This window comes from Rhodospirillum centenum SW, from assembly GCF_000016185.1.
Lineage (GTDB): Bacteria > Pseudomonadota > Alphaproteobacteria > Azospirillales > Azospirillaceae > Rhodocista > Rhodocista centena.
The window spans coordinates 2,360,152-2,583,499 of sequence record NC_011420.2; the positions used below are offsets into that span (position 1 = coordinate 2,360,152).

The following is a 223,348-nucleotide window of genomic DNA, read 5'->3' on the forward strand; positions in this document are numbered from 1 at the left end:
TGGGCGGCCCGGGCCACGGCGGCCACCAGCACGGCAAGCTGGAGCCAGAACCAGGGCCGCCGCCGGGCGCAGCGCAGCCCGCCCCGGATCAGCCTCCGGACCAGGGCGAAGACCGCCAGCAGCGCCGCCGGCCCCAGCGCCAGGGTGAGGGCCTTCCCCAGCAGGGCCGTGACCGGGTTCAGGGTGGCGTTCAGCCAGCCGCCGGTCAGGTAGGGCACGCTCAGGGCGAAGCGCAGCGGCTCCGCCCCGGCGCAGGCGGCGGACGGGTCCTGCCCGTCGAAGAACAGGCGCAGCGCCTCCCGCCCGCAGGGCCGGGCGAGGCTGCTGCCATGGCTGGCCGCCGGCACCTCCAGCACGCGGGCGTCGGCCAGCCGGGCGGCCACGGCCCGGCCGTGTTCGACCGGCGTGATCGGGTCGAAGGTGCCGTGGATCAGCAGGGTGCGGACGGGGCTGCCCTCGGGAAAGGGCAGCGTCTCCCGCACCGGCCATTCGGCGCAGGCCCGCGCCATGCTGTCGGACTCCATGGCCGGGGCGATCTGCGGAAAGGCGGCACGGGCCGCGGCGGCCTCGGCCTCCTCGCGCGCGGGGTCGAAGCGGCTGCAACTGATGGCGAGGAAGCCATCCATCGCCGTCGGCCGGCCGATCGACATGCGCCGGCCCATCAGGCGGAACCAGCCCGTCTCCCCCGCCGCGAAACGGTCGATCAGCAGCGGTCCGACGCGCAGCATGTTCGGGTCGTAGAAGGTCCGCTGCAACACGCCAAGCCAGGTGGCCAGCCGCGCCTGTCCGACCGCGTGGCGGCGCTCCGCCTCGGCCAGGAAGCGGGCCTCCAGGTCGGGGAAGGCGGCGGCGCAGGGCGCTTCGGCGGCGCAGGCGCGGGCCAGCCGGACCAGCACGTCTGCCCCCTGCCGCACCCCGTCGGTGACGGCGGACCAGGGCGGCACCGTGCTGTCGAGCGCCACGGCATGCAGCCCGTCCGGGTCCTGCGCCATCAGCACCAGCGCCACCAGCGTCCCGTGGGATTCGGCGAAGACGTCCCAGGCGGCAAGCCCCAGGGCCCGGCGCAGGTCGGCGGCGTCGGCCGCCACCGCCGCCACCGTGTAGCCTTCGGGGGCACCGCCCCTGGCACGCAGTTCCGCAAGGCAGTCGCGCATCTGCGCCGCAGGCCCGTCGTCGCGCAGGGCGAAGGCCGGAGCCTCCATCCGGTCCGGGCAGATCCGGGGCGACGTGCGGTCGCCGCCGCGCTGGTCGAACAGGATCAGCGGATGCCGCCCGGTCAGCGGATGTTCCGCGAACTGGCGCAGATGCGGCACCGCCGAACCGCCGGGGCCGCCGTGCAGCACCAGCACCGGCAGCGCGTCCGAGGGCTCGCGCGGGGCCATCCGCACCACCGGCAGCGACAGCATCCGCGTCGGCCGGCCGTCCCGCAGCTCCGGCACCTGAACCGTGCCGCAGCTCAGCCGCGCGCGCAGGGCGTCATCGACGTCCAGGTCGTCGGGACAGGCGGTCTCCGCATAGCTGGCGGCAGGAACCCCGGCCGGTCCGGGCGGCGCTGCCGTCCGCCCCGTCCCCGGAAACCCCACGACACAGAGCATCGCCGCCACGGCCATCGCCGCGGCGCGCCACACGGAACCCGACACGCGCATCCCTGATCCCCGTCCGGAACAGCCGGGGCAAGGGTTAGCGCACCGCACAGCGGGCGCAACGGAAATCGCGCCGCAGGCGCCGGCGGATGCGCCGCAGGCGGCGGGGACCTGTCCGGAACGGCGGTCATGACGGGCCGGATGCCTGATTGCCCCGGCCGGCGGTCCGGTGTATCCACGGCCCGTTTGACCGCCATCAGCCCGGGACACCGTCGCCCATGAGCACCCCCTCCCCCGCCGCCGCGCCCAGCCGCGAGGAATGGCTCGCCAAGGCCCGCACCCTGTCCGAGGCGCTGCCCTTCATGCGCCGCTACGCGGGCCGGACGGTCGTCGTGAAGTACGGCGGCCACGCCATGGGCGACGAGAGCCTGGGGCGCCGCTTCGCCAATGACATCGTGCTGATGAAGCAGATGGGCATCAGCCCCGTCGTCGTGCATGGCGGCGGCCCCCAGATCGGCCAGATGCTGGAGCGGCTGAAGATCAAGTCGGAGTTCGTGGACGGGCTGCGCGTCACCGACAAGGAGACGGTGGAGATCGCGGAGATGGTCCTCTCCGGCTCCATCAACAAGCAGATCGTGGCCCTGATCAACGATGCCGGCGGCGACGCCGTCGGCCTGTCGGGCAAGGACGACGACCTGATCGAAGCCCGCAAGGTCACCCGCAGCAAGCGCGACCCCGACAGCAACATCGAGAAGGTCATCGACCTGGGCTTCGTCGGCGATCCGTTCCGCGTCAATCCGGGCCTGCTGCACAAGCTGCAACAGGCGGACATCATCCCCGTCATCGCCCCCATCGGCATCGGGGAGGACGGCCAGACCTACAACATCAACGCGGATACGGCGGCCGGCGCCATCGCCGCGGCGGTGAACGCGACGCGCCTGCTGCTGCTGACCGACGTGGCCGGCGTGCTGGACAAGCAGAAGCGCCTGATCCCCGAGATGTCGGTGGAGGCGGCGCAGCGCGCCATCGACGACGGCACCGCCACCGGCGGCATGATCCCGAAGATCGAGACCTGCCTGCGCGCCGTGAACGGCGGGGTGGAGGCGGCGGTGATCCTGGACGGCCGCGTGCCCCACGCGATCGTGCTGGAGCTGTTCACCGAAGGCGGCGCCGGCACGCTGATCGGGCGCAAGTGACGCGGCCCGGGTGATCCGGTCCCGGCCGTCGGCGGGGCGTTCCGCCGACGGCGGGCCGTCACACCGCGCCCCTCACGCCTTCACCCCGAAGAACTCAAGCTGCCATTTCATCTCGGCCTCGGTCATCGGGTAGTCCGTGCCGTCCTTGGCGTTCATCACGGCCGAGGGCGGGATCATGGCGAGGCGGAGCTGCACCTGCCGGGCGAAGCGCATGCCCAGCTTCGCCCGCCAGCACAGGGCCGTGACTCCGCGCGGGCTCTGCCCGCCGACGATCTTGTCCACCGTGTCCGGCGGAATGCCGGCGCGCAGCGACAGAGCCGTCAGCACGAAGCCGCGGTCGCCCGTGGACAGGGCGTCGGAGATCACCTCCTCGTCCAGCGCACCGGCGGCGTGCAGGCGGCGGGCACGGTCGCCCGGCCGCTCCTTCGGCTCCGCCTCCTCCTCGGCGTCGGGCGCCTCCGGCGTCCCGGCCCGCGCCGGCGCGGCCGGAGCGGACAGGCCCGGCAGACGGCGGCGCACCGCCTCGCTGACCGCAGCGCGCGTCTCCGCCGGCAGATCCGGGCGGGCCTGGAGGACCTTCAGGAGCTGATCGTTGACGAAGCCGGCGATGCGCGCCGCCGCCCGCGGCGGCAGGGTCGGGCGCCGCACCAGGGGGCCGTGCCAGGGCTCGTGCCGCGGCGCCATCTCGATGATCCGGTCCAGCGTCTCCTCCCGGATCTGGGCGGAGTGGTTCGCCAGCAGCGCCGCCACGGCCCCTTCGCTGTCGGTCCGGGCCACGGCGTCGGCCACATCGCCGGACAGGCCGGCGCGCTCCGCGATGGCGACAAGCTGGCCGTCCAGCGGCTGGGACCGGATGATCTGGAGCAGATCCTCGTCGGTCAGGATGGGGGAGTGCCGCAGCACCGGCCCGCTGACGGACAGTTCCAGGTCGCGGGCAAGCTGCTGCACCACCTGCGCCGGGGCGCCGGGCTGGTCCTTCAGCGTCTCCGCCAGCACCCGGCGCACGGTCACCGCCTGGTCGCGGGCCAGCGTCTCCAGCACCTCCAGGGTCAGCTTCTCAAGCTGCCCGACCTTTTCGGCCGGCAGGTGCGGGACCAGGGACGCGATCTTGGCGGCGAGGCCGGAGCGCACCTCCTCGTCCGGGTCGGCGGCCAGCAGCAGGTCGGCCTGCCGCGGCGTGCTGGTGTTGCGGGCGATCTCCCGCCGCACCTCCGCACTCTGGTCGGCGGCCAGGAAGTACAGAATCTCCGGCCGCGTCTCCGCCCGGCCGGCGACGAAGCGCCGTTCCACCGCGTCCGGACTGGTCGCCAGCCGCTTCGCCGTGTCGTAATCGACACCGCCGAGGGGACGGTCCTGGGGTCCGTTCGTGCTCACAGTCTCACTCTCCAACCGTACCGCCGGCCGGGGCGTCGCCGCCGGCCCTTCCGCTTGCGATCGCCGCCGCGGGCGCCAGGGCGCGGTTGCCCTTGCCCTGGCGCTTGGCGGCATACATGGCATGGTCGCCGCGGTCCAGCAGCCCCTGGGCCGGCTCACCGCCGCCGCCGGCATAGAGCGCCACGCCGATGGAAACGCCCAGCGGCCGGTCCGGCGCGGCCGAGAGGGGGCGCAGGAACTCCGCCGCCTCGCGCAGCAGCCGGTCGGCCACCCGCAGGGCCTGGGCCTCGTCCACCCGCTCGATCCAGAGCACGAACTCGTCGCCGCCCAGCCGCGCCGTCAGGTCGCCCGGCCGGGCCAGCCGCACCAGCAGCGTGCCCACCGCCTGCAGCACCCCGTCGCCCGCCGTGTGGCCGAGCAGGTCGTTGACCGCCTTGAAGTTGTCCAGGTCGAAATAGAGCAGGGCGGAGGAACCGCCGCGGTGCCGCTCCAGCCGTTGCTCCAGCAGCTCCATGAAGGTGCGCCGGTTGTAGAGCCCGGTCAGCCCGTCGCGCTCGGACAGGGTCTTCAGCCGCTCCTGGTAGCGGGCCTGGGCGACGGCGACGCCGACATGGTCGGCGATGGCCGACACCATGGAGATGTCGTCCGCGCTCCACGCCTCGGCGGCCGGGCGCCAGGCCAGGACCGCGCCGTTCACCTCGTTGCGGAACAGGGTGCGCGCGGCCAGCAGGCGCACCGGCCCGGCCACCGCCTCGCAGCCCCCGGCACTCTCCGCTGCGGCGGCCAGCAGGGCCGGCAGCGCGTCCGCCGCCTCCGGCGGCAGCGTGCCCTGCCGCGCCGCGGGTCCGTAGCCCTCCCCCGCCCGGGCGAAGACCAGGACGCCGGCCGCGCCGGTGGCGTTCACCGCGACGCCGGCCGCGATCTCCAGCGTGCGGGTGGGGTCCACGTCGTCGCGGGTGGAGGAGACGATGAAGCCCAGATACTTCTCGCGCAGCCGGACCCGGGACAGCTCCATGCCGCGCAGGCGGGCGTCGGTGATGTCGCGGCAGGCGCCGCGCGCGCCCAGCCATTCCCCGCCCGGCCCGGTCAGCGGCACGGCGGAGGAGATCAGGCAGGCCGGCTCGCCCGAGCGGTCGCGCAGCCAGACCTCCGTCCGCTCGATCGGCACCCGCGTGTCGAAGGGCAGCGGCTGGTCGGCGAACTCGGGCAGCACGAGGTCCGCGGGGTGCCGGCCCAGCAGCTCCTCCGCCCGGTAGCCGATGGCCCCGGCGGGGGAGACGAAGGCGAAGCGCCCGTCCGGCCCCGTCTCCCAGGCGAAGTCGGAGGAGATGTCCACCAGGTCCTTGTAGCGCTGGCGGGATTCGGTCAGGGCGTGGCGCAGCCGGCGCTCCAGCGTCACGTCGCGCCCCAGCAGCAGCACCTCGCCGTCCGGCAGGGGGACGGCCGCGAACTCCACGACGCCGGGACCGGAGCCGGTCGCCACCGGCACGGAGCGGGCGCTGTCCAGCAGCGGCCCGTCGCTGGCGACCCACCAGGACAGGTCCTCGCGCCAGGCGCCCCCGTCCGCGTCCAGCGGGGCGCAGCGGGCGTTGGCGGCGCGCACGGCACCGTCGGCCGCCAGCCGCAGGGCGGGGCCGGGCCAGCCGGCCAGGATGGCCGCCGCCTCAGTCCCCTCCAGGGGGGGCGGCGGGGCGGTCGGTACGGATTCTGTTTCCACGCCGGCGGCTCCGCTCCGGATCGCACTCCCACTCGGGCATCAGGACTAGCCCAGCCGGCCCCTCGCGTCCACCTGACCGGGAGGCAGGGCCGACCCGCAGGGCGGCGGGGCCGGACGGGTCGCGCGCGGGCTTGCCCCGCGGGGCGGCCGCGCCCATTCTCCCCGCCATGACGATACAAGCCCCTCCCGTCCGGCCCGCCGGACAAGCCTCCCCCGTCCGGCCCGCCGGACACGCCTCGCCCGCCCGGCCCGCCGGGGCCCGGAGCCTGTCCGGCGTCGATACCTGGGTGTTCGACCTGGACAACACCCTCTATCCGTCGAGCTGCAACCTGTTTGCCCAGGTGGACCGCCGCATCGGTGAGTTCATCGCGGAGTATTTCGGCCTGCCCTACGAAGAGGCGCGGGCGAAGCAGAAGAAGTATTTCCGCGAGCACGGCACCAGCCTGCGCGGCCTGATGGTCGAGCACGACATCGACCCGGTGCCGTTCCTGGAATATGTCCATGACATCGACGTGACGCCGGTGGAACCGTCGGAACGGCTGGCCCGCGCGCTGGACGCCCTGCCCGGCCGCAAGCTGGTCTACACCAACGGCTCCGTCCGCCATGCCGAGAACATCCTGGCCCGGCTGGGCGTCGAGGGCCGCTTCGAGGCTGTGTTCGACATCGTGGCCGCGGGCTACGTGCCGAAGCCCGACCCGCGGCCCTACCGCACCCTGGTCGAGCGCCACGGGGTGGAGCCGACCCGCGCCGTGATGGTGGAGGACATCGCCCGCAACCTGGCCCCGGCCGCGGCGCTGGGCATGACGACGGTGTGGCTGCGCACGGATGCCGACTGGTCCCGCCCCGACGGCGGCGGCGTCGGGCATGGCGACCACATCCACCATGTCGTGGACGACCTGATCGACTGGCTGGAAGCCGGCGCACCGCCGGTCCTGTGATCCTGCCGGCGGGACGCGGGACTGTCGTGACGGCGGAGTGCCTCCGGGAGTGCCTTCGATTGACAGGGCGGGCCGGCTGTCCCATCGTCCCGGCGCGCCCGCCGTCCCCTTCGACGCGACCATCCGGACCCCCGCCATGAGCACCGCCCCCGACCGCCTCGCCCGCACCATCGACCAGGCCTGGGAGGTGCGCGACGGCCTCACCCCCGCGACCACCGGCCCCGTCCGCGCGGCGGTGGAGGAGGCGCTGGGGCTGCTGGATGCCGGCATCCTGCGCGTGGCCGAGCCGGTGGACGGCGGCAGCCAGGGCGGCGGCTGGCGGGTGAACCAGTGGCTGAAGAAGGCGGTGCTGCTGTCCTTCCGGCTGAACGACAACGCCGTCATCCCCGGCGGTCCCGGCCTGCCCGGCGGCGACAGCGCCACCTGGTTCGACAAGGTGCCGTCCAAGTTCGCCGGCTGGGACGAGGTGCGCTGGAAGGCCGCCGGCTTCCGCGCCGTGCCCGGCGCCATCGTCCGCCACAGCGCCCATGTGGCGCCGGGCGTCGTGCTGATGCCCAGCTTCGTCAATCTGGGCGCCCATGTGGACCGCGGCACCATGGTGGACACCTGGGTGACGGTCGGTTCCTGCGCCCAGATCGGCCGCAACGTGCATCTCTCCGGCGGCGTCGGCATCGGCGGCGTGCTGGAGCCGTTGCAGGCCAACCCCGTCATCATCGAGGATGACTGCTTCATCGGCGCCCGCTCGGAGGTGGTGGAGGGGGTCATCGTGGAGCGCGGCAGCGTGCTCTCCATGGGCGTCTTCATCAGCGCCTCGACCCGGATCATCGACCGCGCCACGGGCGAGGTCTTCATCGGCCGCGTGCCGGCCTGGTCCGTCGTCGTGCCCGGCACCCTGCCCGGCCGGCCGCTGCTCGACGGCAGCCCCGGCCCCGGCCTCTCCTGCGCCGTCATCGTCAAGCGGGTGGACGAGAAGACCCGCGCCAAGACCAGCATCAACGACCTGCTGCGGGACTGACCGACGTGGCCCCTGATCCCATCGCCCTCGCCCGCGACCTGATCCGCTGCCCCAGCGTCACCCCGGCCGATGCCGGGGCGCTGGACCGGGTGCAGTCGGTGCTGGAGGGGCTCGGCTTCACCTGCCACCGGCTGCCGTTCCAGGAACCGGGCACGGAGCGGGTGGACAATCTCTATGCCCGGCTGGGCGACAAAGGCCCGAACTTCTGCTTCGCCGGCCACACGGATGTCGTGCCGGCCGGGGATGCCGCGGCCTGGACCGTCGATCCTTTCGGAGGCGAAATAATCGACGGACGGCTCTATGGCCGCGGGGCTGCGGACATGAAAGGCGGCGTCGCCGCCTTCATCGCCGCCGTCGGATCGTTCCTGGAGCGTAACGGTCCGCCGGCGGGCAGCATCAGCCTGCTGATCACGGGGGACGAGGAAGGCCCGGCCGTGAACGGCACCCGCAAGGTGCTGGACTGGATGGCGGCGGCCGGGGAGCGCATCGACGCCTGTCTGGTGGGGGAGCCGACCAATCCCCGCGCCCTGGGCGACATGATCAAGGTCGGCCGCCGCGGCAGCCTGACGGCGACGCTGACGGCGCTGGGGGCGCAGGGCCACACGGCCTATCCGCATCTGGCGGACAACCCGCTGCCGCGGCTGGCGGAGGCGCTGCACCTGCTGGCGTCCAGCCCGCTGGACATGGGCACGCCGCACTTCCAGCCCTCGACCCTGGCCCTGACCAGCATCGACGTAGGCAATCCGGCAAGCAACGTGATCCCGGCCCGCGGCACGGCCCGCTTCAACATCCGCTTCAACGACCTGCACACGCCGGAGAGCCTGGAGGCGCACATCCGCGACGTGCTGGAGGAGGTCGGCGGTGCCTGGGAGCTGGCGCTGCAGACCAGCGGCGTCGCCTTCCTGACGCCGCCGGGCGCCCTGTCCGACATCGTGGCCGCGGCGGTGGAGGCGCACACCGGCCGCACGCCGGAGCTGAGCACCTCGGGCGGCACGTCGGATGCCCGCTTCATCAAGGACCATTGCCCGGTGGTGGAGTTCGGGCTGGTCGGCGCCAGCATGCACAAGGTGGACGAGAACGTGGCCGTGGCGGACCTGCTGGAGCTGACGGCGATCTACCGCACGGTGCTGGAACGCTGGTTCGCCGGCGCGGAACCCCGGACATGAGCTTCGCGCGCGACGCGCTCTACGGTCTTTACGGCGCCTGGCGCCTGGCCCGTTTCGACGCCGCGGCCGCGGCCTGGTACGACGCCACGCCGGAAGCGGCGCTGGCCAGCTTCCGCGCCCTCTGGCTGGTGCTGCCGGGCTTCATGCTGCTGCTGCTGTTCCAGCTCGGCGGCGGTTTCCCGCCGGTGATGCTGGCGGGCCGGCTGGTGCTGGAATCCATGGGGCTGGTGGTCGGCATCCTGGCCTACCTGCTGGTCGCCTTCCATGTGCTGGAACTGGCGGGGAAGCAGCAGGAGTTCGGCCGCTATGCCGCGGCCTACAACTGGTCCTACGTGGTCCAGGTCGCGCTGCTGCTGGGCGTCCATGCGCTGGACAGCAGCGGGCTGCTGGGCGAGGAGGCGGCGGAACTGATGCTGTTCGTCGCCACCGTCTGGGTGCTGACCTACCAGTGGTTCATCGCCCGCGCCACCGCCGGGGTCGGCGGCCTGGGCGCGCTGGGGCTGGTGGCGGTGGACATCTTCATCAGCATCATGGTCAAGAACGTGACCGACGCCATGGTCGGCCTCCCGGCCGCCTGACCCGGCGGGGCTCAGTACCATGCCTCGGTGAAGTAGAGCCCGGCCGCCGGGGCGGTCGGACCGGCTGCGGAACGGTTGCGCGCCGCCAGCGCCCGGCTCACATCGTCGGCGGTCCAGCGCCCCTCCCCCACCAGCTTCAGGGTGCCGACCATGTTGCGCACCTGATGGTGCAGGAAGGAGCGGGCGCGGGCGACGATCCGCACCTCCTCCCCCACCCGCGCGACCGACAGGTCCGAGAGCGTCTTGACCGGCGACTTCGCCTGACAGAGCGAGGCGCGGAAGCTGCTGAAATCGTGCTGCCCGACCAGACGCTGCGCCGCCTCGTGCATCGCTTCCGCGTCCAGCCCGCCCTGAACGTGCCAGACCCGCCCCGCCTCCAGCGCCGCCGGGGCGCGGCGGTTCAGGATGCGGTAGAGATAGGCCCGGCCCAGGCAGGAGAAGCGGGCATGGAAGTCGGGCGCCACCGGCTCGACCCGCAGCACGGCGACCGGATGCGGCTTCAGGTGGAAGTTCAGCGCGGCCTGAACCTTGTCCGCCGTCGCCTCGCGGGCCAGATCGACGCTGGCCACCATGGCCAGGGCATGCACCCCGGCATCCGTGCGCCCCGCGCAGAAGACCGTGACCGTTTCCTGGGTGAAACGATAGATCGCCTCCTCCAGCGCCTGCTGGACGGAGGGACCGTTGTCCTGCCGCTGCCAGCCGACGAAGGGCCGGCCGTCATATTCCAGGGTCAGCTTCCAGCGCTGCATCCGCCCACCTCCGGGCCGGCTCAGGCCACGATCCGGGCGCCCGGCGCGTGCGGGAAGCCGCGCAGGAAGGCGGCACCGTCCACCGGCGCCTTGCCGGGCCGCTGCACCGTCAGCAGGCGCAGCGCGCCCTCGCCGCAGGCCACCGTCAGCCCGCCGGGCAGCAGCGTGCCGGGCTCGCCCCGGCCCGACACCGGCTCGGCCGCCAGCACCTTGAGGCGCTCCCCCGTCACCGCCTCGAACCAGCAGCCGGGCCAGGGCGTGAAGGCCCGCACCTGCCGGTCGAGCGTGGCGGCGTCGAGCGCGAAGTCCAGCCGCCCCTCCTCCTTCGCCAGCTTGGCGGCGTAGGTGACGCCTTCCTCCGGCTGCGGTTCGGCCGTCAGCCGACCGGCGGCCAGGCCGTCCAGCGCCGCCACGATCAGCCGCGCCCCCTGCTCGGAGAGGGCGTCGTGCAGGGCCTGCGCACCCGTGCGCGGGCCGATCGGCACCTCGCCCTTCAGCAGCATGGGGCCGGTATCCAGCCCCGCCTCCATGCGCATGATGGTGACGCCGCTCACCGCGTCGCCGGCCTGGATGGCGCGCTGGATCGGGGCGGCACCGCGCCAGCGCGGCAGCAGCGAGGCATGGACGTTGATGCAGCCCAGCCGCGGCGCGTCCAGCACCGGCTGCGGCAGGATCAGGCCGTAGGCGGCGACGACGGCGCAGTCCAGCCCCAGGGCCGCGAACTCCGCCTGCGCCTCGGCCCCGCGCAGCGACTTCGGATGGCGCACGGGGATGCCCAGTGCCTCGGCCCGGCGATGCACGGGCGAGGGCTGGAGCTGGTGGCCGCGGCCGGCCGGGCGCGGCGGCTGGGTATAGACGCAGACGACCCGGTGCCCGGCCCCGGCCAGGGCGTCGAGGATGGGAACGGAGAAGTCGGGCGTGCCCATGAAGGCGAGCGTCAGGCCGGCCATGGCGGTATCCTGGAAGCGAAGGGTCGGGGCGGGTTCAGCCCTGGACTTCGACCACCACCACCGACCGGCGGCCCGCGTTCAGCGTGCGCGCGATCCGGGTGGCCTCGGCCAGGGTGTCGAAGCGCTTGGCCAGACCCGCCTTGCGGCTCCAGGTGTAGCCGACCCAGATCGGCGACGCCAGCCAGCCCTCGAATTCGGGGTGCGTCTCGTCGCGGGCGTCACGGATCAGATAGGGCAAGGAGGGGGGTCCTGTGACGGCCGGGGGGTCAGCCCGCGGCCTTGTTGCGCTGCATCTTCTGCAAGCGGCGCAGCAGCATGCTGCGCTTGAGCGCGGAGAGGTAGTCCACGAACAGCACGCCGTTCAGATGGTCGATCTCGTGCTGCACGCAGGTCGCCGTCAGCCCGTCCGCGTCCAGCTCCCGCACTTCGCCGTCCCGGTCCACATAGCGGACACGGACCTGCCGCGGGCGGGTCACGTCGGCATAGATGTCCGGGATGGACAGGCAGCCTTCCTGCGCCGTCGCCAGCTCGTCGGAGCGGGCGATGATCTCCGGATTCGCCATCAGGATGGGGGTCGGCGCCTCGGTCTTGCGCTCGGCGATGTCCATGACGATCACCCGTTCCAGCACGCCGACCTGCGGCGCCGCAAGCCCGATGCCGGGCGCCTTGTACATGGTCTCCAGCATGTCGTCCATCAGGCGGGCGACACGGCCGTCCACGTTGGCGACGGGTTCGGCCGTCTGGCGCAGCCGCGCATCGGGGACGATCAGGATGTTCAGCAGCGACATGGACGGCGGATCCGGCGAAAGGTGATCTGGATTTGTGCAATACCCACTATGGCCAGCCAGATAGGTCCCTGTGAAGGGCGCGTCAAGCGAGCGGCCGTCCGGCGCCGCCGGGATCAGCCCTGCGCCCCGGGCAGGCCCCCGGGCACGTCCCCGGGTACGTCCCTGGGCAGGTCCCAGAGGACAGGCGCCTGCGGCGGACCAGGGTCGGGCGCCTGCGGCGGGCGCGGGCTCTGGTCCAGCGGCAGCAGCTCCACCATCTCCGCATTGTCCGGCGTGGCCTTCAGTTCCTTGAAGCGGCGGGCGGTGACCAGCACCCGGCTCTCCAGCGAGCTGACGGCCTTGTTGTAGCACTCGACCGCCCCGCCCAGCCCCTTGCCCAGGCGCTGCATGTGCTCGGCCATGACGCCCAGCCGGTCGTACATCTCGCGCCCCAGAACGCTGATCTCCCGCGCGTTGTGGGCCAGCTTCTCCTGCCGCCAGCCGTAGGAGACGGCGCGCAGCAGGGCGATCAGGGTGGTCGGCGTGGCCGGGATGACGGACTGGTCGATGCCGGCCTCGATCAGGGCCGGGTCCTGTTCCAGCGCGGCGGAGAAGAAGTTCTCCCCCGGCAGGAAGAGCACGACGAACTCCGGCGCCGGCTCGAACTGGCTCCAGTACCGCTTCTCGCCCAGCGCCTTCATGTGGTCGCGGATGTGGCGGGCGTGCCGCGCCATGTGCGCCGCACGCATCGCGTCGTCCGTCGTGCCGACGGCATCCAGGAACGCTTCCAGCGGGGCCTTGGCGTCCACCACGATGGTCTTGCCGCCGGGCAGCCGGACCAGCAGGTCCGGGCGCAGGCGCCCCTGCTCGGCATCGTGGCTGACCTGTTCGTGGAAGTCGCAATGGTCCAGCATGCCCGCCATCTCGACCACGCGGCGGAGCTGGATCTCCCCCCAGCGGCCGCGGGTCGCCGGGCTGCGCAGGGCACGGACCAGGTTGGCCGTCTCGCTGCGGAGCTGGCCCTGCGTCTCGATCAGGCTGGCGACCTGGGTCTTCAGTTCGGCATAGGCGCCGGCCCGGGCCTGTTCGAGCTGGTGGATGGCGCTGTCGAACTTGTCCAGCTTCTCCCGCACGGGGCCGACCAGTTCCCCGATCGCCTGCTGGCGCCGGTCCAGATCGCCCCGGGCGCTCTCCTGCACCTTCTCAAGCTGCGCCTGGGCCAGCTCCAGGAAGCGCTGGTTGTTGGCCGACAGGGCCTCGTGCGACAGCGCCTGGAAGGTCTCGCGGAAGCGCGCCTCGGCCCCGGACAGCAGGGTCCGGTTCTCCTCCAGCCGCTGGCGCAGCGCCTCCTCCGCCATGGACAGGCGCTCGACCCGCTGCCGCTCCAGGCCCAGTTCGGCGGCCAGATCCTCCAGGCGCCGCTCCAGATCGGGCACGCGGGCGGCGGCCGTCTCCGCGCTGGCGCGGGCGGCGGCCAGTTCGGCCTGCTGGTCGTGCAGATCGATGATCAGGCGGTCGCGCTCGATCGCCTCGTCCTTCATCGCCTCAAGCTGGCGCAGCGCGAAGTCGCGCTCGGCCAGCAGGCCGGCGGCACGGGATTCGGCGGCCAGGACCGACCGCGCCACCGACAGGCGCACCAGCACATAGACCAGGATCGCGGCGACGGCGGCGCCGATGCCCAGCGACTGCGGCTCGATCGTGAACGGCATGGGTCCCCCGGGGAAACAGACCGGGGGAGACTAGACGAGCGCGGCCGGCATGGGAACGGGAAGTGAACGTCAGCCGCCGGCGCGCCCCTGCCCACCCTCCGGCGCGCCCAGCAGGGCCGCCCGCACCACCGCCTCGGCCGCGATCAGCTCCCCCAGCCAGCCGCGCAGCTCGTCCAGGGTGGGGATGCCCTCGGGCTCGTCGAGGAAGGCCGTCGGATACCGGAAGGCCGAGGCGAAGGCCGTGAACCGGATGAAGGGACGCAGCAGGGCGGCGAGACCGTCGCCCTCCGGCAGCAGCGCGAGCAGAGCGGCGATGCTGTGGGTGCGGGGCGGGTCGATGCCCTGGTGGACCAGCACGGTCTTCACCAGCTTCTCCGCCGCCTGCTGACAGTGATAGGCCGCGGATTCAGGCGAGGGCTCCGGCCCGTCGATGTTGTTGCGCACGGATTTCAGGTCGGACCGGACCGTCCGGAGCCAGAGGCGGACGACGTCGCCGGCCACGGCATCACCGCTCATACACCACCCGGCCCCGGGTCGCCGCGGTGTGGCTGAGCGTGCCGACCGCGCCCCGCGCCCGCTCGAACGATCCCTGACGGCAGGGGAAGACATCGGCCGGCACGGGCAGGGTCAGCACCGTTTCCGACAGCCAGACGGGGCTCAGCCGCTCCGCCGGGGTGTCGTCGGGAACGACGACCAGCAGGTCGTAGTCGCTGCCCGCATCGGCGGTGCCGGCGGCGCGGCTGCCGAACAGATAGACCCGCTCCGGTTCGTAGGCGGCCACGATCCGGTCGAGCAGGCGCCGCAGGTCGGGGTCGCGGGCGCCGGGGTCATTCGGTGCGAGGGCATCCGGCATGGCCGCATCCTAGCACGGCGGGGCCGCGGGCCGGGAGGGGGCGGTTATTCCGCCGCCGCGCGGGACGGGTCGCCGCCCCGGCCCGGGGTCCGGTCCTTCACCCAGCGGCTGGTGCAGACGATCTTCGACGTGTCGCAGCGATGGGCGTAGCGCCGCGCCACGGCGATCACCTCGTGCATCAGCCCGTCGCTGAGCCGGGTCGGCGTCAGGCCCAGGCCGACCAGACCCGCATTCGCCACGTCCAGGTCGTTATCCGGTGCCTCCTTGCGCGGGTTCTCCTGCTGCGCGACGGGCACCCCGGTCATGCCGGACACCATCTCCGCCAGATCGCGGACCCGGTGGCACTCGGTCATCTGGTTCAGGATGCGCACCCGCTCGCCCCGCGTCGGCGGGCTGAGCGCCGCCAGCTCGATGCAGCGCACGGTGTCGCGGATATGGATGAAGGCGCGGGTCTGGCCGCCGGTGCCGTGGACGGTCAGCGGGTGGCCGACGGCCGCCTGCATCAGGAAGCGGTTCAGCACCGTGCCGTAGTCGCCGTCATAGTCGAAGCGGTTGATCAGCCGTTCGTCCAGGTCCGTCTCCGGGGTGGAGGTGCCCCAGACGATGCCCTGGTGCAGATCGGTGATGCGCAGCCCGTCGTTCTTCGCGTAATAGTAGAAAAGAAGCTGATCCAGCGTCTTGGTCATGTGGTAGATGCTGCCCGGATCGGCGGGATACAGGATCTCCACGTCCGCCGCGGCCCCGCCGGACTTCAGCGTCGCCTCGATGTAGCCCTCCGGGATGCGCAGGCCGCGGGCCTTGCCGTAGCCATAGACGCCCATGGTGCCCAGATGCAGCAGATGCGCGTCCGGACAGGCCTCCACCATGGCGCAGAGCACGTTGTTGGTGGCGTTGATGTTGTTGTCCACGGTGTAGCGCTTGTGCCGGGGCGACTTCATGGAATAGGGCGCGGCGCGCTGTTCGGCGAAATGGACGATGGCGTCGGGCCGCTCCTGGGCGAAGGCGGCCTCCAGCGCGTCGTAGTCGCGCGCCACGTCCAGCGCGCGGAACCCGATGCGGTGGCCGCTGCGTTCCGTCCAGGCCGCCAGCCGCTCGTCCAGCGGCCGGATCGGGGTCAGGCTCTCGGCCCCCAGCTCCCCGTCCGTGGCGCGGCGTGCGAAACTGTCGATGATGGTGACCTGGTGGCCGCGGGCGGAAAGGTGAAGCGACGTGGGCCAGCCGCAGAAACCATCACCGCCGAGGATCAGGACCTTCATGCCGCGTTTCCTTCCCTTTGTCCTTGTCTGGAGATTGTCCTTGACTGAAGACGACATGATCCGGGGAAAACGGTCCGGACCGCCGGAGTGCTGCCGGTGATCTTGCGCCGTTCCGCCGAACTCTGCTTGCCCGGACAGGCGGACTAGACAGGAATTGCCCATCCCCGGCAATACCACCATCCGCCTGTCACGGAACCTTCACCGCCCCGTTCCGGCTTAACCGAAAGGCTGCCGACCGCATGCGCATCCTGCTCGCCACCGACGCCTGGGTCCCGCAGATCAACGGGGTCGTCCGCGCGCTCTCCACCACGGTCCGGGAGCTTGAGGCCCTGGGTCACCGGGTCGAGGTGATCGGCCCCGACCGCTTCCGCACCGTTCCCGCCCCCAGCTATCCGGAGGTCCGGCTGGCCCTGGCACCGGGCCGCGCCCTCGCCCGCATGGTGGACGCATTCGCCCCCGATGCCGTTCACATCCCGGTGGAGGGGCCGATCGGGCTGGCCGCGCGGCGGCTCTGCCTGAAGCGCGGCTGGCCCTTCACGACCAGCTTCCACACCCGCTTCGGCGACTATTTCGCCCGCAAGTTCCGCATCTCCGCCGACATCCCCTTCGCCCTGCAACGCTGGTTCCATAACGCCGGCAGCGGCTTCATGGTCCAGACCGACACGTTGGAGCGCGAACTGCGCGGCCGGGGATTCCGCAACATCCGGCGCTGGGGCCGGGCGGTGGACACAGGCCTGTTCCGCCCCTTCGACGGGGATCCCGGCTTCGACCGCGACTTCCTGGGGCTGCCGCGGCCGGTCTTCCTGAATGTCGGCCGCGTCTCCGCCGAGAAGAACCTGGAGGATTTCCTCCGCCTGGACCTGCCCGGCAGCAAGGTGGTGGTGGGCGACGGGCCGCAACTGGCGGACTACCGGGCGCGCTACCCGGGGGTGCATTTCCTGGGTTACCGCACGGGCGACGATCTGGCGCGGCACTTCGCCGCGGCGGACGTCTTCGTCTTCCCGTCCCGCTTCGAGACCTTCGGGCTGGTGGCGCTGGAGAGTCTGGCCTGCGGCACGCCCGTCGCGGCCTATCCGGTGCCGGGACCGCTGGACGTGATCGGCGACCGCCCGGTGGGCGCGCTGGACGAGGACCTGCGCACGGCCGCCCTGCGCTGCCTGGAGATCGACCGCGCGGCCTGCCGCGCCTTTGCGGAGGGCTTCTCCTGGCGCCGCTGCACGGAGGAGTTCGTCGCCAACCTCGCCCCCATCCCGTCCGTCCGGGCGCTGGCGGCATAGGGGGGCCGGGTTGGCGGTCCGCCCGCCCTACAGGCTCCGCCGCGCCCGCAGGGCCGCGGTCAGGGTGCCGTCGTCGAGGTAGTCCAGTTCGCCGCCCACCGGCACCCCGTGCGCGAGGCGGGAAATGCGGACCTCGCAGCCCTCCAGCCGGTCGGCGAGATAGTGCGCCGTCGTCTGGCCGCCGACGGTGGCGTTCAGGGCCAGGATCACCTCCGTGACCTCCGGCCGGCTGGCCCGTTCCAGCAGCTTCGGCACGTTCAGGTCGTCCGGCCCGACGCCCTCCAGCGCCGAGAGCGTGCCGCCCAGCACATGGTAGAGGCCGCGGTAGGCGCCCGTGCGCTCCAGCGCCCAGAGATCGCCCACCTCCTCCACCACGCAGAGGGTGGTGCGGTCGCGGCCGCCGGGGCGCTCGCCGTCGCGGCAGACATGGCAGGGATCGCCGGTATCGAGGTTGCCGCAGACCGAGCAGGTGCGGATGCCCGCCGCCGCCGCCGCCATCGCCTCGGCCAGCGGCTCCATCAGCGAGTCGCGCTTCTTGATGAGGTGCAGCGCCGCCCGCCGCGCGGAACGGGGGCCGAGCCCCGGCAGCTTGGCCAGGAGCTGGATGAGGCGGTCGATCTCGGGTCCGATCATGGGGCCCAGAATACGGCGGTGTTCGCGCCTTGTTCCAGCGGAATGTCGGCGGCCCGAGCGACCGCCCGGATCACGGGCCGTCGGGCCGCGCCCGGCAGGGGCGCGGCCGGCAGCGGGCGTCGCCGGCGGGACGCGGCCGGCGCGTCCCGGCTCAGAACGGCAGCTTGAAGCCCGGCGGCAGCTTCAGCCCGCCCATCAGCTTCGCCGTCTCCTCGGCCATGTGGGCCTCGACCTTGTTCTTGGCGTCGTTGAAGGCGGCGACGATCAGGTCCTCCAGCACCTCGACGTCCTCGGGATCGACGACGGACTTGTCGAGCTTGATCTGCTTCAGCTCGCCCTTGCCGTTCAGCAGGATGCTGACCATGCCGCCGGCGGACACGCCGTTGACCTCGACCTCCGCCAGCTTGCTCTGCATCTCCTGCATGCGGGCCTGCATCTGCTGGGCCTGCTTCATCATGTTGCCGAGGTTCTTCATGACTCAGAAATCTCCTTCCCAATCGCCATCGTCCATGGACGGCGGAGCGTCGAAATAAGGGTTGTCGGGCGGCATGTCACCATCGTCGCCGCCGGCATCGTCCTCCGGCGGGGCGGGCGGGGCCGCGAGCGCGGCCTGGGCCGCCTGCTGCGCCGCCTCCTGCGCCAGATCGCGGATCGTCTCGATCCGCGCCCCGGGGAAGGCGAGCAGCACCGCCTGGACCAGGGGATGCGCCTCCACCTGCCGGCGGACCTCGGCCTCGGCGGCACGGGCCTTCTCCCGCAGGGTCGGCTGGCCCGGCGCGCCGGAGACGGACACCACCCAGCGCCGCCCGGTCCATTCCGTCAGAAGCTGGCCGACGCGGCCGGGCAGATTGTGCGGCGCCTGCGGCTCCGGGCGGAACTCGATCAGGCCGGGCTCGAACCTGACCAGATGCACCAGCGTCTCCAGGTCCGCGGCGATGCGGGCCTCGCGCCGCTCGTTGAAGAGGGCGACGACGTCGGCGAAGTCGCGCGGGTCGGCCAGCGCGGCAGGGGCGGCGTCGGGCGCCCGGGCCTCCGCCGGCTGCGGCACGGCCCCGGCCGGCGCACCGACGGCAAGGCCCAGCGGCGCCGGGGCGGACAGCGCCGCCAGGGGAGCCGCCGCGGCCAGAGCCCGCGGCCCGCCGCCACCGCCGGCAGGTCCCGCCGACAGCGCCCGCGCCGCCGCCTCGGCCCCGCCGGCCTCCTGGATCTTCTTCAGCAGGTCGCCCGGCGTCGGCAGCTCGGAGGCGTAGGCAAGGCGGATCACCACCATCTCCAGCGCCTGCATGGGCACCGGGGCCTGCTGCACCTCCCCCAGCCCCTTGAGCAGGATCTGCCAGGCGCGGGTCAGGGCGGGCATGCCCAGCGCCCCGGCCAGGGCGACGCCGCGGGTGCGTTCCGTCTCGGGGATGGCGGGGTCCTCGGCCGTGCCGGGGACCACCCGGGTGCGGGTCAGGAAATGGGTGAAGTCCAGCAGGTCCTGGACGATCACCACCGGATCGGCGCCGCGCCGGTGCAGCCCGTCCAGCACGCCCAGCGCGTCCGCCGGCCGCGCCGCCATGGCGGCTTCGAACAGGTCCACGATCAGGCCGCGGTCGGCAAGGCCGAGCATGTCGCGCACCTGCTCCGCCGTCACCCGGCCGGAGCCCAGCGCGATCGCCTGGTCCAGCAGCGACAGCCCGTCGCGCACCGACCCGTCGGCGGCACGGGCGATCAGGGAGATGGCCTCGGCGTCGGCCTCCACCCCCTCCTTGCCGGCGATGCGGGTGAAGTGGCCGACCAGCGTGCCCTGATCCACCCGGCGCAGGTCGAACCGCTGGCAGCGCGACAGCACCGTGATCGGCACCTTGCGGATCTCGGTCGTGGCGAAGACGAACTTCACATGCGGCGGCGGTTCCTCCAGCGTCTTCAGGAGCGCGTTGAACGCGCCCTTGGACAGCATGTGGACCTCGTCGATGATGTAGAGCTTGTAGCGCGCCGCCGCCGGAGCGTAGCGCACGCCGTCGATGATCTCGCGGATGTTGTCCACGCCGGTGTTGCTGGCGGCGTCCATCTCCAGCACATCGACATTGCGGTCGGCGGCGATGGAGCGGCACTGCTCGCAGACGCCGCAGGGCGTGATGGTGGGACCGCCCTTGCCGTCCGGGCCGACGCAGTTCAGGGCGCGGGCGATGATGCGGGCGGTGGTGGTCTTGCCCACCCCGCGCACCCCGGTCAGCATGTAGGCCTGATGGATGCGGCCCGACTGGATGGCGTTGCGCAGCGTGCGGACCAGCGCATCCTGGCCCACCAGCTCGTCGAAGGACTGCGGTCGGTACTTGCGTGCCAGCACGCGGTAGGCGGCTCCGGCGGCAGGGGCCGGGGCGGCGGCTTCGGTGTCGGGCACGAGCGTCGTGTCGGTCACGGGGCGCGTCAACTCGGGTCGCGGGCGGTGTCGCTGCGGACGGGACGCGCCAGTCTAGTCAGCGGCCCCCGACTTGTCGCCGTCGAAGTGCGGGACATCGTGGACGGTCGCACGCGACCGCCTCCCGCGGGGCCGGCCGGACCTGCCTGTCTGCGGGGAGCCATGCCCGGCAAACCGGGGCTGGCGGGAACCGTCCTTCAGGGGAGAGGTGGGAGGCTGGACAAACGACCCGGGCCGAAACTCGTTACGGCTGCTTCCTTCCGGACCTGACCGGATTGGCGAGAGACCCGTCCGCCGCCAACCTCCCGGCCCCTATATGGATCGGCAGCCCCCCGGAGGCAAGGGGTAAAGAGGCCCGGGGACAGAGCCACGGGGGACACGGCCGTCCCGGGCCGGACGCGCCCGGAACGCCGGGGCCGCTCAGAACGCCGGGTCCGCACCGGCCGCAGGGTCGAGATGCCGCACCGCGAAGCCGTGCCCCGCGGCCAGCAGCTCCGCCACCCGCAGCCGGTGGCAGTCGTGCGGCCGGGCCTCGAAACAGAGCAGGCAGGCCGGCGCCTCGGCCGCGACAGCCGCCGCGCGGGCAAGGTCGTGCGCGGCCTCGGGCGTGGCGAGGCTGTCGTCCACGATCCGCCAGAACGCCTCCATCCGCCCGGCCCGGTTGGCGAGGCGGCCCTCCTTCGGCGTGCCCAGCCCCTTCAGGTGCAGGTAGCCGATGCCCGCCTCCGCCAGCGTGGCGGCCAGCGGCCGCTTGGAGAAGCCGGCGCGGCGGGACAGCGGCAGCTCGCGCACGTCCAGCACCGTGTGCACCCCTGCCGCCGTCAGGACCCCGATCAGACCGGGCAGGGCCGCCCCCTCGTAGCCTATGGTGTAGAGCTGCATGGGAACGGCCCGCCTCCTGTCGGGTCAGCCGGGGCGCGGGGTCAGCGTCCTTCCTTCAGGGACGTCTCGCGCACGGCGCGGAACTCCGACCCCTTGTACCAGGACGGCCAGTCGGTGCCGTTGGCGAGGTCGCGGCTCAGATCGTAGACCATCCGCAGATCGTCCACCGCCCCGGTCAGGTCCATGCCCGGCAGCCATTCGTCGTGCGGGGTGTGGTAGCGCAGGCGGGTGAACTCGTTGTACTGCGCCCGGCCCCATTCCTCGCCGTGCTCGATGCTGTCCACGCCGGACCCGGCGAACATCATCGGGACGCCGATCTTGGCCAGCGGGAAATGGTCGGACCGGTAGTAGAGGCCGCGCTCGGGGAAGGGCTCCGGCTTCACGACCTTGCCGTTGTCCGCGGCCCAGCGGGCCAGACGGTCCTCAAGCTCCGACTTGCCGGCGCCGGTCACGACGATGTCGCGCATCGGACCGAACGGATTCAGCATGTCCATGTTGAAGCCGCCGACCGTGCGGGCAGGCGGGAAGACCGGGTTCTTCGCGTAGTATTCGGAACCCAGCAGCCCCTGCTCCTCCGCCGTGTAGGAGAGGAAGGCGATGGTCCGCTCCGGCCGCTCGCCCTTGGCGAACGCCTCGGCCAGTTCGATCAGGCCGGCGACGCCCGTCGCATTGTCCATGGCGCCGTTGTAGATGTCATCCCCGTCCATCGCCGGGCCGCGGCCCAGATGGTCCCAGTGGGCGGAGATCAGCACCACTTCGTCGGGCCGCTTGCTGCCGGTCAGCTTGCCGATGACGTTGTAGCTGTCGAAGGTGCGGACCTTGTTGCTGACCGCGGCCGAGGCGGTGAGCTTGAGCGGCACCGGCTTGAAACCGCGCTGCGCCGCGGATTTCGCCAGGGCGTCGAAATCCTGCCCGGCGAGCGAGAACATCTCCCGCGCCACGTCCTGCTGCACCCAGCCCTGGATCACCGGGCGCGACCTGCCGCCGTCGGGCGGCACCAGGTCCAGCTTCGGCACGCGCCAGGAATTGGTCACCACGGCCCAGGGGTAGCCCGCCGCCCGGGTCTCATGCACGATCAGCACGCCCGCCGCGCCCTGGCGCTCGGCCTCCTCGTACTTGTACGGCCAGCGGCCGTACCAGGTCATGGCATTGCCGTTGAAAAGGCTCGGGTCCTGCGTGGCGAAACCGGGGTCGTTGACCAGCACGACCACCGTCTTGCCGCGCACGTCCAGCCCGGCATAGTCGTTCCAGCCATATTCCGGCGCGACGATGCCATAGCCGACGAAGACCACCTCGCTGTCGGTCAGCGCCTGCTCCGGCTCCGGCCGGCGGCTGACGGTGATCATCTGGGTGAAGAAATCGTAGCTCTTCTCGCCGCCCGGCCCCTTGACCGTCAGCGGCGACTGGCTGAGGCCCGTGACCTCCACCAGCGGCACCCGTTGCAGGTAGCTGTCGCCGACCGCCGGCTCCAGCCCCAGGGCGCGGAACTGGCCGGTGATGTAGTCCAGCGACTTCTGCTCGCCCGCGGTTCCGGGCTTGCGCCCCTCGAACGCGTCGGACGCCAGGACCTTGACGTGCTCCGTCATCTCCTCGGCGGTGATCGCCGCGTGCTCGGCCAGCGCCGCTGCGGCGGGAACCATGGCGATCGCGGTTCCCAGAAGCAGGCCTCTCACTCTTGTCAGACGCATCGTTCCGTCCTTGTTCGTTGGGATCCTTGTCGAGACGCGGCCCCGCCGCACGGCGGCGGGGCCGGCTCATCCGGGATACCGGATCAGCGCCCTTCCTTCAGGGACGTCTCGCGGATGGCACGGAACTCCGCGCCCTTGTACCAGGCCGGCCAGCCGGTCCCGTCGGTCAGACTGCGGCTCATGTCGTAGACCATCCGCACGTCGTCCACCGCGCCGGTCAGGTCCATGTCAGGCGACCATTCGTCTTTCGGGGTGTGGTAGCGCAGGCGGGTGAACTCCTCGGCCTGGGCCCGGCCCCACGCCTCGCCGTGCGCCACGCTGTCCATGCCAGCCCCGGCCGACAGGGTCGGAATGCCGATCTTGGCCAGCGGGAAGTGGTCGGAGCGGTAGTAGCCGCCCCGCTCGGGGAAGGGTTCCGGCTTCACGACCTTGCCGTTGTCCGCGGCCCAGCGGGCCAGCAGATCCTCCAGCTCCGACTTGCCGGCGCCGGTCACGACCACGTCGCGCATCGGACCGAACGGGTTCAGCCCGTCCAGATTGAACCCGGCCACGGTGCGCGACGGCGGGAAGACGGGGTTCATGGCATAGTATTCGGAGCCCAGCAGCCCCTGCTCCTCCGCCGTGTAGGCGATGAAGGCGATGGTCCGCTCCGGCCGCTTGCCCTTGACATAGGCTTCGGCCATCTCGATCAGGCCGGCGATGCCGGAGGCGTTGTCCATGGCGCCGTTGTAGATGTCGTCCCCGTCCATCGCCGGGCCGCGGCCCAGATGGTCCCAGTGGCCGCCGACCAGCACCACCTCGTCGGGCCGCTTGCTGCCGGTCAGCTTGGCGACGACGTTGTAGCTGTCGAAGGTGCGCACCTTGTTGGTGACCGCGGCCGAGGCGGTGAGCTTGAGCGGCACCGGCTTGAAACCGCGCTGCGCCGCGGATTTCGCCAGGGCGTCGAAATCCTGCCCGGCGAGCGAGAACATCTCCCGCGCCACGTCCTGCTGCACCCAGCCCTGGATCACCGGGCGCGACTTGCCGCCGTCGGGCGGCACCAGGTCCAGCTTCGGCACGCTCCAGGAATTGACGACGACCGTCCAGGGATAGCCCGCGGCCTTCGTCTCATGCACGATCAGCACGCCCGCCGCGCCCTGGCGCTCGGCCTCCTCGTACTTGTACGGCCAGCGGCCGTACCAGGTCATGGCGTTGCCGTTGAACAGCGCCGGGTCCTGCGTGGCGAAGCCGGGATCGTTGACCAGCACGACCACCGTCTTGCCGCGCACGTCCAGACCGGCATAGTCGTTCCAGCCATATTCCGGCGCGACGATGCCATAGCCGACGAAGACCACCTCGCTGTCGGTCAGCGCCTGCTCCGGCTCCGGCCGGCGGCTGACGGTGACCATCCGGGTGACGAAATCGTAGCTCTTCGCGCCATCCGGTCCCTTCACCGTCAGCGGCGACCGGCTGACGCCGGCAAACTCCACCATCGGCACCCGTTGCAGGTAGCTGTCGCCGACCGCCGGCTCCAGCCCCAGGGCGCGGAACTGCGCGGTGATGTAGTCCAGGGTCTTCTGCTCGCCCGCGGTTCCGGGCTTGCGCCCCTCGAACGCATCGGCCGACAGAACCTTCACATGCTCCGTCAGGTCCTCGGCGGTAATGGCCGCATGCTGGGCCAGCGCCCAGCCCGCCGGAACCAGCGTGAGCGCGGTTCCCAGAAGCAAGCCTCTCACTCTCGTCAGACGCATCATTCCGTCCTTGTTTGTCTTGGGTCCATTCCGGAACCTTCTCCACACCGTCATATGCGGTGCGAAAACAGCATAGGCCCCGCGGCCGGCTTCGTCACCCCGGTGGAGCCATCGCCGCTGCGACGAACGGACCGGCAGGTGTCCGCGGCAACGGGGCAGCGGCGCGGGGGCAGGCCGGCGGGCATGCGCATGTCCTGGCTTGCCTTCCGCCGCGCCAGACCGTATAAGGCGCGCTTCATTCGGGCGGCGAGGCCGGGCGAAACGCCCGGGGCATGCCCAACCGCCCCGTTTCAGTAGAAGGACATGAAATGCCCAAGCTGAAGAACCATTCGGGCTCGAAGAAGCGGTTCAAGTTCACCGCCTCGGGTCTCGTCAAGGCGCAGGCCGCCGGCAAGCGCCACGGCATGAGCAAGCGGCCCCAGAAGATGAAGCGGAACGCCCGCGGCACCTTCGTGATGTTCAAGGCCGATGGCGAGAAGATCGCCGAGAATTTCCTGCGGGTTAAGTGAGGAGGGTCGATAAATGGCTCGCGTCAAGCGGGGCGTGACCACTCACGCCCGTCACAAGAAGGTCCTGAAGCTCGCCAAGGGCTACCGGGGCCGCAGCTCGAAGTGCTACCGGATCGCGCTGGAGCGGGTCGAGAAGGCGTTGCGGTACGCCTACCGCGACCGCCGCAACAGGAAGCGCGACTTCCGCGGTCTCTGGATCCAGCGCATCAACGCCGGTGCGCGCCTGCACGGCCTGACCTACAGCAAGTTCATGCATGGCCTGAAGCGGGCCGGCATCGAGGTGGACCGCAAGGTCCTCTCCGACATCGCCGCGCGCGAGCCGGAGAGCTTCAAGGCCCTGGTCGAGCAGGCCCAGAAGGCCCTGGCCGCCTGATCGGCACGGTCTGAGTGAATCGGGAAGGGCGCGTCCTGCGGGGCGCGCCCTTTTCGTTTGCCTCCGCTGCCGTGCCCGCTGCGATGATGGCGGGGCGCTTCCTCGCGCCGGCCCGTAGATCACGCCGGCCCGTAGATCTCATCCAGGGTGATCCCGCCGGGGACCGTGGCGAGCGGCACCTGCCCGTCACCGATGACATCGCGGGTCAGCCAGCCCTCCGGCACGCGGGAGACAAGCTGGACATGACGGCGCTCGGCGTCGATCAGCAGGATTTCGCGCAGGCCGGGGATCGTCATGTAGTCCGGCACCTTCTGTCCGCGGTCATGCGCCTTGGTCGAGGGGGAGAGAATCTCCACCACCAGCACCGGGTCCACCACCCAGGGCGATCCCGCGGGCTGCGGCGCGCAGGAGACGGCGATGTCCGCCTCGTAGAAGGTGTCGTCCCGTCCGGGCAGCAGGATGCCGGCCTGTCCGGTCGGCTGGCAGGGCGGCGGCAGCCGCTCCAGCAGGCGGCGGCCGAGGCGGAGCATGATGCGGCCATGCTCGCCCGAAGGCGGCGCCATGGCCCGGAGCTTGCCGCCGACCAGTTCGTAGCGCAGGTCGGGCTCGCCCTCGTGGGCGAGGAACTCCGTCAGCGTAAGGCCCCGGTCGGCGGCGTGTCCCGGCATCGGTCCCTCCCCGCTCCCTGTTCCTGCCGGGCAAGGATGCGGCGTGGCGTCCTGGGTTGCAAGGGACGGGCTGGCCTCCGGCCGCCCGCATGCGCTAAACACGCCTGTCAACGCGCTCAACCGACAAGACGCCGACCATGACCGCCCTCGCCGAACTCACCGCCGACCTGCTCGCCGCCGTGGAGGCGGCCCCCGACCTGCCCGCCCTGGAAGAGGCGCGGGTGGCGGCGCTGGGCAAGAAGGGCCGCATCACCGCCATGATGGGCGACATGCGCAGCCTCACCCCGGAGGAGCGCAAGGAGCGCGGCCAGCAGCTCAACGCGCTGAAGGACCGGGTGGCCGAGGCGATCGAGGCCCGCCGCACCGTGCTGAAGAAAGAGGCGCTGGCGCAGCGGCTGGAGGCGGAGCGGATCGATGTCACCCTGCCCGTCCGGCCGGAGGCCGAGGGCCGCATCCACCCGATCAGCCAGACCATCGACGAGATCATCGCCATCTTCGCCTCGATGGGATTCACGGTGGCGGAAGGCCCGGACATCGAGAGTGATTTCCACAACTTCACGGCCCTGAACATCCCGCCGGAGCATCCCGCCCGGCAGATGCACGACACCTTCTACCTGCCGCCGGCCGGCGACGGCGCGGCGCGGGTGCTGCGCACCCACACGAGCCCGGTGCAGATCCGCACCATGCTCCAGGAGAAGCCGCCGATCCGCATCATCGCGCCGGGCCGCACCTACCGCTCCGACTACGACCAGACCCACACCCCGATGTTCCATCAGGTGGAGGCGCTGGTGATCGGGGAGGACATCAACATGGGCCACCTCAAGGGCTGCATCCTGGAGTTCGCCCGCGCCTTCTTCCAGGTGGACGATCTGCCGGTGCGTTTCCGCCCCAGCTTCTTCCCCTTCACGGAGCCGAGCGCCGAGGTGGACATCGGCTGCTCGCGCAAGGGCGGGGAGCTGAAGATCGGCAACCACGGCGACTGGCTGGAGATCATGGGCTCCGGCATGGTCCACCCGAAGGTGCTGGAGAACTGCGGCCTGGACCCGGCGCGCTGGCAGGGCTTCGCCTTCGGCATGGGGATCGAGCGCATCGCCATGCTGAAATACGGCATCCCCGACCTGCGCACCTTCTTCGAGGCCGACCTGCGCTGGCTGAAGCACTACGGCTTCGTGCCGCTGGACATGCCCAACCTGGCCCAGGGCCTGACGCGCTGAGGCCGCGGGCGCGCTACTTGAACGTAGTGCGCCCGCGGACTACCCTGGTCCGGCACGGTCGGCAAGCGAAGCGGTCGGGAGGCTGCGATGGCCCATCCGGTATCCGTCCGCCTGGACGACGCGGTCCAGGCCATCCTGGAGGATGCGGCGCGGGACCGCGGCGTCGGCCTCTCCACCTATCTGCGCGAACTGGCGGAGACGGAGGCGAAGCGGGTCCGGCGCGAGCGCATCCGCGCCCAGAGCCGGGCGGTGGCCGAGCACATCGCCCGCTCCGACGACGCCGCGGACTTCGTCCGCGACTGGACCAGCCCGACTCCGCCGGAGCGCCGGTCGTGACCCTGTCGCCCGGACAGATCGTCCTGGTGGACTGGCGCGATGCCCTGCCGAAGGAACCGAACAGGCGCCGCCCCGCCATCGTGGTGGAGGACGCCGACCTGTTCGATCCCGCCTATCCGAACGTCATCCTGGTACCGCTGACGGACGATCCCGGGCTTGCCATCCCCGATCTCTGTGTGGACATTCAGCCCAGTGCGGAGAACGGGTGCAGCAAGCCCTGCTTCGCCCTGGCGCACCATGTCACCACCACGTCGAAGCACCGCATCACGGTCACCGGCTCCCACGTCAGCGCATCCCAGCTTTCGCAGATCCGCCATCGCATCGCCCTGGCGATCGGTCTTGACTGACCGACCGCCACCCCGGCCCCCTTCACCGACCCAGATCACACGGACCACCTTCCGATGAAATTCACCCTCTCCTGGCTGAAGGCGCACCTGGACACGGACGCGCCCTTGGACACCATCCTCGAGAAGCTCACCGCCCTCGGCCTGGAGGTGGAGGGGGTGGAGGACCCCGGCCGGGCGCTGGCGGCCTTCCGCATCGCGCATGTCGTCTCGGCGGAGAAGCATCCCGACGCCGACAAGCTGAAGCTCTGCCGGGTGGATGCCGGCACCGGCGCGCTGATCCAGGTGGTCTGCGGCGCGCCCAACGCGCGCACCGGGATGAAGAGCGTCTTCGCCCTGCCCGGCACGGTGATCCCGGTCACCGGCAAGGCGCTGGAGGTCGGCACCATCCGCGGGGTGGAGAGCCGGGGCATGCTCTGCTCCGAGCGCGAGCTGCTGCTGTCCGACGCGCATGAGGGCATCATCGACCTGCCGGCGGACGCGCCCGTGGGCATGGGCTATGCCGACTGGCGCGGGCTGAACGATCCGGTGATCGAGATCGCCCTGACGCCGGACCGGGTGGACTGCGCCGGGGTCCGCGGCATCGCCCGCGATCTGGCCGCCGCCGGGCTGGGTCGGCTGAAGCCGCTGGCCGCCGCCGCGGTGCCGGGCCGCTTCCCCGCCCCCGTCGCCGTCCGGCTGGAGACGCCGGGCTGCCGCCAGTTCGCCGCGCGCCTGATCCGCGGCGTCCGCAACGGCCCCTCGCCGCGCTGGTTGCAGGACCGGCTGCTGGCCGTGGGGCTGCGCCCGATCTCCGCCCTGGTGGACATCACCAACTTCTTCTCCCTGGACCAGGTGCGCCCGCTGCACGTCTTCGACGCCGCGAAGCTGTCGGGCGGGCTGGTGGTGCGCCCGACGGCGGAGGGCGACCGCTTCCTGGCCCTGAACGGCAAGGAGTACGTCACGCCCGCCGGGCTGATCGGCATCTATGACGACGGGCTCCAGGGCGACGGCGCCCTGGTCTCGCTCGCCGGCGTCATGGGCGGCGAGACGACGGGCGTCACCGAGGCGACGACCGACGTGCTGCTGGAGGTCGCCCTGTTCGAGCCGACCCTGGTGGCCGAGGCCGGCCGCCGCCTGGGCATCGACAGCGACGCCCGCTACCGCTTCGAGCGCGGCGTGGACCCGGCCTCGGTGCTGCCGGCGGTGGAGCAGGCCACGGCCATGATCCTGGAACTGTGCGGCGGCGAGCCGGGCGAGACCTTCCTGGCCGGCGCCGAGCCGGACTGGCGCCGCACCCTGACGCTCCGCCCGTCGCGCGTGGGCCATCTGGGCGGCGTGGACGTGCCGGAGGAGGAGCAGGTCCGCATCCTGGAGGCGCTGGGCTTCCAGGTCACCCGCGAGAAGGATTTCGGCCCCGCCGGCCGGCTGGTCTGCCAGCCGCCGTCCTGGCGCCTGGATGTCCATGGCGAGGCCGATCTGGTGGAGGAGGTGCTGCGCGTCCACGGCTTCGAGCACATCCCGGCGACGCCCCTGCCGCGCGAGGCGGGCACGCCGAAGCCGGCGCTCGCCGCCGGCCAGCGCCGCACCGCCAATGCCCGCCGGGCGCTGGCCGGGCGCGGCCTGCTGGAGGCGGTGACCTGGAGCTTCGTCTCCCCCGCCCATGCCGGCCTGTTCGGGCAGGTGCCGGACGGCCTGAAGCTGCTGAACCCGATCAGCGCCGACCTCGCCGTGATGCGGCCCTCGGCCCTGATCGGGCTGTTGCAGGCGGCCGGCCGCAACGCCGCCAAGGGTTTCCCCGACGTCGGCCTGTTCGAGCTGGGTGCCGCCTTCCGCGACGGCAGCGAGAAGGGGCAGGATCTGGTGGCCGCCGGCGTGCGCGCCGGGGCCGCGGTGCCGCGCAACTGGGCCAAGGGCGAGCGCCCGGTGGACGCCTTCGACGCCAAGGCCGACGCGCTGGCGGCGCTGGAGGCGGCGGGGGCGCCGGTCGCCAACCTCCAGGTCACGCGGGACGCGCCGGACTGGTACCACCCCGGCCGGTCGGGCTGCCTGCGCCTGGGGGCCGCGGTGCTGGCCCGCTTCGGCGAGATCCATCCCGCCGTGCTGGAGGCGATGGAGGTGACGGGCCCGGTGGTCGGCTTCGAGGTGTTCCTGGAGGCCGTGCCCCAGCCCAAGAAGAAGCCCGGCACGGCGAAGCCGCTGCTGGAGCTGCCGCCCTTCCAGCCGCTGGAGCGCGACTTCGCCTTCGTCGTCGATCAGGCGGTGGAGGCGGACCGGCTGGTGCGCGCCGCCAAGGGCGCGGACAAGGCACTGATCACGCGGGTGCAGGTGTTCGACGTCTACCAGGGCCAGGGCGTGGAGCCCGGCCGCAAGTCCGTCGCCCTGTCGGTCACGCTCCAGCCGGTGGAGAAGACCCTGACCGACGCGGAGATCGAGGCGGTGGCGGGCAAGGTCGTCGCCGCCGTGACCAAGGCGACCGGGGCCGCCCTGAGGGGCTGAGGCCCGCAACGGCCTCCGGTCCAGGGGAGCCCGCGTCCGGCGGTCGCCGTCGGGGCGCGGGCTACCCCCTCTGCGCTGTCCGCCCGGCGGTGGTAACCGGCCCGTCGGCTTGAGGCGATTCATCTATTCGAAATACTTGATGGACAAGAGGTCCGTCCGGGGAAACCCGGATCGGACCGACCATCAGACAGGGAATGGATGAACGCCATGCGGTTCCGCGATCTGCCTACCGTCCAGAAGCTGCTCGTTCCCCTGGTGCTGATGGGGTTGCTCACCCTTGCCGTCTCGGCCTACGCCCTGGCGCAGATGCGGACCGTGGGCACCGAGTACCAGGAATTGGTGGACCGCGAGGCGGCGGCGATCCAGACGATCCTGCGCGCCAACCAGATGGCCGAGCAGATCGGCCGGGTCTCCTTCACCCTGGTGGCGGAGTCGGACAGCTTCATCCTGGAGGGGCTGAAGGACGAGCTGGATCTGAAGGCCGCCACCCTGAGCGGACTGCTGGCCCAGGCCACCACGCTGGCGCCGGATTTCGCCAACGACCTGGCCCTGGTGGACCGCGACTTCGTGGCCATGGAGGAGACCATCGAGAAGGCGCGGCAGACGGCCCTGACCGGCAAGGTCGAGGAGGCCGGGCGCCTGTTGGTGGACTTCGTCGATCCGCGCCTGACCGACGGGCTGGACCGGCTGGAGGGCGTCACCAGGGAGCTGGACGCGCGGCTGGAGGCGGGAACGGCCATGGCGGCCCGGCGCTACGACCGGGCGCTCTGGGTGACCCTGGCGGTCGGGCTGGCCGGCACCGTCCTGTTCATGGCGCTGGCCGTCTGGATGGCGGTGGCGAACGTCTCCCGCCCGTTGCAGCGGATCGTCGCCATCATGACCCGGCTGGCCGGCGGCGACCTGTCCGTGCGGGTCGAAGGCGACGACCGCCGCGACGAGATCGGCGCCACCGCCAAGGCCGTGCGGGTGTTCCAGCAGTCCATGCTGGACGCGGCCCGCCTGCGCGAGGAACAGACCGCGCTGGAGGCCCGGACGGAGGCCGAGAAGCGCACCGCCCGCGGCCGGCTGGCCGACGAGTTCGAGAGCGCCATGCAGGCGGTGGTGGAGGGCATCGCCGGGTCCGCCCGGCACCTGCGCGAGACGGCGGAGGGGCTGTCCGCCGTGGCGGCGGAGACCAACGACCAGACCGCGGCCGTCGCGGGCGCCGCCGAGCAGGCGGCCGGCAACGTCAACACCGTGGCCGCCGCCGCGGAGGAACTGTCCAGCTCGATCCGGGAGATCGCCCGCCGCGTGGCGGAGAGCGCCGCCATCGCGGATTCGGCCGTGTCGGAGGCCGAACGCTCCAACGCCACCGTCGCCGGGCTGGTGGACGCCTCCCGCCGGATCGGGGAGGTGGTGAAGCTGATCAACGACATCGCCAGCCAGACCAACCTGCTGGCGCTGAACGCGACGATCGAGGCCGCCCGTGCCGGGGAGGCGGGCAAGGGCTTCGCCGTCGTCGCCGGGGAGGTGAAGAATCTCGCCACCCAGACGGCCAAGGCGACGGAGGAGATCGGCAGCCAGATCGCCGACATGCAGGCCGCCGCCGGCAGCGCCGCGGACGCCATCCGCGGTGTCGGCGGCACCATCGGCCGGATCAGCGAGATCGTCACCACCATCGCCTCCGCCGTCGAACAGCAGGGGGCGGCAACGCAGGAGATCGCCAGCAGCGTCGCCCAGGCCGCCGCCGGCACCAGCGACGTCAGCAGCACCATCGGCGACGTCACCCGCGCCGCGGCCCGCACCGGCACCCTGGCCGGCGACGTGCTGGGGGCCGCGCAGACGCTGGTGGCCGACGCCGACCGGCTGCGCCGCGACGTGTCCGGCTTCGCCTCCCGGGTACGGGTCGGCTGAACCGGGGCAGCGCGGGCGGAGGATACGCCGGAGGGGGTGGCGCGACGGGTGGGGGCACCGACCCCGCCCGTCCCGTGTTGTTCCCGGCATGTGGATGTCCGAGACAGCGGCGGCCCCTGCCCAGGCCGCCCCCCAGGCCGCCCCCCAGGCCGCCGGCCCCCGCCCCGCGCCTGCCGCGGCCCGGCCCGCGCGCCCTGGTCCCGCCGTCGCGTCCGGTGCCGGAGCCCCGGCCCGGGGGCCGTCCTTCCTGCCCTATATCCACACGCTGCGCGGCATCGCCATCCTGTTCATCGTCGCCAGCCACTGCTTCGCCGTGTTCGACTGGAGCGGGGCGCCGTGGAGTTTCCGTATCCTGGACGTGGTGACGACGAACGGAACGGTGATGTTCGTCTTCATCTCCGGCTTCCTGTTCCAGCACCTGTCGGACCGCTTCAGCGTCCGCCGCTATCTGGGCGCCAAGCTGCGCTACGTGATCCTGCCCTATCTGGTGGTCTCGCTGCCCGCGCTCGCCTTCCGGATCGGGACCCGGAGCGGCATCAACGGGCTGCCGGACGGGATCTACGACTGGAACCCGGTGCTCCAGGTGCTCTGGTTCCTGGGCACCGGAGCGCATCTCGGGCCGCTCTGGTTCATTCCGGTGATCGCACTGTTCTATCTGGCCGCCCCGGCGCTGCTCTGGATCGACCGGCGGCCGGCGCTCTACGGGCTGCTGCCCCTGCTGCTGCTGGCCGGCAGCTTCGTCCACCGGCCGGAATTCAACATGCAGCCGCTGCACGCCGCCCTGCACCTGCTGCCGGCCTACATGGCGGGCATGGCATTCAGCCGCTTCCGCGATCCGATCCAGGAGATGCTGGCACCGCGGCTGGTGTGGCTGTCTGCCCTGTGGCTTGCCCTGGTGGCGGCGCATGTCGGGTTCGTGGAGAACACCGGCCTCGTCTATGTGAAGGAGTTCCTGGGGCCGGACAGTCTGGCGGTGGAATGGACCTATTTCCAGAAGCTGCTGCTGATGGCAGTGCTGATCGTCGGCTTCCGCCGCTACGGCAGCCGGGTGCCGCATCACTGGTTCGACGCCCTGGCGGTCAACAGCTTCGCCGTGTTCTTCATCCACGGCTACCTGACATTGACGGCCGACCGGCTGGTGCTCTGGAACGGCATCGTGATCCCCGGCAGCGTGCCGGGCTTCCTGGCCTTCCTCTTCCTGGTCACGGCCGTCAGCATCCTGATCGCCCGGGCGGTCCGGCTGGTGGCGGGACGGCACAGCCGGCTTCTTGTGGGAAGCTGAGCCGCGCCGGAAGCGGGCCGCTGCACTGTCGCGGGGCCTGACCCGGCATGGTAAGAGAAGGCCCCTTCGTCAGCCCGGACGTCTTCTTCATGTTTGCGGAATTGACTGCCCTCGCGCAGGTCCTGTTCATCGACATCGTGCTGGCCGGCGACAATGCCATCGTCGTCGGCATGGCGGCCGCGGGCGTCGCCAAGTCGGAACGGCGCACCGTCATCTTCTGGGGCATCGCCGCGGCGGCGGTGCTGCGCATCCTGTTCGCGCTGCTGACCACCCATCTGCTGGCCATCATCGGGCTGACGCTCGCGGGCGGCATCCTGCTGCTCTGGGTCTGCTGGAAGCTGTGGCGCGAGATCGTCAGCCAGCGGGAGGAGCGGACCGGGGCGGCCGTCGTGGCCGAGGCGGAGGACGAGAGCACGAGCACCCCCCTGGCGGAGGCGCTGCCCGAGCACGCCACCAAGTCCCGCGGCGTCGCCATCCGGCAGATCGTCCTGGCCGACGTCTCCATGTCGCTGGACAACGTGCTGGCGGTGGCCGGTGCGGCGCACGACCATGAATGGGTGCTGGTGGTCGGGCTGGCCATGTCGGTGGTGCTGATGGGCGTGGCGGCGACCCTGATCGCCCGCCTGCTGGAGCGCCATCACTGGATCGCCTATATCGGCCTGGCCGTGATCCTCTACGTGGCGGTGTCCATGATCTGGCTCGGCAGCTTCGAGGTGCTGGACGCCGTGGGCATGACCCACCCCGGGGTGGAGGGCGTGGCCCAGCCGGCCCCCTGAGGACGCTTCCCTGATCCCAGGGGGCGCCTCTCTGGCGACGCGACGGGAGACGGGTCCGGCCCGTCTCCCGGTTCCGGGGCTCAGCCCTTCACGAGGAAGGCCCGGATGGCGGCCAGAAGCGCGTCCAGGTCGGGTTCGTGCAGGTACATCATGTGCCCGGCCTCGAAGTAGGCCATCTCCACCCGGTCGGCCAGGATGTCATGCCGGCCGAAGGTGTATTCGGCGTCGAAGAACGGCGTCACCAGATCGTAGTAGCCGTTCGCCACCAGCACCCGCAGCCGGCCGTTGCGGCGCAGCGCGTCGGACAGGGCGCGGGCGGTGTTGACGTAGGACGGCTCCCAGCCCTCCCCCTCCGGCGCGGTGCGCCAGTTCCAGCCCTGCGAGACCGCATCGCTGCCGGTCAGGTAGGGGCGGTCCATCTCCACCTTCAGGACCTCGCCGAGATAGCTGTTCAGCGCGGCCGTGTAGGCGCTCTCCGTCGCCTCCGAGGCGGCGTCGCCCAGCACCGGCCGGTCGGCCACGGGATCGGGTTCGGCCAGCGTGTAGCGGCCGTCGAACTGGCCGAGGGCGAGACCCTTGTCGCGCAGCAGCTCCTTGCGGAAGCGCGGCACCATCACCCGCAGGTCGGAGCGCAGCACGTACTCCTTCGACAGGCCGGTGAAGCGGGCCAGCTCCGCCGCCACCGCCTCGCGCTCGGCGGCGGGCAGGCGGTTACCCTTGAACAGGGCCGGCAGATAGCGGTCCACGGCGAAGGCCCGCGCCTGGGCCACCCAGGTCTTCAGGTCCGTCCCCTGCCCCGCCTTGCCGTGATAGCGGGCGGCGGCGGCCATGGACGGCAGATAGGTGACGAAGCTGGTGATGTTGTCCGGCGTGCTGGTGGAGCCGGCATAGTCCAGCGCCTGGCTGACCAGCACCAGCCCGTTCAGCGCCATGTTCTGGCCGCCCTCGTTCAGGGCGTCGGCCACGGCGGCGGCACGGGTGGTGCCGAAACTCTCGCCCACGATGAACTTGGGCGCGTTCCAGCGGCGGTTCGCCGTGACCCACTGGCGCATGAAGCGGACGATGCTGTCGCGGTCCTGGTTCAGACCCCAGAAGTCCCTGGTCTGCCCCTTGCCGACAACCCGGCTGTAGCCGGTGCCGACCGGGTCGATGAAGACCAGATCGGTCAGGTCCAGCGGCGCCTGGGGGTTGTCCACCAGGGCGAAGGGGGCGGCGCCGTCGTCGGCGTCGGCATTCGACGGGACGGCGACCCGCTTGGGTCCCAGCAGCCCCATGTGCAGCCAGATGGAGGCGGAGCCCGGCCCCCCGTTGAAGACGAAGGTGACGGGCCGTTTCGCCGAGTCCACCCCGTCGCGGACATAGGCGGTGGACCAGATCGCGGCGACCGGCTCGCCCGCGTCGTCGTTGAGGATCGTCTCCCCGGCGGTGACGGTATAGGGGACACCCTGCCCGCCGAAGCGGCCCTGCAGCCGGGCGGTGAAGACCTTGGGCGGGGGCACCGGCTTCTCCGCCGCCGCGGGCGTGCCGCCCGGCGGCGTCTCCTGGGCCAGCGCGGCGGGAGCCGCCGTCGCCATCACCGCCACCATTCCCCCTGCCAGCACCATCGCCAACGCCAGCCGCCGCATGCCCTGTCCTTTCCCTGTTCTGTCCCGCTGCCGGGTCCGCCCCGTTGCGGGGTCGGAACCGACCTTACCCCCACCGGACGGGGCTGTCTGCGCCGGCGGGGGGCCGAAAAGCAGAGGGCGGCCCCGGTGGGACCGCCCTCGCCTCGGACTGGGGATCAGGAACAGGCCGTCAGAGGCCCAGCTCCTTCACCAGATGGTCCGCCTTGTAGACCTTGCGCAGGGCCTCGGCCATGCCGCGGATGTCCACGAAGACGGTGCGGTTGCGCCGCATGTCGTAGCCGTAGTCGCCGGCCAGGGAGTGGATGTTGCCGTCGAACACCAGACCGATCGCTTCGGCGCGGGAGTTCAGGATCGGGGACCCGGAATTGCCGCCGATGATGTCGTTCGTGCTGACGCCGTTGAACGGCACCGACATGCCGATGACGCCCTTCGCCTTCTCCCAGCTCTCCGGCAGGTCGAACGGCACCGCCCCGGTGTCACGGTTGTAGAGGCCGGCGAAGGTGGTGAACGGCTCCACCTGGGTGCCGTCCTCCTCCGTCCAGCCCTTCACATGGCCGTAGGACAGGCGCAGCGTGAAGGTGGCGTCGGGGTAGACGCTGTCGCCGAGGAGCGCGAAACGGGCCTTGGCGATGCGGGCCTGGGCCGCCTCGACCGGGGCCTCGATCTCCTCCTCCACGGCCTTGCGGGCGGCGCGGGCGTCCGCATCCACCAGCTTCGCCAGGGCGATCATCGGATCATCCGATGCCGCCACGGCTTCCTTGCCGCCCTCGAACAGGGTCAGGCGGACCTTCGGGTCGCCCAGCTTGCTGGTCTTCACCAGATCCTCGGCCACCTGCTCGGGCGACTTCTTGCCCAGCACCTTCTGCACCAGGGCGTTGTCGGGACCGAACTCCTCGCGCAGCTTGCTGAGCGAGAAGGCGAGCGTGGTGATCTCCAGCGACTCGTGGACCGGCGCCGGGTTGGACAGGCGCTGCTTCAGCGCCGGCAGCCGGGCCTCGCTGAACTCGCGCAGGCGCTGATCGTTCGGCTTGCCGGCCTCCTCGGCGGAGCGGACCAGCAGACGGGCGAAGGAGAACAGGCTGCTGTCGAAGGCGCGGCCGCGCTCCAGCATCAGGTAGCGCGGGGCCAGCGCACGCTGGCGCTGCATCGCCTTGGCGATCTGCTCATAGGCGTCGCCGACCTGGGCCGCCAGCTTCGGATCGGCCTTGATGCGGGCCCGCAGCTCCGTCTCGGCGGCAACCTTGTCGCCGAAGAACTGCGCGTCCACCAGGGCCTGCTGCCGGCCGCGCCAGACCTTCAGGCTGTTCTCGATGCCGGTCAGTTCCTCCAGCGCGAGACGGTGCTCCTCCTCGCCGCGGCGGCCGAACTCGATCAGACGGCCGCGCAGCTCGGAGAGGTACATCAGCGTCGCCGGGGCGAACACGTCGCGCAGATAGGCGAGCTGGTCGGTCGTGTTCAGGCGGCTGGTCGAGCCCGGATGGCCGGTGACGAAGGTCGCCTCGTCCGGCTTGGCGCCGGCCTTGGACCAGGGGAAATAGTTGGGGCTGGAGATCGGCTTGCCGTCCGCGCCGTAGACGCGCAGCAAGGACATGTCCAGGCAGTAGCGCGGGAAGTTGAAGTTGTCCGGGTCGCCGCCGAAGGCCGCGATGCCGAATTCCGGCGCGAAGGCCAGACGGACATCCTGGTAGCGGTTGTACTTGTAGAGATTGTAGCGGCCGCCCTGGTAGAGCGTGACCACGTCGCAGCGGACATTGGCGTCGCCGCCGGAGCAGCCCCGCTCGATCTCCGCGAAGACGGCGCGGCGGGCATCGGCGAACTCCTTGCCGGTCTTGCCCTCGGTCGCCTTCGCCACCTTGTCGGTCACGTCGGTGATCTCGGTCAGCTGGTTGACCTCGATGCCGGCGCAACGCCGCTCCTCGGCCCGGGTGCCGGCCAGGAAGCCCTTCGCCATCAGGTCGTTCTCCGGCGTGGACAGCTCGGCCACGCAGTCGGAGACGCAGTGATGGTTGGTCATCACCAGGCCTTCGGGGGAGACGAAGCTGCCCGAGCAGCCGCCGGCCAGCCGGACGGACGAGAGGCGCACCTTCTCCAGCCACTTGGCATCCGGCTTCAAGCCGGTGGACTTCTGGATGGCCTCGGCCGGCACGTTGTCCAGGGTCCACATGCCCTCGTCGGCCATGGCGGAGCTGCTGAAGGCTCCAACGGCCAGGGCGATGATCGCCCCCGCAGTCAATCGCTTCGTCATCTGTGGTTCGTCCGTCCGGGTTGAGCGTGTTTCTTCACGGTCGGGCCGGCACCGCGGCGCCGGCCGGTCTTGGGGGCGCCGCGGGGTCGCGGACGCCCCGGGGGTCAACTGGCGTTGGCGGCGCGGCGGCGCAGGAAATCGTCCAGCGAGGCGGCCATGTCGGCCAGCAGGGAGGCCACCATCGGCTCGGCCCGCAGGGTCGTCCACACCGTGCGCAGGGTGGGGTGGTCGGCCAGGGCGTCGAATTTGCCGAAGGCCGGCATGAAGCGGTCCAGGTAGAACAGGGCCGGGACCAGCGCGCAGTCGGCCAGGGTCAGCTCCGGCCCCAGGGCGTAGGGACCCTTCAGGAGCTTCTCCAGCCCGTCCAGGCCGCGGCGCAGCTCCGCCAGCTTCTCCTCGACCACGGCGCTGTCGCGGGTCGTGGGGTTGAGCTGGCCCAGCAGGCCCAGCAGGCCCGGCAGCACGTAGAGGTCCACCGCCCGGCTGACGGTGCGGCTGCGGGCGCGGCCGGCCGGATCGGCCGGCAGCAGCGGCGGCTGGGGGTATTTCTCCTCCAGATACTCGCAGATCACCTCGGACTCGAAGACCGGCCCGTCCTCGCCCACCAGGGTCGGGATCTTGCCGTAGGGGTTCAGCGCCAGATACTCCGGCGACTTCATGTTGCCGCCGGGCGGTTCAGCCTGCCGCACGTCCAGCCCCTTGCGGCGGACGGCGCAGAGCACGCGGGCGACATAGGGGGAGAGGGCGGCTCCGTACAGGATCATTGGGCTGGCCTCGTGGCACCGGTTGCTGCGGCGGCCCTTCTTAGCCGCTCCCGACCGGGCAGGATAGACTGTTCCCGGGTCGCAGGGGGCGGACGCCGCCGGCAATGACGGATCATGCCTGCCATACGGACGGCGCGGTCTCCCGCCCCTTGCGACGGGGAATGGTTTAGACCAGATGCAGCGGGCTTTCCAGATGGACGGATTGTGCGCGGATGCTTCCTGAACACGACGGCGGCGGCAACGGTGGCGGCAGCCTGGAGACGGCCTGGAACCTGCCGGTTCTGGGGTCGGACACCCTTCCCGGCGGCCTGCTGTCGGCGGCGCTGGCGTTCTGGCGCCGGCTGAAGCCGGAGACGGGCGGCCTGCCCGGCTTCGACGGCTTCGATCCGCGGCAGCTTCCGCCCTCGGTCCTGCCCCACGCCGCCCTGCTGGGCGGCTTCGATGCCGAGGGCCGGGTCCGCGGCCTGTTCCTGGGCACGGTCGCGGCCATGCAGGCCGGCGCCGAACTCGCCGGCCACCGGCTGGACGAGCTGTACCCGCCCGCCACCTACGCCCAGGTCGAACGGACGCTGCGCACGGTGGAGATCCTGCGGCGGCCGGTGCTGGCCTCGGTCTCCTTCGGCACCGACGGCGTCCGCCTGCTGGACAGCGACCGGCTCTGCCTGCCCCTCCAGGGGGCCGACGGCAGCGTCGCCGGCTTCGTCGTGGTGATGGACCAGCGCCCGACCGAGGCGGGCCGGTCGCGTCCGCTGAAGCTGCTGAGCGATGCGCCGGCGCTGCTGCGCTGCGACCTCTACCGCGTCATGCTCCGGCGGGCGAGCCAGGAGTAGGCGGCGCGAAGGTGCTGCGGTGGGTGTCGCGCAGCAGCGCCTTCTGCACCTTGCCCATGGTGTTGCGCGGCAGCTCCGGCACGAACCAGACCCGCTTGGGCACCTTGAAGCCGGCCAGTTCCGCCTTCACGGCGGCGATCACCGCGGCTTCGGTCAGCCCGTCCTGACCGGGGTGCTTCTGCACCACGGCGGCCACCGCCTCCCCCAGATCGGGGTGCGGCAGGCCGAAGACGGCGCTTTCCACGACGCCGGGCAGGGCGTCCAGCACCGTCTCCACCTCCTTGGGGTAGACGTTGAAGCCGCCGGAGATGATCAGGTCCTTGGCACGGCCGACGATGTGGACATAGCCGCGGGCATCCACCTTGCCGACGTCGCCGGTGATGAAGAAGCCGTCGGGGCGCATCTCCTCCGCCGTCTTGTCCGGCCTGTTCCAGTAGCCCTTGAACAGGTTGGGGCCACGGATCTCGATCACGCCGGTCTCCTCCGGCCCCAGCACGGCCCCGTCCTCGCCGACGACGCGCAGCTCGACACCGGGCAGCGGGAAGCCGACGGTGCCGGGGATGCGGTCCCCCTCCAGCGGGTTGGAGGTGATCATGCACGCCTCGGTCATGCCGTAGCGTTCCAGGATCGCGTGGCCGGTGCGCTCCTGGAACGCCCGGTGCGTGTCGGCCAGCAGCGGGGCGGACCCGGAGATGAACAGACGCATGGTCGCCGCCTGGGCGCGGCCGAACGCCGGATGCGCCAGCAGCCGCGTGTAGAAGGTCGGGACGCCCATCATCAGCGTGGCGGCGGGCAGCAGCCGCAGCACGGCGTCCGCGTCGAAGCGGGACAGGAACAGCAGGCTGCCGCCGGCCAGCAGCACCGTTCCCAGCCCGACGAACAGGCCGTGCGTGTGGAAGACCGGCAGCGCGTGCAGCAGCACGTCGTCCGGCCGGAAGCCCCAGCAGTCGTGCAGGGTCAGCAGATTGGAACCGAGGTTCCAGTGCGTCATCATCGCACCCTTGGACCGCCCCGTCGTGCCGGAGGTGTAGAGGATGGCGGCGAGGTCGTCCTTCTCCCGCGGCACGGTGGCGAAGGTCGTCGGCTGCTCCAGCCCGGCCTCGGCCAGACTGCCGTCCGCCGCCACACCCAGGGTCGCCACCTGCGGCACGCCGGCGGCGGCGGCCAGCTCCCGCATCTCCGCCTCGTCCTCCGGGCGGCAGACGACCAGGGCGGGGCCGGCATCCTCCAGGAAATAGGCGATCTCGCCGCGCCGGTAGGCCGTGTTCAGCGGCAGGTAGACCGCGCCCGCCCGCAGCACGGCCAGGAACAGCATGACGTTCTCGGCACTCTTCTCCACCTGCACGGCGACGCGGTCGCCGGGCTTCACGCCCATCGCCACCAGCACGTTGGCGAAGCGGGCCGAAACCGCGTCGATGTCGGCATAGGTGTAGTAGACGCCCTGGCGCGGCCCGTCCTCCAGGGTCAGGAACCGCCGTGTCCGGTCGGCCGGAAACCGGCTCTCGAACAGGTGGTAGAGATTGCCGCTGGCGGGGGCCGTCACCGTCTCGCCCATCGTCGTCCGTCTCCCTGGCAGGCGCCGCCGCTGCGGCCGCACGGGCAGGACGATAGCGGCGGCGCCTGCCGCTGCCAACCGGGTGCTGGCAACCGGGTGCTGGCAACCGGCACTGCCGGCAGCCTCGGGCATTGACCGCGGCATAACCGCCGGCGGATAGGGTGGGATCACCCGTCCGCATCCCGCTCTGCCCGGAAAAGCCATGCCCCGCCGCCCCGCCCTTGCCGTTCTGACCGCTCTCTCCGTCCTTGCCGTGGCGCTGCCGGCCCAGGCTGCCGCCAGCCTGTCGGGCGGCGCCTTCGGGACGGGGCTGACGGCGCCGGTGGTGCTGACGGTGCATCTCCTGGGCCTGCTGGCGCTGGGCCTCTGGGCCGCCGACCAGGGCGGGCAGGCGTCCGGCCAGGGACCGGCGGTGGCGCTGGTGGCGGCGCTGGTCTTCGGCCTGCTGCACCAGTCCGGGGTGCGGCTGCCCTATGGCGGGCTGGTGCTGGAGGCGTCGCTGCTGGTCTTCGGCCTGCTCACGGCCTTCGCCGTGGCGCTGCCGCTGGCGCTCACGCTGCTGCTGGCGGCGGTGGCCGGGGCGGCGCACGGCATGGGCCTGTCGGCCTGGGTCGGGGCGCCCAGTTCGCCCCTGCCCTTCTGGCTGGGGACGGGCTGCGGTTTCGTCCTGGTGGGCAGCGCCGGCGTCGGGCTGCACGGCCTGCTGGCGCAGAACCTCTCCGCCACCGCGGTGCGCGCCGCCGGCGGGATGATCGCGCTGGCGGGGCTGCTGATGCTGCTGGACGTCATGTGACCCCGCGCACAGCCGGCCGGGTCCGGACGCGCGACATTTCCGCCACAGAGCTGTTCAAACAGGTGCACGTGTCCCGCTTCCCCCCGGTGCGCTGGAGACATTCCCGAGAGCGGCCATTGCGCCCCCGCTTTCCCCGGCTCACATAAGGAAGCAGGCACCAGGAGCGATCGAGCGTGCCCGCCGTGACCCAGTCCCCTGTCCTGATCGGGCGTCGTGCCCTGTTGCGCTCCGGCATCGGCCTGTCCGGCGTCGGTCTGGCGGTCGCCTGCCTGCCGTTTCCGCTGCGCGCGCAGACGGCGAACGCGCCAGGGCTGCGCTTCTTCCAGATCGGCACCGGCACGACCGGCGGCACCTATTTCCTGATCGGCGGCATCCTGGCCAACGCCATCAGCAACCCGCCCGGTTCGCTGCCGTGCGAGCGCGGCGGCAGTTGCGGGGTGCCCGGCCTGATCGTGGTGGCGCAGTCCACCTCCGGCGCCGTGGAGAATGTGGAGGGCATCCGCGAAGGCCGGCTGGAATCGGGCCTCGTGCAGGCGGACATCGCCTATGCCGCCTTCCGCGGGGAAGGTGCGTTCGAGGGGCGCAAGCCCCTGACGGAACTGCGCTCCATCGCCAACCTCTACACCGAGACGATCCATCTGGTCGTGCGCGCCGACAGCGGCATCCGCACCGTCGCGGACCTGAAGGGCAAGCGGCTGGTGCTGGGGGAGAAGGGGTCGGGCACGCTGGTGACGGCGCGCATCCTGCTGGCCGCCTACGGGCTGTCGGAAAAGTCGGTGACGCCGCTCTATCTCAGCCCCGGCGCGGCCAGCGACCGCATCGCCTCGGGCGAGGCGGACGGCTTCTTCATCGTCGGCGGCTTCCCGCTGCCGGCGGTGGCCGATCTCGCCGGCCGGGTGGCGATCGGGCTGCTGTCCTTCGACGAGACGCACCTGTCGCGGATCGCCCGCCGGCTGCCCTTCTACACGGGCGCGGTGATCGAGGACGGCGCCTATGCCGGCGTGCCGCCGACCCCCACCCTGGGGGTGGGGGCGCAGTGGCTGGTGCACAACCGCATCTCCGAGGAGCTCGTCTACGGCATCACCCGCGCCCTCTGGAACGAGCGGACACGGGACCTGCTGCTCACCGGGCATCCGCGCGGCAGCAGCATCCGGCTGGAGACCGCGCTGAAGGGGCTGGCGGTGCCGCTGCATCCGGGCGCCGAGCGGTTCTACCGCGAGGTCGGCATGGCCGGGGATTCCGCGGCGATCGTGCCCGGTACGGCGGGCCGGGATGCCGGGTCGGCGGGCGCGAGCCCGGTTCCGCGCACGAAACCGGCCGCCCCGCCCGCTCCGGCCGGCCGGAGCGGGACACCCCGCTGAGGGAACGTCCCGCTGAGGGCATGTCCCGCCGGGGACGGGTCCCTTACTTCGCGTCGAAATCGACCACCCAGGCCTCGGCCTCGGCCGCGGCCACCCAGTCGCGCATGGCCGGCAGCGCGTAGATCGCCTCCACATAGGCGCGCGCGCCGGCATCCATCGCCACGTTCCAGGTCACGAACCGGGTGCAGACCGGGGCGTACATGCAGTCGGCGATGCTGAACCGGCCGAACAGGAAGGGTCCCCCGGCCCCGAAGCGGGCGCGGCAGTCGCTCCAGAGCGCCGTCACGCGGGCGATGTCGTCCGCCGCCGCACTGCGCCGGACCGGGTCGTGGCGGCGCTGCTTGAGGTCCATGAACAGGTTGCGGCGCAGGTCAAGGAAACCGGAATGCATCTCCGCCGAGACGGACCGCGCCACCGCCCGCGCCGCCGGGTCCTCGGGCCAGAGGCCGGCCGCGGGAAACAGCTCCGCCAGATACTCGCAGATCGCCAGACTGTCCCAGACCGTCAGGGCGCCGTGCTTCAGCACGGGCACCTTGCCGGCCGGATTGTGCGCCAGGATGGCCGCCTTGGTGCCCTCGGTCCGGAGGGGGATCACCTCCTCCTCGAAGGACGCGCCGACATGGCGCAGCGCCAGCCAGGGCCGCAGCGACCACGAGGAATAGGCCTTGTTGCCGATCACCAGGGTGAACTTGTCCATAGGGATGCCTCCGCCGCTTCCGGACCCCCCATCTAGGCCCGTCCGTCCCCGCACGTCAAACCCGCCGGTCGCCGCCGCTGCCCTGTCCTGCCCGGCCGGCGGCGACGGCTTTACAGCCGCACGACGGACAGCGCATCCTGCCGGCCAGCCGGGCGGCCGCCGCCCGGTCCTTCCGCCTGTCCGCAAGAGGTCCCCCCGTGCTGCACCATCTGCGCGCCAAACCCACCGACGACACCGTTCCCCTGGAGCTGATCCGCAAGGCGGAGCTGTCCGCCTGGCTGGACGGCGCCGAGCCGGCCGCCGCCGCCTGGGTCCGTGGCACCGGCTTCACCGCCGAACCGGGCGCGGTCGCCCTGATCCCGGGCGAGGGCGGGCGGCTGGCCCGGGTGCTGGTCGGCGTGCCCGACCGGCTGGACCTGTGGAGCCTTGCCGGTCTGCCGGGCAGCCTGCCCAAGGGCAGCTACACCCTGCCCGACCGGCTGGACGGGCGCGAGGCGACGGCCGCGGCCATCGGCTGGGCCCTGGGTTGCTACCAGTTCACCCGCTACCGCAAGTCCACGAAGGACTTCGCCCATCTGGTCATGCCCGCCGGCGCCGACCGCCATGCGGTGGAACGGGTGGTCAGCGCCACCGCCCTGGTGCGCGATCTGGTCAACACCCCGGCCGAGGACATGGGGCCGCCCGAACTGGCGCAGGCGGCGGAGAAGCTGGCCGACGAGTTCGGCGCCAAGCTGAAGGTGATCGCCGGCGACGACCTGCTGGAGAAGAACTATCCGATGGTCCATGCCGTCGGCCGCGCCGCGGCCAAGGCGCCGCGGCTGATCGACCTGCGCTGGGGCAACAAGGAGCACCCGCTGGTCTGCCTTGTCGGCAAGGGCGTCTGCTTCGACAGCGGCGGGCTGGACATCAAGGGTTCCGCCAACATGCTGCTGATGAAGAAGGACATGGGCGGCGCCGCCCACGCCCTGGGCGTGGCCCGCATGATCATGATGGCGGGGCTGCCGGTGCGGCTGCGGGTGCTGGTGCCGGCGGTGGAGAACGCCGTCTCCGGCAACTCCTTCCGGCCGATGGACATCCTGCCCACGCGCAAGGGCCTGACGGTGGAGATCGGCAACACCGACGCCGAGGGCCGCCTGATCCTGTGCGACGCGCTGGCCGAGGCGGACAGCGACAGGCCGGCCCTGCTGATCGACTTCGCCACCCTGACCGGGGCCGCGCGCGTGGCGCTGGGCCCGGAGCTGCCGGCCCTGTTCAGCAACGACGACGCGCTGGCGGAGGACCTGCTGGCGACCGGACGCGAGACCGACGACCCGCTGTGGCGGCTGCCGCTCTGGCCCGGCTACCGCAGGATGCTGGACAGCAGGATCGCCGACCTGAACAACGCGCCGTCCGGCGGTTTCGCCGGCGCCATCACGGCGGCACTGTTCCTGGAGCGGTTTGTCGCGCCCGAGACGCCGTGGGCGCACATCGACCTCTACGCCTGGAACCCCACGACCCGCCCGGGCCGGCCGGAGGGGGGCGAGGCGATGACCCTGCGCGCCGTCTACGCCCTGATCGAACGGCGCTTCGGCACGGCCTGAGCAGTCCGCGCCTCCAGGACGGGCGGGCCGTCGGCGCTTGCCGCTGGCGGCGACTTTGGGCACACTCCGATGCGTTCCGGCCCGGCGGGGCGGTGGCGGATCGGGGGTGCTCCATGTCGCGGAACCTGGAGGCGCTGCAGCTCTGGCGCGGCGCGCTGGTGGCGAGTGTGCGCAAGGCGGGACCCGATCTGTCGGCCCGCCAGCTCGCGCTGTTGCTGACGGTCTATCTGACCCCGCCGCCGCACACGGTGCGCGGGCTGGCCGCCACCCTGAACATCTCCAAGCCGTCGGTGACGCGGGCGCTGGACCGGCTGGGGCGGCTGGGCTATGTGAAGCGCAAGCGCGACCAGGACGACCGGCGGAACGTGCTGGTGCAGCGCACCGTCAAGGGCAGCGTCTTCCTGACGGAGTTCGGCCAGCTCGTGGCCGCGGCCGGACAGGCCGCGTCTGAAACCCCGGCGGCCGGACAGGCCGCGTCTGAAACCCCGGCGGCCGGACAGGCCGCGTCTGAAACCCCGGCGGCCGGACAGGCCGCGTCCGAAACCACGGCGGCCGGACAGGCCGCGCCCGCAACCACGGCGGCCGGACAGGCCGCCGCGGTGGAGATCACCGATCCCGCCCCTTCAGCCGCCGCGCCGTCGGCGGCTCCCCCTCCGGAACCCGCGATCCTGACCGCATGACCGATACCCCCCCGGCCGTTTCCCCGGACCCCCGCATCCATCCCTGGCGCCCCGATCTGGCCGCCGCCCACCTGAAGGGGCGGGTCACGGCCGAGCGCTTCGTGGAGGGCGTGCCCTGCCAGATCCGCACCGGCTTCGCCGCCCTGACGGAGACTCCGGACTTCGACGCGCGGCAGTCCAGCCAGCTCCTGTTCGGGGAGGTCTTCACCGTCTATGAGGAGCGCGACGGCTGGGTCTGGGGCCAGAACGGCACGGACGGCTATGTCGGCTATCTGCGGCTGGAGGCCCTGGACGCGGAGGTGCGGACGCCGACCCACACGGTCACGGCCCTGCGCAGCTATGTCTACCCCGAGCCGGACCTGAAGACCCCGCCGCTGGACCTGCTGAGCCTGGGCTCGCAGTTGAGCGTGACGGGCCAGTCCGGCGGGGGGCAGCAGGGCGGCTGGCTGGAGCTGGCGACCGGCGGCTGGATCTTCGCCGGCCATGCCTCCCCTCTGTCGGCCCCGCCGGCGGACCCGGTGGACACCGCGCTGCGCTTCCTCGGCACGCCCTATCTCTGGGGCGGGCGCACCAGCCTGGGGCTGGACTGCTCCGCCCTGGTGCAGCTCGCCCTCGCCACGGCCGGCCTGCCCTGCCCGCGCGACAGCGACCTGCAGGCGGCGTCCGTCGGCGCCCTGGTCTCCGCGGACGGGCACGGCCATGCCTTCCGCCGGGGCGATCTGGTCTTCTTCCCCGGCCATGTCGGCATCATGGCGGACGCGGACGACCTGATCCACGCCAACGCCTTCCACATGGAGGGGGTGCGGGAGTCGCTGGCCGCCGTGCTGGCGCGCGCGGGCGACAAGGGCATCACGGCCGTCCGCCGGCTCTGACGCCCACCCTCCTGCCACCCGCCCTCCTGACACCGACGCCCCACGCCGGGGAGCCATGCGCGCGGGGCCAGGAGGCCCCGCGGCAACGGCCTGGCAACGGGCTTGTCGGTCCGCGCGGCTGCCGCTATGCTCCGGCCCCTTGAAAGAAAATGGCGCAAACAGCCGCCATTACTTTTCACTTGGAACGGGATTCGCCCCTGGCGCAGAATCCCGCCTGGAACAGCAGCGAAGGCGCATCATCCATGTCCGGTCCCCGCACCCTCTACGACAAGATCTGGGACAGCCATGTCGTCCACCGCCAGGAGGACGGGACCTGTGTGCTCTACATCGACCTTCATCTCGTGCATGAGGTGACCTCGCCGCAGGCGTTCGAGGGGCTGCGCATGGCCGGCCGCCCGGTGCGCCAGCCGCGCCGCACGCTGGCCGTGGCCGACCACAACGTGCCGACCAGCGCCGACCGGCTGCAGGGCATCCGCAACGAGGAGAGCCGCCTGCAGGTGGAGCAGCTCGGCATCAACGCCGCCGAGTTCGGGGTCGAGTATTTCGACATGGCGGACATCCGCCAGGGCATCGTGCATGTCGTCGGGCCGGAGCAGGGCGTCACCCGCCCGGGCATGACCATCGTCTGCGGCGACAGCCACACCTCCACCCACGGCGCCTTCGGCGCGCTGGCCTTCGGCATCGGCACCTCCGACGTGGAGCATGTGCTGGCGACCCAGACGCTGCTGATGAAGCCGTCGAAGAACATGCTGGTGCGGGTGGACGGCAGCCTGCCGGTGGGCGTCACCGCCAAGGACATGGTGCTGGCCATCATCGGGCGGATCGGCACCGCCGGCGGCACCGGCCATGTCATCGAATTCGCCGGCGAGGCGGTACGCTCGCTCTCCATGGAAGGGCGCATGACCGTCTGCAACATGACGATCGAGGGCGGCGCCCGCGCCGGCCTGATCGCGCCGGACGAGACCACCTTCGCCTACCTGAAGGGCCGCCCGCGCAGCCCGGAGGGGGAGGCCTGGGACAAGGCGGTGGCGTGGTGGCGCACCCTGCCCGGCGACGAGGGCGCCCGCTACGACCGCGAGGTCGTGCTCTACGCGCCCGACATCGCGCCGCAGGTCACCTGGGGCACCAGCCCGCAGGACGTCGCCCCCATCACCGGCCGCGTGCCCGACCCGGCGGAGGTGGACGACCCCAACAAGCGCCGCGCCATCGAACGCGCGCTGTCCTACATGGGCCTGACGCCGGGCGTGCCGCTGACCGAGGTCACGGTGGACAAGGTCTTCATCGGCTCCTGCACGAACAGCCGGATCGAGGATCTGCGGGCCGTCGCCAGCATCGCCGAACGGGCGGTGAAGGCCGGCCGGCGCGTCTCCGACAGCGTCTACGCCATGATCGTCCCGGGCTCGGGTCTGGTGAAGGAACAGGCGGAGGCCGAGGGGCTGCACCGCATCTTCACCGAGGCCGGCTTCGACTGGCGCGAACCCGGCTGCTCCATGTGCCTTGCCATGAACGACGACAAGCTGAAGCCGGGCGAGCGCTGCGCCAGCACCTCGAACCGCAATTTCGAAGGGCGCCAGGGCCCCGGCGGGCGCACCCACCTGATGAGCCCGGCGATGGCCGCGGCAGCGGCCTTCACCGGCCGGCTGACCGACGTGCGCGAGTTCGCCTGAGCCACGGGCTGCCAGGAGAGACGGGTTTCCGGGAGAGGCGGGCTGCCGGGAGAGGCGGTATCCGTTGAAGTGAAGGGCTCTGAGGGGGGCGGTTTCCGGCGACGGACGCCGCCCCGCCCGCATCAGAGCTGCGCCACGTCCGCCCCGGCTTCCTGGAGGAAGGCCGAAAGGTCGCCCGCGGCGCGGGCCACGCGGCGGGAGATCACGGCCGTCTCCAGCGCCGCGTCGGCATAGCCGCGCGGGGTGCGCGGCACCGCCCGCAGCACGGCGTCGATCGCCATCAGATTGGTGCGGTTGCCGATCTGGCTCATGCGGACCATCCGCTCGGCCAGCGGGGTCCGGTCCGGCGGGATCAGATCCGCAATACTGCCGGCCCGCAGGCTCCGGGGCATGCCGTCTGCCGGGACCTCCGCCGACGGGGCTCCCTCCAGAAGGGCGGAGCCCGTCAGCGGATCGCCGTGCGCCGGATTTCCCAGCGGGGGCAGGCCGCCGGGGCGCTCGCCGCCGGTCGGGCCATCGCTCGGGCCACCGCCCGACTGCCCACCGCCTGCCCTGCCGCTGCCCGCGCCCTGCATTCCGATCCCCCGTCCGTTCTTCTCCCGGCCGTAAGCCTGATCGACCGTGAGCCTGATCGACCGTGAGCCCGATCCTGGCCCCCCATGCCCTCAGGCCCCGGCCGTCCTCTGCCCTTTACGGTAGAATTACCACGGACGCGGCCCGGGCGCATCAGGGAAGGCCGGCACCTGTTGCCACGGGCCGTCCCGGCCCGCACGACAACCGCTCGGAAGTCGCGTGACCCGGGCGACGCTCCACCGTTGAGATGGATCAAGGCCGGGATGCTCCGGCTTGACCACAAGGGCGGGACGGCATCCGGACAGGGAAATGCATCCGGACGGTCCGATCCGGCCGGAGCGGACCGCAGGCGCCTTGAGGATTCCATCAACCCGATGAATAATCGGGCGAATCATGGGGGATGGCAGGTGCCGGTGGCGGCCGTTCCCGGAAACCCTGTCCGTGCCGGGGGCGCAGACCGCCCCCGGGCCGCCGACCGGCGGTGCACGCACAGCAACAACCGACAGCGGGGGGATTTCAAGCCCATGACCGACACCTCGATCTTTCCCGTGCCCGAGGCGTTCGCTTCCGACGCCTGGGTGGACGCCGCCAGCTATCAACGCCTGTACGACCAGTCGATCTCCGATCCGGAGGCGTTCTGGGCCGAACAGGGCAAGCGCATCGATTGGATCAGGCCCTATACCCAGGTGAAGGACTGCTCCTTCAGCGGCGATGTCCACATCCGCTGGTTCCATGACGGCACGCTGAACGTCTCGGCCAACTGCATCGACCGGCATCTCGCCACCCGGGCCGACCAGACCGCCATCCTCTGGGAGGGCGACAGCCCCGCCGAGCACCGGCACATCAGCTACGCCGAGCTGCACGCCAATGTCTGCCGCCTCGCCAACGTGCTGAAGAAGCACGGCGTCCAGAAGGGCGACCGGGTCACCATCTACATGCCGATGATCCCGGAGACGGCCTTCGCCATGCTGGCCTGCGCCCGCATCGGCGCCATCCATTCGGTGGTGTTCGGCGGCTTCTCCCCGGACAGCCTGAAGGACCGCATCCAGGACTGCGACAGCCGCATCGTGCTGACCGCGGACGAGGGCCTGCGCGGCGGCCGCAAGGTGCCGCTGAAGGCCAATGTGGACCAGGCCCTGAAGTCCTGCCCCGATGTCGGCACCGTGATCGTCGTCCGCCGCACCGGCGGGCAGGTCGCCTGGGAGGACGGGCGCGACTTCTGGTATCATGAGGAGGTGTCGGCGGTGTCGCCCGACTGCCCGCCGGAGGAGATCGGGGCCGAGGACCCGCTGTTCATCCTCTATACCTCGGGCAGCACCGGCAAACCCAAGGGCGTGCTGCACACCAGCGGCGGCTATCTGGTCTACGCCTCGATGACGCACCAGTACGTCTTCGACTACCACGATGGCGACATCTACTGGTGTACGGCGGACGTGGGCTGGGTCACCGGCCACAGCTACATCGTCTACGGCCCGCTGGCGAACGGCGCCACCACCCTGATGTTCGAGGGCATCCCGAACTACCCGGACTCCAGCCGCTTCTGGCAGGTGGTGGACAAGCACAAGGTCAACATCTTCTACACCGCCCCCACCGCCATCCGCGCCCTGATGCGCGAGGGCGAGGGGCCGGTGAAGCGCACCAGCCGGAACAGCCTGCGCCTGCTGGGCTCGGTGGGCGAGCCGATCAACCCGGAAGCCTGGCTCTGGTATCACACCGTGGTCGGCGAGGGCCGCTGCCCGATCGTGGACACCTGGTGGCAGACGGAGACGGGCGGCATCCTGATCTCGCCGCTGCCGGGCGCCATCCCGACCAAGCCGGGCTCCGCCACCCTGCCCTTCTTCGGCGTCAGGCCGGTGGTCGTGGACAATGAGGGCCACCACCTGGAGGGCGCGACGGAGGGCAATCTCTGCATCGCGGACAGCTGGCCGGGCCAGATGCGCACCGTGTTCGGCGACCATGAACGCTTTGTGCAGACCTATTTCAGCACCTTCCCGGGCAAGTACTTCACCGGCGACGGCTGCCGCCGCGACGACGACGGTTACTACTGGATCACCGGCCGCGTGGACGACGTGATCAACGTCTCCGGCCACCGCATGGGCACGGCGGAGATCGAGAGCGCCCTGGTCGCCCACCCCAAGGTGGCGGAGGCCGCGGTCGTCGGCTACCCGCACGACCTCAAGGGCCAGGGCATCTACGCCTATGTCACCCTGGTGGACGGGGAGGAGCCGACCGAACCCCTGCGCAAGGAGCTGGTGCAGTGGGTGCGCAAGGAGATCGGCCCGATCGCCAGCCCGGACCTGATCCAGTTCGCGCCGGGCCTGCCCAAGACCCGGTCGGGCAAGATCATGCGCCGCATCCTGCGCAAGATCGCCGCCAACGAGCATGAGGCCCTGGGCGACACCTCCACCCTGGCCGATCCGACCGTGGTGACGGAACTGGTGGAGAACCGGCAGAACCGCGTCTGACGCCAGCGCGGCAAGGACAGGGGCGACACCCCCTCAGGGAGGGCGGCCGGAGCGATCCGGCCGCCCTCAGACCGATGACAAACCCCGTCGTTTTCGGCGGGGTTTTCATTTTTGGGGATTGCGGCTGTCGAAACTGGTTGGGTGGATCGGGCAGACAGGGAGGTTTCTGTCTCAGGCTGGCCGGAGGGCTGCCTTCGGGGCGATTGCGAGGGCGATTTTCTTGATGTTCTGGGCGGCGGCGGCGAGCAGGCACTGCCAGGTGACGCCGAGGAGGCCGCGGAAGCGTGCGTAGCGGTGCCCGAAGAGCTGTTTGGCGTCGGCAAAGGAGCGTTCGACCGTCTCTTTTCGTCGCTTGTAGATGGCCTTGCCCCAGGGGGTCTTGCGGTGGGCGTCGGTGCGCTCGCGGATGTCGGCCCAGAGGTGGCGGGTGATGGTGCGGACGGCCTTGGGGTTGCGGGTGCACGACGCGAGCAGCGGGCAGGCGAAGCAGAGGGCCGGATCGCTCCTGTAGTGGCGGTAGCCGTTGCGGTCGGTGGTGGCGTAGGCGAGGGCCTGTCCGCCGGGGCATGACCAGGTGTCGGTCCCGGGCTCGTAGGTGAAGGCGCTCTTGGGCATCATCCCCGGGGCCGGGGGTGTCGGTCGGTTGTAGCCGGTGACGCCGAGGATGGCGCGGTCCTCCAGCCCCTTTGCGATCCCGGCCGTGGCATAGCCGGCGTCCAGCCCGACGGCCTTGACGTCGAGCGCGAAGCGGGCGCGCTGGCGGTCGAGCCGGCCGAGATAGACGATGCTGTCGTGCACGTTGGCGGGGGTGGCGAAGCTGTCGGTGATGATGCCATGGCGCCCATCCACGGTGCGGTGATCAAGGTAGAAGAAGCCGGTGGGCTTGCCATCGCGCACCATGTAGCCGCTCTCCGGATCGGTGCGGCTGATCTTGGTCTCCTTCTCGGGCGGCTGCCGGTCCTTGGGCTTGAGGGGCTTCTTGCCGTGGGTGGCGCGGTCCGCCTCCACCGCCCGGTCCAGATCGTCCCAGTAATCCGCCCGCGACTTGGCGACCACCGCCTTGTCGTAGCGGTTCTTGTTGGCGTTGGCCTTGAGGTGGGTGCTGTCGGTGTAGAGCACGGTGCCGTCCACCAGCCCGTGGCCGATCGCCTGCTCCACCACATGGTCGAAGATGTCCTGCGCCACGGAGGTGTCCCGGTAACGCCGGCGCCGGTTCTGGCTCAGCGTCGAGGCGTCGAACACCGGATCGGTCAGGCGCAGACCCAGAAACCAGCGATACGCCACGTTCACCTGGATCTCGCGCACCAGCTGGCGTTCGGAGCGGATGCCGAACAGGTAGCCGATGAACAGCGCCTTGAACATGACAACCGGATCAAGGGCCGGACGGCCGTTGTCCGGACAGTAAAGCCCGGACACGCGATCATGGATGAAGGAGAAGTCGATCACCGCGTCGATCTTGCGAAGCAGGTGATCGGGCGGAACCAGACCGTCGAGCGTCACCATCTCGATTTCAGTCTGCTGCGCCGTCGGTTTCCTCAGCATGACCAATCGAATCACAAAGGCCCGGCTCACGCCAGGCCTTTGTCAGCAGTCTGAGGGCGGCCGGAGCGATCCGGCCGCCCTTTCCGCGTCCGCAGGGGCACGGATGTGCCTTCGCCGGCGCGAAGCCGGCGCAGGAAGTCTCGACCCCCGGCCGGCGAGCCGGTAGGGTGGCGGCGGAACAACGGGCGGGCCGGACCGCCGGGGTGCAGGCCCCGGTGGAACCGACCCGGTAACGGGGGCCGGCACCGGACCCCGGCAAGAAGCAAACCAGGGAACGTGAACATGCAGACTCCGCGCCTCCTCCTTGTCGCCGCGACCAGCCTCCTGCTCGGCCTTGCCGTCTCCCTGCCGGCCGAAGCCCAGCAGGCCCAGCCGCAGAAGCAGACCCAGCAGAAGAAGCAGCCCCAGAAGAAGCAGCAGCCGCAGAAGAAGGCCGCCGCGGAGCCGGTGAAGGAGGTGGCGCCGCCGCCCCCGACCCTGCCGCAGCCCTCCACCCCCACCAGCTTCGCGCTGATCCACACCCTTCAGAACATGACGACCAAGCCGCTGGATCTGGTGATCCGGGCGGACGGGACCGAGGTGTTCGCGGGCAAGCTGCCCGGCCGGCCGGAGAAGGCCGCCGAGGGGGCGGAGCCGCCGACGCTGCGCACGGGCATGACCCTGGCGGTGGAGAAGGAGACGACCCACTTCTGGGAGATCGTCTATGTCGAACCCGAAGCGAAGAAGCAGTGCCGCCAGGCCTGGACCGGCATGTTCGCGCCGGGCGGCGAGACGCCGGCCCTGATCGCGCCGCCGCAGCAGGTGAACAGGTCGGGCCAGTGCGACTTCATGATCGACGTGACACCGGCCAGCGAGCCGGGCTCGATCTACGACATCCGGGTGCAGGTGGCCGCGGCACCGCACTGACACGGCGCATACCGGCGCGGCGCCCGCATACGCGGCGGGATGGAAGGGCGGCTCCGACGGGGGCCGCCCTTCTGCGTTGCGCCACAGCGCGACTCCGGGACGTGCCGGCCTGCCATACTGCGGCCACACGAAGGGGCCATTCCGGTCCGGCCCGCCTCCCCCGCGCGGACGGTCCGCGCCCCTCCCCCGCGCGGACGGTCCGCGCCATGGATGCGTGCCACATCCGCGCATTTCCGGACATTGCCCGCCATCCCGAACCGCTATACGAATGACCGGCGCGACCGCATCCGGCCGCAGGTCCCGGCCCCCGCCCCGGATCGCACCGACCGTCCCCCCAGAACCGATCTGCCCCCGCACGCGATGGAATACTAGGAGATGTTCAAGGCGATCTTTGCAGCCCTTGCGCCGGTCGTTTCGAACGACTGGGTGATCGGCTCGGTTCTGGTCGGACTGTGTGCCTGGGCGATCTGGTCGGGGACGCGGTTCGTCCGCGCCACGCTCCGCTTCCGCAAGGCCCTGTCCGGGGCGCGGGCAACGGTCAGACAGTCCTCCGACGCGGCCGCCTTCGCAGAGCGGTACGGGGAGATCGACACGGCCCTGGCCGAAGATCCGGTCCTGGGCGAGCGCTGGTGCGAGTTCCGCAACTCCCTGCTGCTGCCACGCCAGCCCGGACAGCCGGTCCGCACCACCGTGCGGCCGAAGACCTGGTTCGATGTCGGCCTGCTGCATTCGATGCCCGGCGGCGTCAACCTGCGCTACCACACCGCCATGCCGAACCTGCTGGTCGGGGCGGGACTTCTGTTCACCTTCCTGGGGCTGGCCGCAGCCCTGGGGTCGGCCGGCGGGATCGTGGCCGGAACGGCGGAGATCCGGAACGAGGCGCTGCGCCTGCTGCTGGGCACGGCCTCGGCCAAGTTCGTCACCTCGCTGGTCGGCATGGGCCTGTCGATCACCTATGCCATCACCACCAAGGTCCTGCTCAAGCGCGTCGAGGACGATCTGGCCGGTCTCCTCTCCGCCCTGGAGGCCCGCATTCCGCTGATCACCCCGGCCGACCTGCAACGGGAGACGAACGATCTCCTGGAACGGCAGACCGACCGGATGCAGGCGGTCTCGGCCGACCTGGCCGCCGGCCTGGGCAGCGCCTTCGACCGTGCCTTCGACGCGCGGCTGGGCGAGCATGTCGGTCCGCTGACCCAGGCCATGCAGCAGCTCGCCCTGGGCCTGGGCTCGCACAACGAGCAGGCGATGGCCGCCATGCTCGACTCCTTCCTCCAGGGGCTGCGCGGCGGCACGGGCGAGCACATGCAGCAGGTCGTGGACAGCCTCTCCGGGCTGGGCAGCCGGCTGGAAGGGGTGCAGCAGGGGCTGGGCGAGGCCGCGGTGCGGATGACCCAGTCCGCCGACACGGTCGCCAACCGACTGGGCTCCGGCACCGAGGCGGCCCTGGCCCGGATCACCGATCAGATGGGCGGGCTGGCCGAGACGCTGGGCCGGATCGCCGAGCAGAGCCGGACCACCGGCGCGGAGGCCGGGGAGCGGATGGCGGCCCGGATCGAAGCGGCCGCCGCCGGCTTCGAGGAGTCGGCCCGCAACGTCGCCACCCTGCTGGAACGGACGGCCGCGGCCGTCGAAGGCAGCATGGGCCGGCAGACGGAGGAGACCGCCGCCCGCCTTGCCGAGCGGGTGGAGGCGATGACGGCGGAGCTGAGCGCCCTGGCCGCCAGCAGCCGCACCGCCGGGATCGACGCCTTCGACCAGCTCGCCACCCGTGTCGCGGAGGCCAGCACCGCCCTGGAACGCAGCGTGGGCCGGATCGGCACCCTGCTGGAACGCTCCGCCAGCGAGGGCGGCGACGCGCTCGGCCGCGGGGCGGAGAAGGCCGTGACCCGGATCAGCGACGCCACCGAAGGCATGCGCGCGGAAATCCAGGCGATGCTGGCCGAGCTGCGGGCCTCCGTCGGCACGGCGGGCGAGGCGCTGCGCAGCAGCGGTGCCGAAGGGGCCGCGGCCTTCCGCGACGGGCTGGGCGACGCCGGCGGCTCCATCGCCGCGGCGGTCCGGGACGCGGCCGACCGGCTGGGCCGCGCCGGGACCGAGGCCGCGGACGCGCTGGGCCGCGGCGGGGAGACGGCCGGCACGGCCATGCGCAGCGCCGGCGGGCTGCTGGGCGACAAGGTCGGCACCCTGACGCACGAGATCGCGGCCCTGGCCGCCGCCGCCAACGCCCTGGCCACCCGCAGCGTGGAGTTCGAGCGTGCCGCCGGCGCGGCCGCCGGGCCGCTGCTCCAGGCCTCCACGAATCTGAGCACGGCGGGCCAGACCGTCCGGGGCACGACGGAGTCGCTGGGAACCGTCGTGCAGGCCGTGGGGCGGGCCATCGAGCAGGTCTCCGAGGCGTCGGGCCGGCTGGACGCGGCCACCTCGGCGGCCGGTCGGCTGGCCGACGGTCTGGCGACAGCGGCGAAGCGGTTCGAGGGGATCGACGGCGATCTCGCCCGGACGCTCGCCGCGTTGCAGGACGGTCTCCAGGGCTTCGCCCGCGAGATCAACGGCTTCGTCAGCCAGACCGACCAGAACCTCGCCAAGGCGGCGACCCAGATCGCCGCCCTGGTCAAGGGACTGGAAGAGACGCTCGAAGATTTCAGTGCGGACCAGAACCGCTGATCGGAAGGTGATGCATGGCGATGGTCACCGGCCCGGATGAGGAAACCGAAGAGGGGTACTTCGCCTCCATCAGCGACCTCATGATCGGCATCCTGTTCATATTCCTGCTGATGCTGACCGTGTTCGCCCTGAATTTCCGCAATGCGGAGGAGAAGGTCGTCGATCTGTCCCGTTACGAGGAGGTCGTGAACGAGGCCCGCCGCCTGACGGAAGAGGCGGCGAAGCAGAAGCAGGAGAACGAGGAACTGCGCCGGCTGCTGACCCAGGCGGTGGCCCAGCTTGAGCGCGACATCGAGAGTCGCCGGAGCATGCGCAACCAGATGCTGCAGTCCCTGGAGGCGAGCCTGGACAGGCAGGGTGTACGGGTGACCCTCGATCCGGAATCGGGTATTCTGCGTCTGTCGGGCGACCTGCTGTTCGAAACCGGCAAGGCCGTCTACCGGGAAGAGGCGGACCGGACGGTCAAGGTCATGGCCGACATCCTGGGAAGCGTGCTTCCCTGTTTCGCGGAAGGTGCGTCGGTGGCGTGCCCGGGTGAGAGGATGCCGATACTGGAAGCCGTTCTGGTCGAGGGCCATACGGACCGCCAGCCGTTCCGCAACGTGCCGCCCGCCCAGTCGCAGGCGCTGAACGACCGGCTGTCCACGGAACGCGCCCTGGCCGTCTTCCAGAGCCTGCGCGAGACCAGCCCGGTGCTGGAGACGCTGCGCAACCCGAGCGGCCAGCCGCTTCTGGGCGTTTCCGGCTACGGCGAGCGCCGCCCCCTGCCCGAGGCGCAGGGGACGACGGAGGAGGATTACCGCCGGAACCGCCGGATCGACCTCCGCTTCGTCCTGTCCTCCCGCACCTCCGACGAGCTGGAGCGGCTGCGCGGTCGCATCCATGACGTTCTCGGCCCGGACCAGGAAGGTCAGGGCCAGGACCATCAGGGCCAGGATCATCAGGGGAAGACGCCATGAGCCTCATGCGTGAGGCCCTGATCTCCTTGCAGGCGACGGCTGGCCGGTTGCCTCACTACGCGATGCTGCCCGATATGCCGGAGAGCGGCCGGCTGGTCACGGCCCTGGCCGGCGCCAACGCCGCCCCGGCGCCGCCGGGCGACGACATGCTGGCCGCGGTGCGCCGGCGTCTGCTGGAGGCGGCGCGCGGCCCCGGCGGGGTGGCGGCGGCGGCGCCGCGGGACCTCTGCGATGCGCCCTGGCTGATGTGGGGCGGCCTGGACCCGCTGGCCGGGCTGAACGGCCTGCTGGAAGCCGTGCTGGACGTCTGCAACCGCCGCAACCGGGCCCGCCGCACCCTGATCGAGGCGTGGATCCGCAACTTCTCCTACGACATGCCCCGGATCGCGGAGGCCGGCAACGGCATCCGGCGCCTGATCACGGCGGCCCGCCGGCCCCGGCTGGAGCCCTGGCGGGACGCGGACGCCTGGTGCCGGCTGTTCGACGCGGCGGACGGCCCCCGCACCCTGGCGCGCTGGATCGTCCTGACCGACGAGCCGGTGGACACCCTGCTGGGCCGCGCCTGCCTGGACGATCCGATGCGCGCCAGTTCCGGCTATGCGCGGACGATCCAGGCCGAGGTGCTGTCCCTGGTCCCCGACCATCTGGCCGGCCCCGCGGGCGCCCAGCGGGTCGCCCGGGTGGCGGATTTCCTGGCCCCCGGCGACAGCCTGCGCTTCGACGAGCCGGAGAGCCGCGGCCAGATCGTCCGCAGCCTGATGGCACCCTGGCTGACCGGGCGGTCCGGGCTGGAGGAGCCGACCCGTGCGGCGGTGCAGAAGTTCCTCCTGGCCCGGCTCGGCGATCCGCGCACCCGTCCCGGCCAGTGGGTCCGTGCGGGCGAGGATGCCGTCGCGCTGATGGAGACATGGCTGTCCCGCGCGGCGCTGGGCGCCTTCTTCGATCTTGTCGGGGAACAGAACCACGATCCGGACTGGCGCTACCGCGAAGCCTTCTGGTCGGCCTGCATGGAGGCCGGCGGCATCGACGACGCCTGGCTGGCGCTGGGCCGGACCGTCCGCCGCTCGGCCCCCGCCCTGCACCATCTGAAGGGCGCCTATGGCGAACTGGTCGGCCCTGGCTTTCACGGCGACCAGACGGTGCTGCTGCTGCGCGTCCGCGACACCGTCTTCTGCGAATGGAGCCATGCCGGGAAGCTGCGGGCCTGGCCGGCCGAGGGGGAGGACGCCCCACGGCTGCACCGCGCGAGCTATACCCGTCCCGACCTGACGGCGCCGTGCCTGCCCTTCCCGCCGAACAAGCGCCACTGGGCACGCGGCAGTTCGGACGGCAACGGCCTCAGCCATGTCGGTTCGGAATCCAGCCGCTGGCAGGGCAGCGTCGCCCGGCTGCTGGAGGAGCGGGCGGGCATCGCGCTCACCGCTGCCGACTGGATGCCGGGCCGGGCCTGACGCCCGGGACCCGACGCTCAGGGGGCGGCGACGGCCGCGGTCAGCCGGGCGGTGCCCCTGCCGGGGCCGGGGCCGCACCGGGGATGCTGCCGGGCAGCGTGTCGAAGCCGCTGGGGAAGAGCTGCTTGATCACATCGGCGACCAGGAAGCGGAAGCTGGCCTGCTCCGGACGCAGTTCGCCGGCGATGCGGTCCGCCGCCGTGCTCAGCACCGTGCCGCTCTCGCACAGGGCGGCCGTGACATGGTTGGTCGTCCCCAGATCGTCGAAGCGGGGGGCCTGCGGCGCCTGATCGTCCGGCGTCGCCGCCACACCGTCGCACAGCCGCGCGGCCTCCACCGGCTCGGGGCCATGGAAGACCATCACCAGCCGGTAGTCGGCCTCCGGCCGGTAGGCGGACGATTTGGTGAAGTTGCGCTGCGGGTCGGCAAGCGGCTCCGGCAGCGCCGCCGCGATGCGCCGGCCGAATTCCTCGGCCGCGACGCCGTCGGGCAGCCGGCCGCGAACCTCCAGCACGAAGCCCATGTCCGGGGCCGGCAGTTCCAGGGCGGGGGCAGCCGGGGCGGGCTGCGCTGCGGCCGGGGAGGCCAGCATCACCAGCAGAACCGCCGTGAGCAGCCGGAAGGGACGTCGGGACATCATGCCGGAAGAACGCCCCGCCCCGGACCATGTTCCCCCGCCGCGGCGAGCGGTCGCGGCGGCAGCCCTCGCCCCGGGGTCAGGGCCGCTGTGCCACCTCGCACCAGCCGGCACGGGCGCCACCGGAATAGGGCCGGGCGTAACCGGCGCCGATCAGGGTCTCCGCCACGTCCGTACCGTCGGGCAGCAGCACCCGTGCCCGCACCCGGCCGCCGTACTTGTCGTAGTCCACGTCGCGCAGCAGGACGCGGGAGCGGTCCCGCTGCACCAGCCGGCGCAGCATCTCATGGGCGGCGCGGGCCATCTCCTTCTCGCGCTCGCACTTGCCGCGGATCTCCGGCGTGTCGATGCCATCCAGCCGGACACGGGTCTGCAGTTCCTGATCCAGCCAGACCTTGACCCGGACGGACAGCGTATCGCCGTCCACCACCTCCAGCACCTCCGCGGCGACGGGACCGGGCAGCCCCTCCCCCCGCGCCACGGCGCCCGCGGGCAGGAGGGCGGCGAGCAGGGCCAGCATCGGCAGACGGACAAGGGGGTGGCGGAGCGGACGGGACACGGACAGCGCACGGGCGGAGTTGCGGGGACAGCAGTCTAGCGTGGGCAAGGGCGGCGACAAAGCCCTTTTGGGGACCCAATTCCTAAAGCAGCGTTAATATCAGGCAAAATAGCTCTGAAACCGCAGCGCTTAGGCGATAAATACTAGTGTACGGTGCAGGGACGGGAGGCTCCACCCTCAGAAGTCGGAGCAGCGGCCCTTGCTTTCCCAGTCGCCGTAGCGGGTGGGTTCGGGACCGGCGGGGCCGCCGATCTCCCCGGGCGGTTGCGCCGGGCGGCGGTTCCCCACCCCGGGCACGGCGGGAACGGCGTCGGCAGAAGGGGGGGACACCGCGGCGGCGGGCTCGGCCGCCGGCGCAGGCGTGGTCGGCTGGGGGGGCACCTGGCTCATGCCCCCCATATGGCATGCCCCCACGGCACCGCCAAGTCTTGACGCTGTTCCCAGCGCGTTCCCATCTCTAGGCGTGACGGGGCCGACGGGGCCCCTTCGCCAAGGAAGTTTCAAGCCATGAACGGCTATTTCCGCACCGCGATCCTTCTGGCCGGCCTCACCGGCCTGTTCCTGGCGGTCGGCTACATGATCGGCGGGCAGGGCGGCATGATGATCGCCCTGCTGATCGGCCTCGGCACCAACCTGTTCGCCTACTGGAATTCGGACAAGGTGGTGCTGCGCATGTACAACGCGCGGCAGGTGGACGAGCGCAGCGCGCCGCAGTTCTACGGCATGATCCGGGATCTGGCGGCCCGCGCGGGTCTGCCCATGCCGAAGGTCTACATCATCGAGAATCCGCAGCCGAACGCCTTCGCCACCGGCCGCAATCCGGAGAACGCGGCCGTCGCGGCCACCACCGGCCTGCTGAACCAGCTCACCCCGGAGGAAGTCGCCGGGGTCATGGCGCACGAGCTGGCGCATGTGAAGAACCGCGACACCCTGATCATGACGATCACGGCGACCCTGGCCGGTGCGCTGTCCATGCTGGCGAACTTCGGCCTGTTCTTCGGCGGCGGCGACAACCGCAACAACCCGCTGGGCGCGGTCGGCACCATCCTGATGGTGATCCTGGCGCCGATGGCGGCCATGCTGGTGCAGATGGCGATCAGCCGCAGCCGCGAGTACGAGGCGGACCGCATCGGGGCCGAGATCTGCGGCAACCCGACCTGGCTGGCGAACGCGCTGGAGGGCATCCAGCGGGCAGCCGGGCGGACGGTGAACGTGCAGGCGGAGAACAACCCCGCCACGGCGCACATGTTCATCATCAACCCGCTGCACGCGCGCAGCGTGGACAGCCTGTTCTCCACCCACCCGCGGACGGAGGAGCGCATCCGCCTGCTCCGCGCCATGGCGGCGGGCGGCGGTGCGTCCCGCGGCTCCGGCGGCTGGAGCGCCGATGCCGGCGCCCGCAGCGTCTGGACCGGCGCCGCGACGGTCCCGTCCTCTGCCCCTCCCTCTGCCCCGGGCCGCCGCGGCAGCGTCCCGAGCACCGGCCCCGGCGGCGGCCCCGGTTCCGGCGGGACACCGCGGGGTCCCTGGGCCTGACCCGGCCCGCCCCTGACCGGAGGACCGCCCTTCGCCGGACTGCACCTCGCCAGACTGCGCGTGCTCCATCGACAAGAGCCTTCGGGGGCGCTAAACCGCCCCCGATGACCGATCATCCGCACGACCATGACGCCGGGACGCCCGCTGGCGGACCACCGCCGGACGGTGAACCGCTGGCCGCCCGCGCCGCCGCCCTCGACCTGATCCAGGCCACCCTGCGCAAGGGCGTCCCCTTCGACGACGCGCTGGAGGCGAACCGTGGCGTGCGCGCGCTGGAGCCGCGCGACCGCGGCTTCGTCCGCCTGCTCTGCGCCACCGTGTTCCGCCGGCTGGGCCAGCTCGACGCCCTGGTGCAGGGCGCGCTCGCCAAGCCGGGTCAGCCGGTGAAGGGACCGGTGCAGGACATCCTGCGCCTGGGCGCCGCCCAGCTCCTGTTCCTGGGCACCCCGGCGCACGCCGCCGTGGACACCAGCGTCGAACTGGCGGTGGCGCGCGGGCAGACGCCCTACAAGGGGCTGGTCAACGCCGTGCTGCGCCGGCTGTCGCGGGAGGGCGCGGGCCTGCTGGCCGCGCAGGACGCCGGCCGGCTGAACACGCCCGACTGGCTCTGGCTGGCCTGGCGGCAGGCCTACGGCACCGGCGCCACCCGCGCCATCGTGGAGGCGCATCTGGCGGAGCCGCCGCTGGACATCACCGTGCGCGCCGATGCGGACCTCTGGGCAGAACGGCTGGGAGCCGAACGGCTGCCCGGCGGCAGCCTGCGCCTGCCGGCCGGCGGTCCTGTCACGGAACTGCCCGGCTTCGCCGAAGGGGCCTGGTGGGTGCAGGACGCGGCCGCCGCCATCCCGGCGCGGCTGTTCGGCGACGTGGCCGGGCGGGAGGTGCTGGACCTGTGCGCCGCGCCCGGCGGCAAGACGGCCCAGCTCGCCGCCGCCGGCGCCCGCGTCACCGCCGTGGACCGGTCGGAGAAGCGGCTGGAGCGGCTGCGCGAGAACCTCGCCCGGCTGGGGCTGGAGGTGGAAACGGTGGCGGCCGACGCCACGGCCTGGAGCCCCGACGCCCCGGTGGACGCCGTGCTGCTGGACGCGCCCTGCTCCGCCACCGGCACGATCCGGCGGCACCCGGACGTGCAGCGGCTGAAGACGGAAGAGGACGTGGCCAAGCTGGCCCGCGTGCAGGCCCGCCTGCTGATCCGCGCGGCCGACATGCTGAAGCCCGGCGGACTGCTGGTCTACGCGACCTGCTCCTTGCAGCCCGAGGAGGGCGAGCGGCAGGTGGAGGCGCTGCTGGCGAGGCGGCCCGATCTGGTCCGCGTGCCGGTGGACCCGGCCGAGCTGGGCGGGCTGGCCGGAGCGGTCACCGCCGCGGGCGACGTCCGCACCACGCCGGGCCTGATCCCCGGCGGGATGGACGGGTTCTTCGCCGCGCGACTGCGCCGGACCGGCTGAGGCACCCGCCCCTCACCTGCGCGTCAGTCGTGCAGCCGGCGCGGCGCCACCACCACGCCGTCGGCGTCGCTGTAGAGCCAGTGGCCGGGCGTGAAGGTGCAGCCGCCGAAGGCGACGGGCCGGTCCGCCTCCCCCGCCCCGGTCTTCGTGCTCTTGCGCGGGTTGCTGCCCAGCGCCTTCAGCCCGATGTCCAGGCCGCCGATGGCCTCGCTGTCGCGGATGGCGCCGTGGACGACGATGCCGGCCCAGCCGTTCTTCACGCCCAGCCCGGCGATGAGGTCGCCGACCAGCGCCGTGCGCAGGCTGCCGCCGCCGTCCACCACCAGCACCGCGCCGTCGCCCGGCGTGGAGAGGAGGGACTTCAGCAGCGCGTTGTCCTGGTGGCAGCGCACCGTGCGGATCGGGCCGTGGAAGGCGGCGCGGCCGCCATAGCTGCGGAACTGCGTCTCGCAGCTTTCCAGGATGTCCTCGTGGCTGTCGAACAGGTCGGCGGTCGCTATGGCCATGGCTCTCTCCGCTGGGGGACTCCGGTCCGGGGCCGCAGGATCGTCCGGCCGCAGCCCGGGCGCAAGAGACCTGGACGCAAGAGACCCGGGCGAGAGGGAGGGCCGGAACCGCCCGCCAGCCCTGCGTCCGGTCGGGGTCACCCTTGCCGCACCTTGCGGGCGGGCGCCGGTCTTGCTACGAACCGCCCATGCCGCAGCAACCCGTCCGAATCGCTCCGTCGATCCTGTCCGCCGACTTCGCCCGGCTGGGCGAAGAGGTGCGCGCCGTGGACGCGGCCGGGGCCGACTACATCCATGTGGACGTGATGGACGGCCACTTCGTGCCGAACATCACCCTGGGTCCGGGCATCGTGAAGGCGCTGCGCCCCCATTCGGCGAAGGTCTTCGACGTCCACCTGATGATCGCGCCGGTCGATCCCTACGTGGTCGCCTTCGCGGAGGCCGGGGCGGACATCATCAGCTTCCATCCCGAGGCCGGTCCGCATCCGCACCGCACGGTGCAGCTCATCCGCTCGCTGGGCAAGCGGCCGGGCATCGTGCTGAACCCGCACACGCCCGTGGCCATGGTGGACTACCTGCTGGACGATGTGGACCTCGTCCTGGTCATGTCCGTCAACCCCGGCTTCGGCGGGCAGAGCTTCATCGCCTCCCAGCTCCGCAAGATCGCGGATCTGCGCCGGCGCATCGACGCCTCGGGCCGCACGGTCGATCTGGAGGTGGACGGCGGCATCAACGTCACGACCGCCCGGCAGGCGGTGGAGGCCGGTGCCGACGTTCTGGTCGCCGGCACGGCGACCTTCCAGGGCGGCCCCGCAGCCTACGGCGCCAACATCCGCCGGCTGCGCGGCGGCAGCGACTGACGGGAGCCGTCATGCCCGGAGCGAAGGCCCAGGCGGGGACACGGCATCGCCGCTTCAGGGCCGGCGGTCGCGGCTGGCTGTACGGCAGCCCGCTCTGGCGCATGCTGGCCCTGTCCGGGCGCAGCCCGGGCGGGCTGGAGGCGGTGCCGGTCGACCCCTGGCCCGGCGACGCCGCCCTGGGCGCTGCCCTGCTGGACAACCGCTTCCCCTTCGCCGGGCAGACGCTGCACGGCGCCGTGCCGCCCTGGCTGGCGCCCGACGCCTCCGCCGCGTGGCTGGCGGAGATGCACGGCTTCGACTGGCTGCGCCACCTGCGCGCCATCGGCGGCGATGCCGGCCGGCGGCAGGCGCGCGCCCTGGTCAGCCACTGGCTGGAGACGCAGGCGCGCTGGCATCCCGTGGCCTGGGCGCCGGACGTCACGGGCCAGCGCATCGCCGCCTGGATCGGCATGCACGACTTCTTCCTGGCCAGCGCGGACGACGCGCTGCGCGCCCAGGTCTTCGACAGTCTGGCCCGGCAGGTCCGCCATCTGACCCGCGTGCTGCCGGGCGGGGTCAAGGGCATGGCCCTGATCGCCGGGATCAAGGGGCTGGCCTTCGGCGGGCTGTGCCTGCCCGACCAGCGCAAGGCCGCGGCCCGGATGCGCTGGCTGCTGGAGCGGGAGCTGCCGCGGCAGGTGATGCCGGACGGCTGCCATGTCGAACGCTCCCCCGCCGTGCAGCTCCAGGTGCTGCGCCACCTGATCGACATCCGCGGCTGCTGCCGCGCCGCCCGGGCGGAGGTGTCGCCGGCGTTGCAGCACGCCATCGACCGGATGACCCCGTCCTTGCGCTTCTTCCGCCACGGCGACGGCGGGCTGGCCCTGTTCAACGACAGCCAGGAAGGCGACCCCGGCACCATCGACACGGTGCTGGGACAGGCGGATGCCCGCGGCCGGCCGTTGCGCTCGGCCCCGCACATCGGCTTCGAGCGGCTGACCGTCGGCCGCACCTGGGTGCTGATGGATGCGGGGGCGCCACCGCCGCACGGGCTGGACGCCGGGGCCCATGCCGGCACCCTGTCCTTCGAGATGAGCGTCGGCCGCGAGCGGCTGGTGGTGAACTGCGGCGCCCATCCGTCGGGCGACGGGCTCTGGCGGGCCGCGCTGGCGGCGACGGCGGCGCATTCCACCCTGACGGTGGAGGACACCAATTCCGCCGCCGTGCTGCCCGAGGGCGGGCTGGGCCGCCGGCCCGGCCGGGTCGAGGCGCACCGGACGGAGACGCTGGACAGCGTCCTGGTCGAGGCGAGCCACGACGGCTACCGCGAGCCGCACGGCCTGCTGCACCGGCGCCGCCTGTACCTGACCGCCGGCGGCGACGACCTGCGCGGCGAGGATGTGCTGGAAGGGGCGGGCGGCAAGACCTTCGCCGTGCGCTTCCACCTGCACCCCGAGGTCCAGGCCGGCCTGCTCCAGGGCGGCAGCGGCGCGCTGCTGCGCCTGCCGTCGGGCCAGGGCTGGCGCCTGCGCACGGCCGGCGGCACGCTGGAGATCGCCGACAGCATCTATCTGGGCGCCGGGGCGGAACCGCGCCGGACCGTCCAGCTCATCCTGCGCGGCACCACCGTACCGGGCACCACCACCGTCAAATGGGCCATCCGCCGGGAGAAGCGGGCGGACGGCACCGATCCCACCGAAGGCTGAAATCCATGTCCCCGACCCCGCAGCACACCAGTTCCCCCGATCTCGTCCCCGTGGCGCGCGCCCTGATCTCCGTCTCCGACAAGACGGGTCTGGTCGATCTCGGCAAGGCGCTGGCCGCCCGCGGGGTGGAGATCCTGTCCACCGGCGGCTCGGCCAAGGCGCTGCTGGAGGCCGGCGTGCCGGTGGTCGAGGTCGGCGCCCATACCGGCTTCCCGGAGATGATGGACGGCCGGGTGAAGACCCTGCACCCCCGCATCCATGGCGGCATCCTGGCCCGGCGCGACCTGGACAGCCACACCCGGGCGATGGACGAGCACGACATCCCCGGCATCGATCTGGTGGTGGTGAACCTCTACCCGTTCGAGGCGACGGTGGCGCAGGGGGCGGACTTCGCCACCTGCATCGAGAACATCGACATCGGCGGCCCCTCGCTGATCCGCGGTGCCGCGAAGAATCACGATTTCGTCGCCATCGTCACCGACCCGTCCGACTATGCCGAGCTGCTGGCCCAGCTCGATGCGGGCGACGGCCGGACGACGCTGGCGTTCCGCCGCCGGCTGGCGGCCAAGGCCTATGCCCGCACCGGCGCCTATGACAGCGCCATCGCCGCCTGGTTCGCCGGCCAGCTCGGCGAGGAGTATCCCCACCGCATCGGCTTCTCCGGCGAGCTGAAGCAGACCCTGCGCTACGGCGAGAACCCGCACCAGACGGCCGCCTTCTACACCAACGGCGAGACCCGGCCGGGCGTCGCCACGGCGGCCCAGCTCCAGGGCAAGGAGCTGAGCTACAACAACCTGAACGACACCGACGCCGCCTTCGAGCTGGTGGCCGAGTTCGAGCGCCCGGCCATCGCCATCATCAAGCACGCCAACCCCTGCGGCGTGGCCGAGGGGACGGACCTGCACGACGCCTACGCCAGGGCCCTGGCCTGCGATCCCGTCTCGGCCTTCGGCGGCATCATCGCCTGCAACCGCACGCTGGACGCCGCCACGGCGGAGGAGATCGCGAAGCTGTTCGCCGAGGTGGTGATCGCCCCCGACGCCGACGAGGGCGCGCGCCGGGTGCTGGCCGCCAAGAAGAACCTGCGCGTGCTGCTGACCGGCGCCATGCCGGACCCGGCGGCGGCGGGACTGTCCGTGAAGTCCCTGTCCGGCGGCTATCTGGTGCAGACCCGCGACAACGGCCGCATCGCCGCCGCCGACCTGAAGGTGGTGACGAAGCGTGTCCCGACCGCGGCGGAACTGGCCGATCTGGTCTTCGCCTTCCGCGTCGCCAAGCATGTGAAGTCGAACGCCATCGTCTATGCCAAGGGGGCCGCCACCGTCGGCATCGGCGCCGGGCAGATGAGCCGGGTGGACAGCTCCCGCATCGCCGCCTGGAAGTCGGCGGATGCGGCCACCGCGGCCGGCCTGCCCGAACCCGGCACGCGCGGCAGCGTCGTCGCCTCGGACGCCTTCTTCCCCTTCGCCGACGGGCTGATCGCGGCGGCCGAGGCCGGGGTGACGGCGGTGATCCAGCCGGGCGGCAGCGTCCGCGATGCCGAGGTGATCGCCGCCGCCGACGAGCGCGGGCTGGCGATGGTCTTCACGGGCATGCGCCACTTCCGGCACTGAGCCCCCGCGGGACACCGAGCCCTGCCGGACCAAGGGGCGGCCGCGACGGACGCGGCCCCCCCCTTGGTCCGGGGCCTGTCCGCCGTCTTCCTGTGACAACGGACACAGGACAGCCGGTATCGGTATGCTATACAGGACCAGTCTTCAGTTCCGGAGCCGATCCATGCCGGCCGACATGCCCCGTCCGTCGCCCTGCCCCCGCTCTGCCGCGCCCCGGGACCCCGCTGCCCGCCGCCGCAACAACCGCCGCGCCCTGACCGGGCTGGCCCTGCTGCTGGGGCTGGGCCTGATCTCCCGCTACGGGCTGATCGTGGAACTGTCCGCCGACGTGCGCCAGGACGGCGTCACCGCCGTGGCGGGCGAGGCCGGCCGGCAGCTCACCGCCGGGCTGATGATCGCCAGCGACCTGACCGGCGATGCCGTGGCCTGGACCGGCGAGATGCTCACCCTCGACCTCTGCAACCGCTTCCTGCTCCGCTTCGAGCTGACGCCCTGGCGCTGAGCCTTGCGGCCTGTGCATCGGCACACGCCAAGGGTTGCGCGTCGGAATCCCGGTGCCCTTAAGTATAAGCAGGGAGAAGGGGGTTGCATGCGATCTGCGTGCTTCCCATCCTTTTCGCGTTCCGGTATGTCCCGGTAGGGCATTGGAGTAGTCCGCCATGAGCAAGTTTTCCGCTTTCGACACGCTGGTGGCGTGCCTGGACGAGCCGGTGCGGGAGACCCCTGTCCGCAGTTTCCGGGAGATCGAGCGGCTGCGCTATCTGCGGCAATGCGAGGAACTGGGCATCGACGCCGAGATCGGCATGCGCAGCCCGCTGGAATTCGCCCTGGCCGTCATCGGCCATCGCCCGGGCGGTGGAAATTTGAAAGTTCGTAAAGCCGGTAAATGAATCCCTGATGCGTCCGCCAAGACCAGGCTTGAAAACCCGACGCCCCTCTCTGGAGACAGCCGGACCGGGCCAAGTGGACGCCCTGTACGCAAGGCGAGCGCATACCATGGTAAACAGTTTGCGCTTTACAACGCTCCCCGGCCCGTCAGAATGCGAGCCCCGAGAAGCCACGGGCTCCAGGATGGCATTTGAGACGGACAAGGAACTGCTGACAGCGCTGGACCACGCCGCCGCCGAGATCGAGGCCCTCGATCCGGAAGGGGCGGACCGGCTGCGCTATTATCTCCAGTGCGCCGAACTGGGCATCGACCCGCTGCTGGGACGGGTCAGCCCGGTCGTCTTCGCGCAGGAGGTGGTGGACCGTCTGGGCCGGGCGGCGGACGCTGCCGACGGCGAGACCGACGGCAGCGGAAACGACAGCGGTGGAAACGACAACGGCGGAAACTGCGGCGGAAACGGCAGCGGCCGGTCGCTGCACTGACCCCGCGTCCCCCCTGGCCGCCCCCGGGCCCCCGGGCGCGGATCAGCCCTTCGCTGTCGCCCCGTCGGTATCCGTCACGACCACCGCCCCGTCCACCAGGGCGACCGGCACCGGCGTCAGGCTGCGCCCGGCACAGGGTCCGTGGACGCAGAACCCGTCTTCCACCCGGAAACGTGCGCCATGGGTCGCGCAGTGCAGGAAGGTCCCGTCCGGGCTCATGAAACGGTCCGGCTGCCAGTCCAGCGGCAGGCCCACATGGGGGCAAGAATTGACGTAGGCGAAGACCCGCCCGCCGCGCCGGGCCACCAGGAGGCGGCGCTGCGCGGTGCCGCTGTCAGCGGGACCGTCGGTCGTGAAGCCGCGGGCCTGCCCGTCGGGGATGTCCGCCAGCCGGCACAGCCGCACGGGCACCCCCTCGCTTTCAGGCCGTGATGCCCGCCAGCGCGCAGACCCGGTCCCACTGCTCGGGCGTGACGGCCGAGACGGACAGGCGCGACTGGCGGACGAGCTGCATCTGCGACAGGAGCGGGTCCTCCTTCATCTGCTTCAGCGTGACGGGCACCCGCACCGGCAGCACCGGGGCCAGGTCCACCATGCCGAAACGGCCGCTCCCGTCGGAAGGGTCGGGGTAGTATTCGCGCACCACCTCAGCCACGCCGACGATCTCCAGCCCCTCGTTGGAGTGGTAGAAGAAGGCCCGGTCGCCCACCCGCATGGCCTTCAGGTTGTTGGCGGCCTGATGGTTGCGCACCCCGTCCCAATGGGTCCGGCCGTCGGCGACGAACCTGTCCCAGGAATATTTGAACGGCTCCGACTTCACCAGCCAGTGGGCCATCCGCATCCTCCTCCCGTCCGTCGGGCTCAGTCCCTGGGGAAGACCTTGCGCCAGGGCCGGATGCTCGTGCTGGCGAACAGCCCGGCCCGGGCATAGGGGTCGGCGGCGGCGAAGGCTTCCACCTCCGCCCGGTCGGCGAAGTCCAGGATCAGCAGGCTGCCGACCGGCGTGGCCCCGTCGTCGGACAGGATCGGGCCGGCGGCGATCACGCGGTCGGCCACCGTGTCGATGTGGGCGAGGTGCGCCGGGCGGTTCGCGGCGCGGATCTCCAGGCTGCCGGGCCTGTCGAGGCATTCCAGGATGAAGGGCATCGGTCGGGTCTCCTCATGTCCGGGCGCGACACTATCGCGGCGGCGCGGACGGATAAAGGGGCTGCGGTGCCGGGCGGAACCGGGACGCCGGCCCCCTGTTGGCGGGACTGCATGCCGGGGGCCCGGACGCCGCCCGGCGCCAACACGGGAGAGAAGTCACCATGGCCGACTACGACGATCGCTACCGGAGCGACACCTACCGCCGCGACGAGGAGCGGTCCCGCCGCGGCGGCGACTATGGCGGCCGCGACTACGGGGGCCGGAACTATTCGGGCAGCAGCGGCCTGGGCGACCGCGACCCGCGGGACCATGACCGCGGCCGCCGCGACCTGGGCGACTACGGCCGCGCGATGCGCGACGACATGCGGACCTTCCGCGATGACCGGGGCAGCGGCGGCTACGGCGCCTGGGAGGACCGCGACTACGGCCGGAACGAGGGCCGCGACGACCAGACCGGGCGCGGCTACGGCTCCCGCGACGACCGCATGCGGGACTACTACGGCGCCCGCGGCACCTATTCCGGACTTGAGGACCGGCGCGGCGGCTATGGCGAGCGCTACGGCCGCGAGTCCGGCGGCTACAACTACGCGGGCGGCCGCAGCGACTCCTACGGCGAGGGCGGGCGCGGCTGGCGCGGCGGTGCCGCGGAGGACCGCGGCTTCTTCTCCCGCGCGGGTGACGAGATCGCTTCCTGGTTCGGCAGCGACGAGGCCGAGCGCCGCCGCGAGCGCGACGCCCATGCCGGGGACGAGGGCGCCCAGCACCATCGCGGCCGCGGCCCGCGCAACTATACCCGCTCGGACAGCCGCATCGTGGAGGACGTCAACGACCGGCTGACCGACGATTTCCGGCTGGACGCCTCGGACATCGACGTCAGCGCGGAGAACGGCGAGGTCACCCTGTCCGGCCATGTCAACAGCCGCCAGGACAAGCGCCGGGCGGAGGATCTGGCCGAGTCCGTCTCAGGCGTGCGCCATGTGCAGAACAACCTGCGCGTCCGCGACCGCAGTTCCTGGGCGGAGGGGATGACCACCTCCGGCGGGCGGGTCGGCTCGGCGGACGCGGCGACCACCCCCGGCAGCAGGACGGGCAGCAGCGCGGCGGGAACCGGCACGGCGGGCAGCAGCGGCACGACCGCAACCGGCACGACCGGCAGCGGCGTGGGCGCCGGCGGCTCGGGCGGGCTCGGCAGCACCTCGACGACGCGCTGACCCCCGGCACGGCCCCGGCGGGAGGGAGAGTGCCGGTCTTCACGGCCCCTTAACGGCTGCGGGGGTGGGATGGGACCCAGCCCGTCCCCCAGCCCGTCCCCGCAGTGGATGCCCCGGCCGTGCATTCCCCCCGCCCTGCCCGCCCCGCCGACCAGCCCCTGCCACCGGAGGCGGGCCGGCGCGGCCTCGTGCCGGAGGCCCATGTCACCTTCCTGCGGGCGGTGACGAACGACAGCGTCTGCGCCCTGCTGGCCGCCTGCCAGACGCTGATGGGCGAAGGGGTGGAGCACATCCACCTGGGCATCGGCAGCGGCGGCGGCGGCATCGTCGCCGGGCTCGCGGCGTTCAACCAGCTCCGCGGCCTGCCGCTGCGTTTCACCACCTACAATCTGGGCAGCGTGGACAGCGTGGCGATCCTGCCCTTCCTGCTGGGCCGGGAGCGGGTGGCCGATCCCTGGTCCACCTTCCTGTTCCACGGGGTGAGCTGGGCCTTCGCCGCGAACGGCGAGGTGGCGCCCTCGCAGGTGGCCGACGCGCACGCCTGCATCGCCAGCCACGAGCGGGTGCTGTCCGGCATCACCGCCGCCTGCACCGGCCTGCCGCTGGAGGATGTCCGGCGGATGCGCGCCGCCTCCACCATCGTCGCGGCGGAGGAGGCGGTCGCGCTCGGCATCGCCAGCCGGACCGGCGGCTTCACGGTGCCGCGCGGCGGCCGCTGGTGGGTGGTCTGACTCAGACCCCCTCGGCCCTGAACGGGCGGGTCAGCAGCGCCTCGATCACCGAGTCGAGGTCGGCGCCGTGGTTCAGGATGGCGTCCACCGCCTGGCAGATGGGCATGTCCACGCCGCGCTGGACCGCCAGTTCCACCACGGCGCGGGCGGTATAGACGCCTTCCGCCACGCTGCGGCGCTCGCCCAGCACCTCGGCCAGCCGGCGGCCCTGGCCCAGGGCGGCGCCCAGGCTCATGTTGCGCGACTGCAGGGACGAGCAGGTGAGCGTCAGGTCGCCCAGGCCGGACAGGCCCATCAGCGTCTCCGCCCGCGCGCCCAGCGCCAGCCCCAGCCGCGCGATCTCCGCCAGCCCGCGGGTGATCAGGGCGGCGCGGGCATTGTCGCCCAGCCGGCGGCCCTCGACGACGCCGCAGGCGATGGCCAGCACGTTCTTCACGGCGCCGCCGACCTGCGCACCGACCAGATCGTCCGACAGGTAGGGCCGCAGGCTGCGGCCGCCCAGCGCGTCCACCAGGGCGCGGCCGACCGCGGCGTCGGCACAGGCCAGCGTCACCGCGGTGGGCAGCCCGGCCGCCACCTCCGCCGCGAAAGTCGGGCCGGAGAGCACGGCCAGCGGGTTGTCCGGCAGTTCGGCCTGCGCCGCGTCCGTCATCAGGCAGCCGGTGTCCAGCTCGATGCCCTTGGCGCAGATCACCACCGGCACGGTGCCGTCCAGCACCGGCGCCAGGGCGCGGCAGGCGGCACGCAGATGCTGCGCCGGCGTCACCAGCAGCAGCGCGTCCGCGGCCGCGGCCTCCTCCAGGTCGCCGGTCGCACGGATCGCCGGGTCCAGCGCCACGCCGGGCAGGAAGGGCCTGTTCTCGTGGCTGGCGTTGACGCCCTCCACCACCTCGGGCTCGCGCGCCCAGAGCACGACCTCGCGCCCGGCCCGGCCGGCCGCCATGGCCAGCGCCGTGCCCCACGCCCCCGCCCCGATCACTCCGATCCGCTGCATGCCTCGCATCCCCTTGCTTTCGGCCCCACGCTTAGCGCGGAGGCCGAGAACGCGCAACGAAGTGCGGCAAGGCGCGCCTCACCAAGCCGCGCATGCGCCGGGCGTACTACGCCTTCGCCCCGGCGAACGGCGCCTTCGCCGCGGTCGGGTCCAGCGGCCAGCGCGGCCGCGGCGCGAAGTCCAGCGGGTCGGTCAGGCCCAGGCGCAGCCGCTCCACCCCGGCCCAGGCGATCATGGCCGCGTTGTCCGTGCAGAGCCCCAGCGGCGGCGCCACGAAGTCCAGCCCGGTGTCGGCCGCCAGCGCCGACAGCCGCGCCCGCAGATAGCGGTTGGCCGCCACGCCGCCGGCCACCACCAGCGCCCTGCCGTCCGGATGCAGGGCGCGGAAGCGGCCGATGGCGCGGCCGCAGCGGTCCACCAGACTGTCGCCGACGGCGCGGTGGAAGGCGGCGGCGAGGTCGGCCACGTCCTCGGGCGCAGGCGCGCCGCCCAGCGTCTCCGCATGGCGGCGCACCGCCGTCTTCAGGCCGGAGAAGCTGAAGTCGCAGTCCGGCCGCCCCTTCATCGGCACCGGCAGATCGAACCGGCCGGGGTCGCGCGCGGCCTGCGCCGCCTTTTCCATCAGCGGGCCGCCGGGATAGCCCAGGCCCAGCAGCTTGGCCGACTTGTCGAACGCCTCGCCCACCGCGTCGTCTATGGTGGTGCCCAGCCGGCGGTAGCGCCCCACCCCCTCCACCGCCAGCAACTGGCAGTGCCCGCCGCTGACCAGCAGCAGCAGATAGGGAAACGCCACGCCGTCCGTCAGCCGCGCCGTCAGCGCGTGGCCCTCCAGATGGTTGACGGCGATGAAGGGCAGGCCGCGCACCGCGCAGATCGCCTTCGCCGTCATCACCCCGACCATCACCCCGCCGATCAGGCCGGGACCGGCCGTGGCGGCGACACCGTCCAGCCCGTCCAGCCCGACGCCCGACTGGTCCAGGGCGCGGCGGACCAGCCCGTCGAGATGGTGCAGGTGCGCCCGCGCCGCGATCTCCGGCACGACGCCGCCGTAAGGGGCGTGGTCGTCGAGCTGCGACAGAACGACGCTGGACAGGATGGTGCCGTCACCGGCCACGACGGCGGCGGCGGTTTCATCGCAGCTCGTCTCTATGCCGAGCACGACGGGGCTTTGCGGAACGGTGGTCATGGCCGCGGAACCTAGTGCCGCGACACTTCGACGGCAAGGGAGGCTTCCCAGCGGACGCGAACGGCGATATTGAGAGCGCCATGAAACAGCCCCTCCGCATCGGGACGCGCGGCAGCCCCTTGGCGCTGGCGCAGGCCCACGAGACCCGCCGCCGTCTGGCCGAAGCCCACCCGCATCTGGCCGAGCCGGATGCGATCGAGATCGTGGTCATCAAGACCACGGGCGACCGCATCCTGGACCGGACCCTGATGGAAGCAGGGGGCAAGGGCCTGTTCACCAAGGAGATCGAGGAGGCCCTGCAGGCCGAGACGATCGACCTGGCGGTCCATTCCATGAAGGACGTGCCGACCTGGCGCCAGACCGGGCTCCAGCTCACGGCCATGCTCCCGCGTGAGGATCCGCGCGACGCCTGGTTCTGCCGTCATGGCTGCGGCCTGGACGAGCTGCCGGCCGGTGCGGTCGTCGGCACCGCCAGCCTGCGCCGGCAGGCCCAGATCCTGGCCCGCCGGCCGGACCTGAAGGTCGTGCCCTTCCGCGGCAACGTGCAGACCCGCATGACCAAGCTGGCCGAGGGGCAGGTGGACGCCACCCTGCTGGCGCTGGCCGGCCTGCGCCGGCTGGGGCTGGTCGAGCACATGACCGCGGCGATCGAGACCGACGTGATGCTGCCCGCCGTGGCGCAGGGCGCCATCGGCATCGAGACGCGGGCGGCCGACGATGTGACCAACGCCCTGGTCGCGGCGCTGAACCATGCCGAGACGATGACCCGGGTGACGGCCGAACGCGGCGTGCTGGCCACGCTGGACGGCTCCTGCCGCACCCCGATCGCGGCGCTGGCGGAGCTGCCGGGCGACGGCAGCCTGACGCTGTCCGCCCTGGTCATCCGGCCGAACGGCCAGGAGTTCTACCGGACCGAGCGGCGCGGCGATCCGGACGACGCGGAGGCCATGGGCATCGACGCCGGCCAGGAGCTGAAGGCGAAGCTGCCGCCGGACTTCTTTGCGGTGTCGGGCGCCATCGAGGGGCCGGCCGGCCCCGGCTCGGCGATCTGACAGGGGGACGCGGCGTGACCGGAATCCTGGTCACCCGCCCGCAGCCCGAGGCCGACCAGACGGCGGCCGATCTGGCTGCGCGCGGCTTCACCACCCTGACCGTGCCGTTGCTGGAGGTGCGCCTGCTGCCCGGCCCCGCGCTGGAGCTTGCGGGCGTGCAGGCGCTGCTGCTGACCAGCATCAACGGGGTACGCGCAACGCTGGCGCGCACCGACCGGCGCGACCTGCCCGTTCTGGCGGTCGGCCGCCGCACCGGGGACGAGGCAAGGGCCGCCGGATTCGCGGATGTGCGCGAGGCGGAGGGCGATGCCGTCCACCTTGCCGCCCTGATCCGGCGGGAGGTCGATCCCGCCGCCGGGCGGCTGCTGCATGTCAGCGGAGTCGACCTGGCCGCCGATCTGGCCGAGCTGCTGGGACCGCACGGCTACACCGTGGACCGCATCGTCGGCTATGAGGCCGTGGCGGCGGAACACCTCTCCCCGGAGGTGGTTTCCGCGCTGCGACAGGCCGACATTAGCATCGCGTTGTTTTTCTCTCCCCGCACTGCACGCACGTTTGTTAGGCTGGCTACCGCGGCAGGCTTAGCCGACCGGTGTGCCGGTATGTCTGCCTTTTGTCTCAGTCCTGCCGTCGCGTCCGCGGCGGCGGGTTTGCCCTGGCAGGCCGTACGCGTCGCGGAGCGGCCCGCCGCCGGGGCGCTGCTCGATCTGCTGCCCCCGGCCGGTGCGGCTGGCTGAGACCGCCCCTGCGGGCCCGGCCTGTCGCGCAAGCCGGATCAGAGCCCGAAGGAAGGACCGATGGCCAGCCCGGCATCCGATCACTACCCCAGCCCGGAAGAGGGTTACGACGCGGCCCGGTCCCGGGCCACGGATTCCATCATCGAATGGTTCGGCGGCGTCCGCTCAGCGGCAGCCAAGCTGGGCATCCCCGCCGCGATCGTGCAGGGCTGGCGCAAGCGCGGCCAGATCCCCGAGTCGCGGCGCGACGACCTGATGTCCGCTGCCGCCGCCTACGGCATCCCGCTGACGACGGAGGATCTGGACCGGGCCGTGGGCACCGCCCCGGAGGAGCCGGCGGACCTCGATCCCCTGGACGGCGAGTCCGGCTACGGTGAGTCCGGCTATGGCGAGTCGGGCCGGGGCGGATCGGACTACGGTGCGTCCAGCTACGCCACCGACGGGACGCGCGACAGCGACGGGTACGGCCGCGCCGAGTCGGCAACGGAACCGGAAACCCCGCCCGTGACCGCCACCCCCTATCCCGAGTCGCCCCAGCCGGAGGTACGGCGGGGCGGCGGCGGGTTCGTCAGCACGCTGGCGCTGCTGCTGGCCCTGGGGTCGGCGGGCGTCGTCGGCGCCCAGCTCTACCAGCCGGACCTGCTGAAGTATCTGCCGGGCCTGCCCGCCGCGGCGCCGACGGTGGACCCGCTGGCCGAGACGCGGGCCAGCGTCGCCGCGCTCCAGGAGGAGAACCGGGCGCTGCGCCGCCGCATCGAGTCGCTGACGGCCGACCTGCGCGCCGTGGCCGACCGGCCACCGCCCGCGCCCCCGGCCCCGCCGGCCCCCACGGTCGATCCGGCCAAGGTCGAGGCGCAGTTCGCCGAGCTGCGCGAGCGGGTGCAGATGCTGGTCACCGCCCTGGAGCAGGCGGCCGCGGCCCCGGCCGAGGGCGGGGGGCTGTCCCAGGCCGCGTTGCAGCCGCTGCGCACGGATGTCGAGACCCTGGCCGGCCGCGTCGAGGCGCTGGAGTCGGCCCCGCCCCCCACCCCCGGCGCCGATCCGGCCGCCGTGGAGGATCTGGCCGGTCGCCTGGAGAAGGCGGAAACCGCGCTGGCCGAGGTGCAGGGGGCGCTGGGTGAGGCGCAGGCGGCCGGCGGCGAGACCGTTGCCCTGCGGGAGCAGGTGGACGCCCTGGCCCGGCAGATGGCGGACCTGTCCGCCGCCGGCGACACCTCCGCCCTGCGCGAGGAGCTGGAGGCGCTGGGCCAGCAGGTGACCGGGCTGTCGGGCACGGTGCAGGAACTGGCCGCGAAGCCGGAACCGACCCTGCCGGAACCGGAACCGCTGCCGCAGGAACTGGTGGACCTGCCGGGCCGGGTGGACGAGCTGGCGACGACGCTGGCCTCCATCCAGACCCTGGCCTCCGGCGAGGCGGTGAAGGGCGGCGACGCCCTGGTGCTGGTCGCCGCGCAGTTGCAGTCCGCCCTCGCCTCGGGCCGCCCCTATGCCCGCGAACTGGCGACGGCGCGGGCCATCTCGCCCGATGGCGCCGGCCTGGACGAGCTGTTCGACACGCTGGAGGCCCGCGCGGCCCAGGGCCTGCCGGCCTTCGCCGCGCTGCACGAATCGTTCCGCCGGCTGGCGCCGGAGGTGATCCGCGCCGACCGCACCCGCACGGATGCGGACTGGCTGGACCTCACGCTGGGCCGGCTGAATTCGATCGTCACCGTCCGCCGCGCCTCCGGCGACATCGCCGGCGCCGACGGGGCCTCGATCGTGGCACGGGCCGAAGAGGCGCTGAACCAGGGCAACCTGACCCTCGCGGTCAAGGAGCTGGACGCGCTGACCGGACCCGCGGCCCAGACCCTGCAACCCTGGATGGCCGACGCACGCAGCCGTGTGGCCGCGGAGAAGGCCGCCCAGGCCCTGACCGACGCGGCCGTCACCCGGATCGGTGAGGGCGGCCAATGAGACGCGCGGTCTTCTTCTTCATCAAGATCGGCCTGCTGATCGCGCTGGCGATCTGGCTGGCGCGCAATCCCGGCAGCGTCTCCATCCAGTTCCAGGACTGGATGGTGGACATGCCCTTCTGGGCCATGCTGCTGGCGCTGGCGGTGATCATCGTCGCCTCGGTCGTGCTGTACCGGGTGTTCAGCTTCGTCGTGGGCGGCCCCGCCGCCTTCGCCCGCAGCCGGCAGGCGGCGAAGCGGGAGCGCGGCTACCACGCCCTGACCCAGGGCATGGTGGCGGTGGCCGCCGGCGACCGCGAGGCCGCCAGCCGCTTCGCCCGCAAGGCCGACACGCTGCTGAACGAGCCGCCGCTGACGCTGCTGCTGTCGGCGCAGGCGGCCCAGCTCGCCGGCGACGACATGGCGGCGCGCAAGTACTTCCAGTCCATGCTGCAACGCCCGGAGACGGAGTTCCTGGGCCTGCGCGGGCTGCTGACCCAGGCGCTGAAGGGCGGCGACCGGACGGAGGCGCTGAAGCTGGCCCGCCGCGCCGCGGAGATCCAGCCCAAGGCGCAGTGGCCGGTGCTGGCCCTGATGGAGCTGGAGGCGAAGGAAGGCCACTGGAAGCAGGCCGAGGAGGCGCTGGACCGCGCCACCGCGACCAAGGCCCTGCCGCAGGAGACCCTGCGCCGCCACCGCGTCGCCCTGCTGGTGGAGCGCGCCCGCACCGCCGTGGCCGAGGGCCGCAGCAAGGACGCGCTGGCCCTGGCGCAGCGCGCCAACGAGCAGATGCCGTCGCACGTTCCGGCGGCCGTGCTGGTGGCGACGCTGCGGGCCCAGGCGGGCAACCGCAAGGCCGCCACCCGCGCCATCGAGGAGGCGTGGAAGATCGCCCCGCACCCCGAACTGGCCGAGGCCTGGGGCCGGATCGAGGCGATCTTCCGTCCCGGCATCGACCCGGCCTCGCTGGTGAAGCGGTACGAGGCGCTGGTGGCGCTGGACCCGCGCGCCGCGGCCGCCTATGTCGCCCTGGGCGAGGCCTGCCTGCGGGCCGATCTGCGCGATCAGGCACGCACCCATCTGGAGAAGGCCTGGACCCTGGCCCCGACGCAGCACGTCTTCCGCCTGCTGACGGAGCTGGCCCGGCACGAGGACGGCGACGGCGAAGCGATGCGGGAGTGGCTGGAGCGCAGCGCCGGCCTGCACCCCGATCCCGACCCGGTCTGGGTCTGCTCCGCCTGCGGCACGCCGGCCGCCGGCTGGAGCGCGGTCTGCCCGTCCTGCCGGGGCTTCGACACGATGGAGTGGCGGGCCGCGAAGCCTGCCCTGCGGCTGGCCGACACCGCCCCGGCGGCGATCCTGCCCGCCGCCTCCCGCCCCGCCCCCGCCACCACCACGCCCGACACCCCGGCCGCGGGCTTGGCACCGGAGGGGTGAGCCGTTAAGCAGGGTCCATGCTTCTGCCGCTGCCCGCCGGGGCCGAGACCCTGCTGATCCTTCTGCTGGCCCTGCTGCTGGACGCCTTCCTGGGCGACTGGCGGCTCCTGAACCGGCATGTCCCCCGCCCGCGCGCGCTCGCCGCCCGGGCGGGGGACTGGCTGGACCGCCGGCTGAACCGCATCGAGCGCTCCGATGCCACCCGCCGCCTGCGCGGGCTGCTCACCGTCCTTTTCCTGATGCTGACCGCCCTGGCCGTGGGCACTGCCGTCACGGTGGTGGCCCGTCTCCTGCCCTATGGCTGGATGCTGGAACTGCTGCTGGTGCTGCGCTGCGTGGCCGTGCGGCAGCCCTGGGCGGGCATGCGCGGTGTGCTGGACGCCCTGTCCGGCCCCGACGCCAGCCTGGAGGCCGGCCGCTCCGCCCTGGCCGAGATCAGCGACCGCCAGAGCTGGCGGCTTGACCTGCACGGGGTCGTCCGCGCCGCGGCCGAGGCCGGCGCGCGCGACCTGGCGCGCCGGGTGGTGGCGCCCGCCTTCTGGTACGCGCTGCTGGGCATGCCGGGAATGCTGGCCTGGACCGTGGCCGACGCGCTGGCCGCCACGATCGGCCACGACACCCCGCGCTATGCCGATTTCGGCGCCGCCGCGGCGCGGACGGGCCGGATCATGGTCTGGCTGCCCGCCCGGCTGACGGGCCTGCTGCTGGCGCTGGCCGCGCTGTTCGTGCCGGGAGCGCAGGGGCCGGGTGCGGTGCGCGCCATGCTGGCCACGGCCCCCGGCCATCCCGCGCGGGATGACGCCTGGCCCGTGGCCGCCCTGGCCGGGGCGCTGGATCTGTCGCTGGCCGGGCCGCGGCGGGAGGGCGACATGGTGGTGAAGGAGCCCTGGCTGGGCGACGGCCGCGCCCGCGCCCAGCCGGCCGACCTGCGGCCGGCGCTGGTGCTCTACCATGTCGTGGTGATGCTGACGGGCCTGCTGGCCGGGGCCGCCGGGCTGGCCCTGCTGCGCTTCGGGCCCGTCTGGTGACGGGCCCGGACAGCGGCGGCTACTGGTTCAGAACGCTGGAGAGGGCCTGCGCCTCGGGCCGGTAGAAGGCCCGGTCCAGCAGGATGCCGCGGGGGCTGGTCTCCTGCCGGTAGAAGCTGTTGTTCCATTCCGTGCGCGGCGCGATCACGGAGCCTTCGACCGCGGCCCCGCCGAACAGGCCCGAACTCTTGGCGTAGACATAGATGTCGGCACCGATGCCCACGCCGTAGCCGGCGCCCACCGCCGTGCCCAGCTCGCCCACCGCCACGTTGGCGTCCGCCCCCAGCTTGACCTTGCGGTCGATCACCGCCTCCAGGCCCTTCTGGGTCATGATGACCAGCATCATCTGCGAGGACTGGCCGCCGAACTGGAGCCCGAAGCTGGCCTCGGCCATGGTGTAGAAGGCGGGGCCGGACCAGGCGCCGTCATCGCCGCGGGCGACCAGCACCCCGGTGCCGCCACCGCCGCCCAGGAAGAAGCCCGCCTGGATCACGTTGGGCAGGATCATCACCGCCCGCGCCCGCTGCACCAGCGACTTCAGATTGGCGTATTCCGGATCGGTCAGCAGCGTCAGCGCCGTCACACGGGCACGCTCGACCAGCAGCTCCGGTTCCGTCAGTGCGTGCGCCGGACGCACGGGCGCCAGCAGCACCAGCAGCAGAAGCCCCAGCAGGGCCGCACCCAGCCTTCTCATCGGCGGTCTCCTCCATTCCCAACGACAGGCGGAATCAGCGTCCCGACTACCACATCCGCGACCGGCGGCCCACCCCGGAGCCGGCGGCGGTCGGCACGGCCGACGCTGGCCGACGAACGCGGCGGATGCGGGGCCTCATCGCGGCGGAAGATTGACCCCGACCACGCGCCAGGTCCCCGCCACCCGGTCCAGACGGGAGAGATGCAGGCAATCGGCGCACAGGGCCAGCATGCTTTCGGGGGTCAGCGAAAGGGCGTGCCCGACCGCCGCCCGGATGGCGCCGGCATGCGCCACGGCGACGATGTCGCGGCCGGCATGCAGGTCCGACAGCCGGTCCACGGCACGGCCGACCCGCGCTGCCACGTCGGCGAAGGATTCCCCGCCCGGCGGGGCGGAGCGGGCCGGCGCCTCCCAGAAGCGGTCCACGCCCGGCTCCCCGGACAGGTCGGCATGGGTGCGGCCCTGCCACGCGCCGAAATGCTGCTCCATCAGCTCGGGCTCGGCCGCCAGCGAGGGCGCCGGGGCGGGCGTCTCCCCGTCGCCGCACAGCGCCAGCAGGGCCTGCGCCGTCTCCCGCGTGCGGCGCAACGGCGTCACCAGCCAGACGGCATCCGCCGGCAGCCGCGGCGCCAGCGCGGCCAGCCCGTCGCGGTCGGAGAGGTCCGCCGGCAGGTCGAGCTGTCCGGCGATGACACCCGGGGGGGCCGCCACCGGGGCGTGCCGCACCCACCACCAGCGGGTGGCGACGAAGGGGTCGGCCGTCACCGCCGCCTCACGCCGCCGTCACGGAGATGAGGGCCAGCAGGAAGGCGATCTCCCCCAGCTGCTGCGCGGCCCCCAGCACGTCGCCGGTGACGCCGCCGATCTGGCGCAGCGCCAGCCGCCCGACCAGGACCGTGGCCAGCGTGGCGGCGGCCAGCACCGCCAGCCCGTGCAGACCGGAGTCCAGATGCATCTGCCCCAGCGCCGTGGCGCCCAGGCTGAACCCGATGAAGGCGGCGGTCAGGGCACGGGCGCTGTTGGGCTTGCCCATGGAGGCGGAGACGCCGCCCTGGCGGGCCTCCGGCAGGGCGAGCTTCAGCAGCGGCATCACCCCGCGGGTGAAGGCATGCGCGCCGATCAGGGCCAGCGCCACCGTCCGCGGGTCCGCCAGCGTGGCCAGCGCCCCGCCCCGGAGCAGCACCGCCAGCAGCAGCGCCACGCCGCCGTAGGTGCCGATCCGGCTGTCCTTCATGATCTCCAGCTTGGCCGCTCTGTCGCGCCCGCCGCCGAACCCGTCGGCGACGTCGGCCAGCCCGTCCTCGTGCAGCGCCCCGGTCAGCCAGACCAGCGCCGCCAGTGCCAGCAGGGCCGAGAGCGTGGGCGGCAGGCCCGCCGCGTCGGCGCCCCAGTAGACCAGCCCGCCCGCGGCGCCGATCAGGGCGCCGACGATGGGGAACCAGGTCATGGCCCGCTGGTGCAGGTCGGCCGTCCATTCGCCCCGGAAGGGCAGCGGCACCCGGGTCAGGAAGATGATCGCCGCGGTCAGTTCCGCGAGGGCGGAGGGGGGGCGCGGCCGTGTTGCATCGGTCATCCGTCCGGTATACGGGAGGAGCGCCGCCGCCGCCAGCGCCGTTCCAGCCCATCCGGGGGGAACCGCCTGCCCCGACGGATGACGACAACCCATCAGGACGTGACATGCCCTCCGACAGCACCCCGGCTCCCGCCACCCTGGACGAAATCCGCCGCATCCTGCCCGAGATGCCGGGCCCCGACCTGGAAGCCGGCACGGCGGCCCTGCAGCGGGAGGTGCAGCTCGTGAAGCCCCGCGGCTCGCTGGGCCGGCTGGAGGAGCTGACGCAGTGGCTCGCCACCTGGCAGGGCCGCACCCCGCCGACGCTGAACCATCCCCGCATCGCCGTCTTCGCCGGCAGCCACGGGGTCGCCGCCCAGGGCGTCTCGGCCTTTCCGGCCTCGGTCACGGCGCTGATGGTGCAGGCGTTCGTCAACGGCGGTGCCGCCGTGAACCAGCTTGCCCGTGCGGCCGACGCCGACCTGCGGGTCTACGAGCTGGACATCGAGCACCCGACCGCCGACTTCACCCAGGGCCCGGCCATGGACGAGGGCGCCTGCGCCCAGGCCATGGCCTACGGCATGATGGCGGTGGAGCCGGGCATCGACCTGCTCTGCCTGGGCGAGATGGGCATCGCCAACACGACCAGCGGCGCCGCCCTCTGCGCCGGCCTGTTCGGCGGCGACCCGGCCGACTGGGTGGGCCGCGGCACCGGCATCGACGACGAGGGGCTGGCCCGCAAGCGGGCCGCCGTGGCGGCCGGGCTGAAGGCGAACCCCTCGGCGCTGACGGACCCGTTCGAGACGATGCGCTGCCTGGGCGGGCTGGAGCTGGCAGCCATCGCCGGCGCCGTCATCGCCGCGCGCATGGCGCGGGTGCCGGTGCTGCTGGACGGCTACACCTGCACCGCCGCGGCCGCCATCCTCTACAAGGCCGACCCGAAGGCGCTGGACCACTGCGTCGTCGCCCATTGCAGCGCCGAGCCCGGCCACCAGCGCCTGCTGAAGACGATCGGCAAGCAGGCACTGTTCGATTTCGGCATGCGCCTGGGCGAGGCGTCGGGAGCGGCGCTGGCGATCCCGGTGCTGCGGGCGGCGCTGGCCTGCCACACCGGCATGTCCACCTTCCAGGAGGCAGGCGTCGCCGGCGGGCAGGGCTGACGCCCCCTTCCCGACTGACCGACGGACGGGGGCGGAGCGGCGGTGCCGGCTCCGCCCTTTTCCTGTCCGGCGTCCGGTCCGGATACCAGCCGGATCGGCATCCATAGTCCCATAGTCCCTAGTCCCATAGCCCAGTCCGACGGGGGCAGGCATCCCGGATGTCCTGAAGCACAAGGAAACCACATCCGGATTCAAAACAAAACTAACCCGAAATCGTCAGCGAATTATAGTCACGCTTTTTACCACTTTTTTGAGCCGCATTATCTCACACAGCCTGCGACAAAACTTCTTGGGTGTGCGATTTCGGCCTTACCTCACCCTTACGGATTAATCCTCAATTAGTGAACTACCCCGATCCTGTGGGGGCTCGGCAGGACCTGAACATCCGTTCGGAGATCCGATGTCGGCAGCCACGGCCTGCCCTTCCGCTTCCGGAAAGGACGGGTCGCCCGCAGACCACGGATTGGGACCGACCCATGTCTACCTACGTTTCCATCACGGATTTCGGCGCCCGCGGCGATGGCCGCACGGACAACAGGGCCGCCATCCAGAAGGCGCTGGACCACGCCAAGGCCACGGGCCAGGCGGTGTACGTTCCCGAGGGGAACTTTCTGCACAAGGGCGTGCTGAAGATCGACGGCGTGGACATCTACGGCGCCGGGGGCAAGTCCGTGCTGAAGGCCGTGGGGGCGGCCAGCTCCGACGCCCAGGCCCTGATCGTCAGCGGCGACGGCGCCTCCATCAAGAACCTGACGCTGGACAGCGACGCGACGGCCCGGGGCGGCACCGGCAACAGTGCCAAGGTCTGGGTTGTCGGCGCCAAGAACTTCGAGATCGATCACGTCACCATCAACAATTCCTTCGGGGCAGGCATCCTGGTCGGCAAGGAATCCGCCTTCGGGAAGGTGACGAACAACGCGGTGAAGAACACCAACGCCGACTCCATCCACTTCTACCAGGGCTCCCACGACATCCTGGTGAAGGGGAACCGGGTGGAGAATTCGGGCGATGACGGGATCGCCGTCGTCAGCTATGCCAAGAACGCCGCCTGGACCCAGGACATCACGATCGAGAACAACACGATCGTGAACAACCACTGGGGCCGGGGCATCAGCGTCGTCGGCGGCCAGGACGTGGTGATCCGCAACAATCTGGTGGACGGCAACAAGAACGGGGCCGCCGGCGTCTACATCGCCTCCGAACCGGCCTACGACACCTGGGGCGTCAAGAACGTCACTGTCGAGAACAACACCATCAAGAATGTCGGCGGCTACAGCACCGGCCACGGCGCCGTGATGATCTATTCCGGCACCAGCCGGATGGTCGAGGACATCATCGTCCGTAACAACCAGATCCTGGACGCCGAGAAGAACGGCATCTTCGTCCGCGGCGACAAGATCGACGACATCCTCCTGTCGAAGAATCTGATCGCCGGCTCCGGCGCGGCCCCCATCGCCATCTCCGGCAAGGCGACGGACGTGGTGCAGACCGGCAACGTGACCGACCCTGCCGCCTGGAAGCCGTCAGGCTCCAGCCCGGTGGAGCCGGTGCCCACCCCGATCCCTGCGCCGGCCCCGACACCGGAAGCGAAGACGCTGGCGGTTACCGTCTACGCCGCCGGCGACGACTACAAGGGCGACCCGCAGTTCCGCCTGCTGCTGGACGGCAAGGCCTTCGGCAGCGCCCAGACGGTGACCATGGACCGCGGCGACGGCTGGCAGCAGTTCAAGTTCAACCTGCCTGCCGGGACCGACCCGAACCGTATCAGCGTCGAGTATTTCAACGACCTGTACGGCGGCAAGGGGATGGACCGGAACCTGGAGATCGACAAGATCGTCGTCGGGAACCAGACCTTCGATCCAGGCAAGGCCGGCTTCCTGACCAGTAACGGCCAGATCAAGGTCGTCCTGCCGGCCGACGCGCCCGCTCCGACCCCCGCTCCGGCTCCGACCCCCGCACCGGCACCCGCACCGGCACCCGCTCCGGCCCCGGCCCCGCTCAAGGTGACGGTCTACGCCGCCGGCGACGCCTACAAGGGCGATCCGCAGTTCCGCCTGCTGCTGGACGGCAAGGCCTTCGGCAGCGCCCAGACGGTGACCATGGACCGCGGCGACGGCTGGCAGCAGTTCAACTTCAACCTGCCCGCCGGGACCGATCCCGACCGCATCAGCGTCGAGTATTTCAACGACCTGTACGGCGGCAAGGGAATGGACCGGAACCTGGAGATCGACAAGATCGTCGTCGGGAACCAGACCTTCGATCCGGGCAAGGCCGGCTTCCTGACCGGCAACGGGCAGGTCCACTTCGATCTGCCGGACAGCCCGGCGCCGGCTCCCGCGCCCGTCCCGACGCCGACGCCCAAGCCGGCTCCCGCACCGACGCCCAAGCCGGTGCCGGTTACCGTCTACGCCGCGGGCGACGACTACAAGGGCGACCCGCAGTTCCGCCTGCTGCTGGACGGCAAGGCCTTCGGCAGCGCCCAGACGGTGACGATGGACCGCGGCGACGGCTGGCAGCAGTTCAAGTTCAACCTGCCCGCCGGAACCGATCCGAACCGTATCAGCGTCGAGTATTTCAACGATCTGTACGGCGGCAAGGGGATGGACCGGAACCTGGAGATCGACAGGATCGTCGTCGGGAACCAGACCTTCGATCCGGGCAAGGCCGGCTTCCTGACCGGCAACGGGCAGGTCCACTTCGACGTGGTGAAGGTGGACTTCCTCGGGCTGGCGGGACTCGCCACCCACACCGACCTCTGATCCGCCGGTCCGCCGGGGCGGGCGGGCCGACGGACGAAGGGGCGGGCCCGGCGGCCCGCCCCTTTCCCGTTGGCGCTTTCCCGTCCACGCTTTCCCGTCCGCGCTTTCCCGCTGCCCGGACGGAAGCCGAAGCTCAGAACATCCGGCCGCCGTCCGGCACGGTCAGGTCCGGGCGCAGCAGCACCACCTGACCGTCCGGATCGGGCACGCCCAGCACCAGCACTTCGCTCATCACCGGGCCGATCTGGCGCGGCGGGAAGTTGACCACCGCCACCACCTGCCGGCCCACCAGCCCCTCGGGCGTGTAGTGCCGGGTGATCTGGGCGGAGGACTTCCTGATCCCCAGCGGCGCGCCGAAATCGACCCACAGCCGGATCGCCGGCTTGCGCGCCTCCGGAAAGGGTTCCGCCTGCACGATGGTGCCGACGCGGATATCCACCTTGAGGAAGTCGTCGAAGCCGATGCGGTCGGGCGTGCGGTCGGCGGTCTCTTGGCTCATGGGCGTGTCCCGGCTGGGGCGTGGGCCCCGGCGGCGCCCGCCGTCAGGCCTCCACGCGGTTGGTCGGATTGCCGATCATAGCCAGGAACTCCCGCCGCGTCGTCGGGTCGTCGCGGAAGGCGCCCAGCATGCGGCTGGTCACCATGCTGACACCCGGCTTGTGGACGCCGCGGGTGGTCATGCACTGGTGCGACGCCTCGACGACGACGGCGACGCCCAGCGGCTGCAACACCTCGTCGATGCTGTTGGCGATCTGCGAGGTCATCTTCTCCTGGATCTGGAGGCGCTTGGCATAGACCTCGATGACCCGCGCCAGCTTGGAGATGCCGACCACGCGCTTGCGCGGCAGATAGGCGACATGGGCCTTGCCGATGATCGGCACCATGTGGTGCTCGCAGTGGCTCTCGAAGCGGATGTCGCGCAGCACCACCATCTCGTCGTAGCCGTCCGTCTCCTCGAAGGTGCGGGAGAGCAGCTCCACCGGGTCCTCATGGTAGCCGGCGAAGAACTCCTCGTAGGAGCGGACCACGCGGTCCGGCGTGCCCAGCAGCCCCTCGCGCCCGGGATCGTCGCCGGCCCAGCGGATCAGGGTGCGGACGGCGGCTTCCGCCTCGGCCCGGGTCGGGCGCTCGACGGGAGCGGCGGCGCGGCGGCCGTGCGCGGGGCCGGGAACGATCATGCCGGCGGTCGTCTTGCTGGGGCTCACCTGCGGCCTCCTTTTCCTTGCTGTCGTCTCGTGTCTCTTCTTCATACGCCCCGCGGAAACGGACGCCCTTGGCAATTCTCAGGCCCCGGGTCCGCGGGAGGGCCGGCTTCCCCCTCCCGGGGCGGCGGCCGGACGGGCCCGTGTCGGCCCATCCCTGCACAAAGGTGGAACACCCACCGGGGCTTTCAAGCGCACGATGGATCGGAAGCGGTAGCCGGGGAGAGACGGCGGGGTCGGCCGCGGCACCGGCTCAGTTCGGGCGGCTGCGGCCGTGCGGACTGTCCAGGGAGAAGGCAGGGATCCGCACCTCGAACGCCTCGCCCGAGGCGGTGACCATGCCGTAGCTGCCGACCATGAAGCCCGAGGGTGTGGGCAGCGGCGTGCCGCTGGTGTACTCGAAGGCCTCGCCGGGGCGCAGCACCGGCTGCTCGCCGACGACGCCCGGGCCGCGCACCTCCTGCACCCGGCCCTGTGCGTCTGTCACCTGCCAGTGGCGGGTGCGGAGCTGCACCGTCTCCAGCCCCTCGTTCTCGATCCGCACATGATAGGCCCAGACGAAGCGCCGCTCCTCGGGCTGCGACTGCTGCGCCAGATATTCCGGCCGCACCGTGACCCGGATCGACCGCGTGACCTCGCTGTACATCATCCCTCCCCGGCCTTCCCAGGCCCTGCCCGGCTTGCTCCGCGCCGCCCGTCGCAGCGATGCCGGACCCCCGCCCGGCGCGCAACGGCCCTGCGGTAAATTGGGTCTTGCGCGGGGGTCGGCAGCAGGTCATATAGGCCGCACGGCATAACTGCTGAAGAGCCGCGCCATGCTGCGCCCCGCCTCACTCCGACGACGACCGGACGGTCGCCCGCTCAGCGGGCGGACGGACCGCACGCCCGGGTGCTGACGGCGCAGAACGCGCGACGGGAGCCCGGGACCAGGTGCCCTGCACCATTTGCCGATACCGGGATCTCCCCCTCCGATGATGATCGCCCCCGAGCAGCCGCAGCACGCCGCCGGCATCGAATCCCTCCTGGACGACGCCTTCGGCGCCAAGCGTCACGCCAAGACCGTGTACCGCCTGCGCGCCGGGATCGGGCCGGTTCCCGGCCTCAGCTTCGTCGCCACGGATGAGGACGGCCGGCTGGTCGGCACCATCCGCTACTGGCCGGTGCTGATCGGCACCTCCACCCCCGCCATCCTGCTGGGTCCCATCGCCATCCATGCCGACTGGCGCAGCAAGGGGCTGGGCGGCACGCTGATCCGCTACAGCCTGGACCGGGCGGCGGAGCAGGGCCACCGCATCGTGCTGCTGGTGGGCGACGCGCCCTACTATGTCCGCTTCGGCTTCACGCGGGAGAACACGCTGGGCCTGTCGCTGCCGGGGCCGGTGGATCTCGACCGCTTCCTGGGGCTGGAACTGGTGCCCGGCGCCCTGGACGGCGTGGTCGGCCTGGTCGGCCGGGCCGACGGCAGCAGCGCCCCGGCGGAGGAGACGGACGACTCCGCAGCCGAGGAGGCCACCGGCACGCTTGCCGACGACGGCGCCGGCCCGTCTCCCGTGGCGCCCCTGCCCGTGGCGCCCCTGCCCGTGCCGCCGCTCCCAGCCACGCTGCTGCCCACGGTGCTGCCGCCGTCCGACCACGGCCCCTCCGCCTCCCCCCACCGGCCCCGCCGCTCCGCCCGCCGGTGAGCCTGCCGCTGAGCCTGCCGCTGAGCGGTCGGCGGATGCGGCACCGGACGACACCCCACGCGGGTGCTTGAACCGGCCGCCGGAAGGCCCTATAAGGACGGAGCGGCGCGGGTGTAGCTCAATGGTAGAGCAGAAGCTTCCCAAGCTTACGACGAGGGTTCGATTCCCTTCACCCGCTCCAGTTTTTTCAAGGGCTTACGAGCCTTATTCCCATCCGAAATTGTGCGTACGGAAAAAATACGGAAAACATCGGTTTTCCGTGGCGATTTCGCACGTCGTCAGATCCGCTCCTATCGGGGCGGCAATGTCCCGATCGATCGGGTGAGCACTTGGTTCATGGACGTGGCGGGTTGCCCTTAGTGGAGTGCTTGGCGGCCAGGTCCGCCGGGACGGCAGCATTGCGAAAATTCTGCTGGACCGGGCGGGGGGGGGGCGGGGCTGGTCTGATCCGGGAATTCAGTTCGGGCCTCGGGTGACCTTCCCATCCCCGGAACCTCCGACAATCTCTCGACCTGATCAGGGGCCGCCGGCAGCCCCGCGAAGGAAAACGCGCAGCCTATGATCCGATTTGAGAACATCACCAAGCAGGGCGGCCACCGGATCCTCTTCCTTGAAGCGTCCGCCGCCCTGAACAGGGGGGAGAAGGTCGGTCTGGTCGGTCCCAATGGCGCCGGCAAGACAACGCTGTTCCGGATGATCACTGGCGAGGAGACGCCGGACGAGGGCCAAGTGGCGATCGAGAAGCAGGTCTCTATCGGCTATTTCAATCAGGATGTGGGCGAAATGTCCGGCCGGACCGCCGTGGCGGAGGTGATGGACGGCGCCGGGCCGGTCAGCACGGTGGCGGCGGAACTGGCCGAGCTTGAAGCGGCCATGTGCGATCCCGAACGCACCGCCGAGATGGACGCGATCATCGCGCGCTACGGCGACGTGCAGGCCCGCTTTGAAGAGCTGGGCGGTTACGAGCTGGAGGCGCGGGCGCGTGAGGTTCTGGCGGGGCTCAGCTTCAGTCAGGAGATGATGGACGCGGATGTGGGGGTCCTGTCCGGCGGCTGGAAGATGCGCGTGGCCCTCGCCCGCATCCTGCTGATGCGGCCCGACGCCATGCTCCTGGACGAGCCGAGCAACCATTTGGACATCGAAAGCCTGATCTGGCTGGAGCAGTTCCTGAAGTCCTTTGATGGCGCCCTGTTGATGACCTCGCACGACCGCGAGTTCCTGAACCGGGTCGTCGGCAAGATCATCGAGATCGATGGCGGATCCCTGACCAGCTATTCCGGCGATTACGCATTCTACGAACGCCAGCGGGCCCTAAACGAGAAGCAGCAGCAGGCCCAGTTCGAACGGCAGCAGGCCATGCTGGCGAAGGAGATCAAATTCATCGAACGCTTCAAGGCCCGGGCCTCCCACGCGGCCCAGGTGCAGAGCCGGGTGAAGAAGCTGGATAAGATCGAACGGGTCGAGCCGCCGAGGCGCCGCCAGACAGTGGCCTTCGAGTTCCGGCCGGCCCCCCGATCGGGCGACGATGTGGCCGTCCTGAAGAACGTGCACAAGGCCTATGGCAGCCGCACCATCTATGGCGGGTTCGACCTGACGATCCGGCGGCGGGAGCGTTGGTGCGTCATGGGTGTGAACGGTGCCGGAAAATCCACCTTGTTGAAGCTGGTGGCCGGGACCACCGCGCCGGACCAGGGCACCGTCGCCATCGGGGCCAGTGTCAAGATGGGCTATTTCTCCCAGCATGCGATGGAGCAGCTCGACGGCGGTCACACTGTTTTCGAGGCTATGGAAGCGGCATTTCCTCTGGCGAACCAGGGATCGCTCCGCGCCCTTGCCGGCTGTTTCGGCTTTCCCGGCGATGACGTGGAAAAGAAATGCCGCGTCCTGTCGGGCGGGGAGAAGGCGCGGCTGGTGATGGCGATCATGCTGTTTGATCCGCCGAATTTCCTGGTGCTCGACGAACCGACCAACCATCTCGATCTCGATACCAAGGAGATGCTGTTGACGGCGCTGGCCGCCTATGAAGGCACCATGCTGTTCGTCTCACACGACCGGCATTTCCTGGCCGCCCTTTCCAACCGTGTGTTGGAACTGACGCCCGACGGCATCCACCAGTACGGCGGCGGCTATACGGAGTATGTGGCGCGGACCGGACATGAAGCACCCGGACTCCGCAGCTGAACGGGAAGCCTCCGCCGTTGCTGCCGACGAGCAGCGCGTTGCGCCGATTGAGGGGCAGCGGGACGTCCTGAATTCTCGGAGTCCTTTGGTGTCCGTAGCGACCGCGTGACGGGGTGCCCTTCGTGCGGGGCTCTCAGCGGCCTCGCCAAGGGGAAGCGCCGGTCGGCCGGTGCCGTCAGGACCCTGCCCTGAAGGTTGATGTGACGATTGTTGACCTACGACCAGCCGGCCGATGTCGGCCGGGGACCGGGCGCATGTCGGCTCCATTGCCAAGACGCTGATCGCTACCGGTGTCTTGCGGCCGGTCAGCGACGGCAGGCTGTCGTTGGGCACGCCTTGTCGCCCGTCGCTGGTGATGCGTCAGGTGACAGTCGGCAGGATCCGGCGGCTTTGCCTCAGGGCGCGATCTCGCAAGGTGGTCGGTTCACGAACATGTCGGCTGGACATGTTAAAGGAATGGCGTTTTTCGAACATGTCCAACCGACATGTTCGAACCGTCCTCCATCATCCCCCCCCCCCGCTCCCCCCGGTGGAGCTGGACGCGAAGCCCGTCTGCCCGTGTGTGGTCCTCGCAGGCAATTGGCCGGGGAGCCGGTTGGACGGGAAGGGGGAACGCTCCAACGACATCGCCCGTTCGCGGGGTTTTCACGGTTCGTCGGACACGTCCTCATCGGACACCTCACCGATCGCTGTAACGCCGAAACGGTCGGGTTCACGGCCGACCTCGCGCGCCCAAATCTCAATGCATTCTTGGAGCGCCACGCGCTCGTCGTCGTACAGCCGGGTGCGCCCCTCCAGGAGGGCGGCGCGCCAGCGCTCGCCGCGCCCCCAGGCCTCGGCCCAGGCCTCACCGATCTCGAAGGCGCGGCGTGTCTGCCGGTGGGCACGGATCAGCGCCCCGGCCTGGGCGGCATCCTTGGCGCTTTTGACCAAACCCTCCGGGTCGGTGCGGCGCTTGGCGCAAACAATGATCTTGTGCACGGCGAAGCGATGGGGGGCGGGCACCAGGACCGGGATGCCGGCGCGGTGCAGCACGGCGGCACGGACCGGGGCCCGCAGCAGGAAGTCGAGATAGCGCAACGGATTGGCCCCAGCCCCGCCGAGAGCCGGCATGGGGGCCGGGCGTCCGGCGACATCGTCGCGGGTCCGGTTCGGTGTCAGGAACTCGACTTCGAACCGCTTGGCGTTGCGGAACTTCGTGGAAAGAATCGGGTCCGTCAGATGAGGGACCGGCCGGAAGGTCGGATCGACCGCGCGCAGGACATCCAGGATCGGCGGCAGGCTGTCCTCGACCAGTAGCGAGATGCCGTGGAACTGCGCGAAATCGAGATCGCCGGTCCGCATATGCTCACCGGGCAGCCGAAGTCCCAGGAGGCCGGAATAGGTCTGGAACGCGGCTGTGCCGACCAGGACTCCCCGGAGCCGGAAGATGCCCGCCTTCCAAAGCGCCTCGATGATGTCGCTGGACAGTGGATCGGTCGATGGCAGGCCGCCGGCGACGAGCGCCGACACGATACGCCGACGTTCCGCCGCGTCGGCCTTGATCTGCTGAAAATTCGCCACCCGGCGCGCCAGGTCCGGATCATTCTCCGGACCGACATATTTCTGCCTGCGGTGACCGCCATCGGTGTGCTGAAAGTACCAATACCCCCGCTCCCCGCGGTGCTTCAGCAGGAACTGGCCGTCATCCGGGAAATCCTGATCGAACTGCGCGTCCAGCCCACGCTGCACCAGGTCGGCATAGAGCGTTTGGATTGATAGGCCGATTTCAGGGAATGACGAGCGCATGAGAGCATCCTTGCCATCTGAGCCGGACATTGATGGCATATAGCACGAATCATCATATTCATCAGCATGATAAGCATGTGCCATTAAGATAACTATATAGAGGGCAATGGAGATGCATTCTCTGGCGCTGGTGCAGGCCGTGTAAGTGGGCGGACACCGTTGACCCGGCCCAGGGCGACATTCTGCGGCGGGGCAAGCTGTTGCAGGCGACGGCGTTGAGCGGGCTAGGCCAACGACTGGTGGGCGGCCCGAACCGCCTATCTTGTGATCGACGACTGGCCCAACCGAAGAAGGGAGCGGCCTCGGTCGGCATCGCTCCCCCGCATGCCTTGGCTCCGGGCAAGACCGGCACCTGTCGGACCCCTGGTCCATTTGACTGTTGAGTGGCGCCCACCTCCGGACCTTCAATCTTCTATGGGCTACCCGTGGTTTCGACAGACTGCTCCGTACAGATCGGATGCGCGGCGCTCCATTCTTTTTGATGCAGCGCCACGCGACTTGCGCCACCGGCCGCTTCGTCTGGAAACTCTTCAAGTTATTCGGATTGGGAGGTTGATCGGCCGTTTCCAACAGATCATTCCCAAAATCGGATTTGCAGGTTGACGGTCGCGTTTCGGCGTGTGGCCGTGGACGAGGCGTGAGGCCTGCTCAGTTGCTCAGAGTCTACCGCGATACCCGTCCGCCAGAACGCGCAAGTTAGCGCCGGTCCCATCCAGATCGTCGAAAGCGAATGGATTGAGAAATTGGCGTCCCCAGAACATGCGCCGGTCAGCAATGGTCAGTTCGGCTTCCTCACACACGGTGTGCCAGTTGTTGCCGATGGTCGTTACCTGTGCTTCGACGATGTGGAGCGCCTCTGCCATGGACAGGTGGAAGATCGGGGCCGCGGCGAGGCAGGTCGCAATGCGGCTCGACCGGTCGCCGCTGGCGATCAGCATTGCCTGCCCCGCTTCCCGGCCCGTCCGGGCCTGGGGGCAGATGTCATAGGCCGGTGTCAGTGTGAGCATTGCGCCATCCCAGAAGGCGGCATGGTTCCGGGCGTGATCGTCGGTGTTGCCCACCAGGATGTTGAAGACGATCCGGCTGAAGAGTTCCCGCAGCGTCGCCTTCGGCTGATGGAAGCAGTGCCGGATGATTTCGGCCAGGAGTTCGTAGCTGGCGTAGCGCGCCTCCATCTCGTCCAACCCCTGGAGCGTGAGCGCGGACACCAGGGCCTTGCGGGTCCAGCCTCCGGCGCTGCGGACACGGTCGAAGCGCTCGACCAGCAGAACGTCCCGGTGTGCCGCCCGCACCATTCGGACCGGTGCGACATGCAGGCCGGCCAGCGCCGCAAGCCGCATGGCGATGAATTCCGCCTTCACCACGCTGTAGGTGTCGTTGCCGGCGGAGAACTTGGCGATCCACTTGCGGTCCGCCTGATCGATCAGCGCCTTTGGCCGAGCGCCGCCGATGGAGGAGCCGTGATAGAGGGCGCGGTCCAAATCCGGATTCAGCGGGAGACCCTGTTCGACGCGGTTCGCCGCCTCAAGGAGGTCCTCCATGGAGGCGTTCGCTGCCGAGCGTGGCACATACGCGGTGGGCGAGGCTTGGAAATCCAGCGCACCGATGCGATCGGACCCCGACTCCAGCAGGCAGGTCAGTTCACCAGGTTCGACGGCCTCGGCCGCAGCGCCCGTCAGCCCCATCAGGCGGTTGATGATGACCCGTCGACCCCAGGCGTCGGGCGAGGCATCCCGGATGCAACTCGGCAGGCTCAGCGCTCCCAGAGGCTCCTGTTCCCCGCGCTCGAGCGGCAATTCCGGCGTATAGATCGGAATGGCGTCCGGTCGGTCCAGATAGCTCCGGCCGTAGAGGAAATGGAGCCGGCCGGCGCGGTCGATCAAACGGCCGCAGACGACCGGTTCCGTTTGTCCAGGCAGCCAGATCCAGACATAGGCGTCGCGCTCAGAACTCATCACTCACCGGCCGAGGTTTCCGTATCCGTTTCGGGAGCAGGGCCAGCTTGTCCGCGATATGGCGACTGTGCACCGCCTGAACGCCGCCCTCCTCTGCGCCGAAGAGCGGAACTCCGGTGATGGCGCAGGCCTCGAGGGCGAGGCCCAGGGTGACGCCCGGGTCGCCCTTCTCGATCTTCTGGACGGTTGCTCTGGACACCCCGATCCGCTCGGCCAGGTCTGTTTCACTCCAGCGCCGCTCGCGGCGGGCCAAGCGCACCTGTGCGCCGAGCAGCCTCGCTGCGCCGGTCGTCGCCCTGGAATAAACGCGGCTATCGGTCACGGCATTGCCTATTATTACAGTCATAAAGCTGAATAAGGACCAGAATATTAGTCAAATGGACGCTTGCTGCCAAGGCTCTTTCTGGTTCGCTCGCAGGGAGTCCGATCCACCGCCCCTTGCTCCGCCAGTGGAGCGGATGCTCTGGGGGAGGTCTGCACCCGCCCCAGCGCGCCGGACGTGACAGTCCGTGGCGAGGAGTGGCCCGTGGCGGGCCGAGCTCAGAGGGCATCGCGGAGGAGCCCTGGTATTCAGACCGATGACAAACCCCGTCGTTTTCGGCGGGGTTTTCATTTTTGGGGATTGCGGCTGTCGAAACTGGTTGGGTGGATCGGGCAGACAGGGAGGTTTCTGTCTCAGGCTGGCCGGAGGGCTGCCTTCGGGGCGATTGCGAGGGCGATTTTCTTGATGTTCTGGGCGGCGGCGGCGAGCAGGCACTGCCAGGTGACGCCGAGGAGGCCGCGGAAGCGTGCGTAGCGGTGCCCGAAGAGCTGTTTGGCGTCGGCAAAGGAGCGTTCGACCGTCTCTTTTCGTCGCTTGTAGATGGCCTTGCCCCAGGGGGTCTTGCGGTGGGCGTCGGTGCGCTCGCGGATGTCGGCCCAGAGGTGGCGGGTGATGGTGCGGACGGCCTTGGGGTTGCGGGTGCACGACGCGAGCAGCGGGCAGGCGAAGCAGAGGGCCGGATCGCTCCTGTAGTGGCGGTAGCCGTTGCGGTCGGTGGTGGCGTAGGCGAGGGCCTGTCCGCCGGGGCATGACCAGGTGTCGGTCCCGGGCTCGTAGGTGAAGGCGCTCTTGGGCATCATCCCCGGGGCCGGGGGTGTCGGTCGGTTGTAGCCGGTGACGCCGAGGATGGCGCGGTCCTCCAGCCCCTTTGCGATCCCGGCCGTGGCATAGCCGGCGTCCAGCCCGACGGCCTTGACGTCGAGCGCGAAGCGGGCGCGCTGGCGGTCGAGCCGGCCGAGATAGACGATGCTGTCGTGCACGTTGGCGGGGGTGGCGAAGCTGTCGGTGATGATGCCATGGCGCCCATCCACGGTGCGGTGATCAAGGTAGAAGAAGCCGGTGGGCTTGCCATCGCGCACCATGTAGCCGCTCTCCGGATCGGTGCGGCTGATCTTGGTCTCCTTCTCGGGCGGCTGCCGGTCCTTGGGCTTGAGGGGCTTCTTGCCGTGGGTGGCGCGGTCCGCCTCCACCGCCCGGTCCAGATCGTCCCAGTAATCCGCCCGCGACTTGGCGACCACCGCCTTGTCGTAGCGGTTCTTGTTGGCGTTGGCCTTGAGGTGGGTGCTGTCGGTGTAGAGCACGGTGCCGTCCACCAGCCCGTGGCCGATCGCCTGCTCCACCACATGGTCGAAGATGTCCTGCGCCACGGAGGTGTCCCGGTAACGCCGGCGCCGGTTCTGGCTCAGCGTCGAGGCGTCGAACACCGGATCGGTCAGGCGCAGACCCAGAAACCAGCGATACGCCACGTTCACCTGGATCTCGCGCACCAGCTGGCGTTCGGAGCGGATGCCGAACAGGTAGCCGATGAACAGCGCCTTGAACATGACAACCGGATCAAGGGCCGGACGGCCGTTGTCCGGACAGTAAAGCCCGGACACGCGATCATGGATGAAGGAGAAGTCGATCACCGCGTCGATCTTGCGAAGCAGGTGATCGGGCGGAACCAGACCGTCGAGCGTCACCATCTCGATTTCAGTCTGCTGCGCCGTCGGTTTCCTCAGCATGACCAATCGAATCACAAAGGCCCGGCTCACGCCAGGCCTTTGTCAGCAGTCTGGGTATTTTCTCCTTGAACGCGAAGTAGCCGCGCGTCGCATGGGGCCAGCTGGCGCGGTCGTAGGGCCGGGGCAGGCGCACGAGCTGGATGCCGGCGTCGCCCAAGGCCGTCTCCAGGGCAGCCAGCCTGTCCGCCGTCGGTCCCACGGGCGCGTAGGGCGCCACCACTTGGGCCAGACCGGCGGCGCGCGCCCAGTCGATCATCCTGGCACACCAGTCCGTGCCTGTCAGGCGGTCGGGCGTCAGGCCGAACGCTTTCCCGGCGCGCTGTGCCGCATCCGCAAGGGCACCCGAGACCCAGGTCTGCACCCGCTCCGAGACGCCATGGGGGCTGTGCACGGGGGCCGTGTCCAGCACCGCGACCGCGGCGAGCGGCGGCACGCCCGCCAGGCTTTCCGGCGCCAAGTCGTCCTCGTGCAGCAGCAGGCCCGTCCGGACCGTGGGGTCTGCCACGGGCAATGCCGGCAGCGTACCCGGCGGCGGGATGGGCGTCCCGGTCAGCGGGGCGGCGGAGGTCGCGAGGCCGACCGGATCGAAGCGGCCTTCCGTGTATGTGCGGATGTTGTCCCGCCGGGCGAGATAGGTTTTGCCCACCGTCTGCAAGCCGCCGACCCAGCGCCAGGACAGGGTGTTGCTGGCCGGGTCTCCGTCCAGGAGATGGCGCAGGAAGAACTCGGCCCCGAGTTCCCAGGGCAGCCTCAGGGTAAAGATCCAGATGCTGGCGAACCACATCCGGGCGTGATTGTGCAGATACCCCGTCTCCCGCAGTTCCGCCGCCCAGGCATCGAAGCCGTCGATGCCGGTGCGACCGGCGACCGCGTCCGTGTAGCAGTCGTGCAGGCCGGGATCCCGGTCCAGCCGGCGGCGGGCCTCGGCGACGCCGGCGAGCCAGTCCCTCCAGACCTGCGGACGCAACTCCAGCCAGCCCTTCCAGTAGGTTCGCCAGAACTGCTCCTGGATGAACTTCTCGGCCGCTCCAAAGCTGTGGACATCCAGCACATGGCGGATGACCTCGGCCTCCGTCACCAGCCGGTGGCGCACATAGGGGCCAAGCCCGGAGACGTTGCCGCGATCCGCCGGTCCGCGGTCATGGTTGCGCTCGGCGGCATAGCGCTGCCCGGCGCGGGGCAGGAAGGCGTGGAGCCGGGCTAGCCCGGCATCGCGGCGAGGAGGGAATGGCTGCGTCATGCGCAAGATATCGGTCGCGTCAAGGATCCTGCCAGTGGACCCCAGGGCAGCCGCATCCGCGCTCGCCATGCCTGCCTTGCGCAGGTCCTCGCCTATCATCTCGACGACGCAGTACCGGCCGTCCCCGCCCGCCGGCCCGATCCGGAGTGTCAGCTGCCGAGGGCGTGCCAGCGCCTTTTCCATCACGTTTTGGTAGGCAATGCTGGCATTCGTTAAAGCGGGTGGTGGCCTCTCAACCGGTGCGTTCTGACACATGTTCGCGAGGTGTTTGGTTCTCGAACATGTCAGCCGGTCATGTTAAAGAAATAGCGTTTTTCGAACACGTCCGGCCGACATGTTAAATCCGTCCTACATCATCCCCCCGCTGCCGCCCCCGGCGGAGCTGGAAACCAAGCCCGTCCTCCGCGCCGCGGCGGAGGCTCACCGCTATCTGGCGGAGGTCAAGGGTCTCGCCGCCGCCATTCCCAACCAGGGCATCCTGATCGACACGCTCTCGCTCCAGGAGGCGAAGGCCAGCTCGGAGATCGAGAACATCGTCACCACCCAGGACGAGTTGTTCCAGGCCGATCTGCTGCCCGAGGCGATGCGCTCACCGGCAGCGAAGGAGGTGGCGCTCTATCGCGATGCGCTGAAGCTGGGCTTCGAATCCATGCGCGCATCCGGTGGGCTGATCACGAACAACACCCTCATTGCCATGTTCCAGACCCTGAAGCGCACGACGGGGGAGTTCCGCACAACGCCGGGAACCGCGCTACGGAACGACCGGACGGGCGACATCGTCTTCGTCCCGCCCCAGGACGGGCGGGAGATCATCGCCCACATGACCGCGCTGGAACGCTTCATCAATGATGACGCGCTGTCGGATCTGGACCCACTGGTCAAGATGGCGGTGATCCACCATCAGTTCGAAAGCATCCACCCGTTCCCCGACGGCAACGGCCGCCTGGGTCGAATCCTGAATGTGCTGTACCTGACCAGGGTTGGGCTGCTGGACATCCCGGTCCTGTATCTCAGCCGCGCCATCACCGGCAGCAAGGGCGAGTATTACCGACGGCTCCAGGCCGTGCGTGACGAGGGCGCCTGGGAGGAATGGGTGCTCTACATGCTGCGCGCCGTCGCCTCAACCTCGCGCACGACCTTGGAGCTGATCGAGGGGGTGCGGGCGCAGATGGCGGACTACAAGCATCGGATCCGCCGCGACCTGCCCAAACTCTACTCCCAGGACCTCCTGAACAACCTGTTCCGCCACCCCTACACCCGGATCGACTTCGTGCAGACCGAGCTGGGCGTGACCCGTCAGACCGCCGCCCGCTACCTGGACCAGCTGGCTGAGGCCGGCTTCGTGCAGAAGCATCAGGCGGGGCGGAACAACTACTATATCAACACGTGCTTGGTGGACCTCTTTATGCGGGTGTCCGACGGCGAATAGGATTCGCAAGGACGCACAAGGGCGTGCATGGACGTGACCACGTCGGCGCAGGCCGGCCTACCCGAAGGGCCACTTCGGATCGACCGATCTGCCAGGGCAGCATGTCACCTTCCGTGTCCCGCTCCCATCCCGACGTCGAGCGGCATGCAGGCTCAAAGCCGGCCTGCCGCCGTGGTGGATCATGCCGGCGCCTCACCCCGTCTCCCGGGGCCGCCCTCCCGTCTTGACGGGCATGCGCTTCCCATAGCGGAGCAGAGCCGCGATCTCCTGCTCACTCGGCGCTTTGACCGTGATGTCGAGTTTATAATCATCCGGCCATAGGCCGAGGATGGTGGATCCCGGCCCCAGGGCGAAGGAAAAGCCGCCGCTCCGTCGCAGGGTCTCGAAGTCGTTGCGGATCCTCTGGGTCGACTGCAACCACTTGACGACCCCGTCGCCCAGCATGCGGTCGGCGAACGGATCCGAGGTCGATGCCTGTGGCACGCGATCCCTGACCATCTCCTCGCAGGCCCGGACGATGCTTGCGCAGCGGTATTTGGTCCAGATCTTGTGGATGGTGCTGGCCTCCAGGGTCCCGTGATCCGTCGTCTCGCGCACCAGCCAGATCATCCGATTGGTCGTAGGTGTTCCTTCAGGAAGTCGGCGTCCTGGTGCTTCGCCAGCCGGTAGGCCGCCCGGAACATGGCCGCTGCCACTGCGATCTTGCCGGACACCGCTTTGCCTCGTGCGACCACCTCGGCCAGGGAGGGGCCTTCGATGGCCAGCGTCCCGAGATCCTCCTCCTCGATCTTCTTCGAGAGCTGCTGGAGGATGGTGTCGAGCTTCCGGGCGTCCGCCGCCATAGGCCTCCCGGCGTCGGCGCCGCAGGACCAGCTCCCAATCGGTGAGGCCACGGGCGACATAGCTATAGGCGGCCTTCAGATCAGCTTGCCCTTGCCCCGGCCAAAGCTGGCAGGCGTCGAGATGGAGCAGCGCCTCCTTGCGGTCCACGATGCTGTGTACGGAAAGAAAGAAGGGGCGCCGCTTCATAACGGGTGGTCAGCGCCGACGACTTCCACGACGGCGTCACCTACACCACCCTGACCGACCCGGTGTCCGGCACCTTCCTGGACCTGGTGCCGGGCCATCCCCAGGACGTGCTGGCGGCGACGCTGCGGGCCCGGCCGGGATGGGAGGGGATCGAGGTCTTCGTGATGGACGGCTGCAAGGCGACCCGCGCCGCCGTCCGGGCGTTCAATCCCAGGATCGTCGTCGCCGCCGACCGCTTCCATATGGAGCAGCTGGTGATGGAGGCCCTCCAGGGGCTGCGCCGGCTGCTGGCCGGCGATATCGCCCTGGCCTTTCGCAGGGACAAGGACGAAGACGGCATCGCTGCCAACCTGCACCACCGCCTGAAGCGGCACTGGTGGGACCTGGACGAGGCCGAGCGCGAGCACCTGGGGCAGGTCTTCGACCGGTTTCCCCTGCTGGGCGAGGCCTAACGGTTCAAGGAACTGTTCAATGCCTTCTACCAGCTGGAGGACCGGGCGGAGGCCAGCCGCGCGCTCGACCACTGGCTGGCCAGCATGCCGCGGGCGCTGCGGCCGCATTTCCAGAGCGTGCGCCAGACGGTCGGACGCGATTGGCGGCCGGAGCTGCTGAACTACTTCAGCTTCCGCCACACCAACGGCTTCACGGAGTCGGTCAACCGCCGGCTGCGCGACCGCCTGCGGGCCGGCCGGGGCACGACCAGCCCCGCCGACCTGCGCCTCTGGGCCATGGCCCGCTTCGGCGGCTACGGCCCGGCGGAGTTCGAGCGCCGGCTCGACACCTTCGCCTGGCACGACCACACCCCCACCCACCTGCTGTCCCCCTTCCACCAGGAGATCTGAGCCATGACAATCACTGCCAAGACCCCCGTTTCCTCCGCGTCCGCCGCCCCCCGCACGGTCGAGAGCCTGGGCGCCCAACTCGACAGCCTGGAGGCCGCCATCGCCCAGGTGCTCGCCGGCCTGGAGAGCGGGCCGCTGGCCCTGCCGGCCGACTGGCCGGCCAACGCGCGCAGGACCAGGCGCTCCTCGCGTAGCGGGCTGCCGCCCGAGCCCGCGCTGCGCACCGCAGTGCAGGACTACCTGCGCGATGCCGGCGTGCCGGCGCCGACGGCGACCCTGGCCGAGGAGCTGGGCCGGGCGGCGGGGCTCGCCGTCGAGAACCCGCGCATCTGGAAGCAGGTGCGCGACCGGGTGGCCTCGCTGCTGCACCGCATGCAGGGGCAGGGACTGGTGGAGAACCGCCAGCCCATGGGCCCGGCGCTCTGGGCCCTGCCGGCCTGGCCGGTGCCGCCGGGGCCGGGGCGCCGCCGCCCCAACCCGGTGGCCGGGCACCCGGCCAACGACCGGGCGCTGGCCCCGGTCCCGGTGGGGCGCGGCCAGCCGGCACCGGGCGACCAGCTGGCGCTGCCGGTCGATCCGGCGGGCCCGGCGGCGGCTGCAAGGGGGGGAGCGGGTGAGCAAGCCGTGCTTCGGCGCCTGTGAGCGCCGGGGGTGGTACCCGCGAGAACAGCGATTCCAGTCGGTGCGACCTAGGCCGCTCCGCCTAGGCTTTTGGCCCCTACCTCGTCCGCATGGCTCCCCTCCCTCACACGGGGGATCACAGCCGGTTCGTACAGGTGCCTTGATCGCCCAGCCCTCCCGCTGCAGCAGTATGTGGATGCGGCGATACCCGTAGCGCTGGCGCACGACGGCGATCTCCTTGATCCTGAGCCGTAACGGGGCCTGATTGAGCCGTTGCTTCCGCCGGAATCGCTCAAGCCGAAGGGCGGGCGGCCTCGGCTGGACAACCGGGCGGCGTTGACCGGCATCCTGTTCGTCCTGCGCAGCGGCATTCCCTGGGAACTGCTGCCGGTGGAGATGGGGTGCGGGTCCGGCATGACCTGTTGGCGCCGGTTGCACGACTGGCATCAGGCCGGGGTATGGTTCTGTTAGGCGCTCTTAATTCGACCATGAAGGTGCTAGTGTGAAGCGCCTTCGATGAAGGCTGGTTCTCTCCGTTGCAAGAAAACTTGTTCGCGGGAAATGCAGGATTTCGTACAACCAGGGCCGAAGACCGAGAAGGTCCGGAGCCGGGGGCGTCCCCGCGATCCGGAGAAGGATCGTCTCATCCGGGATGCGACATGGACGCTCATTGCCCGCCATGGCTATGACGCCCTGACATTCGAGGCGATCGCCCAGGAGGTCGGGTGCAGCCGGACCACGCTCTACCGTCGGTTCCCGACGAAAGAGGAACTGGTCACGACGGTGCTGGAAAAGACGCTGCGCGCGGTGGAACCCGTCATCCGGGACGATATGTCGCCGCGCGATGTGCTGATCATGTTGGTGCAGGTCGGTGTGGACTATCTGTCGGGGCATCGCGGGGCGGCGATCCTGAATGTCGCCTCCGCCGCGCGCAGCAAGCCGGAACTGGCCCGCGTCTTCGACAAGCATCTGGCCAATGTCGCCCCGTACTATGTCTCACAACTGCGCCGTCTGGCGCCGGATGCCGACGATGCCAGGGTGGAATTCGTGCTGCACACACTGATGGGCAGCTTCATTCACCATATTGCCATCCGCCGGGTCAGCCTGTCCCAGGCACAGATGGAAGATCTGGTCGACCAGGCCATCGCCCTGATCAGCAAGCACTGACCGCGCCTGCGGAATCTTTTATTCCCCCCTGTCGGTCGGGGTTCGGCTTTGCCTCACCCCGGTCGACAGGGGGGAACGCGGCCATGAACCGCGTGTCTTTGTGGGGTTACACCTCGTCGATCGATTTGATGCCGCCGCCCTCACCGGGAAGGATGCGGTAGCTTTTCAGGGTGAACCGCTTGTAATCCCGGCTCAACACCGTGGTGACGCCGATCAGGTCGACCTTCGCTTCCTCTGCCGACAGGGTCACCAGGGCGAAACCCTTGGTCAGATGCTGGTTGAACAGCACCTCCTCGCAGGCGTCGGCGAAGGCCGGCCCCAGTTCGACATTGCCCAGCATGTTGCCCAGGCTGCTGCTGGTGATGGCCGTCGTGCCGATCTCCGCGGCGATGCGGCGGCGGCCGGCCCCGTTCAACGCGTTCATCCAGAAGGCGTGGCTGTCACCGGACAGGATCAGCGGCCGGGCGCCGGACTCCACCAGAATGGCATCCATGCGGGCGCGGGCGGCCGGATAGGCATCCCAACCGTCGAATTCGAACGGGATGTCACGGGGCAGATCGGCCAGTTGGCGGACCCAGGGACGCAGATAAGGCGTCATCTGCGCCAGCGCCTTTTCCCAGCCGTCCTTGCCCATGGCCGCGACGACATCGACGCCGGTGGTGCGGGCCATGACCACCTGATTGCCCAGAATCTGCCAGGGCTTGCCGGCACGGACGGAGGTTTCAAGCTGGGCACGCAGCCATTTTTCCTGGGCATCGCCCAGCACGCTGCGCGACGGATCCTCGATCCGCTTCTTCAGCGCCTCGGTATCCAGCTTGATGCCATAGGGGGCAGGGATGGGCTTGCCGGTGCGGGCGGCTGTCAGCACGTCCTTGACGATGGCGGCATCGGTCACCGGCACGGGCCTGGCCGGGTCGGTCTTGTCCACCACCAGCCAATGCGCGTCCTGCGGGTCGCGCAGGCTGATCTGCCGGCTGCGGCCGATATGCCGGTTCTCCAGCATGACCAGCGTCGCCAGGTCGCCCAGCTCGAACGTGCGGTTGATCTCCTCGAACCCACGGCCCTGTTCGGGCTCCCGGATGGGAATCCATTCATAATAGGCGCGGATGGAGGCCGCGCGCCGTTCGATCCAGTCGCCTTCTTCGGGCTGGTGGTTCTGGGCACCGCCGGTCCAGCAATCGTTCGCCGTCTCATGGTCGTCCCAGATGCAGATCCAGGGCGCGCGGGCATGGGCCGCCTGCAGGTCCGGGTCCAGTCGGTAGCAGGAATGCCGCTCCCGGTAATCAGCCAGGGTCACGGCTTCGTTCAGCGGCGTGGGCACGCGGCCGATCTTCTGCCCGATCGACATGCCCAGCTGGTCCGGCGCACCGCCATATTCATAGATATAGTCGCCCAGATGCAGCATCAGGTCGACCCGCTCCAGCTTCGCCATCTCCTTGTAGGCGTTGAAGAAGCCGGTGGAATACAGCGCGCATGAGGCCACGGCGATGACCATGTCCTTCACCTTGCCTTCCGGCAGGGTCTGGGTCTGGCCGACGGGCGACGTCTGCCCGCCGCAGCGGAAGCGGTAATGATAGCGGGTCAGCGGGCGCAGGCCGGTGACATCCACCTTGACCGTGAAGTCACGGGCGGCACTGGTGCGCGCCGTGCCCCGGCGGACGGAACCCTTGAAGTCGGGTTCCTCCGCGATTTCCCAATCCACATCCACGGCGCCGGCATCGGCCTGGTCGGGCGTTACGCGCGTCCACAGGATCACGCGGTCCTGGCGCGGGTCGCCCGACGCCACGCCGTGACGGAAGCTGACGGCCGAGGACTCGGCTGCACCGGCAGCCGTGCCGATGGTAGCCGACAGGGTGGCGGCACCGGCCAGGCCCAGGGCGCCGCGTCGATTGATTTTCATGATGGCATCTCTCCTGTTTCCGGATCTCCGGGGGCGGCGCGATCGGTCGCGCCACCCCCGGTTGCCGTCAGAACTTGACGTTCAGATCGACGCGGACCGTGCGGCGCGTGCCGGACACGAAGGTCGGCATGCCGAACGAGTCACCCGTATTGCCGGCATCGACAATGAACTTGCGGTCCAGCAGGTTCTCGCCCACCAGGTCGATGGACCAGGGGCCGCTTTCCGGCGCGAAGGAGAGCTTGGCGTTCAGCAGGCCATAGGCCTTCTGCACCTCGTCCACCTTGGTGTCGGAATAGGCGGCGGGCGTGCGCACCTGCAGGTCGGTGCGGTCATTGTCGTCGGAGAAGAACACCCGCGACTGCCAGCTATAGAAGGGCGCGAAGGCCACGGTGCCGAAGGGCACGTCCGCCGTGGCGTTCAGGCCGATGGCGAACTTGTGGTCCGGGCTGTTGCGGAACTGGTTGCCCTCATAGGCGCCATTGTCGAAGCGCGCATGGTTATAGGCATAGGTGCCCAGAACGGACAGATCGGGAATGATCTGCCAGCTCACCTGGGTCTCAAAGCCGGTAGCGCTGGCGTCGCCGGCATTGACCGAGGTCAGCACGCCATCGACGCGCTGCTTCGTCTGGAAGTTCGAATAGGTGTAGTGATAGACGGACGCGTCGCCTTGCAGGCGGCCGTTGAACAGGCGGTACTTCACGCCGGCCTCGCTGGAGGACAGCTTTTCTTCCGGCACCAGGTCGGTGCGGCCCGAAGAGGTGAGTTCCACCACATCCGGCCGCTTGCCAACGCCATGCACGGCATAGAGATTGACCGACGGCGTGAGGGCATAGCGCACGCCCACGCGCCCCGTCACCAGGGTGGAGGAATGGTCACCCGTCACGGCGACGCCGCCGGGGGTGGAGGTGATCAGCAAGCCCTTGCCCGTCAGCTTTGATACGCCCAGCGGCGTGTTGGCCAGCAGCGAGACGTCCTTTTCGTCCCAGGTCACGCGCCCACCGACGAAGGTTTCCAGCTGTTCGGTGATGTGCCAGGTGCCGTCGGCGAAGACGTCATAGGTTTGGATATCCGCCGTCTGCACCTTGCGGTCCAGGTGGAAGGCCTTGTAATTGGCGGCCTTGGAACCCAGCGCGCTGATGATCTGATTGTTGGTCAGGCCCTTGGGCGCATAGCGTTGCAGGTTGCCGGTCAGCAGCAGGGCCATGGCCCGCTCGTCCGACCCCAGATCGACCGACAGGTCGTTCTCGGCCTTGAAATAGCCGGCGCCGATGAAGCCTTCGAACGGGCCGACATCGCTGATGTTCAGCCGGACTTCTTCGGAATACTGCCGGCCGCCATTGCACTGTTCATAGGCGATGATGTTGGTGGGCGTACCGTCAATGTCACCGGCCTGGCAGGCGCTGTACCAGCGATAGCCGCTGACGGAGGTGAGCGACAGATTGTCGTTGATCTCCAGGCGGGCCGTGCCGCTGAGGCCCAGCACCTCGCGGTCGGTATAGGCGGCCGGCATCTGTCCGAAGGTGCCGATATGGGTCGGGGACCAGAAATTCAGGTCACCCTCGACGGCGCCCGTCTGTTGGTTCAGCGGCAGGAACAGGCCCGATTTGAAGGCGCCACCGCTGTCGGTGTCGTCCTTGTCATAGGTGCCGGCGAAATCGAAGGAGAAATCGCCTTCCGGATTGTAGCTGGCGGTCAGGCGATAGGCGCGGGCGTCGATCTTGTTATAGCTGTTGTCGCTTTCCGCATCCTTCACATAGCCATTCTGTTTGTGGACCAGGGCGCCGGCGCGGACACCGAAATAATCCGACAGCGGCACATTGACCACGCCCTGCACCTGGCGATAGCCGTAAGTGCCGATGCCGGTCTTGAATTCGGCCCCCAACTCGGGGGTCGGCAGCTTCTGGAACACCGACACCCCGCCATTCAGCGCTGAACGGCCGTGCAGCGTGGATTGCGGGCCCTTTTCCACTTCCACCCGATCGACGTCGAACATCTCGGCATAGGCCGAGGCGATCTGGGTGATGGGGATGCCATCCTGGAACAGGGCCACGCGCGGCTCGCTGGCCGGGGACGTGTCGTCGGAGGTGATGCCGCGCAGGGAGATGCCGGGCAGCAGACGGTCCTGCAACTGGATGACCAGGCCGGGCGTGATCTGGGCCACGCGGTTCAGTTCCGTGGCGCCGATCTGGGACAGCAGCTCGCTGTCATAGGCACTGATCGACATGGGCACGTCGGAGATGCGCTGCGCGCGCTTCTGGGCCGTGACGATGATCTCCTGAATTTCCGCCACGGGTTCTGCTGCGCCGGCGGGCGTCGCCGTCTGGGCATGGGCGAGCGAACTTGTGCCCAGCAGCATGGCCGTGAGCAGACTGACCTTTCTCATGATGTGACTTTCCTCCCCATCATTTATTATCGATACGATATCGCACCGTTAATAGATGATGGCTTCAACGCCGATTACGATACGCCACTGTATCGTAATTGTGTTGCAGATATATGTAACCCTTGCGGACCACCGACGGATGGCCGCCCGGGACCCGGAAATCGGGGATGCGTGGGGAACCCCTCGTGGTCAGTTCTCGCCCTTGAAGAGGCCCACGACCGGGTGGCCACCGGCCGGGCGCCCCGCCGGTGATCGCGATCGGCGACGCGGTGGTGCGGGTGCCGCCGGGCCTGGACACCGTTTCGCTGAAGACGGTGCTGCGGGCGGTCAGGGCCAGCCGGTGATCCGGGGCCAGGGACCGGTCCGGGTGCTGGTGACGCGGCGGGCGCCGCGCCTCCCGAATCCGGCCCGCGGTGCGGGGCTGCCCCGGATGCGCAGGGTCCGTGCGCCCGACCGCACCCCGCCCGTGCCCGTCCGCCCGGGGTGCGCCGTCCGGCCCGCTGCCCCGTCCGGAGGGCGAAAACCGCTCCGGACTGCGGCGGGGCGGCAACAGAGCCCCGGAAAAGCGCGGATTCCGTGGCGTCCGCCCGGAAAGGTCCGTGGACAGCGGCGTTGCCGCCTCCCCATAAGCAGCGACAGCCGCGACGCGGCCGAACCAACAAGGGAGCACACACCATGCAGAAGGCTGATCTCGCCGAGGCCGTGGCCCAGGCGACCGGGGCCAGCAAGGCGGCCGCGGCGAAGACCGTGGATGCCATCTTCGACGCCATCCAGCAGGCGCTCGCCAAGGGCGAGGATGTCCGGCTGACCGGTTTCGGCACCTTCTCCGTCTCCGAGCGCGCCGCCCGCGAGGGCCGCAACCCGCAGACCGGCGCGACCATCCAGATCGCCGCCTCCAAGCAGCCCAAGTTCACGGCCGGCAAGGCCCTGAAGGACGCGGTCAACGGCTGAAGGCCGCCGCTCCCGCCGGCTCCCGCGCCGGCGGGGGCCCCTTCCCGTCCCCGCGGTGCCGCCCGGCCCAGGGCACCGCAGCGCCTTCCGCCCGAGCCCCCCTTCAGCCCAAGCCCCCCTCAGCCCGAGCCCAGCGCCCGCAGCATCGCCGGCGTGTCCAGGTGGGTTTCCAGCGCCGCCACGCGGCCGTCGCGGAAGCTCCAGACCTGCACGGCCGCCAGCGCGAAGGACGGGCCGCCGCCCAGCACCCGGCCGCGCACCGTGCCCACGGCGACGACGCGCTCGCCGGCGTCGATCAGGCGCTCCGTCTCCATCACGGCCTCCACCGAGCGGCCCAGCTTCAAGGTGTACTCCAGGAACTCCGCCAGTCCCCGGTAATGCCCGCCCCAGGGCAGCAGGCTGGACTGGTAGACCTGGATTCCGGGGTGGACCAGGGCGCGGATCGTATCCATGTCCTTGCGCGCCAGCGCGGCGTGCAGGGTCAGGACCGTTTCGACGGTGCTGGCGGGCATCGGGGAACCTCGGGGCCTCCGGGAGCGGACCGCAACGGGCGGGAAACCGCTTGCGGTGGAGACGGGGCTGCGGACAATCTCTTCCCGCAGGAACGCGGGTGCTGACGGGCGGGCGATCGCTGGTTACCATGGCGTGCGCGGTCCCGCACACGCGCTTAAGCAGGATAGACGGTCCTTGGCAGGGTAAAGGTGTAATCAGGTGAGCAAGGCGCTTGAGATCCTGAAGGGTTACCCCGCGCCGACCCCGCGCGAGGAGTCGGTGCTGAACGAGATTCTGGAACGGCTGGGCCAGGGACGACTGGCGCCGGAGGACGCGGTGGAGCGGATCATGGACCGGCTGGACTGGCCGCTGGACCGCGCAGCCGCCGAGGTGGACGCCTATCTGGACTGACCCGGCTCAGGGCTGACGGGACTCTGGGCTGATGCCGACCCGGCCGGCCGGTCAAGGCTGCCCCGCCGGTCAGGCTGCCCCGCCGTTCAGGCTGCCCGGTCGCCCGTCGCGTCGCCCTTGACGATGCGCAGCGTCCGCCCCTGCGGGCGTGGCGCCGACGGGCCGGCCAGACCGACATGGGCGCGCAGATCGGCGCCCCCCAGGCGCAGCGCGACCGCCAGCAGCAGCAGCGGCAGGAGCAGCATCGCCGCGGCCCCCGGGCCGTGCTGGACCATCCAGGAGATGGCGACAGCCCCGACGGCCCCGGCGCCGACGGCCAGCGTCACGATCACCCCCAGCCAGGCCCAGAGACGCCCGCGCACCAGCCCCGCCAGCAGCACCCCCGTGCCCGCCGCGACTGCCAGCGACAGCGCGGCCAGGACGGGCAGGACCGCGCGGCCGATCCCGTCGAGCCCCCCCTCCGCCCACACCACCAGCAATGCGGCCGGGGCCAGCACGATCGGCGCCAGAACGCTGGCTGCCATCTGCACGGGCCAGGGCGACTTCGCCCCTGGGATCCGGTCGCGCCCCGTCCCGGACCTGCCCGGCTCCTCATGCCCCGGCCATGCCTTGCCCGGCCATCCCTTGCCCGGCCACTCGCTGCCTGGCTCCTCCCTGCCCATGGTCGCCTCCCCCGTTGCCCGGTCGCGCGTCCGGCGTTGCGGCTTGCAGAATGAAACACTCCCGGAGCGCAGGCAAGGCGCCGGCCGGCACGATTCCGGGCGGGTCCCCGGCCGGGCGGACCTGCCCGGCCCGTCCGAAGGCCGGACAGGGGGCCGGAGAGGGGGCCGCCGGGACTTCCCCGCACCACGCCCCTGCCATAGAGTAACTGCTCTAAAGGCCGACGGCTCAACGCCGGCACGGCCGCCCCGCCGATGTGCCGGCGCGGCCGCACAGGGAGGAGGACGGGCATGGACGCACGGATCGAGGTGCCGGAGGGCGGCGTGCTGCCGGCAGACGGGGTGCAGCCGGGCGACGGTGGCGAGGAAGCGGCGGAGGTCTGCATCGTCGGCACCGGCTTCGCCGGCATGGGGGCGGCCATCCGGCTGAAGCAGGCCGGCATCGGGCCCGTCGTCCTGCTGGAAGCGGCGGGCGACGTGGGCGGCACCTGGCGGGACAACACCTATCCCGGCTGCGCCTGCGACATCCCCAGCCACCTCTATTCCTTCAGCTTCGCGCCCAAGGCCGACTGGACCCGGATGTACCCGCCGCAGGCGGAGATCCAGGACTACATGCGGGACGTGGCGCGGCGTTTCGGGCTGCTGCCGCACATCCGCTTCCACGCCGCGGTGACGGCGTGCGCCTATGACGCCGCGGCGGCCCTGTGGCGGGTGCGCTGCGCCGACGGGCGCCGTGTCGCGGCGCGGTTCCTGATCCTGGGCCTGGGCGGGCTGTCGCGGCCGGCCCTGCCGGACATCCCCGGCCGCGGGAGTTTCCAGGGCCGGGCCTTCCATTCGCAGCAGTGGGACCACGGCTACGACCTGACCGGCAAGCGGGTGGCGGTGATCGGCACCGGCGCCAGCGCCATCCAGTTCGTGCCGCGGATCGCCCCGCAGGTCGCGCGCCTGCACCTGTTCCAGCGCACCCCGCCCTGGATCATGCCGCGGCCGGACCGGCCCATCGGCCCCTGGGAGCGGGCGGTCTACCGCCATGTGCCGGGGGCGGCGTGGCTGCGCCGGGCGTCGATCTACTGGTGGCAGGAATCGCTGGCTGTCGGCTTCACCCTCTATCCCGGCCTGCTGCGCCGGTCGGAACAGAAGGCAAAGGACCACATCGCGGCCCAGATCCCCGATCCGGAGCTGCGCCGCAAGGTGACGCCCGACTTCCATATCGGCTGCAAGCGGGTGCTGATCTCCGACGACTACTACCCGGCCCTGACCCGCCCCACTGTGGAACTGGTCACCGACCCGGTCCGGGAGATCACCTCGACCGGCATCGTCACCGCCGACGGGGTGGAGCGCGCGGTGGACTGCATCGTCTACGGCACCGGATTCCGCGCCACCGACTATCTGGCACCGCTGCGGGTGGTCGGGCCGGACGGGGTGGACCTGAACGAGCGCTGGCGCGACGGGGCGGAGGCGCATCTGGGCACCACCGTGGCCGGCTATCCCAACCTGTTCCTGATGACCGGCCCCAACACCGGGCTGGGGCACAATTCCATCGTCTTCATGATCGAAGCGCAGCTCAATCTGGTCATGGACCTGCTGTGCCGGGTGCGCGACAGCGGCGCCCGCACGGTGGAGCCGCGGGCCGAGGTGCAGCGCCGCTTCAACGAGGCCGTGCAGGAACGGATGCGCCGCACCGTCTGGATGTCCGGCTGCCGGAGCTGGTATCTGGATGCCCGGGGACGCAACACCACGTTGTGGCCGGGCTTCACGGTGGAGTACTGGCGCCGCACCCGCCGGGCCGTGCCGGGCGACTATCTGCTGGACGCGCCCCACCCCGTTCCGGCCGTCGCCGCGGACACGACGGCCGTCGGCGGCCGCGCTGACGACGCGGGACGGGCGGACAGGTCGGAATCGCTTATTTATTAGATTTTTCTTAAATGCAAGAAAGGGATTGCGGCGATGCCCCTGTTCCGGCCGCGCCCCGGTCCATTGGTATAGGACATAGTAATCTATGCGGAAGAGAGGCGCTCGGGCGAATACTTGTCCTGGTCCTGGGTGGGCCGCATTGGCTAAAGTGCGTCGCTTTCCCGTTGCCACAGGCATTCATCCGTGCCCACCGATCACCTTGACAGTTCCGCCATGTCGCCCGAGGCGACGCGATTCGCGCAGGCCTGCCTCGCCCTGAGGAACGAGGGGCTGCTGCGCAAGGCCGCCTTCCGGGCGGAGAACCTGCCGGTGGACCTGCTGCCCAACGTGGCCATCCTGGACTGGGCCCCTCCGGAAAACCTTCGGGTGCGGCTGGCGGGCACCGCCCTCTGCACCAGCTACGGGCGCGACATCACCGGGCTGGACGTGCTGGACCTGCCCAGCGGCCTGCCGCCGGAGCACAACCGCGACGCCCTGATGCAGGCGCTGCGCACGCCGGACCTGACGGCGCATCTGGTCAGCTTCCAGCATGGCGGGATGACCGTGGCCTATGAGCGGCTGGCGCACCCGCTGGTGGATACCGAGGGCACGGCCCGCTGGCTGGCGGTCTGGGTCAAGCTGCGGCCGGGACTGACCCGAACCGTCTTCATGGGGCTGGTCGGCGAGGACTGACCCGGCCGGACCGGACCCGGCGCAACAGGCTCAGCAGGCACAGAAGGCCTGCACCATCTCCGCCAGCAGCCGCCGCGGATTGACCGGCTTGGACACCCGGCGGGCGTGGCGCAGCACGGGATCGGCCGTCGCCATCGTCTCGTAGCCGGTGACCAGCAGGAAGGGAATGTTGCCGTCGCACAGGCGCTGCGCCACGGGCGTTGAAAGCTGGCCGTTCAGATTGCCGTCCAGGATCGCCGCATCCGGCACATGGTCGTCCAGCAGCAGCAGCGCCCGCTCCACCGACGGCGCCGGGCCGATCGGCACACAGCCGAGGCCGGTCAGCATGTCCTCATAGGCGAGGGCGATCAGCATCTCGTCCTCGACGACGAGGATGCGTTTGTTGCGCAGGCAGGTCGGGTCGGCGGCGGTCAAGGCATCACGCTCGGTCTATGATCCTCTCCCGGCCCAACCGGGGCGGGGAAGCGTAGTTCCCAGCACAGCCCGTCCTCCTCCGGGTACAGCTCGGCGCGGCCGCCCAGTTCCAGGTCGGCGGCCCGGCGGATCAGGCGGGTGCCGAAGCCTTCCGCCCGGTCGCGCGGGGGCCGCCGCCCGCCCCGCTCCCGCCAGGTCAGCCGGATGCCGCCGTCCGCCGGCTCCCGCCGCCAGGCCAGGTGCAGACGCCCCGCAGGCGCCGACAGGGCACCGTGGCGGGCGGCGTTGCTGGCCAGTTCATAGAGCACCAGCCCCATGGCCACGGCCTGCTTCGGCGGCAGGGTGACGGCCGGCCCCTCGATGCTGACGCGCCCCTCGTGCGGGGCCAGTTCCTCCTCCGCCAGCGCGCGCAGGTCCACCCCGTTCCAGTGCGCCCGCAGCACCAGCCCGTGGGCACGGGCCAGCGCCTCCAGACGGCCGTGGAAGGCGTCACCGAACTCCGCCAGGGTCGTGGCGCGGTGCAGGGTCTGGGCGGCCAGCACCTGCACCACGGCAAGCGTGTTCTTGACCCGATGGCTCAGCTCCGAGGCCAGCAGGCGCTGGCTCTCCTCCGCCCGCAGCCGCTCGGCCACGTCCTCGAAGGTGCTGACGGCCAGGACGACGCGGCCCTGGGCATCGCGGATGGGGGCGGCGCTGACCTCGAAATGGGTCAGGCGGCCGTCGCCGCGGCGGTAGGGCATCGGCTCGCGCTCCACCCGCTCGCCGTCGCGCGCGGCGCGGGCGATGGGATAGCGCTCCGGCGGCCGGGGCGATCCGTCCGCCTCCAGCGCGCCGTAGCGGGCATAGCCACCGATGTCGGCCGACGACAGCAGGGGATGGCCCAGCAGCGCCACGGCACGGGCGTTGTGGAACAGAAGCTCGCCTGACGGCGCCGCCGCGACTGCGACGCCCACGGGCATCTGCTCGATGATGGCGCGCAGCCGGGCCTCGCTGTCCCGCAGATCCTGCTCGGCCTGTTTGCGCGCGGTGATCTCCAGATGGGTGCCGGTGGCGATCAGGGGGCGGCCGTCCGCGGCACGCTCGACCACGCTGCCGGTATCCAGCACCCAGATCCAGTGCCCGTCCCGGTGACGCAGCCGGTGCTCGCAGACATAGAGGGGCGTGCGGCCCTCCAGATGGTCGGTCAGCACGGCGGAGATGCGGGTGCGTTCCTCCGGATGGGTCAGCGTCTCCCAGGCGCGGACATGCGGCTCGATCTCCTCCCGCGCATAGCCGAGCATCCCGATCCAGCGGTCGTCGAACGCGACCGCCCCGGTCTCGACATTCCAGTGCCAGGACCCCAGGCCGGCGCCACGCAGCACGACCTCCAGCCGGTCCCGCGCCCGGCGCAGGTCGGCGGCGATGGCCTCACGCTCGGTCAGGCCGTCGCGGGCGCGCCACTGCCGGCGGCGGGAGCGTCGGGCGAAGGCGACGGCGGCGCACAGATCGGCGTCGCGCACCGGCCGTTCCAGCCGCAGCGCGGCGGCGACGGCCGCGGGCGGGGCGGGCGGACCGCCCGGGCCGGCCAGCAGCACGACGGGAAACTCCGACCAGACCGGCTGGCCGGCGGTCCAGGCGGCCAGCCGCGCCAGTGCCGGTCCGGCCAGCGCCTCCTGCGCCAGCACCGCCGCTTCGGCCGTGTCGATCCGGTCCAGCACATCGGCAAGATCGGCGCAGACCGCCACGGGACCCTGACCCGCCCGCTCCAGCAGGGCGGCGACGGTGCGGGTCTCGGTCCGGTCGGCGGCGAGGAGCAGCACGGGCGCCGGCCGCTCCCGGGACGTCTGGCCTGCCGCAGAACCGGGCCGCTTGCGTCCTGCCATGATGCCCTGTCGTTGTCCCACCGGCCGGAGGCCGGTCGCGGGACCCTGCCCATAACATGCCCCTGTAGGCAGGTGCGACAGAATTGCCCCGGCACCGGCCACCGCAATGGGGGTATCGGGCCATCGGGCGGACAGAGGCGGCGCCGGTCCTACCAGCTCAGCAGGGCGCGCAGCCGGGGGGTCTTCTTCATCTGGTGCCCGGCCATGCGGCCCAGCAGCCGGTCGAGCGCGGCGACCGCCTCGGCCACATGCTCGCCCTTGTTCAGCATGACGCATTCGGCGCGCGAGGCCATGGCGGCGTCGGTCATCTCCCCGCGCGTCGGCAGGCCCTTCTTCACCAGCGTCTCCAGCACCTGGGTCGCCCAGATGACGGGGACATGCGCCGCCTCGGCCAGCCAGAGGATCTCCTCCTGCATCTCGGCGGTGCGCTCGAAGCCCAGCTCCACGGCCAGATCGCCGCGGGCGATCATGATGCCGAAGGGCTGCCGGCCGGCCGCGGCGACGATGATGCCGGGCAGGTTGCGCACCGCCCGCGGCGTCTCGATCTTCGCCACCAGCCCCAGGCGCCGCCAGTCGTCCGGACGGCGGCGGCGCAGCTCCTCCTGCAAGGCGTGGACGTCCTCGGCCGACTGCACGAAGCTGTAGCCGATCAGGTCGGCGTGCGCGGCCACGAAGTCCAGGTCCGCGCGGTCGTCGTCGGTCAGGGCGGCCAGCCCCAGTTCCGTGTCCGGGAAGTTCAGCCCCTTCTCCGGCTTCAGCCGGTGCCCGTCGGGCGGCGCGTGCTCGACCCGGAGCAGCAGCCCGTCCGGCCCGGCGGCGGTGACGACGGCGCCCACCCGCCCGTCGTCGATGAAGACCCGGTGGCCGGGCCGGGCACAGGCCAGCACGGCCGGGATGGTGCAGGTCGCCTGATGCAGGGGCGCGTCGCGCCGCGGGAAGCGGGCGGCGGCGGTCAGCAGCAGCGGGTCGCCGATGCCGATGCGGCGGTCGCCGGCCGGGGTCAGGACGCTGCCGGTGCGCACCTTCGGCCCGGCCAGATCCATCAGCACCCGCACGCGCCGGCCGGTGGCGGCCTCGGCCCCGCGCAGGTTGGCGATCATGCGGCCCCAGGCATCGGGACCGTCATGGGCGCAGTTGATCCGAACGGCATCCGTCCCCGCCTGCACCAGCCGGCGCATCAGGGCGGGGTCGGTCGCCGCTTCGGGCGGCAGGGTGACCAGGATGCGGACCTGCCGGGGACCATCGGGCCGTGGCCCGAACAGCTCGACCGCGTTGCGCGCCAGCAGGCGCTCGCCGCGGAAATAGCGGCGCGGTCCGGGAAAGTCGCCTGGCCGCGGCGCCCCCGCGATGGCGGCCAGCGCCGCCGCCACGGCGTCCAGGTTGGCGCGCACGCGCCCCTCGCAGCGGCCCAGGCTGGACAGGCCCCAGGGCATCAGCGCCGTCTGCAACGGCCGCAGGTCATGCCGGCGCAGCGCCAGATAGTCGGCGAAGTTGGCGGCGGACAGGCGGAAGGCCCGGCGCTCCACCCGGTCGCCCCACCCGGCCAGGACCGCCGCCGCTTCCGCCGCGACGCAGTCACGCAGGCCGGAGACCAGCCCCAGCAGGGCAGCGGGCGATGCTGCGGCAGCGTGCGAGAAATCCGGCGGATGGCAGCCCGCCTCCGGCGGGACGGGAACGGTATCCGGCATGGGGGGCCCGCTTCTGCATCGGTTCCCCCGTTCTAACAGCCCCTCATGACAGTCAGGTGACAGTCCGGCCCGGTGACAGCCCCGCGTGCCCCGTCGTCCTGCCCCCTCCGTCCGGGTGGGTCAGTCCGCGCCGCCCGCGGTCGGGGTGCAGCGCGGCAGGTCGGGCGGTGCGGGCTGCCAGGTCTGGCTGCGACCGAACCAGGGGATGCCGACATAGCCGCGCACCCGCAGCCGCTCCGGCCCCTCGACATGGACACGGGCGCGGTAGGTCTCGCCGCTGCTGGGATCATAGACGCGGCCGCCGGTCCAGTCGTCCGCCCCGTCCCGCTCCAGGCCCCAGATCACAGTCAGGCCGCAGAGGTCGCGGTCGCGCAGCGCCGGGTCGGGATTGCGCCGGTCCTTCGCCACGCCGTCGGGATACTGGTCGGGCCGGCCCCAGACCAGCCGGCCGCAGAGCGACGGTCCGCAGGCGAAGAACTCCACCGCCGCCTTGCCGTTCTGCATCATCCAGACACCCCGCGGCACCGCCGCCCCGTCCGCAGGGGCCGCCGCGGCCGGCAGCGGCGCGAGAAGGACGACGCCCGCCAGCAGGGCGGCCGGAGCGAGGGCGGGGGCGACCCGCGCGGGCCGCCATTGCCTAGCCGGGCCGCAGCCCCTATGTTGCAGCGGCTTTCGGAGGCAGTCCCGTTCCATGACCGATCTTTCCCGCATCCGCAATTTCTCCATCATCGCGCATATCGATCACGGCAAGTCCACGCTGGCGGACAGGCTGATCGAATTCTGCGGCGCCATCGAGGCGCGGGAGATGAAGGCCCAGCTCCTCGATAACATGGACATCGAGCGGGAGCGCGGCATCACGATCAAGGCGCAGACCGTCCGCCTGAACTACAAGGCCAAGGACGGCGAGATCTATCAGCTCAACCTGATGGACACGCCGGGCCATGTGGACTTCGCCTACGAGGTTTCGCGCTCGCTCGCCGCCTGCGAGGGGTCCATCCTGGTGGTGGACGCCAGCCAGGGCGTGGAAGCGCAGACGCTCGCCAACGTCTATCAGGCGATCGACGCCAACCACGAGATCGTCCCCGTCCTGAACAAGATCGACCTGCCGGCGGCCGACGTTCCGCGGGTGAAGCAGCAGATCGAGGACGTGATCGGGCTGGACGCCTCGGACGCGGTGGAGGTCTCGGCCAAGTCCGGCATCAACATCGACGGCGTGCTGGAGGCGATCGTCACCCGCCTGCCGCCGCCCAAGGGCGATGCGGCGGCGCCGTTGCAGGCGCTGATCGTGGACAGCTGGTACGACGCCTATCTGGGCGTCGTCGTGCTGGTGCGCGTCGTCAACGGCGAGCTGCGCACCGGGCAGAAGGTGCGCTTCATGGCCACCGGCGCCACCCGCGAGCTGGACCGCGTCGGCATCTTCGGACCGAAGAAGATGCTGGTGGACAGGCTGGGGCCCGGCGAGATGGGCTTCGTCACCGCCGCCATCAAGGACATCCGCGACACCAAGGTGGGCGACACCATCACCGAGGAGAAGCGTCTGGCGCCGACGCCGCTGCCGGGCTTCAAGCCCTCCATCCCGGTGGTGTTCTGCGGCCTGTTCCCGACCGATGCCGCCGATTTCGAGGATCTGCGCGAAAGCCTGGGCAAGCTGGCGCTGAACGACGCCAGCTTCCAGTTCGAGATGGAAAGCTCGGCCGCGCTGGGCTTCGGCTTCCGCTGCGGCTTCCTGGGCCTGCTGCACCTGGAGATCATCCAGGAACGGCTGGAGCGCGAGTTCAACCTCGACCTCATCACCACCGCACCGTCCGTCGTGTACCGCATGCACATGAACGACGGCACGATGAAGGAGATGCACAACCCGGCCGACATGCCCGACCCGGTGAAGATCGACCGGATCGAGGAGCCGTGGATCAAGGCCAACATCATGCTGCCGGACGAGTATCTGGGCGGCGTGCTGCAGCTCTGCACCGAACGGCGCGGCATCCAGAAGGACCTGACCTATGTCGGCGGCCGCGCCATGCTGGTCTACGAGCTGCCGCTGAACGAGGTGGTGTTCGACTTCTACGACCGGCTGAAGTCCATCTCCCGCGGCTATGCCAGCTTCGACTACGTGCTGGAAGGCTACCGCGAGGGCGACCTGGTGAAGATGTCGATCCTGGTCAACAACGAGCCGGTGGACGCGCTGGCCATGATCGTCCACCGCACCCAGGCCGAATACCGCGGCCGCCAGCTCTGCGAGCGGCTGAAGGACCTGATCCCGCGCCACCTGTTCAAGATCCCGATCCAGGCGGCCATCGGCGGCCGCGTGATCGCGCGCGAGACCATCGCCGCGCTGCGCAAGGACGTACTGGCCAAGTGCTACGGCGGCGACATCAGCCGCAAGCGCAAGCTGCTGGACAAGCAGAAGGAAGGCAAGAAGCGCATGCGCCAGTTCGGGGAGGTGGAAATCCCCCAGAGCGCCTTCATCGCGGCGCTGCGGATGGGACAGGAGTAGGCGGCCGGCCCAGCCCGCCCTCTGACCGGCCCGCCGCTCCAGAGTCCCGTAGGGCCTGGAAACACGGATGGCACGGATGCCGGCTGCGCCGGCGCACGGATGGCACGGATAAGGGGATACCCCCTGTCCGTGTTCATCCGTGGAAATCCGTGTTCATCCGCGTTCCTGAAATACCGGCCGTGGGCGGTCCATCCTGGACAGCGATGCGCCGTAGTCCCCTGGGGCCTGGAAACACGGATGGCACGGATGCCGGCTGCGCCGGCGCACGGATATGCACGGATAAGCAGATATCCTCTATCCGCGTTCATCCGTGGAAATCCGTGTTCATCCGCGTTCCTGAAATACCGGCCGTGGGCGATCCATCCTGGACAGCGATGCGCCGCGGTCCCCTGGGGCCTGGAAACACGGATGGCACGGATGCCGGCTGCGCCGGCGCACGGATATGCACGGATAAGGGGAGAACCCCTGTCCGTGTTCATCCGTGGAAATCCGTGTCCATCCGCGTTCCTGAAATACCGGCCGTGGGCGATCCATCCTGGACAGCGATGCGCCGCGGTCCCCTGGTGCCTGGAAACACGGATGGCACGGATGCCGGCTGCGCCGGCGCACGGATGGCGCGGATAAGGGGATACCCCCTGTCCGTGTTCATCCGTGGAAATCCGTGTTCATCCGCGTTCCTGAAATACCGGCCGTGGGCGGTCCATCCTGGACAGCGATGCGCCGCGGTCCCCTGGGGCCAGGAAACACGGATGGCGCGGATGCCGGCTGCGCCGGCGCACGGAGGGCGCGGATAAGGGGAGAACCCCTGTCCGTGTTCATCCGTGGAAATCCGTGTTCATCCGCGTTCCTGAAATACCGGCCGTGGGCGGTCCATCCTGGACAGCGATGCGCCGTAGTCCCCTGGGGCCTGGAAACACGGATGGCACGGATGCCGGCTGCGCCGGCGCACGGATATGCACGGATAAGCAGATATCCTCTATCCGTGTTCATCCGTGGAAATCCGTGTTCATCCGCGCTCCTGAAATACCGGCCGTGGGCGATCCATCCTGGACAGCGATGCGCCGCGGTCCCCTGGGGCCTGGAAACACGGATGGCACGGATGCCGGCTGCGCCGGCGCACGGATATGCACGGATAAGCAGATATCCTCTATCCGCGTTCATCCGTGGAAATCCGTGTTCATCCGCGTTCCTGAAATACCGGCCGTGGGCGATCCATCCTGGACAGCGATGCGCCGCGGTCCCCTGGGGCCTGGAAACACGGATGGCACGGATGCCGGCTGCGCCGGCGCACGGATGGCACGGATAAGGGGATACCCCCTGTCCGTGTTCATCCGCGGAAATCCGTGTTCATCCGTGTCCAGAAAATGCCGACCGTCGGCCGGCATCCCGGCCTGACTCCGGGGCCGGAGCGTCAGGCGGTGCGGATCACTTCGGGGCCATGCGCAGGGCGCCGTCCAGGCGGATGGTCTCGCCGTTCACCATGGTGTTGGTGCAGATGAAGTGGACGAGGTCGGCATATTCCTCCGGCCGGCCCAGCCGGGGCGGGAACGGGACGGAGGCGGCGAGGCTGTCCTGCGCCTCCTGCGGCAGGCCCAGCATCATCGGCGTCAGGAACAGGCCGGGGGCGATGGTCACCACCCGGATGCCGAAGCGCGCCAGTTCGCGCGCCGCCGGCAGGGTCAGCGCATGGACGCCGCCCTTCGAGGCGCCGTAGGCCGCCTGACCGATCTGCCCGTCGAAGGCGGCGATGGAGGCGGTGTTGACGATCACCCCGCGCTCCCCGTCCGCCAGCGGGTCGAGCCGCTGCATGTCGTCGGCCGCCAGCCGCAGCACGTTGAAGGTGCCGATCAGGTTCACCTCGATCACCCGGCGGAACAGGTCCAGGCTGTGCGGCCCTTCCTTGCCCAGCACCTTGGCCGGGGTGCCGATGCCGGCGCAGTTCACGGCGATGCGGGCCGGCCCGTGCCGGTCGCGCGCCGCGGCGATGGCCGTGGCCGCCCCTTCCGCGCTGGACACGTCGCACAGCACGGCGAAGCCGCCGATCTCCCGCGCCACCGCCTCGGCATTGCCGAGATTGACGTCCAGCACCGTCACCCGCGCCCCGGCCGCGGCCAGCCGGCGCGCCGTGGCCGCCCCCAGGCCCGAACCGCCGCCCGTGACCAGCGCCGCCATACCCTTCACATCCATGGGGTTTCCTCCCTGATCGTCTGCCGCCGCGTCGGCGCGGCCGCCTGCGGCCCTGATAGACCCCCGGCCGGGGCCGCCGCAACCGCCGGACCCCGCCGCATCCGCCCTGGGGGCAGACGCTTCCCTGCGCCCCCGTCCCGCCCCATATTGGAAGCATGAGCCACACCGGACCCGACAGCGGTCCCGGCGCCGCCTTCGCGGAGGAGGCGCTGCGGATCGACCCGATCAAGCTGGAGCGCGACCGCCGTCTGGTGCTGCGCCAGTTCTGGCGCAAGCTGCGCGGCACCCTGGCCCGCGTCCCCTTCGTGGAGGATGCGGCGGCCGCCTTCAACGCCGCCACCGATCCGCGCACGCCGCCCGCGGCGAAGGCGGTGCTGCTGGGGGCGCTGGCCTATTTCATCGCGCCCATCGACTTCATGCCCGACTTCGTGGCGCTGCTGGGCTATACCGACGACGCCACCGTGCTGATGCTGGCGCTGAAGACGGTGCGCGACAATCTGCGGCCCGAGCATTACGAGCGCGCCCGCGCCTGGCTGGCCGACCAGGGGGTGGAGCGCACCGACGCTGACGAGGTGGCCGACGGCCCGGTCATCGACCATGAACCCGCGGCCCCCGGCGACGGGCGGGACCGTCCGGGTCCGGCATGAACAGGACTCCGACCCAGGCATGACCACGCAGACGACCGCCCCCGCCGCCCCTGTCCGGACCGTCCGCTCGGGGCCGTTCCGCGACGTGCCCGCCCCCGCCGTCTGGCTGGGGCTTGCCGGGCTGATCCCGTTCTATGCCGGGGCGCTGGGCGGCTGGCTGCTGCCCGCCCCCCATGCCGCCCATGCCCTCCAGTACATGCTGTATTACGGGGTGGCGATCCTGAGCTTCCTGGGCGGGGTGCACTGGGGTCTGGCGCTGGCCGGCTTCGGCGCTCCGGCCGTGGCCGATCCGGAGGAGGACCCGCCCGCCAGCATGGACTGGACACGGCTGGGCTGGAGCACGGTGCCCGCCCTGATCGGCTGGCTGGCCCTGTTCCTGAGCGGCTTCGCGGCGCAGATCACCTTCCTGCTGGCCGGCTTCGTGGGCATGCTCTACGGCGATTTCCGCGCCGCCCTGGCCGGGGCGGCCCCGCTCTGGTACCTGAAGCTGCGCCGGCCACTGACGGTGCTGGTGGCGGGGGCGCTGGCGATCGCGCTGGCCCGCACGGCCGTCACGCTGGGGACATGAGGGCGGGAACCTGCCGCTCCCGCGGGGTTCAGCCCCGTGGGGCGGGTGCGGCCAGCCGGCCGCCGCGCCGGGCGATGTAGAGCGTGCTGGCGACGATGATCGCCGCCCCCGCCGCCGTCCAGCCGTCCACCGCCTCCCCGAAGATCCAAAAGCCCAGGGCCGCCGCCACGGGCAGGCGCACATAGTCGAACGGGGCGACGAAGCTGGCCTCCGCCCCCACCCGGTAGGCGCGGATGACGGCGGCCTGACTGCCGACGCCGAGCAGCCCCAGCAGCCCCAGCAGCAGCCACTCCGCCGGCGTCGGCGGAACCCAGACCAGCCAGGCCGGCCCCACCAGGGCGATGGCGGAGACCACCTGGAAGCTGAGCAGCAGCGTCAGTTCGCGGTCGTCGTCGGGCATCGCCTTCACCTGGGCCGCCGAGGCGGCGACGAACAGGGCGTTGCCCAGGGCGGCCAGCGCCGCCCACTCGACCATCCCCGCCCCCGGCCGCAGCATCACCAGCACGCCCAGGAAGCCGACGATGGTGGCCGTCCAGCGCCGCCAGCGCACCGTCTCGCCCAGGAACAGCACGGCGATGACGATCATGAACAGGGGCTGCGCGAAGGTGATGGCGGTGACGGTCGCCAGCGGCAGCATCGTCAGGGCGTAGAAGCTGCACACGATGGCCGCAAGCCCGGTCAGGCCGCGCACCAGATGCCGGCCGGGGTAGCGCGGCCAGGCCGTGGCCCAGCCGGCGCGGGCGATGAAGGGCAGCACCGCCAGCACCCCCACCGCGGCCCGGAAGAAGACGATCTGCATGGCGTCCAGCCGCCCGCCCAGCAGCTTGACCACCGCCCCCATGCAGGCGAAGCCCAGCGCCGACAGCAGCATCCAGAGCACGCCGCGCAGATTGACGGACAGCGGCTTCCCGCCGCCGGCCGGCGGCGGCGGTTGCGGCGGCACGGGCGGCTGCGAAGACGGAAGCGGGGGCGAAAGCGAGGGTCCGGGCGGCATGCGGCGCACCCTAGCGGGGCCGGGCGCGCCCGGCCAGCCGGCGGCGGCACGCCCGGCGGGGCTGACCGCGCCGCGGGCGGTGCCGCCCCCGACCAGCCCCCCTGTCCGCCCGCGCTGTTGCCGTGGCGTCCCGGCTCGGCCAAGCTCCGGGAACCTGCCCGCCGGGGGTCGCCCCGCGGGTCCCCCCCGACGGAGCCCGTCGCCCGGGAATGCGCCTGGACCCCGCCCGCCTGTTCGGCCTTGTCCGATCGCTGCTGATCTACCGGGCACGCCCGCATCAGGCGCGGCGCCTGCGCGCCTTCTATGCCGAGTTCGCGGGCCGGGGCGATCTCTGTTTCGACATCGGCGCCCATGCCGGCGACCGTATCCGCGCCTTCCGCAGCCTGGGCGCCCGCGTCGTGGCGGTGGAGCCGCAGCCGGATCTGGCCCTGCTGCTGCGCGGGCTGCACGGGCGCGACCGCAACGTGGTGCTGCTGGACTGCGCCCTGGGGGCCGCCGACGGGCAGGCGGAGCTGCGCATCAACCGGCGCAACCCCACGCTCTCCACCCTGTCGGGGGCATGGGCGGCACGGATCGGCGGCTCGCCCCGCTTCCCGCAGGAGCACTGGGACGCCACGGCCCAGGTGCGGGTGCGCACGCTGGACGGGCTGATCGCCGAGCACGGCCTGCCCGTCTTCACCAAGATCGACGTGGAGGGGGCGGAGGCCGAGGTGCTGGCCGGGCTGTCGCAGCCCCTGCCCGCACTGTCCTTCGAATATCTGCCGGAGTTGCCGGATCTGGCCTCGGCCTGTCTCTGGCGGCTGGCGGCGCTGGGCCGCTACGTCTTCAACGCCAGCGCCGGCGAGAGCCTGGACTGGGAACTGCCCTACTGGGTCGGCCCGGCGGAGCTGAACGAATGGCTGCGCTCCCGCCGGCCGGAGGATGGCGGCGGCGACGTCTACGCCCGGCTGGCCCCCTGAGCGGCATCCCGGTCAGGGCCGGCGTCAGGTCCTGTCATCACCGCGGCCCCGGTCCGCGATCCGGAGGACGGCTCCCTCCGCCGGCCGGGCGATCTCGATCACCGTCTCGACGCGGACCAGCCGCCGGTCCATGTCGCGCACCTCCTCTGCCAGCGCCTTGACGCCGTCGCTGACGGCAACGACCTTCCCGTTCAGCTCAATAGCCGTCTTCAGGCCCGCAAGGATGTCCTTCAGCACGGTCATGCGCGCCTCCGACTGCCGACCTCGGCCAACGTCGCGGCGACCGCTTCCAAGGCGTCATCCAGCGCCCGAGCCGCCGCACGGTTGCTTTGGTCTAGCTCGACCGCCAGCGCCGCAAGCTGGCGCATCTCCTCCTGAGCGTCGGGGTCGTAGCCGTCGACCGATCGGCGCACAAGGTCGCTGATGGTAACGCCGGCCGCCGCCGCCTTGCGCTCCAGCGACTGCCGCTCAGTCGGCGTCATCAGTACAGTAACCCGCTCCGTCGCACGCTCAACCATCGCCATGTCAGTCTCCAGGATCATGTGCGTACCATGATAATGGTATCGCCGTCCCGCCGGCACAAGCCGGCCCGGCGCCGGCCGGCAGACGCGAGGAACCAGCACGGAAAACAAACGGAACGCGATCCGGAGACCGGACTTCGTTGAAGGTGGCGGGACGTTCTTCTATACCTTGAATTCCGCCACAGCGTAGACGGCCAGTAGAAATGATCGACGATGCCTGGATCGAGAGCCTTCCGGAAGATCCCTGGCTCGCTCTCAGCCAGTGCGTCGAAATCTGGCCCGCACTCCGGAAGTCGGCGATCCTGCATGGCGGCGCCCAGCCTGTGCGGGAATGGAATACGGATCGTTACGACGACTTCATACAGATATACGCTGTCTGCACCACCATCACCCGCAACATCGGGGAAATCATCACAGGCGAGATAGAGTTCGCCGCGTCGGCGCAGGCGAACATGGAGAAGATCGACAAATACATGGAGTTCATCTCCGCCGCCGTGCAGCGGAAGATGACCGACATCAGGGTCATGGAGATACGGCGCAGGACCGGCGCCCTGCTGCGGACCGCGCCGGGCTACACCCTGACCGAAGGCGACATCGAGCGGGCGCAGAACATCATCAACGAGCTGCGGGGCCTGATCGCCGCCTCGGACTCCCTGGAGGAGCGGTTCCGGCAGCGCCTGCTCCGGAAGCTGGAATCCCTCCAGTCCGAACTGCACAAGCGCATGTCGGACTTCGACCGCGTCTACGGCATGATCGCGGACGCCTCCGTCCTGATGCGCAAGATCGGCGAGGACGCGAAGCCGATCGTCGAGAGAATCCGGGAGCTTGTCGGCATCGCCTGGAGGTCGCAGGCCCAAGGCGAGGAGCTGTCGAGCGACACCCCGCCGCCGCAGATCGGAACCGGGGCCGGGACCGGGGCCGGGGAAGCCGGCACCTCACCCTGACCCTCCCCTCAGTCCAGGCTGCGGATGAAGTCCAGCAGCGGGGTCCAGTCGGCGCGGACCTCGGCGGCGCGCTTGCTGGTGAGGTCGAACAGGGTCAGGCCGCTGTCGGCGAGGTCGGGGTAGAGCTGGCTGTCGCGCAGCCGCGCCACCACCGTATGGCCGACGCCGGAGAGGAAGCGGTCCAGCCGCTCCGCCGCCCTGGTGCGCGGGCGCAGGCGGTTGCCGACGACGGCGACGGGGATGCGGTTCTTGCGGATGGCCTTCAGCTCGTCCAGCTTGCCCAGGAAGCGGGCGGTCGCCGCCTCGTCGAAGGCGCCGGGCAGCACGGGCAGCACCACGAGGTCCGCCTCGCGCACCAGCTGCTCCACGTCCTTCGCCCGCATCGCGGCCGGGGCGTCGATCACCAGCCGGTCCACGCCCTTGGGCGGCTCCCCGATCTCCTTCGTCCAGTCGATGCCCAGGATGGCGGCGGCGGTGCGCGGCCGGCGTTCCAGCCAGCCGAGGGAGGAGCGTTGCCGGTCCACCTCCGCCAGCACGGTGCGGGAGCCCGCCGTGGCGAAGGCCGCGGCGAGGTGGGAGGCGATCGTCGTCTTGCCGACACCGCCCTTCACGTTGGCGACGAGGATGGAGCGCATGGGCCGTGAGCCTACCCCAGCTTCGGGGGCTCTGACCAGAAGGGCCGGGTTTCCGCGAACGCCTCCCAGTCGCGGACCAGCCGCGGTTCCAGGCTCTGCAGCCCGCGGCCGTGCCAGCCCAGCACCATGCCGGCGCCCTGACGCCAGCCCTCGGGCGCGTCGGCGCCCAGTTCCGCCTCCACCTGCCCGATCAGCTTGTGGACGGTGGCGACATCCTGGAGATGGCCCAGCGCGTCCTGGAGTTCGGCCAGATCGTCGGCGTACTTCTTCACCGCCTTGGGATCGTAGAGCCCGCGGAAGAAGTCGGCGGCGTAGCGCAGCTTCTTCAGCGCGATGCGCAGCCGGTGCCGGGCCTCCGGCACCAGGGTGGCGAAGCGGCGGCCGCGCTTGCGCGCCTGCCGGTGGCGCCCGTCCAGCAGCCGGTCGGCGGCGGCCTGGACGGGGGAGAGCAGCGCGGCGGAGGTCTCGCTGACCGGCTGGTCGCGCCAGCCGCGCCCGTCCACCCAGGCGCCCAGCCGCAGCAGCAGGGCGGTGTAGCGCGGCGACCGGATCGCCTCCGCCGCGCGGTCGTAGCCCAGCGCGCGGCAGCGCCGCGCCGCCGCGTCCAGCGCGCGCAAGGCCGGCTCGCCGGGAAAGGCCGCGTCCACCGGCGCCAGCAGCGCGCCCAGGAAGACGTCCCAGTCGCGCGCCTGCCCGCAGGCGTCGGCCAGCCATTTCACCTCGTCCGCCAGCGCCGCGTACTGCGCCGGCGGCAGGTAGTCGCGGAAGAGCTGGAGCGCCGAGCGCAGCCGGCGCAGCGCCACCCGCACCTGATGGATGCCCTCCGGATTGTCGCCGGCCAGGGCGCAGGCCTCGTTGGCGACCAGATGGTCGATGCAGTGGCGCACGATGCGCGCCATGGCCGATTCGACCGTCTCCTGCGGTCCCAGCACCAGCTTCGTGGCCTTCACCGGGCCGTCCACGGCCCCGGCCGCCAGCGCATAGCCGCGTTCCGCCTTGGAACGGGTCTCCACCCGCAGCGGCGCCACCGCGTTGAGCGCCAGCGCGATCTCGTAGAGGCTGCGGGGATCGCTGCCGTTCTTCAGTTCAAGCTCGATCTCGTGGACCGCCAGCACCTGCCCGTCGGCGGTGCGGATCTCGCCCTGGTCGATGGCGACCTCCACCTCCTGCCCCTCGGCGGGAACCAGGGTGCGGACGGTGCGGCGGATACGGGCCTCGAACACCGGCCGCAGCTCGTCCTCGTCCAGCGGGCCGAGCGACGGCAGGGGGTTGCCTTCCGGCAGGACCGTCAGGTCCGGCGCGGCGCCGGCGACCGGCGCCTCCCACTCGCCGCGGGCGAGCGCCATGCCCGCCGTCTCCGCCGCCGATTTCAGGGTCTGCACGTAGCGCCGGCCCTGCCGCCGCACCCGCAGCGACAGCGCCTGGCCGTGCAGGCGAAGATCGGCGGTGTCGAAATAGACCGTCTCCAGCTCGCGGGTGACGGCGCGGCCCTTGCCCCCGGACAGCACCGGCGCGGCCCGCAGCCGGGGCAGATCCTCCGGCCGCAGACGCAGTTTCAGCTCGATCTCCTGTCCGGACATGCGCCGGCCCTGCTCCCTTGCCGAAGAACGCTGCGCCCGCCGTCGCGTCCCGCCCCGCACCGCTCCGCCCTGCCAAGACGGAACCATGCCGCTGCGCTGCGGGTCCGGACGACCGGCGGCCAAGGTATACGCCCGCCCGGGCTTCCGCAATGTGGCGGCGACGTTACGCAGGGCACTGAACTCATGTGACAGCGGGTGACAGATTGCGGAACTGCTGATTCTGTGGGCCGGTGTTATCGGACGGCACGGGATCGGCGTCATGGACGAGGACGATTGGGGTTCGAAGTCGCGGCTTCGGGTGCTTTTGGAGCATTTCAGCCGGATAGAGGACCCGCGGGATGAGCGGCGGATCCTGCATCCGCTGCCGGAGATCCTGCTTTTGGTGGTGTGCGGCACGATGGCGGACTGCGACGACTACGAGAACATCGCGGCCTGGGGTGCGGCGCACCTGCCGTTCCTGCGTCGGCATCTGCCCTACGCGCACGGCGTTCCCGGCGAGCGGTGGCTGACGATCCTGATGAACCGGATCGATCCGGCGCTGTTCTCGGCCGCCTTCACCGCGTGGGTACGTGCGACCTTTCCGGGGCGGGCCGACTTCGTCGCCATCGACGGCAAGACCTCGCGGCGTAGCCACGACCGCCGCGCCGGGACCGCGCCGATCCACCTCGTATCCGCCTTCGCGACGACCTCCCGCCTGGTGCTCGCCCAGGAGGCGGTCCCCGACAAGGCCAACGAGCTTGCGGCGATTCCGGTGCTGCTCGACCGGCTCGGCGAGAACGGCGGGTTGGCCGGCGCCCTCGTCTCCATCGACGCCATCGCCACCAACCCGACCATCGCCGCCGCGATCCGGGGCCAGGGCGCCGACTACCTCCTCGCCGTCAAGGCCAACCAGCCCACGCTGCGCGCGGAGCTCGAGGTGGCGTTCGCCGTCGGCGACGGCGCCGACCACCACCACGACCTCGACAAGGGGCACGGCCGGGTCGAAGAACGCCACGTGAGCGTGATCCGTGAGGTCGACTGGCTCTCCGGCACGCGCCGGTTTCCTGGGGAGATGCGCCTGCCCGACGTCGCCGCCATCGTCCGCGTCCACACCACAGCCCACATCGGCGACCGGACGCGGACCGACACCCGCTACTTCATCTCCTCCGCCCCGCTCACCGCCGAACGCGCCGCCGACGCCGTCCGCGGGCACTGGGGCATCGAGAACAGGCTGCACTGGGTGCTCGACGTCCTCTTCAAGGACGATCTCTCGCGCTTGCGAACCGGCCACGGTGCCAAAAACATGGCCGTCGTCCGCCACTTCGCCCTCAACCTCATCCGCGCAGCCAACGACCGAAAGTCGCTCAAGACGCGCCGAAAAATGGCAGGATGGTCGGACGACTACCTCGCCTCTCTCCTCAACCCCGCCATCCCTTAACTTGGATTCGAAGCCCTGCGACGTTACGACCCCGCGACAGGGGCCGCGGATCTGCGGAAGGCCACCAGCTTGGACATGAAGGCGAGATCCCGCCGCTCCTCCGCCAGCCCCTGGGCGGTGAACAGGGGCGCGAAGTCCCGGGCCACGTAGTCGCCGTAATAGGGTTCGTGGAAGGTTACGGGGAACAGCCGCAGAAGCGCGTCGAAGCGCGGCTTGTCCCCGGTCTGGAGGCTGTCCATCACGACCAGCAGGCCGCCCGGCTTCAACACCCGCGCCATTTCCGCCGCGGCCCGGGCGCGCACCTTCCGCGGCAGCTCGTGCAGCAGGAAGATGCAGGTCACCACGTCGAAGCTGGCGTCGGGGAACGGCATCGCCTCCGCCGGGGCCTGCACCGCGTGGTGCCGCGACCAGGGGGCCAGGGTGCGCCGCGCCTGGGCGAGATAGGGGGCGCTGAGGTCCAGCGCCGTGACGTCCAGGCGCGGCCAGTTGTCCTTGACGAAGGTGAGGAAGCGCCCGGTGCCGGCGGCGACGTCCAGCAGGCGCAGGTCGCGCACCGGCCGGCCGTGCAGATGCTCCGCCACGGGCACCAGCACCTGCCGGCGCATGGCGTCCGCCCCGCCGCCGAACAGCACCTCCACCTGATGGTCGTAGAGCCGGGCGGAGCGGTCGGACAGGTAGCCGTCGGTCTGGAAGTGGAAGTTCTGGCGGTAGTAGCGGGGCAGCTTCTCCGATCCCGGCAGGGGCGCGCGGAACACCTCGGCATTGCCGCCGCTGCGCCGCCGCCGCTGCACCTCCGGCACGTCGCGCAGGAAGCGGGCGGCGTCCGCCAGCAGCCGGCGCGGATTGCCCACCAGATCGTGCGGCATGCGGTAGAGCCCGGCCTCGATGTTGCGCCAGTCGCGCCGCAGCAGGCCGCGCAGGTCGGCCAGCACCTCCGCCGTGGAGGGGAACGGCCCCGGCGGCCGCGCGTCGGGATCGGGGCGGTTGCCGCCCAGGCGGGCCGCCAGCGCGTACTGGCCGAAGAACCAGCCCACCCGCGCCGCCTGCCCCACCGCGTAGGCGACCCGTCCTGCCGCCCGTTCCGTCACCGTCGCCATGCTTCCCTCCCCCGTCCTGCCGGGCCCGGTCCGGACCGCCTGCCTGTCCGGTCCCGCGGGGGGCGGACGCTCAGCCGCCGTCGCGGGCGAGCGAGCGGTCCAGCGCCTGCCGCGCCGGCGGCGTCAGACAGGGCCGGGCCAGCGCGAAGATGTGGCGCACCCCGTCACGGATGGCCTCCTCCGGCCGGAACCCTTCCGGCGCGCCGTTGCGGGCGAACTCCCAGAACCCGCGGGACACCAGCCAGATATTGTCCGCGAGCAGCCGCAGGTCGAGGTCCGCCACCCCTTCGGAGACGATTCCGGTGCGCCGCAGCCGGCACAGCGTCTCCGCCAGATGCGCCACGAAGCGGCGTTGCAGGTCCGCCATGTCGCCGGCGAGATCGGGATCGCGCCGGCACAGCTCGGCCATGTCCTCGTAGAAGAAGCGCCAGCGCAGCATCAGGTCGAAGGTGCCGGCCGTGTAGTGGCGGAAGATCTCCACCGCCCCGCCGGTGACCGGCGTCTCCAGCAGGGCGCGGCATTCCTCGCCGAACCGCCCGTAGGCGGCGCGCACGATCTCCTCCTTGTTGCGGAAATGGTAGTAGAGGTTGCCGGGGCTGATGCCCAGTTCCGCCGCGATATGGTTGGTCGTCACCGCCGAGGTGCCGCGCGCGTTGAACAGACCGATGGCCAGATCGACGATGGCATCGCGGGTGCGGCCGGAACGGGCGGTGCCGCGCCGGGCGGGCGCGCAGGGGGGCTCGGGCGGCTCGGACCGCTCCGGTTCTGGCGGGCCGGCGGCGCGGCACTTCGCGGCACTGTCCTTCATCGGGCCTTCGTCGAAACTGCGGGCGTCGAAACTGCGGGCGTCGAAACTGCGGACGGCGGAACGGCGGGCGGCGGAACGGCGACGGGGAAGAACCGGGTCCCGGGCCACCCCAGGGCGTCCCCGGCCTGGAGCGTTTACTCTAGGTCGGCCGTCGCGCTAGGGTCAAGGAAAGCCAGGGAAACCGGCCGCCCGCGGCCCGGCCCCTTCCGACGCAGAACCGAAAGCGCATCCAAGAGCATATCCGAGAGCATATCCGACGGGGGTTGGCATGAAGGCGCAGATGGAGAAGCTGGTCACCAAGGGCATGCTGATGCTGCCCTCGGCCATGCGCGACACGCTGCTGAAGGTGCAGCCGGTGGAGATCGCCGGCAACCGCCTGGACGAGGACGTGGCGGCGCTGCTGGTGCTTCTGGAGAAGTCGGGCCGGCCCGCCCTGGACGAGATCGGCCGCCAGTCCGGCGTGGAGGCCGCCCGCCGCGCCTTCCGCGAGGCGGTGCGCCCCGCCTCGGAGGTGGAACCGCCGCGCACCGTCGTCACCAGCGACCTGACGCTGGCGGGGGCGGCCGGGCCGCTGCGGGCGCGGCTCTACACGCCCGACCGGGCGCCGCTGCCCGGCCCGCTGCTGGTCTATTTCCACGGCGGCGGCTATGTCGTCGGCGATCTGGAGAGCCACGACCCCTATCTGCGCTACGTCGCCGCCAAGTCGGTGACGCGGGTCCTGTCGGTGGAGTACCGGCTGGCGCCGGAGCACCCCTACCCCGCCGCGGCGGAGGATGCGGTGGCCGCCTATGCCGACGCCGCGGCGCGGGCGGAGATGCTGGGCGCCGATCCCGCCCGCCTCGCCATCGGCGGCGACAGCGCCGGCGGCACACTGGCGCTGGTGGCGGCGCTGGCCGGCGTGACGGGCCCCCGGCCGCCGGCCGCGCTCTGGCTGATCAACCCGGCCGCCGACAAGGCGGAGGCCTATCCCTCGGCCACGCTCTACGCCAGCGGCTTCCTGCTGACCCAGTCCCTGATGGACTGGTTCATGGACCAGTACTTCCCCGACAAGGCCCGCATGGCCGAACCGATGGCGAGCCCGATGCGCTCGGACGATCTCGGGCGGCTGCCGCGGACCTTCGTCACGGCCGGGCGCTTCGACCCGCTGTCCGATCAGGTGCCGGCGCTGGCGGAGAAGCTGAAGGCGGCCGGCGTGCCGGTGGAGGCCCGGATGGAGCCGGGACTTGTCCACAACTTCCCCCAGTTGATCGCCTTCATCCCCGCCGCCCGCCGGGCCACGGACAGCGCCTGCGAGTGGCTGCGCTTCGCCCTGGGCTGACCCCGGACCGGGACCGCGCCCGGCGCCGGATCAGTCCCGCGGCAGGCGGGTCTCCGGCGTCGGCGGCGACAGATCCTCGTAGAGCGTGCGGGCCTCCGGGGCCGGGCCGCGGCGGGCGGCCAGCGCCCGCACCCGGATGACCCGGATGTGCGGGCCGAGCGGAAAGGTCAGCACGTCGCCGGGCTTCACCCTGTGGTGGGCCTTGGTGACGTGCGCCCCGCCGATCCGGATGGCGCCGGAGGCGCAGAGCCTGGCCGCCAGCCCGCGGGTCTTCACGAAGCGGGCGTACCACAGCCACTTGTCCAGCCGCAGCCGTCCCTGGGCGAGGTCCGCCGCATCGGCCGGATCGGGCGGGGAGAGGTCCGCCTCTGCGATCATTCCTGGCCCGCGCGCTCGAACTGGCGGGCCAGTTTCGCCAGCGCGGCGAAGGGATGGTCGGGGTCGATCGGGCGCGGCGCCGGCTGGCGCGGCGGCTGGCGCGAGGGGGGCCTGTCCGCCGGCCGGCCACCCTTTCCGCCCGGCGCCTCCCCGGGAGCGCCGCCCCGGTTCCCCCGGTCGCGGCCCGGGGACCCGGCCTGGGCGGGTCTGCCCTGACCGGAACCGGCGTGGCCCTGTTTCGCATGGGCCGGCTTCGCGTGACCCGGCTTCGCCGCGGCGGCAGACCTCTCCCGCAGGGGACGCCCCGCCTTCTGACGCTCGCCCGCAGGACGTTCAGCAGGACGTTCACCGGCCGGCTGGTCCGGTGCCGCCTGGACGCCCTCGCTCGTGGCGGGCCGGCCGGTCCGCCGGGCGCCGCCGCGACGGCCGCGCTTGCGCCGGACCCGTCCCTCCGCCGTCTCCGCGGCGGCCTCGGGCGTAGTGCCGGACGGGGTACCGGACGGGGTACCGGACGGGGCCGCGAGGGGGTCGGGCGGCGTGTCGGAAGCGGGAGCGGCGGCAACGGCGCTGGCCGGAGCCTCCACCGGCCGGGCCTTGCGCCGCCGGCGGCGGGGACGGGCGGGCGGGCTCCTCCGCCGTGGCCGTGACGGCAGCCTGGTCCGCCGGGTCGGCGGTGGCCGGCGTGGCCGCAACGTCCGGCGTCGGCGCGGCGGCCGGCTGCGGGGTCGGGCGGGGCCGGTGGTCGGGACGCCGGACGGATTGGCGGCGTATTTTACGGTGACGGTCGGTTCCGGTCCCGCTTTCTCGGGGGTCTCCGGAGCCGCCTCCGGGGTCTCTTCCGGGACCATCTCCAGGGGCGCGTCCGGTGCGGGGCCGGCGGGAAGCGGCGCGGCCTGGTCCCCCGCCGCCTCCGGACCTGCCGTCTCCGCGGGAACGATCTCCGCAGCCAGGGTCTCACCGGCCGACGCTTCCGGGGCCACGGGCTGCAGGGATACAGGCTGCGCGGGCTGGGGCTGCACGGCCTGGGGCTGCGGGGCCGGCAGAATCCGCGGGCGCCAGCCGAGCGCGGTCAGCACGCCGCCCAGTTCCTCCCCCGAACAGCCGAGCAGGGAGGCGAGGTCGCCCACCGCCGTCAGCGGCCCGGAGCGGCCGCGGGTCGCCAGCTCCTTCTCCAGCCGGTCCAGCATGTCGATGCGGATGGCGCGCGGCCCGACCCGGGGGTAGCCCACGGCGTCGGCCAGCCGTCCGGGCAGGTCCGCCGCGGGAACGGAGACACGCCCCGCCGGCGGCACCGCCGCGGGAAGCGGCTGGTTGTGGCGCACCGCCCAGAGCATGGCCCGCAGCGCCACCGCCCGCGGCTTCACGAGCTGCGGCAGGAAGACGTGGCTGAAGCCCAGGCGCAGGCCCAGGGCGGCGAGCTGGCGGCGCTGCGCCTTGTCCAGCCCGGCGATCAGCGGTTCCAGCGGCGGCCGCGGCAGGGTCCCCAGCGCCTCCGCCACCTGGAAGGCGATGCCGCGGGCCCCGCCCGCCAGCTCCGCCGTCTCCAGCCGCAGCAAGGGCGCCAGCGCGGCGGCGACATGCTCCTGCACCCAGCGGGTCAGGCGCTGGCGCACGCGGTCGCGCTGGGCGCCGTCCAGCAGCTCGTCATGCAGGGTCCGCACCTCCGGCCGCAGCACCGACGGGCCGGGCGCCAGCCTGCCGACGGGCGCCCCCTCCCAGGCCACGCCGCCGTCGTCGGCCAGGGTGAAGGCGTCGTCCGCCGCCGACTCCAGCGCGCGCACACGGGCGGCGATCTCGTCCTTCAGCGCGCGCCGCGCGGCGGTCATCAGGGCGCGCTGATCCTCCGGCGCCACCTCGGCGTCGAGGATGAAGCGCAGCCCCTCCAACTGTCCGACCGGATGCCCTTCCACCATGACCTCCCCCGATGCCGCGACCGAGCCCGCCAGATCGCGGCCGTCGCGCAGCGACTTGAGCAGCCCGGCCGAGCGTTTGTCCACGAAACGCTGCGTCAGACGTTCATGCAGCGCGTCGGACAGCCTGTCCTCGATGGCGCGCGTGCGTTCCTGCCAGTGCGCCGGGTCGGCCATCCAGTCCGCCCGGTGCGACACATAGGTCCAGGTCCGGACATGGGCGATGCGCGCCACCAGCGCGTCGATGTCGCCCTCCGTCCGGTCCAGCCGGGCCACCTGTCCCGCCACCCAGTCCTCCGGCAGCCGGCCGCCCGGCGCCGACAGGTGGCGGAACATCTGGCCCAGCAGGCGGGTATGGGCGTCCGACAGCACCTTGCGGAAGTCCGGGACCTGGCAGACCTCCCAGAGCAGGCGGATGGCCGCGGGGCCGGTGCAGAGCGCCGCCACCTCCGCCTCTTTCGCCAGGATCTGTAGCGCGAGCTGGTCGTCCGCCTCCCGCGCCCGGATCAGCTCGGGCGCGAAGGGCCGCGCGTCGAGGGAGCGTTGCAGGGCCGCGAGCGAGCGGAAGTCCAGGTCCGCGTTGCGCCACATGAGATGCTGGAGCGGCGGGAAGCTGTGGTTCTCCACCGCCTCCACCAGCTCCTCGTCCATCGGCTCGCAGTCCCAGGTGGTGCCGAACAGCCCGTCGGACAGGTGGCGGCCGGCGCGGCCGGCGATCTGCGCCACCTCCGTCGCCTTCAGCCGGCGCGGCTGGTGCCCGTCGAACTTGCTCAGCCGCGCGAACCAGACCGAATCGACGTCCATGTTCAGGCCCATGCCCACGGCGTCGGTGGCGACCAGATAGTCCACGTCGCCGGCCTGGTACATGGCGACCTGGGCGTTGCGGGTGCGCGGGCTGAGCGCCCCCATCACCACCGCCGTGCCGCCGCGGGAGCGGCGCACCATCTCGGCCATGGCGTAGACATCGGTCACGCTGAAGGCGACGATGGCCGAGCGCGGCGGCAGCCGGGTCAGCTTCTTGTGCCCGGCATGGGAGAGGTTGGAGAAGCGCGGGCGGGAGATGTACTCGGCCCGCGGCACCAGCTTCTGGATCAGGCCGCGGACGGTGTCGGCGCCCAGGAACATCGTCTCCTCGCTGCCGCGGGCGTGCAGCAGCCGGTCGGTGAAGATGTGCCCGCGCTCGGGATCGGCGCAGAGCTGGATCTCGTCCACCGCCAGGAACTGCACCTGCCGGTCCAGCGGCATCGATTCGACCGTGCAGACCCAGTACTGCGGCGCCGGGGGGATGATCTTCTCCTCCCCCGTCACCAGGGCGACGGCCTTCGGTCCCTTCAGCCGCACCACCTTGTCGTAGTTCTCCCGCGCCAGCAGGCGCAAGGGGAAGCCGATCATGCCGGAGCGGTGCGCCAGCATCCGCTCCATGGCGAGGTAGGTCTTGCCGGTGTTGGTCGGTCCCAGCACCGCCATGACCCGGCCGTGCTGGTCGGAAACCGGGCGGCCGGTCGTGTAAGCGTTGCTCATGCGCTCAATCCTTGGCGCTGCGGCGTCCCAATGCAAGGGGCCCCTGCTGCAAGGAGGCCGCATCCCGGGCGTTTCCTTTCCCGGGCGGGGGTCACAGAATAGCCATGCGGCCATGGCATCAGGACAGGCCGCCGGACCGGCAGGCCCGGGCCGGGCAGTGCCGGCAGGAGAATGCCGGCGGGAACCTTCAGGCAGGAAACCGATGCGCTCGAAGACCGCGGCCGCCCTCCTCGTCCTCCTCGCCGCCCTGGCCGCTTCGGTGGGGCCGGCCGTGCGCGGTCTGGCCCAGGAGGCGGTCACCGCCGGCATGCCCGCTGGCGTCACGCCCACCGGGGCGGAGCTGCTGCGCGAGCTGCTGGAAGCGCGGCTGGCCGAGCTGACGGCCCCGCGTTTCGGCCGGCCCCGGCTGGACCGCGCGCCGGAGGTGGAGGTGGCCCCCGACGACGGGTACTACGAGGTGCGGGTGCCGTCGCTCCGGGTGGTGCTGACCAACGGCTGGCTGGTGGAGGCGCTGGACCTGCACGCCCGCGCGACCCCGACCGCCGGCGGCGGCTGGGAGGTGACGGGCACCCTGCCGGTGCCGCTGGCGGTCTACAGCGCCGAAGGATTCCGCGCCGGCGAGCTGACCCTGGGCCGGCAGTCCTTCAAGGGCCGCTGGAGCCCCGACCTGCGGACGCTGGAGGCGCTGGACGCCTCCGTCCGCGATCTGCTGTTCACCCCGCGCGACGGCACCGGCACCCTGCAGGCCGCCGCCGTGACCGTGAAGATGGCACCGGAGAGCTACGCCGACGGACGCTGGACCGGACCGGCCACGGTGACCCTCTCCGAACTGTCCATGAACGGCGCCGACGGGCAGGCGGCGCTGGCCCTGACGAAGCTGACGGCGAAGCTGCGGGTGGAGGATCTGGACGTCGCCCGCTACGCCGCCTGGAATGCCGCGCTGGCCCGCCGGGCGGCCGTGGACGACGGGCAGGAGGGGCTGACCGCCGCGGAGCGGGAGGCGCTGCAACAGGCGCTGCCGAACCTGGACGGGCTGCTGTCCCGCGCCCAGGCGGAGGTGGAGGTGCGCGGCCTGCGCCGCCGCTTCGCCGACGGCACCCGCAGCGCGCTGGACAGCGCCACCTGGACCCTGGCAGCCGACGGGTTGCAGGGGGAGCGGGTGCGGCTGTCGCTGGACTATGCCCACAAGGGGCTGGTGGCCGACGGTCCGTCGGTGAAGCGCCCCGTGGTCCCCGGCAGGGGCGAGATCCGGCTGACGGCGGAGGACCTGCCGCGCCGGGCACTGCTGGACGCCTGGACCCGCCGGCTGGCGGAGGAACCGGCCATCGGCGGCGGCGCGGCGCGGGAGAATTTCGACCGCCGCATCCTCACGGCGCTGGGTGACGCCGGGGCGGAGGTGCGCCTGGACCGGCTGGGCTTCGAGGCGCAGGAGGCGGGCGCCACCGCCAACGGCATCGTCAGCTTCGACGACGCCACGGCGCACGGCCTGCTGGGCGGCCTGTCCATGACCCTGCGCGGCTTCGACGCCCTGATCGCCCAGGCGACCGACGGCTACCGGATGCGCAACACCGGGGCGGCGCTGGGCCTGTTCGCGCTCCAGGGCCTGGGCTCGCCCGACACCGACCGCGAGGGCCGCGCCACCCGCGCCTACCGGCTGGAGGTGGCGCCCGACGGCCGCATCCTGCTGAACGGAACGGAGGTGACCAGCCTGATCACCGGCCTGATGGCCCTGCGCTGAGGGCGGCCGTCAGGCCGCCCGGACGATGCGGATTTCCACCTGGAGACCCGCTGCGACCGCCATGTTCACCAGGGTGTCGAGGCCGAACAGGGCGATCTTGCCGCGCATCAGGTCCGAGATGCGGGGCTGCGTCACGCCCAGCCGGCGGGCAGCCTCGTCCTGGGTCCAGCCCTGCTGCCGGATGTGCGCTTCCAGATCCAGCATGAGGGTCGCCCGGAGCTTCATGTTCTCCGCCGCAGCGGCCGTATCCTCGATGGCGTCCCAGACGCTGGTGAAACGCTGTCCGTTCATCCGCCAAGCTCCTTCAAGCGGTCCCGGTACCGCCGTCCGGCGAGGTCCAGGTCGGACCGCGCCGTCTTCTGCGTCTTCTTCTGGAAACAGTGCAGGACATAGACCGCCTCCGCGAAGCGGGCGACCTGGGTGACCCTGAACGCCCCGGCCGCATCGCGCAGCCGGATTTCCTGCACGCCGGCCCCGATCGTCGGCCCCCAATCGTCGGCATCAGCTTCCAGTCATGGGCCTCAAGACCGCGTTGAACCCTGTCGAGCTGGAATCCGGCCTCACGCCGGACGGTATCGGGAAAAGACCGAAGCTCTTCCAGCGCGCTGCCCCGGAAGACGATGGGCTTCACCGCAGGGGGCTCGGGAACGGGCATGCCCCGCTTATACAAGATTCTGTATGTCCAGACAAGGTTGCCCCCGCCCATCCGCGCTTGCGGCCGGACGCGGCTTCGCCCATATCGTCGCCCGCGGTTCAGCGAACCACAGCACAGCCCCCACCACCGACAACAAGACTGCGAAGGGTGACATGCCATGACTGAGGAGAAGCTCAGTTTCCAGGCCGAGGTCAGCCGGCTCCTGGACATCGTGGCCCACAGCCTCTACTCGGAGAAGGAGGTGTTCCTGCGCGAGCTGGTCTCGAACGCGTCCGACGCGTGCGACCGGCTGCGCTACGCCGCCCTGACCCAGCCCGAGCTGACCGCCGGCGACCCCGGCTTCCGCATCCGCATCGTGCCCGACAAGGCCGCGCGCACCCTGACCATTGCCGACAACGGCATCGGCATGAACCGCGAGGATCTGGTCGAGAATCTGGGCACCATCGCCCGCTCCGGCACGGCCGCCTTCCTGACGTCGCTGTCCGGCGACAACCGCAAGGATTTCAGCCTGATCGGCCAGTTCGGCGTGGGCTTCTATTCCGCCTTCATGGTGGCGGACCGGGTGGAGGTGTTCACCCGCAAGGCCGGCGACGCCACCCTCTGGCGCTGGGCCAGCGACGGCAAGGGCAGCTTCACCGTGGGGGCCGTGCCGGAGGGCGAGGTGCCTGCAGACGGGGGGCCGGCGCGCGGCACCCGCATCGTGCTGCACCTGCGCGAGGGCGAGGACGACTATCTGGAGGAGCTGCGCCTCCGCACCATCATCAAGAAGTACTCCGACCACATCGCCGTGCCGATCGTGCTGGGCACGGGCGAGGAGGCCGCGCCGGCGAACGCCGCCTCGGCCCTGTGGACCCGGCCGAAGTCGGAGATCACGCCCGAGCAGTACAAGGAGTTCTACCACCACGCCGGCCACGCCTTCGATGATCCGTGGCTGACCCTGCACTGGCGGGCCGAGGGCGTGATCGAGTACACGGGCCTGCTGTTCGTGCCCAGCCAGCGGCCGTTCGACCTGTTCGACCCGCAGCGACGCCACCGCGTGAAGCTCTATGTCCGCCGGGTCTTCATCACCGACGAGGCGGAGAGCCTGGTGCCCGGCTGGCTGCGCTTCCTGCGCGGCGTGGTGGACAGCGAGGACCTGCCGCTGAACATCAGCCGCGAGATGCTGCAGCACAACCCGACCCTGGCGAAGCTGCGCAGCGGCATCACCAAGCGCGTGCTGGGCGAGCTGACGAAGAAGGCGGCCGACCCCGAGTCCGCGGCCGACTATGCCCGCTTCTGGGACGCCTTCGGCGCCGTGCTGAAGGAGGGGCTGTACGAGGACCATGCCCACCGCGACGAACTGCTGAAGCTGCTGCGGGTCCGCACCACCGCCTCGGGCGGGGAGCTGATCGGGCTGGACACCTATGTCGGCCGCATGAAGGAGGGGCAGGAGGCGATCTACTACATAGCCGGCGAGGACGCCGCCGCCCTGGAGAAGAGCCCGCAGCTCGAAGGCTACCGCGCCAAGGGCGTGGAGGTGCTGCTGCTGACCGACCCGGTGGACGAGTTCTGGGTCGGCACCGTGCGCGAGGCCCAGGGCAAGCCCTTCAAGTCCGTCACCCGCGGCGGCGCCGATCTGGCGAAGATCCAGGGCGGCCCGGACACGCCCCCGGCCGAGCGGCCGGCGGAGGGGGATCTCGCCTCCCTGATCGCGCTGCTGAAGATGACGCTGGGCGACACGGTGAAGGATGTCCGCGCCTCCGAACGGCTGACCGACAGCGCCGTCTGTCTGGTGGCGGACGAGGGCGACCTGGACATCCATCTGGAGCGGCTGCTGAAGCAGCACCGCCAGCTCGACACCGCCGCCACCCGCATCCTGGAGGTCAATCCCGGCCACCCCCTGGTCCGCCGGCTGGCGGAACGGGTGGCCGCGGGCGGCGCACAGGACGGGCTGGCGGACGTGGCCTGGCTGCTGCTGGACCAGGCCCGGATCGTGGAGGGGGAGCCGCTGCCCGACCCGGTCGCCTTCTCCCGCCGGCTGGCCCTGTTCGTGGAGCGTGGCCTCGCCGCCTGACGGCCGGGCCGCGTCTCCCCCGGGGATGAGGGCGCGTCCCGAACCTGGGGGCCCGGACCTGGGGACCCGGACCTGGACCCCCAACTTGGGGGTAGCGCCCGCCCCCCGGCACGGGCACCCTGGGCGGGATGAGGTTCGGAACGGAAGCGGTCTGATGCGGACGGTGATGCGGCCCCTGGCGGCCCTGGCGATGGTGGTCGCGGCGGTGGTCGCGGTCCTGGATGGCGGGGCGGTCGCGGCGGGAACGCCGGATCAGGCCCGGCCCGAACAGACCCGGCCCGAACAGGCCCGCCCCGAACAGACCCGACTGGAGCAGGCGCTGCAACAGCGCCTGCTGACCGGCGTCGGCGTCCGGGGCGGCGAGCGCGAGGGCGAGGATCTGATGCAGCTCGGCCGCTTCTATGACGGCCGCGCCTCCGCCCCCGTCTGGATCGCGGACGGCCGCCCCTCCCCCCGCGCCCACCTGCTGTACGCCGCCCTGGCCGCGGCGGCGGAGGACGGGCTGGACCCGCGGCGCTACGGCGTGCAGCGCCTGGGCGCCCTGCTGGAGCACGGCGATTCCCCCGACGCGCTGGCCGAACTGGAAGTCCTGCTGAGCCGCGGCGCCCTGCTGTTCGGCCGCGACCTCGCCGCCGGCCGGCTGGACCCGTCGCGCATCGACCCCGAACTGATCGTGGAGCGGCAGGAGCCGGACCCGCAGGCGCTGCTGCGTCAGGTGGCGGAGGCCGCGGACCCGGGCGGGGCCGTCCGGGCCATGGCGCCGGCACGGCCCGAATACCGGCGCCTGCGCGCGGCGCTGGCCGCCTACCGCACCCTGGCCGCAGCCGGGGGCTGGCTCGCCGTGCCCACGGGCGGGGAGACGCTGAAGCCGGGCCAGAGCGATCCGCGGGTGCCCGCCCTGCGCGCCCGGCTGGCGGCGACGGGGGAACTGTCGCCGGCCGCCCCGGCCCCGGCCGACCCGCAGTTCTACGACCCCGCCCTGGAGGCGGCGGTGCGCCTGTTCCAGAGCCGCAACGGGCTGGAGCCGGACGGGGCCGTGGGACGGCAGTCGGTGGCGGCGCTGAACGTGACGGCGCAGCAGCGGGTGACGCAGATCGAGATCAACATGGAACGCTGGCGCTGGCTGCCGGCGGACCTGGGGCCGAGCTACCTGATCGTCAATCTGGCCGCCTTCGAGCTGGCGGTGTTCGAGGGCGACCGGCCGGTCCACACCGCCCGCATCGTCGTCGGCGCGCCCTTCACCCGGACGCCGGTGTTCAGCGAGTCGATGACCTATCTGGAGCTGAACCCCTACTGGAACGTGCCGCCGAGCATCGCGCGGGACGAAATCTTCCCCAAGGCCCGCAAGGATCCGGGCTATCTGGCCCGGCGCGGCTACGAGCTGCTGTCCGACTGGTCGGAGACGGCGGTGCCGGTCGATCCCGCGACCGTGGACTGGCGCCACGGCAACCTGAACCGCTACAAGGTGCGGCAGAAGCCCGGCGACACCAATTCGCTGGGCCGCATCAAGTTCATGTTCCCCAACCGCTTCAACGTCTACCTGCACGACACGCCGTCCAAGCGGCTGTTCGAGCGGGCGAACCGCACCTTCAGCCACGGCTGCATGCGGGTGGAGAACCCGCTGGATCTGGCCGAGACGGTGCTGCGCCTGACCGGGACCACGGGCTGGGACCGCGCCCGGCTGGACGCCGCCATCGCCGGCGACCAGCGGCAGGTGGTGCGGCTGCGCCGGCCGCTGCCGGTCCATGTCACCTATGTCACCGCCTTCGTGGAGGAGGACGGCACGGTCGCCTTCCGGCCCGACATCTACGGCCGCGACACCACGCTGGCCGCGGCGCTGGCCGCTCCGCAGGGGCGGCAGCAGGCGCCCCCGAGAGCCCCCGCCGCCGCCAGGACAGGCATGGCGAAACCGGGCGCCGAGGGGGCCGGTCCGGTTGCGGAATGATGAAATCCGCCGACCGACAGGGTTAACCAGACGGTGAATTGAGTCTTGCCAGCGACGCCCCAGTCTGCCAACACTGCATGCACGGTCTGCGTCGCACGCAAGACGGGCGGGCTCGGACCGTTGGGAATGCATGGCTGGTGCATGGCTGGGACGCCATGACCGGAAGGTGGACGCGCCGTGGGGACGGCGGCCACGGCTCCGGCCCGGCGGCAAGGGGAGACGGCATGACCGATCGGCGGAACGGGACCATCCTGGGGCTCCAGGGGCCGGAAACCGGCACCAGGGGAGCGGGAACCGGGGGCACGGATACCGCAAGCGCGATCGACCGCCGCGGCCTGCTGAGAGGCCTCTCCCGACTGGCGCTGGGGGCTGCGGCCACGCTGGCCGTCCCGGGGCTGATCGCCGCCCCGGCCATCGCCGCCCCGTCCGCCGCCGCCAAGCGCCGCAGCCTGGAATTCCGGCACCTGCACACCAACGAACGCCTGCGCGTCACCTACTGGTCGGAGGGCCGCTATCTGCCCGACGCCCTGGTGGACGTGAACCACGTCCTGCGCGACTGGCGCACGGGTGAGGTGGGCGACACCGATCCGGGCCTGCTGGACATCCTGTTCAGGATGCAGCAGCGCCTGCGCACCACTGAACCGTTCCATGTCATCTGCGGCTACCGCTGCCCGCAGACGAACGCCATGCTGGCCTCCCGGTCCGGCGGGGTGGCGACGAAGAGCCTGCACATGGTGGGCAAGGCGATCGACATCGACGTGCCCGGCCGGCAGCTCCAGCAGATCCGGCAGGTCGCCCTGGACCTTCAGATGGGCGGCGTGGGCTACTATCCGAAGTCCGGCTTCGTCCACGTCGATACCGGCCGCGTCCGCCACTGGGGCTGACGCTGCGCCGACACCGGCCACCGGCTTTCCGTCACCCGCCCGCCCCGGATCACGCCCTGAACTGAAGCACCACCGCCCCTACAGAACCACCGGCGCGAAGGGCGTGCGGTCGGGGCTGCCGGGGGCGAAGCGCCAGACGGGGCGGACGCCCGGCCGGTCCACCGAGGGCAGGGCCAGCAGGCTGGCGTTCGTCGTGCCGAAGCCCACCGGGGTGACGATGCACATCGCCCCGCGCGGACCGGCATCGCCGTCCCAGATGCGGCTGCCCAGCAGCGCCTCCCAGCCGGACCAGTCGCCCGCATCGGAGCCAGGGGCGGGGGCGGAGTCAGGGTCGGGCGGCGGGGCCGCCTGGAACAACGGCCGGAAGAAGCGGATGCGCGGACAGTCCGCGGCATCGTTCAGGTCGGCCGCCGTCACCATGGACAGCCCCTCGGGGATCGGTTCCACCTGGACACGGCCGCGCGGCCGTTCGCCCCGGTGGGACAGGAAGAAGGCGTCGCGGTTGTCCGCCAGCACCAGGTTGAAGGGGCGGTAGGCGTCGGCGTCGAGATGCGACAGCGCCCGTGCCGCCGCGTCGGCGTCGGCATGGTCCAGCGCCTCCAGCACCAGCTCCCCGCGGGAGCGCTTGCCGGCCTCCGGGCCCAGCGTGCCCTCGCGGTTCAGGATGCAGGCGACGAGCCCGGCATCGTTCAGCCCCATCCAGGAGCCGCCGGCCGCCTCGTCCAGCCCGGCGACCACGTCCTCCCGGTCCGGCCAGTGCCGGGCGGGGGGCTTCCACGGACGGTCCACCCTCTCGTCCCGGTTGGCAGCGAGGATGACGGGCCAGGGATGGCCGGAGCGCCGGAGAATGACGACACTGCACATGGGTCTCTGTTAACGTCTCTGCGGTAGGGTGTCTGCGACATTGCGACGGCGGCGTTCAAAAGTAGCGCCGACCGGCATCCCAGTATATAAGGCCCGCTCGATGTCCGGACATCCGGACTCGATGCTCCCCCCACACCGACGCCTGAGATTTCAGAGGTATGCGATGACCACGTTCGACGAGCGCGAACAGGCCTTCGAGAACAAGTTCAAGCACGACGAGGAACTCCAGTTCCGCATCTTCGCCCGCCGGGCCAAGCTGATCGGCCTCTGGGCGGCGGGACATCTCGGCCTCGACGGCGAGGATGCGGCCGGCTACGCGCGGCAGATCGTGGATGTGGACTTCGCCGAGCCCGGCCACCGGGACATCCTCCGGCGCATCCACGAGGATTTCCAGGCCAAGGGCGTGGACATCTCCGAGCACCGGATCGAGAAGGAGATGGAGATCCTTCTCGAAGAGGCCCGCAGGCAGATCTACGAGTCCTGAGCCGACGCAGCCCCCGCCCCGGGCGGGGGCCGCACGCGGCCGGCACCGGACCGGCCGCATCCGCGCAAGGCCGGACAGGGGCGTCGTCCCCGCCGCCGGCCGCGGAACATGAACCACAGGATCGCGGGTCACGGGATCGGGGCGCATCGTAAAGGGCGGTTGCCGGCGCAACCGCCCTTCGTCGCGTTCCGGTCCCGTCTCCGTATCGAAAGGGGATGCCCCCTCCCTATTCGGCGGCGGCCAGCCGGCGGGTGCTGCGCACGTCATGCCGGCGGATGAAGGCCCGGACCCGGGGCTCGATCTCCTCGCGCCAGCGGCGGCCGTTGAAGATGCCGTAGTGCCCGACGCCCTTCTGCATGTGGTCCACCTGCATCTCGTCGGGGATGCCGGAGCAGAGCCGGTGCGCGGCGATGGTCTGGCCGGGGGCCGAGATGTCGTCCAGTTCCCCCTCCACCGTCATCAGGGCGGTGCGGGTGATGGCGGACGGGGTGACGGTCATGCCCCGCCAGGTCATCTCCCCCTTCGGCAGGGAATGGCGCTGGAACACGGTGTTGACCGTCTGGAGATAGAACTCCGCCGTCAGATCCAGGACGGACAGATACTCGTCGTAGAACTTGCGGTGCGCCTCCGCACTCTCCCCGTCGCCGCGGACAAGGTGGCGGAACAGCTTGAAATGCTCGCCCACATGGCGGTCCAGGTTCATCGACATGAAGCCGGTGAGCTGGATGAAGCCCGGATAGACCCGGCGCAGCCCGCCCGGATAGTAGACCGGCACGGTGGTGATGACGCTGCGCTCGAACCAGCCGATGTCGCGCGTCTCGGCAAGCTGGGTCACCTGCGTCGGTGCCGCAGTGGTGTCGATCGGCCCGCCCATCAGCACCATGCTGCGCGGCTGGCAGGGATCGTCCATCTGCGCCATCAGGGCGACCGCCGCCAGCACCGGCACGGCCGGCTGGCAGACGGCCATGACATGCACGTCCGGCCCCAGGAAGCGGATGAAGTCGATGACGTACTGGATGTAGTCGTCCAGGTCGAAGGGGCCGCGGGAGAGCGGCACCATCTTGGCGTCGTGCCAGTCGGTGACATAGACGTCGTGGTTCTGGATCAGCGCCGCCACGGTGCCGCGCAGCAGGGTCGCGTAATGCCCGGACAGCGGCGCCACCAGCAGCACCTTGGGGTCGTCGCGGACGGTATCGCGGGCGAAGTTGACCAGGGTACAGAACGGCTTCTGGAGCGCCACCTCCTCCGTCACCGCGACCTCGCGCCCGTCCACCACCGTGGTCGGCAGGCCGAACTCCGGCTTGCCCCAGCGGCGCGTGGTGCGCTCGATCAGTTCGGCCCCGGCGGCGACGGCGCGGCCGAACCGGGTATAGGCACCCGGATTGAGCGGATGCTGGAAGGTGGCCTGGGTCGCCTCGGCCGCGAGCCGGAGCGGCGTCAGGGCCGCATGCTGGAAATCGTAGAGCTGGTAGAGCACGTCGATCCTCTCCGTCTCACGCCGGGCCCGACCCGGGGCGTCGTCCGTTGCGACCGCATCCGCGCGGCGGGCCGCGGATTCCGGACGGGGTCACCCCCTTTGATAGCATGCGACATCTTTACACAGTAGTTAACACGTCAGGACCGGGAGTCGAGTGTCCCGACACGCTCTGGGGACATCGTCGCGTCCGCATGACCGCTGTGCGGACAGAGGCGGCCGCGCAGGCTCAGCCGCTCCCGGTCTGGGGAATCTCGTGGATCTCCACCGGCTGGCTGGCATGGCGGGGCAGGATGTCCCGGGCCAGCCGCTCGCGCTCGGCATCGCGCAGATTGACCCAGAGCAGCAGCCCGCCCTTGTCCAGGTGCTGGCGCAGGGTCTGCTCCCGCTGCGCACCGATCCAGCCGGCCAGTACCGTCCCCAGTCCGCCGCCGGCCCCGCCCCCCAGGGCTGCCGCGGCGGCCGCGGCCAGGGCCGTGCCTCCGGTGGCGACGACCGCGCCGGCGGCCAGGATGGCGCCGACATAGGCGGGTCCGCCGATGGCGATGCCCTGGGCGTTGCCGACCTCTTCCGGGGCGACATAGGCCTGCCGCGGCGCGTCGGGGTCCTGCTTCGCCATCTCCTCCCGGGAATAGACGCTGCCGAGGCGGTCACGGATCGTCTCGTCCGCCGCCATCAGGCTCAGCTCGTGCTGGGCGAAGCCGGCCATCGCCAGATCGTCAACGGCCGCCTGCAAGGCGTCGATGCTGTCGAAGACGCCGACCGCCTCCCGCACGGTCCCGGTCCGGGGGCCGGCCGGCGTTCCGGCAGGCGCTGTGGCCGGGCGACCGTCGGCCGGGCGACCTTCGGCCGGGGACTGCATGCCACGGGGCGTTTCCGCCATCTCGATCCCTCCGTCGTCGGTACTGTCAGAGGGAAACGACCGGCGCGGAAGGATGTTGCGCCGCTCCCCCGTCCGGGCGCCCTGGCCGGGCGCCTGACCGGACGGAACCGCCCTGGGCGCGGAGCGGACCCGCCGGGAAACCGGCCGTTTGTCGTGGACCGCGGCCGCCGGTTTCCCTAGAAAGGACCGGGCGCCCCAGATGTGGGGCCGACCGTCCGCACCCCTCACAATACGTCGCGTATTTCATCCATATGCCCGACGCCCTTCCCCTGACGCCGACCCCCGACGCGCGGACCGTCCTGCGCAATGTCTGGGGCTATCCGGACTTCCGGGGCATGCAGGCCGCGATCGTGGAGCAGGTGATCGCCGGCGGCGATGCCCTGGTGCTGATGCCGACCGGCGGCGGCAAGTCGCTGTGCTACCAGATCCCGGCGCTGGTCCGGCCCGGCGTGGGCATCGTCGTCAGCCCGCTGATCGCCCTGATGCGCGACCAGGTGGACGCGCTGCGCCAGCTCGGGGTGCGCGCCGCCTACCTCAACTCGACCCTGGACTGGCGCGAGGCGCTGGAGGTGGAGCGCGCCTGCGAGCGCGGCGGGCTGGACCTGCTCTACGTGGCGCCGGAACGGCTGGTGACGCCGCGCTTCCTGGACCTGCTGGAGCGGTCCCGGATCGCGCTGTTCGCGCTGGACGAGGCGCACTGCGTCAGCCAGTGGGGCCACGATTTCCGGCCCGAATACCTGCAATGCTCGATCCTGCACGAGCGGTTCCCCGACGTGCCGCGGATCGCCCTGACGGCCACGGCCGATGCGCAGACGCGGGCCGACATCGTGGAGCGGCTGGGCCTGGGGGGGGCGGAGGTGTTCGCCGCCAGCTTCGACCGGCCGAACATCACCTACCGCGTCCAGACCAAGGACAACGAGCGGCGGCAACTGCTGGACTTCATCCGCCACCGCCATGGCGAGGATGCCGGCATCGTCTACTGCATGTCGCGCGGCAAGGTGGAGTCCGTGGCCCAGTGGCTGCGCGAACAGGGCATCGACGCCCTGCCCTACCATGCCGGGCTGGAGGCAGAGACGCGCCAGGCCAACCAGGACCGCTTCATCAAGGCCGAAGGCGTGGTGATGGTGGCGACGGTGGCCTTCGGCATGGGCATCGACAAGCCCAACGTCCGCTTCGTCGTCCACATGGACCCGCCGCGCAGCCTGGAGGCGTACTACCAGGAGACCGGCCGCGCCGGCCGCGACGGGCTGCCGGCCGAGGCGCTGATGCTGTACGGCTTCCAGGACGTGGTGCAGCTCCGCCAGTGGGTGGAGGCGTCCGACGCCCCGGCCCGGCACAAGCGCACCGAGCGGCAGAAGCTGGAGGCGCTGCTGGGCTTCTGCGAGACGGCGCGCTGCCGGCGCCAGACCATCCTGACCTATTTCGGGGAGGAGGCGCCGCAGCCCTGCGGCAACTGCGACACCTGCTTCACCCCGGTGGCCACCTACGACGGCACGGTGGAGGCGCAGAAGGCCCTGTCCGCCGTCTACCGCACCGGCCAGCGCTTCGGCGTGGGCCACCTGATCGACGTGCTGCGCGGGCTGGCGACCGAGAAGGTGGTGGAGCGCGGCCACGAGAAGCTGAAGACCTTCGGCGTCGGCCGCGACCTGTCCAAGGCGGAGTGGCAGAGCGTCTACCGCCAGCTCGTGGCGCACGGCTTCCTCTGCGCCGATCCGGAGGGGCACGGCGGGCTGATGCTGACCGAGGCGGCGACGCCCGTGCTGAAGGGACAGGAGGCGGTGCGGCTGCGCAAGGACCCGGCGGCGGAGGCGCGCCGCACCCTGCGTCCGGGCCGCAGCGGACCGTCCGAGCGGCTGTCGCCCGCCGACGACGCGCTCTGGCACGAGCTGAAGGCGCTGCGGCTGGAGCTGGCGCGGGACCAGGGCGTGCCGCCCTACGTCATCTTCCACGACGCCACCCTGATGGAGATGGTGCGCGCCCGCCCGCTGGACGCGGTGGGGCTGGGCCTGCTGCCCGGGGTGGGCAGCCGCAAGCTGGACCGCTACGGCGAGGAGTTCCTGGAGGTCATCCGCCGCCACGCCTGACGCCTGCCCCCTTCCGAGGGGTGCGGGGAGAGGCGCCGGCCCGGCGGTGGCACGCGGGAGGGCCTGCGTCCCCGGCGGTCGCCACGACAAATTCTGGTTTTTTCCCAGATGCCGGGTTGCCAAGCCCGATCGACTTTGCTAGATAGCCGCCCTGCCTGCGGTGAGGCACGCCCCGATAGCTCAGCGGTAGAGCAACCGCTTCGTAAGCGGTAGGCCGTTGGTTCAAATCCGACTCGGGGCACCACCGCCTTCTTGCCTGATCCCGTCCGGACACGTCCGCCGGGATGCGCGCGTCGGGACGCATCCGTGACCGGGCGCCCCTCCTCCCTCTGACCGTCGTTCCCGTGCAACCGTCGCCCCCCGGGCGTCAGGCGTCGTCCGCGTCCACGAGGCGGATTTCCAGGCGCTTGCCCAGCGCCCGGGCCGCGCGGTCCAGTGTTTCCAGTGAAACGGCGACGTTGGCGGGATCGAGCACCCGGTCCACCTGGGTCCGGCTGGTGTGCATCCGCCGGGCCAGGGCTGCCTTCGACGTGCCGAGGCCGCTGCGCGCCTGGTCGAGCTGCCAGGCGATGACCTCCTTCAGGGCGGCACCATAGACCTCTTCCCGGATGCCGAGATCGTCGAGGAAGTCCTCGAAACTGCCGCCGGCGGGATCGCTGGGGGTGTCCATCGTCATGTCCCGACTCCTGGTCCGCAGGTCACCGGTCGATTCCCGGCGAGCGGACCGTGTTTCTTGCCATGTCGGCCTTGCGGGTCCGGTAGTTCTTCCAGCGGTCCAGGGCGACCTGGATGGCATGAGCCTGATCGGCCTTGTCGTCGCTACCGTGAAGCAGAATCATGTCCGCGCCATCAATTCCGAAATAGACGCGGGCCTCGACCCTGCCGCTCCGGATCGTTGACCGGACTTCATACAGGGCTCCGATGGCTCGGCAGATCGGCATGCCGATCGGCCAGCCGAATTCCACCCTTGCGATGTCCTTCCCGACGATCTTCTGATCTGTCCGGTCGGGATCGCCCTTGGACAGTGACAGCAGCCAGTCCCTGACAGGCTCGTTTCCCGCATCGGTCCGGTAGAACCGCGCTGTCAGTCTTTTCCGGAGAGACTGCATCGAGCATGTACCTCATGCGGTGCGGCCCGTCAAGGCAACCGCACCGCATGGGGTGCGCATGACGCGGCAGCCGGGAGAGTTCAGCGCCCACGTCTATTTCAATCATAAATAAGATTCTGTGACATCTCCGGACACCGCCATTCCGGACACCGCCATGGCGCCCCCGCCCGGACCTCCCCCACCCGGACCGCCGCGGCCGCCGGGCGGGCGGCGGTCGCCGCCGGAGCCGGGCTGCGGAAGCTGCTGCACGGTGACGAGGCCGGCCATGACCTCCTGCGGGGTCAGCGCCCCGTCATGGTCGCTGTCGATCCAGTGCAGGGTGCGCCGCGCCTGGGCCGCCAGCTCGTCGCGGGTGACGCGGAAGTCGGCGTTGCTGTCGGCGGCCATGACCGGGCTTTCGCGCACCGCCGCACCACCGCGCCCGCCGGGGCCGCGACCACCAGGGCGTCCAGCACCGCCGCCGTCCGCAGGACCGCCCTGGGCGGCATCCGGTGGTCGGCGCAGATCGATGTCCCCGCCCGGCCCGCCGGGCCGGAGGGGCGGACGGGCGGCGTCAGCCTCGGTGGAGACGAGGGCGCCGCTGCCGTCGGTGTCGAGCCGGTCGAACAGGGCGGCGGCATCGGCCTCCGCCTCCGCCAGGGAGACACGGCCGTCCCCGTCCAGATCGGCGCGGCCGAACCAGCCGGCCACCGCCTGCCGGCAGGTGTCCGGATCGGGCAACGGCGCCACGAGCGGCAGCCCCGCCGGCGAGCGCGCCGTGCAGAAGGCGGTCTGCCCGTCCGGGCGTCCGGCGCAGGCCGTCAGCGCCAGGGGGGCCGCCAGCGCCAGGGGGACGGCCAGCCACCGGCCCGTGCGCAGTATCCGTATCATCCGTGCATCCTTTCCTGCCGGGGCCGATCGCCCCCAGGCTTGCACGGAGCCCCCGCCCCGCCCTGACGCGCCCCGGAAACCTGCACGATCCGCGCGTCGGGTTTGGCGGCGGCGTCCGTATCAGGTACTCGTCAGTCTTCGTCCGTCCGCGCCGGTGTTGCCGAGATCATGCCGAAAGCCCGTTCCCTTCTGCGTCGCTGGCCCCTGTTCGGGCTGCTCCTGCTGATCCCCGTTGCCGCCGCCGCGGCCTACTATTTCGGGCGCACACCGCCACAGCCGCCGCCCAGCGTGCCCGTCCGGCTGGGCGACATCGAGCAGACGGTGCTCGCCACCGGCACGCTGGAGGCCCGGGAGATGGTCAGCGTCGGCGCCCAGGTGTCCGGCCAGGTCATCCGGCTGGCGGTGGAGCTGGGCCAGACCGTGAAGCAGGGCGACCTGATCGCCGAGATCGACTCGGTCACCCAGCGCAACGCCCTGCGCACGGCGGAGGCCAGCCTGAAGGCGTTCCAGGCGCAGAAGCGGCAGCAGCAGGCCAATCTGGTGCGCGACCGCGCCGCCTTCGCGCGCCAGCGCCAGATGCTGTCCGCCGAGGCCACCTCGCGCGCCGACTACGAGGTGGCGCAGGCGTCGCTGGCCGCCACCGAGGCGCAGATCGAGGCGCTGGAGGCGCAGATCGTGCAGGCGCAGATCTCGGTGGAGACGGCGCGCGCGAACCTGGGCTACACGCGCATCACCTCGCCCATCGACGGCACCGTCGTCGCCATCGTCACCAAGCAGGGCCAGACGGTGAACGCCAACCAGACGGCGCCCACCATCGTGAAGATCGCCAACCTGAACGAGATGACGGTGAAGGCGGAGATCTCCGAGGCGGATGTCCCGCGGGTCCGGCCGGGCCAGGAGGCCTATTTCACCATCCTGGGCGAGCCCGACCGCCGCTACACCACGACCCTGCGGTCGGTGGAGCCCGCACCGGAATCGCTCCAGTCCGAGAGCAGCAGCGCCAGCAACGCCTCCTCCTCCTCCTCGACCTCCGCCGCGATCTACTACAACGGCCTGCTGGACGTGCCGAACCCGGAGGGCCGGCTGCGCATCTCCATGACGGCGCAGGTCTCCATCGTGCTGGACCGGGTGCAGAACGTGCCGCTGATCCCGTCGGCCGCCCTGGGCAACCGCCGCCGCGACGGCAGCTACACCGTCCTGGTGGCCGATCCGGACGGCGGACCGGCGCAGCCGCGCCAGATCCGCGTCGGACTGAACAACAACGCCGTGGCCGAGGTGCGCGAGGGGCTGACGGCGGGCGAGCGCGTGGTGATCGGCCAGGGCTCGGCCGGCGGCGCCTCGGCCGCCATCACCCCGCGCCGCATGGGTCCGTCCCCGATGGGGCTCTGATCCATGGCCGGTCCCCTGATCGAGCTGCGCGGGCTGCGGCGGGAGTTCCCGTCGGGCAGCCAGACCCTGACGGTGCTGAAGGATGTCGATCTGACCATCAACGCCGGGGAGATGGTCGCCATCGTCGGCGCCTCGGGCTCGGGCAAGTCCACCCTGCTGAACATCCTGGGCTGCCTGGACCGCCCCACCGCCGGTTCCTACCGGATCATGGGCAAGGAGACGTCGGCGCTGGAACCGGACGAGCTGGCCCAGCTCCGGCGCGAGCATTTCGGCTTCATCTTCCAGCGTTATCATCTGCTGCCCGACCTCACGGCCGTGGGCAACGTGGAGGTTCCGGCCGTCTATGCCGGCACGCCGCGCGCCGCGCGGCGCGAGCGCGTGCTGGCGCTGCTGGACCGGCTGGGCATGTCGGACCGCACCGACCACCGGCCGGGCCAGCTTTCCGGCGGCCAGCAGCAGCGCGTCTCCATCGCCCGCGCCCTGGTCAACGGCGGCGAGGTGGTGCTGGCGGACGAGCCCACCGGCGCGCTGGACCGCCAGAGCGGTGCGGAGGTGCTGCGCATCCTGGAGGAGCTGCACGCCGACGGCCACACGGTCATCATCGTCACCCACGACATGGGCGTGGCCGAGCACGCCCAGCGCATCATCGAGATCAGCGACGGCGAGATCGTCGCCGACCGGCCGGGCCGCGGCGCCGGGCTGGCCGCGGGCAAGGCGCTGGAGCACGGCGGCGGCGTCCAGGCCAGTGCGCTGGGCGCCGCCATGGACCGCTTCGCCGAGGCGTTCCGCATGGCCGTGCTGGCCATGGGGGCGCACAAGCTGCGCACCTTCCTGACGATGCTGGGCATCATCATCGGCATCGCCTCGGTGGTGTCGGTGGTGGCGCTGGGCGAGGGCTCGCGCCAGCGCATCCTCCAGGAGATCAGCGCGATCGGCACCAACACGCTGGACATCATGCCGGGCCGCGGCTTCGGCGACCGCAACGCCGGCCGCATCAACACCCTGGTGATCGCGGACGCCGATGCGCTGGCCGCGCAGCCCTATGTGGACAGCGTCACGCCCATGGTCTCCAGCAGCGTCGTGCTGCGCTACGGCAACGTCGCCAGCAACGGGCAGGTGCGCGGGGTGGGCGCCCAGTACTTCCGGGTGCGCGGCACCCAGGCGGCGGCGGGCAGCTTCTTCGGCGAGGAGGCCGTGCGCGGCCTGACCCAGGACGTCGTGATCGACGAGAACACGCGCAACACCCTGTTCACCGATCCCGCCATCGACCCGATCGGGCAGGTGATCCTGGTCGGCAGCCTGCCGGCCCGGGTGATCGGCGTGGCGCAGAAGCAGGCCAGCGGCTTCGGCGGCGGCGGCGACACCCTGACCGTGCATCTGCCCTATACCACGGTGATGCACCGCATCCTGGGCAGCAACACGCTGCGCAGCATCACCGTGCGCGTCGGCGACGACACGCCGATGGACGTGGCCGAGAAGGAGGTGACCCGCTTCCTGACGCAGCGGCACGGCAGCACCGACTTCTTCATCGTCAACACCGACGAGATCCGCGCCACCATCACCAACACCACCGCCGTGCTGACCATGCTGATCGCGTCCATCGCCGTGATCTCGCTGGTGGTGGGCGGCATCGGCGTGATGAACATCATGCTGGTGTCGGTCACCGAGCGGACGCGGGAGATCGGCGTCCGCATGGCCGTGGGCGCGCGGCAGAGCGACATCCTGCAGCAGTTCCTCATCGAGGCCGTGCTGGTCTGCCTGATCGGCGGCGTCGCCGGCATCCTGCTGGCGCTGGGCATCGGAGCCGGCTTCTCCGCCTTCGGGGCGGGGGCGCGGCTGGTCTTCTCGCCCTGGTCCATCGTCCTGGCCTTCGCCTGTTCAACCCTGATCGGAGTGGTCTTCGGCTTCCTGCCGGCGCGCAGCGCCGCCCGACTGGACCCGGTCGAAGCCCTGGTGCGCGAATGAAGCGGTTCCCCTTCCCCCCTCCCGGCCCGGCCCTCCCCTCCCCGGCCCTCCCCTCCCCGGCCCTCCCACACCCGGTTGCCCGGCCTCCCCTGACGGCGGGCGTCGCCCTTGCCACGGCGCTGCTGGCGCTGTCGGCCTGCGCCGGCCGCACGCCCTATGCCCGGCCCGACCTGCCGCTGGCGGACGGCTTCGCCCAGGCCGCGGCGGTGGACGCCGCCGCCCCGCCGCTGTCGGCCCCGCCCGACCGCTGGTGGGAGAGCTTCGCCGACCCCGCCCTGGACCGGCTGGTCACGGCCGTGCTGGAGCGCAACAACGATCTGGCGGCGGCCGGGCTGACCCTGCGCCGGGCCCGGGTGCAGGCCGGTCTCTCCCGCGATGCCCTGCGGCCGCAGGCCAATGCAGGCGGCGGCGGGACGCTGCGCCGGCAGGACGGGGAGACGAACGACAGCTACTCGGTCAGCGGCGGCCTCTCCTACGAGGTGGACCTCTGGCGGCGGCTGGACGCCACGGCGGATGCCGCGACCTGGGAGGCGGTGGCGACGGAACAGGATCTGGCTGCCACGCGGCTGGCCCTGATCGCCACCACGGCCGGCAGCTACTGGCGGCTGGGCTATCTGAACCACCGCATCGCCCTGGGGGAGCAGAGCATCGCCCATGCCCGGCGCACGGCGGAACTGGTGCGGGTGCAGTACCGCACGGGCGGCGTCGGCCTGCTGGAGCTGAACGAGGCGGAGCAGAGCGTGCTGTCGCAGGAGGCGGCGCAGGCCGCCCTGGTGCAGCAGCGGGTGGAGGCGCGCAACGCCCTGGCCGTGCTGCTGGGCGGCCCCCCCTGGCCGGAAGCGGAGGAGCCGCAGACCCTGCCGCCCGCCGATCCCGGCGTGGTGCGGCCGGGCCTGCCGGCCGAACTGCTGGGCCGCCGGCCGGACCTGCGGGCGGCGGAACTGCGCCTGCGCCGTAGCCTGGCCCTGGTGGATGCCGACCGCGCCGCCTTCTATCCGTCGATCGGGCTGACCGGCTCGGGCGGGGGCAGCAGCACCAGCCTGGGCGACGTGCTGGCGAACCCCGTGGCCACCCTGGGCGTGGACATCTCCCTGCCCTTCGTGAACTGGAACCGGCTGTCGCTGACCCTGGAGACCTCGGAGCTGGATTACCGGCGCGCCGTCCTCCAGTTCCGCGAAAACCTGCTGACCGCCCTGCGGGAGGTGGACGACGCGCTGTCCGCGAGCCGCCAGCTCGCCATCCAGGCGGAGCGGGAGGCGGGGGCGCTGGCGGCGGCGGAGACGGCGGAACGGCTCTACGAGACCCGCTACCGCGCCGGGGCGGTGCCGCTGCGCTCCTGGCTGGACGCGCAGGAACGCCGCCGCAGCGCGGAGAACGCCCTGGCCCAGACCCGGCTGGACGTCTTCCAGAACCGGGTCACCCTGTTCCAGGCCCTGGGCGGCGCGCCCTGAGGACCGGCGCGGAGAGGCCGACCGGGGCGGGTCCCCGGCCGGCCTGGACGCCTCAATCGTCCTGCCGCCTCAATCGTCCTCCCGACTCAATCGTCCTCGATGTGCAGGAACTTCTGCCGGATCATCTTCTCCAGCTCCAGGAAGACCAGCAGCACGGCCCCCAGCACCACCACGATGACGCCGTCGCCGAAGCGCACGGCGGCGGTGCCGAACAACGCCTGGAACGGCGGCAGGTAGGTGAAGGCGAACTGGAGAGCGGTCACGACGGTGATGCCGATCAGCACCGCCGGCGTCCCCAGCATGCCCACCCAGCTGAACGAGGTGAGGTGCAGGTAGCGCACGCTGAACAGATAGGCGATCTCCAGCACCACGATGGTGTTGACCACCAGGGTGCGCGCCTCCTCCAGGCTGCGGCCGTTGGACATCGCCCATTCGAAGATGCCGAAGGCGGCGATCAGGAACAGGACGGAGACCAGCACCACGCGCCAGACCAGGAAGCGTGACAGGATCGGCGCGTCCGTCTGCCGGGGCGGTCGCTGCATGATGTTCCATTCCGACGGCTCGAAGGCCAGCGTCAGGCCCAGCGCCACGGCGGACACCATGTTGACCCAGAGAATCTGCACCGCCGTCATCGGCAGGGTCGCCCCCACCAGGATCGCGGCGATGATGCAGAGCGCCTGACCGCCGTTGGTCGGCAGCGTCCAGGCGATCACCTTGGTCAGGTTGTCATAGACGGTGCGGCCCTCCCGCACGGCGGCGACGATGGAGGCGAAGTTGTCGTCCGCCAGCACCATCTCCGAGGCTTCCTTGGCCGCCTCGGTGCCCTTGTGGCCCATGGCGATGCCGACATCGGCCCGCTTCAGGGCGGGGGCGTCGTTCACCCCGTCGCCGGTCATGGCGATCACGGCCCCGTCGGCCTGGAGCGCATTCACCAGCCGCAGCTTGTGCTCGGGCGAGGTGCGGGCGAAGACGTCCACCTCCATCGCCAGCCGCTTCAGCCCCTCGTCATCCACCGTCTCCAGTTCCTGGCCGGTGACGACGCGGTCGGTGCGTTCCAGCCCCAGGCTGCGGGCGATGGCCTGTGCCGTGGCGGCGTGGTCGCCGGTGATCATCTTCACCCGGATGCCGGCCGACCGGCACTCCGCCACGGCGGCGACGGCCTCGGGCCGCGGCGGGTCGATCAGCCCGACCAGCCCCAGCAGCACCAGCCCGTCCTCCACGTCGGCGAAGGTCAGGCCCGAGGTCTCCCCCGGCATCCGCTTTGCCGCCAGGGCCAGCACGCGCTGGCCGGCAGCGGCCAGCCGCTCGACCTCGCGCTCCCAGCGGGCGCGGTCGCAGGGAACCACCGTCCCCTCCTCCAGCCGGCCCGCGCTGGAGCACATGGCGAGCACCCGCTCCGGCGCGCCCTTGACGCAGACGAAGGCGGTGCCGTCATGGGCATGGTGCAGCGTCGCCATGAAGCGGTGCGCCGCATCGAACGGGATCTCGTCGCGCCGGGGGTACTGGCGGCGCAGGTCCAGCGCATCCAGCCCGGCCTTGCCGGCCAGCACGGTCAGCGCCCCTTCCATGGGGTCGCCGTTCACGGTCCAGCCGCCCTCGCCCCGCGTCACCTCGGAATCATTGCACAGGGCCGCGGCACGGGCGATGTCCAGCAGGCCCGGGTCCGCCGCCGGGTCGATGTCCGCGGCCCCCGCGGGCTGCTGTTCCCCGACCGGGGCGTCCGCCGGAAGCGGCTGGAACCCGCCGGCCGGATCGTAGCCGGCGCCGGAGACGGCATAGGCGGCGCCGGGCAGCACGACGCTGCCCACCGTCATCTCGTTGCGGGTCAGGGTGCCCGTCTTGTCGGAACAGATGACCGAGACGGCGCCCAGCGTCTCCACCGCCGGCAGGCGGCGGATGATGGCGTTGCGCCCGGCCATGCGCTGCACGCCGATGGCCAGCGTGATGGTCAGCACCGCCGGCAGACCTTCCGGGATGGCGGCCACGGCCATGCCGACGATGGCGAGGAAACTGTCCGCCAGCGGCGCCTTGTGGACCATCACCCCGACCATCAGCACCAGGGCGGAGAGGATCAGGATGACGGCGGTGAGCTGGCGGCCGAACCTGTCCATCCGGCGCAGGAGCGGGGTGCGCAACGTCCCCACCGCCTGCAGCAGGGTGCTGATGCGGCCCAGTTCCGTCGCGGTGCCGGTGGCGACGACGACGCCCAGCCCGTGCCCGGTGGTGACCAGGGTGCCGGAATAGGCCATGCCGCTGCGGTCGCCCAGGGGCAGTTCCGGCTCCACCTCGGCGGGGGTCTTTTCGACCGGCACCGACTCGCCGGTCAGCGCCGCCTCCTGCAGCCGCAGACCCTTGGTCCGGATCAGCCGCAGGTCGGCGGGAACGCGGTCCCCGGCTTCGATCTGCACGATGTCGCCGGGAACGAGGTCCACCGCCTCCACCGTCCGCCGGTGGCCGCCGCGGATGGCGGTGGCGGTCGGCTGCAGCATGCTGCGGATCGCCTCCAGCGCCGCTTCCGCCTTGCCCTCCTGCGCATAGCCGATGATGGCGTTGATCACCACGACCAGCAGGATCACCGCCGTATCCACGTAATGGCCGAGCAGCGCCGTGACGAGGGCGGCGAGCAGCAGGACATGGATCAGGATGTTGTCGAACTGGCGCAGGAAGCGGCGCAGCAAACTGGCCTGCCGGACGATCGGCAGCCGGTTGGAGCCGTAGGTCTTCAGGCGACGGGCGGCCTCCTCCGGTGCCAGCCCGTCGGGCGTCGTCCCCAGGTCGGCCAGCGCCGTCTCCGCCGGCACGGCGTGCCAGGCGCGCTGCGTCCCCGCGTCCGCGCCGGAGGCGGGCGGAACCTCCGTCCGGCCCTGCTGCGTCAGCGTATCCACCATCGTTTCCAGTCCTCCTCGCGCAGGAAGCGCGCGTCCGCGGCGGTGCGAAAGGGTGCGAAAATCAGTCTCCGACATGGCCCCGGTGCCGTGGCCCCGCAAGACTGCCGGCGGACGCTGCGGCGATCCGCCTGCGGCATCCTGTACCATGGGGAAGCCCTTTCCGTCCGCGGCGATCCCGCCGGCAGGCTGCGGCCCGACGCCGCTGGACTGAAGTACCCGGATCGCGCGTTTGCCATCTCCATGGCGACATCGGTCTTCCCTGTCCTGAAGAGCCACGCGCCCGCCTGTCCTGGCGGTGCGGGCGGCGCAGTCACTGACAGCAGGGCCTGAGTGACGGTCGGGAAAGGCAGGGGACGATGCTGGCGGAGAAGTGCGGAATGACAGGAAACCGGAGGATGAGCATTGTGGAATCCTGCCGTTCCTCCATTCTGTCGCGGCCGGGACTGATTCCGGTCGGCGCCCGGTCAGGGGGTGCGGACCGGGCGGGATGACACCGGGCTGCCGGGTCCGCCCGGACCGCCGCTCCCCGACCTGCCGGTACCGCCCCCACCGAAGCCGACCCGACCGCCATGGCCGACCTGCCTTCCGTCCTCATCATCATCGCCGTGCTGTTCTGCGTGACGGCCCTGGTGCAGCCGTTGGCACAGCGGCTGCGGCTGTCCTACACGGTGCTGCTGGCCCTGGTCGGGGTGCTGATCGGGGCGGGGTCGGCCTTCCTCCTGGCGACGCCCCTGACCAACCTGTTCAACGTGCCGGCCGAGCTGATCCTGGGCTTTCCGGTCACCTCGCAGGTCTTCCTCTTCGTCTTCCTGCCGGTGCTGCTGTTCCAGGCGTCGCTGACGCTCGATGTCCGCCGCATCGCCGAGGAAGCCGCCCCCATCCTGCTGATGGCCGTGGTGGCGGTGGTGGTGACCACCGCGGTGGTCGGCTTCGCGCTGGAACCCTTCGCCGGCGTGCCGCTGGCCGTCTGCCTGATGCTGGGCGCCATCGTCGCCACCACCGACCCGGCGGCGGTGGTGGCGATCTTCCGGGACCTGGGCGCGCCGGCCCGGCTGTCGCGGCTGGTCGAGGGCGAAAGCCTGCTGAACGACGCCACGGCCATCGCCATCTTCACGGCGCTGCTGGCCTTCATCACCGCCGCCGACGAGCCCGAGGTGGGCGAGACCCTGGCGGGGTTCGGGCGCTCCTTCGGCGGCGGGCTGCTGGTCGGGCTGGTCTCGGCCCGCGGCATCGCGGCCCTGCTGCCGCTGGTGCGCGACATCCGCACGGCGGAGGTCACGCTGACCGTGGCCCTGCCCTATCTCGCCTACATCGTCTCGGAACGCTATCTCGGCGTCTCCGGCGTCACGGCCTGCGTCACCGCCGGACTGCTGCTGGGCGCCATCGGGCGCACGCGGGTATCGCCGCGCAACTGGCGCTTCCTGGAGGAGATCTGGGAGCAGATCGCCTTCTGGGCCGGATCGCTGGTGTTCATCCTGGCCGCCATCCTGGTGCCGCGGCTGCTGACGGGCCTTGGCTGGCGCGAGGTCGGGCTGGTCGCCCTCCTGGTCCTGGCCTGCCTCGTGGCGCGGGCACTGGTGCTGTTCCTGCTGCTGCCGCTGCTGAGCTGGCTCAGGCTGGGGCAGGCCGTCTCCACGCCGTACAAGGTGGTGATCCTGTGGGGCGGACTGCGCGGAGCGGTCACCCTGGCGCTGGCGCTGGCGGTGACGGAGAACCCGGTCTTCCCGCCCGAGGTGCAGCGCTTCGTCGCCATCCTGGCGACCGGCTACGTGCTGTTCACGCTGCTGGTGAACGGCACGACTCTGCGCCCGCTGATCCGGCTGCTGGGCCTGGACCGGCTCAGCCCGCTGGATCAGGCGCTGCGCCGGCGGGTCGTGGCGCTGTCGCTGGTGGCGGTGCGCGACGCGGTGGAGCGGGCGGCGACCGCCTACCACATCCCCCCCGAGGTGGCGGCCGAGGTCGCCCGCCCCTATGCCGACCGCATCGCCGCCGCGGGCGACGACCGGGAAGAGGCCATCGCCGACCGCGACCGGCTGAACATCGCCCTGGTGGCGCTGGCCGGGCGGGAGCGCGAGGCGCTGCTGGAGCATTTCCACCGCAAGACCGCCTCGCCGCATGTGCTGGAGGCGATGCTGCAACAGAGCGACCGGCTGGTCGAGGCGGCGCGACGCGGCGGCCGCAGCGAGTACAACCGGGAGGCCCGGCACTGGCTGGGCTTCGGTCCGGCCTTCGTGCTGGCGACGGCGCTGCACCGCCATCTGCGGGTGGAGCGGATGCTGGCGAACCGGCTGGCCGACCGTTTCGAGACGCTGCTGGTCAGCCGCATCGTGCTGGAGGATCTGCGCCACTTCGCGGCCGGCCGGCTGGCGACGGTGCTGGGCGAGCGGCTGGCCGGACTGGTCGGCGGCATCCTGACCCACCGCATCGACGCCACCAACCGGGCGCTGGAGGCGCTCTGGCTCCAGTATCCGCACTATGCCCGCGCCATGCAGCGCCGCTTCCTGCGCCAGTACGCCCTGCGCCTGGAGGAAGCGGAGCACACGACCCTGCTGAACGACGGGCTGATCGGGCAGGAGCTGTACCACAATCTGCTGAACGACGTGGCGGCGGAGGTGCCCGCCGCCACCGCGCGGCCGCGGCTGGACATCCGCCTGGACGGCCGCACCCTGATCGAGCAGTTCCCGCTGTTCTCCAACCTCTCCGAGGCGCAGGTGGCCCAGGTCGCCGCCCTGCTGTCGCCGCGCTTCGCCCGACCGGGCGAACGGCTGATGGCCCGCGGTGAGCGGGCCGACGGCATGTTCTTCATCGCCTCGGGCGCGGTGGAGATCGCCACCGGCGACCAGCGGGTGCGGCTGGGCCGCGGCGATTTCTTCGGTGAGATGGGGCTGCTGGGCCGCCGCCGCCGCGCCGCCGACGTGACGGCGCTGGTCCACTGCCACCTGCTGGAACTGGGCGCCACCGACTTCCGCGCGCTGCTGAAGGGCAATCCCGAACTGGCGCTGCGCATCAGGACGGTGGCGGAGGACCGCCGCCGCATGAACCAGGCCGACGCCGCGAGGCGTGCCGGCCCGACGACCGTCCCGCCCGACCGGGCGGTGACGACCGAGCAAGGAGGATTCCGGACATGAAGACCGTTCTCGTCGCAACCGATCTCTCGGCACGATCCGACGCCGCCATCCGGCGCGCCGCCCTGCTGTGCGGGGACAGGGGCGCGTCGCTGAACGTGCTGCATGTGGTGGACGACGACCAGCCGGCGGACCTGGTGCGCCAGGAGATCGCGGCCGCGCGCGCCTATCTGGAGCGCACCCTGCCCCTGCCGGGCGGGCGCGTGCTGTGCGAGGCCGGCGACCCCTTCGCCGTCATCACCCGGATAGCGGTGGAGACGGGCAGCGATCTGGTGGTCCTGGGCACGCACCGCCGCAAGCTGCTGCGGGACATCTTCACCGGCACCACGGCCGAGCGGGTGATCCGGCGCACGCGGGTGCCGGTGCTGATGGCGATCCGTCCCCCCGCCGGAGCCTACGCACGGGTGGCGGTGGGCATCGACCTCGGCCCCTCCTCCCGCCTCGCCGCCCTGGCCGCGGACCGGCTGGGACTGCTGCCGGCCGGCGCGGCGGCGGTCCACGCCTATCCCTCGGTCAGCCGCATGCCGCTGGCGCTGGCGGTGGTGGAGAAGGCGCATGTCCACGCCACCCTGGAGAAGGAGGCCGGGGCGGCGAAGCGCGAACTGACCGCCTTCCTGGCGCTGGGCGGGCTGGACGGGCTGGACCTCCGCCCGGTGGTGGTGGAAGGCGCCGCCCGCGACCAGCTTCCCCGCTGGGCGGCCGAGCAGGGGATCGAACTGCTGGTGGCGGGCACGCGCAGCGACGGCGGCCTGCAACGGCTGATCGTCGGCAGCACGGCGGAGGCCCTGCTGGCACATGCGACCTGCGACGTGCTGGTGGTGCCGGAACCCGATGCCCCCGGCCTGCTGGACGGCCCCGGCACGGACGGCCCCGCCGCGGCCTGACACGTCGCGGCCTGACACGTCGCGGCCTGACACGCCATCTCCCTGCGCGTGCCGATCTGCGGGGCGGCGACAAAAAAGTCGAGCGGCCGGGTCGGTCTTGACAGTTGTCAAAGTCCTGCCCCGCCGTTTGGCGCCTGATGTCCCCCGTAAGAACCATCGCCCCCGTGTACGGGGGCCGGCCCGCCCGTCCCGACGGCGGACAGGCCGGTGTCCCCTGGCGCCTGCCGCCCGGGGAGGCGCGATGGCGAGCCCCGGTCGGGAGCGGGGCCGTTCGCAACGTCAGCAACTGGACCTACGGGGAGCCGCGGCGCGGCGCCCCGTCGCCAAGGAGATGTGATCATGACGGACTTGACCCATCCGGGCCCCATGGGAACCGGGCAGGAGGACGGCGATCCGTCCCGCCGCGACATCCTGGTTCTGGGCACCATCGCCACGGGCGCGGTCGGCGCGGCCATCGCCGCGTGGCCGTTCATCGACAGCCTGAATCCGGCCTCCGACACCCTGTCGCTCGCCTCCATCGAGGTGGATCTGAGCCCGATCGCGGAAGGTCAGGCGATCACCGTGACCTGGCGCGGCAAGCCGGTCTTCGTCCGTCACCGCACGGCGGCCGAGATCGAACTGGCCCGCAAGACGGATCTGAACTCCCTGATCGACCCGCAGCCGGACACGGACCGCGTGAAGGAAGGCCATGAGCAGTGGCTGATCGCCATCGGCATCTGCACCCACCTGGGCTGCGTGCCCATGGGACAGAAGTCCACCGATCCGCGCGGCGACTACGGCGGGTGGTTCTGCCCCTGCCACGGCTCGCACTACGACACGGCCGGCCGCATCCGCAAGGGTCCGGCGCCGCTGAACCTGGCGCTGCCGGACTACGCGTTCCTGGACGACACCCGCATCCGCATCGGCTGACGCCCGGCCGGAAACCGGGCCGCCTCCCGTTGAGGCGGTCCGTTCCGGCGGTCGCGGCGGACCCGACGGGACCGACAGGAGGAGGAGACGACGCATGCCTGGACCGCACAGGCGTCCGCACTGCCGTGAGGCAGATCCCCCGACCGATGCCACCCCGCCAGCCCTCGGCCCCAGGCAGGCGACCGGCCGCCGCCGCTCGCGCGTGGCCGTGCTGGAGGCTCTGCTGGGCCCCCAGGGCCTGCTGGCCGGGGGCGATCCTGGACAGCATCAGCGCCGGTGCGGCGGCCCCGCGGCGGTTCCGGCCGCGACGGATCGCCCGTCCCGCTGACGTCGCAGGCCACCGTCCTTATCTCATTCCGGGTATGGCTGATCGGTGGTAAACCGGTCAGGACCTTCCCGAAGCTGGCCGCGATGACCGGAGAACGGTCCCGTCGGGCAGAGCAAGGCTGGAGCCGGTGGCATGCTGAACGAATCCGACGGGGTCGGCGACTGGCCGGCGCGCAATGACGTCCGACTGCTCGGTCGCCTGCTGGGCGACGTGATCCGTCAGCATGACGGACAGGAGCTGTTCGACCGGATCGAGGCGATCCGCAAGGCGTCGATCGCCGCGCACCGGGAACCGGGCGTCGCCAACGACGCCCATCTCGCCGCCCAGCTCCACGCCCTGGAACTGGACGACATGCTGCGCTTCGTGCGCGGCTTCCTCTGGTTCTCGCTGCTGGCGAACCTGGCCGAGGACCGGCAGGCCCGGCGCGACGCCACCGAGCGCCATGTCCCCGGCCGGCCCGACACGCTGGCCCGCGCCGTGGAGGTGCTGGAGGCCAAGGGCGTGTCGCGTGCGGCGGTGGCGGAGCTGCTGGACCACGCCCTGATCTCCCCGGTCCTGACCGCGCACCCCACGGAGGTGCGGCGCAAGTCGGTGATCGACCGCGAGGCCGCCATCGGGCAGCTCATGCAGGCCCTGGACGCCGCGGCCGACCGCGAGACGCGGGACGGAATCCTGGCCGACCTCTACCGCGAGATCGCCATCCTCTGGAACACGCGCGCCCTGCGCGAGGCGCGCATCACCGTGGCGGACGAGATCGACACGGCCCTGTCCTACTTCCGCGCCACCTTCCTGGAGGTGCTGCCGCGGCTGCACGCCCGCTGGGAAGGGGTCCTGGGCAACGGGCCGCTGCCGGCCTTCCTGCGGCTGGGAAGCTGGATCGGCGGCGACCGCGACGGCAATCCCAATGTTTCCGCCGCCACCCTCACCCAGGCCCTGAAGCAGCAGGCGCGCCGGGCCCTGGGCCATTATCTGGAGGAGCTGCACGCCCTGGGCGGGCAGCTTTCGATCTGTGCCGACATCTCGCCCCCCTCGGCCGAGCTGGAGCATCTGGCGGAGATCAGCGGCGACACCTCGCCCCACCGGGCCGACGAACCCTACCGGCGGGCCCTGACCGGGCTCTACGCCCGTACCGCCGCCACCTACCGGCAGCTCGTCGGCGAAGCGCCGCCACGCAGCCCCGCCGTACCGGGCGACCCCTATCCGGACGCGGCGGCGCTGCTGGCCGACCTGCGGGTGGTGCGCGATTCCCTGGCCCGTGGGTCGGCGCCCATCGTGGACCGCCGCCTGAACGAACTGATCAACGCGGTGGACCTGTTCGGCTTCCATCTGGCGACGCTGGATCTGCGCCAGAACGCCGATGTCCACGGCCGCGTGGTGGCCGAACTGCTGCGCGTCGCCGGGGTGGAGGACAACTATCTGGGCCTGCCGGAGCCGGCGCGGGTGGCGCTGCTGCGGCGGGAGCTGGCGCATCTGCGCCTGCTCTGCAACCCGTTCGCCGGCTATTCCGACGAGACCCGGCGGGAACTGGAGATCCTGCGCACGCTGGCGGCCTCGCACGAGCGCTACGGCGCCGGCTGCGTGCGCCAGTACATCGTGTCGAAGACCAGCGGCGTCTCCAACCTGCTGGAGGTCCACCTGCTGCTGAAGGAGGCCGGCATGTTCCGGCCGGGCGATCCGCCCTTCGGTGCGGTGATGGCGGTGCCGCTGTTCGAGACGATCGAGGATCTGGCGGCGGCGCCGCTGGTGATGCGCGAGTATCTCGGCTTTCCGGAAATCCGGGCCCTGGCGCTCTCCTGCTGGGGGTTCCAGGAGGTGATGCTGGGCTATTCCGACAGCAACAAGGACGGCGGCTATCTCACCTCCAACTGGTCGCTGCACGAGGCCGCCTGCGCCCTGCGCCATGTCTTCGACGAGGCCGGGGTGCGGTTGCAGCTCTTCCACGGCCGCGGCGGTGCCGTGGGCCGCGGCGGCGGCTCGGCCTTCGCCGCCATCCGGGCGCAGCCGTCCGGCACCGTCGGCGGCCGCATCCGCATCACCGAACAGGGCGAGGTGATCGCCGCCAAGTACGGCAACACCACCGTCGGCACCGCCAGCCTGGAGACGATGGTGGCGGCGGTCGTGCTGGCCTCGCTGGAGCCCGGCGGCCTGCGCGAGGACATGAGCCGGTTCCGGCTGGCCATGCAGGGGATGAGCCGTTCGGCCTTCCACGCCTACCGCGCCCTGGTCTACGACACGCCGGGCTTCAAGGACTTCTTCCGCGCCGCGACGCCGATCGCGGAGATCGCGGACCTGAAGATCGGCTCCCGCCCGGCCTCGCGCACGACGCTGGACCGGATCGAGGATCTGCGCGCCATCCCCTGGGTGTTCTCCTGGACGCAGGCGCGCATCATGCTGCCGGGCTGGTACGGCGTCGGCACGGCGCTGGAGAGCTTCCCCGACCGCGGGCTGCTGGAAGCCATGTACGAGGGCTGGCCCTTCCTGCAGGCGGCGCTGTCGAACCTGGAGATGGTGCTGGCCAAGACCGACATGGACGTGGCCGCCACCTATGCCGGGCTGGTGCCGGACGAGGCGCTGCGGACGCGCGTCTTCTCCGCCATCCGCAGCGAATGGCAGCGCACCCACGACCAGCTCCTGGCGCTGACCGGGCAGTCGGAACTGTTGCAGCACGCCCCGGCCGTGGCCCGGTCGATCCGGCTGCGGCTGCCCTATGTGGAGCCGCTGAACCTGTTGCAGGTCGAACTGATCCGCCGCCACCGCGCGGGCGAGACGGCCCCCGAGATCCGCGACGGCATCCACCTGACCATCAACGGCATCGCCACCAGCCTGCGCAACAGCGGCTGAGGCGGGCGCTGCAGCGGACGCAAGGCGCGGGGGGCGCGACCCCCCGGCCCCCACCGGGCTCAGGCCCTGGGCGGGATCACCTCCCGGACGCGATCACCTTCCGGACGCGCCGGGTCCCGGCGCGGTCAGTGCCGGCGCGGGCTGGTGGGGGCGCAGCCCCCGCCGCAGCCGGAACAGCCGCCGCAGCCCGCGGCCGCCTTCGGGGCCTCCGGCCGGCCGGCCAGACGGCGCAGCCGGTCGATCACCGGGCGCGGCAGCACGACGCGCCAGAGCACCCAGGCCAGGGCGCCGAGCACGATGGGGATGATGGCGAGGGTCTGCCAGGTCTCCGCACTCATGGGCTTCATCCTCCGAGCAGGGCCGAAGACACGCGGAAGGTGACGAAGGCCGCGAAATAGGCCAGCGCCGTCAGATAGGTGAACATCACCGCCGGCCAGAACCAGGAGTTCGTCTCGCGCCGGACGATCCCCAGGGTGGAGATGCACTGTGGCGCGAAGATGAACCAGGCCAGCAGCGCCAGCGCCGTGGGCAGGCTCCAGTCCGCGGCCAGCACGGCGGCCAGGGACTGTTCCACCCCCTCGCCCGTGTCGCTCAGGGCGTAGACGGTGCCGAGCGCGGCCACCGCCACCTCGCGCGCGGCCATGCCGGGGATCAGCGCCACGGCGATCTGCCAGGTGAAGCCGATGGGCGCCAGGACCGGGGCGATGGCGTGGCCCATCATGCCGACGATGCTGTAGTCGATGGCGGGGCCGGTCGCGCCTTCCGGCGGCGCCGGGTAGGAGGCGAGGAACCAGAGCACCACCATGATCGAGAAGATGATCGTGCCGGCGCGGGTCAGGAAGATGCGCGCCCGCTCATAAAGGCCCAGCGCCACGTCGCGCGGGGCCGGCAGGCGGTAGGGCGGCAGTTCCATCAGCAGCGGCTCGCGCACGCCCTTGAAGACGGTGCGCTTCAGCACGAAGGCCACCAGCAGGGCCGAGACGATGCCCGCGGCGTAGAGGATGAACATGACCAGCCCCTCCAGCCCGATCATGCCGCCCAGCACCGTCTGCTGCGGCACGAAGGCGGCGATCAGCAGGGTGTAGACCGGCAGCCGCGCCGAACAGGTCATCAGCGGCGCCACCATGATGGTGGCCAGCCGGTCGGCCCGGTTCTCGATGGTGCGGGTGGCCATGATGCCGGGCACGGCGCAGGCGAAGCTGGAGAGCAGCGGGATGAAGGCGCGGCCGTGCAGGCCGACGCCGCCCATCAGCCTGTCCAGCAGGAAGGCCGCCCGCGCCATGTAGCCGGAATCCTCCAGCAACTGGATGAAGAAGAACAGGATCAGGATCTGCGGCAGGAAGATGATGACGCTGCCGACGCCGGCCAGCACGCCGTCCACCAGCAGGCTGCGCAGCGGCCCGTCCGCCATGTGCGCCGTCACCAGTTCCTGCAGGCCCGTGACGGCGCCGTCGATCATGTCCATCGGCGCCGCGGCCCAGGCGAACACCGCCTGGAACAGCAGGAACAGGACCAGGAACAGGAAGCCCAGCCCGAACACGGGATGCAGCAGCAGCGCGTCCACCCGGCGGGTGACCAGCGGCGGCTGCCCCGGCTTGCGGATGGCGGCGGCCAGGATCGCCTCGACCTCCGCATGGTAGGAGCGCAGATCGTGCGAGGTCGGCTCCACCCAGGCGCAGGCGCCGGTGGCGCGGCCGTGGCTGGTGCCGGCCATCTCCAGCACGGTGTGGTCGATCTGGGCCAGCAGCGCCTGGATGCCGCCGCGGCGCACCGCGACGGTCGGCACCACCGGCAGGCCCAGCGCGGCGGACAGGGCGTCGGTGTCGATCTCGACGCCCAGCCGGTTGGCGGCGTCGATCATGTTCAGCGCCATGACGATGGGCCGACCGAGCTTCTTCAGCTCCAGCACCAGCCGCAGGTTCAGGCGCAGATTCGTCGCATCGGCGACGAAGAGGATGGCGTCGGGCGCCTCTTCATGCGCGAAGCGGCCCAGCACGACGTCGCGCGTCACCTCCTCGTCCGGGCTGCGGGCGCGCAGACTGTAGGTGCCGGGCAGGTCCACCACTTCGACACGGGCGCCGCCGGGGGTGACGAACTGCCCCATCTTGCGTTCCACCGTGACGCCCGGATAGTTCGCGACCTTCTGGCGGCTGCCGGTCAGGGCGTTGAACAGGGCGGTCTTGCCGCAGTTGGGGTTGCCGACGAGCGCAAGGCGCCGCGGCTCGGCGATGGCGGCGGTGGCGGACATGGGCGGTCTTTCGTTCAGCTCGGAAAGCGGGACGGGTCGGGCAGCGGGGCGGGCAGGGTCAGGGGCGGAGAGCGGGCGGCGGAAACAGGCCCGCCCGGCGCCCCCCGGAAAAAGACCCGCCACGCTGCCGGGCGGCGGGTCCGGCCGGTCGCGCCGTCAGGCGACCGGGGAGACCATCACGGCGCAGGCCTCGCGCCGGCGCAGCGCCACGGTATGCTCGTTCACGCGCACGGCGATGGGATCGCGGCCGAAGGTGCCCTCGTGCATGATCTCGATGCGGGCACCTTCCGACAGGCCCATTTCGAGCAGCCGGCGTTCCAGCTCGTCGGGGTGAAGCGACGTGGCGATCGCCTGGCCGTCGAGGGCGACGACCTCCGCGCGCTGTCCCCGATTCAGATCCCCCAGGCGGAGGCGGCTGTCGGCTGGAAGGCGGGCGTGCATGGTTCGGACCTCCTGAAGGGTGCCCGGAAGACCAGGGTGTGTCCGGGGCTGCGCGATCTTATACGACAATGCGAACAAGTCGCACCAGTAATGTGGCGTCACGCCGCGGAATCACCAGCCCCCGGCGGGAACGGACGCACCGTCCGGGCATGACCCGGCCGGCACGGCGCCGTTCTGCGCGCCCGGCGGGCGGCGGCGCAGTGCCGATCCGTCCTGCCGGCCATGCGGCGGCCGCGGGGCGCACCCGTGGGGGAGGCCGGACGTCAGACCGTGGGGCCGGTGGACGGCGGTACCGGGTCCGGCGGCCGGCTCATGGCCTGGGCGGTCCATTCCCGCATCAGGGCGTAGCCGAGGGCCAGCAGCACCGGCCCGATGAAGATGCCGATGACGCCGAAGGCCAGCACGCCGCCAAGCACGCCCATGAACACCAGCACCAGCGGCAGGGCCGAACCGCGGGAGATCAGGTAGGGCCGCAGCACGTTGTCCACGCTGCTGACGACGAAGAAGCCCCAGGCCGCCATGGCGACGGCCCAGCCGATCTCCCCTTCCGTCGCCAGCCAGACGGAGACGGGCACCCAGATCAGGGGCGGCCCCATGGGAATGACGGAGACGACGAAGGTCATGAAGCCCAGGAACGGTCCCCAGGGAATGCCGGCGACGACGAAGCCCAGCCCGGCCAGGATGCCCTGCGCCAGCGCGGTGCCCAGGATGCCGTAGATGACGCCCTGCACGGTACCGCCGGCCACCTCCAGCAGGTGATGGACGCGCGGGCCGGTGAAGCGTTCGATGGCGTAGGCCACCTGCCGGGCGATGTCGCGGCCGCCGCGGTAGAGGAAGAAGGCGATGAAGACGGCGGCCATCAGCTCCAGCACGCCGGCGCCGATGACGCTGCCGGCCGCCAGGGCCAGATCCGTCGCCGGCCGGATGCCGGAGCGCAGCAGCGTCAGAAGGTCCTGCCCGCCGGCCGTCAGATCGGCCCAGTAGCCGACCGCCCAGGGTCCGACCAGGGGCACGTCGCCCAGCCAGACGGGCGGCGGCGGCGGTCCGTTCTCGATGATCTGGCGGATGCCCGAACTGATGCCGCCGACGCTGTCCGCCAGCGTCGCCCCGACGATGGCGAAGGGCGCCACGATCACCAACGAAGACAGGGCCGTCATCAGGAAGGCGGCCAGATTCTTGCGGCCGCCGCAGGTCCGCTCCACCCAGAGATAGGCGGGCCAGGTGGCGTAGACGAGGATGACGGCCAGCAGCAGCGCCGACAGGAACGGCTTCACCACCAGGATGATGGCGGTGCCCAGCACGACCAGGGCGGCCATACCCAACGCGCGCTCGACCAGCTTATCGGTCGCCATGATCCCTCCAGCGGGGCGGATACATCCCGGATCGATGGTCTACCCGAAATCCGGCGGCACCAGAAGATGGCCGCGGTCGCCGCGGAAGCCGGGTCGGCCTGCGCCCTGCGCCGACCCGCGCGGTTGATCCCGGCCGGCCGGAGGTCCACTCTGCCGACTCCCTTTGGCCCCCGACCGCCCGTGACCGCAACGCCGCAGCACCGATCGCTCCGCACCCGCCGCCTGCTTCTACGCCCGCTGACGGTGGCGGATGCCCCTGCCCTGTTCCCGGTCTTCTCCGACCCCGACAGCATGCGCTGGTTCGGGGAGCTGCACCGGACCCAGGCCGACACCGAGGCGCTGTTCCACGACTACACCGTAGGGCCCTATGCCGCCGGGGCGCGGCAGTGGGCAATCCTGCCGGCGGCCGGCGGTGCCCCCGTGGGCAGCCTGTCGCTGCACCGGATGCAGCAGGGCATGTGCCAGACCGGCTACATCCTGGTCCCGGCCGCGCGCGGCCGCGGGCTGGCGTCGGAGGCGCTGGCCGCGGTGCTGACCCATGCCTTCCTGGAGCTGGGCCTGCACCGGGTGGAGGCGAAGGTGGACCCCGACAACATCGCCTCGCTGCGCACGGTGGAGCGGCTGGGCTTCGTCCGCGAGGCGCGCCTGCGCCGCTCCTTCCCCGCCCGCGACGAATGGCGCGACGAGGTGGTCTTCGGGCTGCTGGCGCGCGAGTGGCTGGACGGGGCGCCGGAAGTGGCCGACCTGATCAGGGCAGCGGGCGCGTCACCGTGACCGCACCGCGCAGGTCGCCCGCCCGGTAGCCGCGGGCCTGGTCCGCCGGATAGAGCTGGTCGAGCGCCGCCACCACCGCAGGCGCAAGGTCGGTGCCGTGGCAGGTGAGGCACGGGCTTTCGGCCGGAATGGCGATGGCCTTCATGTAGCGGAAGCTCCGGCCGCCCTCGGCCCCCGGCAGCACCTCCCAGTGCTCCAGCGTCGCCGGATCGGCGCCGGCGGCCTTGCGGCCGGCGAAGTCTTCCAGCACGGCGCGCTCCCACCCGTCGGGGGCATTGTCCGGGTTGCGCACCTTCAGGCTGGTGCGCCCGACCGTCATGCCGCCCTGGGACAGGGCGTCGGCGATGCCCGGGGCCACTTCGTTGCAGGTGCGGATCGCCCCGACCGGACCGTCGGCGGCAAGCGACGACTTCACCGCGGTCAGCAGATCGCGGGTCAGGGCCTGGGCCGCCGCCCGGCTCTCCGCCAGCGCCGCCTGCACGGGGTCGGCGGCCTGGGCCGTGGGGGCGGGCGCCTGGGCGGCAGGTATCTGGGCGAGGGCCGGCCCCATCAGGAGGGCCGCGGCGGCCGCGGCCGCGAGAAGGGGGCGGCGGAAGGGATGCTGCATGGCCGGTCTCTGTCCTGCTGAACGGGAACCGCCAGCATAGGGCAGAGCCGGCCGTTTTTCGAGCGGAACCAGAGGCTTGCGCCACCCTGTCCCGGTCAGGCCCGCGGCCGTCCCAGGCAAGATCGTTGCATATCCGGAACAAGAGGCGGAAACCGGCAATCCCCGCTGCAGCGGCGCAGCGAGCTGCCCCTAACCGATCGTTAACGATGCGGAATGGATACTCCCCCCGTGGTAACGGAGGATTCCATGGCCGCGGTCTTCTGGTTTCTGGTGATGGGCTATCTGATGGTGGGTATCGGCGAGCTGCTGCCCGTCCGCTTCCGCTCCAACCGGGACGACGCCCTGTCCCATCTGCACATCTGCGCCGTCGCCCTGGGCTACGCCCTGTCCTGGCCGGCCCGCTACGCCCGCTCCCCGCACGAGGAGTAGGCGCAGCCGGACCCGGGCGCGGTGCGGGCAGACGCGGCCGTCAGGGCCGCGCCCGTCACCGCCGCTGCCGGCACTGCCGCGGCCGTCACAGCCGCGCCAGCCGCTCCGTCAGCAGCGCGAAGAAGCCGTCGGCGTCCGCCTCGGTGATCCAGAGGGCGTTCTTCGGCCGCCCGGTGGTGCCCCAGCGGTCCACCACGGTCTGGCCGATGGTCAGCGGGCTCTGCGTCTCGATCTCGACGTTGCAGAGCTTGCCGCGGAACAGCTCCGGCTTCAGCAGCCAGGCGACGGTGCAGGGGTCGTGCAGCGGACCGCCGTCGGTGCCGTATTTGTGCTCGTCGTAGCGGTTGTAGAAATCCAGCATCTCGAAGGTGGCCTGGGCCACCCGGCTGCCCAGGGCGCGGATCGCCTCCTTGCGGGCGTGGGTGGTCAGCACCTTGTGCGTCACGTCCAGCGGGAAGGCGACGATCGGCGCGCCCGAGCGGAACACCACGTCGGCCGCGTGCGGATCGACATAGATGTTGAACTCGGCGCAGGGGGTGCTGTTGCCGCCCTCCGACTGGGCGCCGCCCATCAGCACGATCCGCTTCAGCCGGGCCGCCAGCGCCGGCTCCCGCATCAGGGCGCGGGCGACGTTGGTCAGCGGCCCGACCGGCACCAGGGTGACGCTGCCGGGTTCGTGCGCCATCACCGTTTCCACGATGAAGTCCACGGCGTGCTTCTCCTGCAGGGGCAGGGTCGGCTCCGGCAGGACGGGACCGTCCAGCCCGGTCGAGCCGTGGACCTCCGGTGCCGTGTGCAGCTCGCGGAACATCGGCCGGTCGCAGCCGGCGAAGACGGGCACGTCGCGCCGCCCGGCCAGTTCGCAGATCTTGCGGGCGTTCACCTCCGTCAGCGGCAGGGGCGCGTTGCCCGCCACCGCGGTGATGCCCAGCACCTCCAGCTCCTCCGGGCTGGCGAGGGCCAGCAGCATGGCGACGGCGTCGTCCTGGCCCGGGTCGGTATCGATGATGATCTTTTCGGCTGCCATGGTGTCTCTTTCCTCCGGCATCCCCCCGGATTAACCGGAAAGCCCTTGAGAGAAAAGCCCGGAAGCGGTTTCATGCCCCACCGCGGCGGCCGATCCGGTCGCGCGGCCGGGACCGGGCGGGAACCCGGGACCAGGGTGGGAACCGGGGCCAGGGTGGGAAACGGTGCAGCGGGCCTTCAGCCACATCGCCAACGGGGTGTTGCTCTACGCCATCTTCTACGCGCTCTGCTGGGCGCTGGTGGTGAAGACGGCGCTGCTGCTGCCCGTCTATGAGGAGGGGGGCGGGCTGTGGGCGCGGCTGGATTCGCTGCTGATGCCGTTCGCCACCAGCATGCTGGCCGCCTTCCTGGCCCATGCCGGGCTGCGCCTGACCCTGAAGCGGCTCAAGCTGCGGCTGTCCACCAGCGAATCGTCGGCCAGCCTCGTGTTCCTGGGGGTGCTGACGGTGCTGTCCTTCGGCGGTGCGCTGGGCCATGTCTTCCAGGGCCCCGAGTCGGGTCCCGGCAGGGACGTGGTCACCCCCCTGTCCATCGTGTTCGGGGCCTGGGCCGGGGTGGCGTGGCGCCGCCGCCTGCGGCTCTGATGCCCGTTCCGCCGCCGCCCCCTGCTTCCCGGCCCGCCCGACCATGAGCCAGCGCTCCATCGCCATCTTCGACTTCGACGGCACCCTGGTCCAGGGGGACAGTCTGCTGCCCTTCCTGGAATTCCTGGTCGGCCGCACCCGGGCGCGGCTGGCGCTGCTGCATGCCGTGCGGACGGCCGTCACCCGCTTCGCCGCCGAACCGCACCGGCGCGGCGACGTGCGCACCGCCGTGAAGGCGGGGCTGCTGCAACGCACCGTCGCCGGCGTCCCGGCCGCCCGGCTGGACGAGGCGGCGGAGCGGCTGGCCGGCTGGGTGCGCTGGCACCCGCCCATGCTGGAGGCGCTGAAGGCCCATGCCGGCAAGGGTCACCGCGTGGTGGTGGCGACCGGGGCGCTGACCGCCTACATGCCCCGGCTGCTGCGCGGCCTGCCGGTGGACGACCTGCTGGCGACGGGGCTGGAGACGCTGGACGGGGTGCTGACCGGCGGCATGGACAGGCACGGCAACTGCGTGCGCGAGGAGAAGGCCCGCCGTGTCACCGCCTACATGGCGGCCCACGGCCCCTTCGCGGAGAGCTGGGGCTACGGCAACAGGCCGTCCGACCTGCCCTTCCTGGCGCTGATGCGCCACCCGACGGTGGTGAAGACGGTGAAGCGCGGCGGCCAGCCGGCGGTGGAGGCCGCCGCCAGCGGCTGACGCCGGCCCCGCCTGCCGCTCATGTCCTGCTGCTTACGTCCTGCCGCTTATGTCCTGCCGGGCGGGCCGCCGTCCGCGACCCGGACCGGACTGCCGGGGTCGAGGCCCAGCAGGGCGGCGGCGTTGCCGCAGTTGACCGCGATCTCCACGAGACCGGAGGAGTTGGCGTACCAGAACGCCTCTCCCGCCGGCACCTCTCCGAAGGTGTGCGCCCGGCGCAGCCGCCGCCCGCCCGCCTCCAGCACGGCGCCGTCCGGCAGGGCGCCGGCGCGCAGCCCGGTCCAGGCGTTGCCGTAGGCATCCAGCCAGATCACCTCCGCCAGGTCCCCCGGCGCCCCGGCTCCCACCAGGGCGGCGGGCGACAGGGGCGTGCCCGGTGGCGGCTCGCCCCGGGCCAGCCGGGCCGCCACGGGGGCGAACAGGTCGCGGCCGTGGAAGCTGGCGGACAGGGACGCCGGCCGCCAGTCGATGCTCCAGGCCCGCACGCCCTCCGCCTGCGCTCCCCCGGCCCGGTGCAGCAGGGGTGCGAACAGGCCGTTGTCGGGGCCGACGAACCAGCCGGCCGGCGTCCGCAGCACGACCGGCCGGCGCTCCGTGCCGACGCCGGGATCGACGACGGCCAGATGCACGGGCGGGTCCGCCGGAACGGCCCCGGCCCCGGCCAGCGCCGCGGCCGTGCTTTCCACCAGGGCGGCCAGCAGGTGCCCGGCCCGCAACGGCTCGAAGGCGGGGGCGTCGTGCATCAGGTCCACCACCGGCCGGCCGGGAGCGGCGGCCCGCAGCACGGCGTGCATCTGCCCGACATAGGGGCCGGCGATTCCGAAATCGGTGAAGAGCAGGATCATCGGACGGGAGATACCATCGGAAGGGGAAAGGGCCGGTCGGACCCGGACGGCGTGCCTTGCCCGCCGCCGCGGGCTGTTTATATGCTGGCTGCCCCGATCTTACTTGCCAAGCATCCGTGTGGCGGGCGGCGGGGCGTTGCGGAAGTCCTAGACCCCTGTGGGAGTCCCCCGAGCATGATGCCGCCCGACCGAGACCCGCCGCCCCGTTCCCGCCCGCCGCTGTGCGGAGCCGGGGTCCGGCGCAGGGCCGGGGCGCCGCGCCGTCCTGGCCGGGGCCGCGGCCGGGCTGCTGCTGGCGGCGTTGCCGGCCGGCGGGACCGCGCGGGCGCAGGTGGCGGGCCGGAAGCTGGTCGCCACCACGGCCCAGGTCGGGGACCTGCTGCGCGCCGTCGTGGGTGAGGCCGGCGCCGACAACGGCGCGACCGTGGAGTCCCTGCTGGGGGAGGGCATCGACCCCCATACCTACAAGCTGACCCGCAGCGACACCGTCCGCCTGCTGGCGGCCGACGCCATCTTCTACAACGGCCTGCTGCTGGAAGGAAAAATGGCGGACGCGCTGCAGCGTCTGGCCGCCGACGGCAGGCCCGTGACCGCCGTGGGCGACGCGCTGCCGCGGGAGCGGCTGCTGCAGCCGGCGGGGTTCGAAGGCAGCTTCGACCCGCACATCTGGATGGATGTAAGCCTCTGGCGCGCGGCGCTGGCGGTGGTGCGCGACCGGCTGTCGCAGCTCTATCCGCAGGACACCGCGCGCTTCCACGACAATGCCGCCGCCTTCGACGCCGTGCTCGACCGGCTGGACGGCTATGCCCGCACCGTGCTGGGCAGCGTGCCGGCGCCGCAGCGGGTGCTGGTCACGGCGCACGACGCCTTCTCCTACCTGGGCCGCGCCTACGGTGTGGAGGTCGTGGGCATCCAGGGCATCAGCACGGAGTCCGAGGCCGGGCTGCGCCGGATCGAGGAGCTGGTGGCCCTCTTGGCGGACCGGAAGGTCCCGGCCGTCTTCGTGGAGACCAGCGTGTCGGAGCGCAACGTGCGCGCCCTGGTGGACGGGGCGGCGGCGCGCGGCCACACGGTCGCCATCGGCGGCAGCCTCTATTCCGACGCCATGGGCGCTCCCGGCAGCTACGAGGGGACCTATGTCGGCATGATCGACCACAACGTCACCACCATCGCCCGCGCCCTGGGCGGAGAGGCGCCCGCGGGCGGCTTCCAGGGCCGGCTGCCCGGCCGGGCGTGAGGGGACCCATGCTGCAACGGATCGGTGCGCACGACGTCGTTCCCCCGCGGGAGTCGGGCGTCGCCCCGCTGGCGGTGAGGGGGCTGACGGTCGCCTATCACGACCGGCCGGTGCTGCGCGATGTCAACTGGACCGCCCCGTCCGCCGGCCTGATCGCCATCTGCGGTCCGAACGGGGCGGGCAAGAGCACCTTCATCAAGGCCTGCCTGGGGCTGGTGCCGCCGCTCTCCGGCACGGTCGAGATCTTCGGCCGGTCGCTGGCGCGGCAGCGCCGGCTGGTCGGCTACGTGCCGCAGCGGGAGAGCGTGGACTGGGACTTCCCCGTCTCCGCGCTCGATGTCGTGGCGATGGGCCGCTACGCCATGATCGGCTGGGGCCGGCGGGTGTCGAAGGAGCACAAGGAGGCGGCCCGCGCCGCGCTGGAGCGGGTCGGCATGGGCGCCTTCGCCGACCGCCAGATCGGCCAGCTTTCCGGCGGCCAGCAGCAGCGCGTGTTCCTGGCCCGCGCGCTGGCGCAGGAGGCGCATCTCTATTTCATGGACGAGCCCCTGGCCGGGGTGGACGCGGCCACGGAGCAGGCCGTGCTGGAGGTGATGCGCGAGCTGGACCGGCAGGGCCGCACCGTGCTCTGCGTCCACCACGACCTGCAGACCGTGGCGCAGGTGTTCGACCATGTGCTGCTGCTGAACACCCGCGTGGTGGCGGAGGGCAGCACCCGCACCACCCTGACGGAGGCGAACCTGCGCGCGACCTACGGCCAGCGCCTGCTGGACCCGCTGGTGATGTGAGGAACGGCCGATGGACACCGTCCTCTCCCCGGTGGGACCGGGCTGGAACACCGCCGTCGTGCTGGCGGGGGCCACGGCGCTGGGGGCTGCGGCCGGCACGGTCGGCAGCTTCCTGCTGCTGCGGCGGCGCTCGCTGGTCAGCGACGCCCTGGCCCACGCCACCCTGCCGGGGCTGGCGCTGGCCTTCCTGATCGGCGCCCTGGCGGGGGTGGAGGGGCGGTCGCTGCCCCTGCTGCTGCTGGGCGCCACGGTCAGCGGCGGGCTGGGCGTGCTGGCGGTGCAGGCGGTGACGCGCTTCACCCGGCTGCCGGAGGACGCCGCCATCGGGGCGGTGCTGTCCGTCTTCTTCGGCATCGGGGTGGTGCTGCTGTCGGTGGTGCAGGCGCTGCCGACGGGCGGCGCGGCGGGGCTGAAGACCTTCATCTTCGGCCAGACCGCCGCCATGAGCGCGCGCGAGGCGGCCGCCCTGGGCCTGCTGGCGCTGCTGGCGGCGGGGCTGGTGGCGCTGTTCTTCAAGGAACTGCGGCTGGTCGCCTTCGACGAGGGCTTCGCCCGCGTGCAGGGCTGGCCGGTGGACCGCATCGACCTGCTGCTGCTGGGGCTGGTGACGCTGGTGACGGTGGTGGGGTTGCAGACGGTGGGGCTGATCCTGATCGTGGCCCTGCTGATCACCCCGGCCGTGGCCGCCCGCTTCTGGACCGACGATCTGACGACCATGACGGTGACCGCGGGCGTGCTGGGGGCGCTGTCGGGCGGGATCGGCGCCTGGCTGTCCAGCGCCTATGCCGACCTGCCCGCAGGCGCCGTCATCGTGCTGGTGGCGACGGCGCTGTTCGTGCTGAGCTTCCTGTTCGCCCCGGCGCGCGGCCTGCTGGCGCGGGGCCTGCGCCGCCGCCTGCTGCGCCGGCGGGAGGGCCTGGGATGACCCCGTTCCTGACCATCGACCTGCCGGCCATGCTGGCGGCCACCCTGGCCTGCCTGTCCTGCGCCCTGGTGGGCAACTTTCTGGTGCTGCGGCGGCAGAGCCTGCTGGGCGACGCCATCAGCCACGCCGTGCTGCCCGGCATCGTCGTGGGATTCCTGGTGGCCGGCACGCGCGAGACCTTCCCCATGATGACCGGCGCCCTGGCGGCGGCCGTGGTGGCGGGGGTGCTGATCGAACTGGTGCGCCGGCTGGGCCGGGTCGAGGCCGGGGCGGCCATGGGCGTGGTCTTCACCGGGCTGTTCGCGCTGGGCGTCGTGCTGATCGAGCAGGCGGCGGCGCACAGCGTGGACCTGGACGCTGACTGCGTGCTCTACGGCCAGCTTGAGGACGTGATCTGGCTCGCCCCCACGGGCTGGGCCTCGCTGCTGGACCCCCTGGTGTGGGCAGCACTGCCGCGGGAGGTGGTGCAGCTCGCCATCGTCTTCCTGCTGCTGGGCGGCATCGTGCTTGTGTTCTTCAAGGAGCTGACGCTGGCCAGCTTCGACCCCGGACTGGCCGACACGCTGGGCCTGCCGTCGGCCCTGGTGCAGCACGGCATCGTGGCGATGACGGCCGTCGCCGCCATCGCCGCCTTCGAGGCGGTGGGTTCGATCCTGGTCATCGCCATGCTGATCTGCCCGGCGGCGACGGCGCGGCTGCTGACCGACCGGCTGCCGGTCCAGATCGGCCTGTCGCTGCTGATCGGGGCGGCGGCCGGGGCGGGCGGCTATGTGCTGGGCGCCTTCGGGCCGCTCTGGCTGGGGTTCCAGGCCAGCGTGAACGCCGCGGGCATGATCGCCACCCTGGCCGGGCTTTTTCTGACTCTTGCCATCCTGGTCGCCCCGCGGTACGGGGCGCTCACCCGGGCCGGGCGCCGCCGTGCGGCCGCCGCCCGGAGCGCCGGGGCGGAAGCGTGAGGGGGAGAGCGTGAAGGGGAAGGTTGTCGTCGTGGCCGGCACCGCGACCGTGGCGGCGGCCGAGGCGGCGCGCCTGATGGCGGCCGCGGGGGCCAATCTGGTGCTGATGGACCGCGACCTGCGGGCCGGGCACCGTCTGACGCTGGAACTGAACGCGGGCAACCGCGGCATCGCCGTGTTCCTGCCGGGCGATCCGGCGGACGCGGGCGATCTGGCCGAGGCGGTGGCGGAGGCGCGCCAGTCCTGGGGCGGCTGCGACCTGGTGCTGTCGCCCCTGATGCCGGAACCGGACGGGACCCGGCCGTAGCCGGCCTCGGCCGGGCAAGGTCCGGCTACAGGTCCAGGCGCATGTCGAACTGGTTCAGCGCCTGCCGGGTCCAGCCGGTGGCCAGCAGGAAGGCGTCCAGCGGCCCCTCCGGCACGATCTGCGGGATCAGCCAGGGCCGCCCCGGATATGCCGCGGCCAGCGCGGCCAGCAGCCGCCGGCCCAGTCCCAGGCCACGCCGGTCCGGCGGCACGAAGAGCGCCGTCAGCAGCATCGCCTCCGTCCCCGGATCGCGCAGCAGGGCCAGCGGCGCCTGCCCCTCGGGCTCCCCGGCCAGGGCCAGGGCACGGAACGGATGCGCCGCCTTCGCCAGCGTCTCCGGTTGCAGCATCCAGGGCAGGTCCGCCCCCTCCCCCGCCCGCAGCAGGGCGCGGGACAGGGAGAGCGGGTCCGCCGGGCGCAGCGCCGCGGCGCCGGCCACCGCCTCCGGCCGGACGGGTTCGCGGCGGTGGCCGTAGAGCCGGCGCAGCCGGCGGAAGCCCAGCCGTTCGTAGAGCGCGAGCGCACGGGTGTTCTGCTCGAACACCTCCAGCAGCAGGGCGTGGTCGCCACGCATGCGGGCCTCGGCCGCCGCCAGGTCCAGGGCGTGCCGGCCCAGGCCGCGGCCGCGCCAGTCCGGCGCCACGCCCAGCGACGCGATGCGGGCGGTCCAGCCGCGGCGGGCGACCAGCATCACGCCGGCGGGCCGGCCGGGCGGGCCGAACAGGTAGCTGGAGAACGGGTCCAGATCCTCGCCGCGGAAACGGCGCTCATAGCCCGGCGCGTCGATGCGCACGGGCACCAGATACCCCTCGAACCCGGCATTCAGGGCGGCCGCGACCTCCGCGGCGGTGCAGTCGGCGACGGGGCGGCGGGGCAGAGCGGTCACATCCATCGGAGGCTCTCGGGCATCGCGGGTCGGCAGAAACCGGGCGTCCAGGGTGGCGCCGCCCCGCCGTCGCGGCAAGGGGACACCGGCGCTCAGCCGTCCCGGCGCCAGCGGCGGCGCCAGACGGCCCATTTCCGCTCGCCCCAGATCATCAGACGGTTCATCGGCCCCTTCAGGAAGGGGATGTCCACGGCCAGCAGCAGCAGCCCCAGCGGCAGCATCCAGAAGCCCAGCACGGGCAGGAAGGCGAAGAAGCCGCCCAGGATCAGCAGAATGCCCGCCGGCACGCGGAGCCAGAAGGCGCGCGGCCGGCGCAGCCGGTTCAACTGGGTGCCGACCGGATCGGGCAGGGCCTGTTCCAGCCGGTTGAAGCGCCGGTCCAGCCGGCGGTCCTGCTTCGGGCTCACGCTCTGTCGCCATCCCCTGCGGTGTCGGCTGCCCGTGACCGGGCTGCGCCGGAAACGGGTCCTGCTGTAAACGGCCACGCTGTAAACGGAGAACGGCCGCTGCCGTCCCCTGCCGATCCGTGACGAACCAAAAAGAAACCGCCCGGGGAAACCCCGGGCGGTCCGCGGCGGAGGTCCCCGGGGGGCCTCCCGTCCGGTCGCTTCCGACTACTCGTCGCGCTGGCCGAGGAGCTGGAGCAGCATGGTGAAGAGGTTGATGAAGTTCAGGTAGAGCGAGAGCGCGCCCATCACGGCGAGCTTGCCGTTGGCCTCCGCCCCCCAGCCTTCGGCGTACTGCTCCTTGATCCGCTGGGTGTCCCAGGCGGTCAGGCCGGTGAAGACGATGACGCCGATCACCGAGATGGCGAACTGCAGCGCCGAGCTGGCCAGGAAGATGTTCACGAGGCCGGCGATGACGATGCCGATCAGGCCCATGACCATGAACCCGCCCATGGAGGACAGGTCCTTCTTCGTCGTGTAGCCGTAGAGGCTGGTCGCGGCGAACATGCCGGCGGTGATGAAGAACACCCGCGCGACGCTGGCCCCGGTATAGACGAGGAAGATGTACATCAGCGACAGGCCCATCAGACCGCTGAACACGTAGAACAGCGTCTGCAGCGTCGCCGCCGACATCTTGTGGAAGTTCCAGCTCAGGATGAAGATGAAGGCCAGCGGGGCCAGCATCACCACCCACTGGAGCGGCGTCCCGTAGACCGCGCCGACGACCGCCGGCGTGCTGGCGCCGAGGAAAGCCACCAGGCCCGTGATCACCAGGCCGACGGTCATGTAGTTGTAGACGCGCAGCATGTGCTGCCGCAGGCCTTCGTCGAACTGGGCCTGATCGAGTGCGCGGCCGGCGGTCGCGTATCGATTGTAAGGTCCGATAGCCATGGATGTCCCCAGAAGCCGTGTTGCGGTTGGGCCATAATATTGGGAGGCCCCCCGCACGGTTCAACATCACCCTCGTCGCAGGGAGCGTCCGTCAATCCAGAGTAGTTTCAGGGGTTTATGGCGACCGGCCCTGACGTCCGGCCCGGACCCCTCCCTGCAGGGCGGATCAGTCGGCGCCGCGGCCGGCCACGCCGACCCCGGCGGCATCGCGCAGCCGGGCCAGCAGGTCCTCAAGCCGCGCCAGCGCCTCCCCGGGCAGGGCCGGAGCCGGGCCGTCGGCTGTCGCCGGGGCCGCCGCCGCGCGGTAGAGGGCGACCAGCCGCTCGTGCGCGTCGATCTGCTGGGTCAGCCAGAGCGTGTCGAAATCCTCGTCCGCCGCCTGACGGAGCTGCACCAGCATGGCGGCCGGGGCCACGCCCGGATCGGCCGGCGGCACGACTCCGAGGCGCACCGCCTCGGCCCCCAGGTCCTCCAGCAGCATCGTGTGGCTGTCCAGGATGTCGCTGGCGATCTCCTGGACCTCCTCGGTGTCGGAGCGCTCCTGCGCCAGCCGGGCGCTCTCGGCGGCGTAGAGGCTGCCGCGCACGGCATCCGCCAGCGGACCCTCCGCCGCCAGCTCCGTCGCCGGGGCCTGAGCGGGGGCGCCGGGCACGGGGTCGGATGCCTGGGCGGCCGATGCCGGACCCGCCAGGAGAGCGGCCAGGATCAGGACGGGAACGGACAGCGGGCGGGCCGCCCGGATCGGGCGGACCGGAGACGACGCGCGCATGCGACACCTCGGAGGACGGAAAGGCGGGCGCTCAGGAAAGACGCCCCATCCTAGCGGATGCGCCCGGCCGGCAGCGTCGTGGAAAACGCATCGCCGGGCCGCACCCCCGGACGGCCGTGCCGGCCGGGGGCGGACCCGGGCGGACGGTCACACGTCGCCGGTGATGGTTCCGGAGGCCCCCGCCGACCCGCCTGCGGCGCCCGGGGAGGACCCGCCCGACACGCCCGCGGACGCCCCCGAGGACGAGGACCGTTCCATGGCGGTGCCCACGGTCGAGCGCTCCCCGGCGGACTGGCCGGCCGTGGTGGCGTCGCTGCCCGACTCCATCATCCGCTTGAAGCGGTTCAGGTCGTCGCGCATCTGCTGCCGCGGTTCACGGCCCAGCAGGCTGGCGACAGCACGGCCCAGCGCCCCGCCCGGCGGCTCGTAGCGGATGACGGCCTGCACCTCGGTGCCGCGGCCGCCGGGGGCGGGACGGAACTCGACATGCCCCCAGTTGGGAACGTCCGCCCCCTCCACCGCGCGCCAGGCCAGCCGGCGGTTCTCCTGCTCGTCGGTCAGTTCGGCGTCCCAGCTCACGCGCAGACCGGCCGGCCCCTTGGCCACCCAGTGGGAGTGGCGGTCGTCGATCACGTCCACCCGCTCCAGATGGTGCATGAAACGCGGCAGGTTGGAGAAGTCGCGCCAGAAGCGGAAAAGCTCCTCGGGCGGCCGGTTGACCGTCACGCTGTGCGAGACGGTGACGGCCCGCTGCTCGTGGCCGCCGCTCTGGCCCAGCCATTCCTCGCCGACCCAGTCGCGGATCGCCGAGCGGCCGCTGAAGGCCTGCTGGATGACCCCAAGCCCGGCCAGCGCGATGCCGTAGCCCAGCCAGCCGCCCCGGCGGACGCCCAGCGCCGTCATCAGGCCGCCGACCACCAGCGGGGCCATCTGGTAGGCGTCGCCGCCGCTCATGCCGCCCGTGCCGCCGCCCTGGCCCTGCCGGCCCTGCCAGCCCCCCTGGCCGGCGCGGCCATAGGTCCCCGGGCCGCCGCCCTGGGCAGAGCCACCGTAGCTGCTGCTGCCGTAATTGCTGCCGCGGCCGGAACCGTAGCTGCCAGGGTCCCCGTCGTCGGGCCGGTCGCTGCCATAGGCGCCCGGACGGCGCCCACCCGTGCCGTAGTCGTAGCTCATCGCATCCTCCCAGAGGCCGCCCGCTGAAGGGATTGCCGCGGCGGCGCATCGAACGGTGCCCGGCTCAACAGGCGGCACCGGACCCGGTTCCCGGCCGACCGGGACCCAGCCCCGCACCGGCATCTGCGGGAGGAAAGGAGAACGGGGCGGGGATCAGTCGGGGCCGGCGGTGCCGTGGACGGATTCGCCGGGGACGGGGCCGGTCACGGCACCGCCCGGCGGGGGTCCGCCCTCTCCCGGCCCGGTCCGGCCGGGTCGGCGCTCCGCCTCCCGGCGGTTCGCCTGGGCCGCCTCGACCTCACGGCGCTTCGCCTCCTCGGAGTCCCGGGGGGTATCCTTCTGCTCGGTCATGCCAGCCTCCTCCGTCGCGGGCCGCCCGGCGGAACGCCGGACGGCATGCCGTCCGTCAACAGGCCGGCAGCCGGGACGTCACGCCGGCCCGGGAAGCGCGGCCAGACGGCCCCGGCGCCAGAGACAGTCAGAGAGAGACGGTCAGAGGATGATGGCGGGGAACAGGTTGGCGCGGATCGCCGCATCGAGCTGGGCGTCGAGGTCGGCCGCCATGGCGCGCACGAGATCGAGCATCGCCTTCTCCCGCTCCGCGAGGCTGACATCCTCCGCCACGGTGGTGGAGCGGGCGACGGCCACGCTGGCCGCCCCGCTGAAGCCCTGGGCCGGCCGCTCCACCAGAACCTCGACCGCCAGCTTGCCCTCATAGCGTTCCGACTGGTCCTTGGTGAACCAGCCGCGGATGCCGGTCGTGCGCTCCAGCTCCGCCTCCACGACGGAGGCGTCGCGGATCACCACCCGGGCGCGTCCGCTGCCGCCGCCGGCCTTGAGCCGGTCCTGCACCCAGAGCCGCACCGTGTCGGCCGGCGTGACGGGCAGCAGGTGCTCCACGTTCGGCTCCTTCAGGGGCGGCACATACTCGTTGACCACCTCGATCTCCGCCACGTCCAGGGTGATCGCCCCCTTCTCCGCGAAGGAGAGGCCGGGGCCGGTCTGCTGCGCGGCGGCAGGGCCGGACGGCAGGGCGACGGCCAGCAGGAGGGCGAGCAGGAGGGCTGGCAGAAGGGGAAGCCGGAGGGAGGGCTGGCGCATCATGGGAGGAAACCTCATGGACGGAACGGCGGGCAGGAGCGGACCGGAAGAGGGGCCGCTCCCCCGAAGCGTGGCCGCATCCTGCCCCGCGCTCCCGTCCGCGGCAAGGCTCGCGCCGGGAAATGCGCTGACGGCTCGCGCCGGGAAATGCGATGACGCCACCGCGGTCGGGGAACCGCGCCCGTCCCGTCCTGTTGCGGGCCGAGCCGCACCGGAGTCCGCCCATGTCGTCGCCCAAGCCGTCCCTGCTCCGCTCCCTGCTCCGCCGTCCCGCGCGCCTGCTCGCCGCATCCCTGGTCCTGCTGCTGCCGGCCATCCCCGGCCCGGCCCGGGCGCAGGACATGCCCCCGCCGCCGGAGTTCCCCGCCCCGCAGCCGCCCACACCGCAGCCTGCCGACCGGGACCGGGCCGATCCCGCCCCGCGGTACGATCCGGCAGCCCCGGAGAGCGCGGCGGAGGACGAGGACCGGAGGGCGACCCGCCCCGATCCGGACGCGGCCGATCCCGCCACCGCGGCCGAGGCGGAGTCGGCCGAGCATCCCCTGCCCCCGCCGCTGGAGCCGCCATCCCCCTGAACCGTTCCCCGGAACCGTCCGGATGAGCGGCCGGGGCCGTTTCCAGAGCACCCGGAATCGCGTTAGCTTTCCGTCAGCGGATACAGGGGGGCTGGAAGCGACGTGACCCTGACGGACATGCTGCTGCTGGGCGGGGCCGGGCTGATGGCCGGCGTGGTCAACGCCGTGGCCGGCGGCGGCACCTTCTTCACCTTCTCCGCCCTGGTCGGAGTCGGCATCCCGCCGATCGCCGCCAACGCCACCAGCTCCGTGGCCGTCTGGCCCGGCAGCATCGCCAGCATGGCCGCCTACCGGCAGGAAGTGGTGGCGCACGGGCGCCGTTTCGCCCTGCTGGGCGTGGTCAGTCTGGCCGGGGCTGCCATCGGGGCCTGGCTGCTGCTGCGGCTGGAGGATGCCCAGTTCCGCGTGCTGGTGCCCTGGCTGCTGCTGGTGGCGACCCTGCTGTTCGCCTTCAGCCCGCGCCTGACCGCCTATCTGCGCGCCCGCGGCCGGCGGGAGCGGCAGGAGCAGGTGGCGGAGCAGGCGGCGGGAGCGGCAGGAGGGGGCGGCGCCGTCTCCCACATCGCGGGCGCCGTGATCCAGTTCCTGGTGGCGATCTATGGCGGGTTCTTCGGGGCCGGCATGGGCATCCTGATGCTGGCCGCGCTGGCGGTGACGGAGGGCGACGACTTCCACCGCATCAACGCGGCCAAGGTGCTGCTGTCCGTCCTGATCAACGGCATCGCCATCGTCCTGTTCATCGCGGACGGGCTGGTGCGCTGGCCGGCGGCGCTGATCGTGATGGCGACCTGCATCGCCGGCGGCTATCTGGGCGTGGTGGTCGCCAAGCGGGTGCCCGTGGAATGGGTGCGCCGCTTCGTCGTCAGCGTGGGCGCAGGCCTGACGGCCTGGTTCTTCCTGGTTCCCTGACGGCGGTTCCGGGCGCCCCTCGCGGAGCGCCCGGCGGCCGGAAACGGTCAGTCGGCGTAGACGGCGTCCAGGGCGGCGTCGTCGAAGCCGTATTCGGTCTTGCAGAATTCGCAGGTGACGGCGACCCGGCCGTCCACCTTCAGGTCCTCCAGCTCGCCGCGCGGGATCGAGCGCAGCGCCGTGGCCACCCGCCCGCGGGAGCAGCGGCAGGCGGCGCGCAGGGCGTGGCGGGTGTAGACCCGCGCGCCCTCCTCATGGAACAGGCGGAACAGCAGGTCGTTGACCGGCAGCCGCGCGTCCAGCAGCTCGGCCTCCGTGCAGGAGCCCAAGAGCACCATGGCGCGGCGCCAGTCGTCCTCCTCCACGTCGGAGTGCCGGGCCGCCTCGCCCCGCGCCCCGCCTTCCTCCGGCAGGGCCTGCACCAGGATGGCGCCACCGACCCAGCGGCCGGCGGAATCGCGGCCGACCGCCACCTTGATGCCGGTGGCGAGCTGCTCGGACTGACGGAAATAGTGGCGCACGGCGTCGTCCAGGCTGTCGCCGGCCAGTTCGACGATGCCCTGGTAGCGTTCCGTGTGCTCGCCCTGGTCCACGGTGAAGGCGAGATAGCCCGTGCCCAGCATGTCGCGCAGCGTGCCGGGGGCCCCGGCCGCCACCGCCGCGGCCAGCCGGTCGGCGTCGAAGCTGGCATAGCCGCGCAGGTCGCCGACGCTGGTCACGTCGGCCACCGTGAAGGAGACCGGCCCGTCGCCCTTGGTCTGGAGGGTGAAGATACCCTCGTACTTGAGCGCGGAGGCCAGCGCCGCCCCGAGCGTGATGGTTTCGCCCAGCAGCAGCGCCACGGGATCGGGATAGGCGTGACGGGTCAGGATCTCGTCCAGCGCCGGACCCAGGCGGACGAGGCGTCCGCGCAGGCTGGAGCGGTCGAGCTGGAACGGCTGCACCACGTCCAGGTCCGCGGTCACGCGGTCCGGATCGCGGGCGGGATCGCGGCCGGCACCGGGGTCGGCGCCGCCCGCGCGGGTGGGATCGGTCATGTGTTCAGACACCAGGCCAGGATGCCCTTCTGGGCGTGCATGCGGTTCTCCGCCTCGTCCCAGACGACCGACTGCGGTCCGTCGATGACGGCGGTGGAGACCTCCTCGTCCCGATGGGCCGGGAGACAGTGCATGAATATGGCGTCCTTCTGCGCCAATCCCATCAGCCGTTCGTTCACCTGATAGGGCTTCAGCAGGGCGTGCCGGCGCTCGGCGTCCTGGTGGTGCATGCTGACCCAGGTGTCGGTGACGACGGCGTCGGCCCCGGCCACCGCGGCCTCCGCATCCCGGGTGACGATGACGCGGCCGTCATTGCGGCGCACCCACTCCAGCGTCTCGGCACTGGGGGCCAGTTCGGCCGGGCAGGCCACGCGCAGTTCGAAGTCGAAGCGCACGGCGGCGTGGATCCAGCTCTCGCAGACATTGTTGGCGTCGCCCGACCAGCAGACGACCTTGCCGGTGATCGGCCCCTTGCGCTCCTCGAAGGTCAGGATGTCGGCCATGATCTGCACGGGATGCGATTTGTCCGTCAGGCCGTTGATGACGGGGACGCTGGCGGCCTCCGCCATCTCGTGCAGCTTCTCCTCGGCGTCCGTGCGCAGCATGATCGCGTCCACGAAGCGGGAGAGCACCCGCGCCGTGTCCCCGATCGTCTCACCGTGGCCGAGCTGGATCTCCTTGCCGGTCAGGGTGATGACCTCGCCGCCGAGCTGGCGCATGCCGACCTCGAACGAGACGCGGGTGCGGGTCGAGGGCTTCTCGAAGATCAGCGCCAGCGTCCGGCCCAGCAGCGGCTTCTCGGGCTGCTTCGCCCGCTTCAGCGCCGCGGCGTAGTCCAGCATGCCTCGCAGGCTGCCGGCATCCAGCAGATGGATGTCGATGAAGTGGCGGACCTTGCGGCTGGATGCGGGGCTCATGCTGCGGTTCCATTCTGGGAGGCAAGCTCCCGGCAGGTACGGTCGAGGATGGCGACGGCTTCGTCGATCTCCGTCTCGCCCACGATGAGGGGCGGCAGGATGCGGATGGCATTGTCGGCGGCGCCGACCACCAGCAGGCCGTTCAGGCGCAGGCGGGTGACCAAGTCGGCGTTCGGCACGACGCAGCGCAGGCCCAGCATCAGCCCGCGGCCGCGCGCCGTCTCCAGCACCGTCGGGTGGCGCTCCACCAGCGCCTCCAGCCGGGTCCGGAGCAGGCTGCCGGTCTCCTCCACCCGCTCCAGGAAGCCCGGCGCGGTCACCACGTCCAGCACGGCGTTGCCCACGGCCATGGCCAGCGGGTTGCCGCCGAAGGTGCTGCCGTGGGTGCCGGCCGTCATGCCGACGGCGGCCTTCTCCGTGGCGAGGCAGGCGCCCATCGGGAAGCCGCCGCCGATGCCCTTGGCGATGCACATGACATCGGGCGCCACGTCCGCCCATTCATGCGCGAACAGCCGGCCGGTGCGGCCGACGCCGGTCTGGATCTCGTCGAACACGAGAAGCAGGCCGAACTCGTCGGCGGTGCGGCGCAGGGCGCGCAGATAGTCGAGATCGGCCGGGATGATGCCGCCCTCGCCCAGGATCGGCTCCACCATGATGGCGCCGGTCTCCGGCGTGATGGCGGCGCGCAGTTCGTTCAGGTTGTTGAACGCGACCTGGTCGAAGGCGTCCAGCAGCGGGCCGAAGCCCTTGACCATCTTCTCCGACTTCGCGGCGGCGATGGCCGTGGTGGTGCGGCCGTGGAAGGCGCCGCCGGCCACGATGAAGCGGGTCCGCTGCGGGTTGCCGGTCTCATGATGGTACTTGCGCACGGTCTTGACCGCGCATTCCCACGCCTCGACGCCGGAGTTGGTGAAGAACACCGTGTCCGCGAAGGTCAGCGCCGTCAGCCGCCGGGCCAGGCTCTCCTGCCCGGCGACGCGGAACAGGTTGGAGGTGTGCCAGAGCCGGTGCGCCTGCTCGGTCAGCTTCTGCACCAGATAGGGGTGCGCGTGGCCGAGCGCGTTGACGGCGATGCCGCTGGTGAAGTCCAGATATCGTCGGCCTTCCGTGTCCCAGAGATAGCTGCCCTCGCCGCGCTCGAAGATCACATCGATGCGCGCATAGGTCGGCATGACGACAGGGACCACGGCTCCTCTCCTCGGGATGCGGCGCCGGACTGCGGCGCCGGAAGCCCCGCCCCGGACGGCGTCCGGACGCTCCGGATGCCTGCGGCGGCGGGAAAACGGCGACTATTGTGCGCTGCGGGGGCCGTGTCAATCGCGGGAGGGGCGCGACAAGCTCAGGGCAGTCCCCCGGAAGTGGTCTATTCTTGCGGAATTAACCCGCTCCGCTTATGAATAACTCCGACCGGGCGGGGCCGTTGGATCATGCGACCGCCCTTTGGGGAGATAGCCTTGCCGATGCCGACCGACATCCTCGATCCGCGCAGTTTCCCGCGTCCCGGTGCCAACGGCGCCGCCGAACCGGCGCCGCAGCCGGTGAAGCCGGGCGGCGTCACCACGATCTCCGCCGAGGCGCGGATCGAGGGCGCGACCATCTCGCACTGCGACACGCTCCATGTGGCCGGCCGGCTGGTGGACGTCACCCTGGTGGACGTGAAGGTGCTGGACGTGGCCGAAGGCGGCCAGTTCGAGGGCACCGCCAAGGTCGAGAGCATGCGGGTCCAGGGCCGGGCCAGCGGCACCATCGAGGTGTCGGGCACCCTCTCCATCGGGGAGACGGGTCTGGTGGACGGCACCGTCCGCTACGGCCGCATCAGCATCGCCGACGGCGGCAGCGTCACCGGCACCCTGCAGTCCGGCCCCGCGCAGTAAGGAACCTGCGCGGGTGGCCGGCCCCGAGGGGAGCGGCCACCCGCGCGGTCCCGGTCCGGCGCCGGTTCAGGCGGACGGCCCCTGACCCGGCACCGCCGCCGCCCCCTGCTGCGTTCCGCGCGGGGAGCCCAAGGGACAGGGAAGGTCAAGCGAAGGCGGCGCGATTCCGGCCCTCCGACCCTGGCCTTGACGATCCAGGGCAGACGCACCTAGAATCACATTATGGTCAATTGCGACCGGGCGTCGTCGTAGACGGCGGGGGAAGGGGCTCGGAGATTTCCGGGCCCTTTGTCTTTTCAAGGGTGGTGCTTCCTTCCGTTCCAGCGGATGTCGCTACCGGAGCTTCGGGATCGAAGCAGTAATATTTTATCCCGCAATTCAACAGTCCATCCGCCAGGGTCAGGTCGATGAGTTTGCGGTGCGCGTCCAGATGCCGGAACGGCAGATAGTCCGGATCGTAACGCCCCTTCACGACGGGCCAGAGCAGGATGTCCGCGACCTGCCCCATCGGGTTGGATTTCCGAATGAACGTGGGATTCCTGACCAGCGTCCGGGCGAAACCGCTTGCAAGAAGCGGATCGTATTTTCCGGACGTTCCCTTGTCGAAGTCCGCCCCGGTCTGGATCAGGCGGGCGTGGTAGTCTCGGATATCCCTGTCTTCCCGCTTGCCGCAGGCCTCCACGAACACCTTGAGCATGCGGCCCTGCGCTGCTGCAATCTTGGCACATCGCTCGACGAGTATCTGGTAGGCGGACCGGCAGAGCCTCCAGCGCCCGTCGCCATAGAGAGCTCGATAACGGGCATTGTAGCCCGGCCGATGGACCACGCAGGCCGTCACATGGACCGGCAGGCGGGCGATCAGATCGGAGAGATCGGCCTGGAAGCGGGCTGCGCGGTCCCGATCCTGCCCCAGCCAGGCAAAGGCGCCCTTCCGGCACCGGATCTCGTGGGAATGCAGCGGTCCTGCGAGATCGTAGCGACCAACCAGGTCCGTAACCTCCGCGCGCACTATTCCCGTCTGTTCGGCAGGAATCATGAAACCGCCCAGGGCGAAAGCATCGACGCCATCCGCCCGGTGCAGGGGCTCAACCCTGTCGGGCAGACGGCTGCCACTGTCATCGATATAGAGATCGAAGGTGAGAGTTGCACCCATCCTGACAGCGCGCTGAGCCTGATATCACAGCCAGAAGAAGTAACCCTGATGGACAGGGTCCGCAACCCTCCACCTGCGATGCCGCGGCCTCATCCCTGCCCGCGGACGGCCTGGTCGGAGACGAAGGGGTTGCCCTGGCGTTCCTGGCCGAAGGTCGAGGTTTCGCCGTGGCCGGGCAGGAAGGTCACATCGTCGCCGAGCGGGAACAGCTTGCCACGGATCGAGGCGGCCAGTGCTTCGAAGCTGCCGCCGGGAAAGTCGGTCCGCCCGACCGATCCCCTGAACAGCACGTCGCCCACCACGGCGAAGCGCGACGGGGCGTGGAAGAAGACCACATGCCCCGGCGTGTGGCCCGGGCAGTGCAGGACCTGGAGCGTCAGCGCCCCCACCGTCACCGTGTCGCCATCGCCGAGCCAGCGGTCGGGCGTGAAGGGCCGGGCATAGGGCATGCCATAGGCGGCACCGTGGCCGGCCAGCTCCGCAATCCAGTAATCGTCCTGCCGCCCCGGCCCCTCGACGGGGACCTTCAGCCGCTCCGCGAGATCGGCCACGGCGGCGGCATGATCGACATGGCCGTGCGTGACCAGGATGCGCTCCACCGTCAGGCCATGCCGGCGCACCGCCTCCAGGATGGTCGGCACGCCGCCGCCCGGGTCCACCACGGCCGCCCGCCGCGTGGCTGTACACCAGAGCAGCGAACAGTTCTGCGCGAACGGCGTGACGGGGATGACGGCCACCCGGAGCGGCGGCTCCCCCGGAGGCGGGGCGGCGGTCGGGGCGGCGTGGGTCTGGTCCTCGGCCATGGCGGGGCCTCCCTGCGGGTTGGACTTCCGGAGATACACGCTCCCGGCCGGCAGGTGAACCCCCGGGCTGCCACGATGGCAGCGGCGCGCCCGTCGCCGGGAGCCGATCGCCGGCCCGGAGCCGGGCCTACTGCGCAAGGACAGGATGACGTTTCGGCGCGTGCTCCCGATCTGACGTTCCGATAACATACAAGTTGATGCAATTTTTCTGGAAGGTTCCGGTGAACCGTTTCCGCCCCCGCCACGACGCCGGCCCGTCGCGGCCCACCATCGCCGTCACCCTGGCGGAAAGCGAGGCGACGGAAGCCTGTCGCCGCCTGCTCGCTCACATCCGCACGCTGTCACCCGGGGGGCCGGCCCGCAAGGACAGGATCCGCCCCTATGAACTTCCGGGCGACCTGCTGCCCCATATCTGCCTGCTGGACGTTCTGCCCGGCGACCGCTACCGCTTCCGACTGTTCGGCACGGCGCTGGTGGATGCCTATGGCGGCGATGCCACCGGGCGGATGCTGAGCGAGATCGAAACGGGTGAATCGCTTGAGCATGCCCACGATGTCTGCCGACAGGTGGTGGTGTCGCGGCAGCCCGTGCTGACCCGCATCTCCTTCGAGACGGGACTGGGACCCATCGTCTACGACCGGGTGGTGCTGCCGCTGGTCGATGCCGAGGGCGAGGTGCACTGGCTGATGGCGCTGATCCGGATCATCGAGGGCGCGGAGCGGCACAGCCTGCTGGCCGGACTGGGGGAGCGGCTGCTGGCGGTCGGCTGAGCCCGCGCATCGGCCGCAGCTAATACGCGACCCGCCAGCACCTCAACACCATCTTAAGGGTCCATTAACCGGACCTCCACCACCCTGGGGCATCTCGTTCGAGGGCCCCATGCGTGTCCGCGCCCATCTCCCTCCAGTGCCGCCTGTCGGACGGCCCGGCCATGGCTGACGGCAGCCCCTGGCCGCTGCCGTCCGGCAGCGGCGGCACCACGCTGCTGGAGGTGATCACCCGCCTCCAGGCCGATGCCCTGGCCGGGGTGGGGACGGCTACCCTGTTCGCACGCATCCTGAACGCCTTCCGCGAAGCGACCGGCAGTCCCTGCGGCCTGATCGGGGAGGTGTTCGGCAATGCCGGCCCTTCCCCCTTCCTCTGCCCCATGGCGCTGGCGGGACCAGGAACCGAGGGGGGCGGCCCGGACGCCGGCGAGCGGCAGGTGGCGGCCCTGGCGCCCTTCGACGGGCCGGTCGGCCGGGTGATGCGGAAAGGCAGCGCCCTTCTGGAGAATACACCGGCCCCGACCGGGTCGGCCGGCGACGGCCCGGCCCCGCTGACCGCCTTCCTGGGCATTCCGATCATGGCGCCGCCGGTCTTCACCGGGCTGGTCGCCCTGGGCAACCGGCCCGGCGGCTACGATCCCGGCCAGATCGAAGCGTTGCAGCCCCTGGTGACGACGGCAACGGCGCTGCTGCGCGCCCGCCGCGCCGAGGAGAAATGGGCGCTGGTCGAGCGGCACATGCGGCTGGTGCGGGCCGAACTGCGCGACCAGAAGGAGCGCATGGACCAGGTCATCGCCGGCACCGGCGTGGGCATCTGGGACTGGAACCCGCAGACCGGCGTGCTGATCATCAACGAGCGCTGGGCCGGTATCGTGGGCTACACCCTGGCCGAGCTGCAGCCGGTCAGCATCGCCACCTGGCGCCGGCTGGTCCACCCGCAGGACCTGGAGAAGGCCGAGACCCTGCTGGAGGATGTCTTCGCCGGCCGCAGCCCGCTCTACGCCTGCGACATCCGCATGCGGCACAAGGCCGGCCACTGGGTCTGGGTGCGCGACAGCGGCCGCATCATGGGCCGCGACAGCGCCGGGCGGGCCCTGCGCATGGTCGGCACCCACCTGGACGTGACGGAGGAGCGCCGCACCCTGGAGCAGGCCCTGGACTACCGCGGCCAGATCGAGGCGATCCTGGCGGCCGTGCCCGACGGCATCATGACCGTGGACCGGGACCTGCGCATCACGCGGGTAAACCGTGCCGCCGAGGCGCTGTTCGGCTGGCCGGCGGACAGCATCGTCGGCCAGACGGTGGACGTGCTGCTGCCCGAGGGCCAGGCGGAGACGCACGGCCGGCTGGCCCGCGCCTTCTTCAAGACGGAGGAACCCGACGCCCGCCGCCAGATGGCCGGCTGGCGCGCGGTGCAGGGCCGCAAGCGCGACGGCAGCCTGTTCCCCGTGCTGGTCACCCTGTCCGCCACGCTGATCGACGGCCAGCCCATGGTCGTCGCGGCGCTGAAGGACATGACGGTGATCGAGCAGCAGAAGGCCGACCTGCGCGCGCTCGCGGACGAGGTGGGCGAACAGCTCAAGGCCGCGCAGGCGGCGAACCACGCCAAGAACCGCTTCCTGGCCGCGCTCAGCCACGAACTGCGGACGCCGCTCAACGCCATCATCGGTTTCTCCGAACTGGTCGCCACCGACACCGACGAACACATCGACCCCGAGAAGCGGCGGGAATACGCCGCCGACGTGGCCCAGGCCGGCACCCACCTGCTGGCGCTCATCAGCGACCTGCTGGATCTGGCCCGGATCGAGGCCAACCGGATCGAGCTGGAGATCGAACCCTGTCCGCCGGACGGTCTGACCTCGGACGCCGTGCGGATGCTGGGTCCCTCCCTCCGGGACAAGGGGATCGAGCTGGAGGTGGCTGTCGCCCCCGACCTGCCCCGGGTGGCGGCGGACCGCCGCGCCGTACAGCAGATCCTGACCAACCTGCTGGGCAATGCCGGCAAGTTCACCCCCAAGGGCGGCCGCGTCACCGTCACGGTCGGGCTGGACCGGGCGGTTCCCGGTCAGGTCCGCTTCACGGTCGAGGATACCGGCTGCGGCGTCCCCGCGGACAAGCTGCCGCTGCTGGGCCAGCCCTTCGTGCAAGTCGGCGACAAGCGCCGCGCCTCTGCCCCCGGGCTGGGCCTGGGGCTCGCCATCAGCCGCGGCCTGGTGGAGCGGATGGGCGGCATGCTGCGGATCGAGAGCGAGCTGGGCCGCTGGACCCGGGTGTCCTTCGGTCTTCCCACGCCGGGAGGGGCCACGCCGGGAGGGGCCACGCCGGGAGGGGCCACGCCTGGAGGGGCCACGCCGGGAGGGGCCACGCCGGGAGGGGCCACCCCGGGAGGTGCCGTCCCAGAGAGGGCCGTTTCGTCGCACCCCGCCTCCGGACGATGCGCCGGATCGGGCGGGAAAGCCCATCCCGGCGGGAACGACGGACCCCTGGAATCCGTTGTTTCGGAATAAACATCCGACGCTAGGATTAAGCGCCGCATTCCCAGCCGCCCCAGGTTCTGCTTGTCATGCGCCGTACCGTCGTGCTTGAACCGCGATGTCGCCGCGACAGTCTTTCGACGCAAGCCGGCCGGGGAGCCCCCCGGGGTGGCGCCGGACGACGCGGCGCCGAACCATGAGAGCCGCTTCCGAACGGCCGACCTCAGTGCAAGAGCCCTACTGACATGGGTAAGCCCAAGAAGATGACCATTGTCTCTCCCTCCCGCTCCGGCCGGAGCGCCGCCCTTGCCGGCGGCTTGCTTGCCGCGACCGCGCTTGCGACCGTCGTTTCCCTGCCGTCCGGTGCCCACGCCGCCGGCTTCCAGATCCGCGAGAACAGCAGCGCCCTGCTGGGCACGGCGTTTGCCGGACTGGCGTCCGACCCGCGCGACCTGTCCACCGCCGTGAACAACCCGGCCGGCCTGACCTACATCCAGCGCTCCGGCGCCGAGGCGGCGCTGAGCCTGATCGTGCCCAGCACCAAGTTCAAGGGCACCAGCAGCGACGCCATCGGCCGCCCGATCAGCGGTGAGGCCGAGGGCTCGAAGGACCCGCTGCCGCTGCCGGCCGCCTTCCTGGTCTATGCGCCGGAGGGGCAGGACTGGCGCCTTGCCCTGTCTGCCACCGCCCCCTACGGGCTGGAGACGGACTATGATGACGACTGGACCGGCCGCTACCATGCCGTGAAGTCCACCCTGGAGACGGCGAACGTCAATCTCGCCGGCGCCTACCGGCTGATGCCGCAGCTCTCCGTCGGCGGCGGCATCTCGGTGCAGCGTGCCGAGGCCGAACTGACCAACGCCGTGGATTTCGGCGCCATCCTGGCGAACCTGCGCGTGCCCGGCTTCCTGCCGCAGTCAGCGGACGGCATGGCCAAGGTGCAGGGCGACGACTGGGGCTGGGGCTGGAACCTGGGCCTGCTGTTCGAGCCGGTGCCCGGCACCCGCTTCGGCCTGTCCTACCACTCCAAGATCGACCACACGCTGGAGGGCACCGGCAAGTTCACCGTGCCGACGTCCGTCCGCACCGTGTTCACGGCCGTGGGCGTGCAGGCGTTCCAGCCGGAGTCGGACGCCACCGCCGACGTCACCACGCCGCAGTCGATCGACTTCTCCGTCAGCCAGGACCTGGGCCGGCTCGGCCTGCACGCCACCGCCTCCTGGACGGACTGGAGCGAGTTCAAGGAGATCCGGGTCGTGTTCGCCAACCCGGCACAGCCGGTCTCGGTGGACGAGCAGTTCTACAACGACACCTGGTTCTTCGCCGTGGGCGCCACCTATGCCTACCGGGATGACCTGACCCTGCGCGTCGGTGCCGCCCATGACGGCCGCGCCGCGCAAGGGGAATACCGCACCCCGCGCATCCCGGACGAGGAGCGCACCTGGCTGACCGCCGGCCTGTCCTGGCAGCCGCTGGAGTCGCTGACCGTGGATGCCGGCTACGCCCACCTGTTCGTGGCGGACGCCACGGTCAACCAGACGACCGGGACGGGCAACCGCCTGACCGGCCATTTCGAGAGCAACGTGGACATCATCTCGGTGGCTGCCCGCTACCGCTTCTGACCGGGCGGTCGGCGCGGCCCCGTTCCGGCGGAACGGGGCCGCTCTCGACTCGGCCCCGGGCTTGGGCCATGGTGCAGCCCCGAAAGCCCGAAGCCGGACCGCCGATCATGACCGCCCCGGACACTGCTACCCCGGAAACCGCCGCACCGGAAACGACTGCCACGCCCTCCGACATCCCCTCCCCCGAGGCGGTGAACACCTCGCCGGAGGCGCTCTATCTGGTGGACGGGTCGGGCTTCATCTTCCGCGCCTACCACGCGCTGCCGCCCCTGAACCGGCCGGACGGCACCCCGGTGAACGCCGTGCTGGGCTTCACCAACATGCTGATGAAGCTGCTGGCGGAGCTGAAGGCCGAGGCCGTGGCCGTGATCTTCGACGCCAAGCGGCTGAACTTCCGCAACGAGTTCTATCCCGACTACAAGGCCAACCGGCCGGAACCGCCGGAGGACCTGCGGCCGCAGTTCGCCATCATCCGCGAGGCGGTGGACGCCTTCTGCCTGCCCTGCCTGGAACTGGAAGGCTACGAGGCCGACGACCTGATCGCCACCTATGCCCGGCTGGCCCGCGAGCAGGGACGGCCGGTCACCGTCGTCAGTTCCGACAAGGACCTGATGCAGCTCGTCCGCGACGGCGTGCGCCTGATGGACCCGATGAAGGGCCGGCTGATCGGGCCGGAGGAGGTGGCGGAGAAGTTCGGCGTGCCGCCGGAGAAGGTGGTGGACGTGCAGGCGCTGGCCGGCGACAGCGTGGACAACGTGCCCGGCGTGCCCGGCATCGGTGTCAAGACCGCGGCCCAGCTCATCACCGAATACGGCGACCTGGAGACGCTGCTGGAGCGGGCGGGCGAGATCCGGCAGGCCGGACGGCGGCAGAAGCTGCTGGAGAATGCCGAGCTGGCCCGCATCTCCAAGCGGCTGGTCCGGCTGGACGACGCGGTGCCGGTGCCGGTGCCGCTGGACCGGCTGCGCGTGCGCGAGCCCGACCACCACAAGCTGATCGACTGGCTGAAGGTGCAGGGCTTCCGCTCCGTCATCCACAAGGTAGAGGCGGAGCTGGCGGCCGACGGCACCCTGGTGGACGGTGCGGCCCCCGCCCCGGCCCCCGCCGGCAGGGCGCCGCGCACGGACGTGCGCACCGCGCTGGACAGCCGCAGCTACGCCCCCGCCGCGACCCCCGTGCCGGAAGCCCGCGACGACGGCGTCGCGCCGCAGCCGGAGCGGGTCGAGTACGAGCTGGTGCAGGATCTGGACGCGCTCGACCGCTGGATCGAGCGGGCGCGCGAGGCCGGCACCGTCGCCGTGGACACGGAGACGGACGGGCTGACGCCCGTCAGCGCCGGGCTGGTCGGCATCTCCCTCTCCGTGGAGCCCGGCCGCGCCTGCTACATCCCCGTGCAGCACATCGACCCGGCCACGCCCAAGGGGGCGACGGGCGGGCTGGATCTGGGCGGCACCCCGCCGCCGCCGCCGCAGATCGCGCTGGCGGACGCCCTGGCCCGGCTGAAGCCGCTGCTGGAGGACCCCGCGGTCCTGAAGGTGGGGCAGAACGTCAAGTTCGACTGGCAGATCTTCGCCCGGCACGGCATCGCCATGGCGCCGATCGACGACACCATGCTGATCTCCTACGTGCTGGGCACGGGCCTGCACGGGCACGGCATGGACGAGCTGGCGCTGCGCCACCTGGGCCATACCACGATCAAGTACGACGAGGTCACCGGCACCGGGAAGTCCCGCATCACCTTCGACCGGGTGCCGCTGGACAAGGCCCGCGACTACGCCGCGGAGGACGCGGACATCACCCTGCGGCTGCACCGCGTCCTGAAGCACGACCTGGTGCGCCAGCACATGGTCACGCTCTATGAGACGGTCGAGCGGCCGCTGGTGCCCGTCGTCGCCCGCATGGAAAGCCGCGGCGTGCTGGTGGACCGCGCCGTGCTGCGCCAGATGTCGTCCGACTTCGCCCAGCGCATGCTGGAGATGGAGGCGGAGATCCAGAAGCTGGCCCCGCGCGCCTTCAATGTCGGCAGCCCCAAGCAGCTTGGCGAGATCCTGTTCGACGAGATGAAGCTGCCCGGCGGGTCCAAGGGCAAGTCCGGCGCCTGGGGCACGGATTCCGGCGTGCTGGAGGGGCTGGCCGAGCAGGGCGTGGAGATCGCGCAGAAGGTGCTGGACTGGCGCCAGCTCGCCAAGCTGAAATCCACCTACACCGACGCCCTGGCCGAGCAGATCGACGCCCGCACCGGCCGCGTCCATACCAGCTTCGCGCTGGCCGCCACGGCAACCGGGCGGCTCTCCTCCACCGATCCGAACCTGCAGAACATCCCCATCCGCACCGAGGAGGGGCGCAAGATCCGCCGCGCCTTCGTGGCGCGGCCGGGGCACCTGCTGCTGTCGGTGGACTACAGCCAGATCGAACTGCGGCTGGTGGCGGAGATGGCGGGCGTGCCGGCCCTGCGCCGGGCCTTCCACGACGGCATCGACATCCACGCCATGACCGCCAGCCAGGTCTTCGGCGTGCCGCTGGACCAGATGACCTCGGAGATCCGGCGCAAGGCCAAGGCGATCAACTTCGGGATCATCTACGGCATCTCCGGCTTCGGGCTGGGCCGCCAGCTCGGCATCACGCCGGGCGAGGCGGGCGCCTTCATCAGACAGTATTTCGAGCGCTTCCCCGAGTTGCAGACCTACATGGAGACGACCAAGGCCTTCGCCCGCGAACACGGCTACGTCACCACCCTGCTGGGCCGCCGGTGCTGGATCCAGGGCATCCGGGAGAAGGCCCCCGCCCGCCGCGCCTATGCCGAGCGGCAGGCCATCAACGCGCCCATCCAGGGCACGGCCGCCGACATCATCAAGCGCGCCATGGCCCGGATCGAGCCGGCGCTGGCGGCGGCGAAGCTGGATGCCGCCATGCTGCTCCAGGTCCACGACGAACTGCTGTTCGAGGTGCCCGAAGCGCAGGTGGAGGAGACGGCCGCCGTCGTCCGCGGCGTGATGGAGGGGGCCGCCGGCCTGGGCGTGCCCCTGGTGGCGGAGGCCGGCTGGGCCCCGAACTGGGCGGAGGCGCACTGACCGCCGGAGCGCCGGACCGCCGGGGCGGGGCCATGCCTTTCCGCCGGGCCGCCCTGCGGCGCCCGCGGTCCCCGCCCCCGCGGACAGGTCTGCCCAAGCGGCGCGACCTGGGCTATGGTCCCGCCCCATGACGACCGTGACACCGACGACCCCCGATGACGAGCGCTGCGCCTGTGGCAAGCGCGCCGTCGATCTCTGCCTCTGCCCCGAGCTGACCCCGGCCCGCACACGGCTGGGGCTTCTGGTCCTGCAACATCCGCAGGAACAGGATGTGGAACTGGGCACGGCGCGGCTGCTGACCGCGCAGGTCGAGGGGGCGGTGCTGCGCGTCGGCCTGTCCTGGCCCAACATGGCCAAGGCACTGGGCCGGCCGGCCGATCCGCGCCGCTGGGGCGTGCTGCACATGGGCAGCAAGGAGGACGTGGCGCGGGTGCCACGCGGCGGCATCGCCGTGGTGGACCGCAAGGGCGCCCCCCTGCCCGACAGCGACGCCGTGCTGGCGGACCTGGAGGGGCTGGTGCTGCTGGACGGCACCTGGTCCCAGGCGAAGACGCTGTGGTGGCGGAATGCGTGGCTGCTGAAGCTGCGCCGCGTGGTCATCCACCCCGACTTCCGGTCCGCCTACGGCAATGTGCGCAAGGAACCGCGGCGCGAAAGCGTCTCCACCCTGGAGGCGGGGGCCTTCGCGCTGGGCCGGCTGGAGGGCGATCCGGGACTTCAGGGCCGGATGCTGAAGCCCTTCGACACGCTGCTGGACCGCTGGCAGAAGCGCCGCCGCCCGGCCCGGCCCGTGCCGCCGCCCGCGACTCCGGCCCCCTGACGGCGCCGGACCGGCCGGGATTACAGGCCGCCGGTCTAGAACCCGCCGGTTCGCAGGCCCGTCGGCAACGAGCGGCCTGTCCGGAAAGGGGTGCCCGTCAGGGCACCAGGGCGGGCAGCCGGGTGGTGACGGCGACGGGCACCGCCTCCCGCGCGGCCAGCCGCGCCTCCGCCTCGCCGGCGCGGACCTGGGCGGCGACGAGATCGCGCTCCAGCCTGTCCGCGCGCCGCTTCTGCTGGCGGGCCGCCTTGCGCTGGCCGTGGCCGCCCAGCCAGGCGGTCAGGCCGCCGGCGAAGAAGCTGACCACCATGGCGACCAGGACCAGGGCGTAGAGCGGCAGCTCCATGCTCCAGGGCAGCGGCCACAGCAGGATGGTCACGGTCTGCATGTTGCTGACCGAAAAGGACAGGGCCAGAAGGGCCACGGGCAGGGTGATGATCCAGGTCAGGTGGCGCACCGGGGCACCTTCTTGCGGCTAGACGGGCGGCAGGATGGACGGGGGGCGGACATGCCCCCTCCGGCGCAAGGGTCGCCACAGGCCGCCGCGCTGTCAATGCCCGCGATAAGGGAGAAACGCCGAAAGTGGCACCCGGCCGGCCCGGCGCGGCAGAATGGCCCGCCGGACCCGGCCGGACGGAGCGCCGCCGGCGGCGGTATCAGTCGGTGTTCAGCCGCTCGCGGAGCTGCTTGCCCGTCTTGAAGAACGGGATGAACTTCTGGTTCACGTCCACCGTCTCCCCGGTCCGCGGGTTGCGGCCCAGGCGGGCGTCGCGCTTCTTCACGGAAAAGGCGCCGAATCCACGCAGCTCGACCCGGTCACCGCGAGCCAGGGCGTCGGTGATCTCGTCGAAGATCGTGGTGACGATCTTCTCCACGTCGCGCTGGTACAGGTGCGGGTTGCGCTCAGCAAGGCGCAGGATCAGTTCGGACTTGGTCATCTGGCTACCCCCCCCAGGGTGCGGGCAGATTTCTCCGGCGCGACCCGATGCCGGTCGGCATGCAGGCACCCGGGCCACCGCGCAATTTCCGCACACATTGCCGGAGGGCTTCCCGATGCGCAAGGGTAAGCCTTTCAAGGCGCTGGGATTTTTCCGGACACCCGGCGGCCGGCGGCGGAAGCGGCGGCGGTCGGAGAGGCGGCGGGCCGCAAAAGCGAAGGCCGCCCCGGTTTCCCGGGACGGCCTTCGTCTCTTCTGCCGGCGCCCGCCCTGAAGCGGCCGCCGGAACCGGAACCGGCGGGATTACTCCTCGCCGACCTGCTGCTTGCGCTTGAGCGCCGCACCCAGGATGTCGCCCAGCGAGGCGCCGCTGTCGGACGAGCCGAACTCCTGCATCGCCTGCTTCTCCTCCTCGACCTCCTTGGCCTTGATGGAGAGGGTGATCTTGCGGCTGCCGCGGTCGATCTGGGTGACCTTGGCATCGACCTTCTCGCCGATGGCGAAGCGGTCGGGCCGCTGCTCGGAGCGGTCGCGGGACAGGTCGGACTTGCGGATGAAGCCGGTGAAGCCTTCGCCCACCTCGACCTCGATGCCGCCCTCGGTGACCTGGGTGACCGTGCAGGTCACCACGTCGCCCTTCTTGACGCCGGCGACGGCGGTCTCGAACGGATCGCCCGCGAGCTGCTTGATGCCCAGGGAGATGCGCTCCTTCTCGACGTCAACGTCGAGAACCTTGACCTTGACCTGATCGCCCTTCTTGTAGGTCTGGATGGCCTGCTCGCCCGGGGTGTTCCAGTCCAGGTCGGACAGGTGGACCATGCCGTCGATGTCGCCGGGCAGGCCCACGAACAGGCCGAACTCGGTGATGTTCTTGACCTCGCCTTCCAGCTCGGTGCCGCCGGGGAACTTCTCGACGAAGGACTCCCACGGGTTCTGCATCGTCTGCTTCAGGCCGAGGCTGATGCGGCGCTTCACCGGATCGACGTCCAGGACCATCACCTCGACCTCCTGGGAGGTGGAGACGATCTTGCCCGGGTGGACGTTCTTCTTGGTCCAGCTCATCTCGGAGACGTGGACCAGACCCTCGATGCCCGGCTCCAGCTCCACGAAGGCGCCGTAGTCGGTGATGTTGGTGACGCGGCCCTTGAACTTGGCCTGGACCGGGTACTTGGCTTCCACGCCCTCCCACGGATCGGCCTCGAGCTGCTTCATGCCGAGGCTGATGCGCTGGGTCTCCGGGTTGAAGCGGATGACCTGGACCGTGACGGTCTGGCCGATCTGCAGCGCCTCGGACGGGTGGTTGATGCGGCGCCACGCGATGTCGGTGACATGCAGCAGGCCGTCAACGCCGCCCAGATCGACGAACGCACCGTAGTCGGTGATGTTCTTGACGACGCCCTGCAGGACCTGGCCTTCCTTGAGGTTGGCGACCAGCTCGCTGCGCGCCTCGGCCCGGCTCTCTTCCAGCACGGCGCGGCGGGAGACGACGATGTTGCCGCGGCTGCGGTCCATCTTGAGGATCTGGAAGGGCTGCGGCGTGCCCAGCAGCGGGCTGATGTCGCGCACCGGCCGGATGTCGACCTGGCTGCCCGGCAGGAACGCCACGGCGCCGTTGAGATCGACGGTGAAGCCACCCTTCACGCGGCCGAAGATCACGCCCGTCACGCGGGCCTGGTCGTTGAACGACTTCTCCAGCAGGGTCCAGGCTTCTTCGCGCTTCGCCTTCTCGCGGGACAGCACGGCCTCGCCGTTCTTGTCCTCCATGCGCTCCAGGTACACCTCGACGGTGTCGCCCGCCTTCAGTTCGACCGGCTGGCCGGGAACCGCGAACTCCTTGAGCGCGACGCGGCCTTCGGACTTCAGGCCGACGTCGATCAGAACCATGTCGTTGTCGATCGAGAGGATGCGCCCCTTGACGACGGTGCCTTCCAGGCTGTCGGCGGTGCCGAAGGACTCTTCGAGAAGAGCGGCGAAGCTCTCCTTGCCGGCGGCGGCGCCGGCGGCCGGGCTGGACTTGGCGGAAACCTGGGCCATTGGAACTCCTTGGGTGGAACCTGGAGCGGCACCCGGACCACCCGCGCCGGCACGCCCGAGCCGGAAGGGAGGATCTGGCACCGCCGCGCCGGGCACCACGCCCGGCGGCTTGGGTTGTGCCCGGAACCCCGGGGATTCTCCCGGAACGCCGAACGGGTTGTCCCCGGCCTTGCGACCGGAGGGTGGTGCCCGGTCACGCGGGACCGGGCGGCGAGCCGCGCCCGCACCCCGGAAGGGCGATGGACGGCGGCCTGTCCCGAAGGACCGGATCAGCGTGAGGATCAGCGTCCGTTGAACGCCGGCTTCGCGCGGACGAAGGTCATGGCTGCGTCGAAGGCCTGGTCGGCATCCAACGAGGACGTGTCAAGCAAATACGCGTCGGCAGCCGGCTTCAGCGGGGCCACCGCCCGCTGGCTGTCACGCGCGTCACGATCCTTCATGTCCTTCAGGACGTCGGCGTATATAGCGACAGCGCCCCGCCCCTGCAACTCCTTGAGTCGGCGCTCGGCCCTTACTTCCACCGTAGCGGTGACATAGAGCTTCGCTTGCGCCCCGGGGCAGACCACGGTGCCGATGTCGCGGCCGTCCAGAACGGCACCGCGGGCCCTTGTTCCGCCGGCCAGCGCGGGCGGCCGCGCGGCGAAATCGCGCTGGAAATCCAGCAGCGCCTGGCGCACCGCCGGCACGACCGAGACCAGCGACGCCGCCTGCGCCGTCGCCTCCGTCCGCAGCTCCGGATCGGCCATCAGCCCGGCGATGTCGCCCGGCGTCAGCGCCGCCGCGGCCCGGGCCGCAAGCCCGGCATCGGCCGGGTCCTGCCCGGCGCGGCGCAGGGTCAGCCCGACGGCGCGGTAGAGACCGCCGGTGTCGAGATGCGCGAAGCCCAGGGCGGCGGCGAGACGACGGGCAAGCGTGCCCTTGCCGCTGGCGGCGGGACCGTCGATGGCGATGACGAGGGGGGCGCTGGGAGGCGGGGTCAAAGCGGTAACCCGAAAGCAGTGGTCGTGAGGGCGCGGTCGGGAGGCACCATTCCCCCCCTGCGGCAGCGCGTCAAGGACGGAGCGCAGGGGGCTGGAGCGGGGGAAGGATTTCCGCCAGGGCCCGCGTCAACGCGTCGATCCCGTCCGCATCGAGCCGGCCGATGGCGCGGATCTCGGCGGGTTCGATCACGGACATCTTGCAGGGCCGGATCACGGATGGACGGGACAACCCGGCCAACGTGATGTCCGCGACGGGAATGTCGCCCGGCCAGGCCTCGTTCCGGGCGCTCGTGATCATCACGACCCAGATCAGCCCGAGACGGTCCTGCCGCACGGGCCGGGAGATCACGACCGCTGGCCGACGCTTGAGCACCGGCCGTTCGACGAACGGGAAAGGAACCGTGACGACCTCAAGCGGCTCAAAGGTCGGCATAGTCCTCCTCGTCCGCAGGACCGGCCCACTCGGTGAACAGGGCAAAGGGCTCGTCCGCCAGCGCCGCTCTCCGCTTGGGACGCAGGATCGCATAGCCCTCCTGGAGGTCGTACTCGATCTCGTCCCCCGGCCGGATGCGGAGATGTTCCCGGACGGCGAGCGGCAGCACTGTCTGGACCTTGGTGGACACCCTGCGGCTGATCGCCATGATCGCCCCGGTAAAGCGTTCGTCCTGCCGCCATGTTGACGCCACGGCCGCGGGCGTCAAGCCGGGGCGGCCGGATCCCGGCCATCACTCCCCGGGATCGTCGCCCGGGTCCTCCAGGATGCCGCGGTAGACCTCCGCCAGCGGGATCGCGGCGTCGATGCTGTCCAGGCGCAGCACGGCGTCCGGACCCGCCAGCCGTTCCTGCAACCAGACGTCGGCCCCCTCTCCCCCGGCGTCGCCGGGGCTCGCCCGGCCCGGCACGCGGCGCAGGACGGTGCAGGCGGCCTCGTCCTGCTCCAGTTCCACGATCTCCCGGATCGACGGGGTCGCCTTGAAGAAGGCGTGCTTGCGGTGCATCTCCGAGGCCGTGTTGGCGGGCGACAGCACCTCCACCACCAGCACCGGCTCGCCCGGCCCGGCCGGGGTGCGGCCGCAGCGGACCAGCAGATCGGGGATGCGGAAGTCGCGGTCCCGGCGGCCATGGTCCACGCCGGAGCCGATCTCCAGCCGGCAGGGGTGCTTCCGGGCGGCCAGCGCATTGCCGATCAACCGACCCAGCGCGGCCGTGACGGCGCCGTGGTCCGGGCTGGGCGAGGCCTGGCCGGTCGCCGGATCGTAGTCGCGCAGCACCGGGTAGCCGTCGATCAGTTCCCAGACCAGATCGTCACCGGAGTCCCAGGCCAGGAACTCCTCCACGGTCATGCGGCGGTCGAGCTTGCGCAAAGCGGTCATGGGGGCCTCCCGGGGCGGTCCTGGACCGCCTCCGGATATAGCACGTCCGGCACCGTTCCGACAGGTCCGGCCGGGCGCCCGCCTATGCCGCCGCGATGTCCGCGCCCAGCCCGTTCATCAGGGCGACGAAGCCGGGGAAGCTGGTGTCGATGAAGGCGCCGTCATCCACCCGCACCGGCTGCTCCGTGGCCATGCCCAGGACCAGGAAGCTCATGGCGATGCGGTGATCCATGGCGGTGGCGACGGTGGCGCCGCCGGCCGGCGGTCGGCCGCGGCCATGCACCACCATCCAGTCCTCGCCCGCCTCCACCGTGACGCCGCAGGCGGCGAGCCCGTCGGCCATCATGGCCAGCCGGTCGCTCTCCTTCACCCGCAGCTCGCCGATGCCGCGCATCACCGTGGGCCCCTCGGCGCAGGCGGCGGCGATGCAGAGGACGGGGTATTCGTCGATCATGCTGGGGGCACGCTCCGGCGGCACCTCGACCCCGCGCAGGCCGGAGGCGCGCACCAGCAGGTCGGCGACGGGCTCCCCGCCCTCCTCCCGCGGGTTGGCGTAGGCAATGTCGGCGCCCATCGCGCGCAACGTCTCGAAGAGGCCGGTGCGGCGCGGGTTGGTGCCGACGCCCGGCAGGGACAGCGCGGAGCCCGGCCGGATCAGGGCGGCCACGGCCGGAAAGGCGGCCGAGCTGGGATCGGCCGGCACCCGCAGGTCGCGCGCCGTCAGCTCGCCCTGGCCGGTGACGGTGGCGGCCAGGGCGCCGTCGCCGGCCTCCTCCACCGTCACCTCGATGCCGAAATGCCGCAGCATGCGCTCGGTGTGGTCGCGCGTCGGCTCCGGCTCGATCACCGTGGTGCGGCCGGGCGCGTTCAGCCCCGCCAGCAGGATGGCGGACTTCACCTGGGCCGAGGCCACCGGCAGGCGGTAGGCGATGGGCACCGGACGGTCGGTGCCGATCACCGCCCCCGGCAGCCGCCCGCCCGAGCGCAGGGCGAACCGCGCCCCCATCGTCTCCAGCGGTGTCGTCACCCGCGCCATCGGCCGCTTCGTCAGCGAGGCGTCGCCCGTCATCACGCTGGTGAAGGGATGCGTCGCCAGCAGCCCCATCAGCAGCCGCGCCGCCGTGCCGCTGTTGCCCATGTCCAGCACCTGCGCCGGCTCGGCCAGCCCGCCGACGCCGCGGCCGCGGGTGATCCAGGTGCCGTCGGGAAGCCGCTCCGCTTCCGCCCCCAGGGCGCGCAGGGCGGCGGCGGTGCGCAGCACGTCGTCCCCCTCCAGCAGCCCCTCGATCCGCGTCTCGCCCAGGCTCAGCGCCCCGAACATCAGCGCCCGGTGGGAGATCGACTTGTCGCCCGGCACCGTGACGGTGCCGGCAAGCGCGCCCGAGCGGCGGGACAGCAGCGGGCGGGGTCCGGCGGGCGAGGCGGCCATGGGGGCTCCGGCAACAGACAGGAGGAACGGATCGGCCCGCACGGGGCGGGACGGACCGCCGGCGGACGGTGCCGGCGCCCCCTGCTCCTAGCACATCACGGCAGGGCCGGGAACGGCGCGGGGACGGGCGGAGGGCGCGGTGCGGGAAACGGGCAGCCCCAGGGCCGGCGGGCCGGCGGCCCGCCCCGGTTGCAGGCGCCCGCAGCCCGCGGATTCTTTGGTTTGACAGGGGGCGGGCTTCATGGCAGATGCCCCGCCGGAGCCAGCGCGCAGGAATCACCGGGTCCGCGCGGCAAGAAGGAGGAGTCTCGTGGCGAAAGCGGAATGGGGCACGAAGCGCATCTGCCCGAACTGCGGCACGCGCTATTACGACATGCGGAAGGAACCGCCGGCCTGCCCGAGCTGCGGCACCGTGTTCGATCCCGAGGCGCTGCTGCGCTCCCGCCGGGCGCGTCCGATCCCCGTGGAGGAAGTGAAGAAGCCCCCGGTCGAGGCGGACGAGGACGAGACGCTGGGCATCGATTCCGAGGAGGGACCGGCCCGCAACGACGAGGACACGGAGACCACGGATGACGTGGACGTGGCCGACATCGAGGAGGACGATCTGGACGAGGAGGTCGGCAGCGAAGAGGACGAGGACGTCCTGCCCGAGGATGCCGACGAACTGGGCGACGAGGACGACCTGGGCGAGGTCGTGGACGTGGAGGGCGACGAGGACCGCTGACGCGGCGATCCCCCGGCCGCCCGGAAGAACCGAGGAAATCCAAGGACTTCCGGCATCCTCGAAAAAATTGCGCGGCCGCTGAATTTTCCTCTTGCCAGGGCGCCCCGGTTCGAAGATAAACAGCGCCCACAGCGACGGCGACCCAGAAGCCGGCGCGACGAGACAGACGGTTCGGGGCCATAGCTCAGCTGGGAGAGCGCTACAATGGCATTGTAGAGGTCAGGAGTTCGATCCTCCTTGGCTCCACCATCAAGACCAGGGCCTCAGCCGGAAACGGCTGGGGCCCTTGTCGTTCCGGCACTGGTTCCGGCCCCTGATGCTGTCCCGCGCGAACGCCCACAGGGCAGGCCGGCGCGGCAGACACCCTGGGGGACCACTCCCCCGCCGGGGCAGGACGGTGCCCCGCCCGCGGATCGGCGGTGCGCGGAGATCGGTCGGTGCGCTTGACGCTTCCGGCATTTGTCCCTAATCCGGCTCCCGACCCCGTGACCTCCATTCTGGAAGGCGTACTCCTTGCACCCGGATTCCTGTGATGAACAGGGCCGTATCGCCCTTGTGGTGCCCGTCTACAACGACGGGACAGCCGTGCGGCGGCTTCTGGAAGACCTCGCCGCGGGGCCGCTGGCATCACGGTTGACGGTCCTTCTCGTCGATGACGGATCGGTCGAGGATGCTCCCCGACCGGAGGATCTGGCCCGCACCGGGCTGGCGGGCCGTGTCGTGCGGCTGAGGCGCAACGTCGGCCATCAGAAGGCGCTGGCCATCGGTCTGGCCGAAGCGTTGCGCGATGAGCGCGCGACCCGCGTCGCCTTCATGGACGGCGACGGCGAGGACCGTCCCGTCGATCTTCCGCGTCTGCTGGACGCCCTGACCGGAAGCGGGGCCGACATCGCCGTGGCCCAACGGCAGAAACGCCATGAGACGTGGCTGTTCCTGGCCTTCTATACCGTCTACAAGCCGGTGTTCACGGCGCTGACGGGAAAACGTATCGATTTCGGCAACTTCATCGTGATGACCCGGGCCGCGGCCGAGCGTCTGTCGCTGATGGAAGAGACCACGACGCATGTGGCGGGCGCCGTCCTGGCCTCCCGCCTGCGGCTGGTCCGGGTGAAAAGCGACCGGGGCGTCCGATATGCGGGCACGTCCAGGATGAACTATGTCGCGCTGATCCTGCACGGACTGAAATCCGTCATCGTCTTTTCCGAGGATGTGCTGGTCCGCCTGACGATCCTGTTCGCCGGCATCCTCGGTCTGGGTGCCCTGGCCCTGGTCGTCGCCCTCGGTTCCAAGCTCTCCGGACTCGCCACGCCGGGGTGGCTGACCCTGGTGGTCGGCTTCGTGCTGGTCGGCTGCGGACAGGCGGCCATACTGGTCTTCATGGCGCTGATGACGGTCATCAGCGCACGGCGCACCAACAACGTCACCCCCGTCGAACTGGCGGGCCTGCTCTCGTCACGGGACACACGATGACCGACACACGCGCCCGGGATCTCCTGCCAGCGGTGGTCGGAGCGGTTCTCGTCGCCCTGTGGGGATGGCTGACCTGGGACTGGTGGTTCCCGGTCCCGTTCTGGGACATGGTCAACGTCCTGCGGTTCCTGGACCGCATCGACGGCGCCTTCAATCCCGTCCTGTTCTTCACCTTCGTCGACAACGAGCATCGGCCCGCCTTCCCGATGGTGCTGTTCTACGTCGACACCTATCTGCTCGGGGCAACGGGACGGCCGCTGGTGGCCGCCTCCTGGCTGTGCGCCTTCGTCATGGCCCTGGTCTTCTGGCGCGCGACGTCGGAGCGGACCAGCGACCGCCCTTGGGCGTCGGGCCTGCTGCTGCTCGGAATGCTGGCGCTCCTGTTCGGGCTGGTTCACTTCGAGAATCTGTTCTGGAGCAAGCAGACCCATGTCTACCTGTCCCTCCTGGCATCGGCGGCAGCCATGCGGCTGGCCACGCGGGACGCTTCCGGCGCCTGTCGCGGCATCATCAGCGCCCGTGCCGCCGCCGTTGCCGGCCTTCTGTTCGTCGGCAGTTTCAGCTTCCTCTACGGGCTGGTGGCCTGGGCGCCCGTTCTGGCCTTCCAGCTCCTGAGCCGCCGGCACCGGGCTGATCTGGCGCTGACGGTGCCGGCCTTCCTGCTCACCGTCGCCCTCTATGCCGCCACCTGGACCTGGATCGAGGGGCATGATTCTCCCTTCCGGACACTGCTCGATCCGCCGGGGCTGATGGCCTATGCGCTCGACCTCGTGTCCGGGCCGCTGACCATGGCCGTATCCGCCTTCCTTCCGATGGAGCGGGCGAACCTGATCGCGGTGACGGCCGTGGTCCTGCTGACGGCGGCCGGGGCGGCGGGGCTGCCGCCGATCCGCGGTCTCTTCGGCCGCAGGCGGCCGGAGACGGCCGGGCGCGGGACGGCGCTGCCGGAAACCGACTCCTTCCTGCTGCTGGTCATGGCGCACATGCTCCTGATCGGTCTGGTGACGGGCCTCGGGCGGCTGAACGTCACGCCGGGAGAGACATCCCGGTATCAGATCTGCGGCGCGCTGTTCCTGATCGCCGCCGTCGGGCTGACGGTCCGCGCCCGCCCCGCAACGGCCGGCGCCGCCGCTCTCGGGCTGGCGGCCATCGCTGCCGCGGGCAGCTACGCGGCCTGTCCCCAGGCCAACGCCCTGGTCTTCAAGGTCGAGAACGGGGCGATGGCCTTTGCGCTCGGTGTCGATACCGATCCCGTGGCCGACCAGATCTTCCCTGTCCACCAGATGCTGGCGGACATCCGGGAGCGGATGGCGGCGCAGGGGATCCGGCCCTGGCATGTGCCGGACACCGACCGGATCGGCGGCCCGCTGCCGGAGGCTGCGGACCCTGCCCGCTGCGTCGGCTCGGTGGAGTCCGTCACCGGACTGCCCGGCGCACCGCAACCGTTCCGCCGGGTCGTGGGCTGGGCGTTGGAGCACCGGCAGGGCAGTGATGCGGCCCCGCGGCTCATCGCCTTCACCGACGGGGCCGGGCGCATCACGGGTCTGGGGACGGTCGGCATCCGCAGGGACGAGATATCGGCGCAGACAGGGCTGGGCCGGCTGGCCCGTCAGGTGAGCGATGCCGGATATCCGGGTTTCATCGGGTATGTGCCCGAAGACGCGGATACCGGCTCCGGGGTGGTCCATGCCTGGGCGATCCTGCATGACGGCCGCGCCTGTCCGCTGACCGGCGGGCGCTGAGTCCTTAATGAACCCCTGACCTGACGTCCGCTGTAGCGTCACCCGCATCGTACCCGGCTGGTCCATGCCCCCCCGCCACGCGCTCTGCTCGGCCACGCCATGGCGGCGGGGTGGCAAGGAGCGCGGGCGCTGGTCGTAGCGGAGACCATCACGCGGCTGCCGCGGCCCCCCTACAGTCCCGAGTCGGGTCCGGTCGAGTGCGTCTGGACGGCCCATCGAATGTCGATGGCGCAGAGACTGGTGCGGCGGGGGATGGGCGAGGACTGGCAGGTTTCCGGCCTCCCCCGGCCCGGCGCTCGCAGCCAGGCGGGCCGTGGCGTGCCCGGGGCAGCCCGGCGCAGGCGGCTTGCTGCGTCCCTGCGCTCATCCGGAAAAGCAAAAAGGCCCGGCGTCGGCGCGGGCCTTTTTTGCTTGTCTGAGACTGGAGCGGGCGAAGGGATTCGAACCCTCGACCCCAACCTTGGCAAGGTTGTGCTCTACCCCTGAGCTACGCCCGCGTTCCGTCTCTGTGCCGACGCTGCTTCCGTGCCTTGCGACCCGGTCCCTGTCCGGCCGCCCGCATCGCCCTGGTTCCGTTGCCGTTACCGTCGCTCCGCCGTCGGCCGTCGGGGTTGCGCCCCGTCGGTGAGCGCGGACTATACTCATCCGCCGACGGCTTGCAAGCGGTTTGTTGCAGAAAAAATCGGGGCCGTTGGCGAGGGGGGGGCGGGCAGACTATATAAGCCCGCGGACCGGCGGTTTCCGCCGTGCCCGGCGACGGTGCGCGCCTCCCGCAGGGGCGGGCGACCGAGCCCAAGACCAACCGTCCACCCGACGGCCGTCGCCCCGGCGGCCGTCATCCCGAGCGGACCAACCAGACGGGCCAGCCGAACGGGCCGACCAACCGGGCCGAAACGACAGGCCACGCAACCAAGGACGAGGACCATGCAGCCCAGCTTCCCCGCCACCCCCGCGCCGAAGCCGACCGTCCCCGGCGACATCATCAAGGACGGCAGCGACGCCACCTTCATGGCCGACGTCATCGAGGCGTCGCGCACGGTGCCGGTCCTGGTCGATTTCTGGGCGACGTGGTGCGGCCCCTGCAAGCAGCTCGGACCCGCGCTGGAAAAGGTGGTGACGGCGGCCAAGGGCGCCGTCCGGCTGGTCAAGATCGACACCGACAAGAACCCGATGGTGGCGGGCCAGCTCCGCATCCAGTCGATTCCCGCCGTCTACGCCTTCTACCAGGGCCGGCCGGTGGACGGATTCGTCGGCGCCCTGCCCGAATCGCAGCTCAAGCAGTTCGTGGACCGGCTGCTGCAGGCGACCGGCGCCGCCGCCCCGGGAGGCGACGACATCGCCACCGTCCTGGAGGAGGCGAAGCAGATCCTGGACCAGGGGGATGCGGAAGGGGCCGCCGCCGTCTACAACGAGGTGCTCCAGGCCGAGCCGGAGAACGCCGTCGCCTATGTCGGGCTGGTCCGCTGCCTGCTGGCCGTGGGGCAGACCGACGACGCGCGCAAGCTGATCGAGGGCGCCCCCGCCGCCATCGCCAAATCGCCGGAGCTGGCCGGTCTGAAGAGCCAGCTCGATCTGGCAGACCAGGCCCGGCAGGCCGGCCCGGTCCCCGAGCTGATGAACCGTCTGGCCCGCGACCCCGACGACCACCAGACGCGCTACGACCTGGCCCTGGCCCTCTATGCCGCCGGCAAGGCCGAGGCGGCGGTGGAGGCGCTGCTGGAGATCGTGAAGCGCGACCGCGACTGGAACGAACAGGCCGCCCGGAAGCAGCTCCTCAAATTTTTTGAGGCTTTCGGCCCCACGGACAAGCTGACGGTCATGGCCCGGCGGAAATTGTCCTCTATCTTATTTTCATGACCCTGAACCCCTTCGATCCGACCTTCGAGTCGCTGCCGCAGAGCATCCCCGTCTTCCCCCTGACGGGGGTGCTCCTGCTTCCACGCGGCAAGCTGCCCCTGAACATCTTCGAGCCGCGCTACCTCGCCATGATGCAGGATGCGCTGGCCGCCGACCGGATGATCGGGATGATCCAGCCGGCCGACCCGGCGGACCGCTGCCGCAATCCCGGCCTGCTGGACGTGGGCTGCGCCGGCCGCATCACCTCCTTCTCGGAGACCGAGGACGGCCGCTTCCTCGTCACCCTGACCGGCGTCTGCCGGTTCCTGGTGACGGAGGAGGTGCCGACCACCCGCGGCTACCGCCGCGTGGTGCCGGACTGGTCTCCCTTCGCCCTGGACCTGACGGAGGATGCCTGCCAGTGCATCGACCGGCCGCGGCTGACCTCGGCGCTGCGGACCTTCTTCCAGCAGCACGGCATGCAGGCCAACTGGGACGCCATCGAGAGCACGCCCGACGAGCGGCTGGTCACCACCCTGTCCATGATCTGCCCGTTCGGACCGCGGGAGAAACAGGCCCTGCTGGAGGTGGCGGACCTGCCCCAGCGCGCCGACATGCTGCTTGCATTGATCGAGATGGCGGTGCACGACAGGCGCGACGGCGAAGCGGCCCGGCACTGACGCCGGCCGCAGCGCCCGTCGCCGTACCGTTCTTCCGCACCGTCCCTCAGCATCGACAAGGAGTTCCCGCCATGGCCGACGCCGCCAAGGTTGACCCCAAGCTGCTGGAGATCCTGGTCTGCCCGCTGACCAAGGGTCCGCTGCGCTACGACGCCGACCGCCAGGAACTGGTCAGCGACCAGGCCAAGCTGGCCTATCCGATCCGCGACGGCATCCCGATCATGCTGGTGGACGAGGCCCGTCCGCTGGACGGCGCCCCGGCCCGCGCCGGCTGAGCCCCGCCATGGCGGAGGGCGGCAGCCGCCCCTGGCCGACGGAGATCCGCCTGAAGAAAGCGGAGCGGACCCTGCTGGTCGCCTTCGACGACGGCAGCCGCTTCGCCCTGCCGGCGGAATTCCTGCGGGTCGAGAGCCCGTCGGCCGAGGTGCAGGGCCACGGCCCCGGCCAGAAAAAGCTGGTGGCCGGCAAGGCCGGGGTCGGCATCGCGTCGCTGGAGCCGGTCGGCAACTATGCCGTCCGCATCGTCTTCGACGACGGGCACGACACCGGCCTGTTCACCTGGAGCTATCTGCACGAGCTGGGCAGCCGGCAGGCCGACCTGTGGTCCGCCTACCTGGCCGCGCTGGAGGCCAGGGGCCTGCGCCGCGAGCCGCGGAACCGCTAGCGGGCGGCGCGCCGCTGCGCCATCGGACGGGCAGGCGCCCTGGTGGCCGCCCCCCTGCCCCCCCTGTCATATTCCCGTATCGCCTCCCTGGACGCCATGGCGTCCGCTTAAGCCGATCCTGTAGCCTGGGCGTTTCAAGGAACGGGCACTTCAACGGACGGGCAGGGAGGCGGGTCGATGGCGGAGACGCGGGCGGCCGGAACCATCGGGATGGCAGGGGTCGAGGGCGCCGTCTGCCCCGCCCTGCGCTACCGCGACGCCGGGGCGGCCATCGACTGGCTCTGCCGGGTCGTGGGCTTCACGCGGCATCTGGTGGTGCCGGATGGCGAGGGCGGCATCGCCCACGCGCAGCTCGTGCTGGGCGGCGGCATGGTGATGCTGGGCAGCGACAGGGAGGACCGCTATGTCGGCTTCCGCGCCCCCGGACCGGAGGGGGGCGGGGTCGCCTGCACCTGCCTGCTGATCCACGACGTGGACGCGCTGCACGCGCGGGTGACGGCGGAGGGGGCGACGGCCCTGGAAGGCGGGGTGATCGACACGGACTACGGCTCCCGCTGCTTCACCGTGCGGGACCCGGAAGGCCATCTCTGGCACTTCGGCACCTACGACCCCTGGCAGGCCGCGGCGGACCCCGGCGGAACGTCGCCGGGATCGTCCTGATCCGGGGACCTAGCGGCGCAGGGGGGCCTAGCGGTGCAGTACGCCGCTTTCGATCAGCCCGTCGATGACGAACTGGCAGGCCAGAGCGGCCAGCAGGATGCCGAGCACGCGGTTCACCACGTTGATGCCGGTCACGCCCATGAAGCGGCTGACCTCGGCCGCGAACAGCAGCACCACCAGCGTCAGCGCCAGCACCGCCGCCAGCACGCCCAGCACCACCGCCTGCGAGGCGAGGTCGCCCGAAGCGCGGCCCATCAGCAGCACGACCGAGGTCATGGCGCCGGGGCCGGCGATCAGCGGGATGCCCAGCGGGAAGACGGAGATGTCGGCATCGTGCATCACCTTGTCCTGCGCCTCCGCCCGTTCGTCGGGGGTGGCGCGGATGCCGCTCTCCCGCGCGAACACCATCTCGATCGCCAGCAGCAGCAGCAGGATGCCGCCGGCGATGCGGAAGGCGCCGACACCGATGCCCAGGGCCTTCAGCAGCCCCTCACCCACCAGCGCGAAGACGAACAGCAGGCCGGCACCGATCAGCACGCCCTTCACCGCCATCCGCCGGCGCACGGAATGCTCCATGCCCGCGGTCAGTCCGGCGAAGACGGGACCCAGGCCGATCGGGTCGATGGTGACGAGAAAGGCGACGGCGGTGGCGAGGATCAGATCGGTCATGGTCACACGGTCCGGGCGCACGGGACGGAAGGTCCTGGCGCGGTCGGGATCGGGTTCCGGGAAATCGGGGGATGGCCTAACGCATCGCGGGCGCGCCGTCCATGGCCGGTGCATCATGGCCGGGATGCGGACGCGCGAAAGAGCAGCGGTTCATCAGGTCTGACCGGCTGGCGGACTGACCTGAAAACCGATTCGATTTTCGCCCCCGTCGGTTGACACTCCCCCCGGCCCCGCACTAAGAGCAGATGCGATACCTGACACCCCGGGAACGGAGGCCGAAGGACTGCCATGATCAAGAAGGTCCATCCCGACGCCGTCGCCGCCCTGGCCGGCCTGCTGCGCGACGACATGACCATCATGGCCGGCGGCTTCGGCCTCTGCGGCATCCCGGAGACGCTGATCGACGCGATCCGCGAGTCCGGCGTGACGGGGCTGACCGTCATCTCCAACAATGCGGGCGTGGACGGCTTCGGCCTGGGCGTGCTGCTGGAGACGCGGCAGATCCGCAAGATGATCAGCAGCTATGTCGGGGAGAACAAGCTGTTCGCCCAGCAGTACCTGTCGGGCGAGCTGGAACTGGAGTTCAATCCCCAGGGCACGCTGGCCGAGCGCATCCGCGCCGGCGGGGCGGGCATCCCGGCCTTCTACACGAAGACCGGCGTCGGCACGATCGTGGCCGAGGGCAAGGAGATCCGGGAGTTCGACGGCGAACGCTACGTCATGGAGCGCGGGCTGGTCGCCGATCTTGCCATCGTCAAGGCCTGGATCGGGGATACCGAGGGCAACCTCGTCTACCGGAAGACGGCGCGGAACTTCAATCCGATGATGGCCACCGCCGGCAAGGTCACGGTGGCCGAGGTGGAGAGGCTGGTGCAGCCCGGGGAGATCGACCCCGACCACATCCACACCCCCGGCATCTACGTGCAGCGCATCGTCCAGGGGGCTGCCTACGAGAAGCGCATCGAGCAGCGCACCGTCCGCAAGCGCGCCTGAGGGAGGACCGAATGGCTTGGACCCGTGAGGAGATGGCCGCCCGCGCCGCCCGCGAGCTGCGCGACGGTTTCTACGTCAACCTGGGCATCGGCATCCCGACCCTGGTGGTCAACTTCATCCCCGAGGGCATGAAGGTGACCTTGCAGAGCGAGAACGGCATGCTGGGCATGGGCCCCTTCCCCTTCGAGGGAGAGGAGGACCCCGACCTGATCAATGCCGGCAAGCAGACGATCACCGAGCTGCCCTATTCCAGCTATTTCAGCTCGGCCGACAGCTTCGGGATGATCCGCGGCGGCCATATCGACCTGTCCGTGCTGGGCGCCATGCAGGTGGCGGAGAACGGCGACCTCGCCAACTGGATGATCCCGGGCAAGATGGTCAAGGGCATGGGCGGCGCCATGGACCTGGTGGCCGGGGTCAAGAAGGTCGTCGTGGTGATGGAGCACAGCGCCCGCGACAAGGCCACCGGCAAGGACGAGCCCAAGCTGCTGCACCGCTGCACCCTGCCGCTGACGGGCGCGCGGGTGGTGGACATGGTCATCACCGACCTGGGCGTCTTCACCATCGACAAGAAGGGCGACGGCGGCATGATCCTGGTCGAGACGGCGCCCGGCTGCACCTTGGACGAGATCCGCAGCAAGACCGAAGCGTCCTTCACCGTCGCCCCGTCGGCCGGCGGCTGACGTTTCCCGACCGGCCGGCCCCGCCTGCATACCCCCTGCCCGCATGCCCGCTGCCCGCCTGCCCCTCCCGGCTTGACAGCGGCGGGGCGGCGGGGGCCTATCGGCGGCATCATGCCGCGTGACAGGATCAGACCCGCCCGCACCCTCCGCAGCCCCGGCGCCCTGGCCGATGCCGGCCTCTTGCCGGACGACGGCCGCCTGCCGGCGCTGGAGGCGGTGGCCCGCCGCTTCGCCGTGGCCGTCACCCCGGCCGTGGCCGAGCTGGTGGACCCGACCGACCCCGCCGACCCCGTGGCCCGCCAGTTCCTGCCCGACCCGGCGGAGCTGGAGACGCGCCCGGAGGAACTGGCCGACCCGATCGGGGACGCCCCCTTCTCCCCGGTGAAGGGGATCGTCCACCGCTACCGCGACCGGGTGCTGCTGAAGCCGGTCCACACCTGCCCCGTCTACTGCCGCTTCTGCTTCCGGCGGGAGATGGTCGGCCCCGGCGCCGAGACGCTGGACGGGGCCGACCTGGACGCCGCGCTGGACTACATCGCCGCCCGGCCGGAGATCTGGGAGGTGATCCTGACGGGCGGCGACCCGCTGATCCTGTCGCCCCGCCGGCTGGCGGAGATCGTGGCGCGGCTGGACGCCATCCCCCATGTCGGCATCGTGCGCCTGCACAGCCGCGTGCCCGTCGTCGATCCCGAGCGGGTGACGGCGGAGCTGGTGGCCGCCCTGCGCGGCCGGCGCCTGACCACCTGGGTGATGCTGCACGCCAACCACTGGAAGGAGCTGACGGAGGAGGCGCGCGCCGCCATCGCCCGGCTGGTCGATGCCGGCATCCCGATGCTGTCGCAGTCGGTGCTGCTGAAGGGCGTGAACGACGATGTGGAGACGCTGGCCCGCACCTTCCGCGCCCTGGTCGCGGCCCGGGTCAAGCCGCACTACCTGCACCAGGGCGATCTGGCCAAGGGCACGGCGCATTTCCGCACCACCGTCGCCGAGGGGCAGGCCCTGATGCGGGCCCTGCGCGGCGACGTCTCCGGCCTGTGCCAGCCGACCTACGTGCTGGACATCCCCGGCGGGCACGGCAAGGTGCCGCTGACGCCGACCCACGCCGAACCGGACGGCGCCGGCGGCTGGACCGTCACCGACCCCCGCGGTGGCCGGCACCCCTACCGGGGGTAGGGCCGGCCGGCCACGGAGGGTCTACGCCGGCAGGATCATCAGGCCGGCAGGGTCGGGCCGCCGCCGCGCGGCGCCACGATGCCGGAGAAGACCGCCACCGTGCGGGCGGTGCCGGAGACGAACTGGCGCCAGAGCAGCAGCGCGAAGACGCCCAGGGTGAAGGCCATGAAGGGCACCGGCCCGGCCAGCCAGCCCAGCGAGGCGAGCGCATAGTAGTAGCAGCGCAGCCCGCCGTTGAAGCTGCGCACCGACAGCGACAGCACGGTCGCCGCCTCGTCCGCCAGTTGCTCCGCCGTGGCCGCGTCCACCCGCACGGTGCCCACCATGTCAGCATCCGCCGCCCCCCGCCCGATGCCGACCGGGGACGCGCCCAGCAGCGCCACCGTGTAGTTGAACTGCCGCAGCGACCAGGTGAAGTTGAAGAAGGCCAGGATGAAGACGGCGATCTGCAACAGCACCTTCAGCTCGAACAGGTGCCGGCTGGTCGCCACGGTGAAGCCCAGTTCCGTCACCACCCGGTGCGCATCGTCCGCCGCGGCCAGCACGCCCAGCAGGCCGGCCAGCAGCAGCACGGAGGTGGAGGCGAAGAAGCTGGCCGAGCCGATCAGATGACCCAGCAGCATGCTGTCCATCATCCGGTTCTCGCGCAGCAGCATGTTCCGCATCCAGGCCCGGCGGACCTGATGCATGCGCCGGTTCAGGCTCTTCAGGCCGGACAGGTGGCGGTCCACCAGCAGGCCGTGCAGGGCCCAGGTGCCGGCGAAGCAGCCGAGCGCCAGGAGGTCGAGCGGGGTCAGGTCGAAGGGCATGGTCGGGCGCTCGGCGGCAGACAGTCGGGGGAAGACGGTCGGGGGGAAGGAACCAGGAGGTATAGGGGAGGCTGCGGCGATCGGCAGCAGCCCCGATGCTGCCGCAACCCGCCCCCGCCGGTCCACCCCCGGCGCCGGCGCCCCTGCCCCGCGCGCCCTGACCCCCGCGCCCTCTGCCCCGCGTGTTCTGCCCCGCGTGCCCTGCCGGCTACACCGCGGCGTCCGGCTGGTTCTCCGGGGCCGCGTCCCGGAAGGCCGGCAGCTCGCGGCAGTGCGCGTCGATGCGCAGCAGGGTCGGGCAGGCGTCCAGGTCGCAGTCGAAGCGGCGGGCGTTGAAGAGCTGCGGCACCAGGCAGACATCCGCCAGGGTCGGCGCGTCGCCGAAGCAGCAGCGGCCGGCCGTGGGCGCCACCATCGTCTCCAGCGCCGCCAGCGCGCTTTCGATCCAGTGCCGGATCCAGGCGTTCACCGTGTCGTCCGGCTGGCCCAGGGTGCGGCGGAGATAGGTCAGGACCCGCAGATTGTTGATCGGGTGGATGTCGCAGGCGATGGCCAGCGCGACCGCCCGTACCCGGGCCCGCTCCAGCGCCGCCGCCGGCAGCAGCGGCGGTTCGGGGTGCGTCTCCTCCAGATATTCCAGGATGGCGAGCGACTGGGTGAGGAGCTGGCCCCCGTCCTCCAGCGCCGGGACCAGCCCCTGCGGGTTGAGCGCCAGATAGTCCGGGCGGCGGTGCTGGCCGCCGTCCTTGACCAGATGGATGCAGGCCGACTCCCAGGCGATGCCCTTGAGGTTCAGGGCGATCCGCACCCGGTAGGCGGCGGAGGAGCGGAAATAGGTATAGAGCTTCATCGCCCGCCCGCCGCCCCGCTTCCGCCGGGCGCCACCGTCTGTTCGATGGCGCCGAAGATGCTGCGGCCGTCCGCGTCCAGCATCTCGATCCGCACGCGGTCGCCGAAGCGCAGGAAGGGTGTCCTCGGACGGCCCTCCCGCAGCATCTCCACCGTGCGGATCTCGGCAAGGCAGGAATAGCCGCAGCCCCCCTCCGCGATGGGCCGGCCGGGGCCGCCGTCGGGGTCGCGGTTGGAGACGGTGCCGGAGCCGATGATGCTGCCGGCGCAGAGCGGCCGGGTCTTCGCCGCGTGCGCGACCAGCCGGCCGAAATCGAAGGTCATGTCGGTGCCGGCGTCCGGCCGGCCGAAGGGCTGGCCGTTGATCCAGGACAGCAGCGGCCGGTGCAGCTTCCCCTCCCGCCAGGCC

206 protein-coding genes, 4 tRNA genes, 1 other RNA gene and 3 pseudogenes (2 of these 214 running past the window's edge) are annotated in these 223,348 nt (G+C 71.4%); 106 read left to right on the plus strand and 108 right to left on the minus strand.

Annotated elements, in window-relative coordinates:
- Positions 1 to 1,640 carry the 5' portion of an alpha/beta hydrolase gene (locus tag RC1_RS10970; RefSeq protein ID WP_188346933.1) on the minus strand. The gene continues 256 nt to the left of window position 1, outside the view, so only the first 1,640 of its 1,896 coding nucleotides appear in the window; its start codon is at positions 1,638 to 1,640; its stop codon lies off the left edge, out of view.
- Positions 1,641 to 1,861: 221 nt separating this feature from the next.
- Between RC1_RS10970 and argB the strand changes: the two genes are divergently transcribed.
- The gene (gene argB / locus RC1_RS10975; protein WP_012567460.1) at positions 1,862 to 2,779 is read left to right on the plus strand and encodes an acetylglutamate kinase; all 918 of its coding nucleotides are present in this window, start codon (positions 1,862 to 1,864) and stop codon (positions 2,777 to 2,779) included.
- A 72-nt stretch (positions 2,780 to 2,851) separates the two neighbouring features.
- Here the strand turns inward: argB and RC1_RS10980 are convergent, their stop codons facing one another.
- Entirely contained in the window at positions 2,852 to 4,153 is a 1,302-nt protein-coding gene (locus tag RC1_RS10980; RefSeq protein WP_012567461.1) for a DUF2336 domain-containing protein, read from the minus strand.
- A 4-nt stretch (positions 4,154 to 4,157) separates the two neighbouring features.
- On the minus strand, positions 4,158 to 5,870 hold the full coding sequence (locus RC1_RS10985; protein WP_012567462.1) for a GGDEF domain-containing protein: 1,713 nt from the start codon (positions 5,868 to 5,870) through the stop codon (positions 4,158 to 4,160).
- 167 nt (positions 5,871 to 6,037) lie between these two features.
- Here RC1_RS10985 and RC1_RS10990 point away from each other — a divergent pair, with 167 nt between their 5' ends.
- The 4 genes from RC1_RS10990 (at position 6,038) to RC1_RS20130 (ending at position 9,567) form a co-directional block, all read left to right on the plus strand.
- The gene (locus RC1_RS10990; protein WP_012567463.1) at positions 6,038 to 6,808 is read left to right on the plus strand and encodes a pyrimidine 5'-nucleotidase; all 771 of its coding nucleotides are present in this window, start codon (positions 6,038 to 6,040) and stop codon (positions 6,806 to 6,808) included.
- 136 nt (positions 6,809 to 6,944) lie between these two features.
- A complete protein-coding gene (dapD, locus tag RC1_RS10995; RefSeq protein WP_012567464.1) occupies positions 6,945 to 7,823 on the plus strand; it encodes a 2,3,4,5-tetrahydropyridine-2,6-dicarboxylate N-succinyltransferase in 879 nt (292 codons plus the stop codon).
- A gap of 5 nt (positions 7,824 to 7,828) precedes the next feature.
- On the plus strand, positions 7,829 to 8,989 hold the full coding sequence (dapE, locus tag RC1_RS11000; RefSeq protein WP_012567465.1) for a succinyl-diaminopimelate desuccinylase: 1,161 nt from the start codon (positions 7,829 to 7,831) through the stop codon (positions 8,987 to 8,989).
- Positions 8,986 to 9,567 (plus strand): hypothetical protein, encoded by a 582-nt coding sequence (locus RC1_RS20130; RefSeq protein WP_012567466.1) that lies wholly within the window; start codon positions 8,986 to 8,988, stop codon positions 9,565 to 9,567. The genes dapE and RC1_RS20130 overlap by 4 nt, the downstream gene beginning before the upstream one ends.
- Positions 9,568 to 9,578: 11 nt before the next feature.
- On the opposite strand, the gene truA is transcribed toward RC1_RS20130, so the two are convergent.
- The 8 genes from truA to RC1_RS11045 form a co-directional block, all read right to left on the minus strand.
- Positions 9,579 to 10,316, minus strand: a complete 738-nt coding sequence (gene truA, locus RC1_RS11010; protein WP_012567467.1) for a tRNA pseudouridine(38-40) synthase TruA — start codon at positions 10,314 to 10,316, stop codon at positions 9,579 to 9,581.
- A 20-nt stretch (positions 10,317 to 10,336) separates the two neighbouring features.
- The gene (gene fmt, locus RC1_RS11015) at positions 10,337 to 11,266 is read right to left on the minus strand and encodes a methionyl-tRNA formyltransferase (protein WP_012567468.1); all 930 of its coding nucleotides are present in this window, start codon (positions 11,264 to 11,266) and stop codon (positions 10,337 to 10,339) included.
- Positions 11,267 to 11,300: 34 nt separating this feature from the next.
- Positions 11,301 to 11,504, minus strand: a complete 204-nt coding sequence (locus RC1_RS11020) for a hypothetical protein (RefSeq protein WP_012567469.1) — start codon at positions 11,502 to 11,504, stop codon at positions 11,301 to 11,303.
- Positions 11,505 to 11,532: 28 nt separating this feature from the next.
- Entirely contained in the window at positions 11,533 to 12,054 is a 522-nt protein-coding gene (gene def / locus RC1_RS11025; protein WP_012567470.1) for a peptide deformylase, read from the minus strand.
- Between the two features lie 113 nt (positions 12,055 to 12,167).
- Positions 12,168 to 13,742 (minus strand): DNA recombination protein RmuC, encoded by a 1,575-nt coding sequence (gene rmuC, locus RC1_RS11030; protein WP_012567471.1) that lies wholly within the window; start codon positions 13,740 to 13,742, stop codon positions 12,168 to 12,170.
- 69 nt (positions 13,743 to 13,811) lie between these two features.
- On the minus strand, positions 13,812 to 14,258 hold the full coding sequence (locus RC1_RS11035; protein ID WP_012567472.1) for a HEPN domain-containing protein: 447 nt from the start codon (positions 14,256 to 14,258) through the stop codon (positions 13,812 to 13,814).
- Positions 14,248 to 14,595 carry a nucleotidyltransferase domain-containing protein gene (locus tag RC1_RS11040; RefSeq protein ID WP_012567473.1) on the minus strand — a complete coding sequence of 116 codons (348 nt, stop codon included), beginning with the start codon at positions 14,593 to 14,595 and terminating at the stop codon, positions 14,248 to 14,250. Before RC1_RS11040 ends, RC1_RS11035 begins: the two co-directional genes overlap by 11 nt.
- A gap of 44 nt (positions 14,596 to 14,639) precedes the next feature.
- Positions 14,640 to 15,851: an NAD-dependent epimerase/dehydratase family protein gene (locus RC1_RS11045; protein WP_012567474.1), complete on the minus strand. Its 1,212-nt coding sequence runs from the start codon at positions 15,849 to 15,851 to the stop codon at positions 14,640 to 14,642.
- A gap of 239 nt (positions 15,852 to 16,090) precedes the next feature.
- On the opposite strand from RC1_RS11045, the gene RC1_RS11050 reads away from it, so the two are divergent.
- Positions 16,091 to 17,128, plus strand: a complete 1,038-nt coding sequence (locus RC1_RS11050; protein WP_012567475.1) for a glycosyltransferase family 4 protein — start codon at positions 16,091 to 16,093, stop codon at positions 17,126 to 17,128.
- Positions 17,129 to 17,155: 27 nt separating this feature from the next.
- On the opposite strand, the gene recR is transcribed toward RC1_RS11050, so the two are convergent.
- The 7 genes from recR to RC1_RS11080 form a co-directional block, all read right to left on the minus strand.
- Complete coding sequence (gene recR, locus RC1_RS11055; RefSeq protein WP_012567476.1) at positions 17,156 to 17,761, minus strand: recombination mediator RecR; 606 nt, start codon at positions 17,759 to 17,761, stop codon at positions 17,156 to 17,158.
- A gap of 151 nt (positions 17,762 to 17,912) precedes the next feature.
- Positions 17,913 to 18,236: a YbaB/EbfC family nucleoid-associated protein gene (locus RC1_RS11060; protein WP_012567477.1), complete on the minus strand. Its 324-nt coding sequence runs from the start codon at positions 18,234 to 18,236 to the stop codon at positions 17,913 to 17,915.
- 3 nt (positions 18,237 to 18,239) lie between these two features.
- Positions 18,240 to 20,162, minus strand: a complete 1,923-nt coding sequence (locus RC1_RS11065; protein WP_012567478.1) for a DNA polymerase III subunit gamma/tau — start codon at positions 20,160 to 20,162, stop codon at positions 18,240 to 18,242.
- A 208-nt stretch (positions 20,163 to 20,370) separates the two neighbouring features.
- An RNA gene (ffs, locus tag RC1_RS20790) (signal recognition particle sRNA small type) lies at positions 20,371 to 20,468 on the minus strand.
- Positions 20,469 to 20,582: 114 nt separating this feature from the next.
- Complete coding sequence (locus RC1_RS11070) at positions 20,583 to 21,044, minus strand: DUF488 domain-containing protein (protein ID WP_012567480.1); 462 nt, start codon at positions 21,042 to 21,044, stop codon at positions 20,583 to 20,585.
- A gap of 41 nt (positions 21,045 to 21,085) precedes the next feature.
- The gene (locus RC1_RS11075; RefSeq protein WP_012567481.1) at positions 21,086 to 22,684 is read right to left on the minus strand and encodes a M28 family metallopeptidase; all 1,599 of its coding nucleotides are present in this window, start codon (positions 22,682 to 22,684) and stop codon (positions 21,086 to 21,088) included.
- 131 nt (positions 22,685 to 22,815) lie between these two features.
- On the minus strand, positions 22,816 to 24,438 hold the full coding sequence (locus tag RC1_RS11080) for a M28 family metallopeptidase (RefSeq protein ID WP_012567482.1): 1,623 nt from the start codon (positions 24,436 to 24,438) through the stop codon (positions 22,816 to 22,818).
- A 332-nt stretch (positions 24,439 to 24,770) separates the two neighbouring features.
- On the opposite strand from RC1_RS11080, the gene rpmI reads away from it, so the two are divergent.
- Together rpmI and rplT are read left to right on the plus strand one after the other, a co-directional pair.
- Complete coding sequence (gene rpmI / locus RC1_RS11085) at positions 24,771 to 24,971, plus strand: 50S ribosomal protein L35 (protein WP_012567484.1); 201 nt, start codon at positions 24,771 to 24,773, stop codon at positions 24,969 to 24,971.
- Positions 24,972 to 24,984: 13 nt separating this feature from the next.
- Positions 24,985 to 25,344, plus strand: a complete 360-nt coding sequence (rplT, locus tag RC1_RS11090) for a 50S ribosomal protein L20 (RefSeq protein ID WP_012567485.1) — start codon at positions 24,985 to 24,987, stop codon at positions 25,342 to 25,344.
- A gap of 119 nt (positions 25,345 to 25,463) precedes the next feature.
- Here rplT and RC1_RS20135 read toward each other — a convergent pair whose 3' ends face one another.
- A complete protein-coding gene (locus tag RC1_RS20135) occupies positions 25,464 to 26,012 on the minus strand; it encodes a Uma2 family endonuclease (RefSeq protein ID WP_012567486.1) in 549 nt (182 codons plus the stop codon).
- A gap of 137 nt (positions 26,013 to 26,149) precedes the next feature.
- Between RC1_RS20135 and pheS the strand changes: the two genes are divergently transcribed.
- The 7 genes from pheS (at position 26,150) to RC1_RS11130 (ending at position 34,335) form a co-directional block, all read left to right on the plus strand.
- Positions 26,150 to 27,226 carry a phenylalanine--tRNA ligase subunit alpha gene (gene pheS, locus RC1_RS11100; protein WP_012567487.1) on the plus strand — a complete coding sequence of 359 codons (1,077 nt, stop codon included), beginning with the start codon at positions 26,150 to 26,152 and terminating at the stop codon, positions 27,224 to 27,226.
- A gap of 87 nt (positions 27,227 to 27,313) precedes the next feature.
- On the plus strand, positions 27,314 to 27,562 hold the full coding sequence (locus RC1_RS11105) for a regulator of G-protein signaling domain-containing protein (protein WP_012567488.1): 249 nt from the start codon (positions 27,314 to 27,316) through the stop codon (positions 27,560 to 27,562).
- A complete protein-coding gene (locus tag RC1_RS11110) occupies positions 27,559 to 27,909 on the plus strand; it encodes a type II toxin-antitoxin system PemK/MazF family toxin (RefSeq protein WP_012567489.1) in 351 nt (116 codons plus the stop codon). The genes RC1_RS11105 and RC1_RS11110 overlap by 4 nt, the downstream gene beginning before the upstream one ends.
- 54 nt (positions 27,910 to 27,963) lie before the next feature.
- Complete coding sequence (gene pheT, locus RC1_RS11115; RefSeq protein WP_012567490.1) at positions 27,964 to 30,384, plus strand: phenylalanine--tRNA ligase subunit beta; 2,421 nt, start codon at positions 27,964 to 27,966, stop codon at positions 30,382 to 30,384.
- 207 nt (positions 30,385 to 30,591) lie between these two features.
- On the plus strand, positions 30,592 to 32,277 hold the full coding sequence (locus RC1_RS11120; protein ID WP_012567491.1) for a methyl-accepting chemotaxis protein: 1,686 nt from the start codon (positions 30,592 to 30,594) through the stop codon (positions 32,275 to 32,277).
- A gap of 94 nt (positions 32,278 to 32,371) precedes the next feature.
- Entirely contained in the window at positions 32,372 to 33,559 is a 1,188-nt protein-coding gene (locus tag RC1_RS20140; protein WP_184446168.1) for an acyltransferase family protein, read from the plus strand.
- Positions 33,560 to 33,648: 89 nt separating this feature from the next.
- A complete protein-coding gene (locus RC1_RS11130) occupies positions 33,649 to 34,335 on the plus strand; it encodes a TerC family protein (RefSeq protein ID WP_148213435.1) in 687 nt (228 codons plus the stop codon).
- Positions 34,336 to 34,415: 80 nt separating this feature from the next.
- Here the strand turns inward: RC1_RS11130 and RC1_RS11135 are convergent, their stop codons facing one another.
- From RC1_RS11135 to RC1_RS20145, 3 genes are all read right to left on the minus strand, one after another.
- Positions 34,416 to 35,960, minus strand: coding sequence for a S10 family peptidase (locus RC1_RS11135; RefSeq protein WP_012567494.1), 1,545 nt, complete (start codon positions 35,958 to 35,960; stop codon positions 34,416 to 34,418).
- Positions 35,961 to 36,129: 169 nt separating this feature from the next.
- Entirely contained in the window at positions 36,130 to 38,205 is a 2,076-nt protein-coding gene (locus RC1_RS11140; protein ID WP_012567495.1) for a S46 family peptidase, read from the minus strand.
- 104 nt (positions 38,206 to 38,309) lie between these two features.
- The gene (locus RC1_RS20145) at positions 38,310 to 38,969 is read right to left on the minus strand and encodes a glutathione S-transferase family protein (RefSeq protein ID WP_012567496.1); all 660 of its coding nucleotides are present in this window, start codon (positions 38,967 to 38,969) and stop codon (positions 38,310 to 38,312) included.
- Between the two features lie 212 nt (positions 38,970 to 39,181).
- Here RC1_RS20145 and RC1_RS11150 point away from each other — a divergent pair, with 212 nt between their 5' ends.
- Entirely contained in the window at positions 39,182 to 39,799 is a 618-nt protein-coding gene (locus RC1_RS11150; RefSeq protein WP_012567497.1) for a PAS domain-containing protein, read from the plus strand.
- On the opposite strand, the gene RC1_RS11155 is transcribed toward RC1_RS11150, so the two are convergent.
- Complete coding sequence (locus tag RC1_RS11155; RefSeq protein ID WP_012567498.1) at positions 39,771 to 41,354, minus strand: malonate--CoA ligase; 1,584 nt, start codon at positions 41,352 to 41,354, stop codon at positions 39,771 to 39,773. The genes RC1_RS11150 and RC1_RS11155 overlap by 29 nt on opposite strands.
- 202 nt (positions 41,355 to 41,556) lie before the next feature.
- On the opposite strand from RC1_RS11155, the gene RC1_RS11160 reads away from it, so the two are divergent.
- Positions 41,557 to 42,147: a HupE/UreJ family protein gene (locus RC1_RS11160; protein WP_012567499.1), complete on the plus strand. Its 591-nt coding sequence runs from the start codon at positions 41,557 to 41,559 to the stop codon at positions 42,145 to 42,147.
- A gap of 173 nt (positions 42,148 to 42,320) precedes the next feature.
- The gene (locus tag RC1_RS11165; RefSeq protein WP_012567500.1) at positions 42,321 to 43,508 is read left to right on the plus strand and encodes a TAXI family TRAP transporter solute-binding subunit; all 1,188 of its coding nucleotides are present in this window, start codon (positions 42,321 to 42,323) and stop codon (positions 43,506 to 43,508) included.
- A 43-nt stretch (positions 43,509 to 43,551) separates the two neighbouring features.
- Here RC1_RS11165 and RC1_RS11170 read toward each other — a convergent pair whose 3' ends face one another.
- Positions 43,552 to 44,205, minus strand: coding sequence for a glutathione S-transferase family protein (locus RC1_RS11170; protein ID WP_012567501.1), 654 nt, complete (start codon positions 44,203 to 44,205; stop codon positions 43,552 to 43,554).
- 197 nt (positions 44,206 to 44,402) lie between these two features.
- Between RC1_RS11170 and RC1_RS11175 the strand changes: the two genes are divergently transcribed.
- From RC1_RS11175 to leuC, 4 genes are all read left to right on the plus strand, one after another.
- Entirely contained in the window at positions 44,403 to 45,785 is a 1,383-nt protein-coding gene (locus RC1_RS11175; protein ID WP_012567502.1) for a leucyl aminopeptidase family protein, read from the plus strand.
- A 113-nt stretch (positions 45,786 to 45,898) separates the two neighbouring features.
- Positions 45,899 to 46,465, plus strand: coding sequence for a MarR family transcriptional regulator (locus RC1_RS22635; RefSeq protein ID WP_012567503.1), 567 nt, complete (start codon positions 45,899 to 45,901; stop codon positions 46,463 to 46,465).
- Positions 46,462 to 47,337, plus strand: coding sequence for a C40 family peptidase (locus RC1_RS11185; protein ID WP_012567504.1), 876 nt, complete (start codon positions 46,462 to 46,464; stop codon positions 47,335 to 47,337). The genes RC1_RS22635 and RC1_RS11185 overlap by 4 nt, the downstream gene beginning before the upstream one ends.
- A 242-nt stretch (positions 47,338 to 47,579) precedes the next feature.
- Positions 47,580 to 49,004, plus strand: a complete 1,425-nt coding sequence (leuC, locus tag RC1_RS11190) for a 3-isopropylmalate dehydratase large subunit (RefSeq protein ID WP_012567505.1) — start codon at positions 47,580 to 47,582, stop codon at positions 49,002 to 49,004.
- A 122-nt stretch (positions 49,005 to 49,126) separates the two neighbouring features.
- Here the strand turns inward: leuC and RC1_RS21460 are convergent, their stop codons facing one another.
- A complete protein-coding gene (locus RC1_RS21460; RefSeq protein ID WP_148213436.1) occupies positions 49,127 to 49,396 on the minus strand; it encodes a hypothetical protein in 270 nt (89 codons plus the stop codon).
- A 705-nt stretch (positions 49,397 to 50,101) separates the two neighbouring features.
- Here RC1_RS21460 and acs point away from each other — a divergent pair.
- A complete protein-coding gene (gene acs, locus RC1_RS11200) occupies positions 50,102 to 52,042 on the plus strand; it encodes an acetate--CoA ligase (RefSeq protein WP_012567507.1) in 1,941 nt (646 codons plus the stop codon).
- A gap of 171 nt (positions 52,043 to 52,213) precedes the next feature.
- Here the strand turns inward: acs and RC1_RS11205 are convergent, their stop codons facing one another.
- Positions 52,214 to 53,584, minus strand: a complete 1,371-nt coding sequence (locus tag RC1_RS11205; RefSeq protein ID WP_012566799.1) for an IS1182-like element ISRce2 family transposase — start codon at positions 53,582 to 53,584, stop codon at positions 52,214 to 52,216.
- Positions 53,585 to 53,866: 282 nt separating this feature from the next.
- Between RC1_RS11205 and RC1_RS11215 the strand changes: the two genes are divergently transcribed.
- From RC1_RS11215 to RC1_RS11230, 4 genes are all read left to right on the plus strand, one after another.
- Positions 53,867 to 54,490: a hypothetical protein gene (locus tag RC1_RS11215; protein WP_012567509.1), complete on the plus strand. Its 624-nt coding sequence runs from the start codon at positions 53,867 to 53,869 to the stop codon at positions 54,488 to 54,490.
- A gap of 375 nt (positions 54,491 to 54,865) precedes the next feature.
- On the plus strand, positions 54,866 to 57,157 hold the full coding sequence (locus tag RC1_RS11220; protein WP_012567511.1) for a hypothetical protein: 2,292 nt from the start codon (positions 54,866 to 54,868) through the stop codon (positions 57,155 to 57,157).
- A gap of 14 nt (positions 57,158 to 57,171) precedes the next feature.
- The gene (locus RC1_RS20150; RefSeq protein WP_012567512.1) at positions 57,172 to 58,116 is read left to right on the plus strand and encodes an OmpA family protein; all 945 of its coding nucleotides are present in this window, start codon (positions 57,172 to 57,174) and stop codon (positions 58,114 to 58,116) included.
- The gene (locus tag RC1_RS11230; protein ID WP_012567513.1) at positions 58,113 to 59,567 is read left to right on the plus strand and encodes an EH signature domain-containing protein; all 1,455 of its coding nucleotides are present in this window, start codon (positions 58,113 to 58,115) and stop codon (positions 59,565 to 59,567) included. Before RC1_RS20150 ends, RC1_RS11230 begins: the two co-directional genes overlap by 4 nt.
- Positions 59,568 to 59,607: 40 nt before the next feature.
- Here RC1_RS11230 and RC1_RS11235 read toward each other — a convergent pair whose 3' ends face one another.
- From RC1_RS11235 to RC1_RS20800, 3 genes are all read right to left on the minus strand, one after another.
- On the minus strand, positions 59,608 to 60,207 hold the full coding sequence (locus RC1_RS11235; RefSeq protein ID WP_012567514.1) for a hypothetical protein: 600 nt from the start codon (positions 60,205 to 60,207) through the stop codon (positions 59,608 to 59,610).
- Between the two features lie 76 nt (positions 60,208 to 60,283).
- Entirely contained in the window at positions 60,284 to 60,763 is a 480-nt protein-coding gene (locus RC1_RS11240) for a thermonuclease family protein (protein WP_012567515.1), read from the minus strand.
- A 177-nt stretch (positions 60,764 to 60,940) separates the two neighbouring features.
- On the minus strand, positions 60,941 to 61,153 hold the full coding sequence (locus tag RC1_RS20800) for a DUF1674 domain-containing protein (protein ID WP_083759435.1): 213 nt from the start codon (positions 61,151 to 61,153) through the stop codon (positions 60,941 to 60,943).
- 117 nt (positions 61,154 to 61,270) lie between these two features.
- Here RC1_RS20800 and htpX point away from each other — a divergent pair, with 117 nt between their 5' ends.
- On the plus strand, positions 61,271 to 62,299 hold the full coding sequence (gene htpX, locus RC1_RS11245; protein WP_012567517.1) for a zinc metalloprotease HtpX: 1,029 nt from the start codon (positions 61,271 to 61,273) through the stop codon (positions 62,297 to 62,299).
- Between the two features lie 104 nt (positions 62,300 to 62,403).
- Positions 62,404 to 63,747, plus strand: coding sequence for a 16S rRNA (cytosine(967)-C(5))-methyltransferase RsmB (gene rsmB, locus RC1_RS11250; protein ID WP_012567518.1), 1,344 nt, complete (start codon positions 62,404 to 62,406; stop codon positions 63,745 to 63,747).
- Between the two features lie 23 nt (positions 63,748 to 63,770).
- On the opposite strand, the gene rraA is transcribed toward rsmB, so the two are convergent.
- Complete coding sequence (gene rraA / locus RC1_RS11255) at positions 63,771 to 64,253, minus strand: ribonuclease E activity regulator RraA (RefSeq protein ID WP_012567519.1); 483 nt, start codon at positions 64,251 to 64,253, stop codon at positions 63,771 to 63,773.
- 188 nt (positions 64,254 to 64,441) lie between these two features.
- Between rraA and rpe the strand changes: the two genes are divergently transcribed.
- The 6 genes from rpe (at position 64,442) to RC1_RS11285 (ending at position 69,782) form a co-directional block, all read left to right on the plus strand.
- Positions 64,442 to 65,113 carry a ribulose-phosphate 3-epimerase gene (gene rpe / locus RC1_RS11260; protein ID WP_012567520.1) on the plus strand — a complete coding sequence of 224 codons (672 nt, stop codon included), beginning with the start codon at positions 64,442 to 64,444 and terminating at the stop codon, positions 65,111 to 65,113.
- A gap of 11 nt (positions 65,114 to 65,124) precedes the next feature.
- Complete coding sequence (locus RC1_RS11265) at positions 65,125 to 66,798, plus strand: heparinase II/III family protein (RefSeq protein WP_012567521.1); 1,674 nt, start codon at positions 65,125 to 65,127, stop codon at positions 66,796 to 66,798.
- Positions 66,799 to 66,803: 5 nt separating this feature from the next.
- Positions 66,804 to 68,411 (plus strand): bifunctional phosphoribosylaminoimidazolecarboxamide formyltransferase/IMP cyclohydrolase, encoded by a 1,608-nt coding sequence (gene purH, locus RC1_RS11270; protein WP_012567522.1) that lies wholly within the window; start codon positions 66,804 to 66,806, stop codon positions 68,409 to 68,411.
- 163 nt (positions 68,412 to 68,574) lie between these two features.
- Positions 68,575 to 68,913, plus strand: a complete 339-nt coding sequence (locus RC1_RS11275) for a hypothetical protein (RefSeq protein ID WP_012567523.1) — start codon at positions 68,575 to 68,577, stop codon at positions 68,911 to 68,913.
- A 157-nt stretch (positions 68,914 to 69,070) separates the two neighbouring features.
- The gene (locus RC1_RS11280) at positions 69,071 to 69,301 is read left to right on the plus strand and encodes a hypothetical protein (RefSeq protein ID WP_012567524.1); all 231 of its coding nucleotides are present in this window, start codon (positions 69,071 to 69,073) and stop codon (positions 69,299 to 69,301) included.
- Between the two features lie 181 nt (positions 69,302 to 69,482).
- Positions 69,483 to 69,782, plus strand: a complete 300-nt coding sequence (locus RC1_RS11285; protein WP_012567525.1) for a hypothetical protein — start codon at positions 69,483 to 69,485, stop codon at positions 69,780 to 69,782.
- Between the two features lie 42 nt (positions 69,783 to 69,824).
- Here the strand turns inward: RC1_RS11285 and RC1_RS11290 are convergent, their stop codons facing one another.
- From RC1_RS11290 to RC1_RS11300, 3 genes are read right to left on the minus strand one after another with little or no spacing between them, the layout of a single operon-like run.
- Complete coding sequence (locus RC1_RS11290; RefSeq protein ID WP_012567526.1) at positions 69,825 to 70,193, minus strand: Rieske (2Fe-2S) protein; 369 nt, start codon at positions 70,191 to 70,193, stop codon at positions 69,825 to 69,827.
- Positions 70,194 to 70,203: 10 nt separating this feature from the next.
- Positions 70,204 to 70,617 (minus strand): EVE domain-containing protein, encoded by a 414-nt coding sequence (locus tag RC1_RS11295; RefSeq protein ID WP_012567527.1) that lies wholly within the window; start codon positions 70,615 to 70,617, stop codon positions 70,204 to 70,206.
- 26 nt (positions 70,618 to 70,643) lie between these two features.
- Entirely contained in the window at positions 70,644 to 70,928 is a 285-nt protein-coding gene (locus RC1_RS11300; protein WP_012567528.1) for a YciI family protein, read from the minus strand.
- Between the two features lie 161 nt (positions 70,929 to 71,089).
- Between RC1_RS11300 and RC1_RS20155 the strand changes: the two genes are divergently transcribed.
- Positions 71,090 to 72,139 carry a BON domain-containing protein gene (locus RC1_RS20155; protein WP_012567529.1) on the plus strand — a complete coding sequence of 350 codons (1,050 nt, stop codon included), beginning with the start codon at positions 71,090 to 71,092 and terminating at the stop codon, positions 72,137 to 72,139.
- Positions 72,140 to 72,258: 119 nt separating this feature from the next.
- Positions 72,259 to 72,870: an ATP-dependent Clp protease proteolytic subunit gene (locus RC1_RS20160; protein ID WP_184446461.1), complete on the plus strand. Its 612-nt coding sequence runs from the start codon at positions 72,259 to 72,261 to the stop codon at positions 72,868 to 72,870.
- A 1-nt stretch (position 72,871) separates the two neighbouring features.
- On the opposite strand, the gene RC1_RS11315 is transcribed toward RC1_RS20160, so the two are convergent.
- A complete protein-coding gene (locus RC1_RS11315; protein WP_012567531.1) occupies positions 72,872 to 73,873 on the minus strand; it encodes an NAD(P)H-dependent glycerol-3-phosphate dehydrogenase in 1,002 nt (333 codons plus the stop codon).
- Between the two features lie 97 nt (positions 73,874 to 73,970).
- Entirely contained in the window at positions 73,971 to 75,050 is a 1,080-nt protein-coding gene (tsaD, locus tag RC1_RS11320) for a tRNA (adenosine(37)-N6)-threonylcarbamoyltransferase complex transferase subunit TsaD (RefSeq protein WP_041785318.1), read from the minus strand.
- Between the two features lie 80 nt (positions 75,051 to 75,130).
- On the opposite strand from tsaD, the gene hemC reads away from it, so the two are divergent.
- Genes hemC through RC1_RS11345 form a run of 5 tightly spaced genes read left to right on the plus strand, consistent with a single transcriptional unit; the run spans position 75,131 to position 81,235 of the window.
- On the plus strand, positions 75,131 to 76,102 hold the full coding sequence (gene hemC / locus RC1_RS11325; RefSeq protein WP_012567533.1) for a hydroxymethylbilane synthase: 972 nt from the start codon (positions 75,131 to 75,133) through the stop codon (positions 76,100 to 76,102).
- A gap of 14 nt (positions 76,103 to 76,116) precedes the next feature.
- Positions 76,117 to 76,839, plus strand: a complete 723-nt coding sequence (locus tag RC1_RS11330; protein ID WP_012567534.1) for a uroporphyrinogen-III synthase — start codon at positions 76,117 to 76,119, stop codon at positions 76,837 to 76,839.
- 60 nt (positions 76,840 to 76,899) lie between these two features.
- Positions 76,900 to 78,792, plus strand: coding sequence for a COG4223 family protein (locus tag RC1_RS11335; protein WP_012567535.1), 1,893 nt, complete (start codon positions 76,900 to 76,902; stop codon positions 78,790 to 78,792).
- Complete coding sequence (locus tag RC1_RS22515; protein ID WP_012567536.1) at positions 78,789 to 80,207, plus strand: heme biosynthesis protein HemY; 1,419 nt, start codon at positions 78,789 to 78,791, stop codon at positions 80,205 to 80,207. The genes RC1_RS11335 and RC1_RS22515 overlap by 4 nt, the downstream gene beginning before the upstream one ends.
- A 17-nt stretch (positions 80,208 to 80,224) precedes the next feature.
- Positions 80,225 to 81,235 carry a CobD/CbiB family cobalamin biosynthesis protein gene (locus tag RC1_RS11345; RefSeq protein WP_012567537.1) on the plus strand — a complete coding sequence of 337 codons (1,011 nt, stop codon included), beginning with the start codon at positions 80,225 to 80,227 and terminating at the stop codon, positions 81,233 to 81,235.
- 19 nt (positions 81,236 to 81,254) lie between these two features.
- On the opposite strand, the gene RC1_RS11350 is transcribed toward RC1_RS11345, so the two are convergent.
- The 3 genes from RC1_RS11350 to cobS all read right to left on the minus strand — a co-directional run bounded on the left by RC1_RS11350 (position 81,255) and on the right by cobS (position 83,502).
- The gene (locus tag RC1_RS11350) at positions 81,255 to 81,929 is read right to left on the minus strand and encodes a lipid-binding SYLF domain-containing protein (RefSeq protein ID WP_012567538.1); all 675 of its coding nucleotides are present in this window, start codon (positions 81,927 to 81,929) and stop codon (positions 81,255 to 81,257) included.
- Positions 81,930 to 82,064: 135 nt separating this feature from the next.
- The gene (locus RC1_RS11355) at positions 82,065 to 82,694 is read right to left on the minus strand and encodes a histidine phosphatase family protein (RefSeq protein WP_012567539.1); all 630 of its coding nucleotides are present in this window, start codon (positions 82,692 to 82,694) and stop codon (positions 82,065 to 82,067) included.
- 7 nt (positions 82,695 to 82,701) lie between these two features.
- A complete protein-coding gene (cobS, locus tag RC1_RS11360; RefSeq protein ID WP_012567540.1) occupies positions 82,702 to 83,502 on the minus strand; it encodes an adenosylcobinamide-GDP ribazoletransferase in 801 nt (266 codons plus the stop codon).
- Positions 83,503 to 83,606: 104 nt separating this feature from the next.
- Here cobS and cobT point away from each other — a divergent pair, with 104 nt between their 5' ends.
- Together cobT and RC1_RS11370 are read left to right on the plus strand one after the other, a co-directional pair.
- Positions 83,607 to 84,641, plus strand: coding sequence for a nicotinate-nucleotide--dimethylbenzimidazole phosphoribosyltransferase (gene cobT / locus RC1_RS11365; protein WP_012567541.1), 1,035 nt, complete (start codon positions 83,607 to 83,609; stop codon positions 84,639 to 84,641).
- 476 nt (positions 84,642 to 85,117) lie between these two features.
- Positions 85,118 to 87,400: a carbohydrate-binding domain-containing protein gene (locus tag RC1_RS11370; RefSeq protein WP_012567542.1), complete on the plus strand. Its 2,283-nt coding sequence runs from the start codon at positions 85,118 to 85,120 to the stop codon at positions 87,398 to 87,400.
- 133 nt (positions 87,401 to 87,533) lie between these two features.
- Here the strand turns inward: RC1_RS11370 and RC1_RS11375 are convergent, their stop codons facing one another.
- From RC1_RS11375 to apaG, 3 genes are all read right to left on the minus strand, one after another.
- The gene (locus RC1_RS11375; RefSeq protein WP_012567543.1) at positions 87,534 to 87,899 is read right to left on the minus strand and encodes a tRNA-binding protein; all 366 of its coding nucleotides are present in this window, start codon (positions 87,897 to 87,899) and stop codon (positions 87,534 to 87,536) included.
- Between the two features lie 43 nt (positions 87,900 to 87,942).
- The gene (folE, locus tag RC1_RS11380; protein WP_041786393.1) at positions 87,943 to 88,578 is read right to left on the minus strand and encodes a GTP cyclohydrolase I FolE; all 636 of its coding nucleotides are present in this window, start codon (positions 88,576 to 88,578) and stop codon (positions 87,943 to 87,945) included.
- 277 nt (positions 88,579 to 88,855) lie between these two features.
- Positions 88,856 to 89,248 (minus strand): Co2+/Mg2+ efflux protein ApaG, encoded by a 393-nt coding sequence (gene apaG, locus RC1_RS11385; protein ID WP_012567545.1) that lies wholly within the window; start codon positions 89,246 to 89,248, stop codon positions 88,856 to 88,858.
- A gap of 325 nt (positions 89,249 to 89,573) precedes the next feature.
- On the opposite strand from apaG, the gene RC1_RS11390 reads away from it, so the two are divergent.
- The 3 genes from RC1_RS11390 (at position 89,574) to RC1_RS11400 (ending at position 92,465) form a co-directional block, all read left to right on the plus strand.
- The gene (locus RC1_RS11390) at positions 89,574 to 90,284 is read left to right on the plus strand and encodes a GNAT family N-acetyltransferase (protein WP_012567546.1); all 711 of its coding nucleotides are present in this window, start codon (positions 89,574 to 89,576) and stop codon (positions 90,282 to 90,284) included.
- Positions 90,285 to 90,391: 107 nt separating this feature from the next.
- A tRNA-Gly gene (locus RC1_RS11395) sits at positions 90,392 to 90,465 on the plus strand.
- Positions 90,466 to 90,842: 377 nt separating this feature from the next.
- Positions 90,843 to 92,465, plus strand: a complete 1,623-nt coding sequence (locus tag RC1_RS11400; RefSeq protein ID WP_012567547.1) for an ABC-F family ATP-binding cassette domain-containing protein — start codon at positions 90,843 to 90,845, stop codon at positions 92,463 to 92,465.
- 645 nt (positions 92,466 to 93,110) lie between these two features.
- Here the strand turns inward: RC1_RS11400 and RC1_RS11405 are convergent.
- From RC1_RS11405 to RC1_RS11425, 5 genes are all read right to left on the minus strand, one after another.
- Entirely contained in the window at positions 93,111 to 94,253 is a 1,143-nt protein-coding gene (locus RC1_RS11405; protein ID WP_012567548.1) for a nucleotidyltransferase family protein, read from the minus strand.
- 656 nt (positions 94,254 to 94,909) lie between these two features.
- Complete coding sequence (locus tag RC1_RS11410; RefSeq protein ID WP_012567549.1) at positions 94,910 to 96,208, minus strand: type II toxin-antitoxin system HipA family toxin; 1,299 nt, start codon at positions 96,206 to 96,208, stop codon at positions 94,910 to 94,912.
- Positions 96,198 to 96,530, minus strand: a complete 333-nt coding sequence (locus RC1_RS11415) for a helix-turn-helix transcriptional regulator (protein WP_234703772.1) — start codon at positions 96,528 to 96,530, stop codon at positions 96,198 to 96,200. The genes RC1_RS11410 and RC1_RS11415 overlap by 11 nt, the downstream gene beginning before the upstream one ends.
- Positions 96,531 to 96,883: 353 nt before the next feature.
- A complete protein-coding gene (locus RC1_RS11420) occupies positions 96,884 to 98,254 on the minus strand; it encodes an IS1182-like element ISRce2 family transposase (RefSeq protein WP_012566799.1) in 1,371 nt (456 codons plus the stop codon).
- A complete protein-coding gene (locus tag RC1_RS11425; RefSeq protein WP_012567550.1) occupies positions 98,223 to 99,677 on the minus strand; it encodes an FAD-binding domain-containing protein in 1,455 nt (484 codons plus the stop codon). The genes RC1_RS11420 and RC1_RS11425 overlap by 32 nt, the downstream gene beginning before the upstream one ends.
- A 151-nt stretch (positions 99,678 to 99,828) precedes the next feature.
- On the opposite strand from RC1_RS11425, the gene RC1_RS11430 reads away from it, so the two are divergent.
- On the plus strand, positions 99,829 to 100,923 hold the full coding sequence (locus RC1_RS11430; RefSeq protein ID WP_012567551.1) for a Fic family protein: 1,095 nt from the start codon (positions 99,829 to 99,831) through the stop codon (positions 100,921 to 100,923).
- A gap of 192 nt (positions 100,924 to 101,115) precedes the next feature.
- On the opposite strand, the gene RC1_RS11435 is transcribed toward RC1_RS11430, so the two are convergent.
- A complete protein-coding gene (locus tag RC1_RS11435; RefSeq protein ID WP_012567552.1) occupies positions 101,116 to 101,532 on the minus strand; it encodes a hypothetical protein in 417 nt (138 codons plus the stop codon).
- Positions 101,529 to 101,765: a hypothetical protein gene (locus RC1_RS11440; RefSeq protein ID WP_012567553.1), complete on the minus strand. Its 237-nt coding sequence runs from the start codon at positions 101,763 to 101,765 to the stop codon at positions 101,529 to 101,531. Before RC1_RS11440 ends, RC1_RS11435 begins: the two co-directional genes overlap by 4 nt.
- Positions 101,766 to 101,957: 192 nt before the next feature.
- Between RC1_RS11440 and RC1_RS22170 the strand changes: the two are divergent.
- Positions 101,958 to 102,794 (plus strand): annotated as a pseudogene (locus RC1_RS22170) (ISL3 family transposase).
- 3 nt (positions 102,795 to 102,797) lie between these two features.
- A complete protein-coding gene (locus RC1_RS11455) occupies positions 102,798 to 103,436 on the plus strand; it encodes a hypothetical protein (RefSeq protein WP_012567556.1) in 639 nt (212 codons plus the stop codon).
- Between the two features lie 141 nt (positions 103,437 to 103,577).
- Here RC1_RS11455 and RC1_RS22640 read toward each other — a convergent pair.
- Positions 103,578 to 103,688: pseudogene (locus tag RC1_RS22640) on the minus strand (IS3 family transposase); the annotation flags it as partial.
- On the opposite strand from RC1_RS22640, the pseudogene RC1_RS11460 reads away from it, so the two are divergent.
- Positions 103,677 to 103,877 (plus strand): annotated as a pseudogene (locus RC1_RS11460) (transposase); the annotation flags it as partial. The pseudogenes RC1_RS22640 and RC1_RS11460 sit on opposite strands and share 12 nt — an antisense overlap.
- A 99-nt stretch (positions 103,878 to 103,976) precedes the next feature.
- Positions 103,977 to 104,582: a TetR/AcrR family transcriptional regulator gene (locus RC1_RS11465; RefSeq protein ID WP_012567558.1), complete on the plus strand. Its 606-nt coding sequence runs from the start codon at positions 103,977 to 103,979 to the stop codon at positions 104,580 to 104,582.
- 106 nt (positions 104,583 to 104,688) lie between these two features.
- On the opposite strand, the gene RC1_RS11470 is transcribed toward RC1_RS11465, so the two are convergent.
- Both RC1_RS11470 and RC1_RS11475 read right to left on the minus strand, forming a co-directional pair.
- The gene (locus RC1_RS11470; RefSeq protein WP_012567559.1) at positions 104,689 to 106,482 is read right to left on the minus strand and encodes an alkaline phosphatase D family protein; all 1,794 of its coding nucleotides are present in this window, start codon (positions 106,480 to 106,482) and stop codon (positions 104,689 to 104,691) included.
- A 67-nt stretch (positions 106,483 to 106,549) separates the two neighbouring features.
- Entirely contained in the window at positions 106,550 to 108,865 is a 2,316-nt protein-coding gene (locus RC1_RS11475) for a TonB-dependent receptor (protein WP_012567560.1), read from the minus strand.
- Positions 108,866 to 109,540: 675 nt separating this feature from the next.
- Between RC1_RS11475 and RC1_RS11480 the strand changes: the two genes are divergently transcribed.
- Entirely contained in the window at positions 109,541 to 109,816 is a 276-nt protein-coding gene (locus RC1_RS11480) for an HU family DNA-binding protein (RefSeq protein ID WP_012567561.1), read from the plus strand.
- Between the two features lie 119 nt (positions 109,817 to 109,935).
- Here the strand turns inward: RC1_RS11480 and RC1_RS11485 are convergent, their stop codons facing one another.
- Positions 109,936 to 110,328 carry a nuclear transport factor 2 family protein gene (locus RC1_RS11485; RefSeq protein WP_012567562.1) on the minus strand — a complete coding sequence of 131 codons (393 nt, stop codon included), beginning with the start codon at positions 110,326 to 110,328 and terminating at the stop codon, positions 109,936 to 109,938.
- 199 nt (positions 110,329 to 110,527) lie between these two features.
- Here RC1_RS11485 and RC1_RS11490 point away from each other — a divergent pair, with 199 nt between their 5' ends.
- Positions 110,528 to 110,719: a hypothetical protein gene (locus RC1_RS11490; protein WP_012567563.1), complete on the plus strand. Its 192-nt coding sequence runs from the start codon at positions 110,528 to 110,530 to the stop codon at positions 110,717 to 110,719.
- Between the two features lie 86 nt (positions 110,720 to 110,805).
- On the opposite strand, the gene RC1_RS11495 is transcribed toward RC1_RS11490, so the two are convergent.
- Positions 110,806 to 111,243: a hypothetical protein gene (locus RC1_RS11495; protein WP_041785326.1), complete on the minus strand. Its 438-nt coding sequence runs from the start codon at positions 111,241 to 111,243 to the stop codon at positions 110,806 to 110,808.
- A gap of 426 nt (positions 111,244 to 111,669) precedes the next feature.
- On the opposite strand from RC1_RS11495, the gene RC1_RS11505 reads away from it, so the two are divergent.
- Together RC1_RS11505 and RC1_RS11510 are read left to right on the plus strand one after the other, a co-directional pair.
- The gene (locus tag RC1_RS11505) at positions 111,670 to 113,292 is read left to right on the plus strand and encodes a flavin-containing monooxygenase (protein WP_012567565.1); all 1,623 of its coding nucleotides are present in this window, start codon (positions 111,670 to 111,672) and stop codon (positions 113,290 to 113,292) included.
- 183 nt (positions 113,293 to 113,475) lie between these two features.
- On the plus strand, positions 113,476 to 113,964 hold the full coding sequence (locus tag RC1_RS11510) for a PAS domain-containing protein (RefSeq protein WP_148213437.1): 489 nt from the start codon (positions 113,476 to 113,478) through the stop codon (positions 113,962 to 113,964).
- A 30-nt stretch (positions 113,965 to 113,994) separates the two neighbouring features.
- Here RC1_RS11510 and RC1_RS11515 read toward each other — a convergent pair whose 3' ends face one another.
- From RC1_RS11515 to RC1_RS20810, 4 genes are all read right to left on the minus strand, one after another.
- Positions 113,995 to 114,378 carry a response regulator gene (locus RC1_RS11515; protein ID WP_012567567.1) on the minus strand — a complete coding sequence of 128 codons (384 nt, stop codon included), beginning with the start codon at positions 114,376 to 114,378 and terminating at the stop codon, positions 113,995 to 113,997.
- The gene (locus RC1_RS11520) at positions 114,375 to 116,177 is read right to left on the minus strand and encodes a sensor histidine kinase (protein WP_012567568.1); all 1,803 of its coding nucleotides are present in this window, start codon (positions 116,175 to 116,177) and stop codon (positions 114,375 to 114,377) included. Before RC1_RS11520 ends, RC1_RS11515 begins: the two co-directional genes overlap by 4 nt.
- Positions 116,178 to 116,389: 212 nt before the next feature.
- Entirely contained in the window at positions 116,390 to 117,928 is a 1,539-nt protein-coding gene (locus RC1_RS11525) for a pyruvate kinase (protein ID WP_012567569.1), read from the minus strand.
- 120 nt (positions 117,929 to 118,048) lie between these two features.
- Positions 118,049 to 118,621, minus strand: coding sequence for a DUF2147 domain-containing protein (locus RC1_RS20810; protein WP_012567570.1), 573 nt, complete (start codon positions 118,619 to 118,621; stop codon positions 118,049 to 118,051).
- Between RC1_RS20810 and lepA the strand changes: the two genes are divergently transcribed.
- The gene (gene lepA, locus RC1_RS11535; RefSeq protein ID WP_012567571.1) at positions 118,620 to 120,422 is read left to right on the plus strand and encodes a translation elongation factor 4; all 1,803 of its coding nucleotides are present in this window, start codon (positions 118,620 to 118,622) and stop codon (positions 120,420 to 120,422) included. The genes RC1_RS20810 and lepA overlap by 2 nt on opposite strands.
- A gap of 1,425 nt (positions 120,423 to 121,847) precedes the next feature.
- Here the strand turns inward: lepA and RC1_RS11540 are convergent.
- Positions 121,848 to 122,609 carry an SDR family NAD(P)-dependent oxidoreductase gene (locus RC1_RS11540; RefSeq protein ID WP_012567573.1) on the minus strand — a complete coding sequence of 254 codons (762 nt, stop codon included), beginning with the start codon at positions 122,607 to 122,609 and terminating at the stop codon, positions 121,848 to 121,850.
- 155 nt (positions 122,610 to 122,764) lie between these two features.
- On the opposite strand from RC1_RS11540, the gene RC1_RS20815 reads away from it, so the two are divergent.
- The gene (locus tag RC1_RS20815) at positions 122,765 to 123,256 is read left to right on the plus strand and encodes a YkvA family protein (RefSeq protein WP_012567574.1); all 492 of its coding nucleotides are present in this window, start codon (positions 122,765 to 122,767) and stop codon (positions 123,254 to 123,256) included.
- Between the two features lie 19 nt (positions 123,257 to 123,275).
- Complete coding sequence (locus RC1_RS11550) at positions 123,276 to 123,824, plus strand: DUF3429 domain-containing protein (RefSeq protein WP_012567575.1); 549 nt, start codon at positions 123,276 to 123,278, stop codon at positions 123,822 to 123,824.
- A gap of 28 nt (positions 123,825 to 123,852) precedes the next feature.
- Here RC1_RS11550 and RC1_RS11555 read toward each other — a convergent pair whose 3' ends face one another.
- On the minus strand, positions 123,853 to 124,767 hold the full coding sequence (locus RC1_RS11555) for a DMT family transporter (protein WP_012567576.1): 915 nt from the start codon (positions 124,765 to 124,767) through the stop codon (positions 123,853 to 123,855).
- A gap of 260 nt (positions 124,768 to 125,027) precedes the next feature.
- Between RC1_RS11555 and RC1_RS11560 the strand changes: the two genes are divergently transcribed.
- The gene (locus RC1_RS11560; protein WP_012567577.1) at positions 125,028 to 125,777 is read left to right on the plus strand and encodes an FkbM family methyltransferase; all 750 of its coding nucleotides are present in this window, start codon (positions 125,028 to 125,030) and stop codon (positions 125,775 to 125,777) included.
- A 24-nt stretch (positions 125,778 to 125,801) separates the two neighbouring features.
- Here RC1_RS11560 and RC1_RS11565 read toward each other — a convergent pair whose 3' ends face one another.
- Both RC1_RS11565 and RC1_RS11570 read right to left on the minus strand, forming a co-directional pair.
- The gene (locus tag RC1_RS11565; RefSeq protein WP_012567578.1) at positions 125,802 to 126,020 is read right to left on the minus strand and encodes a hypothetical protein; all 219 of its coding nucleotides are present in this window, start codon (positions 126,018 to 126,020) and stop codon (positions 125,802 to 125,804) included.
- On the minus strand, positions 126,017 to 126,301 hold the full coding sequence (locus RC1_RS11570) for a plasmid mobilization protein (protein ID WP_148213438.1): 285 nt from the start codon (positions 126,299 to 126,301) through the stop codon (positions 126,017 to 126,019). The genes RC1_RS11565 and RC1_RS11570 overlap by 4 nt, the downstream gene beginning before the upstream one ends.
- 200 nt (positions 126,302 to 126,501) lie before the next feature.
- Between RC1_RS11570 and RC1_RS11575 the strand changes: the two genes are divergently transcribed.
- Positions 126,502 to 127,242, plus strand: a complete 741-nt coding sequence (locus RC1_RS11575; RefSeq protein ID WP_012567580.1) for a hypothetical protein — start codon at positions 126,502 to 126,504, stop codon at positions 127,240 to 127,242.
- An 8-nt stretch (positions 127,243 to 127,250) separates the two neighbouring features.
- On the opposite strand, the gene RC1_RS11580 is transcribed toward RC1_RS11575, so the two are convergent.
- Together RC1_RS11580 and RC1_RS11585 are read right to left on the minus strand one after the other, a co-directional pair.
- Complete coding sequence (locus tag RC1_RS11580; RefSeq protein ID WP_012567581.1) at positions 127,251 to 127,877, minus strand: ParA family protein; 627 nt, start codon at positions 127,875 to 127,877, stop codon at positions 127,251 to 127,253.
- A gap of 11 nt (positions 127,878 to 127,888) precedes the next feature.
- Complete coding sequence (locus tag RC1_RS11585; protein WP_012567582.1) at positions 127,889 to 129,457, minus strand: CYTH and CHAD domain-containing protein; 1,569 nt, start codon at positions 129,455 to 129,457, stop codon at positions 127,889 to 127,891.
- Between the two features lie 259 nt (positions 129,458 to 129,716).
- Between RC1_RS11585 and RC1_RS11590 the strand changes: the two genes are divergently transcribed.
- Positions 129,717 to 130,874, plus strand: coding sequence for an ISAs1-like element ISRce1 family transposase (locus RC1_RS11590; protein ID WP_012566211.1), 1,158 nt, complete (start codon positions 129,717 to 129,719; stop codon positions 130,872 to 130,874).
- A gap of 23 nt (positions 130,875 to 130,897) precedes the next feature.
- On the opposite strand, the gene RC1_RS11595 is transcribed toward RC1_RS11590, so the two are convergent.
- A complete protein-coding gene (locus RC1_RS11595; protein ID WP_012567583.1) occupies positions 130,898 to 131,971 on the minus strand; it encodes a class I SAM-dependent methyltransferase in 1,074 nt (357 codons plus the stop codon).
- Between the two features lie 70 nt (positions 131,972 to 132,041).
- A complete protein-coding gene (locus tag RC1_RS20165) occupies positions 132,042 to 132,779 on the minus strand; it encodes a TetR/AcrR family transcriptional regulator (protein WP_012567584.1) in 738 nt (245 codons plus the stop codon).
- A gap of 268 nt (positions 132,780 to 133,047) precedes the next feature.
- Here RC1_RS20165 and RC1_RS11605 point away from each other — a divergent pair, with 268 nt between their 5' ends.
- Positions 133,048 to 134,097, plus strand: a complete 1,050-nt coding sequence (locus RC1_RS11605) for an alpha/beta hydrolase (protein ID WP_012567585.1) — start codon at positions 133,048 to 133,050, stop codon at positions 134,095 to 134,097.
- Between the two features lie 30 nt (positions 134,098 to 134,127).
- On the opposite strand, the gene RC1_RS11610 is transcribed toward RC1_RS11605, so the two are convergent.
- Together RC1_RS11610 and RC1_RS22520 are read right to left on the minus strand one after the other, a co-directional pair.
- Positions 134,128 to 134,475 carry an RNA-binding S4 domain-containing protein gene (locus RC1_RS11610; RefSeq protein ID WP_012567586.1) on the minus strand — a complete coding sequence of 116 codons (348 nt, stop codon included), beginning with the start codon at positions 134,473 to 134,475 and terminating at the stop codon, positions 134,128 to 134,130.
- On the minus strand, positions 134,472 to 137,906 hold the full coding sequence (locus RC1_RS22520; RefSeq protein WP_012567587.1) for a helicase-related protein: 3,435 nt from the start codon (positions 137,904 to 137,906) through the stop codon (positions 134,472 to 134,474). Before RC1_RS22520 ends, RC1_RS11610 begins: the two co-directional genes overlap by 4 nt.
- Before the next feature lie 202 nt (positions 137,907 to 138,108).
- On the opposite strand from RC1_RS22520, the gene RC1_RS11620 reads away from it, so the two are divergent.
- Positions 138,109 to 139,644 carry a hypothetical protein gene (locus RC1_RS11620; protein WP_012567588.1) on the plus strand — a complete coding sequence of 512 codons (1,536 nt, stop codon included), beginning with the start codon at positions 138,109 to 138,111 and terminating at the stop codon, positions 139,642 to 139,644.
- Positions 139,645 to 139,653: 9 nt separating this feature from the next.
- On the opposite strand, the gene RC1_RS11625 is transcribed toward RC1_RS11620, so the two are convergent.
- Together RC1_RS11625 and RC1_RS22180 are read right to left on the minus strand one after the other, a co-directional pair.
- Entirely contained in the window at positions 139,654 to 139,935 is a 282-nt protein-coding gene (locus RC1_RS11625) for a helix-turn-helix domain-containing protein (protein ID WP_012567589.1), read from the minus strand.
- Entirely contained in the window at positions 139,932 to 140,156 is a 225-nt protein-coding gene (locus tag RC1_RS22180; RefSeq protein ID WP_419760923.1) for a type II toxin-antitoxin system RelE/ParE family toxin, read from the minus strand. The genes RC1_RS11625 and RC1_RS22180 overlap by 4 nt, the downstream gene beginning before the upstream one ends.
- Positions 140,157 to 140,456: 300 nt before the next feature.
- Here RC1_RS22180 and htpG point away from each other — a divergent pair, with 300 nt between their 5' ends.
- The 3 genes from htpG to mepK all read left to right on the plus strand — a co-directional run bounded on the left by htpG (position 140,457) and on the right by mepK (position 145,181).
- A complete protein-coding gene (gene htpG, locus RC1_RS11635; RefSeq protein ID WP_012567591.1) occupies positions 140,457 to 142,352 on the plus strand; it encodes a molecular chaperone HtpG in 1,896 nt (631 codons plus the stop codon).
- A 154-nt stretch (positions 142,353 to 142,506) separates the two neighbouring features.
- Complete coding sequence (locus RC1_RS11640; protein ID WP_012567592.1) at positions 142,507 to 144,297, plus strand: L,D-transpeptidase family protein; 1,791 nt, start codon at positions 142,507 to 142,509, stop codon at positions 144,295 to 144,297.
- A 224-nt stretch (positions 144,298 to 144,521) separates the two neighbouring features.
- Positions 144,522 to 145,181 carry a peptidoglycan L,D-endopeptidase MepK gene (mepK, locus tag RC1_RS11645; protein ID WP_012567593.1) on the plus strand — a complete coding sequence of 220 codons (660 nt, stop codon included), beginning with the start codon at positions 144,522 to 144,524 and terminating at the stop codon, positions 145,179 to 145,181.
- A gap of 78 nt (positions 145,182 to 145,259) precedes the next feature.
- On the opposite strand, the gene RC1_RS11650 is transcribed toward mepK, so the two are convergent.
- Entirely contained in the window at positions 145,260 to 146,045 is a 786-nt protein-coding gene (locus RC1_RS11650) for an NRDE family protein (RefSeq protein WP_012567594.1), read from the minus strand.
- Positions 146,046 to 146,208: 163 nt separating this feature from the next.
- On the opposite strand from RC1_RS11650, the gene RC1_RS11655 reads away from it, so the two are divergent.
- Positions 146,209 to 146,529, plus strand: coding sequence for a DUF1476 domain-containing protein (locus tag RC1_RS11655; protein WP_012567595.1), 321 nt, complete (start codon positions 146,209 to 146,211; stop codon positions 146,527 to 146,529).
- 226 nt (positions 146,530 to 146,755) lie between these two features.
- Here RC1_RS11655 and RC1_RS11660 read toward each other — a convergent pair whose 3' ends face one another.
- Together RC1_RS11660 and RC1_RS11665 are read right to left on the minus strand one after the other, a co-directional pair.
- Positions 146,756 to 148,006 (minus strand): polyhydroxyalkanoate depolymerase, encoded by a 1,251-nt coding sequence (locus tag RC1_RS11660; protein WP_012567596.1) that lies wholly within the window; start codon positions 148,004 to 148,006, stop codon positions 146,756 to 146,758.
- A 226-nt stretch (positions 148,007 to 148,232) separates the two neighbouring features.
- Complete coding sequence (locus RC1_RS11665) at positions 148,233 to 148,778, minus strand: hypothetical protein (protein ID WP_041786408.1); 546 nt, start codon at positions 148,776 to 148,778, stop codon at positions 148,233 to 148,235.
- A 359-nt stretch (positions 148,779 to 149,137) separates the two neighbouring features.
- Here RC1_RS11665 and recQ point away from each other — a divergent pair, with 359 nt between their 5' ends.
- Both recQ and RC1_RS11675 read left to right on the plus strand, forming a co-directional pair.
- Entirely contained in the window at positions 149,138 to 150,970 is a 1,833-nt protein-coding gene (gene recQ / locus RC1_RS11670) for a DNA helicase RecQ (RefSeq protein WP_012567598.1), read from the plus strand.
- A gap of 169 nt (positions 150,971 to 151,139) precedes the next feature.
- Positions 151,140 to 151,214, plus strand: a tRNA-Thr gene (locus RC1_RS11675).
- A 123-nt stretch (positions 151,215 to 151,337) separates the two neighbouring features.
- Here the strand turns inward: RC1_RS11675 and RC1_RS11680 are convergent.
- From RC1_RS11680 to RC1_RS11690, 3 genes are all read right to left on the minus strand, one after another.
- Positions 151,338 to 151,646 carry a helix-turn-helix domain-containing protein gene (locus RC1_RS11680; RefSeq protein WP_012567600.1) on the minus strand — a complete coding sequence of 103 codons (309 nt, stop codon included), beginning with the start codon at positions 151,644 to 151,646 and terminating at the stop codon, positions 151,338 to 151,340.
- Positions 151,647 to 151,668: 22 nt separating this feature from the next.
- Complete coding sequence (locus tag RC1_RS11685) at positions 151,669 to 152,079, minus strand: type II toxin-antitoxin system RelE/ParE family toxin (protein WP_012567601.1); 411 nt, start codon at positions 152,077 to 152,079, stop codon at positions 151,669 to 151,671.
- Positions 152,080 to 152,181: 102 nt separating this feature from the next.
- The gene (locus tag RC1_RS11690; protein WP_012567602.1) at positions 152,182 to 152,949 is read right to left on the minus strand and encodes an EF-hand domain-containing protein; all 768 of its coding nucleotides are present in this window, start codon (positions 152,947 to 152,949) and stop codon (positions 152,182 to 152,184) included.
- A 168-nt stretch (positions 152,950 to 153,117) separates the two neighbouring features.
- Between RC1_RS11690 and RC1_RS11695 the strand changes: the two genes are divergently transcribed.
- Genes RC1_RS11695 through RC1_RS11705 form a run of 3 tightly spaced genes read left to right on the plus strand, consistent with a single transcriptional unit; the run spans position 153,118 to position 157,754 of the window.
- Positions 153,118 to 154,338, plus strand: a complete 1,221-nt coding sequence (locus tag RC1_RS11695; RefSeq protein WP_012567603.1) for an efflux RND transporter periplasmic adaptor subunit — start codon at positions 153,118 to 153,120, stop codon at positions 154,336 to 154,338.
- Between the two features lie 3 nt (positions 154,339 to 154,341).
- Positions 154,342 to 156,303: a MacB family efflux pump subunit gene (locus tag RC1_RS11700; RefSeq protein ID WP_012567604.1), complete on the plus strand. Its 1,962-nt coding sequence runs from the start codon at positions 154,342 to 154,344 to the stop codon at positions 156,301 to 156,303.
- Positions 156,300 to 157,754, plus strand: coding sequence for an efflux transporter outer membrane subunit (locus RC1_RS11705; protein ID WP_012567605.1), 1,455 nt, complete (start codon positions 156,300 to 156,302; stop codon positions 157,752 to 157,754). Before RC1_RS11700 ends, RC1_RS11705 begins: the two co-directional genes overlap by 4 nt.
- Before the next feature lie 86 nt (positions 157,755 to 157,840).
- On the opposite strand, the gene RC1_RS11710 is transcribed toward RC1_RS11705, so the two are convergent.
- Positions 157,841 to 160,642, minus strand: a complete 2,802-nt coding sequence (locus RC1_RS11710) for a cation-transporting P-type ATPase (protein WP_012567606.1) — start codon at positions 160,640 to 160,642, stop codon at positions 157,841 to 157,843.
- 569 nt (positions 160,643 to 161,211) lie between these two features.
- Here RC1_RS11710 and RC1_RS11715 point away from each other — a divergent pair.
- The 4 genes from RC1_RS11715 (at position 161,212) to ppc (ending at position 168,729) form a co-directional block, all read left to right on the plus strand.
- Positions 161,212 to 163,770: a cation:proton antiporter gene (locus tag RC1_RS11715; protein ID WP_012567608.1), complete on the plus strand. Its 2,559-nt coding sequence runs from the start codon at positions 161,212 to 161,214 to the stop codon at positions 163,768 to 163,770.
- The gene (locus RC1_RS11720) at positions 163,767 to 164,651 is read left to right on the plus strand and encodes a universal stress protein (protein WP_012567609.1); all 885 of its coding nucleotides are present in this window, start codon (positions 163,767 to 163,769) and stop codon (positions 164,649 to 164,651) included. The genes RC1_RS11715 and RC1_RS11720 overlap by 4 nt, the downstream gene beginning before the upstream one ends.
- 339 nt (positions 164,652 to 164,990) lie before the next feature.
- Entirely contained in the window at positions 164,991 to 165,560 is a 570-nt protein-coding gene (petA, locus tag RC1_RS11725) for a ubiquinol-cytochrome c reductase iron-sulfur subunit (RefSeq protein ID WP_012567610.1), read from the plus strand.
- Positions 165,561 to 166,020: 460 nt separating this feature from the next.
- Positions 166,021 to 168,729: a phosphoenolpyruvate carboxylase gene (gene ppc / locus RC1_RS11730; RefSeq protein WP_012567611.1), complete on the plus strand. Its 2,709-nt coding sequence runs from the start codon at positions 166,021 to 166,023 to the stop codon at positions 168,727 to 168,729.
- Between the two features lie 125 nt (positions 168,730 to 168,854).
- Here the strand turns inward: ppc and RC1_RS11735 are convergent, their stop codons facing one another.
- From RC1_RS11735 to RC1_RS11750, 4 genes are all read right to left on the minus strand, one after another.
- On the minus strand, positions 168,855 to 169,067 hold the full coding sequence (locus RC1_RS11735; RefSeq protein ID WP_012567612.1) for a hypothetical protein: 213 nt from the start codon (positions 169,065 to 169,067) through the stop codon (positions 168,855 to 168,857).
- A gap of 5 nt (positions 169,068 to 169,072) precedes the next feature.
- Positions 169,073 to 170,977 carry a ferrous iron transport protein B gene (feoB, locus tag RC1_RS11740; protein ID WP_012567613.1) on the minus strand — a complete coding sequence of 635 codons (1,905 nt, stop codon included), beginning with the start codon at positions 170,975 to 170,977 and terminating at the stop codon, positions 169,073 to 169,075.
- Between the two features lie 156 nt (positions 170,978 to 171,133).
- Positions 171,134 to 171,418: a FeoA family protein gene (locus RC1_RS11745; protein WP_012567614.1), complete on the minus strand. Its 285-nt coding sequence runs from the start codon at positions 171,416 to 171,418 to the stop codon at positions 171,134 to 171,136.
- 263 nt (positions 171,419 to 171,681) lie between these two features.
- Positions 171,682 to 172,770 carry an AI-2E family transporter gene (locus RC1_RS11750; protein ID WP_012567616.1) on the minus strand — a complete coding sequence of 363 codons (1,089 nt, stop codon included), beginning with the start codon at positions 172,768 to 172,770 and terminating at the stop codon, positions 171,682 to 171,684.
- Between the two features lie 180 nt (positions 172,771 to 172,950).
- Between RC1_RS11750 and RC1_RS11755 the strand changes: the two genes are divergently transcribed.
- On the plus strand, positions 172,951 to 173,544 hold the full coding sequence (locus RC1_RS11755; protein WP_012567617.1) for a GNAT family N-acetyltransferase: 594 nt from the start codon (positions 172,951 to 172,953) through the stop codon (positions 173,542 to 173,544).
- Here the strand turns inward: RC1_RS11755 and RC1_RS11760 are convergent.
- Positions 173,519 to 174,151: a Tll0287-like domain-containing protein gene (locus RC1_RS11760; protein ID WP_012567618.1), complete on the minus strand. Its 633-nt coding sequence runs from the start codon at positions 174,149 to 174,151 to the stop codon at positions 173,519 to 173,521. The genes RC1_RS11755 and RC1_RS11760 overlap by 26 nt on opposite strands.
- Before the next feature lie 246 nt (positions 174,152 to 174,397).
- Here RC1_RS11760 and RC1_RS11765 point away from each other — a divergent pair, with 246 nt between their 5' ends.
- Entirely contained in the window at positions 174,398 to 174,580 is a 183-nt protein-coding gene (locus RC1_RS11765; RefSeq protein ID WP_012567619.1) for a hypothetical protein, read from the plus strand.
- A gap of 85 nt (positions 174,581 to 174,665) precedes the next feature.
- On the opposite strand, the gene RC1_RS11770 is transcribed toward RC1_RS11765, so the two are convergent.
- Positions 174,666 to 175,607 (minus strand): nucleoside hydrolase, encoded by a 942-nt coding sequence (locus tag RC1_RS11770; protein WP_041785331.1) that lies wholly within the window; start codon positions 175,605 to 175,607, stop codon positions 174,666 to 174,668.
- A gap of 163 nt (positions 175,608 to 175,770) precedes the next feature.
- Here RC1_RS11770 and RC1_RS11775 point away from each other — a divergent pair, with 163 nt between their 5' ends.
- Complete coding sequence (locus RC1_RS11775; protein WP_012567621.1) at positions 175,771 to 176,190, plus strand: hypothetical protein; 420 nt, start codon at positions 175,771 to 175,773, stop codon at positions 176,188 to 176,190.
- Between the two features lie 43 nt (positions 176,191 to 176,233).
- Positions 176,234 to 176,887, plus strand: coding sequence for an HAD-IB family hydrolase (locus RC1_RS11780; protein ID WP_012567622.1), 654 nt, complete (start codon positions 176,234 to 176,236; stop codon positions 176,885 to 176,887).
- A 47-nt stretch (positions 176,888 to 176,934) separates the two neighbouring features.
- On the opposite strand, the gene RC1_RS11785 is transcribed toward RC1_RS11780, so the two are convergent.
- Positions 176,935 to 177,732, minus strand: a complete 798-nt coding sequence (locus RC1_RS11785; protein WP_012567623.1) for an SAM hydrolase/SAM-dependent halogenase family protein — start codon at positions 177,730 to 177,732, stop codon at positions 176,935 to 176,937.
- Between the two features lie 331 nt (positions 177,733 to 178,063).
- Between RC1_RS11785 and RC1_RS11790 the strand changes: the two genes are divergently transcribed.
- From RC1_RS11790 to RC1_RS11810, 5 genes are read left to right on the plus strand one after another with little or no spacing between them, the layout of a single operon-like run.
- Positions 178,064 to 178,969: a metal ABC transporter solute-binding protein, Zn/Mn family gene (locus RC1_RS11790; protein ID WP_234703774.1), complete on the plus strand. Its 906-nt coding sequence runs from the start codon at positions 178,064 to 178,066 to the stop codon at positions 178,967 to 178,969.
- 8 nt (positions 178,970 to 178,977) lie between these two features.
- On the plus strand, positions 178,978 to 179,757 hold the full coding sequence (locus RC1_RS11795) for a metal ABC transporter ATP-binding protein (protein WP_012567625.1): 780 nt from the start codon (positions 178,978 to 178,980) through the stop codon (positions 179,755 to 179,757).
- 10 nt (positions 179,758 to 179,767) lie between these two features.
- On the plus strand, positions 179,768 to 180,682 hold the full coding sequence (locus RC1_RS11800; RefSeq protein ID WP_012567626.1) for a metal ABC transporter permease: 915 nt from the start codon (positions 179,768 to 179,770) through the stop codon (positions 180,680 to 180,682).
- Positions 180,679 to 181,638, plus strand: coding sequence for a metal ABC transporter permease (locus RC1_RS11805; protein ID WP_012567627.1), 960 nt, complete (start codon positions 180,679 to 180,681; stop codon positions 181,636 to 181,638). Before RC1_RS11800 ends, RC1_RS11805 begins: the two co-directional genes overlap by 4 nt.
- 10 nt (positions 181,639 to 181,648) lie before the next feature.
- Positions 181,649 to 181,945 (plus strand): SDR family NAD(P)-dependent oxidoreductase, encoded by a 297-nt coding sequence (locus RC1_RS11810; protein ID WP_041785334.1) that lies wholly within the window; start codon positions 181,649 to 181,651, stop codon positions 181,943 to 181,945.
- 25 nt (positions 181,946 to 181,970) lie between these two features.
- Here the strand turns inward: RC1_RS11810 and RC1_RS11815 are convergent, their stop codons facing one another.
- From RC1_RS11815 to RC1_RS11845, 7 genes are all read right to left on the minus strand, one after another.
- Complete coding sequence (locus tag RC1_RS11815; RefSeq protein ID WP_012567629.1) at positions 181,971 to 182,837, minus strand: GNAT family N-acetyltransferase; 867 nt, start codon at positions 182,835 to 182,837, stop codon at positions 181,971 to 181,973.
- Between the two features lie 86 nt (positions 182,838 to 182,923).
- Positions 182,924 to 183,238: a hypothetical protein gene (locus RC1_RS11820; protein WP_012567630.1), complete on the minus strand. Its 315-nt coding sequence runs from the start codon at positions 183,236 to 183,238 to the stop codon at positions 182,924 to 182,926.
- A gap of 207 nt (positions 183,239 to 183,445) precedes the next feature.
- Entirely contained in the window at positions 183,446 to 184,168 is a 723-nt protein-coding gene (locus RC1_RS11825) for a Bax inhibitor-1/YccA family protein (RefSeq protein ID WP_012567631.1), read from the minus strand.
- Between the two features lie 166 nt (positions 184,169 to 184,334).
- Positions 184,335 to 184,937, minus strand: coding sequence for a DUF4142 domain-containing protein (locus RC1_RS11830; protein WP_012567632.1), 603 nt, complete (start codon positions 184,935 to 184,937; stop codon positions 184,335 to 184,337).
- Between the two features lie 147 nt (positions 184,938 to 185,084).
- Positions 185,085 to 186,110: an SRPBCC family protein gene (locus RC1_RS11835; protein WP_049766698.1), complete on the minus strand. Its 1,026-nt coding sequence runs from the start codon at positions 186,108 to 186,110 to the stop codon at positions 185,085 to 185,087.
- 153 nt (positions 186,111 to 186,263) lie between these two features.
- Positions 186,264 to 186,461: a hypothetical protein gene (locus RC1_RS11840; RefSeq protein ID WP_012567634.1), complete on the minus strand. Its 198-nt coding sequence runs from the start codon at positions 186,459 to 186,461 to the stop codon at positions 186,264 to 186,266.
- Positions 186,462 to 186,602: 141 nt separating this feature from the next.
- Positions 186,603 to 187,214 carry a hypothetical protein gene (locus tag RC1_RS11845; RefSeq protein WP_012567635.1) on the minus strand — a complete coding sequence of 204 codons (612 nt, stop codon included), beginning with the start codon at positions 187,212 to 187,214 and terminating at the stop codon, positions 186,603 to 186,605.
- A gap of 221 nt (positions 187,215 to 187,435) precedes the next feature.
- On the opposite strand from RC1_RS11845, the gene RC1_RS11850 reads away from it, so the two are divergent.
- Both RC1_RS11850 and RC1_RS11855 read left to right on the plus strand, forming a co-directional pair.
- The gene (locus tag RC1_RS11850; protein WP_012567637.1) at positions 187,436 to 187,786 is read left to right on the plus strand and encodes a hypothetical protein; all 351 of its coding nucleotides are present in this window, start codon (positions 187,436 to 187,438) and stop codon (positions 187,784 to 187,786) included.
- Between the two features lie 102 nt (positions 187,787 to 187,888).
- Complete coding sequence (locus RC1_RS11855; RefSeq protein ID WP_012567638.1) at positions 187,889 to 188,695, plus strand: sulfite exporter TauE/SafE family protein; 807 nt, start codon at positions 187,889 to 187,891, stop codon at positions 188,693 to 188,695.
- Between the two features lie 47 nt (positions 188,696 to 188,742).
- Here the strand turns inward: RC1_RS11855 and RC1_RS11860 are convergent, their stop codons facing one another.
- The 3 genes from RC1_RS11860 to RC1_RS11870 are packed head-to-tail and all read right to left on the minus strand — an operon-like array spanning position 188,743 to position 191,836.
- On the minus strand, positions 188,743 to 189,732 hold the full coding sequence (locus tag RC1_RS11860; RefSeq protein WP_012567639.1) for an Hsp33 family molecular chaperone HslO: 990 nt from the start codon (positions 189,730 to 189,732) through the stop codon (positions 188,743 to 188,745).
- Positions 189,729 to 190,649 carry an ornithine carbamoyltransferase gene (argF, locus tag RC1_RS11865; protein ID WP_012567640.1) on the minus strand — a complete coding sequence of 307 codons (921 nt, stop codon included), beginning with the start codon at positions 190,647 to 190,649 and terminating at the stop codon, positions 189,729 to 189,731. The genes RC1_RS11860 and argF overlap by 4 nt, the downstream gene beginning before the upstream one ends.
- Complete coding sequence (locus RC1_RS11870) at positions 190,646 to 191,836, minus strand: aspartate aminotransferase family protein (RefSeq protein ID WP_012567641.1); 1,191 nt, start codon at positions 191,834 to 191,836, stop codon at positions 190,646 to 190,648. The genes argF and RC1_RS11870 overlap by 4 nt, the downstream gene beginning before the upstream one ends.
- A gap of 273 nt (positions 191,837 to 192,109) precedes the next feature.
- Between RC1_RS11870 and RC1_RS11875 the strand changes: the two genes are divergently transcribed.
- Positions 192,110 to 192,523 carry a bactofilin family protein gene (locus RC1_RS11875; RefSeq protein WP_012567642.1) on the plus strand — a complete coding sequence of 138 codons (414 nt, stop codon included), beginning with the start codon at positions 192,110 to 192,112 and terminating at the stop codon, positions 192,521 to 192,523.
- A 226-nt stretch (positions 192,524 to 192,749) separates the two neighbouring features.
- Here RC1_RS11875 and RC1_RS11880 read toward each other — a convergent pair whose 3' ends face one another.
- Together RC1_RS11880 and RC1_RS11885 are read right to left on the minus strand one after the other, a co-directional pair.
- Positions 192,750 to 193,676 carry a DUF3800 domain-containing protein gene (locus RC1_RS11880; protein WP_012567643.1) on the minus strand — a complete coding sequence of 309 codons (927 nt, stop codon included), beginning with the start codon at positions 193,674 to 193,676 and terminating at the stop codon, positions 192,750 to 192,752.
- 89 nt (positions 193,677 to 193,765) lie between these two features.
- Entirely contained in the window at positions 193,766 to 194,479 is a 714-nt protein-coding gene (locus tag RC1_RS11885) for an MBL fold metallo-hydrolase (protein ID WP_012567644.1), read from the minus strand.
- Positions 194,480 to 194,700: 221 nt separating this feature from the next.
- Here RC1_RS11885 and RC1_RS11890 point away from each other — a divergent pair, with 221 nt between their 5' ends.
- The 5 genes from RC1_RS11890 to RC1_RS11910 all read left to right on the plus strand — a co-directional run bounded on the left by RC1_RS11890 (position 194,701) and on the right by RC1_RS11910 (position 203,233).
- Complete coding sequence (locus RC1_RS11890; RefSeq protein ID WP_184446311.1) at positions 194,701 to 195,249, plus strand: PAS domain-containing protein; 549 nt, start codon at positions 194,701 to 194,703, stop codon at positions 195,247 to 195,249.
- A 161-nt stretch (positions 195,250 to 195,410) separates the two neighbouring features.
- Positions 195,411 to 197,753, plus strand: a complete 2,343-nt coding sequence (locus RC1_RS11895; protein ID WP_012567646.1) for a sensor histidine kinase — start codon at positions 195,411 to 195,413, stop codon at positions 197,751 to 197,753.
- Between the two features lie 212 nt (positions 197,754 to 197,965).
- The gene (locus RC1_RS11900; RefSeq protein WP_049766699.1) at positions 197,966 to 199,342 is read left to right on the plus strand and encodes an OmpP1/FadL family transporter; all 1,377 of its coding nucleotides are present in this window, start codon (positions 197,966 to 197,968) and stop codon (positions 199,340 to 199,342) included.
- A 107-nt stretch (positions 199,343 to 199,449) separates the two neighbouring features.
- Positions 199,450 to 202,413 carry a DNA polymerase I gene (polA, locus tag RC1_RS11905; protein WP_012567648.1) on the plus strand — a complete coding sequence of 988 codons (2,964 nt, stop codon included), beginning with the start codon at positions 199,450 to 199,452 and terminating at the stop codon, positions 202,411 to 202,413.
- A gap of 127 nt (positions 202,414 to 202,540) precedes the next feature.
- Complete coding sequence (locus tag RC1_RS11910; RefSeq protein ID WP_012567649.1) at positions 202,541 to 203,233, plus strand: tRNA-uridine aminocarboxypropyltransferase; 693 nt, start codon at positions 202,541 to 202,543, stop codon at positions 203,231 to 203,233.
- Between the two features lie 97 nt (positions 203,234 to 203,330).
- Here the strand turns inward: RC1_RS11910 and RC1_RS11915 are convergent, their stop codons facing one another.
- The 8 genes from RC1_RS11915 to aroA form a co-directional block, all read right to left on the minus strand.
- Entirely contained in the window at positions 203,331 to 203,690 is a 360-nt protein-coding gene (locus RC1_RS11915; RefSeq protein WP_012567650.1) for a lipopolysaccharide assembly protein LapA domain-containing protein, read from the minus strand.
- 199 nt (positions 203,691 to 203,889) lie between these two features.
- On the minus strand, positions 203,890 to 204,171 hold the full coding sequence (gene ihfB / locus RC1_RS11920; protein ID WP_012567651.1) for an integration host factor subunit beta: 282 nt from the start codon (positions 204,169 to 204,171) through the stop codon (positions 203,890 to 203,892).
- 303 nt (positions 204,172 to 204,474) lie between these two features.
- Entirely contained in the window at positions 204,475 to 206,205 is a 1,731-nt protein-coding gene (rpsA, locus tag RC1_RS11925; RefSeq protein ID WP_012567652.1) for a 30S ribosomal protein S1, read from the minus strand.
- A gap of 281 nt (positions 206,206 to 206,486) precedes the next feature.
- Complete coding sequence (cmk, locus tag RC1_RS11930; protein WP_012567653.1) at positions 206,487 to 207,185, minus strand: (d)CMP kinase; 699 nt, start codon at positions 207,183 to 207,185, stop codon at positions 206,487 to 206,489.
- Positions 207,186 to 207,255: 70 nt separating this feature from the next.
- On the minus strand, positions 207,256 to 207,618 hold the full coding sequence (locus RC1_RS11935) for a type II toxin-antitoxin system PemK/MazF family toxin (RefSeq protein WP_012567654.1): 363 nt from the start codon (positions 207,616 to 207,618) through the stop codon (positions 207,256 to 207,258).
- Positions 207,605 to 207,826, minus strand: a complete 222-nt coding sequence (locus RC1_RS11940; RefSeq protein WP_041785337.1) for an AbrB/MazE/SpoVT family DNA-binding domain-containing protein — start codon at positions 207,824 to 207,826, stop codon at positions 207,605 to 207,607. The genes RC1_RS11935 and RC1_RS11940 overlap by 14 nt, the downstream gene beginning before the upstream one ends.
- Before the next feature lie 84 nt (positions 207,827 to 207,910).
- On the minus strand, positions 207,911 to 208,558 hold the full coding sequence (locus RC1_RS11945) for a Uma2 family endonuclease (RefSeq protein ID WP_012567656.1): 648 nt from the start codon (positions 208,556 to 208,558) through the stop codon (positions 207,911 to 207,913).
- Between the two features lie 82 nt (positions 208,559 to 208,640).
- On the minus strand, positions 208,641 to 209,987 hold the full coding sequence (aroA, locus tag RC1_RS11950; RefSeq protein WP_012567657.1) for a 3-phosphoshikimate 1-carboxyvinyltransferase: 1,347 nt from the start codon (positions 209,985 to 209,987) through the stop codon (positions 208,641 to 208,643).
- Positions 209,988 to 210,297: 310 nt separating this feature from the next.
- Here aroA and RC1_RS11955 point away from each other — a divergent pair, with 310 nt between their 5' ends.
- The 4 genes from RC1_RS11955 (at position 210,298) to RC1_RS11970 (ending at position 213,923) form a co-directional block, all read left to right on the plus strand.
- Positions 210,298 to 210,711: a TIGR02300 family protein gene (locus RC1_RS11955; protein ID WP_012567658.1), complete on the plus strand. Its 414-nt coding sequence runs from the start codon at positions 210,298 to 210,300 to the stop codon at positions 210,709 to 210,711.
- 173 nt (positions 210,712 to 210,884) lie between these two features.
- Positions 210,885 to 210,960, plus strand: a tRNA-Ala gene (locus tag RC1_RS11960).
- A 264-nt stretch (positions 210,961 to 211,224) separates the two neighbouring features.
- A complete protein-coding gene (locus RC1_RS11965; protein WP_012567659.1) occupies positions 211,225 to 212,181 on the plus strand; it encodes a glycosyltransferase in 957 nt (318 codons plus the stop codon).
- Positions 212,178 to 213,923: a hypothetical protein gene (locus tag RC1_RS11970; protein WP_012567660.1), complete on the plus strand. Its 1,746-nt coding sequence runs from the start codon at positions 212,178 to 212,180 to the stop codon at positions 213,921 to 213,923. The genes RC1_RS11965 and RC1_RS11970 overlap by 4 nt, the downstream gene beginning before the upstream one ends.
- Before the next feature lie 422 nt (positions 213,924 to 214,345).
- On the opposite strand, the gene RC1_RS11975 is transcribed toward RC1_RS11970, so the two are convergent.
- Positions 214,346 to 214,420: transfer RNA gene (locus tag RC1_RS11975), tRNA-Gly, on the minus strand.
- Between the two features lie 427 nt (positions 214,421 to 214,847).
- Between RC1_RS11975 and RC1_RS11980 the strand changes: the two genes are divergently transcribed.
- From RC1_RS11980 to RC1_RS12000, 5 genes are all read left to right on the plus strand, one after another.
- Positions 214,848 to 215,780, plus strand: coding sequence for a thioredoxin family protein (locus RC1_RS11980; RefSeq protein WP_012567661.1), 933 nt, complete (start codon positions 214,848 to 214,850; stop codon positions 215,778 to 215,780).
- Positions 215,777 to 216,439, plus strand: a complete 663-nt coding sequence (locus RC1_RS11985; protein ID WP_012567662.1) for an LON peptidase substrate-binding domain-containing protein — start codon at positions 215,777 to 215,779, stop codon at positions 216,437 to 216,439. The genes RC1_RS11980 and RC1_RS11985 overlap by 4 nt, the downstream gene beginning before the upstream one ends.
- A 71-nt stretch (positions 216,440 to 216,510) precedes the next feature.
- The gene (locus RC1_RS11990; protein ID WP_012567663.1) at positions 216,511 to 216,714 is read left to right on the plus strand and encodes a Trm112 family protein; all 204 of its coding nucleotides are present in this window, start codon (positions 216,511 to 216,513) and stop codon (positions 216,712 to 216,714) included.
- A gap of 8 nt (positions 216,715 to 216,722) precedes the next feature.
- Positions 216,723 to 217,103, plus strand: coding sequence for a gamma-butyrobetaine hydroxylase family protein (locus RC1_RS11995; protein WP_012567664.1), 381 nt, complete (start codon positions 216,723 to 216,725; stop codon positions 217,101 to 217,103).
- A 177-nt stretch (positions 217,104 to 217,280) separates the two neighbouring features.
- Positions 217,281 to 217,763: a VOC family protein gene (locus RC1_RS12000; protein ID WP_012567665.1), complete on the plus strand. Its 483-nt coding sequence runs from the start codon at positions 217,281 to 217,283 to the stop codon at positions 217,761 to 217,763.
- A 27-nt stretch (positions 217,764 to 217,790) separates the two neighbouring features.
- Here RC1_RS12000 and RC1_RS12005 read toward each other — a convergent pair whose 3' ends face one another.
- Positions 217,791 to 218,432 (minus strand): MarC family protein, encoded by a 642-nt coding sequence (locus RC1_RS12005; RefSeq protein ID WP_012567666.1) that lies wholly within the window; start codon positions 218,430 to 218,432, stop codon positions 217,791 to 217,793.
- 288 nt (positions 218,433 to 218,720) lie between these two features.
- Between RC1_RS12005 and RC1_RS12010 the strand changes: the two genes are divergently transcribed.
- From RC1_RS12010 to RC1_RS12020, 3 genes are all read left to right on the plus strand, one after another.
- Positions 218,721 to 219,425 carry a CoA transferase subunit A gene (locus RC1_RS12010; RefSeq protein WP_012567667.1) on the plus strand — a complete coding sequence of 235 codons (705 nt, stop codon included), beginning with the start codon at positions 218,721 to 218,723 and terminating at the stop codon, positions 219,423 to 219,425.
- An 11-nt stretch (positions 219,426 to 219,436) separates the two neighbouring features.
- Positions 219,437 to 220,108 carry a CoA transferase subunit B gene (locus RC1_RS12015; RefSeq protein WP_012567668.1) on the plus strand — a complete coding sequence of 224 codons (672 nt, stop codon included), beginning with the start codon at positions 219,437 to 219,439 and terminating at the stop codon, positions 220,106 to 220,108.
- Positions 220,109 to 220,219: 111 nt separating this feature from the next.
- Entirely contained in the window at positions 220,220 to 221,281 is a 1,062-nt protein-coding gene (locus tag RC1_RS12020) for a lysine-2,3-aminomutase-like protein (RefSeq protein WP_012567669.1), read from the plus strand.
- A gap of 38 nt (positions 221,282 to 221,319) precedes the next feature.
- Here the strand turns inward: RC1_RS12020 and RC1_RS12025 are convergent, their stop codons facing one another.
- From RC1_RS12025 to RC1_RS12035, 3 genes are all read right to left on the minus strand, one after another.
- On the minus strand, positions 221,320 to 222,090 hold the full coding sequence (locus RC1_RS12025; protein WP_012567670.1) for a DUF599 domain-containing protein: 771 nt from the start codon (positions 222,088 to 222,090) through the stop codon (positions 221,320 to 221,322).
- Positions 222,091 to 222,298: 208 nt separating this feature from the next.
- A complete protein-coding gene (gene maiA, locus RC1_RS12030) occupies positions 222,299 to 222,940 on the minus strand; it encodes a maleylacetoacetate isomerase (protein WP_012567671.1) in 642 nt (213 codons plus the stop codon).
- On the minus strand, positions 222,937 to 223,348 hold the 3' portion of the coding sequence (locus tag RC1_RS12035; protein ID WP_012567672.1) for a fumarylacetoacetate hydrolase family protein. It continues 629 nt past the right edge of the window; 412 of the gene's 1,041 nt are visible here — the last part of the coding sequence; its start codon lies beyond the right edge, outside the window; its stop codon occupies positions 222,937 to 222,939. Before RC1_RS12035 ends, maiA begins: the two co-directional genes overlap by 4 nt.

Excerpts from the sequence above, each read along its gene's own strand:
- argB (WP_012567460.1), top strand. The coding sequence starts at position 1,862 with ATGAGCACCCCCTCCCCCGCCGCCGCGCCCAGCCGCGAGGAATGGCTC.
- RC1_RS10990 (WP_012567463.1), top strand. The coding sequence starts at position 6,038 with ATGACGATACAAGCCCCTCCCGTCCGGCCCGCCGGACAAGCCTCCCCC.
- dapD (WP_012567464.1), top strand. The coding sequence starts at position 6,945 with ATGAGCACCGCCCCCGACCGCCTCGCCCGCACCATCGACCAGGCCTGG.
- RC1_RS20130 (WP_012567466.1), top strand. The coding sequence starts at position 8,986 with ATGAGCTTCGCGCGCGACGCGCTCTACGGTCTTTACGGCGCCTGGCGC.
- truA (WP_012567467.1), bottom strand. The coding sequence starts at position 10,316 with ATGCAGCGCTGGAAGCTGACCCTGGAATATGACGGCCGGCCCTTCGTC.
- fmt (WP_012567468.1), bottom strand. The coding sequence starts at position 11,266 with ATGGCCGGCCTGACGCTCGCCTTCATGGGCACGCCCGACTTCTCCGTT.
- def (WP_012567470.1), bottom strand. The coding sequence starts at position 12,054 with ATGTCGCTGCTGAACATCCTGATCGTCCCCGATGCGCGGCTGCGCCAG.
- rmuC (WP_012567471.1), bottom strand. The coding sequence starts at position 13,742 with ATGCCGTTCACGATCGAGCCGCAGTCGCTGGGCATCGGCGCCGCCGTC.
- RC1_RS11035 (WP_012567472.1), bottom strand. The coding sequence starts at position 14,258 with ATGAGCGGTGATGCCGTGGCCGGCGACGTCGTCCGCCTCTGGCTCCGG.
- RC1_RS11040 (WP_012567473.1), bottom strand. The coding sequence starts at position 14,595 with ATGCCGGATGCCCTCGCACCGAATGACCCCGGCGCCCGCGACCCCGAC.
- RC1_RS11045 (WP_012567474.1), bottom strand. The coding sequence starts at position 15,851 with ATGAAGGTCCTGATCCTCGGCGGTGATGGTTTCTGCGGCTGGCCCACG.
- RC1_RS11050 (WP_012567475.1), top strand. The coding sequence starts at position 16,091 with ATGCGCATCCTGCTCGCCACCGACGCCTGGGTCCCGCAGATCAACGGG.
- recR (WP_012567476.1), bottom strand. The coding sequence starts at position 17,761 with ATGATCGGACCCGAGATCGACCGCCTCATCCAGCTCCTGGCCAAGCTG.
- RC1_RS11060 (WP_012567477.1), bottom strand. The coding sequence starts at position 18,236 with ATGAAGAACCTCGGCAACATGATGAAGCAGGCCCAGCAGATGCAGGCC.
- RC1_RS11070 (WP_012567480.1), bottom strand. The coding sequence starts at position 21,044 with ATGCAGCTCTACACCATAGGCTACGAGGGGGCGGCCCTGCCCGGTCTG.
- RC1_RS11075 (WP_012567481.1), bottom strand. The coding sequence starts at position 22,684 with ATGGTTCCCGCCGCAGCGGCGCTGGCCGAGCACGCGGCGATCACCGCC.
- rpmI (WP_012567484.1), top strand. The coding sequence starts at position 24,771 with ATGCCCAAGCTGAAGAACCATTCGGGCTCGAAGAAGCGGTTCAAGTTC.
- rplT (WP_012567485.1), top strand. The coding sequence starts at position 24,985 with ATGGCTCGCGTCAAGCGGGGCGTGACCACTCACGCCCGTCACAAGAAG.
- RC1_RS20135 (WP_012567486.1), bottom strand. The coding sequence starts at position 26,012 with ATGCCGGGACACGCCGCCGACCGGGGCCTTACGCTGACGGAGTTCCTC.
- pheS (WP_012567487.1), top strand. The coding sequence starts at position 26,150 with ATGACCGCCCTCGCCGAACTCACCGCCGACCTGCTCGCCGCCGTGGAG.
- RC1_RS11105 (WP_012567488.1), top strand. The coding sequence starts at position 27,314 with ATGGCCCATCCGGTATCCGTCCGCCTGGACGACGCGGTCCAGGCCATC.
- pheT (WP_012567490.1), top strand. The coding sequence starts at position 27,964 with ATGAAATTCACCCTCTCCTGGCTGAAGGCGCACCTGGACACGGACGCG.
- RC1_RS11120 (WP_012567491.1), top strand. The coding sequence starts at position 30,592 with ATGCGGTTCCGCGATCTGCCTACCGTCCAGAAGCTGCTCGTTCCCCTG.
- RC1_RS20140 (WP_184446168.1), top strand. The coding sequence starts at position 32,372 with ATGTCCGAGACAGCGGCGGCCCCTGCCCAGGCCGCCCCCCAGGCCGCC.
- RC1_RS11130 (WP_148213435.1), top strand. The coding sequence starts at position 33,649 with ATGTTTGCGGAATTGACTGCCCTCGCGCAGGTCCTGTTCATCGACATC.
- RC1_RS11135 (WP_012567494.1), bottom strand. The coding sequence starts at position 35,960 with ATGCGGCGGCTGGCGTTGGCGATGGTGCTGGCAGGGGGAATGGTGGCG.
- RC1_RS11140 (WP_012567495.1), bottom strand. The coding sequence starts at position 38,205 with ATGACGAAGCGATTGACTGCGGGGGCGATCATCGCCCTGGCCGTTGGA.
- RC1_RS20145 (WP_012567496.1), bottom strand. The coding sequence starts at position 38,969 with ATGATCCTGTACGGAGCCGCCCTCTCCCCCTATGTCGCCCGCGTGCTC.
- RC1_RS11150 (WP_012567497.1), top strand. The coding sequence starts at position 39,182 with ATGCTTCCTGAACACGACGGCGGCGGCAACGGTGGCGGCAGCCTGGAG.
- RC1_RS11155 (WP_012567498.1), bottom strand. The coding sequence starts at position 41,354 with ATGGGCGAGACGGTGACGGCCCCCGCCAGCGGCAATCTCTACCACCTG.
- RC1_RS11160 (WP_012567499.1), top strand. The coding sequence starts at position 41,557 with ATGCCCCGCCGCCCCGCCCTTGCCGTTCTGACCGCTCTCTCCGTCCTT.
- RC1_RS11170 (WP_012567501.1), bottom strand. The coding sequence starts at position 44,205 with ATGGACAAGTTCACCCTGGTGATCGGCAACAAGGCCTATTCCTCGTGG.
- RC1_RS22635 (WP_012567503.1), top strand. The coding sequence starts at position 45,899 with ATGTCGCGGAACCTGGAGGCGCTGCAGCTCTGGCGCGGCGCGCTGGTG.
- RC1_RS11185 (WP_012567504.1), top strand. The coding sequence starts at position 46,462 with ATGACCGATACCCCCCCGGCCGTTTCCCCGGACCCCCGCATCCATCCC.
- leuC (WP_012567505.1), top strand. The coding sequence starts at position 47,580 with ATGTCCGGTCCCCGCACCCTCTACGACAAGATCTGGGACAGCCATGTC.
- RC1_RS21460 (WP_148213436.1), bottom strand. The coding sequence starts at position 49,396 with ATGCCCCGGAGCCTGCGGGCCGGCAGTATTGCGGATCTGATCCCGCCG.
- acs (WP_012567507.1), top strand. The coding sequence starts at position 50,102 with ATGACCGACACCTCGATCTTTCCCGTGCCCGAGGCGTTCGCTTCCGAC.
- RC1_RS11205 (WP_012566799.1), bottom strand. The coding sequence starts at position 53,584 with ATGCTGAGGAAACCGACGGCGCAGCAGACTGAAATCGAGATGGTGACG.
- RC1_RS11215 (WP_012567509.1), top strand. The coding sequence starts at position 53,867 with ATGCAGACTCCGCGCCTCCTCCTTGTCGCCGCGACCAGCCTCCTGCTC.
- RC1_RS11220 (WP_012567511.1), top strand. The coding sequence starts at position 54,866 with ATGTTCAAGGCGATCTTTGCAGCCCTTGCGCCGGTCGTTTCGAACGAC.
- RC1_RS20150 (WP_012567512.1), top strand. The coding sequence starts at position 57,172 with ATGGCGATGGTCACCGGCCCGGATGAGGAAACCGAAGAGGGGTACTTC.
- RC1_RS11230 (WP_012567513.1), top strand. The coding sequence starts at position 58,113 with ATGAGCCTCATGCGTGAGGCCCTGATCTCCTTGCAGGCGACGGCTGGC.
- RC1_RS11235 (WP_012567514.1), bottom strand. The coding sequence starts at position 60,207 with ATGATGTCCCGACGTCCCTTCCGGCTGCTCACGGCGGTTCTGCTGGTG.
- RC1_RS20800 (WP_083759435.1), bottom strand. The coding sequence starts at position 61,153 with ATGAGCCAGGTGCCCCCCCAGCCGACCACGCCTGCGCCGGCGGCCGAG.
- htpX (WP_012567517.1), top strand. The coding sequence starts at position 61,271 with ATGAACGGCTATTTCCGCACCGCGATCCTTCTGGCCGGCCTCACCGGC.
- rsmB (WP_012567518.1), top strand. The coding sequence starts at position 62,404 with ATGACCGATCATCCGCACGACCATGACGCCGGGACGCCCGCTGGCGGA.
- rraA (WP_012567519.1), bottom strand. The coding sequence starts at position 64,253 with ATGGCCATAGCGACCGCCGACCTGTTCGACAGCCACGAGGACATCCTG.
- rpe (WP_012567520.1), top strand. The coding sequence starts at position 64,442 with ATGCCGCAGCAACCCGTCCGAATCGCTCCGTCGATCCTGTCCGCCGAC.
- RC1_RS11265 (WP_012567521.1), top strand. The coding sequence starts at position 65,125 with ATGCCCGGAGCGAAGGCCCAGGCGGGGACACGGCATCGCCGCTTCAGG.
- purH (WP_012567522.1), top strand. The coding sequence starts at position 66,804 with ATGTCCCCGACCCCGCAGCACACCAGTTCCCCCGATCTCGTCCCCGTG.
- RC1_RS11275 (WP_012567523.1), top strand. The coding sequence starts at position 68,575 with ATGCCGGCCGACATGCCCCGTCCGTCGCCCTGCCCCCGCTCTGCCGCG.
- RC1_RS11280 (WP_012567524.1), top strand. The coding sequence starts at position 69,071 with ATGAGCAAGTTTTCCGCTTTCGACACGCTGGTGGCGTGCCTGGACGAG.
- RC1_RS11285 (WP_012567525.1), top strand. The coding sequence starts at position 69,483 with ATGGCATTTGAGACGGACAAGGAACTGCTGACAGCGCTGGACCACGCC.
- RC1_RS11295 (WP_012567527.1), bottom strand. The coding sequence starts at position 70,617 with ATGGCCCACTGGCTGGTGAAGTCGGAGCCGTTCAAATATTCCTGGGAC.
- RC1_RS11300 (WP_012567528.1), bottom strand. The coding sequence starts at position 70,928 with ATGCCCTTCATCCTGGAATGCCTCGACAGGCCCGGCAGCCTGGAGATC.
- RC1_RS20155 (WP_012567529.1), top strand. The coding sequence starts at position 71,090 with ATGGCCGACTACGACGATCGCTACCGGAGCGACACCTACCGCCGCGAC.
- RC1_RS11315 (WP_012567531.1), bottom strand. The coding sequence starts at position 73,873 with ATGCGAGGCATGCAGCGGATCGGAGTGATCGGGGCGGGGGCGTGGGGC.
- tsaD (WP_041785318.1), bottom strand. The coding sequence starts at position 75,050 with ATGACCACCGTTCCGCAAAGCCCCGTCGTGCTCGGCATAGAGACGAGC.
- hemC (WP_012567533.1), top strand. The coding sequence starts at position 75,131 with ATGAAACAGCCCCTCCGCATCGGGACGCGCGGCAGCCCCTTGGCGCTG.
- RC1_RS11335 (WP_012567535.1), top strand. The coding sequence starts at position 76,900 with ATGGCCAGCCCGGCATCCGATCACTACCCCAGCCCGGAAGAGGGTTAC.
- RC1_RS22515 (WP_012567536.1), top strand. The coding sequence starts at position 78,789 with ATGAGACGCGCGGTCTTCTTCTTCATCAAGATCGGCCTGCTGATCGCG.
- RC1_RS11345 (WP_012567537.1), top strand. The coding sequence starts at position 80,225 with ATGCTTCTGCCGCTGCCCGCCGGGGCCGAGACCCTGCTGATCCTTCTG.
- RC1_RS11350 (WP_012567538.1), bottom strand. The coding sequence starts at position 81,929 with ATGAGAAGGCTGGGTGCGGCCCTGCTGGGGCTTCTGCTGCTGGTGCTG.
- cobS (WP_012567540.1), bottom strand. The coding sequence starts at position 83,502 with ATGACCGATGCAACACGGCCGCGCCCCCCCTCCGCCCTCGCGGAACTG.
- cobT (WP_012567541.1), top strand. The coding sequence starts at position 83,607 with ATGCCCTCCGACAGCACCCCGGCTCCCGCCACCCTGGACGAAATCCGC.
- RC1_RS11370 (WP_012567542.1), top strand. The coding sequence starts at position 85,118 with ATGTCTACCTACGTTTCCATCACGGATTTCGGCGCCCGCGGCGATGGC.
- RC1_RS11375 (WP_012567543.1), bottom strand. The coding sequence starts at position 87,899 with ATGAGCCAAGAGACCGCCGACCGCACGCCCGACCGCATCGGCTTCGAC.
- folE (WP_041786393.1), bottom strand. The coding sequence starts at position 88,578 with ATGATCGTTCCCGGCCCCGCGCACGGCCGCCGCGCCGCCGCTCCCGTC.
- apaG (WP_012567545.1), bottom strand. The coding sequence starts at position 89,248 with ATGTACAGCGAGGTCACGCGGTCGATCCGGGTCACGGTGCGGCCGGAA.
- RC1_RS11390 (WP_012567546.1), top strand. The coding sequence starts at position 89,574 with ATGATGATCGCCCCCGAGCAGCCGCAGCACGCCGCCGGCATCGAATCC.
- RC1_RS11400 (WP_012567547.1), top strand. The coding sequence starts at position 90,843 with ATGATCCGATTTGAGAACATCACCAAGCAGGGCGGCCACCGGATCCTC.
- RC1_RS11405 (WP_012567548.1), bottom strand. The coding sequence starts at position 94,253 with ATGCGCTCGTCATTCCCTGAAATCGGCCTATCAATCCAAACGCTCTAT.
- RC1_RS11410 (WP_012567549.1), bottom strand. The coding sequence starts at position 96,208 with ATGAGTTCTGAGCGCGACGCCTATGTCTGGATCTGGCTGCCTGGACAA.
- RC1_RS11420 (WP_012566799.1), bottom strand. The coding sequence starts at position 98,254 with ATGCTGAGGAAACCGACGGCGCAGCAGACTGAAATCGAGATGGTGACG.
- RC1_RS11425 (WP_012567550.1), bottom strand. The coding sequence starts at position 99,677 with ATGGAAAAGGCGCTGGCACGCCCTCGGCAGCTGACACTCCGGATCGGG.
- RC1_RS11430 (WP_012567551.1), top strand. The coding sequence starts at position 99,829 with ATGTTAAATCCGTCCTACATCATCCCCCCGCTGCCGCCCCCGGCGGAG.
- RC1_RS11435 (WP_012567552.1), bottom strand. The coding sequence starts at position 101,532 with ATGATCTGGCTGGTGCGCGAGACGACGGATCACGGGACCCTGGAGGCC.
- RC1_RS11440 (WP_012567553.1), bottom strand. The coding sequence starts at position 101,765 with ATGGCGGCGGACGCCCGGAAGCTCGACACCATCCTCCAGCAGCTCTCG.
- RC1_RS11455 (WP_012567556.1), top strand. The coding sequence starts at position 102,798 with ATGACAATCACTGCCAAGACCCCCGTTTCCTCCGCGTCCGCCGCCCCC.
- RC1_RS11465 (WP_012567558.1), top strand. The coding sequence starts at position 103,977 with ATGCAGGATTTCGTACAACCAGGGCCGAAGACCGAGAAGGTCCGGAGC.
- RC1_RS11470 (WP_012567559.1), bottom strand. The coding sequence starts at position 106,482 with ATGAAAATCAATCGACGCGGCGCCCTGGGCCTGGCCGGTGCCGCCACC.
- RC1_RS11475 (WP_012567560.1), bottom strand. The coding sequence starts at position 108,865 with ATGAGAAAGGTCAGTCTGCTCACGGCCATGCTGCTGGGCACAAGTTCG.
- RC1_RS11480 (WP_012567561.1), top strand. The coding sequence starts at position 109,541 with ATGCAGAAGGCTGATCTCGCCGAGGCCGTGGCCCAGGCGACCGGGGCC.
- RC1_RS11485 (WP_012567562.1), bottom strand. The coding sequence starts at position 110,328 with ATGCCCGCCAGCACCGTCGAAACGGTCCTGACCCTGCACGCCGCGCTG.
- RC1_RS11495 (WP_041785326.1), bottom strand. The coding sequence starts at position 111,243 with ATGGCAGCCAGCGTTCTGGCGCCGATCGTGCTGGCCCCGGCCGCATTG.
- RC1_RS11505 (WP_012567565.1), top strand. The coding sequence starts at position 111,670 with ATGGACGCACGGATCGAGGTGCCGGAGGGCGGCGTGCTGCCGGCAGAC.
- RC1_RS11525 (WP_012567569.1), bottom strand. The coding sequence starts at position 117,928 with ATGCCGGATACCGTTCCCGTCCCGCCGGAGGCGGGCTGCCATCCGCCG.
- lepA (WP_012567571.1), top strand. The coding sequence starts at position 118,620 with ATGACCGATCTTTCCCGCATCCGCAATTTCTCCATCATCGCGCATATC.
- RC1_RS20810 (WP_012567570.1), bottom strand. The coding sequence starts at position 118,621 with ATGGAACGGGACTGCCTCCGAAAGCCGCTGCAACATAGGGGCTGCGGC.
- RC1_RS11540 (WP_012567573.1), bottom strand. The coding sequence starts at position 122,609 with ATGGATGTGAAGGGTATGGCGGCGCTGGTCACGGGCGGCGGTTCGGGC.
- RC1_RS20815 (WP_012567574.1), top strand. The coding sequence starts at position 122,765 with ATGAGCCACACCGGACCCGACAGCGGTCCCGGCGCCGCCTTCGCGGAG.
- RC1_RS11550 (WP_012567575.1), top strand. The coding sequence starts at position 123,276 with ATGACCACGCAGACGACCGCCCCCGCCGCCCCTGTCCGGACCGTCCGC.
- RC1_RS11560 (WP_012567577.1), top strand. The coding sequence starts at position 125,028 with ATGCGCCTGGACCCCGCCCGCCTGTTCGGCCTTGTCCGATCGCTGCTG.
- RC1_RS11565 (WP_012567578.1), bottom strand. The coding sequence starts at position 126,020 with ATGACCGTGCTGAAGGACATCCTTGCGGGCCTGAAGACGGCTATTGAG.
- RC1_RS11570 (WP_148213438.1), bottom strand. The coding sequence starts at position 126,301 with ATGGCGATGGTTGAGCGTGCGACGGAGCGGGTTACTGTACTGATGACG.
- RC1_RS11575 (WP_012567580.1), top strand. The coding sequence starts at position 126,502 with ATGATCGACGATGCCTGGATCGAGAGCCTTCCGGAAGATCCCTGGCTC.
- RC1_RS11580 (WP_012567581.1), bottom strand. The coding sequence starts at position 127,877 with ATGCGCTCCATCCTCGTCGCCAACGTGAAGGGCGGTGTCGGCAAGACG.
- RC1_RS11585 (WP_012567582.1), bottom strand. The coding sequence starts at position 129,457 with ATGTCCGGACAGGAGATCGAGCTGAAACTGCGTCTGCGGCCGGAGGAT.
- RC1_RS11590 (WP_012566211.1), top strand. The coding sequence starts at position 129,717 with ATGGACGAGGACGATTGGGGTTCGAAGTCGCGGCTTCGGGTGCTTTTG.
- RC1_RS11595 (WP_012567583.1), bottom strand. The coding sequence starts at position 131,971 with ATGGCGACGGTGACGGAACGGGCGGCAGGACGGGTCGCCTACGCGGTG.
- RC1_RS20165 (WP_012567584.1), bottom strand. The coding sequence starts at position 132,779 with ATGAAGGACAGTGCCGCGAAGTGCCGCGCCGCCGGCCCGCCAGAACCG.
- RC1_RS11605 (WP_012567585.1), top strand. The coding sequence starts at position 133,048 with ATGAAGGCGCAGATGGAGAAGCTGGTCACCAAGGGCATGCTGATGCTG.
- RC1_RS11610 (WP_012567586.1), bottom strand. The coding sequence starts at position 134,475 with ATGATCGCAGAGGCGGACCTCTCCCCGCCCGATCCGGCCGATGCGGCG.
- RC1_RS22520 (WP_012567587.1), bottom strand. The coding sequence starts at position 137,906 with ATGAGCAACGCTTACACGACCGGCCGCCCGGTTTCCGACCAGCACGGC.
- RC1_RS11620 (WP_012567588.1), top strand. The coding sequence starts at position 138,109 with ATGCGCTCGAAGACCGCGGCCGCCCTCCTCGTCCTCCTCGCCGCCCTG.
- RC1_RS11625 (WP_012567589.1), bottom strand. The coding sequence starts at position 139,935 with ATGAACGGACAGCGTTTCACCAGCGTCTGGGACGCCATCGAGGATACG.
- htpG (WP_012567591.1), top strand. The coding sequence starts at position 140,457 with ATGACTGAGGAGAAGCTCAGTTTCCAGGCCGAGGTCAGCCGGCTCCTG.
- RC1_RS11640 (WP_012567592.1), top strand. The coding sequence starts at position 142,507 with ATGCGGACGGTGATGCGGCCCCTGGCGGCCCTGGCGATGGTGGTCGCG.
- mepK (WP_012567593.1), top strand. The coding sequence starts at position 144,522 with ATGACCGATCGGCGGAACGGGACCATCCTGGGGCTCCAGGGGCCGGAA.
- RC1_RS11650 (WP_012567594.1), bottom strand. The coding sequence starts at position 146,045 with ATGTGCAGTGTCGTCATTCTCCGGCGCTCCGGCCATCCCTGGCCCGTC.
- RC1_RS11655 (WP_012567595.1), top strand. The coding sequence starts at position 146,209 with ATGACCACGTTCGACGAGCGCGAACAGGCCTTCGAGAACAAGTTCAAG.
- recQ (WP_012567598.1), top strand. The coding sequence starts at position 149,138 with ATGCCCGACGCCCTTCCCCTGACGCCGACCCCCGACGCGCGGACCGTC.
- RC1_RS11680 (WP_012567600.1), bottom strand. The coding sequence starts at position 151,646 with ATGACGATGGACACCCCCAGCGATCCCGCCGGCGGCAGTTTCGAGGAC.
- RC1_RS11685 (WP_012567601.1), bottom strand. The coding sequence starts at position 152,079 with ATGCAGTCTCTCCGGAAAAGACTGACAGCGCGGTTCTACCGGACCGAT.
- RC1_RS11690 (WP_012567602.1), bottom strand. The coding sequence starts at position 152,949 with ATGATACGGATACTGCGCACGGGCCGGTGGCTGGCCGTCCCCCTGGCG.
- RC1_RS11695 (WP_012567603.1), top strand. The coding sequence starts at position 153,118 with ATGCCGAAAGCCCGTTCCCTTCTGCGTCGCTGGCCCCTGTTCGGGCTG.
- RC1_RS11700 (WP_012567604.1), top strand. The coding sequence starts at position 154,342 with ATGGCCGGTCCCCTGATCGAGCTGCGCGGGCTGCGGCGGGAGTTCCCG.
- RC1_RS11705 (WP_012567605.1), top strand. The coding sequence starts at position 156,300 with ATGAAGCGGTTCCCCTTCCCCCCTCCCGGCCCGGCCCTCCCCTCCCCG.
- RC1_RS11710 (WP_012567606.1), bottom strand. The coding sequence starts at position 160,642 with ATGGTGGATACGCTGACGCAGCAGGGCCGGACGGAGGTTCCGCCCGCC.
- RC1_RS11715 (WP_012567608.1), top strand. The coding sequence starts at position 161,212 with ATGGCCGACCTGCCTTCCGTCCTCATCATCATCGCCGTGCTGTTCTGC.
- RC1_RS11720 (WP_012567609.1), top strand. The coding sequence starts at position 163,767 with ATGAAGACCGTTCTCGTCGCAACCGATCTCTCGGCACGATCCGACGCC.
- petA (WP_012567610.1), top strand. The coding sequence starts at position 164,991 with ATGACGGACTTGACCCATCCGGGCCCCATGGGAACCGGGCAGGAGGAC.
- ppc (WP_012567611.1), top strand. The coding sequence starts at position 166,021 with ATGCTGAACGAATCCGACGGGGTCGGCGACTGGCCGGCGCGCAATGAC.
- RC1_RS11735 (WP_012567612.1), bottom strand. The coding sequence starts at position 169,067 with ATGAGTGCGGAGACCTGGCAGACCCTCGCCATCATCCCCATCGTGCTC.
- feoB (WP_012567613.1), bottom strand. The coding sequence starts at position 170,977 with ATGTCCGCCACCGCCGCCATCGCCGAGCCGCGGCGCCTTGCGCTCGTC.
- RC1_RS11745 (WP_012567614.1), bottom strand. The coding sequence starts at position 171,418 with ATGCACGCCCGCCTTCCAGCCGACAGCCGCCTCCGCCTGGGGGATCTG.
- RC1_RS11750 (WP_012567616.1), bottom strand. The coding sequence starts at position 172,770 with ATGGCGACCGATAAGCTGGTCGAGCGCGCGTTGGGTATGGCCGCCCTG.
- RC1_RS11760 (WP_012567618.1), bottom strand. The coding sequence starts at position 174,151 with ATGCAGCATCCCTTCCGCCGCCCCCTTCTCGCGGCCGCGGCCGCCGCG.
- RC1_RS11765 (WP_012567619.1), top strand. The coding sequence starts at position 174,398 with ATGGCCGCGGTCTTCTGGTTTCTGGTGATGGGCTATCTGATGGTGGGT.
- RC1_RS11770 (WP_041785331.1), bottom strand. The coding sequence starts at position 175,607 with ATGGCAGCCGAAAAGATCATCATCGATACCGACCCGGGCCAGGACGAC.
- RC1_RS11780 (WP_012567622.1), top strand. The coding sequence starts at position 176,234 with ATGAGCCAGCGCTCCATCGCCATCTTCGACTTCGACGGCACCCTGGTC.
- RC1_RS11785 (WP_012567623.1), bottom strand. The coding sequence starts at position 177,732 with ATGATCCTGCTCTTCACCGATTTCGGAATCGCCGGCCCCTATGTCGGG.
- RC1_RS11795 (WP_012567625.1), top strand. The coding sequence starts at position 178,978 with ATGCTGCAACGGATCGGTGCGCACGACGTCGTTCCCCCGCGGGAGTCG.
- RC1_RS11800 (WP_012567626.1), top strand. The coding sequence starts at position 179,768 with ATGGACACCGTCCTCTCCCCGGTGGGACCGGGCTGGAACACCGCCGTC.
- RC1_RS11805 (WP_012567627.1), top strand. The coding sequence starts at position 180,679 with ATGACCCCGTTCCTGACCATCGACCTGCCGGCCATGCTGGCGGCCACC.
- RC1_RS11815 (WP_012567629.1), bottom strand. The coding sequence starts at position 182,837 with ATGGATGTGACCGCTCTGCCCCGCCGCCCCGTCGCCGACTGCACCGCC.
- RC1_RS11825 (WP_012567631.1), bottom strand. The coding sequence starts at position 184,168 with ATGGCTATCGGACCTTACAATCGATACGCGACCGCCGGCCGCGCACTC.
- RC1_RS11830 (WP_012567632.1), bottom strand. The coding sequence starts at position 184,937 with ATGCGCGCGTCGTCTCCGGTCCGCCCGATCCGGGCGGCCCGCCCGCTG.
- RC1_RS11835 (WP_049766698.1), bottom strand. The coding sequence starts at position 186,110 with ATGAGCTACGACTACGGCACGGGTGGGCGCCGTCCGGGCGCCTATGGC.
- RC1_RS11840 (WP_012567634.1), bottom strand. The coding sequence starts at position 186,461 with ATGACCGAGCAGAAGGATACCCCCCGGGACTCCGAGGAGGCGAAGCGC.
- RC1_RS11845 (WP_012567635.1), bottom strand. The coding sequence starts at position 187,214 with ATGATGCGCCAGCCCTCCCTCCGGCTTCCCCTTCTGCCAGCCCTCCTG.
- RC1_RS11850 (WP_012567637.1), top strand. The coding sequence starts at position 187,436 with ATGTCGTCGCCCAAGCCGTCCCTGCTCCGCTCCCTGCTCCGCCGTCCC.
- RC1_RS11860 (WP_012567639.1), bottom strand. The coding sequence starts at position 189,732 with ATGACCGATCCCACCCGCGCGGGCGGCGCCGACCCCGGTGCCGGCCGC.
- argF (WP_012567640.1), bottom strand. The coding sequence starts at position 190,649 with ATGAGCCCCGCATCCAGCCGCAAGGTCCGCCACTTCATCGACATCCAT.
- RC1_RS11875 (WP_012567642.1), top strand. The coding sequence starts at position 192,110 with ATGCCGACCGACATCCTCGATCCGCGCAGTTTCCCGCGTCCCGGTGCC.
- RC1_RS11880 (WP_012567643.1), bottom strand. The coding sequence starts at position 193,676 with ATGGGTGCAACTCTCACCTTCGATCTCTATATCGATGACAGTGGCAGC.
- RC1_RS11885 (WP_012567644.1), bottom strand. The coding sequence starts at position 194,479 with ATGGCCGAGGACCAGACCCACGCCGCCCCGACCGCCGCCCCGCCTCCG.
- RC1_RS11895 (WP_012567646.1), top strand. The coding sequence starts at position 195,411 with ATGGCTGACGGCAGCCCCTGGCCGCTGCCGTCCGGCAGCGGCGGCACC.
- RC1_RS11900 (WP_049766699.1), top strand. The coding sequence starts at position 197,966 with ATGGGTAAGCCCAAGAAGATGACCATTGTCTCTCCCTCCCGCTCCGGC.
- polA (WP_012567648.1), top strand. The coding sequence starts at position 199,450 with ATGACCGCCCCGGACACTGCTACCCCGGAAACCGCCGCACCGGAAACG.
- RC1_RS11910 (WP_012567649.1), top strand. The coding sequence starts at position 202,541 with ATGACGACCGTGACACCGACGACCCCCGATGACGAGCGCTGCGCCTGT.
- ihfB (WP_012567651.1), bottom strand. The coding sequence starts at position 204,171 with ATGACCAAGTCCGAACTGATCCTGCGCCTTGCTGAGCGCAACCCGCAC.
- rpsA (WP_012567652.1), bottom strand. The coding sequence starts at position 206,205 with ATGGCCCAGGTTTCCGCCAAGTCCAGCCCGGCCGCCGGCGCCGCCGCC.
- RC1_RS11935 (WP_012567654.1), bottom strand. The coding sequence starts at position 207,618 with ATGCCGACCTTTGAGCCGCTTGAGGTCGTCACGGTTCCTTTCCCGTTC.
- RC1_RS11940 (WP_041785337.1), bottom strand. The coding sequence starts at position 207,826 with ATGGCGATCAGCCGCAGGGTGTCCACCAAGGTCCAGACAGTGCTGCCG.
- RC1_RS11945 (WP_012567656.1), bottom strand. The coding sequence starts at position 208,558 with ATGACCGCTTTGCGCAAGCTCGACCGCCGCATGACCGTGGAGGAGTTC.
- aroA (WP_012567657.1), bottom strand. The coding sequence starts at position 209,987 with ATGGCCGCCTCGCCCGCCGGACCCCGCCCGCTGCTGTCCCGCCGCTCG.
- RC1_RS11970 (WP_012567660.1), top strand. The coding sequence starts at position 212,178 with ATGACCGACACACGCGCCCGGGATCTCCTGCCAGCGGTGGTCGGAGCG.
- RC1_RS11980 (WP_012567661.1), top strand. The coding sequence starts at position 214,848 with ATGCAGCCCAGCTTCCCCGCCACCCCCGCGCCGAAGCCGACCGTCCCC.
- RC1_RS11985 (WP_012567662.1), top strand. The coding sequence starts at position 215,777 with ATGACCCTGAACCCCTTCGATCCGACCTTCGAGTCGCTGCCGCAGAGC.
- RC1_RS11990 (WP_012567663.1), top strand. The coding sequence starts at position 216,511 with ATGGCCGACGCCGCCAAGGTTGACCCCAAGCTGCTGGAGATCCTGGTC.
- RC1_RS11995 (WP_012567664.1), top strand. The coding sequence starts at position 216,723 with ATGGCGGAGGGCGGCAGCCGCCCCTGGCCGACGGAGATCCGCCTGAAG.
- RC1_RS12000 (WP_012567665.1), top strand. The coding sequence starts at position 217,281 with ATGGCGGAGACGCGGGCGGCCGGAACCATCGGGATGGCAGGGGTCGAG.
- RC1_RS12005 (WP_012567666.1), bottom strand. The coding sequence starts at position 218,432 with ATGACCGATCTGATCCTCGCCACCGCCGTCGCCTTTCTCGTCACCATC.
- RC1_RS12010 (WP_012567667.1), top strand. The coding sequence starts at position 218,721 with ATGATCAAGAAGGTCCATCCCGACGCCGTCGCCGCCCTGGCCGGCCTG.
- RC1_RS12015 (WP_012567668.1), top strand. The coding sequence starts at position 219,437 with ATGGCTTGGACCCGTGAGGAGATGGCCGCCCGCGCCGCCCGCGAGCTG.
- RC1_RS12020 (WP_012567669.1), top strand. The coding sequence starts at position 220,220 with ATGCCGCGTGACAGGATCAGACCCGCCCGCACCCTCCGCAGCCCCGGC.
- RC1_RS12025 (WP_012567670.1), bottom strand. The coding sequence starts at position 222,090 with ATGCCCTTCGACCTGACCCCGCTCGACCTCCTGGCGCTCGGCTGCTTC.
- maiA (WP_012567671.1), bottom strand. The coding sequence starts at position 222,940 with ATGAAGCTCTATACCTATTTCCGCTCCTCCGCCGCCTACCGGGTGCGG.